General features: G+C 62.1%; 148 protein-coding genes and 1 pseudogene. 58 read left to right on the top strand and 91 right to left on the bottom strand.

Going from position 1 to position 171,169, the window contains the following annotated elements; translation table 11 throughout:
- Together BLR94_RS17250 and BLR94_RS17245 are read left to right on the top strand one after the other, a co-directional pair.
- On the top strand, window positions 1-309 hold a 309-nt coding region (locus BLR94_RS17250), incomplete at its 5' end, for an IS3 family transposase (RefSeq protein ID WP_139207466.1).
- Window positions 310-711: 402 nt separating this feature from the next.
- A complete protein-coding gene (locus tag BLR94_RS17245) occupies window positions 712-1,758 on the top strand; it encodes a serine hydrolase domain-containing protein (RefSeq protein WP_244158219.1) in 1,047 nt (348 codons plus the stop codon).
- Window positions 1,759-2,116: 358 nt separating this feature from the next.
- Here BLR94_RS17245 and BLR94_RS17235 read toward each other — a convergent pair whose 3' ends face one another.
- The 4 genes from BLR94_RS17235 to BLR94_RS17220 form a co-directional block, all read right to left on the bottom strand.
- A complete protein-coding gene (locus tag BLR94_RS17235) occupies window positions 2,117-2,557 on the bottom strand; it encodes a GNAT family N-acetyltransferase (RefSeq protein ID WP_084307271.1) in 441 nt (146 codons plus the stop codon).
- Window positions 2,558-2,623: 66 nt separating this feature from the next.
- Window positions 2,624-2,806, bottom strand: a complete 183-nt coding sequence (locus tag BLR94_RS17230) for a DUF1654 domain-containing protein (protein WP_084307272.1) — start codon at window positions 2,804-2,806, stop codon at window positions 2,624-2,626.
- On the bottom strand, window positions 2,787-3,170 hold the full coding sequence (locus BLR94_RS17225; RefSeq protein WP_084307273.1) for a hypothetical protein: 384 nt from the start codon (window positions 3,168-3,170) through the stop codon (window positions 2,787-2,789). The genes BLR94_RS17230 and BLR94_RS17225 overlap by 20 nt, the downstream gene beginning before the upstream one ends.
- Before the next feature lie 25 nt (window positions 3,171-3,195).
- Window positions 3,196-3,450, bottom strand: a complete 255-nt coding sequence (locus tag BLR94_RS17220) for a hypothetical protein (protein ID WP_244158215.1) — start codon at window positions 3,448-3,450, stop codon at window positions 3,196-3,198.
- Between the two features lie 352 nt (window positions 3,451-3,802).
- Here BLR94_RS17220 and hpxO point away from each other — a divergent pair, with 352 nt between their 5' ends.
- Complete coding sequence (hpxO, locus tag BLR94_RS17215) at window positions 3,803-4,960, top strand: FAD-dependent urate hydroxylase HpxO (protein ID WP_084307274.1); 1,158 nt, start codon at window positions 3,803-3,805, stop codon at window positions 4,958-4,960.
- A gap of 7 nt (window positions 4,961-4,967) precedes the next feature.
- Here the strand turns inward: hpxO and BLR94_RS17210 are convergent, their stop codons facing one another.
- The gene (locus tag BLR94_RS17210; protein WP_084307275.1) at window positions 4,968-5,912 is read right to left on the bottom strand and encodes a LysR family transcriptional regulator; all 945 of its coding nucleotides are present in this window, start codon (window positions 5,910-5,912) and stop codon (window positions 4,968-4,970) included.
- Between the two features lie 126 nt (window positions 5,913-6,038).
- On the opposite strand from BLR94_RS17210, the gene BLR94_RS17205 reads away from it, so the two are divergent.
- The 3 genes and pseudogenes from BLR94_RS17205 to BLR94_RS17200 all read left to right on the top strand — a co-directional run.
- Window positions 6,039-7,076, top strand: coding sequence for an aromatic ring-hydroxylating oxygenase subunit alpha (locus BLR94_RS17205; RefSeq protein ID WP_084307276.1), 1,038 nt, complete (start codon window positions 6,039-6,041; stop codon window positions 7,074-7,076).
- An 85-nt stretch (window positions 7,077-7,161) separates the two neighbouring features.
- Window positions 7,162-7,428, top strand: a complete 267-nt coding sequence (locus BLR94_RS27235) for a hypothetical protein (RefSeq protein WP_139207465.1) — start codon at window positions 7,162-7,164, stop codon at window positions 7,426-7,428.
- Window positions 7,359-7,763: pseudogene (locus BLR94_RS17200) on the top strand (2OG-Fe(II) oxygenase family protein); the annotation flags it as partial. The gene BLR94_RS27235 and the pseudogene BLR94_RS17200, both read left to right, overlap by 70 nt.
- Window positions 7,764-7,920: 157 nt before the next feature.
- Here BLR94_RS17200 and uraH read toward each other — a convergent pair.
- Window positions 7,921-8,274 (bottom strand): hydroxyisourate hydrolase, encoded by a 354-nt coding sequence (uraH, locus tag BLR94_RS17195; protein WP_084307277.1) that lies wholly within the window; start codon window positions 8,272-8,274, stop codon window positions 7,921-7,923.
- Between the two features lie 158 nt (window positions 8,275-8,432).
- On the opposite strand from uraH, the gene puuE reads away from it, so the two are divergent.
- The 8 genes from puuE to BLR94_RS17155 all read left to right on the top strand — a co-directional run bounded on the left by puuE (window position 8,433) and on the right by BLR94_RS17155 (window position 18,591).
- A complete protein-coding gene (puuE, locus tag BLR94_RS17190) occupies window positions 8,433-9,356 on the top strand; it encodes an allantoinase PuuE (protein WP_084307278.1) in 924 nt (307 codons plus the stop codon).
- Between the two features lie 2 nt (window positions 9,357-9,358).
- Complete coding sequence (uraD, locus tag BLR94_RS17185; RefSeq protein ID WP_084307279.1) at window positions 9,359-9,874, top strand: 2-oxo-4-hydroxy-4-carboxy-5-ureidoimidazoline decarboxylase; 516 nt, start codon at window positions 9,359-9,361, stop codon at window positions 9,872-9,874.
- Between the two features lie 247 nt (window positions 9,875-10,121).
- The gene (gene tig, locus BLR94_RS17180; RefSeq protein ID WP_084307280.1) at window positions 10,122-11,432 is read left to right on the top strand and encodes a trigger factor; all 1,311 of its coding nucleotides are present in this window, start codon (window positions 10,122-10,124) and stop codon (window positions 11,430-11,432) included.
- Window positions 11,433-11,526: 94 nt separating this feature from the next.
- Window positions 11,527-12,168 (top strand): ATP-dependent Clp endopeptidase proteolytic subunit ClpP, encoded by a 642-nt coding sequence (gene clpP, locus BLR94_RS17175; RefSeq protein ID WP_070887516.1) that lies wholly within the window; start codon window positions 11,527-11,529, stop codon window positions 12,166-12,168.
- A gap of 110 nt (window positions 12,169-12,278) precedes the next feature.
- On the top strand, window positions 12,279-13,559 hold the full coding sequence (gene clpX / locus BLR94_RS17170) for an ATP-dependent Clp protease ATP-binding subunit ClpX (protein ID WP_084307281.1): 1,281 nt from the start codon (window positions 12,279-12,281) through the stop codon (window positions 13,557-13,559).
- 149 nt (window positions 13,560-13,708) lie between these two features.
- Window positions 13,709-16,105 carry an endopeptidase La gene (gene lon / locus BLR94_RS17165; protein WP_084307282.1) on the top strand — a complete coding sequence of 799 codons (2,397 nt, stop codon included), beginning with the start codon at window positions 13,709-13,711 and terminating at the stop codon, window positions 16,103-16,105.
- Window positions 16,106-16,241: 136 nt separating this feature from the next.
- Window positions 16,242-16,514 (top strand): nucleoid-associated protein HU-beta, encoded by a 273-nt coding sequence (gene hupB, locus BLR94_RS17160; protein ID WP_003239952.1) that lies wholly within the window; start codon window positions 16,242-16,244, stop codon window positions 16,512-16,514.
- Between the two features lie 217 nt (window positions 16,515-16,731).
- Entirely contained in the window at window positions 16,732-18,591 is a 1,860-nt protein-coding gene (locus tag BLR94_RS17155) for a SurA N-terminal domain-containing protein (protein ID WP_084307283.1), read from the top strand.
- Window positions 18,592-18,721: 130 nt separating this feature from the next.
- Here the strand turns inward: BLR94_RS17155 and BLR94_RS17150 are convergent, their stop codons facing one another.
- The 7 genes from BLR94_RS17150 to gloB all read right to left on the bottom strand — a co-directional run bounded on the left by BLR94_RS17150 (window position 18,722) and on the right by gloB (window position 28,665).
- On the bottom strand, window positions 18,722-20,335 hold the full coding sequence (locus BLR94_RS17150) for an ABC transporter ATP-binding protein (protein WP_084307284.1): 1,614 nt from the start codon (window positions 20,333-20,335) through the stop codon (window positions 18,722-18,724).
- Between the two features lies 1 nt (window position 20,336).
- Entirely contained in the window at window positions 20,337-21,356 is a 1,020-nt protein-coding gene (locus tag BLR94_RS17145) for an ABC transporter permease (protein ID WP_084307285.1), read from the bottom strand.
- 3 nt (window positions 21,357-21,359) lie between these two features.
- A complete protein-coding gene (locus tag BLR94_RS17140; RefSeq protein ID WP_084307286.1) occupies window positions 21,360-22,448 on the bottom strand; it encodes a microcin C ABC transporter permease YejB in 1,089 nt (362 codons plus the stop codon).
- The gene (locus tag BLR94_RS17135; protein WP_084307287.1) at window positions 22,449-24,299 is read right to left on the bottom strand and encodes an extracellular solute-binding protein; all 1,851 of its coding nucleotides are present in this window, start codon (window positions 24,297-24,299) and stop codon (window positions 22,449-22,451) included.
- Window positions 24,296-26,128, bottom strand: a complete 1,833-nt coding sequence (locus BLR94_RS17130; protein WP_084307288.1) for an extracellular solute-binding protein — start codon at window positions 26,126-26,128, stop codon at window positions 24,296-24,298. Before BLR94_RS17130 ends, BLR94_RS17135 begins: the two co-directional genes overlap by 4 nt.
- Window positions 26,129-26,235: 107 nt before the next feature.
- On the bottom strand, window positions 26,236-27,792 hold the full coding sequence (locus BLR94_RS17125) for a lytic transglycosylase domain-containing protein (protein WP_084307289.1): 1,557 nt from the start codon (window positions 27,790-27,792) through the stop codon (window positions 26,236-26,238).
- A gap of 99 nt (window positions 27,793-27,891) precedes the next feature.
- Window positions 27,892-28,665 carry a hydroxyacylglutathione hydrolase gene (gene gloB, locus BLR94_RS17120; protein WP_084307290.1) on the bottom strand — a complete coding sequence of 258 codons (774 nt, stop codon included), beginning with the start codon at window positions 28,663-28,665 and terminating at the stop codon, window positions 27,892-27,894.
- 88 nt (window positions 28,666-28,753) lie between these two features.
- On the opposite strand from gloB, the gene BLR94_RS17115 reads away from it, so the two are divergent.
- The 7 genes from BLR94_RS17115 to nudC all read left to right on the top strand — a co-directional run bounded on the left by BLR94_RS17115 (window position 28,754) and on the right by nudC (window position 36,676).
- Window positions 28,754-29,515 carry a methyltransferase domain-containing protein gene (locus BLR94_RS17115; RefSeq protein WP_084307291.1) on the top strand — a complete coding sequence of 254 codons (762 nt, stop codon included), beginning with the start codon at window positions 28,754-28,756 and terminating at the stop codon, window positions 29,513-29,515.
- A 44-nt stretch (window positions 29,516-29,559) separates the two neighbouring features.
- A complete protein-coding gene (gene rnhA, locus BLR94_RS17110; RefSeq protein ID WP_084307292.1) occupies window positions 29,560-30,012 on the top strand; it encodes a ribonuclease HI in 453 nt (150 codons plus the stop codon).
- Window positions 30,005-30,748 (top strand): DNA polymerase III subunit epsilon, encoded by a 744-nt coding sequence (dnaQ, locus tag BLR94_RS17105; RefSeq protein ID WP_084307293.1) that lies wholly within the window; start codon window positions 30,005-30,007, stop codon window positions 30,746-30,748. Before rnhA ends, dnaQ begins: the two co-directional genes overlap by 8 nt.
- Before the next feature lie 115 nt (window positions 30,749-30,863).
- Window positions 30,864-33,122 (top strand): Orn/Lys/Arg family decarboxylase, encoded by a 2,259-nt coding sequence (locus BLR94_RS17100; protein ID WP_084307294.1) that lies wholly within the window; start codon window positions 30,864-30,866, stop codon window positions 33,120-33,122.
- Window positions 33,123-33,336: 214 nt separating this feature from the next.
- Window positions 33,337-34,149 carry a crotonase/enoyl-CoA hydratase family protein gene (locus BLR94_RS17095; protein ID WP_084307295.1) on the top strand — a complete coding sequence of 271 codons (813 nt, stop codon included), beginning with the start codon at window positions 33,337-33,339 and terminating at the stop codon, window positions 34,147-34,149.
- Between the two features lie 38 nt (window positions 34,150-34,187).
- Entirely contained in the window at window positions 34,188-35,846 is a 1,659-nt protein-coding gene (locus tag BLR94_RS17090; RefSeq protein ID WP_084307296.1) for a FimL-related protein, read from the top strand.
- Complete coding sequence (nudC, locus tag BLR94_RS17085; RefSeq protein ID WP_084307297.1) at window positions 35,843-36,676, top strand: NAD(+) diphosphatase; 834 nt, start codon at window positions 35,843-35,845, stop codon at window positions 36,674-36,676. Before BLR94_RS17090 ends, nudC begins: the two co-directional genes overlap by 4 nt.
- On the opposite strand, the gene BLR94_RS17080 is transcribed toward nudC, so the two are convergent.
- Window positions 36,644-37,429 carry a TSUP family transporter gene (locus tag BLR94_RS17080; protein WP_084307298.1) on the bottom strand — a complete coding sequence of 262 codons (786 nt, stop codon included), beginning with the start codon at window positions 37,427-37,429 and terminating at the stop codon, window positions 36,644-36,646. The two genes, nudC and BLR94_RS17080, sit on opposite strands and share 33 nt — an antisense overlap.
- A gap of 99 nt (window positions 37,430-37,528) precedes the next feature.
- Here BLR94_RS17080 and BLR94_RS17075 point away from each other — a divergent pair, with 99 nt between their 5' ends.
- Entirely contained in the window at window positions 37,529-38,176 is a 648-nt protein-coding gene (locus BLR94_RS17075) for a hypothetical protein (protein WP_084307299.1), read from the top strand.
- 11 nt (window positions 38,177-38,187) lie between these two features.
- Here the strand turns inward: BLR94_RS17075 and BLR94_RS17070 are convergent, their stop codons facing one another.
- The 4 genes from BLR94_RS17070 to BLR94_RS17055 all read right to left on the bottom strand — a co-directional run bounded on the left by BLR94_RS17070 (window position 38,188) and on the right by BLR94_RS17055 (window position 41,310).
- Window positions 38,188-38,955, bottom strand: a complete 768-nt coding sequence (locus BLR94_RS17070; protein WP_084307300.1) for an SDR family oxidoreductase — start codon at window positions 38,953-38,955, stop codon at window positions 38,188-38,190.
- Window positions 38,956-38,981: 26 nt separating this feature from the next.
- Window positions 38,982-40,049 carry a phosphotransferase family protein gene (locus tag BLR94_RS17065; protein WP_084307301.1) on the bottom strand — a complete coding sequence of 356 codons (1,068 nt, stop codon included), beginning with the start codon at window positions 40,047-40,049 and terminating at the stop codon, window positions 38,982-38,984.
- 193 nt (window positions 40,050-40,242) lie between these two features.
- Window positions 40,243-40,554, bottom strand: a complete 312-nt coding sequence (locus BLR94_RS17060; RefSeq protein WP_084307302.1) for an SCP2 sterol-binding domain-containing protein — start codon at window positions 40,552-40,554, stop codon at window positions 40,243-40,245.
- Window positions 40,555-40,611: 57 nt separating this feature from the next.
- Window positions 40,612-41,310: a histidine phosphatase family protein gene (locus tag BLR94_RS17055; protein WP_084307303.1), complete on the bottom strand. Its 699-nt coding sequence runs from the start codon at window positions 41,308-41,310 to the stop codon at window positions 40,612-40,614.
- A 209-nt stretch (window positions 41,311-41,519) separates the two neighbouring features.
- Here BLR94_RS17055 and sohB point away from each other — a divergent pair, with 209 nt between their 5' ends.
- A complete protein-coding gene (gene sohB / locus BLR94_RS17050; protein ID WP_084307304.1) occupies window positions 41,520-42,539 on the top strand; it encodes a protease SohB in 1,020 nt (339 codons plus the stop codon).
- Between the two features lie 37 nt (window positions 42,540-42,576).
- Window positions 42,577-43,569, top strand: coding sequence for a YhdH/YhfP family quinone oxidoreductase (locus BLR94_RS17045; RefSeq protein ID WP_084307305.1), 993 nt, complete (start codon window positions 42,577-42,579; stop codon window positions 43,567-43,569).
- Between the two features lie 140 nt (window positions 43,570-43,709).
- On the opposite strand, the gene BLR94_RS17040 is transcribed toward BLR94_RS17045, so the two are convergent.
- Window positions 43,710-46,088: a catalase gene (locus BLR94_RS17040; protein WP_084307306.1), complete on the bottom strand. Its 2,379-nt coding sequence runs from the start codon at window positions 46,086-46,088 to the stop codon at window positions 43,710-43,712.
- Window positions 46,089-46,334: 246 nt separating this feature from the next.
- On the opposite strand from BLR94_RS17040, the gene BLR94_RS17035 reads away from it, so the two are divergent.
- Window positions 46,335-46,553 carry a hypothetical protein gene (locus tag BLR94_RS17035; protein ID WP_084307307.1) on the top strand — a complete coding sequence of 73 codons (219 nt, stop codon included), beginning with the start codon at window positions 46,335-46,337 and terminating at the stop codon, window positions 46,551-46,553.
- A 73-nt stretch (window positions 46,554-46,626) separates the two neighbouring features.
- Here BLR94_RS17035 and BLR94_RS17030 read toward each other — a convergent pair whose 3' ends face one another.
- The 9 genes from BLR94_RS17030 to BLR94_RS16990 all read right to left on the bottom strand — a co-directional run bounded on the left by BLR94_RS17030 (window position 46,627) and on the right by BLR94_RS16990 (window position 58,521).
- The gene (locus BLR94_RS17030) at window positions 46,627-47,979 is read right to left on the bottom strand and encodes a CitMHS family transporter (RefSeq protein ID WP_084307308.1); all 1,353 of its coding nucleotides are present in this window, start codon (window positions 47,977-47,979) and stop codon (window positions 46,627-46,629) included.
- A 57-nt stretch (window positions 47,980-48,036) separates the two neighbouring features.
- The gene (phbB, locus tag BLR94_RS17025) at window positions 48,037-48,780 is read right to left on the bottom strand and encodes an acetoacetyl-CoA reductase (protein ID WP_084307309.1); all 744 of its coding nucleotides are present in this window, start codon (window positions 48,778-48,780) and stop codon (window positions 48,037-48,039) included.
- A gap of 448 nt (window positions 48,781-49,228) precedes the next feature.
- Window positions 49,229-49,969, bottom strand: a complete 741-nt coding sequence (locus BLR94_RS17020; protein ID WP_084307310.1) for an ABC transporter substrate-binding protein — start codon at window positions 49,967-49,969, stop codon at window positions 49,229-49,231.
- Window positions 49,966-51,288: an MFS transporter gene (locus tag BLR94_RS17015; protein WP_244158212.1), complete on the bottom strand. Its 1,323-nt coding sequence runs from the start codon at window positions 51,286-51,288 to the stop codon at window positions 49,966-49,968. Before BLR94_RS17015 ends, BLR94_RS17020 begins: the two co-directional genes overlap by 4 nt.
- Before the next feature lie 118 nt (window positions 51,289-51,406).
- A complete protein-coding gene (locus BLR94_RS17010; protein WP_084307312.1) occupies window positions 51,407-52,459 on the bottom strand; it encodes a lactonase family protein in 1,053 nt (350 codons plus the stop codon).
- A 23-nt stretch (window positions 52,460-52,482) separates the two neighbouring features.
- A complete protein-coding gene (gene acnA / locus BLR94_RS17005) occupies window positions 52,483-55,167 on the bottom strand; it encodes an aconitate hydratase AcnA (protein WP_084307313.1) in 2,685 nt (894 codons plus the stop codon).
- A 142-nt stretch (window positions 55,168-55,309) separates the two neighbouring features.
- Window positions 55,310-56,197, bottom strand: coding sequence for a LysR family transcriptional regulator (locus tag BLR94_RS17000; RefSeq protein WP_084307314.1), 888 nt, complete (start codon window positions 56,195-56,197; stop codon window positions 55,310-55,312).
- Between the two features lie 184 nt (window positions 56,198-56,381).
- On the bottom strand, window positions 56,382-56,879 hold the full coding sequence (locus BLR94_RS16995; protein ID WP_084307315.1) for a DUF934 domain-containing protein: 498 nt from the start codon (window positions 56,877-56,879) through the stop codon (window positions 56,382-56,384).
- Window positions 56,863-58,521, bottom strand: a complete 1,659-nt coding sequence (locus BLR94_RS16990) for a nitrite/sulfite reductase (RefSeq protein ID WP_084307316.1) — start codon at window positions 58,519-58,521, stop codon at window positions 56,863-56,865. The genes BLR94_RS16995 and BLR94_RS16990 overlap by 17 nt, the downstream gene beginning before the upstream one ends.
- Before the next feature lie 537 nt (window positions 58,522-59,058).
- Here BLR94_RS16990 and BLR94_RS16985 point away from each other — a divergent pair.
- The 3 genes from BLR94_RS16985 (at window position 59,059) to BLR94_RS16975 (ending at window position 61,208) form a co-directional block, all read left to right on the top strand.
- A complete protein-coding gene (locus BLR94_RS16985) occupies window positions 59,059-59,985 on the top strand; it encodes a ZIP family metal transporter (protein WP_084307317.1) in 927 nt (308 codons plus the stop codon).
- 105 nt (window positions 59,986-60,090) lie between these two features.
- On the top strand, window positions 60,091-60,867 hold the full coding sequence (locus tag BLR94_RS16980; RefSeq protein ID WP_167359771.1) for a substrate-binding periplasmic protein: 777 nt from the start codon (window positions 60,091-60,093) through the stop codon (window positions 60,865-60,867).
- Window positions 60,868-60,905: 38 nt separating this feature from the next.
- On the top strand, window positions 60,906-61,208 hold the full coding sequence (locus BLR94_RS16975; RefSeq protein ID WP_084307319.1) for a DUF1883 domain-containing protein: 303 nt from the start codon (window positions 60,906-60,908) through the stop codon (window positions 61,206-61,208).
- Window positions 61,209-61,246: 38 nt separating this feature from the next.
- Here the strand turns inward: BLR94_RS16975 and BLR94_RS16970 are convergent, their stop codons facing one another.
- The 3 genes from BLR94_RS16970 to metH are packed head-to-tail and all read right to left on the bottom strand — an operon-like array spanning window position 61,247 to window position 65,729.
- Window positions 61,247-61,666 (bottom strand): hypothetical protein, encoded by a 420-nt coding sequence (locus tag BLR94_RS16970; RefSeq protein ID WP_084307320.1) that lies wholly within the window; start codon window positions 61,664-61,666, stop codon window positions 61,247-61,249.
- A gap of 29 nt (window positions 61,667-61,695) precedes the next feature.
- On the bottom strand, window positions 61,696-62,016 hold the full coding sequence (locus BLR94_RS16965; RefSeq protein WP_084307321.1) for a DUF5629 family protein: 321 nt from the start codon (window positions 62,014-62,016) through the stop codon (window positions 61,696-61,698).
- Window positions 62,013-65,729 carry a methionine synthase gene (gene metH / locus BLR94_RS16960; protein WP_090423729.1) on the bottom strand — a complete coding sequence of 1,239 codons (3,717 nt, stop codon included), beginning with the start codon at window positions 65,727-65,729 and terminating at the stop codon, window positions 62,013-62,015. Before metH ends, BLR94_RS16965 begins: the two co-directional genes overlap by 4 nt.
- Before the next feature lie 201 nt (window positions 65,730-65,930).
- On the opposite strand from metH, the gene BLR94_RS16955 reads away from it, so the two are divergent.
- The 5 genes from BLR94_RS16955 (at window position 65,931) to BLR94_RS16935 (ending at window position 72,189) form a co-directional block, all read left to right on the top strand.
- The gene (locus tag BLR94_RS16955; RefSeq protein WP_084307322.1) at window positions 65,931-68,210 is read left to right on the top strand and encodes a fatty acid cis/trans isomerase; all 2,280 of its coding nucleotides are present in this window, start codon (window positions 65,931-65,933) and stop codon (window positions 68,208-68,210) included.
- A 151-nt stretch (window positions 68,211-68,361) separates the two neighbouring features.
- Window positions 68,362-69,381: an acyltransferase family protein gene (locus tag BLR94_RS16950; protein ID WP_084307323.1), complete on the top strand. Its 1,020-nt coding sequence runs from the start codon at window positions 68,362-68,364 to the stop codon at window positions 69,379-69,381.
- Between the two features lie 71 nt (window positions 69,382-69,452).
- Window positions 69,453-70,037 carry a Fe-S biogenesis protein NfuA gene (nfuA, locus tag BLR94_RS16945; RefSeq protein ID WP_084307324.1) on the top strand — a complete coding sequence of 195 codons (585 nt, stop codon included), beginning with the start codon at window positions 69,453-69,455 and terminating at the stop codon, window positions 70,035-70,037.
- Window positions 70,038-70,225: 188 nt separating this feature from the next.
- Window positions 70,226-71,227 (top strand): response regulator, encoded by a 1,002-nt coding sequence (locus tag BLR94_RS16940; RefSeq protein ID WP_084307325.1) that lies wholly within the window; start codon window positions 70,226-70,228, stop codon window positions 71,225-71,227.
- Window positions 71,228-71,232: 5 nt separating this feature from the next.
- The gene (locus tag BLR94_RS16935) at window positions 71,233-72,189 is read left to right on the top strand and encodes a sensor domain-containing diguanylate cyclase (RefSeq protein WP_084307326.1); all 957 of its coding nucleotides are present in this window, start codon (window positions 71,233-71,235) and stop codon (window positions 72,187-72,189) included.
- A gap of 4 nt (window positions 72,190-72,193) precedes the next feature.
- Here BLR94_RS16935 and BLR94_RS16930 read toward each other — a convergent pair whose 3' ends face one another.
- The 6 genes from BLR94_RS16930 to BLR94_RS16905 form a co-directional block, all read right to left on the bottom strand.
- Window positions 72,194-73,360, bottom strand: a complete 1,167-nt coding sequence (locus BLR94_RS16930; protein WP_084307327.1) for an MFS transporter — start codon at window positions 73,358-73,360, stop codon at window positions 72,194-72,196.
- A complete protein-coding gene (locus tag BLR94_RS16925) occupies window positions 73,344-73,595 on the bottom strand; it encodes a DUF1272 domain-containing protein (RefSeq protein WP_084307328.1) in 252 nt (83 codons plus the stop codon). Before BLR94_RS16925 ends, BLR94_RS16930 begins: the two co-directional genes overlap by 17 nt.
- Window positions 73,588-74,598, bottom strand: coding sequence for a GlxA family transcriptional regulator (locus tag BLR94_RS16920; protein WP_084307329.1), 1,011 nt, complete (start codon window positions 74,596-74,598; stop codon window positions 73,588-73,590). Before BLR94_RS16920 ends, BLR94_RS16925 begins: the two co-directional genes overlap by 8 nt.
- Window positions 74,599-74,695: 97 nt before the next feature.
- A complete protein-coding gene (locus tag BLR94_RS16915; protein WP_084307330.1) occupies window positions 74,696-75,721 on the bottom strand; it encodes a DNA topoisomerase IB in 1,026 nt (341 codons plus the stop codon).
- Window positions 75,722-76,014: 293 nt separating this feature from the next.
- The gene (locus tag BLR94_RS16910) at window positions 76,015-76,284 is read right to left on the bottom strand and encodes a hypothetical protein (protein ID WP_084307331.1); all 270 of its coding nucleotides are present in this window, start codon (window positions 76,282-76,284) and stop codon (window positions 76,015-76,017) included.
- Window positions 76,285-76,627: 343 nt separating this feature from the next.
- Complete coding sequence (locus BLR94_RS16905) at window positions 76,628-77,707, bottom strand: patatin-like phospholipase domain-containing protein (protein WP_084307332.1); 1,080 nt, start codon at window positions 77,705-77,707, stop codon at window positions 76,628-76,630.
- Between the two features lie 129 nt (window positions 77,708-77,836).
- Here BLR94_RS16905 and BLR94_RS16900 point away from each other — a divergent pair, with 129 nt between their 5' ends.
- Genes BLR94_RS16900 through BLR94_RS16885 form a run of 4 tightly spaced genes read left to right on the top strand, consistent with a single transcriptional unit; the run spans window position 77,837 to window position 80,448 of the window.
- Complete coding sequence (locus BLR94_RS16900; protein WP_084307333.1) at window positions 77,837-78,145, top strand: PepSY domain-containing protein; 309 nt, start codon at window positions 77,837-77,839, stop codon at window positions 78,143-78,145.
- Complete coding sequence (locus BLR94_RS16895; protein ID WP_084307334.1) at window positions 78,145-78,459, top strand: PepSY domain-containing protein; 315 nt, start codon at window positions 78,145-78,147, stop codon at window positions 78,457-78,459. The genes BLR94_RS16900 and BLR94_RS16895 overlap by 1 nt, the downstream gene beginning before the upstream one ends.
- A 1-nt stretch (window position 78,460) precedes the next feature.
- On the top strand, window positions 78,461-79,129 hold the full coding sequence (locus BLR94_RS16890; protein ID WP_084307335.1) for a response regulator transcription factor: 669 nt from the start codon (window positions 78,461-78,463) through the stop codon (window positions 79,127-79,129).
- The gene (locus tag BLR94_RS16885; protein WP_084307336.1) at window positions 79,126-80,448 is read left to right on the top strand and encodes a sensor histidine kinase; all 1,323 of its coding nucleotides are present in this window, start codon (window positions 79,126-79,128) and stop codon (window positions 80,446-80,448) included. Before BLR94_RS16890 ends, BLR94_RS16885 begins: the two co-directional genes overlap by 4 nt.
- 21 nt (window positions 80,449-80,469) lie before the next feature.
- On the opposite strand, the gene BLR94_RS16880 is transcribed toward BLR94_RS16885, so the two are convergent.
- Window positions 80,470-81,066, bottom strand: coding sequence for an NADPH-dependent FMN reductase (locus BLR94_RS16880; RefSeq protein WP_084307337.1), 597 nt, complete (start codon window positions 81,064-81,066; stop codon window positions 80,470-80,472).
- A 204-nt stretch (window positions 81,067-81,270) separates the two neighbouring features.
- Here BLR94_RS16880 and BLR94_RS16875 point away from each other — a divergent pair, with 204 nt between their 5' ends.
- Window positions 81,271-82,587 (top strand): Na+/H+ antiporter family protein, encoded by a 1,317-nt coding sequence (locus BLR94_RS16875; RefSeq protein WP_084307338.1) that lies wholly within the window; start codon window positions 81,271-81,273, stop codon window positions 82,585-82,587.
- A gap of 140 nt (window positions 82,588-82,727) precedes the next feature.
- Complete coding sequence (locus tag BLR94_RS16870) at window positions 82,728-83,792, top strand: AI-2E family transporter (RefSeq protein ID WP_084307396.1); 1,065 nt, start codon at window positions 82,728-82,730, stop codon at window positions 83,790-83,792.
- 228 nt (window positions 83,793-84,020) lie between these two features.
- Here the strand turns inward: BLR94_RS16870 and nuoN are convergent, their stop codons facing one another.
- The 24 genes from nuoN to cspD all read right to left on the bottom strand — a co-directional run bounded on the left by nuoN (window position 84,021) and on the right by cspD (window position 111,498).
- Window positions 84,021-85,505, bottom strand: coding sequence for an NADH-quinone oxidoreductase subunit NuoN (nuoN, locus tag BLR94_RS16865; RefSeq protein WP_084307339.1), 1,485 nt, complete (start codon window positions 85,503-85,505; stop codon window positions 84,021-84,023).
- Window positions 85,506-85,537: 32 nt separating this feature from the next.
- Window positions 85,538-87,067 carry an NADH-quinone oxidoreductase subunit M gene (nuoM, locus tag BLR94_RS16860; RefSeq protein WP_084307340.1) on the bottom strand — a complete coding sequence of 510 codons (1,530 nt, stop codon included), beginning with the start codon at window positions 87,065-87,067 and terminating at the stop codon, window positions 85,538-85,540.
- 41 nt (window positions 87,068-87,108) lie between these two features.
- Window positions 87,109-88,956, bottom strand: a complete 1,848-nt coding sequence (nuoL, locus tag BLR94_RS16855; RefSeq protein ID WP_084307341.1) for an NADH-quinone oxidoreductase subunit L — start codon at window positions 88,954-88,956, stop codon at window positions 87,109-87,111.
- Window positions 88,953-89,261: an NADH-quinone oxidoreductase subunit NuoK gene (nuoK, locus tag BLR94_RS16850; protein ID WP_027905359.1), complete on the bottom strand. Its 309-nt coding sequence runs from the start codon at window positions 89,259-89,261 to the stop codon at window positions 88,953-88,955. The genes nuoL and nuoK overlap by 4 nt, the downstream gene beginning before the upstream one ends.
- Window positions 89,258-89,767 (bottom strand): NADH-quinone oxidoreductase subunit J, encoded by a 510-nt coding sequence (gene nuoJ / locus BLR94_RS16845; RefSeq protein ID WP_042552631.1) that lies wholly within the window; start codon window positions 89,765-89,767, stop codon window positions 89,258-89,260. The genes nuoK and nuoJ overlap by 4 nt, the downstream gene beginning before the upstream one ends.
- Window positions 89,767-90,315 carry an NADH-quinone oxidoreductase subunit NuoI gene (nuoI, locus tag BLR94_RS16840; protein ID WP_042552632.1) on the bottom strand — a complete coding sequence of 183 codons (549 nt, stop codon included), beginning with the start codon at window positions 90,313-90,315 and terminating at the stop codon, window positions 89,767-89,769. The genes nuoJ and nuoI overlap by 1 nt, the downstream gene beginning before the upstream one ends.
- 11 nt (window positions 90,316-90,326) lie before the next feature.
- Window positions 90,327-91,319 (bottom strand): NADH-quinone oxidoreductase subunit NuoH, encoded by a 993-nt coding sequence (gene nuoH / locus BLR94_RS16835; RefSeq protein WP_084307342.1) that lies wholly within the window; start codon window positions 91,317-91,319, stop codon window positions 90,327-90,329.
- A complete protein-coding gene (gene nuoG / locus BLR94_RS16830) occupies window positions 91,316-94,045 on the bottom strand; it encodes an NADH-quinone oxidoreductase subunit NuoG (RefSeq protein WP_084307343.1) in 2,730 nt (909 codons plus the stop codon). The genes nuoH and nuoG overlap by 4 nt, the downstream gene beginning before the upstream one ends.
- A 106-nt stretch (window positions 94,046-94,151) precedes the next feature.
- Window positions 94,152-95,510, bottom strand: coding sequence for an NADH-quinone oxidoreductase subunit NuoF (gene nuoF / locus BLR94_RS16825; RefSeq protein WP_084307344.1), 1,359 nt, complete (start codon window positions 95,508-95,510; stop codon window positions 94,152-94,154).
- The gene (gene nuoE, locus BLR94_RS16820; protein WP_084307345.1) at window positions 95,507-96,007 is read right to left on the bottom strand and encodes an NADH-quinone oxidoreductase subunit NuoE; all 501 of its coding nucleotides are present in this window, start codon (window positions 96,005-96,007) and stop codon (window positions 95,507-95,509) included. Before nuoE ends, nuoF begins: the two co-directional genes overlap by 4 nt.
- A gap of 10 nt (window positions 96,008-96,017) precedes the next feature.
- The gene (nuoC, locus tag BLR94_RS16815) at window positions 96,018-97,799 is read right to left on the bottom strand and encodes an NADH-quinone oxidoreductase subunit C/D (protein ID WP_084307346.1); all 1,782 of its coding nucleotides are present in this window, start codon (window positions 97,797-97,799) and stop codon (window positions 96,018-96,020) included.
- 59 nt (window positions 97,800-97,858) lie between these two features.
- A complete protein-coding gene (locus BLR94_RS16810; protein WP_084307347.1) occupies window positions 97,859-98,536 on the bottom strand; it encodes a NuoB/complex I 20 kDa subunit family protein in 678 nt (225 codons plus the stop codon).
- A 10-nt stretch (window positions 98,537-98,546) separates the two neighbouring features.
- Window positions 98,547-98,960: an NADH-quinone oxidoreductase subunit A gene (locus tag BLR94_RS16805; RefSeq protein ID WP_042552639.1), complete on the bottom strand. Its 414-nt coding sequence runs from the start codon at window positions 98,958-98,960 to the stop codon at window positions 98,547-98,549.
- A 430-nt stretch (window positions 98,961-99,390) separates the two neighbouring features.
- Window positions 99,391-100,986, bottom strand: a complete 1,596-nt coding sequence (locus BLR94_RS16800; RefSeq protein WP_084307348.1) for an isocitrate lyase — start codon at window positions 100,984-100,986, stop codon at window positions 99,391-99,393.
- A 476-nt stretch (window positions 100,987-101,462) separates the two neighbouring features.
- Entirely contained in the window at window positions 101,463-102,284 is an 822-nt protein-coding gene (locus tag BLR94_RS16795) for a secretin N-terminal domain-containing protein (RefSeq protein ID WP_244158210.1), read from the bottom strand.
- On the bottom strand, window positions 102,281-102,901 hold the full coding sequence (locus tag BLR94_RS16790; RefSeq protein ID WP_084307398.1) for a DUF7931 domain-containing protein: 621 nt from the start codon (window positions 102,899-102,901) through the stop codon (window positions 102,281-102,283). Before BLR94_RS16790 ends, BLR94_RS16795 begins: the two co-directional genes overlap by 4 nt.
- 38 nt (window positions 102,902-102,939) lie before the next feature.
- Complete coding sequence (locus BLR94_RS16785; RefSeq protein WP_084307349.1) at window positions 102,940-103,365, bottom strand: GNAT family N-acetyltransferase; 426 nt, start codon at window positions 103,363-103,365, stop codon at window positions 102,940-102,942.
- A complete protein-coding gene (locus tag BLR94_RS16780) occupies window positions 103,358-104,524 on the bottom strand; it encodes a ribosomal protein uL16 3-hydroxylase (RefSeq protein ID WP_084307350.1) in 1,167 nt (388 codons plus the stop codon). The genes BLR94_RS16785 and BLR94_RS16780 overlap by 8 nt, the downstream gene beginning before the upstream one ends.
- 80 nt (window positions 104,525-104,604) lie before the next feature.
- Window positions 104,605-105,975 (bottom strand): adenylosuccinate lyase, encoded by a 1,371-nt coding sequence (gene purB / locus BLR94_RS16775; protein WP_084307351.1) that lies wholly within the window; start codon window positions 105,973-105,975, stop codon window positions 104,605-104,607.
- A 185-nt stretch (window positions 105,976-106,160) separates the two neighbouring features.
- Entirely contained in the window at window positions 106,161-106,781 is a 621-nt protein-coding gene (gene hflD, locus BLR94_RS16770; protein WP_084307352.1) for a high frequency lysogenization protein HflD, read from the bottom strand.
- Window positions 106,778-107,893: a tRNA 2-thiouridine(34) synthase MnmA gene (gene mnmA, locus BLR94_RS16765; RefSeq protein ID WP_084307353.1), complete on the bottom strand. Its 1,116-nt coding sequence runs from the start codon at window positions 107,891-107,893 to the stop codon at window positions 106,778-106,780. The genes hflD and mnmA overlap by 4 nt, the downstream gene beginning before the upstream one ends.
- Before the next feature lie 82 nt (window positions 107,894-107,975).
- Window positions 107,976-108,422 (bottom strand): NUDIX hydrolase, encoded by a 447-nt coding sequence (locus BLR94_RS16760; protein WP_084307354.1) that lies wholly within the window; start codon window positions 108,420-108,422, stop codon window positions 107,976-107,978.
- 74 nt (window positions 108,423-108,496) lie between these two features.
- Window positions 108,497-110,725, bottom strand: a complete 2,229-nt coding sequence (locus tag BLR94_RS16755; RefSeq protein WP_084307355.1) for an NADP-dependent isocitrate dehydrogenase — start codon at window positions 110,723-110,725, stop codon at window positions 108,497-108,499.
- Between the two features lie 506 nt (window positions 110,726-111,231).
- Complete coding sequence (gene cspD, locus BLR94_RS16750) at window positions 111,232-111,498, bottom strand: cold shock domain-containing protein CspD (RefSeq protein ID WP_084307356.1); 267 nt, start codon at window positions 111,496-111,498, stop codon at window positions 111,232-111,234.
- Between the two features lie 220 nt (window positions 111,499-111,718).
- Here cspD and clpS point away from each other — a divergent pair, with 220 nt between their 5' ends.
- Window positions 111,719-112,081, top strand: a complete 363-nt coding sequence (clpS, locus tag BLR94_RS16745; RefSeq protein ID WP_042552649.1) for an ATP-dependent Clp protease adapter ClpS — start codon at window positions 111,719-111,721, stop codon at window positions 112,079-112,081.
- Between the two features lie 29 nt (window positions 112,082-112,110).
- Window positions 112,111-114,381, top strand: a complete 2,271-nt coding sequence (gene clpA, locus BLR94_RS16740) for an ATP-dependent Clp protease ATP-binding subunit ClpA (RefSeq protein WP_084307357.1) — start codon at window positions 112,111-112,113, stop codon at window positions 114,379-114,381.
- A 130-nt stretch (window positions 114,382-114,511) separates the two neighbouring features.
- On the opposite strand, the gene infA is transcribed toward clpA, so the two are convergent.
- From infA to trxB, 4 genes are all read right to left on the bottom strand, one after another.
- Complete coding sequence (infA, locus tag BLR94_RS16735; RefSeq protein WP_002553999.1) at window positions 114,512-114,730, bottom strand: translation initiation factor IF-1; 219 nt, start codon at window positions 114,728-114,730, stop codon at window positions 114,512-114,514.
- Between the two features lie 145 nt (window positions 114,731-114,875).
- Window positions 114,876-115,583 carry an arginyltransferase gene (locus tag BLR94_RS16730; RefSeq protein WP_084307358.1) on the bottom strand — a complete coding sequence of 236 codons (708 nt, stop codon included), beginning with the start codon at window positions 115,581-115,583 and terminating at the stop codon, window positions 114,876-114,878.
- 65 nt (window positions 115,584-115,648) lie between these two features.
- A complete protein-coding gene (aat, locus tag BLR94_RS16725; RefSeq protein WP_084307359.1) occupies window positions 115,649-116,350 on the bottom strand; it encodes a leucyl/phenylalanyl-tRNA--protein transferase in 702 nt (233 codons plus the stop codon).
- A gap of 48 nt (window positions 116,351-116,398) precedes the next feature.
- On the bottom strand, window positions 116,399-117,349 hold the full coding sequence (gene trxB / locus BLR94_RS16720) for a thioredoxin-disulfide reductase (RefSeq protein ID WP_084307360.1): 951 nt from the start codon (window positions 117,347-117,349) through the stop codon (window positions 116,399-116,401).
- 383 nt (window positions 117,350-117,732) lie between these two features.
- Between trxB and ftsK the strand changes: the two genes are divergently transcribed.
- From ftsK to cysG, 6 genes are all read left to right on the top strand, one after another.
- Window positions 117,733-120,111 carry a DNA translocase FtsK gene (ftsK, locus tag BLR94_RS16715; protein WP_420492694.1) on the top strand — a complete coding sequence of 793 codons (2,379 nt, stop codon included), beginning with the start codon at window positions 117,733-117,735 and terminating at the stop codon, window positions 120,109-120,111.
- A 20-nt stretch (window positions 120,112-120,131) separates the two neighbouring features.
- Window positions 120,132-120,758 carry an outer membrane lipoprotein periplasmic chaperone LolA gene (gene lolA, locus BLR94_RS16710; protein WP_084307362.1) on the top strand — a complete coding sequence of 209 codons (627 nt, stop codon included), beginning with the start codon at window positions 120,132-120,134 and terminating at the stop codon, window positions 120,756-120,758.
- A 6-nt stretch (window positions 120,759-120,764) separates the two neighbouring features.
- Complete coding sequence (locus BLR94_RS16705; protein WP_084307363.1) at window positions 120,765-122,090, top strand: replication-associated recombination protein A; 1,326 nt, start codon at window positions 120,765-120,767, stop codon at window positions 122,088-122,090.
- Window positions 122,087-122,461: a fluoride efflux transporter CrcB gene (crcB, locus tag BLR94_RS16700; RefSeq protein ID WP_084307364.1), complete on the top strand. Its 375-nt coding sequence runs from the start codon at window positions 122,087-122,089 to the stop codon at window positions 122,459-122,461. Before BLR94_RS16705 ends, crcB begins: the two co-directional genes overlap by 4 nt.
- 16 nt (window positions 122,462-122,477) lie before the next feature.
- Window positions 122,478-123,758, top strand: a complete 1,281-nt coding sequence (gene serS, locus BLR94_RS16695) for a serine--tRNA ligase (protein WP_084307365.1) — start codon at window positions 122,478-122,480, stop codon at window positions 123,756-123,758.
- A 116-nt stretch (window positions 123,759-123,874) separates the two neighbouring features.
- Window positions 123,875-125,272, top strand: coding sequence for a siroheme synthase CysG (gene cysG, locus BLR94_RS16690; protein WP_084307399.1), 1,398 nt, complete (start codon window positions 123,875-123,877; stop codon window positions 125,270-125,272).
- Between the two features lie 103 nt (window positions 125,273-125,375).
- Here the strand turns inward: cysG and BLR94_RS16685 are convergent, their stop codons facing one another.
- The 7 genes from BLR94_RS16685 to BLR94_RS16655 all read right to left on the bottom strand — a co-directional run bounded on the left by BLR94_RS16685 (window position 125,376) and on the right by BLR94_RS16655 (window position 135,636).
- Window positions 125,376-126,371: a TRAP transporter substrate-binding protein gene (locus tag BLR94_RS16685; RefSeq protein WP_084307366.1), complete on the bottom strand. Its 996-nt coding sequence runs from the start codon at window positions 126,369-126,371 to the stop codon at window positions 125,376-125,378.
- 149 nt (window positions 126,372-126,520) lie between these two features.
- Window positions 126,521-127,822: a glycosyltransferase gene (locus BLR94_RS16680; RefSeq protein WP_090423728.1), complete on the bottom strand. Its 1,302-nt coding sequence runs from the start codon at window positions 127,820-127,822 to the stop codon at window positions 126,521-126,523.
- A gap of 7 nt (window positions 127,823-127,829) precedes the next feature.
- Entirely contained in the window at window positions 127,830-128,336 is a 507-nt protein-coding gene (locus BLR94_RS16675; RefSeq protein WP_084307368.1) for a disulfide bond formation protein B, read from the bottom strand.
- A gap of 289 nt (window positions 128,337-128,625) precedes the next feature.
- On the bottom strand, window positions 128,626-130,038 hold the full coding sequence (locus BLR94_RS16670; RefSeq protein WP_167359769.1) for an efflux transporter outer membrane subunit: 1,413 nt from the start codon (window positions 130,036-130,038) through the stop codon (window positions 128,626-128,628).
- Entirely contained in the window at window positions 130,035-133,208 is a 3,174-nt protein-coding gene (locus BLR94_RS16665; protein ID WP_084307369.1) for an efflux RND transporter permease subunit, read from the bottom strand. Before BLR94_RS16665 ends, BLR94_RS16670 begins: the two co-directional genes overlap by 4 nt.
- A gap of 89 nt (window positions 133,209-133,297) precedes the next feature.
- A complete protein-coding gene (mexE, locus tag BLR94_RS16660; RefSeq protein WP_084307370.1) occupies window positions 133,298-134,527 on the bottom strand; it encodes a multidrug efflux RND transporter periplasmic adaptor subunit MexE in 1,230 nt (409 codons plus the stop codon).
- Window positions 134,528-134,667: 140 nt separating this feature from the next.
- Window positions 134,668-135,636: an AraC-like ligand-binding domain-containing protein gene (locus tag BLR94_RS16655; protein WP_084307371.1), complete on the bottom strand. Its 969-nt coding sequence runs from the start codon at window positions 135,634-135,636 to the stop codon at window positions 134,668-134,670.
- Window positions 135,637-135,807: 171 nt separating this feature from the next.
- Between BLR94_RS16655 and BLR94_RS16650 the strand changes: the two genes are divergently transcribed.
- The 4 genes from BLR94_RS16650 (at window position 135,808) to BLR94_RS16635 (ending at window position 139,491) form a co-directional block, all read left to right on the top strand.
- Window positions 135,808-136,821: a nitrilase gene (locus BLR94_RS16650; RefSeq protein WP_084307372.1), complete on the top strand. Its 1,014-nt coding sequence runs from the start codon at window positions 135,808-135,810 to the stop codon at window positions 136,819-136,821.
- Window position 136,822: 1 nt separating this feature from the next.
- Window positions 136,823-137,854 (top strand): phenylacetaldoxime dehydratase family protein, encoded by a 1,032-nt coding sequence (locus tag BLR94_RS16645; protein WP_084307373.1) that lies wholly within the window; start codon window positions 136,823-136,825, stop codon window positions 137,852-137,854.
- Between the two features lie 42 nt (window positions 137,855-137,896).
- Window positions 137,897-138,793, top strand: coding sequence for a transporter (locus BLR94_RS16640; protein ID WP_084307374.1), 897 nt, complete (start codon window positions 137,897-137,899; stop codon window positions 138,791-138,793).
- A gap of 107 nt (window positions 138,794-138,900) precedes the next feature.
- The gene (locus BLR94_RS16635) at window positions 138,901-139,491 is read left to right on the top strand and encodes a hypothetical protein (protein WP_139207464.1); all 591 of its coding nucleotides are present in this window, start codon (window positions 138,901-138,903) and stop codon (window positions 139,489-139,491) included.
- A gap of 228 nt (window positions 139,492-139,719) precedes the next feature.
- Here the strand turns inward: BLR94_RS16635 and BLR94_RS16630 are convergent, their stop codons facing one another.
- Window positions 139,720-141,240 carry an MFS transporter gene (locus BLR94_RS16630; RefSeq protein ID WP_084307376.1) on the bottom strand — a complete coding sequence of 507 codons (1,521 nt, stop codon included), beginning with the start codon at window positions 141,238-141,240 and terminating at the stop codon, window positions 139,720-139,722.
- Between the two features lie 115 nt (window positions 141,241-141,355).
- Here BLR94_RS16630 and BLR94_RS16625 point away from each other — a divergent pair, with 115 nt between their 5' ends.
- Entirely contained in the window at window positions 141,356-141,994 is a 639-nt protein-coding gene (locus BLR94_RS16625; RefSeq protein ID WP_084307377.1) for a TetR/AcrR family transcriptional regulator, read from the top strand.
- A 2-nt stretch (window positions 141,995-141,996) separates the two neighbouring features.
- On the opposite strand, the gene BLR94_RS16620 is transcribed toward BLR94_RS16625, so the two are convergent.
- From BLR94_RS16620 to BLR94_RS16600, 5 genes are read right to left on the bottom strand one after another with little or no spacing between them, the layout of a single operon-like run.
- Complete coding sequence (locus BLR94_RS16620; protein WP_084307378.1) at window positions 141,997-143,325, bottom strand: LLM class flavin-dependent oxidoreductase; 1,329 nt, start codon at window positions 143,323-143,325, stop codon at window positions 141,997-141,999.
- On the bottom strand, window positions 143,318-144,124 hold the full coding sequence (locus BLR94_RS16615; RefSeq protein ID WP_084307379.1) for an ABC transporter ATP-binding protein: 807 nt from the start codon (window positions 144,122-144,124) through the stop codon (window positions 143,318-143,320). Before BLR94_RS16615 ends, BLR94_RS16620 begins: the two co-directional genes overlap by 8 nt.
- Complete coding sequence (locus tag BLR94_RS16610; RefSeq protein ID WP_084307380.1) at window positions 144,121-145,191, bottom strand: FecCD family ABC transporter permease; 1,071 nt, start codon at window positions 145,189-145,191, stop codon at window positions 144,121-144,123. Before BLR94_RS16610 ends, BLR94_RS16615 begins: the two co-directional genes overlap by 4 nt.
- Window positions 145,188-146,345, bottom strand: coding sequence for an ABC transporter substrate-binding protein (locus BLR94_RS16605; protein WP_084307401.1), 1,158 nt, complete (start codon window positions 146,343-146,345; stop codon window positions 145,188-145,190). Before BLR94_RS16605 ends, BLR94_RS16610 begins: the two co-directional genes overlap by 4 nt.
- A 5-nt stretch (window positions 146,346-146,350) precedes the next feature.
- Entirely contained in the window at window positions 146,351-148,543 is a 2,193-nt protein-coding gene (locus tag BLR94_RS16600; RefSeq protein ID WP_090423727.1) for a TonB-dependent siderophore receptor, read from the bottom strand.
- Window positions 148,544-148,737: 194 nt separating this feature from the next.
- On the opposite strand from BLR94_RS16600, the gene BLR94_RS16595 reads away from it, so the two are divergent.
- Window positions 148,738-149,229 carry an FCD domain-containing protein gene (locus BLR94_RS16595; protein ID WP_244158208.1) on the top strand — a complete coding sequence of 164 codons (492 nt, stop codon included), beginning with the start codon at window positions 148,738-148,740 and terminating at the stop codon, window positions 149,227-149,229.
- A gap of 262 nt (window positions 149,230-149,491) precedes the next feature.
- On the opposite strand, the gene BLR94_RS16590 is transcribed toward BLR94_RS16595, so the two are convergent.
- From BLR94_RS16590 to BLR94_RS16570, 5 genes are read right to left on the bottom strand one after another with little or no spacing between them, the layout of a single operon-like run.
- Entirely contained in the window at window positions 149,492-150,952 is a 1,461-nt protein-coding gene (locus tag BLR94_RS16590) for an FAD/NAD(P)-binding protein (protein ID WP_084307382.1), read from the bottom strand.
- A gap of 28 nt (window positions 150,953-150,980) precedes the next feature.
- The gene (cysC, locus tag BLR94_RS16585; protein WP_279615870.1) at window positions 150,981-151,613 is read right to left on the bottom strand and encodes an adenylyl-sulfate kinase; all 633 of its coding nucleotides are present in this window, start codon (window positions 151,611-151,613) and stop codon (window positions 150,981-150,983) included.
- 27 nt (window positions 151,614-151,640) lie between these two features.
- Window positions 151,641-152,648, bottom strand: coding sequence for an NAD(P)-dependent alcohol dehydrogenase (locus tag BLR94_RS16580; protein WP_167359768.1), 1,008 nt, complete (start codon window positions 152,646-152,648; stop codon window positions 151,641-151,643).
- Complete coding sequence (locus tag BLR94_RS16575; protein ID WP_084307384.1) at window positions 152,645-156,721, bottom strand: SDR family oxidoreductase; 4,077 nt, start codon at window positions 156,719-156,721, stop codon at window positions 152,645-152,647. Before BLR94_RS16575 ends, BLR94_RS16580 begins: the two co-directional genes overlap by 4 nt.
- A gap of 37 nt (window positions 156,722-156,758) precedes the next feature.
- Window positions 156,759-157,694 carry a DMT family transporter gene (locus tag BLR94_RS16570; protein ID WP_084307385.1) on the bottom strand — a complete coding sequence of 312 codons (936 nt, stop codon included), beginning with the start codon at window positions 157,692-157,694 and terminating at the stop codon, window positions 156,759-156,761.
- A 91-nt stretch (window positions 157,695-157,785) separates the two neighbouring features.
- Here BLR94_RS16570 and BLR94_RS16565 point away from each other — a divergent pair, with 91 nt between their 5' ends.
- Window positions 157,786-158,691, top strand: coding sequence for a LysR substrate-binding domain-containing protein (locus BLR94_RS16565; protein WP_084307403.1), 906 nt, complete (start codon window positions 157,786-157,788; stop codon window positions 158,689-158,691).
- Here the strand turns inward: BLR94_RS16565 and BLR94_RS16560 are convergent.
- The 6 genes from BLR94_RS16560 to BLR94_RS16535 form a co-directional block, all read right to left on the bottom strand.
- Window positions 158,674-159,834, bottom strand: a complete 1,161-nt coding sequence (locus tag BLR94_RS16560) for an aromatic ring-hydroxylating oxygenase subunit alpha (protein ID WP_084307386.1) — start codon at window positions 159,832-159,834, stop codon at window positions 158,674-158,676. The two genes, BLR94_RS16565 and BLR94_RS16560, sit on opposite strands and share 18 nt — an antisense overlap.
- Before the next feature lie 36 nt (window positions 159,835-159,870).
- Window positions 159,871-160,974: a mandelate racemase/muconate lactonizing enzyme family protein gene (locus BLR94_RS16555; protein WP_084307387.1), complete on the bottom strand. Its 1,104-nt coding sequence runs from the start codon at window positions 160,972-160,974 to the stop codon at window positions 159,871-159,873.
- Window positions 160,971-162,338, bottom strand: a complete 1,368-nt coding sequence (locus BLR94_RS16550; RefSeq protein WP_084307388.1) for an NAD(P)-dependent oxidoreductase — start codon at window positions 162,336-162,338, stop codon at window positions 160,971-160,973. Before BLR94_RS16550 ends, BLR94_RS16555 begins: the two co-directional genes overlap by 4 nt.
- Before the next feature lie 23 nt (window positions 162,339-162,361).
- Window positions 162,362-163,291: a 2-oxoglutarate and iron-dependent oxygenase domain-containing protein gene (locus tag BLR94_RS16545; RefSeq protein ID WP_175154243.1), complete on the bottom strand. Its 930-nt coding sequence runs from the start codon at window positions 163,289-163,291 to the stop codon at window positions 162,362-162,364.
- A gap of 12 nt (window positions 163,292-163,303) precedes the next feature.
- Entirely contained in the window at window positions 163,304-163,993 is a 690-nt protein-coding gene (locus tag BLR94_RS16540; protein ID WP_084307389.1) for a class I SAM-dependent DNA methyltransferase, read from the bottom strand.
- 500 nt (window positions 163,994-164,493) lie between these two features.
- On the bottom strand, window positions 164,494-165,408 hold the full coding sequence (locus BLR94_RS16535) for a LysR family transcriptional regulator (RefSeq protein WP_084307390.1): 915 nt from the start codon (window positions 165,406-165,408) through the stop codon (window positions 164,494-164,496).
- 240 nt (window positions 165,409-165,648) lie between these two features.
- Between BLR94_RS16535 and BLR94_RS16530 the strand changes: the two genes are divergently transcribed.
- The gene (locus BLR94_RS16530; RefSeq protein WP_084307391.1) at window positions 165,649-166,665 is read left to right on the top strand and encodes a zinc-dependent alcohol dehydrogenase family protein; all 1,017 of its coding nucleotides are present in this window, start codon (window positions 165,649-165,651) and stop codon (window positions 166,663-166,665) included.
- A 128-nt stretch (window positions 166,666-166,793) separates the two neighbouring features.
- On the opposite strand, the gene gntR is transcribed toward BLR94_RS16530, so the two are convergent.
- Window positions 166,794-167,819: an HTH-type transcriptional regulator GntR gene (gntR, locus tag BLR94_RS16525; protein WP_084307405.1), complete on the bottom strand. Its 1,026-nt coding sequence runs from the start codon at window positions 167,817-167,819 to the stop codon at window positions 166,794-166,796.
- Window positions 167,820-168,009: 190 nt separating this feature from the next.
- Between gntR and BLR94_RS16520 the strand changes: the two genes are divergently transcribed.
- The 3 genes from BLR94_RS16520 (at window position 168,010) to BLR94_RS27230 (ending at window position 170,888) form a co-directional block, all read left to right on the top strand.
- Window positions 168,010-168,528 carry a gluconokinase gene (locus BLR94_RS16520; protein WP_084307392.1) on the top strand — a complete coding sequence of 173 codons (519 nt, stop codon included), beginning with the start codon at window positions 168,010-168,012 and terminating at the stop codon, window positions 168,526-168,528.
- 157 nt (window positions 168,529-168,685) lie between these two features.
- On the top strand, window positions 168,686-170,062 hold the full coding sequence (locus BLR94_RS16515; protein ID WP_084307406.1) for a GntP family permease: 1,377 nt from the start codon (window positions 168,686-168,688) through the stop codon (window positions 170,060-170,062).
- Window positions 170,063-170,498: 436 nt separating this feature from the next.
- A complete protein-coding gene (locus BLR94_RS27230) occupies window positions 170,499-170,888 on the top strand; it encodes a hypothetical protein (protein WP_139207463.1) in 390 nt (129 codons plus the stop codon).
- Window positions 170,889-171,169: the final 281 nt, after the last annotated feature.

The following is a 171,169-nucleotide window of genomic DNA, read 5'->3' as shown; positions in this document are numbered from 1 at the left end:
ATCCACTCAGACCAGGGCAGCCAGTTCAGCAGCCTGGACTGGCAAAGTTTCCTCAAGGCCAACAACCTAATCAGTAGCATGAGCCGGCGCGGTAACTGTCACGACAACGCCGTGGCAGAGAGCTTTTTCCAACTGCTGAAGCGCGAACGCATCAGGCGGAAAACCTACGGCACTCGTGAAGAAGCACGCGCTGATGTGTTCGATTACATCGAGATGTTTTATAACCCTAAACGCCGGCACAGCAGCGCTATGCAGCTATCGCCAGTGGATTTTGAAAAGCGCTATTTCCAGAGCTTGGAAAGTGTCTAGGAAAGCCGGGGCGATTCAGTTCCGGGGAGCGCAGATACTCGATTAAATCCCAGTCCGCATCTGGGAGTTCGTAGCGCCTTGCCATGTGGCCTCCAGCCAATCATGGTGGCTATTCTACTCATATCGACTTTTCGTACAGCCCCTAAGACACTCATTACGCTTTTTGCCTACATGCTCACACCAGGCCTTGCCATCAGCCTGACCAGCGACAATATGCCCCTCGTACACGCCTTGCTCATTCCTGAGCGCTTGGCCGAACAGCTAGTGACGATGGGCGGCTGGGTCATCGAAGAAGGCTACCAGTCACCTGGCCGTAGTACGGTGGGGATTCGCTGTTCTAGGTGTCCGCGCAAAGCATACCGATACTCAATTTGAGTTAAAAAACGAAGTCATGTTTTGAATATGATGTCAGTCTTTTCTCTAACTGCAACTGGGATTTTTTTGTTTATGTCAGACGTATCTGATCACCGGCCTGGACCTGGATCTGTATCATTGTTGTGTTTTGAACAAGGTGGATGCTACGAGCGCAGTGTTGGCGTAGAAAAATTGATTGACTCAAAGCCAATCGGCAGCGATACAGTTTTTGACCTGGCGTCCGTGTCTAAACAATTTACGGCCTTTTGTTTGCTGTTATTGGAGCGAGACGGGATTTTGTCATTGGAAGATCCACTTTGCAGGTTCGTGCCAGAACTCAGCAGCTGTGCTGGTGATGTCGTTTTACGCGACCTGATATACCATATCAGTGGCATTCCCGATTTTGTAGATATCGCGTTGTCGCGAGGCATTAAATTTGACGACCCGCTCTCCGCTGAGCATATTCTTGGTTTGCTTGAAGAACAGGCTGAGCTTCAATTTTCCACAGGGTCTCGATTTGAATACAGTAACTCAGGTTATTTCTTGCTTGGCTTGGTCATATCGCGTGCTAGTGGCATAAGTTTTTCTGACTATGCTCGGGAGCATATTTTTGAGCCTTTATTAATGCGCGACTCATTTATATTGGACGGAATGAGCGAAGACGGGCGTGTGGCGACAGGCTACGCTAAAGATGAAAATGGAGACTATGTTGTGTCTAGAAATCCGTGGAACTGCATAGGGGCGAGCCTGGTGCATTCATCTGCCAGCGACCTGATGAAATGGGGGCATAATTTTTTCCATGCCAAAGTAGGAGGGGCCGCAATTATAGAAAAGATGTTGACGCCCCTGTCTCCAAATAACAATAGGGGGCAACCTATCGCTGACTATTCGGCTTACTGCTTTGGCCTATGCCGAGAAGAGGGCGCGTCAGGCGTCAAATTCTGCCATGACGGAGGCACGGCGGGGTTTAGTACCCATTTCGCTTGCTCAATAGAGGAAGGTTATACAGTGGCAGTTTTATCTAACATCGAAGACCATGATGCGGAGCGGCTAGCCGATGAGATTTGTTCGGCCCATTGCAGTCTCCGCGCCTAACACTGAATCAGTGAATGCCCAGACTTTTTGCATCGCGACATTATTAGTCGGTCCTTACATATGGAGAAACGAAGCTCGGCCGTTATGTTGAATCGCTCCAGTGCACAATATGGAGCATGCAGAGCGATGAACCATGGGAAAAGAGCTGTGGGTAGTCAACCAAGGTGCCAGGTTGCCCGGCCCGATAGGGAACCACTCGCGGCAGCCGAGCGGATGCTGATCCGCTTCTACCGGCAACTGGACGAGGGCGAGCAAGCCTTTATGCGCCGTGCTATTGAAGCGATGGCACGGCGCAAGGCGGAGCGATAATGCCCCCCCGGCCAGGAGCAGGTTTTTTATGGGCACTTACCTTGTGGATCTATTGGCTGAGGTGCTTCTCGAAACGAATGTCACCCGCCGGCAACATTTCCACTGGCTGCCAACCAAGATTGCGATAGAAGCCACTTGCGCGGCTTTTTTCGGCGGTTTCGAGCCATATCGTTTGGTGAGTCTGGAAGAGAAAGGCCTCTGCTTTTTCCATCAATGCACGCCCCAGGCCGAGCCCTTCGAAGGCAGGCAGTACGAAGGCGGCAAACACGCAGCCATCGGCAGTATCGACCATGGAGAAACCCACTGGGGCACCATCGACTTCCGCAACCCAGGCACACGGAGATTCCGATATCGCCAGCCCAATTGATTCAGGGGTAATGCCCATTTCCGTCAATTGGGCGTGGGAGAGGTGGTTTTCCTGGACGCCAGTTCGAATCCTAAAGATAGCGCTGATATCGGACAGCTCAACTGGTCTGATCGTTTTTTTCATACCATATTCCTCGGTTCCATCCGCTAGGGCGCGCGATTCTCACATACCAGCGCTCCGCGTGCTGGCTCAGTCATCCTTTGATACCGTCCAGAACAGATGCGCGCCATCGCGGCGCCAGGTGGTGATGACGTTATCGTTCTGGCTGATCTCATCGAGGATCCGCAGCCAGTCGTCCGGGTTGTCTCCTTCGGCGTGGAGCAGTACCGCTGGGATCAGGGGGGGACTGTGCTCACCTCGCCATTTCGCCACGCTTGAAGGTCTGCGCCTTTATCTGATCATTATCGACTTTCAGCTCGCCGCTCATTAATTCGTCGTGAGTCAAGGCGTCTTCCGGGTGGTTACGCCAACGCCCCCATTGCTTTTCATCCGGAAAAAAGGTGGAGCAGACGACTCTATTGCCCTCAATTCTGTAGCGGTAGGTGAATTTTTGATTGTCGTCTTTTCGCGTGTATGAAATGACAGGCATGTCACCGACTTTGTCAGTACGCATGGCCAAGGCAGGCTGGGACATCTCCACTGAAATGGTGGCTTTGCAGATATCAGTAGCCGTGAACTCGGCAGCTTGAAGCTGAGCGGACACAGTGAAGGCAAGAAGCGGCAATGTAGTCCTCATGAGGTCATCCTTGATTTGGAAATAGCTAGGCGCGCACGCCACTGCATGCGTTGCGTTCGGACTGCAAGAAGCGGTGCTGGTTGCCGTCTGCCAGTGTGAGGATGGCCGGGCCGCTGGCGGTGGCGCTTGCACCTGTGGGCATGAACAGCAGCCGCCCGACCTTCACCGCGGCGATGGCGTCGTGCTGTTCGCCGAGGCGGGCGAGCAGGTTGGCGTCTGATTCGTTGGCTTGATCCAGGTGCACCAGTGGGGGGCTGGACAGTGCGCCGGCGATGATCACCTGCAGGCCATTGCCGGTGGCTAGGGCGCCCCATGGTTGTCGGTGAGGTTGATGCTGATCAGGCGCGGGGTGATGGCGGCGGTGATATCGCGGCCGTCGCTTTTTTCTCTTGAAGGTTCTTTATCTTCAGCACGTTCTGGCACTCCTGCAATCGATCGGCTTGCCCTAGTGGCATCGACCTGGGGGATTCGTTGCGCCAATTCAGTGCGCTGAAGGGGGTGTGCGCCCCATTTCTGTCAATTCCGAAGCAGCCGCGCGCCGCAAATGCCTCGGTAATCCAATGCTGCTATTTTTCTGACCACTTGGACAGTTTTTTGCAGGGTGGGGTGATCCATCGTTATCCGGAGAGTTTATGAAACCTTTGAACGTCGTGATCGCAGGCGCAGGTATGGGGGGGCTCAGCGCCGCTATCGCTCTGCGCCAGGCAGGCCACCATGTGCGTGTTTATGAACGTGCTACCGAGTTGGCCCCCATAGGCGCCGCCATTTCCATCTGGCCAAATGGCGTGAGGGTTCTGGATGCCCTTGGCGTGGGGGCCGAGATCGAAGCCGCTGGTGGCTGCATGCAAAGCATGAGCTACCGCGACCTCCATGGGCAGGTACTCACCCAGTTCAGCCTGGCGGCGCTTTATCAGCACGTGAAACGCCGTGCATTTCCCATTGCCCGGTCCGAGCTGCAGCGGATTCTGCTGCAGGCGGCTGGTGGCGAAAATGTGACGCTTGGCGTTTCCTGTGAAGGTTATATCGAGGATGGGGCCGGCGTAGCGGTATGTCTCTCGACAGGTGAGACGGTCTTCGCAGACCTGCTGGTTGCCGCCAATGGCACGCACTCCTTACTGCGCAATACCGTGGCAGGGCAGGTTATCGAACGACAGTACTGCGGGTACGTGAACTGGAATGGTCGAATCAAGGCGAACGAGGATCTCTCGGCGCCCGATGAGTGGGTCCAGTATGTCGGTGACAACAAACGCGTCTCGCTGATGCCAATGGGAAATGGCGAGCTGTATTACTTCTTTGATGTTCCGTTGCCTGTGGGATCGGAGAATATTCGCGAACGTTACCGAGAAGAGCTTCAGGCGCATTTTCAGGGCTGGGCCGAGCCCGTTCAGAGGTTGATCCGCCGTCTGGATCCAGCCGGGATCGCCCGGGTTGAAATCCATGATACCCGGCGCGTACCCCGCCTGGTGAGCAAGCGTGTCGCGCTGCTGGGCGATGCAGCCCATGCGATGACGCCGAACATCGGCCAGGGCGGGTGTCAGGCGATGGAAGACGCATGGGTGCTGGCCGAGTGTCTGCGCGGGGATCAGGATGTTTCTTCGGCGCTCCAGGCGTATCAAGCTCGCCGCGCAGATCGCGTTGCAGCGATGGTCAGCAAGGCACGCAGGCGAGCAGCGATCATCCATGGGCAAGATTCGCTCGCCACCCTGGATTGGTATGCCGAGCTTCGCGCCAGTGATGGCAGCGATGTGATCCGTGGGCTGATCAAGACCGATGAGGGTGCACCGCTCTGACTGTGCGTCACTGCTCTGAGGGCCTGCCCGCGTCATGTCCCTCACCCTGAGGCCTGAGGTTTTCGATTCGCTCTCTCAGTGCCTCCAGGGTCAGTTGTGCAGCCTTGGAGAGTTGCCGATGAGAGGCGGTGCAGACTGATAGCACCATTGGTTTGAGCTTTTCTGAGCGCAATGGCACGAACGTCATTTCCCGTGCCTTGATGTCAGCCTGGACGTCCAGCCAGGAAAGCAGGCCGACTCCCACGCCAAGGCGAACCAGAGAGCGCAACATCCGTGAATCGTTGCTGTTGATCACCCGCTGTGAATCGATCTCCAGTCGCTGCAGCAGCACCTCGGCGTGCCGGTGCACGATCAGCGGTGCGGCAGGCAGGATCAGGCCGTAGGGCACGGCTTCGCTCAAGTGAAGCCTCGGCCTGGATGCAAGAGGATGGTCGTTGGGCATCAGCAGGCCGAGCGGGATCTCGGCAAACGCCAGCACTTGCAGATCGGTTCCGCCCAGCGGATCCAGCAACAGGCCGAAATCCACTTCATTGGCTAGAATCTGCTGCTGGACATCCCGGTTGCGTGCAGTTCGCAAGCCAAAACTCAAGCCTGGGTACTGCTGGTGCAGTGCGGCAATCGCCTCAGGCACGAAGCCTTCGCTGAGCGCGTCGATCATGGCGATGGCAACGTGACCGCGCCTCAGGCCCCGCAGGTCGTCAATATGCTCATGGGTGCCCCGGAGCTCTTTCTCCCATTCTTTCACCTTCGCCAGCAGCAGCTCGCCAGCGCTGGTCAGCCTTAGGCCGCTGGGCAGCCTCTCGAAGAGCGGCACGCCGAACTCTTCTTCGGCCTGGAGAATCTGCCGGTCAATGGCCGAAGCCGAAATATGCAGGGATTCCGAGGCCTTGCGCATGCTGCCGAGCCTGGCGACTTCAATGAAATAGCGGGTGAACCGGGAAAAGGTAGGCATGGTGCTCTATTTTTTGCAACGGGTATGTGCATTCTTAGCGTTTGAGTGGAGCATCTCGGCTGATTAAAGTCCACTGCGACGCGGCGCGTTCATGACGCCGCGACCCAAACCAGCCTGGTGAGCCCCATGAGTGACGATATTCAAGTCCCCTTGCATTGCACGTTCGAGCAAGCCGACTGGCAGTTGTTGGCGAAGAACTGGTACCCCGTCGCACCCAGCGATGACGTGGCATCGACCCCGTACAAGGCCATGTTGCTGGACGAGCCACTGGTGCTCTATCGAACTCAGGGAGCGCTTGTGGTGGCGCGTGACGTCTGTCCTCACCGGGGCGTTCCGCTGACCATGGGCACAGGCAGCTCGGAGGGCGTGGTTTGTCCGTACCATGGCCTGCGCTTCGGTGTGGCAGGCAAGTGCAACAGGATACCGGCGAGCCCGAATCAGAAAATCCCGGAAAAGATGCGCCTGAGGACTTATCCCGCCGTGGAGCGTTATGGCCTGGTGTGGGTCTGCCTGAACACAGGGTTGACGCCCGCCGATGCCGATATTCCGGTAATGCCGAATTGGGATTTGCCGGATTTTCAGCAGATCCTCTGTCCCAGCGTCGATATTGCTGCATTTGCAGGTCGGCAGATGGAGGGGTTTCTGGATGTCGCGCATTTTGGCTGGGTTCACCTGGAGACCTTTGGTGATCCAGAGAACGTGGAGGTGCCGGCCTACACCTCGGCGTCGACAGAAAAGGGTTTCGAGGCGGTTTACATCAGCGATGTAAGCAACTACCCGATCGGCGTCGAAGCGGACATTGCACAAGGTTTCCTGTGGAAACGGCATTTCGAGGTGCATCTGCCCTTTACCGCCACCTTGACCGTGCATTTCCCGGACGATGGACGTCTGGTCATCATGAACGCGGCCTCACCCGTGTCGGCGAAAATGACGCGCCTGTTCTGCCCGATCGCCAAGAACTTCGACAAGCATATTCCGGTGGAGGACATCCACGCGTTCAACCTTAAGGTATTCGATGAAGACCGAGTTCTCGTGGAGGCACAGAAGCCCGAATGTTTGCCGCTGGACCCGCTGCTGGAAGTCCACATTCCCGCCGATCGCAGTTCCATCGCCTACCGCCGCGGCCTGCGCGACCAGGGGCTCAGTACGTTCTTCCTGCGCTGAACCCGCCGGCAGAGGGGGTTCGTGGCTCTCGTGCGATCAAGGCTAGCTTGTGCTGCCAAAAAGGCATCGGGAAGAGCGATATTTGATGCTTTTCGCCAACTGCCGAAGCGATGACACTTCCGGCATCTCAGCAGGGGTTGCACCTGTGGCATACGCTCAACTCATACCCAAAACCTTCGAAGTTTCTGATACCGCTGCATCACTTCCCATTATCGACATATCAGGCCTTCGTTCGGCGCGTCTCTCCGATCGCACCAAGGTAGGTCAGCAAATCGGCGAAACCCGCCCCAGTCGCCATCTGCCGCGCCTGGTGAAAAAGGTTGTGGCGCTCATACCGATTGGGGCGGACTGACTCTTCTGTTGCAGGACGAAAACTCGGGCTTGCAGGTGTGGGATCAGGAAAGTGATCGTTGGGTCTGGGCGATGCCCGTGCCTGGCTCTTGTGTCGTGAATCTGGGTGACCTGATCGCGCGCTGGACGAACGATCTCTACCGGTCGACTCTTCACCGGGTAGTGAATCTGTCAGGCAATGAGCGCTACTCGGTTTCTTACTTCTATTCCGGCAACATCGGTCACCAAATCGAATGCATCCGGCAATGCTTGGCGTCGGGCCAGTCCCCCAAGTACCCGATGATTACAGTCGAGGAGCATTACAAGAATATGTTCCGCAAGACCTACGCGGTGTAAGCGAAGCTGGATAAATCAAGCCCGATCCCTGATCGGGCGTTTTTCGTTGTGGCCACCCACGGCGGCCGGCGAAGCTGAAGCCGGCCATGTGAGGACGCGGCAAGCGATGCGTCAATACGGTGCAATATTTCTCTGGCTGGCATTGAACAGGGGCGCTTCAACTGCCCCGATAAGTGGAATAACTATAGGGTGAAACCAGAAGGGGAACATGATAGTTCTGCCCCCCGTCGGCGACACCAAAACGCAGAACCGCCACATCCAGGAAAGCCGGCGCGGGCAGGCACAGGCCGCGCGAGCGATAATAATCCCCGATCGCGAAATGCAATTGATAGACCCCCGCCCGGAATGCCTCGCCCTCCAGTAGCGGGCCTGCGCACCTGCCATCGTCGTTGGTCTTGGCGCTGGTGAGCTGATGCAGCGCCTCGCCTTCTACCCGGTAGACACGTACTTCGATACCGCGCCCCGGACAGCCATGGGTGGCGTCCAGTACGTGGGTGCTCAAATGGCCCATGAAAATCTCCTCATATAGATAGGTCGTGTCGCTCTGTCATGGCTGTGCTGCATTCTGGTCAGGTAAAAACTGACCATGTGGGCATGTTTTTTGCAAGACTCTTGCCAGTGCCCCTTGATGGCTCGACCCACCTCGTTGGATAACTGAGGATCCGCAACATGCCGCTTGAATACCCCCGCGACCTTATCGGCTATGGTGCCGTGCCACCTGATCCACAGTGGCCTGGCGATGCCCGCATCGCCTTGTCTTTCGTCCTCAATTACGAAGAGGGCGGGGAGCGCTGCATCCTGCATGGCGATCGAGAGTCCGAGGCCTTCCTTTCCGAAATGGTTGCTGCGCAGCCGTTATCCGATGCCCGCAACCTGTGCATGGAGTCATTGTACGAATACGGCAGCCGGGCGGGCGTCTGGCGCTTGCTGCGGTTATTTCGTGAGCAGCAGATCCCGCTGACCATCTTCGCTGTCGCAATGGCGGCGCAACGCCACCCCGAGGTGATCCGCAGCATGGTTGCCGATGGCCACGAAATCTGCAGTCACGGGCTTCGCTGGATCAACTACCAGGATCTGCCCGAGGCCGAGGAGCGGGCGCACTTGCAGCAAGCCATCCACATTCTTACCGAGATTGCCGGCGAAAGGCCGCTGGGGTGGTACACGGGCCGCACCGGGCCGAACACACGGCGCCTGATCATGGAGGAGGGTGGCTTTCTCTATGACTCGGACACCTATGACGATGACCTTCCCTACTGGGAAAAGGCCACGCCCACGGGCAGTCCGCATCTGGTCATCCCCTACACGCTGGATACCAATGACATGCGCTTTACTCAGGTGCAGGGGTTCAACACGGGCGAGGACTTCTACCTTTATCTGAAGGACGCGTTCGACGAACTCTACGCCGAGGGCGTCAGCGGTTCGCCAAAGATGCTGTCGATCGGCATGCATTGCCGCCTGTTGGGGCGTCCTGCCCGGATGGCCTCGCTACGGCGCTTCATTGCCTACGTCAAAGGCCACGACCGGGTATGGTTTGCCCGCCGCGTCGATATTGCGCGCCACTGGCACGCCACGCACCCTTGCCCGGAGGCCTGATAGTGAGCCGTTTCAAGAGCATTAGACCTTCCGCGCTTGGCCGCGAGCAGTTCATCTGCACCTTTGGCGATATCTACGAGCATTCACCCTGGATCGCCGAATGTGCTTTCGATGCCGCACAGCCCATGGAGCTCGATGATGTCGACCTGCTGCACGGAGTGATGCAGCGCATCCTGCTCTCGGCGGACACCGCGGAGCAACTCCGGTTGATCAATCTGCACCCGGACCTGGCCGGCAAAGCGGCGGTGCGCGGCGAATTGACCGCTGCATCGACCGCCGAGCAGGCCGGGGCGGGCATCCAGGCATGCAGCATCGAGGAGTTCGAGCGCTTTAACACCCTCAATGCGCAGTATCGGGAACGCTTCGGTTTCCCCTTCGTCAAGGCCGTCAAGGGCAGTGATCGACAGCAGATACTGGCCGCGTTCGAGGAGCGGCTGCACAATACCCAGGAACAGGAGCTTGCCACGGCGCTTGACGAAATAGGCAGGATCGCCCTGTTTCGGTTGCGCGCGCTTTAACTCTCGGCCCTTCCAGGGGCGCTGGCAGGGCAAGTTTGCGGCTTCGCGGGTCTGCCTGCGGGTCGCCCCATAAGGGCGGACTGGCGGTGCGCCGAGGAAAGCGCCATGGCCTCTGGCTTGAGGACGCGGGCGCATCCTCACATTCACTTTTCCAGCAGGGTGACTTCTTCACTTCGACCCACTAGAATGCATGCCCTTGATTCTCAGGTCGGAAAGCCGGCTAACGTCTGTGCAACGAGGAATATCCATGCAAGTTTCTGTTGAAAGCACTTCCGCTCTCGAGCGTCGTATCACTGTCGGCGTGCCAGCCGAGCGCATCGAGATCGAAGTCAGCAAGCGTCTGCAGCAGACTGCTCGCCGTGCCAAGGTTCCGGGTTTCCGTCCTGGCAAGGTGCCGATGAGCGTCATCCGTCAGCGCTACGAAGAATCTGCCCGCCAGGAAGCCCTGGGCGAGCTGATCCAGTCTTCCTTCTATGAGGCGGTGGTCGAGCAGAAGCTCAATCCGGTTGGCGCTCCTTCCGTCGAGCCCAAAGCGTTCGAGAAAGGCCAGGATCTGCAATACGTCGCGACCTTCGAAGTGTATCCGCAGTTGGAAATCGGCGGTCTGGAGAAGATTGCCATCGAGCGTCTGCAGGCAGAGGTCGGTGATGCCGACGTGGACAACATGCTGGACATCCTGCGCAAGCAGAATACCCGTTTCGAAGCCGTCGAACGCGCGGCCGAGAAAGACGACCAGTTGAACATCGACTTCGTCGGCAAGATCGACGGCGAAGCTTTCGCTGGTGGTTCCGCCACCGGCACTCAGCTGGTACTGGGCTCCGGCCGCATGATCCCGGGCTTCGAAGACGCCCTGGTCGGTGTCAAGGCTGGTGAAGAGCGGGTCATCAACCCGACCTTCCCCGAGGACTACCAGAACCTCGACCTGGCTGGCAAGACCGCCGAATTCACCGTCAAGGTGAACAGCGTCTCCGCCCCGCAACTGCCAGAGCTGAACGATGAGTTCTTCGCCCTGTTCGGCATCAAGGACGGCGGCCTTGAAGGTTTCCGTGCCGAGGTTCGCAAGAACATGGAACGCGAGTTGCGTCAGGCCATCAAGTCCAAGATCAAGAACCAGGTGATGGAAGGCCTGCTGGCCGCCAACCCGGTCGATGTGCCGAAGGCACTGATTGCCAATGAGGTGAGCACCCTGCGCGTGCAGGCCGTCCAGCAGTTCGGTGGCAACATCAAGCCTGACCAACTGCCGGCCGAACTGTTCGAAGAGCAGGCCAAGCGCCGTGTTTCCCTCGGCCTGATCGTTGCCGAAGTGGTCAAGCAGTTCGAGCTGAAGCCGGATGACGCCCGTGTTCGCGAGCTGATCCAGGAAATGGCCTCGGCCTACCAGGAGCCAGAGCAGGTCGTGGCGTGGTACTACAAGAACGACCAGCAACTGAACGAAGTGCGCTCGGTTGTACTGGAAGAGCAAGTTGTAGATACTGTTTTGCAGAAGGCCAATGTGACTGACAAATCGGTCTCTTACGAAGAAGCAGTCAAGCCGGCAGAAGCTCCACAAGCCGCCTGATCTCTTCGCCTCGTTCGAGAAAGCCATAAGCCAGCCTCAGTGCTGGCTTATGCGTATTCGAGACATCACTTTTATTAGGGAGCAAGTGCTGGAAATGTCGCACAATCCTTTCATGCAGCAAATGTCCGATATCCAGGCCGCGGGTGGTCTGGTTCCCATGGTCGTCGAGCAATCCGCTCGTGGCGAGCGCGCCTACGACATCTATTCGCGCCTGCTCAAGGAGCGGGTGATCTTCCTGATCGGGCCGGTCGAAGACTACATGGCCAACCTGGTTGCCGCGCAGCTGCTGTTCCTCGAGGCCGAAAACCCGGACAAGGACATTCACCTGTACATCAACTCGCCGGGCGGTTCGGTGACTGCCGGTATGTCGATCTACGACACCATGCAGTTCATCAAGCCTGACGTGTCGACCACTTGCATCGGCCAAGCCTGCAGCATGGGTGCCCTGTTGCTGGCTGGCGGCGCCGCGGGCAAGCGTTACTGCCTGCCGCATTCGCGTATGATGATTCACCAGCCGCTGGGCGGTTTCCAGGGCCAGGCCTCGGATATCGAGATCCACGCCAAGGAAATCCTCTTCATTCGTGAGCGCCTGAACCAGGTTCTGGCCAATCACACCGGCCAGCCTATCGAAGTGATCGCCCGTGATACCGACCGTGACCGCTTCATGAGCGGTGAAGAGGCGGTCAACTACGGGCTGATCGACAAGGTACACAGCCGTCGTGAGCAAATCGGCTGAAGAGCGAGGCATGCTGGCCGGCGATAGCCGGTTCAGCTGCACGTCGGGCTTGAAAATGCCCCGGTTTGGCTCCATCTTGTGTTTTAAGCCTACGGTATTGGATTGATCGAATGACTGACACCCGCAACGGCGAGGACAACGGCAAGCTGCTTTATTGCTCCTTCTGCGGCAAAAGCCAGCATGAAGTACGCAAATTGATTGCTGGCCCCTCGGTTTTTATCTGCGACGAGTGCGTCGACCTGTGCAACGACATCATCCGTGAGGAGGTGCAAGAGGCACAGGCCGAGAGCAGCGCGCACAAGCTGCCGGCTCCCAAGGAGATCAGCGCGATCCTCGATCAGTACGTGATCGGTCAGGAGCGTGCCAAGAAGATCCTGGCGGTCGCGGTCTACAACCATTACAAGCGCCTCAACCAGCGCGAGAAGAAGGATGACGTCGAGCTCGGCAAGAGCAATATCCTGCTCCTCGGCCCTACCGGTTCGGGCAAGACGCTGCTGGCGGAGACGCTGGCGCGCTTGTTGAACGTTCCCTTCACCATTGCCGATGCGACCACCCTTACCGAGGCTGGCTATGTGGGTGAGGATGTCGAGAACATCATTCAGAAGCTGCTGCAGAAGTGCGATTACGATGTCGAGAAGGCCCAGATGGGTATCGTCTACATCGATGAAATCGACAAGATTTCCCGCAAGTCCGACAACCCGTCCATCACTCGTGACGTGTCGGGGGAGGGGGTGCAGCAGGCGCTGCTCAAACTGATCGAAGGCACGGTTGCCTCCGTTCCGCCCCAGGGTGGCCGCAAGCATCCTCAACAGGAGTTCCTGCAGGTCGACACACGCAACATCCTGTTCATCTGCGGTGGCGCTTTCGCCGGCATCGAGAAGGTGATCCAGGGGCGCTCCACCAAGGGCGGCATCGGCTTCAGCGCCGAAGTGCGTACCAAGGACGTAGAGAAGAAGATCGGTGAGTCGCTGCGTGAGATCGAGCCGGACGACCTGGTCAAGTTCGGTCTGATTCCCGAGTTCGTTGGCCGTTTGCCGGTCATCGCGACGCTGGAAGAGCTCGACGAGGCTGCCCTGGTGCAGATCCTCACCGAGCCCAAGAATGCACTGACCAAGCAGTACGGCAAGCTGTTCGAGATGGAAGGGGTGGATCTTGAATTCCGTCCCGATGCACTCAAGGCGGTGGCCCTCAAGGCGCTGGAGCGCAAGACCGGCGCCCGCGGCCTGCGTTCGATCCTCGAAGGCGTGCTGCTCGACACCATGTATGACATTCCATCGCAATCGGACGTCAGCAAGGTGGTCATCGATGAGAGTGTCATCGATGGCAGTTCCAAACCGCTGCTGATCTACGAAAACAGCGAGCCGCCAGCCAAGGCGGCGCCAGACGCTTGAAGCGTTTGTCATATGTTGAAAGCAAGGGGCCTGCGGGCCCCTTTGCTTTTGCCGACAGCAGTGCTTGTTTTTTCCCGGGGCTACCCCCATCTTAGGGCCAAGGGTAATCCCACCGTTTACGGCCGCAAGGCCGCTGTAGAGCCAAAATCATGAAGACAACCATCGAATTGCCTCTCCTGCCTTTACGCGATGTCGTGGTCTATCCGCACATGGTCATCCCGCTTTTCGTGGGGCGCGAGAAATCCATCGAAGCACTCGAAGCGGCGATGAACGGGGAAAAGCAGATCCTGCTGCTGGCCCAGAAAAATCCCGCTGACGATGAACCGAGTGAAGAAGGGCTCTACCGGGTCGGTACCGTCGCGACCGTGCTGCAGTTGCTCAAGCTGCCCGATGGCACCGTCAAGGTGCTGGTCGAGGGCGAGCAGCGTGGTGAAATCGAACAGTTCATCGAGGCCGACGGCCACAGCCGTGCAGAGATCCAACTGCTCGACGAAATCGACGCGCCGGAGCGTGAGGCCGAGGTGTTCACCCGCAGCTTGCTCAGCCAGTTCGAACAATATGTACAGCTGGGCAAGAAAGTGCCTGCCGAAGTGCTGTCGTCGCTCAACAGCATCGACGAGCCGAGCCGCCTGGTCGATACCATGGCAGCCCACATGGTGCTGAAGATCGAACAGAAGCAGGAAATCCTTGAGATCATCGATCTGCCGACCCGCGTCGAACACGTACTGGCCCTGCTGGATGCCGAAATCGACCTGCTGCAGGTCGAGAAACGCATCCGTGGTCGCGTGAAGAAGCAGATGGAACGCAGCCAGCGCGAGTACTACCTGAATGAGCAGATGAAGGCTATCCAGAAGGAGCTGGGCGACAACGAGGAAGGGCACAACGAGCTCGACGAACTCAAGCGCCGTATCGATAACGCCGGCTTGACCAAGGAAGCCTACGGCAAGGCCCAGGCCGAGTTGAACAAGCTCAAGCAGATGTCGCCGATGTCGGCCGAGGCCACGGTGGTGCGTTCCTACATCGACTGGCTGGTGAACGTGCCGTGGAAGGCGCAGAGCAAGGTGCGCCTGGACCTGACCCGTGCCGAAAACATTCTCGATGCTGACCACTACGGCCTCGAAGAGGTCAAAGAGCGCATTCTCGAGTACCTTGCGGTGCAGAAGCGCGTGAAGAAGCTCAAGGGCCCGGTTCTCTGCCTCGTAGGCCCGCCTGGCGTGGGCAAGACCTCTCTGGCCGAGTCCATCGCCAGCGCCACCAACCGCAAGTTCGTGCGCATGGCCTTGGGGGGGGTGCGTGACGAAGCCGAAATTCGCGGGCATCGACGGACCTACATCGGTTCGATGCCCGGCCGACTGATTCAGAAGATGACCAAGGTCGGCGTGCGCAATCCGCTGTTCCTGCTCGACGAAATCGACAAAATGGGGCAGGACATGCGTGGCGATCCCGCCTCGGCACTGCTCGAAGTGCTCGATCCCGAGCAGAACCACAACTTCAACGATCATTACCTGGAAGTCGATTACGACCTTTCCGACGTGATGTTCCTGTGTACCGCCAACTCCATGAACATTCCGGCCGCCTTGCTGGATCGCATGGAGGTGATTCGTCTGCCAGGCTACACCGAGGACGAGAAGGTCAATATCGCGGTCAAGTACCTCGCGCCCAAGCAGATTCAGGCCAACGGCCTGAAGAAAAGCGAGTTGGAGTTCGAGGATGAGGCGATCCGCGACATCATTCGCTACTACACGCGCGAAGCAGGCGTGCGAAGCCTGGAGCGGCAGATCGCCAAGGTGTGCAGGCGCGCCGTGAAGAAACACGCCAAGGAAAAACGCTTCCATGTGCTGGTCACGGCCGACTCGCTCGAGGACTTCCTGGGCGTGCGCAAGCACCGCTACGGGCTCGCCGAGCAGCAGGATCAGATCGGTCAGGTGACCGGTCTGGCATGGACTCAGGTGGGCGGCGAACTGCTTACGATCGAGGCGGCAGTGGTGCCCGGCAAGGGCAGCCTGATCAAGACCGGCTCGCTCGGCGATGTGATGCTCGAATCGATCACGGCCGCGCAAACCGTGGTACGCAGCCGTGCTCAGAGCCTGGGTGTGGCGCCGGATTTCTACGAAAAACGCGACATCCACATTCACATGCCCGAAGGCGCCACGCCGAAGGATGGGCCCAGTGCGGGGGTAGGGATGTGTACTGCGCTGGTGTCGGCGCTGACGCAGATTCCGGTGCGTGCCGACGTCGCCATGACCGGGGAAATCACCCTCCGCGGACAGGTTCTGGCGATCGGTGGGCTGAAAGAAAAACTGCTTGCGGCGCACCGGGGTGGAATCAAAACCGTGATCATTCCCCAGGAAAATGTTCGCGATCTCAAGGAAATTCCGGAGAACATCAAGCAGGACCTGCAGATTAAACCGGTTAAATGGATTGACGAGGTCCTGCAAATTGCGCTGCAATACGCCCCGGAGCCCTTGCCAGACGCGGCTCCGGAGTTGGTTGCAAAGGATGAAAAGCGCGAGTCTGATTCCAAGGAGCGAATCAGCACGCATTAGCCGGTCGGCTTCCTTGACACAATTTTAGAGCCCTTGTTATAAAGCGGCTCTTATCGTGTCGGCAGAGCCATCCAGCACCCGATTCGCTTCCATTAAAATCAAGAAACAAACTCAACCGAAATTAAGGGGACTTAGAGTGAACAAGTCGGAACTGATCGATGCCATCGCCGCATCTGCTGATATCCCGAAAGCTGTTGCTGGCCGTGCGCTGGACGCAGTGATTGAATCCGTCACTGGCGCTCTGAAGGCTGGTGACTCCGTGGTACTGGTTGGCTTCGGTACTTTCGCAGTCAAGGAGCGCGCAGCTCGCACTGGCCGCAACCCGCAGACTGGCAAGCCGATCAGCATTGCTGCTGCCAAGATCCCAGGTTTCAAAGCGGGTAAGGCACTGAAAGACGCCGTCAACTAAGCGTCTTCGGGCTTTTGCCCGCCGGGTCGGTTAACCCCGGCTCGGTTGCGGAGCGGCAATAGAACCACCAGGTTCGTGACGCCGGGGATTGTAGAGTGATGATTCCGATCCGCTTCGCACGTTACGAGAAGGCGCATCCCAGGATGCGCCTTTCTTCTATCCGGATTTTACCCACGCTGCGCGGCCATTCTTAGTACGTGGTCGTTCTGGGGGAAGCATGCTGCAAAATATCAGGGACAATTCACAGGGTTGGATTGCCAAGACCATCATCGGCCTGATCGTCGTTCTGATGGCGTTGACCGGCGTTGACGCCATTATTACCGGTGCCAGCAACAGCCAGAACGCGGCCGAGGTGAATGGCAAGGCGATCAGCCAGAATGAACTCAGCCAAGCTGTGGAAATGCAGCGCCGCCAGCTGTTGCAGCAGCTGGGCCAGGAATTCGACCCATCGTTGCTGGACGAGAAACTGCTGCGTGATGCTTCGCTGAAAGGACTGATCGAGCGCGCCCTGCTGTTGCAGGGCGCAGCTGATGCCAAATTCGCTTTTTCTCAGCCTGCACTCGACCAGGTTATCGTGCAGACACCTGAATTCCAGGTGGATGGCCGCTTCAATGCCGAGCGTTTCGATCAGGTGATTCGCCAGCTTGGCTACACCCGTATGCAATTCCGTCAGATGCTCGAGCAGGAAATGCTCATCGGTCAGTTGCGCGCCGGTCTGTCCGGCAGCGGTTTCGTCACCGATGAAGAAGTGACGGCATTCGCCCGCCTCGAGAAGCAGACCCGTGATTTCGCCACCCGCACCCTCAAGGTGGATACCGGTTCGGTGCAGGTCAGCGATGACGACGTCAAGGCCTACTACGATGCCCAGCAGTCTCAGTTCATGAGCCCGGAGCAGGTGGTGCTGGAGTACGTCGAGCTGAAGAAGGATGCCTTCTTCTCGGAAATCACCGTCAGCGACGAAGAGCTGAAAACCGCCTACGAGTCGGAAATCGCCAACCTGGCCGAACAGCGCCAGGCGGCGCACATTCTCATCGAGGTCGGCGGCGACGTCAGCGACGAGCAGGCCAAAGCCAAGATCGACGAGGTGCAGAAGCGCTTGCAACAGGGCGAGGACTTCGCTGCGCTGGCCAAGGAATTTTCCCAGGACCCGGGCTCCGCCAACGAAGGCGGCGATCTCGGCTACGCCGGTAAGGGGGTCTACGATCCCGCCTTCGAGGATGCCTTGTACGCCTTGAAGCAGGACCAAGTATCGGCGCCGGTACGCAGTGAGTTCGGCTGGCACCTGATCAAGCTGTTGGGTGTACAGGCGCCTGAAGTTCCGACGCTCGCCAGCATGAAGGACAAGCTCGAGGCGGATCTCAAGGCTCAGCGGGTCGAACAGCGTTTCGTCGAGGCGACCAAGCAACTGGAAGACGCCGCATTCGAGTCTTCCGATCTGCTTCAGCCCGCTCAGGAGCTGGGCCTGAAGGTGCAGACCAGTGAGCCTTTCGGTCGTCAAGGCGGTAAAGGTCTGGCCAGCAATCGCCAGGTGCTGCAGGCCGCGTTCAGTCAGGAAGTGCTGGAGGACGGCAGCAACAGCGGTGCCATCGAGCTCGATCCGAGCACCCTGGTGGTGGTACGCGTCAAGGAGCACCGCAAGCCGCAGCAACTGACCCTGGAGCAGGTGAGCGACAGCATCCGTGGCCAACTGACCCAGACCCGGGCCAGTGAGGCCGCCAAGGCTGCTGGCGAGGCGTTGGTCGCCGAGCTGCGTGACGGCAAGGCGCAGGCAGAGGGCGGTGACTGGCAGGTGGTGGAAGCCGCTACCCGTAACCAGGAAGGTGTCGACCCGGCCGTGCTGCAGGCGCTGTTCCGCATGCCCAAGCCGACCGGCGACGCTTCCGAGTTCACTGGCGTTACGCTGGGCAATGGTGACTTCGTGGTGGTACGCCTGAAGGGGGTCAGCGAGCCTGAGCAGGCACTGAGTGATGAGGAGAAGGCGATGTACCGTCGTTTCCTCGCTTCGCGCAGTGGCCAGCAGGACTTTGCAGCCTTCCGTAAGCAGTTGGAGAGCAAGGCAGACATCGAGCGCTTCTAAGCGCCGCTGTCCGCCAGTGAGCAAAGGCCCCGGTTTCGGGGCCTTTGTGTTTCCGCCGACCTGTCTCGGTGCAAAGAAAAGGCCCCGCGTCGCAGGACAGCGGGGCCTTTTGCGTTGCATTACCGAAGGTTTATGCGCTGCTGGCCGGCGACAGAAACGCCGCTTCCAGCAGTTGCTGGGTGTAGGCGTGCTGTGGCGCCCGGAAGATCGCCTCGGCGTCGCCTTGCTCGACCACCTGGCCCTGCTTGACCACCATCAACTGATGGCTGAGCGCTCGTACCACTGCAAGGTCATGGCTGATGAACAGGTAGGTCAGGTTGTACTTGGTCTGTAGCGAACGCAGCAGTTCGACGACCTGACGTTGCACGGTACGATCCAGTGCCGACGTAGGTTCATCCAGCAGAATCAGCGCCGGTTTGAGCACCAGGGCGCGAGCGATGGCGATACGTTGCCGCTGTCCACCGGAGAACTCGTGGGGGTAGCGGTGGCGGCTGTCGGGATCCAGACCGACTTCCTGAAGCGCGTCGATAATCGCCTGCTCCTGTTCGCCAGCATTGCCGATGCCATGGATACGCAGGCCTTCGCCAACGATCATGGCCACCGTCATGCGCGGGCTGAGGCTGCCGAAGGGATCCTGGAATACCACCTGCATCTGTCGCCTGAATGGACGCACCTGCGTTTGCGACAAACCATCCAGTGCCTGCTTGTCGAAGCGTATGCCGCCCTGACTGCCGATCAGGCGCAAAATGGCCAGCCCCAGCGTGGATTTTCCGGAGCCGCTTTCACCGACGATACCCAGCGTCTGGCCGCGCTGCAGGCTGAAATTGATGCCATCCACCGCTTTTACATGATCGACGGTGCGGCGCAGCAGGCCTTTCTTGATCGGAAACCAGACGCGCAGGTCATCGACTTCGAGCATGGTTTCTGCGGCTTGCGTGGCCACCGGGTTGCCATCCGGTTCGGCGGCCAGCAGTTCGCGGGTGTAGGGGTGTCGCGGGCTGGTGAACAGCGCCTCGCATTGAGCCTGTTCGACCAGTTCGCCGTTCTGCATCACGCAGACGCGGTTAGCGATACGTCGCACCAGGTTGAGGTCGTGGCTGATGATCAGCATGGCCATGCCCAGGCGCGCCTGCAGCTCCTTGAGCAGTTCGAGAATCTTCAACTGCACGGTGACATCGAGGGCGGTGGTCGGCTCGTCGGCGATCAGCAGCTCCGGCTCGTTGGCCAGGGCCATGGCGATCATCACACGTTGCCGTTGCCCGCCGGAAAGCTCGTGGGGCAGGGCCTTGAGGCGCTTCTGCGGCTCGGGTATGCCGACCAGCTCCAGCAACTCCAGGGTGCGTCGTGTGGCTGCCTTGCCGCTCAGCCCCTTGTGCAGAGCGAGTACCTCGTTGATCTGCTTCTCGATGCTGTGCAGTGGATTCAGCGAGGTCATCGGCTCCTGGAATACCATGGCGATGCGGTTGCCACGGATACCGCGCAGCTTCTTCTCGCTGAGTTTGAGCAGATCCTGATCGGCATAGCGAATGCTGCCGCTGGGGTGCTGCGCCTGCGGGTAGGGAAGCAAACGCAGGATCGAGTGGGCGGTGACCGATTTGCCGGAACCACTTTCGCCGACCAGTGCCAGGGTTTCGCCACGACGAATATCGAAACTGATGTGGTTGACCACTTGCCGATGGCTGTCGCCATTGACGAATGCAACGGACAGGTCACGGACTTCGACGAGGTTTTCGGGGTGGGTCATCTTATTTCCTCGGGTCGAAGGCATCGCGGGCGGCCTCGCCAATGAACACCAGCAGGCTGAGCATGATGGCCAGCACGGCGAAGGCGCTGATCCCCAGCCAGGGCGCCTGCAGGTTGGATTTGCCCTGGGCGACCAGCTCGCCCAGCGACGGAGCGCCGGCGGGTAAACCGAACCCGAGGAAATCCAGGGCGGTGAGGGTGCCGATGGCGCCTGTGAGGATGAACGGCAGGAAGGTCATGGTGGACACCATGGCATTGGGCAGGATGTGCCTGAACATGATCGAAGCGTTGCGCATGCCCAGCGCCCGGGCCGCGCGTACGTATTCCAGGTTGCGGCCGCGGAGGAATTCGGCGCGCACCACGTCCACCAGGCTCATCCAGGAGAACAGCAGCATCAGGCCCAGCAACCACCAGAAGTTGGGTTGTACGAAACTGGCCAGGATGATCAGCAGGTAGAGCACCGGCAGGCCTGACCAGATTTCCAGGATGCGTTGCCCGGCAAGGTCCACCCAGCCGCCATAGAAGCCCTGCACGGCGCCGGCTGCGACGCCGATCACCGAACTCGCCAGGGTCAGGGTCAGGGCGAACAGCACGGAAATCCTGAAGCCGTAGATCACCCGGGCCAGCACGTCGCGCCCCTGGTCATCGGTACCCAGCCAGTTGTCCGCCGAGGGCGGTGCGGGGGCGGGTATCTTGAGCTCGTAATTGATGCTCGAATAGCTGTACGGAATCGGCGGCCAGACCATCCAGCCATTCTTCTGTTCGATCAGGTCCTGAATGTACGGGCTCTTGTAGTTGGCCTGCAGCGGAAACTCGCCGCCGAAGGTGGTTTCCGGGTAGCGTTTGAGGACCGGGAAGTACAGTTCGCCGTCGTAGCTGACCACCAGCGGTTTGTCGTTGGCGATCAACTCGGCACCCAGGGTCACGACGAACAGGGCAAGGAAGATCCACAGCGACCACCAGCCACGCCTGTGGGCCTTGAAGCGTTCGAAGCGGCGTTGATTGAGCGGGGAAAGTGCCATATGTCAGGCCTCCCGGCTTTCGAAGTCGATGCGCGGATCGACCAGGGTGTAAGTGATGTCGCCGATCAGTTTCACGACCAGTCCCAGCAAGGTGAAGATGAACAGGGTGCCGAACACCACCGGATAGTCGCGGTTGATCGCTGCCTCGAAGCTCAGCAGGCCGAGGCCGTCGAGGGAGAAGATCACCTCGATCAGCAGGGAACCGGTGAAGAAAATGCCGATGAAGGCCGCCGGAAACCCGGCGATGATCAACAGCATGGCGTTGCGAAACACATGCCCGTAGAGCACGCGGGTATTGCTCAGGCCCTTGGCTCGCGCTGTGGTCACGTACTGCTTGTTGATCTCGTCGAGGAAGCTGTTCTTGGTCAGCAGGGTGAGGGTGGCGAAATTGCCGATCACCAGCGCGGTCACTGGCAGCGCCAGGTGCCAGAAATAGTCCAGCAGCTTGCCGCTGAGGCTCAGCTCGTCGAAGTTGCTCGAGGTCAGTCCGCGCAGAGGGAACCAGTCGTAATAGCTGCCGCCGGCGAACAGCACGATCAGCAGGATGGCGAACAGGAAGGCTGGAATCGCATAGCCGATGATGATCGCCGAACTGGTCCAGACGTCGAATGCGCTGCCGTGCCGGGTGGCCTTGGCGATGCCCAGCGGAATGGACACCAGGTACATGATCAGCGTGCTCCATAGCCCAAGGGATATGGACACCGGCATCTTCTCCATGATCAGGTCGATGACCTTGGCGTCACGGAAGAAACTCTCGCCGAAATCCAGCTGGGCGTAGTTCTTGAGCATGATCCAGAAGCGCTCGGGCGCCGACTTGTCGAAGCCATACATCTTCTCGATCTCGGCGATCAGCTCGGGGTCGAGGCCCTGAGCCCCACGGTAGTTGGAACCGGCGGTGGAGACTTCACCGCCACCGCCGCCGGAGATTCGTCCGGTGGCACCGCCGGAGGCGGCATCGAAACCTTCGAGCTTGGCGATCATCTGCTCCACCGGGCCGCCGGGCGCTGCCTGGATAATCACGAAGTTGATCACCAGGATGCCGAACAGGGTCGGAATGATCAGCAGCAGGCGCCGCAGAATATAGGCCAGCATTCAGCGTGTTTCCTGCTTGGTGGTGGGCTTTTCTTCTGGGGTGATCACCTCGCCGACAGGTTTCTCCTGCCACCAGGTCATCAGGCCGTAGTCGTAAAGCGGCGATTTCTCCGGATGCCCGAAGCGTTTCCAGTAAGCCACGCGGTAGGCGTCGACGTAATAGTTCGGTACCACGTAGTTACCCCACAGCAAAACGCGATCGAGGGCACGGGTATGGGTGATCAGCGATTCGCGCGAGTCGGCGCGGATCAGTCCGTCCACCAGTTGATCGATGGCCGGATCGCGCAACCCGATGAGGTTGCGGCTACCCGGGTTGTCGGCACTGCTGGAATGCCAGAACTCGCGCTGCTCGTTGCCGGGAGAGCTGGACTGCGGCCAGATCGACGAGGTCATTTCGAAGTCCCGCGAGCGCAGGCGATTGATGTATTGGGACACGTCGACACGACGAATCTGCAGGTCTATCCCCAGTTCCGCGAGGTTGCGCTTGAACGGCAGGATCACCCGTTCCAGATTGGCTTGGTGATTGAGAAACTCGAACGCCAGCTGCTTGCCGTTGGCATCGACCATCTTGTCGTTCTCGATGCGATAGCCGGCCTCGGTGAGCAACTGGTAGGCGCGGCGGGCCTGGTCACGGATGATGCCGCTGCCATCGCTGACCGGTGGCTTGAAGGTCTCGGTGAATACCTGGTCGGGGATCTTCCCGCGCAGCGGCTCCAGCAGTTTCAGCTCCGCCTCGCTGGGCAGGCCGGTGGCGGCCATTTCCGAGTTCTCGAAATAGCTGCCGGTACGTTTGTAGGCACCGTAGAACAGTTGCTTGTTGGCCCATTCGAAATCGAACAGCAGGGCGATCGCCTCACGCACGCGCGCATCCTGGAACATTGGCTTGCGAGTGTTGAATACGAAGCCCTGCATGCCTGCCGGATTGCGGTTGGGGAAGGCTTCCTGGACGAAGCGCCCGGCGCGCAGGGCCGGCGAGTTGTAGCCGGTGGCCCAGTCCTTGGCCGAGTACTCGAGGTTGACGTCGAACTGGCCAGCCTTGAACGCTTCGAGGGCCACCGCCATGTCGCGGAAGTACTCGATGCGAATTTCGTCGAAGTTATATTGTCCACGGGCCACCGGCAGGTCCTTGGCCCACCAGTCCTTGACGCGTTCGAAGCGGATCGAGCTGTTCGGCGAGAAACCGGCGATGCGGTAAGGGCCGCTGCCCAGGGGAATGTCCAGGCCGCCGCGGGAGAAATCGCGGTTCGCCCACCAGTGCTTGGGCAGTACCGCCAGCTGGCCGAGGATCAGCGGCAGTTCACGGTTGCCGGGATGCTTGAAGTCGAATCGCACGGTGCGTTGGTTCTCGGCGACGACTTCAGCGACATCGGCGTAGTAGTGCCGGTACAGGGGGTCGCCATGGGCGAGCAGGGTGTTGAAGGTAAAGATCACATCCTCGGCAGTAACCGGCTGGCCATCATGGAAACGTGCCTTGGGGTTGAGGAAGAAGCGCACATAGCTGTCGTCCGCGCCCTTTTCGACCTTTTCCGCCAACAGGCCGTATTCGGTGAAGGGTTCGTCCGGCGAATGGTAGGTGAGGGTGTCGTAGATCAGGGCCACGCGATCGGCTGCGTTGCCCTTGGGTATGAACGGATTGAAGCTGTCGAAGCCATTGAGGCCGGGCAGGCGCAGGATGCCGCCCTTGGGCGCGTCGGGATTGACGTAGTCGAAATGCTTGAAGTTGGCCGGGTATTTGGGCGGTTCGCCATACAGCGTCAGCGCATGCTGGGGGGCGGCCTGGGACAGGCTGGCAAGGCCAAGCAGCAGCAAGGCGCTGCCGTGTATCAGGAATGAGCGCAGTGGATGCGTCATCGGGCGTTCTCCGTGGTTTTCAGCCACCAGGTGCGCAGCCCCAGCGTGTAGGGCGGCGTGGTGACGAATGCAAAGCGGTTGCGGTACGCCAGGCGGTGATAGTCGATGTACCAGTTTGGAATGGTGTAGTACTGCCAGAGCATCACGCGATCCAGGGCGCGGGTGGCGGCCACCTGTTCGTCGCGGCTGCGGGCGGAAAGCAGCTTCTCGAGCAGGGCGTCGACCACCGGGTCGTGGATGCCGGCGTAATTCTTGCCACCCTTGACGCTGGCCTGGCTGGAATGGAAGTACAGCGACTGTTCCAGGCCCGGGCTGAGGGTTTGCGGCAGGGTCAGCAATATCATGTCGAATTCGAACTGATCCAGACGTTGCTTGTACTGGGCGCGATCCACCGTTCTCAGGTTGGCCTGTATGCCGATGCTCGCGAGGTTTTCGGTGAAGGGCTGGAGGATGCGTTCGAGGTTGGGATTGACCAGCAGAATCTCGAAGCGCAGCGCCTGGCCCTTGTCGTTCAGCAAGCGCTGACCTGAGGGTTTCCAGCCGGCGTCGGCCAGTAGACCGAGGGCACGGCGCAAGGTTTCCCGGGGGATGCCACGGCCGTCGGTGACCGGCATCTGGAATGGCTCGGTGAACAGCTTCGCCGGCAGTTGAGTACGAAAGGGCGACAGCAGCAGCCACTCCGCGCCCTCCGGTTTGCCCTTGGCCGAGAACTCGCTGTTGGGGTAATAGCTGGCGGCGCGGGTGTAGGCACTGTTGAACAGGGTGCGGTTGGTCCACTCGAAATCGAACATCAGCCCCAGCGCTTCGCGCACGCGCACGTCTTCGAAGGTGCTGCGGCGCGTATTCATGAACAGCGCCTGAGTCTGGGTGGGGATCTGGTGAGGGATTTCCGCACGCACCACATCGCCACGAGTGACCGCCGGAAAGCGGTAGTTGTTGGCCCAGTTCTTCGCCTGCTGCTCGATGTAGAGGTCGAATTCACCGGCCTTGAAGGCTTCGAAGGCGACGTGACTGTCGCGGTAGAAGTCCACGTCGACGCGATCGAAGTTGTACTTGCCGCGGTTGACCGGCAGCGAGGCGCCCCACCAGTCCTCGACCCGTTCGAAGCTCAGGTGGCGTCCCGGATCGACCTGAGTGATGCGGTAGGGGCCGCTGCCCAGTGGCGGTTCGAAGGAGGTCGCCTTGAAGTCTCGGCCTTTCCAGTAATGCTGCGGCAGTACCGGCAACTCGCCAAGACGCAGGATCAGCAGCGGGTTGTTCGAGCGTTTGAGAACGAAGCGCACCCGATGGCGATTGAGGATGTCGACCCGCTTCACTTCCTGCAGGTTGGTGCGGTACTGCGGGTGCCCTTCCTTGAGCAGCAGGCGGTAAGAGAAGGCCACGTCGTAGGCGGTGATCGGCTTGCCATCGTGGAAGCGCGCCTGCGGACGCAGGTTGAACACCACCCAACTGCGATCTTCGCTGTACTCCACCGACTCGGCGATCAATCCGTAGCTCGAGGCGGGTTCGTCACCGGAGGGGTCGTACATCCCGGTGCCGACCATCAGCGGCTCGTTCAGCTCTGTGACGCCATATTGCAAGAAGTTGGCCGTGGCGACCGGACTGGTGCCCTTGAGGGTGTAGGGATTGAGGGTGTCGAAGCTGCCGGCAGCCATGATCCGCAGGGTGCCGCCTTTGGGCGCCTCGGGATTGACCCAGTCGAAGTGGGTGAAACTGGCCGGATACTTGAGCGTACCGAACTGCGCATAGCCGTGGCTTTCGCTGAGCGTTGCCAGGGCCGGGAAGCTGCTGGCCAGGCCGAAAATCAGCGAGAGGAGAGGGCGTCTCAAGTGCAATATCCGGTTCGGGGCGGCAAAGGTCTCGGTACAGTAACAGCTTGTCTGTACAGGAAAAAGGCCGGCCCCGGCGGTGTGCCTCGGGTGTGTTGCAATGCGCTTCAGCGAGGCAGGCGCAGGGTCAGCACCTGGCCCGGCTTGAGCGCCTTGCCGGTTCGCGGGTTCCAGCTCTGCAGGTTCTTCATCTGCACGTTGAACCGCTTGGCGATCAGGTGCAGCGAGTCACCCTTGCGCACCTTGTAGTAGGTCACACCATCGCGTTCCAGGCTGGCGACCGCACGAGTGCCGGCGGTCCCCTGCAGCCTGAGGTTCTGGCCGACGCGCAGGGCATGGCCATTGAGTTCATTCCAGCGCTGGATATCGGTCACCGAGACGTTGTGGGCCTTGGCGATCTGCCACAGGTTGTCACCGTTGCGAACCTGATAACTGCGCGAGGCGATCGCGGTATCGGCCATGCGGCGCGGCGTCGAGTCCGGTACCGGTTGCGCAGCGCCTGGCAGATTGAGCTGTTGGCCGACACGCAGTGTATTGCCGGCGATCTGGTTGAGTTCCTTGATGCTGGCAACGCTCAGTTCGTAGCGGTTGGCGATGCCGTGCAGGTTGTCGCCCGGGCGCACCACGTACCGCTGCCCGTTCAGCAGGTCCTCGGGCTTGAGGGTCGACAGGTTGGCGGTCAGCAGCTCGGCCTTCTGGGTGGGTACCAGCAGATGCTGTGGGCCGTCGACGGTGATGCGTTTCTTGAATGCCGGATTGAGCAGGTAAAGCTCGTCTTCATCGACCTGGGCGAGGGCGGCGACCCGGGAAAGATCCATGCGCTGCTTGAGCTCCACTTCCTCGAAGTAGGGTTCGTTGGCGATCGGGCTGAGGCTCACGCCGTAGGCGTCCGGCGCCATGATCACCTGGGAAAGGGCGAGCAGCTTGGGGACGTAGTTCTGGGTTTCCTGGGGCAGCGACAGGTTCCAGTAGTCGGTGGGCAGGCCGAGCTTCTGGTTGCGCTCGATGGCCCGGCTGACTCGACCTTCACCGGCATTGTAGGCCGCCAGGGCGAGCAGCCAATCGCCATTGAACATCTCGTGCAGGCGGGCCAGGTAGTTCATGGCGGCCTGGGTGGATGCGGTGACATCGCGGCGGCCGTCGTACCAGCGGGTCTGACGCAGGTTGAAGTTACGCCCCGTGGAAGGGATGAACTGCCACAGGCCCACCGCATCGGCCGGAGAATAGGCGAAAGGGTTGTAGGCGCTTTCGATCATCGGCAGCAGCGCCAGCTCCATCGGCATGTTGCGCTCCTGGAGACGCTCGACGATGTAGTGGATGTAAAGGTTGCTGCGCTCGCCGGACTTCTCGACGAACGACGGATTGCTGGCGAACCACAGGCGCTGTTGTTCGATACGCGGGTTGACGCCGATGCTGTCCTGTAACTGATAACCCGCGCGTACCCGCTCCCAGATGTCCTTGGGCTGCTCGGCCTGAGCCGCGGCATTGATCCACAGTGGCTGGTGCGGTGTTCTGCTGCTGAGGTCGACCGCCGGGGTTGAGTCAACGGGTTGTTGATCCAGGCTCTGGCAGCCGCTGAGCACGGCACAGATGGCCACGGCAAGCGCTGGGTAGCGCAAGGCCAATGCCTTTGCATTCAATGAGTTATACGCTTGCGAGGGCATCGGTGGGCGGGGGCGTCCTGGATCGAAAGTCGGGGGATTCTAGAAACCGATCCAGGGGTGGTCAAGTTTTGACCAGGATTTTGCGGCCCGATCGGCACTTCAGAAGCGATCTTTCCAGGCACGCAAGACCGCGAAAACCTCGCCCTCCGTGTCGATGGCGCGACCCTCGCGACTGGCGATCATTTGTTTAACCGATGTTTCAGCGCCACGCAGAAAGGGGTTGGTGGCGCGTTCGAGATCCAACCGGGACGGCAGGCTGATGCGCCCCTGCTCGCGCCAGGCAGCCACCTGCTGCAGGCGTTCGGCGATGGCCTGGTTGCCAGGCTCGACCGCCTGGGCGAAGCGCAGGTTGCTCAGGGTGTATTCGTGACCGCAGTAGATCAGTGTGCTATCCGGCAAGGCGGCCAGGCGTTGCAGCGACTGGTGCATTTGCACGGGCGTTCCTTCGAACAGGCGACCACAGCCCGCCGCGAACAGGGTGTCGCCACTGAACAGCCAGTGATGCTCGCCCTGATAGAAGGCAATGTGGCCAAGGGTATGGCCCGGCACCTCGATCACCTGCAGGGTCAGGCCAAGCACGTCGATACGGTCGCCATCGGCCAGTGCCTGGTCGCGGGCCGGGATGTTTTCCTTGGCCGGGCCGTAGACGCGGGCACCGCTGTCGCGGCGCAACGATTCGACGCCACCGACATGGTCGGGATGGTGGTGGGTGACCAGGATGTCGCTCAACGTCCACCCGGGATGCGCCTGCAACCAGGCCTGCACGGGCGCCGCGTCACCGGGGTCGACCACGGCGACACGCTTGTGCCGTTCATCCTGCAACAGCCAGATGTAATTGTCCGAGAATGCGCTCAGGGCTTCGATCTTGATCATCAGGTGGTCGCCAAGTAGGGGACAAAGGTGCATCTTAGGTGTCATTGTTGAAGATGGCTATGCAGGTACTTTCCATGAGCACGCGTCCATGAGCGACAACCCCTTTGCCCAGGCCGATGCCGATTGGCTGCAGCTGATCGGCGCTGCCCGAGCGTGGTTCACCAGCCCGCTGGGGCGGCTGCTGCTGGAGCAGGAGCAGCGCCTGCTCGATGAAGAGCTGGCGCGTTTTTTCGGCGGTTACCTGGTGCATTACGGCCCCTGCGCCGAAACCGCCATCGAAACCCGGCAGATCCAGCGCAGCGTGCGCCTTGGTGCTCCGTTCGAGGGGGTCGAGATCGCCTGCGAGGAACAGTCCTGGCCACTGGTCGAGCATGCCGCCGACGTGGTGGTGCTGCAGCACGGCCTGGACTTCTGCCAGTCGCCCCATGGTCTGCTGCGCGAGGCCGCGCGCAGCGTGCGCCCTGGCGGCCACCTGCTGGTGGTCGGAATCAACCCGCTGAGCGCCTGGGGTGCACGCCATGTGTTCGCCCATGACATCCTCCACGATGCGCGCTGCATCGCGCCGGGGCGCCTGGGCGACTGGCTCAACCTGCTCGGCTTCGCGCTGGAGAAACGTCGCTTCGGGTGTTATCGTCCGCCGCTCGCTTCCGCGGCCTGGCAGGCTCGGCTGGCCCCCCTGGAACGTTGGGGCGGCGCCTGGCAGTCGCCGGGTGGCGGTTTTTACGTATTGGTAGCGCGCAAGCTGGTGGTCGGCCTGCGTCCACTGCGCCAGTCCCGTCGCGAGCCGATGGGCAAGCTGGTGCCCATGCCGGTGGCCAAGGTCAGTCGTCGCGACAGCGAAGCGTCCTGAGCCCCCGTAGCAATCTCGAATCAGACCTTGGATAAAGTCGCTGAATGTCCGAACAAGTTGAGCTTTACACCGACGGCGCCTGCAAGGGCAATCCCGGCGTCGGTGGCTGGGGCGCATTGCTGGTGTTCCAGGGTGTGGAGAAGGAGTTGTGGGGCGGTGAGGCCGTGACCACTAACAACCGCATGGAGTTGATGGGGGCGATCCGCGGCCTGGCCGAACTGAAGCGCCCCTGTGACGTGCGCCTGGTCACCGACTCGCAGTACGTCATGAAGGGCATTCAGGAATGGATGCCCAACTGGAAGAAGCGTGGCTGGAAAACCGCCGCCAAAGAACCGGTGAAGAACGCCGACCTGTGGCAGCAGTTGGACGAGCAGGTCAACCGCCACAAGGTAACCTGGCAGTGGGTGCGCGGTCACATCGGCCACCCCGGCAATGAGCGCGCGGACCAGTTGGCCAACCGCGGCGTTGAAGACATCAGGAGCATGAAACGTGCGTAGAGTCGTACTGGATACTGAGACCACCGGTATGCCGGTGAGCGATGGCCACCGGGTCATCGAAATCGGCTGTGTCGAGGTCGAGGGCCGTCGCCTGACCGGCCGCCATTTCCACGTTTACCTGCAGCCGGACCGTGAGATCGACGAAGGCGCCATTGCCGTCCACGGTATCACCAGCGAGGACCTCAAGGACAAGCCGCGCTTCAAGGAAGTCGCCGACGAGTTCTACGCATTCATCAAGGGCGCGCAGCTGATCATCCACAACGCGCCGTTCGACGTGGGCTTCCTCAACAACGAGTTCGCCCTGATCGGCCAGCACGAGCGCGCGGATCTGGCTTCGTACTGCGACGTGCTCGACAGCCTGCAGATGGCCCGCGAGCGTCATCCGGGGCAGCGCAACAGCCTGGATGCGCTGTGCAAGCGCTATGGCGTCGACAACTCAGGCCGCGAACTGCACGGCGCCTTGCTCGACTCGGAGATTCTCGCCGACGTCTACCTGGCGATGACCGGTGGGCAGACCAACCTGTCCTTGGCTGGCGATGGTTCGGAAGGCGACGGCAATGGCCGCCAGCAGCCGACGCCGATTCGCCGTCTGCCTGCCGATCGTGCACGGGGTGCGGTGATCGCTGCCAGTGCCGAAGACCTCGCCGCCCATGCAGCACGGCTCGCCGCCATCGAGAAATCCGCTGGTGCGCCGGCCGTATGGGCGCAGATGGAGCAGGGCACTTCCGCCTGCTGAGCGGCGAATTGCGACCTTTTCGTATAGCCGCGCCCGCGAGGGGTTCCGTCCTTTCCGGCGAGCCTCTACCCTGAGGGCACAGCGGGCCAATCCCGTGTGACCTCAGGTGCTGCTGATGTACAAAGACCTCAAGTTCCCGGTACTCATCGTTCATCGTGATATCAAGGCCGATAGCGTGGCCGGAGAACGGGTGCGGGCCATCGCCCAGGAGCTGGAGCAGGACGGCTTCACCATCCTCTCCACCGCCAGCTCGGCGGAAGGGCATATCGTCGCTTCGACCCATCATGGCCTGGCCTGCATCCTGGTCGCCGCCGAGGGCGCCGGGGAAAATCGCCATCTGCTGCAGGACATGGTCGCGCTGATCCGCATCGCCCGTCGGCGTGCGCCGCAGTTGCCGATCTTCGCGCTGGGCGAGCAGGTCACCATCGAGAACGCGCCGGCCGAAGCCATGGCCGACCTCAACCAGCTGCGCGGCATTCTCTACCTGTTCGAAGACACCGTGCCTTTTCTGGCCCGCCAGGTGGCGCGTGCCGCACGCAATTACCTGGATGGCCTGTTGCCGCCGTTCTTCAAGGCGCTGGTGCAGCACACCGCGCAGTCCAACTACTCCTGGCACACGCCGGGCCACGGCGGTGGTGTGGCCTATCGCAAGAGCCCGGTGGGGCAGGCCTTCCACCAGTTCTTCGGTGAGAACACGTTGCGCTCCGATCTCTCCGTATCGGTGCCCGAGCTGGGGTCGCTGCTCGATCACACCGGTCCGCTGGCCGCCGCCGAAGAGCGGGCCGCCCGCAACTTCGGCGCCGACCACACCTACTTCGTGATCAACGGCACCTCGACCGCCAACAAGATCGTCTGGCATTCGATGGTCGGCCGCGATGACCTGGTGCTGGTCGATCGCAACTGCCACAAGTCGATTCTCCACGCGATCATCATGACCGGCGCCATTCCGCTTTACCTGTCGCCGGAACGTAACGAGCTGGGCATCATCGGGCCGATTCCGCTGAGCGAGTTCTCCCGCGAGTCGATCCAGGCCAAGATCGATGCCAGCCCGCTGGCGCGCGGTCGTGAGCCCCGGGTCAAGCTGGCGGTGGTGACCAACTCGACCTATGACGGCCTGTGCTACAACGCCGAGCTGATCAAGCGCACCCTGGGCGATTCGGTGGAGGTTCTGCATTTCGACGAAGCCTGGTACGCCTACGCGGCCTTCCATGAGTTCTATGCCGGCCGCTATGGCATGGGCACTACCCGCGAGGCGGGTGGCCCGATGGTGTTCACCACCCATTCGACTCACAAGCTGCTGGCGGCCTTCAGCCAGGCGTCGATGATTCACGTGCAGGACGGCGGCGTACGTCAGCTCGACCGCGACCGCTTCAACGAAGCGTTCATGATGCATATCTCCACCTCGCCGCAGTACGGCATCATCGCCTCGCTGGACGTGGCCTCGGCGATGATGGAAGGGCCGGCCGGGCGCTCGCTGATCCAGGAAACCTTCGACGAAGCCCTGAGCTTCCGCCGCGCACTGGCCAATCTCGGCCAGAGCCTGAGCAGCGAGGACTGGTGGTTCAGCATCTGGCAGCCGCCACGGACCGAAGGTGCCGACGACGTGTCGACGCCCGACTGGCTGCTGCAGCCTGAGGCCGACTGGCACGGTTTCGGCGATGTAGCCGAGGATTATGTGCTGCTCGACCCGATCAAGGTGACGCTGGTGATGCCGGGACTGACCGCAGGCGGTCGCCTCGACGAGCGCGGCATTCCTGCGGCGGTGGTCAGCAAGTTTCTCTGGGAGCGCGGCCTGGTGGTCGAGAAGACCGGGCTGTACTCGTTCCTGGTGCTGTTCTCCATGGGCATCACCAAGGGCAAATGGAGCACGCTGCTGACCGAGCTGCTGGAGTTCAAGCGCAGCTATGACGCCAACCTGCCACTGAACGTGGTCCTGCCATCCATCGCCCGGGAGGGTTCTGGTCGCTACCAGGGCATGGGCCTGCGAGACCTGTGCGATGCCTTGCACGACTGCTACCGGGAAAACGCCACCGCCAAGTCCCTCAAGCGCATGTACACCGTGTTGCCACAGATCGCCCTGAAACCGGCCGATGCCTATAACCAGTTGGTACGTGGCGAGGTCGAGGAGGTGCTGGTCGACGATGTCCAGGGGCGTATTGCCGCGGTGATGCTGGTGCCTTATCCGCCGGGTATTCCGCTGATCATGCCGGGGGAGCGATTCACCACGGAAACCCGCTCGATCATCGATTATCTGCGCTTCGCCCGCGCTTTCGAACAGCGTTTTCCCGGTTTCGACGCCGACGTGCATGGCTTGCAGCGCCACCAGGGCGAGCAGGGCAGCTACTACACCGTGGATTGCATCGTGGAGGCTTAGGGTCTCCCACAGGATCTTGCGCAAGGTATCAACGGCATCGCCGTGGCAGCCGTCCACGTGCTGGACTCCGCCGAGCGGCGAGGCGGTTCGCGGTGGCCGAACGGCCCGGGGCCGCATCGACATTCGCCAGCCGATTGCTATAGTGGCGCAGCCATTGCGCCCCGGCGCGATGGCCGACGATAACAACAGTTTCGCCCCATGGAGGAACAGTACCGTGCCCGATTATCAGGCCTTTCGTGTCGAACAGCTGGACGGGATCGCCCATGTGCAGATCGACCGTCCCGACAAGATCAATGCGATGAATGCCGCCTTCTGGACGGAGATCATCGAGATCTTCCGCTGCATCGACGAGACCGACGAGATCCGTGTCGTGGTGCTGTCCGGTGCGGGCCGGCATTTTTCCTCGGGCATCGACCTGAGCCTGCTGGCGCAGGTCGCCAGCCAACTGGACAAGGACGTGGGCCGCAACGCCCAGACGCTGCGGCGCAGGATCATCGAGCTGCAGGCCTCGTTCAACGCCGTCGACGCCTGCTGCAAGCCGGTGCTGGCCGCGATCCAGGGGTATTGCCTGGGAGGCGCGATCGACCTGGTATCGGCCTGCGACATGCGTTACTGCGCCGAGAACGCCCAGTTTGCCATCAAGGAAATCGATATCGGCATGGCCGCTGACGTCGGCACCCTGCAGCGCTTGCCCCGGATCATCGGCGACGGCATGCTGCGCGAGCTGGCATTCACCGGGCGTACCGTAGGAGCCGCAGAGGCCCGCAGTATCGGCCTGGTCAACCAGGTATTCAGCGATTTCGATGCCTTGCTGGCGGGGGTGATGGACATTGCGCGGGTGATCGCCGCAAAATCGCCGGTTGCCGTGCGCGGCACCAAGCAAATGATTCGCTACATGCGCGATCATCGTGTCGATGACGGGCTCGACTATGTCGCCACCTGGAATGCCGCCATGTTGCAATCAGACGATCTGCGTGTGGCCATGGCGGCCCATATGAGTAAGCAGACCCCCGCGTTTGCTGACTGATTGCGGCTTCATCACCTGTGCGGGAGGCACGATAGCGAATGGTTTCTGGAGCATCGTCACTGGGGCTGGTTCGCGATGAACTGTTCGCCACGATCGAGGAGGCCGAAGCGAGCCTCGAGCAGTTCATCGTCGAGCGCAATAATGGCAGCCTGCTGCAGCAGGCCGTGGACAACCTGCAACAGGTGCGCGGTACGCTCAACCTGATAGAACTCACCGGTGCCGAGCTGCTCGCCCAGGAAGTGCTCGATCAGGCCACCGATATTCCCGCTGGCGTCGGCCCGGAACGCGACGCCCAGCTGGCGGCGCTGAGCAGTGCGCTTTATGTGCTGCGTCGTTATCTCGAAAGTCTGGATGTGCATCGCCAGGAAATGCCCGAGCTGCTGTTGCCGGCCATCAATGACCTGCGCCAGGCCTGCAAGCAACCTCCGTTGCCGGAGAGCTTCTTCTTCAGTGTGCGCCTGGACCAGGCTCGGCCGCGCATGGTGCCGCCTGCCCTGGATGCGGCGGCCAAGGAAAACGAAGGCCGTCGCCTGCGACAGATGTACCAGGTCGGCTTGCTTGGCTTCATCCGCGAACAGAACCCGGCCGCGAGCATGAAGCTGATGGGGCGGGCGATGAGCCGCCTCGACGGGCTGTTCGCCAACGAGCCGCGTGGGCGTTTGTGCTGGCTGGGGGCGGCTGCCCTCGAAGCGCAGAACGACGGCCAGCTGTTGCCACGCAAATCGCGCAAGCAGCTGTTCGCGCGGATCGACCGTGAAATGCGCCAGATGCTCGTCAACGGCGGCTATGAACCACCGCGCAGCCTGCTCAAGGAACTCCTCTATCTGGTGGCGCTGTCCGCCAGCCAGGGGCCGCTGGCCAGCGAGGTGCGCGAATCGTTCGGCATCACCCCACTGCCGTTCACCGATCACCTGCTGGAAGAGGAGTACCAGCGGCTCTCCGGCCCTGGCAAGGCGGTGATGCGCTCACTGAGCTCTGCCATTCGGGAGGAGTTGAACAGCGTCAAGGATCTACTCGACCTGATCGAACGCGGCACCTTGCAAGAGGACGGGCTGGGCAGCCTGCATGCCTTGCTGGGCAAGCTGAGCAAGACCCTGGCCATGGTCGGCCTCAGTTCCGCCGGCCACTCGCTTGCCAATCGCCTGGCGACGGTGGCGGCTTGGTGCGAAGGTGCTGCGGCCCGGCCGGATGAGTTGATCGCCCTGGCCGATGCCGTGCTGTATGTCGAAGGCATGGTCGCGACCCTCGAACGTGGCGAGCGAGTGGTCACGCCTTGCCCCGAACCGGAGGCATGCAGCTTCGCCCAGCATCAGCTTTTCGAGGCGCGCATCGTGGTGCTGGACGAAGCGCGTGCCGGCCTGGCACTGGCCAAGCGGGCGATCACCGCCTACATCGAGGCCGCAGGCGAGCGCATGCACCTGTCCAATGTGCCGTTCAGCCTGCAGGCGGTGCGGGGCGGCCTGTGGTTTCTCGGTCAGGAGCGTGCCGCGATTCTGGTGGGCGCCTGCGCCGACTACATCCAGACGCAGATGCTCGATGCCGAGCAGATGCCTGCCGAGGCCCGCCTTGAGGTGCTCGCCGATGCGCTGAGCAGCCTGGAATACTACCTGGAAGCCGACACCGGGCTGGCGCAGCCGGGCGTGCTGGATCTGGCCAGTGAAAGCGTGCGCGCCCTCGGCCAGCCGGTGGCTGCATGAGCGGCCCGCATTGGTTACCCGAGCGGCTGGATTGCCGCCAGCCTGGCGGCCTGGTGGTGGCTCACCACCGCCAGCAGTTTCTCGCCGATGCCGATGGCCTGCTGTTTCCCCGCGACTGGTTGAAGAGCCAGGGCCTGCCGGTGCTCGCCGAGCATGGCCTCGGGCATTTCCGCGGCGAGCCTATTTACCTGCTGGAGCTGGAGCACAGGGCGGAACTGCCGGGATGCCACTGGCAGGGCTTGCGCCAGGTGATGCTCGAGGGGCAGGCCGAGTTGTTCCGCATGCTTGGCTACGCCGCGCAGATCGGCACCTGGGCCAGTGACAATCGGTTCTGCGGCGGCTGTGCCACGCCCATGGAGGCCATGGCAGGCGAACGGGCGATGCACTGTCCACGTTGCAATCTGCGCCAGTATCCGCGTTTATCGCCGAGCATGATCGTACTGGTCACTCGTGGTGACGAGATCCTGCTGGCACGCTCGCCACGTTTCGTGACGGGGGTGTACAGCACCCTGGCCGGCTTCGTCGAAGCCGGGGAGTCGGTGGAGCAGTGCGTGGCGCGAGAGGTGCGCGAGGAGGTGGGCGTGGAAGTCTGTGACATCGAGTACCAGAGCAGCCAGAACTGGCCGTTTCCGCACTCGCTGATGCTGGGCTTCCACGCTCGCTACGCCGGCGGTGAGATCGTCAGGCAGGAGGAGGAAATCGAGGACGCACGCTGGTTCTCGATCCAGGAGCTGCCGCCGCTGCCTGCGCCCCGATCCATCGCCCGCTACCTGATCGATCTCTACGTGGCGCGCCGTCTAGGAACCCGCGAACCAGTGCTGCCAGACTAACCGTGCGGTGAGCCCGAGAACCACCAGGATGAACACCGGGCGGATGAACTTCGAGCCACCGCCGATCGCTGTGCGCGCGCCGATGAAGGCTCCGCCCATCAGCGCGCCGCCCATGCAAAGGCCCAGTATCCAGGCGACCTGCCCCATGGCGATGAACACCACCAGTGCACAGGCATTGCTGATGAAGTTCATCGAACGCGCCACGCCACTGGCGCGCACCAGATCCAGCGGGTACAGCAGCAGCGTGCTGACCGTCCAGAACGCGCCGGTTCCAGGACCTGCCACGCCGTCGTAGAAACCCAGTGCCAGGCTTTGCGGCCACTGACGCTTTCGGGCGATGGGCACGTCGGCATCCAGTGGTGCGCTGGGCATCTTGCCGAACAGCAGGTAGAGACCGCAGGCGAACACTACCACCGGCAGCATCTGGTTGAGCCACTCAGCGGGCATCCAGTGCACCAGTACCGCGCCGCCGATGGCGCCAATGGTCGTGCCGATGATCGCGTTGCGCCACTTGTCCGGGCTGAACCGTTTGCGTCGATAGAAGGTGTAGCCGGCGGCGCCGGAGCCGAAGGTGGCGCAGAGCTTGTTGGTGCCCAGTACCAGGTGTGGCGGCATTCCCGTGGAGAGTAGTGCAGGGATGGTCAGCAGGCCGCCGCCCCCGGCGATGGCATCGATGAAACCGGCGATGAAGGCGACCAGCACGAGCAACAGCAATGTGCTGGGATCGACGGCCATGTCGAGGGCAAAGGGCATATAAAGGCGACCTGTATCCGATTCTGCGGTGTCGGCGCTATTCGCACGCCGACTCGCTGCGCATAATGCCGATATTTTCACCTGCAAGGAATCGATTCGATGCAGTACAACGGTCTTGCCTGGGCGACCGCTCTGCTGGCGCTGCTGGTGCTCTTCGTCGCGCTGCGCGTGCTGTTCGGCGGGCGCTGGTTTCTGGCTTGGTTACGGGGCACCTGCGGCCTGGTTTTGCTGGGGGGGGCGGTACTGGTCGGGCTGTTGGCATACGACCTGAGCCGTTACCGGACATGGCCTGCCGACGCGCCTTTGTTGACCCTGAGTTTCCATCGCACGGGCAACCTTTACCGCGTCGATATTCTCGAGGCCGGCGTCGAGCGCAGCGTGACGCTGGAAGGCGACCTGTGGCAACTGGATGTGCGCCTGTTGCAGTGGAAGGGGCTGGCGCAGCTGATCGGCCTGCAACCGGGCTACCGCCTGGAGAAGCTCGGGGGCCGTTTTCTGGCCATCGAACAACAGAACCAGGCGCGTTACACCCAGGTGCAATTGACCCGCAGTCACTATGGTGTCGACCTGTGGCGCTGGCTGCGTCTGGGCCATCACGACCTGTTGCTGTTCGATGCCCAGGCCCGCCGCGTGACTTACCTGCCGATGGCTGACGAAGCGGTGTTCAACATCGGCCTGACGCCCGGTGGATTACTGGCCCAGCCGATGAATCAGGCCGCCCACCAGGCGCTGCAGGACTGGCGGTGAAGCGCCGTTTCTCAGGACAGGAAACCACCGTCGACATTCAGCGACACGCCGGTGGTGTAGCTTGACGCATCGCTGGCCAGGTAGAGCACCGCGCCCGCCATTTCGTCCGGGGCGGCCACTCGCTTGAGCGGTATGCGCTGCAGGGCGAGATTGAGGATCGCCTCGTTCTGGGTCAACGCCGATGCGAAACGGGTGTCGGTGAGGCCCGGCAGCAGGGCATTGCAGCGGATGCCGAACTGTGCGCATTCCTTGGCGAACACCTTGGTCATGCTGATCACCGCAGCCTTGGTGACCGAATAGATGCCCTGGAACTCACCCGGCGTTACGCCATTGATCGACGCCACGTTGATGATGCTGCCACCGCCGTGTTCCTTCATCAGCTTGCCGCCTTCGATCGACATGAAATAGTAGCCGCGGATGTTCACGTCGACGGTCTTCTGGAAGGCGCCGAGGTCGGTGTCCAGCACGTTGCAGAACTGTGGGTTGGTGGCCGCATTGTTGACCAGTATGTCGAGGCGGCCGAAGCGCTCGCGGATCTCGGCGAATACTGCCTGGATCTGCTCCATCTCGCCGATGTGGCAGGCCATCGCCACGGCCTTGCCGCCGTTGGCATTGATGGCGTCCGCCACGGCCTGGCAGCCGTCCAGCTTGCGGCTGGCGACGATCACCTGGGCGCCTTGCTGGGCCAGTAGATGGGCGATCGCCTCACCGATCCCGCGGCTGGCGCCGGAGACCAGCGCAATCTTGCCGTCGAGGTCGAACAACTGGGTCTTGGACATGGCATGGGTCTCTCTGAAGGGGGACATCAACGTGTCGAACGAGCGATGACCCCAAGGGCCATCTGTTCCAGCAATGCGTTCATCTGTACGAAGGAGGCGAAGCGCTTGTCGCCGGTCTGGCCGTGGTAATAGCGGTAGTAGATCTGCTGGACGATGCCGGCAAGACGGAACAGGCCATAGAGGTAATAGAAGTCGAAACCGTCGATCTGCATGCCGGCCCGCTCCGCGTAATACTCGACGAAGGCCTGGCGGGTCAGCATGCCGGGGGCATTGCTCGGCTGGCGGCGCATCAGTTGCACCGCCGGCGGGTCATCCGCCTCGATCCAGTAGGCCAGCGTATTGCCCAGGTCCATCAACGGATCGCCCAGGGTGGTGAGTTCCCAGTCGAGCACGCCGATGATGCGCATGGGATCGTCCGGGTCGAGGATCACATTGTCGAAGCGGTAATCGTTATGCACGATTGCCGAGCGCGGGTGGTCGGCCGGCATGTTTTCCCGTAACCAGGTTCTGACCTCTCGCCAGAGCGGCGCATCGGGGGTGCGGGCATTGTCGTAGCGTTCGCTCCAGCCACTGATCTGGCGGGCCACATAGCCGTCCGGCTTGCCAAGGTCGTCCAGACCACAGGCCTGGTAGTCGACCTGATGCAGCTCCACCAGGCGGTCGATGAAGCCCTTGCACAGGGTGGTGGTCTGGGCGGGCGTGAGTTTCAGCTCGGCAGGCAGATCGGCACGCAGGATGACGCCTTCGAGCCGTTCCATGACGTAGAACTCGGCGCCGATGACCGATTGATCGATGCAATGCACGAAGGCTTGCGGGCAGTAGGGAAACGCATCGCGCAGCTTGTTGAGGATGCGGAACTCGCGGCCCATGTCATGGGCGGATTTCGCCTTGCTGCCGAATGGTGGTCGACGCAACACCAGCTCCCGACCGGCATAGCTCAGCAGATAGGTGAGGTTAGAGGCGCCACCGGGGAACTGGCTGATCCGCGGCTCGCCGCTCAAGCCACCCAGGTGGGCCTTGAGGTAGGCGTCGACGGCGCGGGCGTCGAGTTCCTCGCCCTGGCGAATGGCGGCGGATCGGTCGGTGAGAGTCATCCCTATCCCTTCTGGTTGTCGTTGGCAGTGATGATCGAGCCAATCTAATCAGCCCGGCGCGAGGCGACAAGTCCATCAGCTGCTTATCGATACGGCTGTTGGCAGCGGATCAAGGCGGCTGATACGCCACCAGCAGGCGAAAAAAAACCGGAATCGCAAAACCCCGGTTTCATTGCTCGATCCGCCCATGCACTCAGACCGGAAACAGCTCGCTCAGCTTGAGCGCCAGCATCATGTCGCCTTCGGCACGCAGCTTGCCGCCCATGAACGCCTGCATGCCATCGGTTTCGCCGGTGGTGATGCCCTTGAAGGTTTCCTTGTCCATGATCAGCGTGACGTTGGCATCCGGGCTGTCGCCCTGTTTGACTTCACAAGTGCCGTCCTTGACGATCAGGTAGTGGTTGTCGGCATCCTCGATGTTGAACTGGAACACCAGGTCCAGGCCCTCGGCGGCGCTGGGGTTGAACTTGGCCTTCATGGTTTGGACGATGTCTGCGACGCTCATGGTGGTTTCCTTTGTTTTCGGGTTGTTCTGCACCCTTGCGGGGGCGTTTGCCGGGGCTCAGCGGTAGGTGATGAGCGACGGTGTGTCCGACAGCTGCAGATGGGCATGGCTGTTGAACGAAGCCAGGGTCACCCGCTGGCCCTGGAACTTCAGGCAGCTTAGCGAGGTGTTGACGATTTGCCAGTTCATCGCGAAGGCGCTGGCGACCGGCATGCCGGTCAGCAGGTGCAGCAGGGCGGTGATGGTGCCGCCGGAGGTGAACACGGCGATTTTCTCTCTGCATGTTGCGCTACCAAGCAGGCGTTGCAGACCGCCGTTAACCTGCTCGACGAAGGCCTGCCAGCTTTGCAGCGCTGGTGCGTGGTAATCGCCGCCTATCCAGGTTTCCAGCAGGCGCACGAACAGGCGTTGGAATTCAGCACGGTTGTGCGCGGCGTCACGGATGATCTCGACGGCTTTCGGCTCGTGGGGCGTCAGGGTCGGGAGCAGGGTGCGGATGACCCCTTCGGCGTCGAATTCGTTGAAGGCCGGATCGGTTTCCAGCGCCGGCGCCTGCTCCAGTTGCTCGAGTACCAAGCGGCCGGTGTGGGACTGGCGCAGCAGGCTGCCGCTGCATGCCCGATCGAGGCGCAGCCCGGTTTGCGCCAGGTGGCGGCCAAGCAGGCTGGACTGCTGTTCGCCCAGGGGCGAAAGGACATCGTAATCCTCTGCACCGAACGACGCCTGGCCATGTCGAATCAGGTAGATGCTGCCCACGTTCGCTGCAACCCGGGAACCTTGAATGTGTGCCGAGGGTAGGAGGGTTGGCCTGAGGCTGTCAATGAAAATTCATACGTTTGTTTGAATTCGCCCGGGTGCGTCGGTCGAAAGCCGCGAACCTGTCTGGCCGTGCCCGGATGGCGCCGGTATGCTGGACAACGCGAGGCTTCCAGTAAGAAGCCGTTGATTGAAAATAGGGGAAATGTGTGGAGTTTCTTGCTGATTACGCAGGGTTTCTGGCCAAGACGGTCACGCTGGTGGTGGCCTTCGTCGTGGTATTGGTCGCCCTCGTCGCGGTGCGCAGCCGAGGCCGGCGCAGTGGTGGTCAATTGCAGGTGACCAAGCTCAACGATTTCTACAAGGCGCTGCGCCAACGCCTCGAACAGTCGATCCTCGACAAGGATCAACTCAAGGCGCTGGGCAAGGAGGAAGCCAGGTCTGCCAAGCAGGCCAAGAAGAAGCCGCAGCAGAAGTCGCGGGTATACGTGCTGGACTTCGATGGCGACATCAAGGCTTCGGCTACCGATGGGCTGCGCCATGAAATCACTGCGCTGCTGAGCCTTGCCACCCCCCAGGACGAAGTGGTGTTGCGTCTGGAAAGTGGCGGCGGCATGGTGCACAGCTACGGGTTGGCCTCCTCGCAACTGGCACGTATCCGCCAGGCCGGCGTGCCGCTGACGGTGTGCATCGACAAGGTCGCGGCCAGCGGCGGCTACATGATGGCCTGTATCGCCGAGAAGATCATTTCCGCCCCCTTCGCCATCCTCGGCTCCATCGGCGTGGTCGCCCAGTTGCCGAACGTCAATCGCCTGCTGAAGAAACACGATATCGACTTCGAGGTGCTGACCGCCGGCGAGTACAAGCGCACCCTCACGGTATTCGGCGAAAATACCGAAAAAGGCCGGGAGAAATTCCAGGAAGACCTGGAAACCACCCACGAGCTGTTCAAGAACTTCGTCGCCCGTTATCGCCCGCAACTGGAAATCGATGAAATTGCCACGGGCGAAGTCTGGCTGGGCATGGCGGCGCTGGAGAAGCAACTGGTCGACGAGTTGAGAACCAGCGACGAATACCTGGCCGAGCGGGCCCGCGACGCCGATCTGTTCCAACTGCACTTCGTGCAGAAAAAATCCCTGCAGGAGCGGGTCGGCCTGGCTGCCAGCGTAGCGCTGGATCGCTTCGCGCTGACCTGGCTGGGCCGTCTCGGCCAGCAACGTTTCTGGTAACCGGCACAGTCCGCCACGACGGATGAAGGAGTTTTGAATGACGAGTTTCTTCGCTCTACAGGCAGCCCCGGATGCAAGCGGCACCTTCACGCAGCACGTGGTCGAGCGCGACGTCTCCGACTTGCCGGCAGGCGAACTGCTGATCCGCGTTCACTACTCGTCTCTGAACTTCAAGGATGCGTTGTCGGCCAGTGGCCAGCGGAGTGTCAGCCGCCACTACCCACACACCCCGGGCATCGATGCGGCTGGCGTGGTCGAGCACTCCAGCGCTGCCGAATTCAGCGAGGGCGACGAGGTGATCGTCACCGGCTACGACCTGGGTATGGATACCGCTGGCGGTTTCGGCCAGTACATCCGTATTCCGGCCAGTTGGGCGATCAAGCGGCCCCAGGGGCTGTCGCTGCGCGAGGCGATGATTTTCGGCACGGCCGGCCTGACTGCGGCTCTGTGCGTCGACAAGCTGGAGCGCGCCGGGCTTTCCCCGGACGATGGCCCCGTGCTGGTGACCGGGGCCACCGGCGGCGTGGGCAGCATCGCGGTCATGTTGCTGAGCAAGCTGGGCTACCAGGTGACAGCGGCGACCGGCAAGGCGCAGGAAGCCGAACTGCTGACACGCCTCGGGGCCGCGCAGGTGATTCCGCGTCTCGAGCTGCAGGCTGGGTCCGAGCGGCCGCTGCTGCGCGAACAGTGGAGCGGTGCTGTGGATACGGTGGGGGGCGAGATCCTCTTCAACGTCCTCAAGGCGACCCAGTACGGCGGCAGCGTTGCCTGCTGTGGGCTGACTGCCGGCGTCGAGTTCCAGGCCAGCGTGCTGCCGTTCATCCTGCGTGGCGTGAACCTGCTGGGCGTCGACTCGGTCGAGCTGCCCCTGGTGGTCAAGGCCTCGATGTGGGACAAGCTGTCGCTGCAGTGGAAGCTGCCGAACCTTGACGATCTGGTCAGCGAAGTGGGGTTGGCGCAGTTGCCCGAGGCGATCGAGCGAATCCTGCAGGGCGGCCAGGTCGGGCGGGTACTGGTCAGGCTGGAGTGACGCCAGCGGCTTTGTGAACGAAGCGCCCGTTTCACCGGGCGTTTTCATTTCAACTGCACTGCGGCGGCGTTTCGTCGACCTGCGCCGTTGACCAGGGCGAAAAAAAGCCCGGCGGGTGCCGGGCTCGAATGTTGCGGATATCAGACTTGCGGTGGGTTGGTCTCGCGGGATGGATGGCGGTGTTCGGCGATACCCTCGATCAGCTCGGCGATCAGTGCCTTATTGGCGCTGCTGCCCTGGTAGACCCCGGCAGGTGCGCTGTGCAACGGTACATCCGCCTTTTCCAGCAACTGCGTGCCGGCACCGATGGCCAGGATGCTCTTGCCATGGCGGAAGCTGTCACGCACGAACTCCAACGCGCGCCCATCAGCCTGCAGCGCGTTGCTGGCATCCTGGCCGTCGGGTACCACCAGCGCATCGAAGAGTGGCGCGGGCTGGTTTTCCAGCGAGCAGTCGGCTTCGATGGTACTGCCATCGGCGGCAGTGAACGGTCCCACCCGGGGGCCCACCAGACGTACGACTGCGCCTTCGGCCTGCAGCGCGGTGGATACCGCTTGCAGCGAGGCGGCATCCACCCCGGCCGCGAGCAGAATCGCCACCTGACGGGTGCGGATACCGCCATCGCCTGGTCGTGCCAGCAGGGACAGAGCGGGTGATTTGTCGATCTCGGCGGCGATGGGCTGCGGGTTGGCTTTCGGCAACGGCTCTGGTAACGGCATGCCAAGACCATCGGCGACCCCCTGGGCCAGGGTGTCCGAGATATTGCGCAGCATCGCCAGGGTGCGGTTGCGGATGCCAGGCACTGTCACCTTGCTCAATTCGAAGCGCAGCGCATCGATGATGTGCTGTTGCTCGTGGTCCGCCTGGCTGTTGAAGAACAGGCTGGCCTGGTTGTAGTGCTCGGCGAACTTTTCCGGCTTGCCGCGCACCTCGTCACCCTGAATCGGCTCGGGGAAGGGTACGAAGCCCATCTCGCCATTCTGGAACGGGCAGCCCCCGGCCAGGGAGTTCGGCTCGTAGGCCACTCGACCACGGTGGATGGTCTGGCGATGCATGCCGTCGCGCTGATTGTTGTGCACCGGCACCACCGGGGCATTGATCGGCAACTCCTGGAAGTTGGCGCCCCCCAGGCGGGTGATCTGGGTATCCACATAGGAGTGGATGCGCCCGGCCAGCAGCGGATCGTTGCTGAAGTCGATGCCTGGCACCACATGAGCAGTACAGAAGGCCACTTGCTCGGTTTCGGCGAAGAAGTTGTCCGGGTTGCGGTTGAGTACCATGCGCCCGATCGGGCGCACCGGTACCAGCTCCTCGGGAATCAGCTTGGTCGAGTCGAGAATGTCGAAACTGAAGGACTCCGCCTCGGCCTCGGAGATGACCTGTACGCCCAGCTCCCATTCCGGGTACTCGCCGGCCTCGATGGCTTCCCACAGATCACGGCGGTGGAAATCCGGGTCGGCGCCGGAAATCTTCACCGCCTCGTCCCACACGTGGGAGTGGGTACCGAGCTTCGGGCTCCAGTGGAACTTGACGAAGTGCGATTCCCCGGCAGCGTTGACGAAGCGGAAGCTGTGCACACCGAAGCCCTGCATCATCCGGTAGCTGCGCGGGATGCCGCGGTCGGACATGACCCACATGATCATGTGCGCCGACTCCGGCATCAGCGAGATGAAATCCCAGAAGGTGTCATGGGCCGACGCCGCCTGCGGCATGCCGTGGTGGGGTTCGGGTTTGACCGCGTGGACCAGATCGGGAAACTTCATGGCGTCCTGAATGAAGAACACCGGGATATTGTTGCCCACCAGATCCCAGTTGCCCTGATCGGTGTAGAACTTCACGGCGAAACCACGGGCATCGCGGGCGGTATCCTTGGAGCCACGTTCGCCGGCCACGGTGGAGAAACGCACGAAGACCGGTGTCTGCTTTCCGGCTTCGGCGAACAGCGACGCGCAGGTCAGGTCCTGCAGCGAATCGTAGCTCTCAAAGTAGCCATGGGCTGCCGAGCCGCGAGCGTGGACGATGCGCTCCGGAATCCGCTCATGGTCGAAATGGGTGATCTTCTCACGCAGGATGAAGTCCTTGAGCAGCGCCGGGCCACGCAGCCCTGCCTTGAGCGAACTCTGATTGTCGGCGATGGGCACGCCCAGGTTGGTGGTCATGCCCTGGCCGCCGCTGTCGGCGCGGACTCTCGGCAAATGGCCACTGGCGGCATTGACGCCTTGCGCGGGTGCATCACCGGTCTTGTCGTTGCTATTGGCCTCGCTGACGGTGCTGGCGCCCACGCTGAAGGGGCAGCCAACCGTCGCGCCCTGGCGCGGCTTGCTGGAGGCCTCAGCGTATTCGTCGGCCTTGTTGGCGTTGTGCGGCATGGCGTCGACGGTTTCGCCGGTGGCGCGTTTCTGTTCGATGACGGCCTTGCCGGTTCCGGCTGGCGGGGCCGCAGCAGCGGCGCTATCGCTGTTCAGATAGGCGCTTTCAGCTGCGGGGGATTTCGGGGTGGAGGTTTTACGCGAAGCCATTTGCTTGATCCTCATCAGGGCTGTTGCGCATCGGTCGTGCGCAACGAATAGAGACGAGGGCTGGCGGGCGCCTTGTAATAATCGCTATGGCCCGTTGCCCAAGGCCTTGGCAGGCCTAAAGGTATCGAATGACAGGATGTGTGTTAGGTTCAGGGTAAACCCCCCAACGGTCATAGGCGCTGTGTCACCTTTCAAAGAAGCACGACGCTGGCGTCCGCATGAACGACCACAAGCACAGGAGAGAACATGGATACGCTGGCGGTTACGATCGAGGACTGGGACGGCGACGGCGCCATACGGCTGCCCGACGAAACCTTGCAGGAGCTGGGGGCCGACGTGGGTGACAGGCTCTACCTCGTGGAAACCCTGGTGGGCAACCAGAAGGGCTTCATCCTCTCCAGGCAACCACAGATTCCCGAGCGGATCGATGAGCTTGCCGAGCAGTTCGGCAAGCTGGATCGATAACCCCAGCCATTGGCCGCCGATGCCTTCTGGGGGTGGACGCGGGGCGCTGGGCTACCGGCCTGAGACTGTCGGCTCAAGGTGCCACTGAGTAGAGTGGAAACAGTCCCAGCAACATCGACGAGAGCATGATCAGCAGTGACAGCGCCAGTGACCACTTGAAGGTGTACTTCTGGTGGTCGCTGAACTCCACTCCGGCCAGGCCCACAAGCAGATAGGTGGAGGCCACCAGCGGGCTCAGCAGATGCACGGGCTGACCGACCATCGATGCGCGGCCGATTTCGGCCGCGGATATGCCGTAGACCTCTGCCGCCTGGGCGAGTACCGGCAGCACACCGTAGTAGAAGGCGTCGTTGGACATGAAGAACGTGCCGGGAATGCTCAGCAGTGCCGTGATTGGCGCCAGGTAAGCGCCCCAGCTTTCCGGAAGCGCCCACAGCAGCGTGTCCGACATGGCTTTCACCATCCCGGTACCAGATAGAATTCCTGCGAAGATGCCTGCCGCCAGGAAGATCGCGATCTGATTGAGCGCGGTCGGTGCATGGGCAGCGATGCGTCGCCGCTGATCGTCTATGCCCGGGTAGTTGATGACCAGGGCGATGGAAAACGCCAGCATGAACAGGATCGGCAGGGGCAACAGCTCGATCACCAGGCAGGTCATGAGCGTCAGCGTCAGCACCGCGTTCAACCAGAACATCTTCGGGCGCCGCAACTCTGCGTTTTCAGCGCTAAGCGTGAGCAGGTCCGACATGTCCTCGTCGGTTCCCTGTACGTAGCGACCATTGCCACTCACCGGCATCACCGGCATCTTCAAGGTTCCCAGACGGCGACGCTCCTGCATGCCCAGATAGAACGCCAGCAGAACCACGCCGCCAAAGCTGATGATCATCGACGGGATCAAGGGCAGGAACAGGTCCGTGGTCTCCACCTGCAGGGCTGCCGCCGCGCGCGCCAGTGGCCCGCCCCAGGGCAGCAGATTGGTCACGCTGGCCGCCAGTATCACCACGCAGGGCAGGATCAGTGGGTTGAGCCCCAGCCGCCTGAACAATGGAAGCATGGCCGTCAGAGTGATCATGTAGGTGGTCGAACCATCGCCGTCGAGCGAGACCATGCCGGCGAGCAGCGTGGCGAATACCACGGCCTTGGCGGGATCGCCCTTGATCAGGCGGATGAAGGTTCTGATGATCGGGTCGAACAGACCTGTATCGAACATCATGCCGAAATACAGGATGGCGAACATGACCATGACGGCCGTTGGCGCAACCTTGCGCAGGCCCTCGATCATCATGGTACCCATGTCACCGGTGAAACCGGCCAGCATGGCGAAAACGATGGGGATGATGGTCATGGCCACCAGTGGTGCGAGGCGCTTGGTCATGATCAATGTCATGAAGACCACGATCATGCCGTAGCCGAAGAACGACAGCATTGCTATCTCCTGATCAGTATTATTCTTGTAAGGCAATCGAAGCGTGACGCGCAGGCGTCACGTCATGTGCAAGCCACCATTGATCGCGAAGTCCGCACCGGTGGCGAACGAGGATTCGTCCGACGCCAGCCAGGCGCACATCGCCGCTACTTCTTCCGGTTTGCCGAGGCGTTTCATGGGAATGTCTTCGACGATCCTGTCCATCAGTTGGGTATGGGTGATGGAGATGAGGCGTTCCGTGCCGATGTAGCCAGGGGAAACCGTGTTGACAGTGACGCCCCGCTGAGCGACTTCCCTGGCCAGTGCCCGAGTGAAGCCGCGAATGGAGGACTTGGCGGTGGCGTAGTTGACCTGACCGACATGGCCGAGCTGGGCATTCACCGTGGAGATATTGATGATCCGCCCCCAGCGCCGCGAAACCATGCCGTCGACCACTTGCTTGGTGACGTTGAACAGCGAATTCAGGTTGGTATCGATGACGGTTTCCCAGTCACCGGGGCTCATGTCGCGGAATACCACGTTGCAGGCGGTACCCGCATTGTTGACCAGCACGTCGATCGGGCCGACGTCCTTGCGAACCTTGTCGAAGGCTTCCACCGTGGAGCTCCAGTCCGCGACATTGCCTTCGCAGGCGATGAACGCGAAGCCCAGTTTGCTGTTCTTCTTCAGCCACTGGTCCTTGATCGGCGAATCCGGGCCGCAGCCCGCGACCACAACGAAGCCGTCCTTGTAGAGTCTCTGGCAGACGGCGGTGCCGATACCGCCCATCCCTCCGGTTACGAACGCGATACGTTTGGACATGGGGAGTCCTCCTGGTTAATTTCAGGTGCATTGGGCGAGTGCGTGCATGGGGCTTACCGCGAGCTGCGTCTGGCAGTTCGGCTAAGCCAATGTCGAGGTATCAGCGGGGGGCGCGAGAGGCACCATCAAAATGCCTGGAGGGCCGGGGAGGGAGGCGTGTTAACGGGTGCATCAGGTTTTTCGCGGGCATGTGCAGGTTCTCTTGTTTTTCTAGAAACCGTTCGAGCTTTCATCCTAAAGCGCCCGCCAGGACCTTTGAATTGATCATTGGGTAAAGAAGCTTTCTCCAGATGAGAACGCTCCTGCATTGCGCGTCGAGGCTCGCCCGTGTGCATTTACAGGGCACAGGGCGCTGCGCCGCCATGTGCAGAGCGACGGCAATCAGGCCTGACGGTTGTCCTGCGCACCGAAGGACGACGCCTCGGATCAGGCGATGCGTCGCCTGTGGTCATTGCTCGCCAAGCGCGGGGCCTACGCGTACATTCTGCTGGCCACTGGTATGTAACGCCTCGGCGACGAAACCGCTGCGAATGCGCTCCTCGAGGAACTCGCGCACGTAGCGCACCCCGGCGTCACGGCCCTTGGGTACCGCCATGGCCTGGCGGATCTCGGTGAAGCTGTCTGCCAGCACGCGATAGCCAGGGTTGCGTGCGGCGAAATCTTCCAATGGCTGGCGTACGCCGGCGGCAGCGTCCAGGCGCTGCTCCAGGAACCAGTCCACTGCAGCGGCCGATGTCGGCGCACGTACCAGTTCCGCGGCATCCAGGGTGCGGGTCAGGAACAGGTCGTAGGCTGCGCCCTTGCCCACGGCCAGGCGCAGGCCTGGGCGATCCAGTTCGGCGACGGTCTGGAACGGGCTGTCGTCGCGGACCAGGTAGGTGCCCTCGATGATCACGTAGGGGTGGCTGAAGTCTATTTCTGCGGCCCGCACTGGCTCGATGGCCAGGAACGCCAGATCCCAGCGTGACTCACCAAGGGCGGCGAAGACCTTGCCGGCGGCATCGAAGGTGACGAATTCGACTCCGACGTTCAGTTGCTCGGCCAAGGCCTTGGCCAGGGCCGTGGACGCACCGGCTGGTTGTCCGTCGGCACCACGCTGGGCCAGAACCGGATTGCCATAATTGATGGCGGCGCGCAGTACGCCGGTTGGCGCCAGGTCGGCCAGGATGCTCGGATCAAGGGTACTCATGGGTGCTCCTCTATGGTGGTCGGGGCATTACGCTCGGCGTCGTCGCCGTCGTTGATACGCATCAGCAGCGTCATGCCGAAGGCTATCGCCAGCAGCGCACTGAGGGACAGCAAGCCCATGGATGCGCTGTGGGTGGAGTCTTTGATCATACCGATCATGAACGGCCCGACGAAGCCGCCGAGATTACCGATCGAGTTGATCACCGCAATGGACACGGCGGCGGTGGAGCGGCTGAGAAACAATGTGGGCAGCGCCCAGAACGGCGACTTGAAACTGTACAGACCGGCGAGTGCCAGGCTGATCATGGCGATCGAGACGATGGGCTCACTGACCATGCCGGCGCCGACCATGGCGGCGGTGGCGACCGCCAGCGCAATGGCCGAGTGCAGTTTGCGTTCACCGTGGCGGTCGGAGCTGCGTGACCAGCCGATCATCATGATGGTGGCGAAGATGTACGGCACCATGGCGATCAGGCCGATCTGAGTGTGGCTCAGCGAGGCGGAGAAACCCTTGATGATCTGCGGCATCCAGTAGCCGACCCCGAGGCTGCCGCACTGGTACGCGAAGTAGATGAACGACAGATACAGCACCTTGGGATTGGTCATGGCCTTGACCACGCCGAAGTGCTTGACGTTCTTGTGCGACTGGCGATCGCGCTGCAGCTCATCCAGCAGCCATTGGCGCTCGTCATCCTTGAGCCATGTGGCCTGCTCCGGCCTGTCGGTCAGGTAGAAGTAGCAGGCCAGGCCAAGAAATACCGCGGGGATGCCCTCCAGAAACAGCATCCAGCGCCAGCCACTCCAACCCAGCCAGTGAACGTTGTCCATGATCCAGGTGCTCAGAGGCGCACCGATGATGTAGGACACGGGAATGGCCGCGGTGAACAGGGCAACCGTGGTGGCCAGCTCCTTGGAACGAAACCAGTAAGTCAGGTAGACGATGATCCCTGGAAAGAACCCTGCCTCGGCGACCCCCAGCAGAAAGCGCAGTACATACAGCTGCGCGGCGGTCTGGGCGAAGGCCGTCGCGGCGGCGATCAGGCCCCAGGTCAGCAGGATGCGGGCGATCCACACCCGGGCGCCATAGCGATTGAGCAGGACGTTGCTGGGCACTTCGAACAAGAAGTAGCCAATGAAGAAGATGCCGGAAATGAAGCCGAAGGCTTCTGCAGAAAGCGTCAGCTCGGCGTTCATCTGCAGCGCGGCGTAACCGATGTTGGCGCGATCGAGGTAGGAAACGATATAGAGCAGGAATACGAAGGGAATGATGCGCAGGGTGACCTTGCGCACCACGGCTTTTTCATAACCTGGCTTTTCCATGGACATAGGGCCTCACTGGGCCGCTCGGAGGCGACCTGCATTGTTGTTGTCGAGGAGTGGTTGGCGCCGCCTGTCGTGCGCTTGGGTCACCTGCCTGGCGGTGGCAGGTGCATGTCTCTCAGGGGGAGAAAACCATGCAGACCGGGCTGCCGCTGCTGGTCTGGAAGCCGGTCGGTAGCAAGGTGCCTCGCTGTCGGTCCACGGCGAAGCTGACGATGCTGTGGCTGTCCTCGTTGAGCGCGAAGAGGTAGCGACCATTGGGTGAGAGGGTGAAGAAGCGGGGGGTGCGGCCTCCGCTCTCGGCCGCCTCGACGAAACTCAGCAGGCCGCTTTGCGCTTCGATGGCGAAGACCGCAATGCTGTCGTAACCGCGATTCGAGGCATACACGAAGCGTCCTTCGGCATCGACCTGAATCCCTGCAGCGCGACTGTCGCCGGTGTAACTCGCCGGCAATGACGAGAGGATCTGCTGTGGGCTGAGCCCAGCGGTTTGCGCATCGTAAGCATAGGTGGTAACCGTCGAGTCCAGCTCGTTGACCACATAGGCGACATCGCCGCGCGGATGGAAGGCGATATGGCGTGGCCCGGCGGTCTCTCGTGTGCTGACGGATGCCGCACTGGCTTCGCTCAGGCGCCCGGCGTGAAAGCGGAAGGCGAATACCTTGTTCAGGCCCTTGTCCGGCACGATGATGTGACGGCCGCTCGTATCGAACAGGTTGAAGTGCGGCTTGGCATGTGGCTGCTCGATGCGGTGCGGGCCAGGCTCGCCGCTCACTTCCTGCAATTGACTCAGCGGCGCCAGGCTGCCGTCTGCCTCGATCGGTAGCACGGCCAGGCTGGCACCAATATGGTTGGTGACGATCAGGTGTCGGCCAGTCGGGTCGAGCGCGAGGTGCACCGGATTCCTGCCCCGGGTGCTCTGGCTATTGAGGAAACCAAGCTCACCGCTGCGTTTGTCCACGCGAAAGGCGCTGACATCGCTTTGGTCGCCGTGCACCGCATAGAGCACATCACCACTGCGATCGAGGGCGAGGAACGATGGATTGATCAGCCCGGCGAGCAGTTGCACGAGCTCCAGGGTGCCGTTTTCCTGATCCACGGCATAGACGCTGATGCCCTCACCACGTGCATTTCGCTCACGGGTGGTGCGGCTACCGACATAGGCGGACATGGGATTCTCCGAGGTCATGATGGTCAGGCGCTGGCGCTGACAGCGCAGCGGCCGAGCATTTTGCGCACCACGTAGGGAAGGATGCCACCCTGGGTCAGATAGGTGAGTTCCTGGCGCGAGTCGAGTTTGAGATGCACCTCGATGCGCTGCTCCGGCTGGCCGGCGCGTTCGATGCGCAGGGCAATCGTATTGAGGCCGACATGCAGGTCATCGAGACCATCGAAGGTCAGTCGCTCATGGCCCTCGAGGTGCAGATCCTCGGTGCTGCTGCCCTCGGCGAAGGTCAGCGGCAGAATACCCATGCCGATCAGGTTGCTGCGGTGGATACGCTCGAAGCTGCGCGCCACCACGGCCCGTACCCCCAGCAGGGCCTGCGCCTTGGCAGCCCAGTCGCGACTCGAGCCTGCGCCGTAGTTGATGCCGCCGAACACCACCAGCGCGGTGCCTTGGGCCAGGTAGCTGGCGGATGCCTCGTAGACCGGAAGCACTTGCTCGCCATCGGCCGTCCAGGCCCAGGCGCCCAGACCAGGCTGTTCACCGAGCAGCAGGTTGCGCACCGATCGATTGGAAAAGGCGCCACGCAACATGACTTCATGGTTGCTGCGGCGGGTCGAGTATTGGTTCAGGTCGATCGGATCTTCCCCGTGTTCGATCAGCCACTGTCCGGCCAGGCTATCGCGCGGGATGGCCCCGGCAGGCGAGATATGGTCGGTGGTGACGTTGTCACCGAGTACCATGAGAATCCGTGCCTGGGCGATGGCAAGGGTCTTTGGCGGTTCGGCTTCGATGGCTTCCAGATAGCGCGGCCGACGCAGGTACGTCGATGCCGGGTCCCAGGTAAACTGCACGCTGCCCGCGGCGCCCAGGGCCTGCCAGTGGTGGGTGCCGTCCCATAGGGTCTTCAGGCGTTCGGCGAAGAACTCCGGGCGCACCACTTGGCGTGCGAGTTCGGCAACCTGTTCATCGCTCGGCATCAGGTCGCTGAGGTAGATGTCGCGCCCCCTGCCATCTTTCGCCAGCGGCTGGTTGACCAGGTCGACGTGGATATCGCCAGCGATGGCGTAGGCGACGACCAGTGCTGGCGAGGCGAGGTAACCCGCTGGCACCTTGGGATTGACCCGACCTTCGAAATTGCGGTTGCCCGACAGCACGGCGACCCCCTTGAGGCCCTGCTCGGCGAATGCCTCCACGTGTGGCTCGAGGTTGCCGGAGTTGCCAATACAGGTCATGCAGCCGAAACCGGCCAGATCGAACCCCAGAGCCGAGTAGTCGTCCAGCAACTGTGCTTCACGCAGGTAGTCGGCGACCACCTGGGAGCCGGGAGATAGTGAGGTCTTCACCCAGGGTTTGCGCGCGAGCCCCAGGCGGCGGGCGTTGCGCGCCAGTAAACCGGCCTGGATCATTTGTGCCGGGTTGGCGGTATTGGTGCAGCTGGTGATCGCCGCGATCACCACTGCGCCATGGCCCAGCGCTTCGCCGAAGCTGGTTTCCACGAAGCGCTCCGGGGCGCTGCTGGCTATCAACCGACTGCCCAGCACGTGCTGATCGAAGGACTGTCCAGCCTGTGCCAGCGGCTGTCGCTGGTGAGGCTGATGGGGACCGGCCACACTCGGTTCGAGGCTGGCCAGGTCCAGCTCGATGATCTCGGCGAAAACAGGCTCAGGTGCCTCCGAACGCCGCCACAGATGCTGTGTCTCCATGTAGCGCTCGGCCTTGGCGCGTAGTGCCACCGGGCGCCCGGAGAGCTCCAGATAACGGCAGGTTTCATCGTCGAAGGGGAAGAACACCACGGTGGCACCATATTCCGGGGCCATGTTCGCCACGGTGCCGCGGGTGGCCCAGGTCAGGTTGTCCAGGCCGGGTCCGCAGAACTCCACGAACTTGCCGACTACCTTGCGCTTGCGCAGGATCTCGGCAACGTACAGCGACAGATCGGTGCCGGTCACGCCAGGCCGCAGAGCGTTGCTCACACGAATGCCGATGACTTCCGGAAAACTGATCGGCACGGGCTCACCCAGCATCGCCGCCTGACCTTCGAGGCCGCCGACGCCCCAGCCGAGAATACCCACGGCGTTGATCATCGGTGTGTGGCTGTCGGTGGCCACCATGTCGTCCGGGTGCAGCAGGCGCTCGCCGTTCGGGCCCTGGCTTTCCCAGACGACCTGGGCCATGGCCTCCATGTTCATCTGGTGAATGATGCCGGTGCCTGGCGGAATGACCTTGAAGTTATCGAGGCTCTTCTGTGCCCACTTGATGAACTGGTAGCGCTCGCCATTGCGGCGGAAGTCGATATCCAGATTGGCCTCCACCGCATCGGCGTCGGCGTAGTGCTCGACGATCACCGAGTGATCGATGGCCAGCACCGCAGGGATGACCGGATTGACCTGTTGCGGGTCACCACCCAGTTCCGCGACACGATCACGCATGCCGGCGAAATCGGCCAATGCCGGCAGGCAGGTGGTGTCATGGAACATCAGCCGATTCGGAAAGAAGGGTGCCTCACAAACCGGCCCCCGGCCGGTGGCGCACAGCAGTACCGGCTCGAGGGCATCTGGCGAGCAGCGTGCGACGTTTTCCAGCAGCAGGCGAATGGAGTAGGGCAGGCGTTGCAGCGCGGATGGCGTCAGCAGCTTGTTCAGGTCGACATAGGTAAAACGCTCACCAGCGATGTTCAGCTGGCTGAAGTACGGCTTGGCATTGACGGTCATGGGGCTCTCGTTCTTGTTCTGGGCATCGATAGCCCTCGATGCGCCCATCCTATGGCCATCGCGAAAGCAGGAAAATTGACGATTCGCCAAGCAAGCGTTCTCGAAAGGAGAATGCTCCTTCAGATCTGACGCGCTTACGGTTTCAGTGACTCTGCTCCAAGTACTCGACCAGCGCCCTGACCGTGGGTGACAGCAGATCCGAACTGCGCACCCCGATAACCAGGCTGCGCCTTGCCCAGGGTTCGTCGAGTAGCGTCATCTGCAGCTTCAGGGGGCGCAGGTACTGCTGGATAGCCGCCTTGGGCAGGATGGCAATGCCAACCTTGGCGCCGACCAGGCGACACATGCATTCGAAGCTGCTGACCCGTACCCGGACGCGCATCTCCCGGCCGCTCTCGATCTGCTGCTGAGCGAACAGGGTGTGTAGCGAGCTGTCCAGGTGGGGGCCGATGAACTCGTGCTCCAGGGCATCGACGAAGCTGATCTTGGTGCGTTCGGCGATGACATGATCGCGGGGTGTCACCACGACCAGTTGATCCTGTCGATAAGGTCGGGTTTCCAGACCCGGGGCGCGGGTGTGTTCGGCGAAGATGCCCAGGTCCGCACGACCTTCGACGACGGCGCGCACCACCGCCGTTCCCACCCGTTCTTCGATATCGAAGTTGATCAACGGGTAGCTGGCCAGAAAGCGCTCCAGATCCGTCGGCAGGAACTGGGCAAGCACCGAGGTGATGGCATGGATGCGGATATGGCCCTTTACCCCGGCAGAATAACTGGCCAGTTCTTCGTCCATCTGGCCGAGTACCAGGCGCAGTTCGCGAGCGTAGTGCAGCACCGATTGGCCAGCTGGCGTCAGGTCGACACCGCGGGCATAACGCAGTAGCAGTGCCGAACCGACCTGTTCTTCGAGTTCGGCGATGCGCTTGCTGACGGCGGATACCGCCAGGTGCAGACGCTCTGCGGCGCGCGTGAGGTTGCGCTCCTCGGCGACGGCGATGAACACATCCATGGTGATCAGGTCATAGCGCATCGGTATCAGGCATCCACTGTTCGGAAAAAGGCGTCGAGCTTAACGGCCTCGCCGTTTGGCTTGTCAAGTTTGCGTGCCACGGCAGGGGCAGAAGGCTTGCCCGGGGGCTGCGCTCGAAGGCCGCCGAGCCAGGAGGAAATGCGCATGCAGAAAAAAGCCCCGCCGATTGGCGGGGCTTCTGGTTTCAGGCACGGCGCCTGAACAAAGGTACCGGCTGGTCGCTGGAGGCCTGATAGACCTCGGCGAACTCCTCGAAGGCTTTCAGCGCGTCTTCGGGGTCCTTGTCTTCGCGCAGGGCAAAGGCATCGAAGCCACAGCGCTTGAGCGCCCACAGCTGGTCACGCAGCACATCGCCAATGGCGCGCAGCTCACCCTTGAAGCCGTAGCGGGTGCGCAACAGGTAGGCGGACGAGGAGTGGCGTCCGTCGGTGAAGGCCGGAAAGTTCAGCGCGATGAGCTGAAAATCGTCCAGCGAGTCGACGATGGACTCGATCTCTTCCTCGGCATCCAGCCACACACCCAGGCCGCCATCGCGCGCTTTCAGCGCGTTGCCATGCTCCAGCCAGAGTGCCAGCGGGACGATCAGGTCGTCGCAGTTGGACAGCTCTTCGAAGGTGGTTTCCTTCGGCAGCAGGTGCCAGCTTTCGTCGACGATCTGGCCGTTCTTAATGATTCGCTGCATATACGCGCTCCTTGAACGGGGCGACACCGATACGGCGGAAGGTGTCGAGGAAGCTCTCTTCTTCGGTACGTTGTTCGACGTAGACGTTGACGATCTTGTCGATCACGTCCGGCATGTCGTCCTGAGCGAAGGACGGGCCGAGGATCTGCGCCAGGCTGGCGTCGCGCCCGGCGCTGCCGCCGAGCGACACCTGGTAGAACTCCTGGCCTTTCTTGTCCACGCCGAGAATGCCGATGTGGCCCACGTGGTGGTGGCCGCAGGCATTCATGCAACCGGAGATGTTCAGGTCGATGTTGCCGATGTCGAACAGGTAGTCGAGGTTGTCGAAGCGACGCTGGATGGCTTCGGCGACCGGAATCGACTTGGCGTTGGCCAGGGAACAGAAGTCGCCACCCGGGCAGCAGATGATGTCGGTCAGCAAGCCCACGTTCGGCGTGGCGAAACCCTGCTCGCGCAGTTCGCCCCACAGGGTGAACAACTGCTGCTGCTCGACGTCCGCGAGGATGATGTTCTGGTTATGGCTGTTGCGCACCTCACCGAAGCTGTAACGGTCGGCCAGCTCGGCGATGGCGTCGAGCTGCTTGTCGGTCACGTCGCCCGGCGCTACACCAGTCGGCTTGAGCGACAGCGTTACGGCGACGTAACCCGGCTTCTTGTGCGCGAAGGTGTTGCGCTCGCGCCAGCGGGCGAAGCCTGGATGCTCGGCGTCGTGGCCGGCGAGGAGGGCGTGCTGATCCTGCAGCGTCTTGTAGGCCGGGTCGACGAAGTGAGCGGCGACGCGCGCCACCTCTTCATCGGTGAGGGTGGTCGGGCCGTCCTTGAGGTGCGCCCACTCGGCGTTCACCCGTTCGGCGAACACTTCCGGGGTCAGCGCCTTGACCAGGATCTTGATGCGCGCCTTGTACTTGTTGTCACGACGGCCATAGCGGTTGTACACACGCAGGATGGCGTCGAGATAGGAGAGCAGATGCTTCCACGGCAGGAATTCGTTGATGAAGCTGCCAACGATAGGGGTACGCCCGAGGCCGCCGCCTACCGCTACGCGGAAGCCCAGCTCACCGGCTTCGTTATTCACCGCTTCCAGGCCGATGTCGTGCACTTCGATGGCCGCACGGTCACTGGTCGAGCCATTGACGGCGATCTTGAACTTGCGCGGCAGGTGGCTGAACTCGGGATGGAAGGTCGACCACTGACGGATGATCTCGCACCACGGGCGCGGATCGATCAGCTCGTCCTTGGCGACACCGGCGAACTGGTCGGTGGTGGTGTTGCGGATGCAGTTGCCGCTGGTCTGGATCGCGTGCATCTGCACGGTAGCCAGCTCGGCGAGAATTTCAGGCACGTCTTCCAGCTCCGGCCAGTTGAACTGGACGTTCTGACGGGTGCTGATGTGGGCATAGCCCTTGTCGTAATCGCGGGCGATCTGTGCCAGCTTACGCACCTGCGTGGACGACAGCAGGCCGTAGGGAACGGCGACGCGCAGCATGGGCGCGAAACGCTGAATGTACAGACCGTTCTGCAAGCGCAACGGACGGAATTCTTCACCGCTCAGTTCGCCACTGAGATACCGGCGGGTTTGATCGCGGAACTGCTTGACGCGGTCCTCGACGATTTGTTGGTCGTACTGGTCGTAAACGTACATGGAGAATCCTGTTATCAGGCTGCTTGCCAGATCAGTGAAAGGCTACTGCGCGCAGCTATGCGGTATGGAACTCGGCACCGAGGTGGTTAATCGCTCGTCCACTGGTTTGGTTCCTGGCTAGCCGTCGCTTGCGACGTTCTCGATGACCTGTTACAGCAAATCTGCGCGCACGGCCGCGCACTCCAGGCGGAGCCGAGGGAAGATACCAGTTCAGGTTTATGCGCAAAAGTGAAGTTTTAATATATGAAAAGAACTTTTGGTGCTAAGCGTGCAGGCATGCATAACTGGTGCTGGGCAGGCGTGCCGGGAAGGTGCCCGGGAATGCTGGTCAAGGTGGTGCGCCACTCGGGAATGGTTCGCAAGCACTCGTCGAAACAAGCACTTGCAGAGCCGTGAACAGCCGCACAGGAGCCGTGCCAAGGCTGCACGCTGCGTCGCTGTGCAGCGTTAAGATGAAACGCTGCGGATCATCGGGCTGTCGCAATCTATTGGGTACCCAATCAACATCTATGCGCTCCATTCTATCCAAGGGGTCACATGCAAACGCTTCCAATGCCCACCAGTTTTTCCCAGGCTTGGCGTGCTCAGGCACGGGCATCGCCCTGGGTCGCTAGCGGCCTGGCGATTGCCCTGCTGGTCGTGCTCTGGTTGCTGATAAGCAGTCTTTTCAACGTATTCCACGATGGCCACCCGGAGCGCGTTCGCCACGCGCTGTACGGTGGCGGTGCGGGGTTCGCGGCGACTGCGCTCGGTGCCTGCACGGCCCTGGCGCTCGGCACCATCAGGGTGAGAACCCAGGACAGCCTGCTCGGCTTCGCCGCCGGCATGATGCTCGCTGCCAGTTGCTTCTCGCTGATCCTCCCCGGCCTGGAGGCCGCCGAGCGTATCACCGGCAGCGGCATGCTCGGTGCCGCGACCGTAGTCGTCGGGCTCGCCCTTGGCGTGCTGCTGATGCTCGGCCTCGATCATTTCACCCCACACGAGCACGAGAGTACCGGGCCGCTGGGGCCGCAGAGCGAACGCCTGAACAGGGTATGGCTATTCGTGTTCGCCATCACCCTGCACAACCTGCCGGAGGGCATGGCCGTGGGCGTCGGCTTCGCTGCGGACGACATGAAGGTGGGTATCCCCCTGGCGACCGCCATCGCCATTCAAGACATCCCCGAAGGACTGGCCGTCGCGCTGGCGCTGAGGACCACCGGTCTGTCGGCGCTGCAGGCTGTATTGATCGCTGTGGCCAGCGGGCTGATGGAGCCACTTGGCGCCCTGGTCGGCGTCGGCATGTCCAGCAGCTATGCGCTGGCCTATCCCATTGGCCTTGGCCTGGCAGCGGGCGCCATGTTGTTCGTGGTTTCCCATGAAATCATTCCGGAAACCCACCGCAACGGCCATCAGACACCGGCGACGCTCGGGCTGATGGGAGGATTCGCGGTGATGATGTTCTTGGATACGGCACTGGGCTGATTGGCGTTTTTCCGCACCTGATGCACACTGCAAGGGCCTGTCGAAGACATCGGCAGGGCCATGAGGGATCGGATAGGGAATTCGCATGTGCGGATAAATGATGTCATGGCCCGCAGCCGTCGAGCTGGCTGCGCGTTCCTGCTTGCCGGCTCGCTCTGCGCTGCGGGCGGTGTGAACGCTGAGGCGCTGAACGTGTACGTCGGCCAGGGGCAGATGCCATTCGCCGACGGCACGGTTGCCAGGGCCGGGCTGTTCGGCGATCTGATGCAGGAGTTGTGCGTGCGCATTGAGCAACAGTGCGTTTTTCGCAGCGTGCCCTGGCGCAGGGTATTGAGCGAGGCGAGCGGCGACGAGCATGGCATCGTGCTGAACCTGGGGCATACCGCCGAGCGTGACGGCGATTTTGTCTGGCTGCTCGACGTGCTGCCCACGCCTTATGTGCTGGCCAGCGTCAACCAGTCGTTCGACAGCCTGGCCGACGCATTGGAGGCAGGGCCGGTGGCGGTCATGGGGGGAACCCCAAGGGCCGATGATGCCAATGCCATTCGCACTGGCGAACAGCGAGTGGTCGAAGTCACCGATCCCGAGCAGGCCGCGCAGTTGCTGCATAGCGGGCGCGTGGTCGCCTGGTACGAAATCGATTTGCGCGTGCTTTATCTGTGGCGTGAGCTGGGCTACCAGATGCCATTGTCATTCGGCAAGCCGCTCAGCTCTACACGCAGTCACATCGCCGCAAGCCTCAACCTCGACGATGTGCCGGGCCTGCGCCAGCGAATGAGCGACGCCTTTGCCGAAATGCACAGCGATGGCAGCTGGCAGCGCATAATGGCGAGCTATGTGGGGCGGCAACGGTCGCGGGCTTTGCTGTCGGACGATTGGTGAGTCATGCTGTCGCCTGAAAATACCGCGTGGAGCGCCTGATGAAGTACATACACCAGCGCGAGCACCTCAACGAAGATGATCTGGTCGTCATCGAATGCTCGCAACCCTGCAATATCCGCCTGATGAGCGACGCGAACTTTCGCAGCTTCAAGAATGGCGGCCGGCATACCTATCACGGCGGTGCTTTCGATAAATTCCCGGCAAAAATCACCGTGCCCAGCAGCGGCTTCTGGAACATCACCCTCGATACCGTGACCCGCAAGGCGATCAGCGTCACCCGCAAGCCGACGTTGAAGCATTCCATCAAGATCGTGCGCCGCTCGTCTTCCGATCTGTCCTGATACCGCCCGGTCTCGCCATGCAGCCTGCCGGCGAGGCCCTAGATCACGCTGGTATTGAACCCTTCCTCGATAAGCAGCTCACCCGTGGCAGGCGTGAAGCTGCAGATCACTTCCAGGCCGAGATAATCAGCAGGCTCTTCAGGGCCTTTTTCCAGACAGCGAATCTGGATCCACAGCAGGTAGTCGCCGTCATCGCGGTAGCCTTCGAAGGTCTGCGAGCCGATGTAGTACTGGCCCGAAAGCCGACGGCGGCAGGGGAATTGCGTCTCGTCGTCAAAGCACTGCTGGGGATCGTTGACGAATCCATCGATCTGCGCCTCCAGGCTGGCATGGATCTGCGTCAGCAAGGGTTGGAAAGCTCGTTGACTGGCCTCGCCGTCGTCGCCGATGTAGTCGGTGACGTGGCGTGCATGATCGGGAGCCCAGTGCGGCGGGTCGATGCGGGTCATCTTCAGCACGTGAGGAATCTCCTCGGGTAGGGAACGGGTTACTCGTCGTCGCTATTGGCAGCGGTCGCCGCGAAACACCGCAGTTGATGATCGCCCAGTGCCCAGCTGTCATCGGCAGCTCGATATTCGGCTTCCATCACCGCGTTATAGCTGAACTGCCAGCGCTTGCGCTCACGACCGTCCTGCACCTCGATGATCAGGACGCTGGCTTCGCTGGCGAACGGCTGATCGGCTTCGGCTGCAGCCTCGGCCTGGTCGAGCAGGATGTCGTCGAGCTGGAAGTCGAAGGCATGCAGGCCATCGATCTCCAGCATATCGGCGGTTTCCAACTGGTCGAGCAGGTAAGCTTGATCACTCATTCGTCATACCCCAGGTTGGGTGCCAGCCAGCGTTCGCTGACCGCGATGTCCTGATTCTTGCGCTCGCTATATTGCTCGATCTGGTCCTTGTCGACCTTGCCGACGGCGAAGTACTGAGCCTCCGGGTGGGCGAAGTACCAACCGCTGACAGCCGCTGCAGGGAACATGGCGTAGTGCTCGGTGAGGAATACGCCGCTGCGGCCCGCCTTGTGGTAGTCGGCCTCGGGGTCGAGCAGGTTGAATAGAGTTCTTTTCTCGGTGTGATCCGGGCAGGCCGGGTAACCGGGGGCAGGGCGGATGCCCTTGTAGGCTTCCTTGATCAGGTCGTCATTGCTCAGGTGCTCATCCGGCTGATAGCCCCAGTGCTCCTTGCGCACGCACTCGTGCAGCCATTCGGCGCAGGCTTCGGCGAGGCGGTCGGCCAGTGCCTTGACCATGATCGAGTTGTAGTCGTCGCCATTGGCCTCGTAGGCCTTGGCCACTTCCTCGGCGCCGATGCCCGCGGTGGTGATGAAGCCGCCGACGTAGTCGCCGATGCCGCTATCCTTCGGCGCGACGAAGTCGGCCAGGGACAGGTTCGGCTTGCCGTCAGGCTTGATGGTCTGCTGGCGCAGGTGGTGCAGGGTGGCGAGCGGCTGGCCGTCGTCGCCATAGACTTCGATGTCGTCGTCGCGCACCTGGTTGGCCGGCCAGAAGCCGAATACGGCGCGGGCCTTTATCAGCTTCTCGTCTATCAGCTTCCTGAGGACCACCCTGGCGTCGTTGAACAGGCTGGTGGCCGCTTCGCCGACCACCTCGTCGGTGAGGATGCGCGGGTACTTGCCGGCCAGGTCCCAGGAGATGAAGAACGGCGTCCAGTCGATATATTCGGCCAGCACGTTGAGGTCGATGTCATCGAGCACCTTCACGCCGGTGAAGCTCGGCTTCGGCGCGGTGTAACCGGCCCAGTCGAACGTCGGCTTGTTGGCGATGGCCTTGTCGTAACTCAGCCGCTCGGTACGCGAGGCGCGGGCCGAGGTGCGTTCGCGCACCACCACGTAATCGTCGCGGGTACGCTGCACGAAGTCGGCTTTGAGCTCCTTGGACAGCAGCTGCGTGGCCACGCCCACGGCGCGCGAGGCGTCGGTGACGTAGACCACCGCGTCATTGCTGTACTGCGGGTCTATCTTCACCGCGGTATGCGCCTTGGAGGTGGTGGCGCCGCCAATCATCAAGGGCAGCGTGAAGCCCTGGCGCTGCATTTCCTTGGCGACGTGGACCATTTCGTCCAGCGATGGGGTGATCAGGCCGGACAGGCCGATGATGTCGCACTTCTCGGCGATGGCGGTCTGCAGGATCTTTTCCGTCGGCACCATCACGCCGAGGTCGACGATGTCATAGCCGTTGCAGCCGAGCACCACGCCGACGATGTTCTTGCCGATGTCATGCACGTCGCCCTTGACCGTGGCCATGAGAATCTTGCCCTTGGCTTCCGGCTTGTCGCCTTTTTCGGCTTCGATGAACGGAATGAGGTGGGCCACCGCCTGTTTCATCACGCGGGCGGACTTGACCACCTGGGGCAGGAACATCTTGCCCGAGCCGAACAGGTCGCCGACGATGTTCATGCCGCTCATCAGCGGGCCTTCGATGACCTCGATGGGCCGCGCGCATTGCTGGCGGCACTCCTCGGTGTCTTCGACGATAAAGGCGGTGATGCCCTTGACCAGCGCATGTTCGAGGCGTTTGTCGACCGCCAGCGAGCGCCACTCCTCGTTTTCCACTTCCTTGACCGCGCCGCCGCCACGGTAGTTGTCGGCGATGGCCAGCAGCGCATCGGTGCCGCCCGGTGTGCGGTTGAGCACCACGTCCTCGACCTTGTCGCGCAACTCCTTGGGAATCTCATCGTAGATTTCCAACTGGCCGGCGTTGACGATGCCCATGGCCAGGCCGTTCTGGATCGCGTAGTAGAGGAACACCGAGTGGATCGCTTCGCGCACCGGGTTGTTACCGCGGAACGAGAACGACACGTTGGACACGCCGCCGCTCGACAGGGCGTAGGGCAGGTTGTCGCGAATGAAGGCGCAGGCCTCGATGAAGTCCACGGCGTAGTTGTTGTGTTCCTCGATACCGGTGGCGACGGCGAAGATGTTCGGGTCGAAGATGATGTCTTCTGGCGGGAAGCCCACCTCGCCCACCAGAATGTCGTAGCTGCGCTGGCAGATCTCGCGTTTGCGGGCGGCCGTATCGGCCTGGCCGGCCTCGTCGAAGGCCATCACCACCACAGCGGCGCCATAGCGCTTGCACAGCTTGGCATGGTGCTTGAATTGCTCGACGCCTTCCTTCATGGAGATCGAGTTGACGATGCCTTTGCCCTGGATGCACTTGAGGCCGGCTTCGATCACTTCCCACTTGGAGGAGTCGATCATGATCGGCACGCGGGAAATGTCCGGCTCGCCGGCGATCAGGTTGAGGAACCTGACCATGGCCGCCTTGGAGTCGAGCATGCCCTCATCCATGTTGATGTCGATCACCTGGGCGCCGGCTTCCACCTGCTGCAGGGCGACTTCCAGTGCCTCGGTGTAGTTCTCTTCACGGATCAGCCGGGCGAACTTGGCCGAGCCGGTGATGTTGGTGCGCTCGCCGACGTTCACGAACAGCGACTTGCGATCGATGGTGAACGGCTCCAGGCCGGACAGACGGCAGGCCTTCGGGATATCCGGGATCAAGCGCGGCGGGTACTTGGCGACCGCTTCGGCAATGGCCTGGATATGCCCAGGGGTGGTGCCGCAGCAACCGCCGATGATATTGAGGAAGCCGCTGGCGGCGAACTCTTCGACCACCGCGGCCATTTCCGCGGGTGTCTCGTCGTATTCACCGAAGGCGTTGGGCAGACCGGCGTTGGGGTGCGCGGAAACGTGAGTGCCAGCCTTGTTCGACAGTTCTTCCAGATAGGGCCGCAGGTCGGCGGCGCCGAGGGCGCAGTTGAGGCCCACGGAAATCGGCTTGGCGTGGGCCACCGAGTTCCAGAACGCTTCGGTGGTCTGCCCGGACAGCGTGCGGCCGGAGGCGTCGGTAATGGTGCCGGAGATCATGATCGGAAGCTCGACGCCATCCTCGTCGAACACCTGTTGTACGGCGAAGATCGCCGCCTTGGCATTTAAGGTGTCGAAGATGGTCTCGATCAGAATCAGGTCGGCGCCGCCCGCGATCAGGCCACGGGTGGCCTCGGTGTAGTTGTCCACCAGTTCGTCGAAGGTGACGTTGCGGTAGCCCGGATCGTTGACGTCCGGAGAGATCGAGCAGGTGCGGCTGGTAGGCCCCAGTACGCCGGCGACGAAACGCGGGCGATCCGGGGTTTCCAGGGTCTTGGCATCGGCCACCTCGCGGGCCACCCGGGCACCGGCCAGGTTCAGTTCATAGGCCAGCGATTCCATGCCGTAGTCTGCCTGGGACACCTGGGTGGCGTTGAAGGTGTTGGTTTCCAGGATGTCGGCGCCGGCATCCAGATAAGCCGTCTCGATGGCCGCGATGATCTGCGGCTGGCTGAGCAGCAGCAGGTCGTTGTTGCCCTTGACGTCGCTCGGCCAGTCGGCGAAGCGCTCGCCGCGATAGTCGGCCTCTTCCAGCTTGTAGCTCTGGATCATGGTGCCCATGCCGCCGTCGAGAATCAGGATTCGATCCTCGAGGGCTAGCTTAAGTGCTTGGAGGCGGGCGCTACGATCTGACAGGGGCATGGAAAAGGCTCTGGACGGGAGGCTGCGACAAAGGCCGCGATCATACCAAAAGTTGCTGCTTTTTCTGCGTATCACCGTCGTGCATGAATTATGTTCATGTTGCCAATGCCTGCGTGGCTCCCCATCTCCGGCGCATGGCGGCATAGCGATGGCACAGGCGGGACGGTTAGAATGGCCGGCTATCTTCGTGGAATTGAGACCATGCGTTACCGGCTGCTGTTGAGTGTTTGCCTTGTAGTGATCAGCGCATCGGCGATAGCAGGGGAGGTGTCCTACAGCCGGGACATCCAGCCGATCTTCACCCAGAACTGCGTGGCCTGTCATGCCTGTTACGACGCGCCTTGCCAGCTCAACCTGGGCAGTGGCGAAGGCGTCGAGCGCGGTGCCAGCAAGGCCACGGTCTATGACGGTACGCGCACCAAGACCCAGGCCACCACACGTCTGTTCATGGACGCCCACGGTGAGCCGGCCTGGCGCCGCAAGGATTTCCACTCGGTACTCGAACAGCAGGGCGGCCAGGCTGCATTGATGGCGCGCATGCTCGAGCTCGGGCATGCCACGCCTTTACCCGCCAACAGCAAGCTGCCCAAGGACCTGGTCATTGGCATCGACCGGGAAAACCAGTGTCCGTTGCCCGGCGAGTTCGAGGCGTTCGCGGCCAAGAACCCAATGGCCGGCATGCCGTTCGCGGTCACCGGCCTGACCGCGCAGGACTACCAGACGGTGCAGCGCTGGCTGGAGCAGGGCGCGCCGCTCGACGAGCAGGCATTGCAACCCAGTGCAGGCGAAGCGCGGCAGATCGCCGAGTGGGAGCGTTTTCTCAACGCCCCGGGTGACGAGCAGGGCCTGGTCAGCCGCTGGCTGTATGAGCATCTGTTTCTCGCTCACCTGCACTTCAAGGGTGGCGAACCCGGGCACTTCTTCCAGCTGGTGCGTTCGCGCACGCCGAGCGGCCAGCCGGTGGACATCATCGCCACCCGACGTCCCAATGACGATCCCGGTACCACCGTCCATTATCGCCTGATGCCGATTCAGGGCGTGATCGTCCACAAGACCCACATCACCTACCCGCTGAGCGCCGAGAAGCTGGCCCGGGTCAAATCGCTGTTTTTCGGTAGCGACTGGCAGGTGGGCGTGGTGCCGGGCTACGGGGTGCAGCGCCGCGCCAACCCGTTCGAAACCTTCGAGGCGATTCCGGCCCAGGCGCGTTATCAGTTCATGCTCGATAACGCCGAATACTTCGTGCGCACCTTTATCCGTGGGCCGGTGTGCCGCGGGCAGATCGCCACCGACGTGATCCGCGACAACTTCTGGGTGGTGTTCCAGGATCCGCAGCACGACCTGTACATCACCGACCCTGCTTACCGGGGCGAGACCACGCCGCTGTTGTCCATGCCCGGCCAGCTCGACCAAATCGAGGATCTGCTGGGCCTGTGGCGTGCCTACCGCAACAAGCGCAACGACTACGAGGCATTGCGCACCGCAGGTTATGCGGTGGCCCCGGCGCCCGACTGGTCGCACATCTGGCGTGGCAACGACAATGCCCTGCTGTCGATCTTTCGCCACTATGACAGCGCTTCGGTGCGCACCGGGTTGATCGGAGAAATCCCGCAGACCCTGTGGTGGATGGATTACCCCCTGCTCGAACGTACCTACTACCAACTGGTGGTGAATTTCGACGTGTTCGGCAATGTCTCGCATCAGGCGCAGACTCGCCTGTATTTCGACCTGATCCGCAACGGGGCGGAGCAGAACTTCCTGCGCCTGATGCCTGCCGACGCGCGTTCCGGGCTGTTCAGCGACTGGTATCAGAAGAGCGGCAAGCTCAAGGCGTGGATGGATTACTACCCGCTGGACCGGAAAACCCCGAGCGGCCTGCCGCTTTCTGGCGAAAATCCCAAGCGGCAGTTCGCCGAGCAGTTGCTGCAGCGCTTCGCCGCCCTCAACGCACGGCCTGACCCGATCAATCGCTGTACCGGTCAACACTGCCATCGCGATGGCCTGCCCGCCGACCTGCAGCAGGCGGAACAGGCACTGAGTCGCCTGGCGTCCAGGCCTGCCTCGCAACTCAAGGTGATCCATCAGTTGCCGGAAGCGACCTTGCTACGCGTCGAAGCCGGCAATGGACGGCGTGAGGTCTACAGCCTGTTGCGCAACCGTGCCCATAGCAACGTGGCCTTCATGCTAGGCGAGGATCTGCGCTACCAGCCTCGCCTGGACACCCTGACCCTCTACCCGGAGGTGCTGACCAGCTATCCGAATTTCGTGTTCTCGGTACCGGCCAGCCAGGTGGCGGATTTCGTCGCGGCACTGGAGCAGGTCAGCGACACCTCCTCCTTCGAAACCGTGGTCGAGCGCTGGGGCATCCGCCGCACCCATCCACAGTTCTGGCGGTATTTCCACGACCTGAGCGCACACATCCGCGAACATGACCCTCAGGAGGCGGGCGTGCTGGACATGAATCGCTACCAGAACCTCTGACCCCCCGGCTTTCGCAAACCCGTCGGCCCGCGGCGGGCTGCCACCTGGCATTTCTCTCGACCTTTCTCCAGCCATCGCGGTCGGACGCTGTGGCAGCCTGCAATGCAGGGTGCCTCGTATCGGTTTCAACGCGAGGGAGAATGGCGGTTCTATGCTGATTTCAGTGCAGGCATTGCGGGCATTGGCAGCCTGGGTGGTGGTTTTTCATCATGTCATGCAGGTGTTCTTCGATTTCAAGGCAGATAGCTTCATGGGCGATCTGTTCACCGACAAGGGGGCCGTCGGTGTGGACATCTTCTTCGTCATCAGCGGCCTGGTGATCTACCTCTCCACCCAAGGCAAGCGCATCACCCCGTGGCGTTTCATGCTCAACCGGGCGCTGCGCATCGTCCCGGCGTACTGGCTGTACTCATTGATCGCTGCACTGATCATCGCCTTCGCCAACCCGGTGATGCCCAACCAGGCGTTCGACCTGCGGCACCTGATGATGTCGCTGCTGTTCATTCCCGCAGAAAACCCCGCGGGTTTCGGCCTTTACCCCACGCTCAACGTCGGCTGGACGCTGAACTACGAAATGTTCTTCTACCTGCTGTTCGCGCTGGCGTTCATGGTTCCTCAGCGCTTGCGCCTGTTGCTGATCACCAGCACCTTGCTGGTCTTCGGGCTGCTGGCGACGCAGCCATGGGTCAGCGACTTCTATCGCAACAGCATCGTCTATGAGTTTCTCTTCGGCGTATTGCTGGGCATGGTTTACCGGCGCGGCTGGATTCGCCAGGGGCTGTGGCTGCCGCTGCTGCTGATCGCCGGCTCGTTGCTGGCCATCTATCACCTCGACAACACCATGCGGCTGCTGCACTGGGGCGTGCCGAGTGCGCTGATCGTTGCCGCCTGCATCGCCATGGAGCCCTGGTTCAAGGACAGTCGCCTGCTGGCGCGGATGGGCGATTGCTCGTACTCGGTGTACCTGCTGCACGTGATCGTGCTGTCCCTGGGGTGGTACCTGCAAGCCATCCTGGATCTCAATCCGTACCTGGTGATCGCCGCCTGCATGCCGCTGATCGCCCTGGCATCCTGGGCCAGCTACGAGCTGATCGAAAAGCGCTTTTTCGTGCAGGCCAAGGCCTGGATCGGTGAGCGAACCGGCAGCGGTTCACTTCAGGCGCTATCCTGAGTAAAATAGTAGGACTTTATCCGCGAGCGCCATTTGGCGTACACTCCACCGCATGACCGTGAGGAGTTGCCATGAGCACCATTATCATTACCGATGCCGCCCACGATTACCTGGCAGACCTGTTGAGCAAGCAGAATACTCCGGGAATCGGCATTCGCGTTTTCATCACCCAGCCCGGTACCCAGTACGCGGAAACCTGCATCGCCTACTGCAAGCCCGGTGAGCAGAAGCCGGAAGATCAGGCCATCGGCCTGGCCAGCTTCACTGCCTGGATCGACGCCGTCAGCGAGCCGTTTCTGGAAGACGCCGTGGTCGACTACGCCACCGATCGCATGGGTGGCCAGCTGACCATCAAGGCACCGAATGCCAAAGTACCGATGGTCAACGAAGACAGCCCGCTCAACGAGCGTATCAACTATTACCTGCAAACCGAGATCAACCCGGGCCTGGCCAGCCATGGCGGCCAGGTGACGCTGATCGACGTGGTCGACGAAGGCATTGCGGTGCTGCAGTTCGGCGGTGGTTGCCAGGGCTGTGGCCAGGCCGACCTGACGCTCAAGGAAGGCATCGAGAAAACCCTGCTCGAACGCATTCCCCAGCTCAAGGGCGTGCGTGACGTGACCGACCACAGTAATCGTGAAAACGCGTATTACTGATAGGCGTACCTGCTGTTCCACAAGGCGACTTCGGTCGCCTTGTGCGTTTCAGGGCGTCAGGATAAAAACAAAAGCGCATAGTGTTCTGCTATAGATTGTCGGCCCGTCCCAGGATGGTGCCATCGTTGGCGGCATTTTCACCGCAGCGCAACAAGCCGGAAACAGGCTTCACTTCTCGAGGCGCATCAATGCCTGAAGTATCTCTTCTCGTTTGCGACGATTCGAACATGGCCCGCAAGCAGCTGCTGCGTGCCTTGCCTGTGCAATGGCCAGTCAAGGTCAGCCTGGCCAGCAACGGCCAGGAAGCGCTCGACCAACTGCGGGCGGCGCCTGTCGACCTGCTGCTGCTCGACCTCACCATGCCGGTGCTCGACGGTTACGGCGTGCTGGCGGCTCTCAAGGCCGAAGGGCGCGCCCAGAAAGTCATCGTCGTCTCAGGCGACGTTCAGGATGAGGCCATACGCCGGGTGCAGGCACTCGGGGCGCTGGCTTTCCTGAAAAAGCCCGTCGATCCCGACTTGTTGCGCCAGACCCTGGACGAGCTGGGGTTGCTGAGCATGCCGACCACCGTGAGCCATGCGACCGTGGCTGCGACGGGCGAGGCCAGGGTATCGTTCCGCGATGCTTTCCGCGAGGTGATCAACGTCGCCATGGGGCAGGCTGCCGCGCTGTTGGCCAGGGTGCTGGGAGTGTTCGTGCAACTGCCGATCCCCAACGTGAACATTCTCGAAGTCAGCGAGCTGCACATGGCCCTTGCAGATGCGCAACGCGGCAACGGGCTGACGGCGGTGTGCCAGGGGTATATCGGCGGCGGTATCTGTGGTGAAGCACTGCTGATCTTCCACGATTCGGAAGTGGCCGACATGGCCAAACTGATGCGCCGGCAGCAGCAGACCTCTTCGTCTTTGGAAATGCTCCTGGACATGTCCAGCGTGCTGATCGGCGCGTGCCTGAGTGGCATCGCCGAACAGCTCGACGTGAGTTTCTCCCAGGGCCACCCGCAGGTGCTGGGCGAACACGCCTCGATCGACGAGCTGATCCGCATCAATGGTCAACGCTGGCGACAGACACTCGCCGTGGAGGTGAGCTACAGCATCGAAGGGCACGATATTCACTTCGACCTGCTGTTGTTGTTCACCGAAGACTCGGTGCCATTGCTGAACAAAAAACTCGCCTACCTGATGGAATGACAGACATGGTCGCGAAGATGGATTTCAACGAGTTCCACTGGCTGCTGGCGATCGTGCAGAGCATCGATGTAGGGGTGGTGGTGCTGGATCGCAGCTACCGGGTCGAGGTGTGGAACAGCTTCATGGAGAACCACTCCGGCCGCACGGCACAGGCTGCCGCCGAACGTTCGTTCTTCGAACTGTTTCCCGAAGTCGACGAGCCCTGGTTTCGGCTGAAGGCGGAAAGTGTCGCCACCCTCGGCACCCCGGCCTTCACCATCTGGGAGCAGCGGCCCTACCTGGTGCGCTTCAAGAACTACCAGCCGATTACCGGCCTGGAAGACTTCATGTACCAAAACACCACGATCCTGCCGCTGCAGGCCACCAACAGCAAGATAGAACACCTGTGCCTGATCATCTATGACGTGACCAGCGTCGCGGTGAACAAGCGCCAGTTACAGTCGATGAGCGACCAGTTCAGGGACCTGTCGCGTACCGATCGGCTGACCGGCCTGAACAATCGCGGCTACTGGGAGGAAGAGCTCAAGCGCGAGCATGCCCGCCATCGTCGCTATGGCAGCAGCACGGCTCTGGTGATGTTCGATATCGACCACTTCAAGAAGGTCAACGACACCTTCGGCCACCAGGCAGGCGATGCGGTGATTCAGGGGCTGGCCAAGACGGTCCGCGAGCAGATCCGCGACACCGATATTGCCGGACGCTACGGTGGCGAGGAGTTCGTGGTGCTGTTGCCGGACGTCGATTCGGCGGGCGGGCGGGTGTTCGCCGAGCGTCTGCGCAGCGTGGTCGAGCGCTTGCAGATCCGTCACGAGGGGCAGGTGATTCCCTTCACCATCAGCCTGGGTGTGGCGGATCTGAGCGAGCCGAGTCATGACCACCAGCAACTGCTGCAGTGGGCCGATCAGGCGTTGTACGCCTCCAAGCGCAATGGCCGCAATCAGGTGACCGTATTCGGCGCCTGATTGCTCAGCTCGCTAAAGGTGTTGGTGGCGCCGGGCGGCCCAGCACAGCCACGACGGCAATTGCCAGTAGCGGCAGCATGGCCAGATTCACCAGCCCCCAGCCCAGCCCGGTGATGAGCGCGCCGGAAGCGAATGCGGCGCACGCGGCAACACTGCCGTTGGCCAGCTCCATCAGCCCTTGTGCCCGACCACGCTCCTCGGCGCCGTGGGCGCGGGCGAGCAGCGTGGTGCCGGCTACCAGCATCAGATTCCAGCCGATGCCCAGCAGGAGCGATGAGATCAGAAAGTACACCTGTGCCTGGCCGATCAGTGCGCTCGAGGCGCTGCAGCTCAGCAGCACGATACCGATCATCGCTACACGCCGCCCCCCTAGACGGTCCACCAGCGGCCCGGCGATCAGTGCAGGCAGAAACATGCCCAGCATGTGCCACTGGATCACCTGTGCGGCACTCTCCACAGACAGTCCACAGAAACTCATGGCCAGCGGTGTGGCATTCATCACCAGGATCATCAGGCCATGGCCGATAGCGGTAATGGCAAGCGCAGAGCGGATTGCCGGGCGAGCCAGCAGCTCGCGCGCATTGCCTCGGGGGGCGACCGGGATTGTTCCTTCGCGCAATGCGCTCAGCAGCAGCAATCCCAGCAGAGCCAGTACGGCCAGCAACAGGTAGGCGCCGACGAAGGGCGCGCTCAGCGCATTGCGCGCCCACAGCGTCAAGGTCGGGGCGAACAGGGCAGCGCACACGCCGCCACCGATCACCCAGGCCGCGGCGCGCCCCTTGTGTGCCTCATCCACCGTTTCCAGCGCGGCGAAACGGTAGTACATGGCGGACGCCTGGTAGACGCCGATTGGCAAGGCACCCACGCAGAACAGATTGAAATCCGCCAGCCACACGCCCAGGGCGCTGACCAGCCCGCCGAGGATGCCGGCTGCTGCGCCGAGCGTCAGCCCGGGGCGGCGGCCATGGCGCTGCATGAACAGCGACAGCGGATGAGTGGCCAGCAGATTACCCAGCACCAGCAGAGCCAGAGGCAATGTCGCCAGGCTGTTGTACGGAGACAGCTGCAGGCCAATCAGGGCGGTGAGGGTGATGCCAATCAGCGAGCAGCTCCAATACAACGCCTGCGCGAAGAACAGAATGAGCAACGCAGGGTTACGCAGTAGCAGCATGGCATCCTCCGGCCTTGAGCACCCGCCACGTCGACGGCGGGTTGGCAGCCAGCTTCGCGGCCGGGCGGATCGGGCGACGCACCAGTTCGCCGTTGCAGTTCGGGCAGTGGCCTTGCAGGTGGCTATTGGCGCAGTCCCGGCAATAGGTGCACTCGAACGAGCAGATGCGCGCTTCGCTGGATTCGGGGGGCAGGTCGCGGTCACAGCATTCGCAGTTGGGGCGCAGCTCAAGCATGGGATAGCTCCTCGCCGAAACGCTCGGCGTATTGTTGAGGGCTGATGGACAGATGTTTGTGAAATACCCGGCGCAGATTCTCCGGGTGGCCGAACCCGGTGAGGCGCGCGACCGTGGCAATCGAGGCCTGGGCGTCCTGAAGCAGCGCACGGGCGGCTTCCAGGCGCACGCGCTCCACGTAACGCGCCGGGCCGCTGCCCAGTTCCTTGGCAAAAACCCGTGACAGGGTGCGTGGTGCCATCTTCGCTTCGCTGGCCAGCGCTTGCAGGGACAGGTCGGCACCCAGGTTGGCGGGAATCCAGGCCAGCAGTTCGGCAAGCCGAGGCGTGCGGCTGGGTTCCGGGGCAAGCAGGGCACTGAACTGTGCCTGGCCGCCGGGGCGGCGCAGGAACATCACCAGGCGTCGCGCCACGGCCAGCGCCATGCTGCGGCCGAGGTCGGCCTCGACCAGCGCCAGGGCCAGGTCGATGCCGGCCGTCACGCCGGCGGAGGTGAACAGATGGTGGCTGCCGGTGCTGCCAGCGGGGTCGTAGGTGTGCAGGCAATCACTGTCGACGCGCAATTTCCGGTGCTGGCGCAGGGTGTCGATATCGGCCCAGTGGGTGGTCACCCGGTGGCCGTCGAGCAGACCGGTACGGGCAAGGATCAGTGCGCCTGAGCAGACCGATCCGAATCTGCGCACGCGTGGCTCGGCGCTGCGCAGCCAGTCCAGCAGGGGCTGGTTCTCGCACTGTGCTGCTTCGCCAAGACCGCCGGGAATCAGCAGGGTATCCAGGCTGCCGGGGTCACAGTCGGCCCAGGCGGCGTCCGCCATCACGCGCATCCCCGAAGAGCTACGCACCGGTCCAGCCCGCTCAGCGAGCATCAGCAAGCGGTAGGCGTCGCCCAGCCCCTGGCGATTGCGCTCAACGTTGGCAGAGGCGAATACCTGCAAGGGGCCGATCACGTCCAGGCTCATGAAGTCGTTGTAGATCAGAGCGGCGATGCATCTGCTTTCGTCCATGGCAATCCCTCGGGGAAGAGGGACGGAGTGTGCGCGGGCGAGCATATGGCGGCAATGACATTATTCCCACATATCTCGCCACGTCCCGACGAGGGGCTCAGGCCGCCGGTATCTTTTCCAGAAACCGCATCAGCAGGCTTTCCTCGGATCGCAGCCCCTTGCGCGCCGCAGCGAGGCGCAAATCGGCGAGCTCACCGGAGTGAAAGGCGTCTATCAGGGCCGGATGGATGTAGCATTTGCGGCACACTGCCGGCGTGTTGCGCAGCTCTTCGGCAACCTGCTTGACCATCGCCACCACATGCTTCTTGGCCGAGCTCTCCGGCTGCCATTCGAGTTCACGCAACAGGGTCAGGGCCAGTGCACTGCCCGCCCAGGTCCGGTAATCCTTGGCGGTGAAATCGGCGCCGGTCAACTCGCGCAGGTAATTGTTGATGTCGGTGGATGTCACGGTATGGCGTTCGCCATCCGCGTCCAGGTACTGGAACAGATGCTGCCCCGGAAGCTCCAGGCAACGCCGGATAATACGTGCCAGACGCCGGTCACTGACTTCCACCTCGTGCTCGATGCCACTCTTGCCGCGGAAATGGAAACGAATGGCGCTGCCCTGTACCTCGACATGGCGATTTCGCAGGGTGGTCAGGCCGTAAGAGCGGTTTTCCTTGGCATAACGCACGTTGCCGATGCGGATCAGGGTGTTGTCGAGCAGGGTGATCACCGTGGCCATGACCTTTTCGCGACCGTGCTCGGGCAGCAGCAGGTGCTGCTCCACCGTCTGGCGCAGTTTCGGCAAGGCTTTGCCGAACAGCAGCAGATTGGCGTATTTATCGGTATCGCGGACTTCACGCCAGCGCGGGTGATAGCGGTACTGCTTGCGACCACGCGCATCGCGGCCGGTGGCTTGCAGGTGGCCCTTGGGGTCCGGGCAGATCCACACATCGAGGTAGGCCGGTGGTATGGCCAGTGCTTGGATACGATCAATCTGCCGGTCATCGCGAATGCGCTCGCCAGCGGGGTCGAAATAGCAGAACTTGCCGCGCAGCTTGCGCCGCGTGATACCGGGACCGCTGTCATCGACGTAGTGCAGGTCGTTGGGGAGTTCGGGAATCGGCGGCGAATCGCTCATCGAATGCTCCCCGGCGAGGCACTGAAGGTGGTATCCAGCGCAGTGGCAACGAATAGATGAACGACGGAATTCGTCAGTGGAGACAGCAGTGTTTCGACTACATGATGCATGCCGGTCAGCTCGTTGTGACGGATACAGGCTTAGCCAGCCGAATACGACAGGAAGTTCAGTGTTTTGCAGATGCAGTGAGTAGGCGGATTAATGCAGGGAGAGGATATTTCAATGCAGAGACAAGTTGCCGCACCCGGGGTGCGGCAACTTCCATGAAGCCAGAAAAATGAGCGGCCACCGCTCTATTCCGGCATGCTCCACGGGGCGAGATCGAAACCTTTGCGGCTGAGTTCGTCGCGGGTTCTTTCCAATGCCTTGGCCAGCTCTAGCGGATCGCTGTAAATGCTGCTGGTGAGTTGCGTACGATCGATCAGGCGCGTGCTGGTGCGGTCTACCACCGTCAGGCTCAGCACGCCGGTGCCGTCCTGAGGGGCCCAGGCGACACAGTGAAACGGTTGAAAGGCACGATCGGCAATCAGCAGTGCATCATTGAAACGCAGCGAAGCGTTCATGGGGTCGGTTCTCCGAGGTTTTCCCAATGACTCATAGTGTCGGCGTTGTCTGTTAACGCTGACGTTCGTAGCTGTTGATGTTTCGATGAGCCGTGCAAGTCACATCCAGGCGCATTAATTTTTCGAAAAAACGAAAATTAAATTGTGAAGTTGACGAGCATCAAAGTTTCCAACGGTTGGCGCACTCAGTTGCGTTATCGACCATTGAAACGGCATCAACAGTTAATAGGAAAATAACCCGGGTCTTCGGTTCCGTTTGGCTCCGCTTTTTTATCAATAATGGCAAGCGCTTAAATACAGTGGGCGAGCCACTGCCGGTTTTCCGGCGAACCGGCCGTGCTGCCTAGAGCGGCTGCAGGCGGTCTGCCAGGCTGCCGGCCTCGAGCAACTCGAGAAACTCATCACCCAGGCGCCGGCTTTCGTCCATGGCCAGGCGCCAATAGCGCTCACGCCCGGCATCGTCGCCCAGAAAACGACTGAAATCCTTGCGATCCGGCAGCTTGCCGTAGGGCAGACGGGCCAGGTACTCACGGGACGGCGCGAGGAGCAACACATCCTGCAGGCGCCTGGCGTCACCGCGCCGCCAGGGCAGGCCCTTGTCGAACCAGCCGGGGATGACGCGATCTGTGAAGTGCGGGTACAGCACGATGTCGTCACCGCTGTAGGGCAGGTCCAAGTGGTAATCGAGCAGGCCGCCATCGCGGTAGGTGCCTGGCCCTGCGCCGGGAATGTCGCGCACACCCTGCATCACCAATGGGATCGAACCTGATGCCAGCAGTGCCTGGCGCAGGTTGCCGACGTCCAGCGGCAGGCAGCGAGACGGAAAGTCGGTAAGTGGGTGCAGGGGTGGCGCCAGGCGCGCGTCGTGGAGAATCACCCGCTCGAAGTGACGGGCCAGGCGCGGGCGGCCCAGGATGTTGCTGCCGATCACGGACGAAAGACCCAGCCCCAGCGCGCGCCGGCCATCCTCGGCAAGCCGACCGTGACTTTTCACCACCACGATATTGAGCCGGTAGTAGGCATGGTCGAGTACCGCGGCATCTTGCTGCTGGAGCAGCTCGTCGAGCATCTGGGTACAGCGCCGGGACACTTCAAGCATGCTGACTCCCTTGGCGAAGCGCATGCCGGTATACAGTTCGCCCAGGCGTCGCAGCGCGCCGGCCGGCTCTGGCAGACAGGCACTGGCGAAGCGCCAGGAGCCAATCGATGCGCCGATCAGGGAACGTTGCCGTGGTGCGCGTGCCAGCCAGTCACCGAACAGGGCGATGTCCAGCCCTTGGATACCGAGCGCCTTGGGACCACCTGCCGCACCGGGCAGGGTGCCGACATCCGCTGGCTGAAGATTGCGTTCGCGAATGCGCGCCATGGCCCGGCGGCCGGCTTTGAGGGTGAGGGCGGGGTACTTGATCTGAATGGCGCTCATGCGGGACTCCAGCGGCAAGGCGACAGTATAAGCGTGAGCTGCCAGCTGGTCTGTGGCGCAATTCAGTTTGAGTTAAGTCGCTCCCCTTAATCTGAACACCGTCGAAACAGATCAATCAAGGAGTTAAACGTGAAGACACTGACTGCATTGTTCGCCGCTGCCACCCTGACTGCCACCGCCGGTATCGTCCAGGCCCGTGACCTGGGGCCGGACGAGGCGCTGAAGTTGCGTGATGCCGGTACCATCCAGTCCTTCGAAAAACTCAATGAAGCTGCCCTTGCCAAGCATCCGGGCGGTAAACTGGAGAACAGCGAACTCGAGGAAGAATACGGTCGCTACCTGTATCAGGTAGAAGTGCGTGACGCCCAGAACCGCAAATGGGATGTCGAGCTGGACGCGACCACGGGCAGCATTCTCAAGAACCACCAGGATGATTGATGAAAGGCAAACCGCTTTTACGCTTCGTTTCCATCATGCTGCTGGTGGCGCTGACCTGCGCCGCCGGGGCGCGTGATCTCGATCAGGATGAGGCGCGGGACCTGCGCCTGAGCGGGGTGATCCTGCCCCTCGACCAATTGATGCGCAAGGCGCTCGAGCGTTACCCCGGCGCCACCCTGCTCGAGGCCGAGCTGGAGGAAGAGGACCATGCGTTCGTGTACGACGTCGAGCTGCTGACCCGCGAGGGGGTGGTGCGCGAGCTGGAACTGGACGCCCACGATGGGCGGATACTGAAGGATGAGGTAGACGACTGACATGCGCCTGTTGCTGGTGGAAGACCATGTTCCTCTTGCCGATGAACTGACTGCCTCGCTGACCCGCCAGGGCTACGCGGTGGACTGGCTGGCCGACGGTCGCGATGCCGTCTACCAGGGCGCCAGCGAGCCCTATGACCTGATCATCCTCGACCTCGGCCTGCCCGGCAAACCGGGCCTAGACGTGCTCCAGGAGTGGCGCGAGGGTGGCCTGGCGACGCCGGTGCTGGTGCTCACCGCCCGTGGCTCGTGGGCCGAACGCATCGAAGGCCTGAAGGTCGGCGCTGACGATTACCTGACCAAGCCGTTCCACCCCGAAGAGCTGCAGTTGCGCATTCAGGCCCTGCTGCGCCGCGCTCGCGGGCTGGCCAATCAGCCGCAGTTGCAGGCTGCCGGGCTGCACCTGGATGAAAGCCGGCAGTGCGTCAGCCGTGGCGACCTGCAGATAGAGCTGACCGCTGCGGAATTTCGTCTGTTGCGCTATTTCATGCTGCACGCCGGGCAGATCCTTTCCAAGAGCCACCTGGCCGAGCACCTCTACGACGGTGAAACCGAGCGTGATTCCAACGTCATAGAAGTCCATGTCAACCACCTGCGCCGCAAGCTTGGTCGCGAAGTGATCGAAACCCGGCGGGGACAGGGTTACCGGTTCAGCGGTAGCGCCGCTTGAGGTCGATTCAGCGACGCCTGAGCCTTGGCCTGATCAGCGTCCTGCTGATCATTGGCCTGCTGCTGGCCCAGACCTGCCTGTGGCTGTTCGACAACAGCCTGCGTCGCTATATGCAGGCCGGCCTGGAAGAGGAAGCGCAATCGCTGTTGATCGCGCTGGTACGCGGCCCTTCCGGTATCCAGTTGGACGAGTCGCGACTCAGTGCCGCGTTTCAGCGGCCATACTCCGGCCTTTATTTCCGCATCGACTTCGCCGACAAGAGCTGGCGCTCGCGTTCGCTGTGGGACAGCGAGTTGCAGTCCAGCGACGTGGATGGCCTGCAGGCCGAGCTGCAAGACGGCCCACAGGGCCAGTTGCTGGTGACCTACCGCGGCGAGTACCGCCGCTTTGCCGAGCAACTGACCATTTCCGTGGCGCGTGATTACACACCGGTGCTGGAAAGTTTCCGGCGCGTGCAGCGCATCGGTCTCGGCCTGGGCCTGGGCAGCCTGGCGCTGATTCTGCTGTTGCAACGCCTGGCCGTCGGCCGGGCATTGCGTCCGCTGGAACAGACCCGTGTACAGATCGCCCAATTGCAGCAGGGCCAGCGCTCGGAGCTGGATGAGCGGGTACCCGAGGAGTTGCAGCCCCTGGTCGAGCAGATCAACCATCTGCTGGCCCACACCGAAGAAACCCTGAAACGCTCGCGCAACGCTCTCGGCAATCTCGGACACGCCTTGAAGACGCCGCTGGCGGTGCTGGTCAACCTGGCCTCGCGGGACGAATTGCGTGCCCACCCTGAGCTGCGCGACAACCTGATCGAGCACCTGCAACAGATCGAACAGCGGATCGCTCGCGAGCTGGGCCGTGCGCGGCTGGCGGGCGAAGCGTTGCCCGGTGCGCATTTCGATTGCCAGGTAGAATTGCCGGGGTTGTTCGCGACGTTGCGCATGATCCACGACAGTGGCCTGGAACTGAGTTGGCAAGCCACGCCGCCAGACTTGCGTTTGCCACGTGACCGCGAGGACCTGCTGGAGCTGCTCGGCAACCTGCTTGATAACGCCTGCAAGTGGGCGGACGGCCAGGTGCGCCTGCATATCGGGCGCATGGCCGAAGCCTATGTGCTGGACGTCGATGACGATGGTCCGGGGATCGACAGCGAGCGTCGTGAAGAGGTGCTCAGCCGCGGTATTCGCCTGGATGAGCAAACCGCCGGGCACGGCCTGGGGCTGGGCATCGTGCGTGATATCGTCGACGCCTGGGGTGGCACGATATCGTTGCATGACAGTGACCTGGGTGGTCTGCGGGTGAGGGTCGAACTGCCGTTACGCACGCGCTGAACGGCTGCTCGACAAGCCTGCTTACATGCCGTTGGTGAACGCTGGATCGCTCAGGTCGATGGCGGCCCGTACCGGCTTCAGCGCTTCGCCATACCGGGTGAGGATATCCAGGGTGTAGTCGATGCGCGCACGAATGCGGCTGTCGTCTTCGCTGGCGGACTGGTCGTCGTTGAGCACCTTGGTGACCTGGCGGATGATCAGGTGCTCCGGCAGGTAGTTCACGCGGCAATTCTTGTAGCTCGAGCTGCGCAGCTCGGCGATCGGGCTGCCGCCGCCAATGCCCGACGACACGCCGACCAGCAGGCCCGGCTTGTGCGCCAGTTCGGCCTTGCTGGCGTAGATGAAGAAATTCTTGATCGCCGGCCCGGCCATGCCATTCCATTCAGGGGCGATCACCACCAGCGCATCGGCGCTTTTCAGGCGCTGACTGTAGTCCGCCCAGGTGCCCTCGTCCTCGGCAGGCCAGAGGGGCAGTGGGCCGCGGCCCAGATCGATGACCTGGCTCAGCTCGGCGCGGGTCTTGCCCAGGGTAATCAAGCGCTGACGCAGAAAATGCGCGACTTTTGCGGATTGGCTGTCAGGGCGGCTGGAACCGGCGACCAGAACGATATCGAGCATAGGGACTCTCCGTTGATAAATGGCGTGAGGCTACCGTCGGTCCTCGAACGTGCAAAAGACGTTTGGGCTATTTGCTTAGAACCATTCTCGACGGCAGCGGAGGATGACGCTGCCGATGCCGATTTTTGACACCTGGGACAGCTTCCGGCAGAGTGCGACGCTTTTTGTGGCCTGCTGCCCAGGCGGCCACTCCAGGAGCCGTTCATGAATGCAGTTATCGCCGCTGTTGGCATCATGCTGATTCTCAGCCTTTGCCGGGTGCACGTGGTGGTGGCGCTGATCGTCGGTGCCCTGGCTGGCGGGATGATCGGCGGCCTGGGCATCGAAGGCTCCCTGGCCGCGTTCAACAAGGGCCTGGGCGGCGGCGCCACCGTGGCACTTTCCTATGCATTGCTGGGCGCCTTCGCCGTGGCGATCGCCAGATCCGGGTTGGCCCATGCCTTGGCCGACAAGGTGCTGGTGCTGGTCGGCCGGCAGGACGAGCAAGGCGGCGGCTCGCTGAAGTGGCTGCTGGTGGCCCTGCTGCTGGTGGTGGCGATCTGCTCACAAAACATCCTGCCGATTCATATCGCCTTCATTCCCCTGTTGGTGCCACCTTTGTTGTACGTGATCACGCGGCTGCAAATCGATCGGCGGCTGATCGCCTGCGTGCTGACCTTCGGCCTGATCACGCCTTACATGTTCCTGCCGGTGGGCTTCGGCAATATCTTCCTCAACGAAATCCTCCTGGCCAACGTGGTACGCAGCGGCGTGGACGTGACGGGTGTGAACGTCAGCCATGCCATGCTGATTCCCGCCATGGGCATGGTCTGCGGCCTGCTGCTGGCGCTCTTCAGTTACCGCCGCAAGCGCGGCTACGACCTGGCGCTGGTCGAACGCACCGAGCGTGTGGAGATCGCTTACAACTTCCATAGCCTGGCGGTGGCCGGCGTCGCCGTGGCAATCGCCTTCGCCGCGCAACTGTGGCTCGACTCGATGATCATCGGTGCATTGCTCGGTTTCGTGGTGTTTTCCGCTTCGGGCATCGTGCGCTGGAAGGAAACCGATGACCTGTTCACCGAAGGCATGAAGATGATGGCGATGATCGGCTTCATCATGATCGCCGCCTCGGGTTTCGCCGAAGTGATGCGCGAGACGGGTGAGGTGAAAGGGCTGGTAGACGCCAGCGCCGAATGGATCGGCGACAGCAAGGGCCTGGGCGTGCTGATGATGCTGTTGGTCGGTTTGCTGGTGACCATGGGCATCGGCTCGTCGTTTTCCACGGTGCCGATCATTGCCGCGATCTTTGTGCCGCTCTGTGTGCAACTGGGTTTCAGCCCGCTGGCTACGGTGTGCATCGTCGGCACCGCCGGCGCCATTGGCGATGCCGGTTCGCCTGCCTCGGATTCGACCCTTGGGCCGACCGCGGGCCTGAATGTCGATGGCCAGCACAATCATATCTGGGACACCGTGGTGCCCACCTTTGTGCACTACAACCTGCCGCTGCTGGTGTTCGGCTGGATCGCCGCGATGGTGCTGTAGCACGCCGCGCGCTGCCTGCAGGAAAAGGCCTGAGGTGGGTCGGGTCGCTGTCGTTGGCTTGAGCGGCGCCCATTGAATATGTGTCGCACTTTGTGGGGCGGGCAGGAGACTAACGGGCATACCCCTCCTGTGATATGACCATGCCCACGACCTCCCTCGAAAACAAGACGTTCATCCTGCTGCTCGTTCTGGTGACGATCGCTTTCATCTGGATCCTCATGCCGTTCTACGGGGCGGTGTTCTGGGCGATGGCTCTGGCGGTGGTGTTCACGCCACTGCAGCGGCGCATGGCGCGGCGCATCGGCGGGCGCGGTAACCTGTCGGCCTTGCTGACACTGTTGATCTGCCTGCTGGTGGCCATCCTGCCGGTGATCTTCATCACCTCGGCGATGGTCGCCGAAGGCACCAGCATCTATCAGCGTATCGAGTCCGGCGAGCTGGATGTCGGTGCCTACGTCACCAGCACCAAGGAGATGCTGCCAGCGTTCCTGCAGCACCAGATCGACCGCATCGGCATGGGCAATCTGGACGGCTTGCGCGAGCAGATTTCCAACGGTGCCGCTGCGGGCAGCCAGTACCTGGCGACCAAGGTCTTCGCCATCGGCCAGGGCACGTTCGAGTTCGTCGTCAGCTTCTTCATCATGCTGTACCTGCTGTTCTTCCTGTTGCGTGACGGCCAGGAGCTGGTTCGTGACATCCGCATGGCGATTCCGCTGACCGACAACACCAAGCGCCGCCTGCAGATCAAGTTCACCCGGGTGGTTCGCGCCACGGTCAAGGGCAATATCGTGGTGGCTGCGGTGCAGGGTGCCCTGGGCGGCCTGATCTTCTGGGTGCTGGGCATCTCCAGCCCCTTGCTGTGGGGGGTGCTGATGGCCTTCCTGTCGTTGCTGCCGGCTGCAGGTGCGGGGATCGTCTGGGCGCCGGTGGCTCTTTACCTGTTGCTCAGCGGCAGTGTTTGGCAAGGGGTGGTGCTGATCCTCTTCGGGGTGCTGGTGATCGGCCTGGTGGACAACATCCTGCGTCCGATCCTGGTCGGCAAGGACACGCGTATGCCCGACTACCTGATCCTGATTTCCACCCTCGGCGGCATGGCCTTGCTGGGCCTCAACGGCTTCGTTCTCGGCCCATTGGTTGCGGCGTTGTTCGTCGCCAGCTGGAACCTGTTCAGCGCAGGCAAGAAAACGGTCAGATTGCCCGAATAGGTTTCCACGTAAACCAAAACGGCTGCCCCAGGGCAGCCGTTTTGGCTTGTCACGCATGCGTATCGAATGGTCGGTAGCCCCCCTGGGAGCGCTGGCCGCCGTCTCGCAATTCATCCTGCGCATCACGTCGTTCAGCGTCAGGCAGCGGTCGCCATGGGGGCGGGCAACTGTCGGGCTGCTGGATGAAAAATGGCTGCCCTTGGGCAGCCATTTCTCGTTGCAGCACAATCAGAGCGCGGCGCTGAGGCCTGCCTGCTGCACCAGATCCAGCAACGGTTGCGGGTAGACGCCGAGGATGAAGGCGAGAATGGTCACCAGGATCAGCATGATCCCACCGGCACGCTGACCCCAGTTGAACTGGGCATCGTGGCGATGCAGATTGGGCTCGACCAGGAACAGCGTGACCATCACCCGCAGATAGTAGAACACCGCAATGGCGCTGCCCAGGATCAGCGCACCGATCAGCCACCACAGCTGTGCCTGCACACCTGCGGCAATGACGTAGAACTTGCCGATGAAGCCCGCGGTGAGCGGGATACCGGCCAGCGACAGCATCATCACCGTGAGCACCGCGGTCAGGTACGGACGGCGCCAGAACAGGCCACGGTACTCGTACAGCGCGTCAGCATCACGGCCATTGTAGGGCGTGGACATCAGGGTGATCACACCGAACGCGCCAAGGCTGGTCAGCACGTAGGTGGCCATGTACACGCCGATGGCTTCCACGGCCAGGCCCTTGCTGGCGATCAGTGCCACCAGCAGATAACCGAAGTGGGCGATGGACGAATAACCGAGCAGACGCTTGAGGTTGTTCTGCACCAGAGCCAGCAGGTTGCCGAACAGGATCGAGGCGATGGCGATGACCGTCAGCAGGTCGTTCAGCCAGCCGCCGGCGGTGGCCGGAGAGAGCTGATAAAGACGCAGCAGCACGGCGAACACCGCAACCTTGCTGGCCGTGGCCAGGAACGCGGCGACAGGAGCCGGAGCACCTTCGTAGACGTCTGGCGTCCACAGGTGGAACGGCACCATGGACAGCTTGAACGCCAGGCCGATGAGCATCATGCCGATGCCGATCTGCACCAGTTGACTGCCGCTGGCACCGGCCAGACTGGCACCGATCTCGGCGAAGCTCAGGCTGCCGGCGTCGGCATACAGCAGCGCCATGCCGAACAGCAGGAAGGCACTGCCGGCTGCCGACAGCACCATGTACTTGATACCGGCTTCCAGGGAGCGTTTGTTGAAGTAGGCGTAGGCGATCATCCCGTAGGTCGGTACCGAGAGCAGCTCCAGGCCGATGAACAGGCCCGCCAGGTGCTCGGTGCTGACCAGCACCAGGCCGCCGGCAGCGGAGAGCAGCAGCAGGAGATACATCTCCTCGCGGTTGCGCGGGTAGCCCTTGGTCTTGCCGTCGTCGACCGTCGCCTCGCCCAGGTAGGCGTGGGTCAGGGTCACGCAGGCCAGCGTCGCGATCAGCACCAGCGCCATGTAGTAACAGGCGAAGCTGTCGATCTGCATCAGCGGGGTGACCTGCAGCGGGGTGACGCCGAGGGTCGGCAGCAGCGACAGCAGCGCCGCGTTGAGGCCGATCACCGAGAGCACGAAGGTCAGCGCGTGGCTGCGTTTCCAGGCGATGGCCAGCATCACCACTACCACGGTGGCGCAGGTGACCAGCAGCGGGAGCAGGGCGATCAGGTGTTGGGTGGTGAATTGCACAGCGTGATGTTCCATAAATTTGAACCCTTACCCTATCGGCTCGAAGCGAGTTGATCGAGGGCGCCGCTGAACCACTGCTGCACGCCTTGCATGCTGGCGGCAGAGGTATCGAGCACCGGCTGCGGGTAAACGCCGAGCAGAATCAGCAGCACGGCCAGGCACAGCACCATGCTCAGCTCACGCACTTGCAAGCCTGGCAGTGGGCTGTCGTTCTTGACCGGGCCGAAGTGCGCGCGATGGATCATGATCAGCGAATACACCGAGCCCAATACCAGGCCGGTCGCCGCGACCACGGTGACCCAGGGCGCGGTCGGGAAGCTGCCGATCAGGATCAGGAACTCGCCGACGAAGTTGCCCGTGCCCGGCAGACCGAGAGCGGCAGCGGCGAAGAACAGGCTCAACGCCGGCAGCCAGGACATGCGTGCCCAGATGCCGCCCATCTCACGCATGTCGCGGGTGTGCAGGCGTTCGTACAGCTGGCCGCAGAGGATGAACAACGCAGCAGCCGACAGGCCGTGAGCCATCATCTGCACCACCGCGCCCTGCAGGGCGATCTGGCTGCCGGAGTAGATGGCGATCAGCACGAAGCCCATATGCGACACGCTGGAGTAGGCCACCAGGCGCTTGATGTCGGTCTGCGCGAAGGACAGCAATGCGCCGTAGATGATCGCGAACACGCCCAGGTACATGGCGATGGGCGCGAACTCGGCGGAAGCATTGGGGAACAGGGGCAGCGCGAAACGCAGCAGGCCGTAGGCCGCAGTCTTCAGCAGGATACCGGCCAGGTCCACGGAACCGGCGGTCGGTGCCTGAGCGTGAGCGTCCGGCAGCCAGGAGTGGAAGGGCACCACCGGGAACTTCACCGCGAAGGCGATGAAGAAGCCGAGCATCAGCAGGTATTCGGTGCCTTCCGACAGTTCGGTCTTGAGCAGGTCCGCGTAGTTGAAGGTGAACACGCCGGTCTGGTTGAAGTGCACGAACACCAGGCCGAGGATCGCAACCAGCATCACCAAGCCGCTGGCCTGCGTGAAGATGAAGAACTTGGTGGCCGCGTTGATGCGGCTCTTGCCAGGGCTGCCGCTATGACCCCAGAGCGCGATGAGGAAATACATCGGCACCAGCATCATTTCCCAGAAGAAGAAGAACAGGAACAGATCGATGGCCAGGAACACGCCGACCACGCCGCCGAGGATCCACATCAGGTTGAGGTGGAAGAAGCCGACGCGGTTCTGGATCTCGTTCCACGAGCAGAGCACCGAGAGCACACCGAGCAGGCCGGTGAGGGTGACCATCAGTACCGACAGGCCATCCATCGCCAGGTGAATGCTGATGCCGAAGCGCTCGATCCAGCGCACCTGGAACTCGTGGGCCCAGCGTGGCTCGGCACCCGGCGCTGGCGCCAGGCTGAAGTCGCCGGTACCCCACAGCCAAAGGCCGAGGCCGAACAGCAGGGACATGGTCAGCAGCGCGATCCAGCGCGGCAGGGTTCCGCCGAAGCGCTCCGCCTGCCAGCACAACAGGCCGCCGATGAAGGGAATCAGGATTAGCCAAGGCAGAATCATGACGGGCGAGTTTCCTTAGAAAAAGTATTCGGGATCATCGGTCAGGCCAGCAACACGGCGGCGAGCACCAGCACGGCGCCCCCGGCGATGGAGATGGCGTACCAGCGCAGATACCCGGTCTCGCTGCGGCTCAACACGCCATGACCGCCACGCGCCAGGCGCGGGATTATGCCAATGGCACCGTCGATGGGGTCGCGGGCGAGCACGCGGCAGAGCAGCAGGTAGGGCTGCACGAAAATCTTGTCGTAAAGCCAGTCGAAGCCCCAGGCGGCGAACCACCAGGCCGACAGGAAGCGACCCGGCGCGCTGCTGGCGACGGCGTTCACGAAACTGCGCTTGCCGAGGAACAGCATGGCCGCCAGCAGGATGCCGGCCAGGGCGATGCAGCCCGAGACGATTTCCAGGCTGTGCTTGGCTTCGCCACCGGCATGGCCGGCGCTCTGTGGCAACACGCCAGCCAGCGGCGGGGTGATCCAGGCGCCGATGAAGGTCGACAGCACGATCAGCACCAGCAGCGGCAGGTTGTGGGCAATGCCATGACCGGCATGGGCTTCGGTCTTCTGCTCGCCATGGAAGGCGATGAAGATCAGCCGGAAGGTGTAGATCGAAGTCATGAAGGCGCCCAGCAGGCCGGCGTAGAGCAGGCCGGAGTTACCGCTGGCGAAGGCTTCCCAGAGGATCTCGTCCTTGGAATAGAAGCCCACGGTGATCAGCGGCAGCGCCGCCAGGGCCGAGCCACCGACGATGAAGCTGGCGTAGGCCAGTGGCAGCTTCTTCCACAGGCCGCCCATCTTGAAGATGTTCTGCTCGTGGTGGCAGGCATGGATCACCGAACCGGAGGCCAGGAACAGCAGCGCCTTGAAGAACGCGTGGGTCATCAGGTGGAAGATCGCCGCGTCCCAGGCACCAACGCCCAGGGCCAGGAACATGTAGCCGATCTGGCTCATGGTCGAGTAGGCGAGGATGCGTTTGATGTCGGTCTGTACCAGGGCGGCGAAACCCGCCAGCACCAGGGTCACGCCACCGACGATGCCGACCAGCTGGAGAATCTCCGGGGTCAGCAGGAACAGGCCGTTGGTGCGGGCGATCAGGTAGACGCCCGCGGTGACCATGGTGGCGGCGTGGATCAGTGCCGAAACCGGGGTCGGACCGGCCATGGCGTCGGCCAGCCAGGTCTGCAGCGGCAACTGGGCGGATTTGCCGACCGCGCCGCCGAGCAGCATCAGGGTCGCCAGCCACAGCCAGGTATCGCCAGCCGCGTACTTCTGCGGGGCCAGCACCATCAGTTCCTGAATGTTCAGGGTGCCGAGGTTGAGGAACAGCAGGAACAGGCCGATCATCAGGAACACGTCACCGATGCGGGTGACGATGAAGGCCTTCAGCGCCGCGTTGCCGTTGGGCACGTGCTTGTAATAGAAGCCGATCAGCAGGTACGAGCACAGGCCCACGCCTTCCCAGCCGAAGAACAGGGTCATCAGGTTGTCGCCCAGCACCAGCAGCAACATGCTGAAGATGAACAGGTTGGTGTAGGAGAGGAAGCGCGAGTAACCCTCTTCACCCCGCATGTACCAGCTGGCGAACAGGTGGATCAGGAAGCCCACGCCGGTGACCACGCCGAGCATGGTCAGCGACAGGCCGTCCAGATACAGGGTGAAGTTCGGCGCCAGGCCATCGACGCTCATCCACTGCCACAGGGTCTGGGTGTACACCCCGCCTGCCGGTGGTGCGCTGTTGAACTGCCACATGATCCAGGCGGTGGTCAGTGCCGACAGGCCGACCGAGCCGACGCCGATCAGTGCCGCGCTGCCTTCGCTCAGGCGACCACGGGAGAAGGCCAGGATGAACCAGCCGATCAATGGGAACAGTAGGGTCAGGAATAGGACGTTCATCCGCGCATCTCGCTGGCTGCGTCGATATCGAGGGTGTGGAAGCGGCGATACAGTTGCAGCAGGATCGCCAGGCCGATGCTCGCTTCGGCAGCCGCCAGGGCGATGACCAGAATGAACATGATCTGCCCGTCAGCCTGGCCCCAGCGCGCACCGGCCACGACGAAGGCCAGGGCTGCGGCGTTCATCATCACTTCCAGGCTCATCAGCACGAACAGGATGTTGCGGCGCACCATCAGGCCGACCAGGCCGAGACTGAACAGCACGCCGGCCAGCGCCAGGCCGTGCTCCATTGGAATACCGTTCATGGCGTAGCGTCCTTGATATCATTGCGGCCCAGGTGATAGGCGGCGACCAGCGCGGCAAGCAGCAGCATGGAAGCCAGCTCCACGGCCAGCAGATAAGGGCCGAACAGGTGAATGCCGACGGCTTTGGCATCGACCGTGGTATGGCCTATGGTGGCACCGCTCGGTACGGCGAACAGCACGTACAGCAGCTGCCCCAGCAGTACGGCGGACAGCAGTGCCGGGCCGATCCAGATGCCCGGGCTGAGCCAGGTGCGTTCCTGCTCGACCGAGGCTGGGCCGAGGTTGAGCATCATCACCACGAACACGAACAGCACCATGATGGCGCCGGCGTAGACGATGATCTCCAGGGCGCCGGCAAACGGCGCACCCAGGCTGAAGAACACCATGGAAACGGCCAGCAGCGAGATGATCAGGTAGAGCAGGGCGTGCACCGGGTTCTTGCTGGTGATCACGCCCAGGGTCGAGGCGACCGCGACCCCGGCAGAGAAGTAGAAGGCGAATTCCATTATGGCAACAACCCTTTGACGTTGATCGGCTCGGCTTCATCCTGCGCGGCGCCCTTGGGCTTGCCGGCAATGGCCATGCCGGCCACGCGGTAGAAGTTGTAGTCCGGGTTCTTGCCAGGGCCGGAGATCAGCAGATCCTCTTTCTCGTAGACCAGATCCTGACGCTTGTACTCGCCCATCTCGAAATCCGGGGTGAGCTGGATCGCGGTGGTCGGGCAGGCTTCCTCGCACAGGCCGCAGAAGATGCAGCGCGAGAAGTTGATGCGGAAGAAGTCCGGGTACCAGCGACCGTCCTCGGTTTCCGCCTTCTGCAGCGAGATGCAGCCCACCGGGCAGGCCACGGCGCACAGGTTGCAGGCCACGCAGCGCTCTTCGCCGTCGGGGTCGCGGGTCAGCACGATGCGCCCCCGGTAGCGTGGCGGCAGGTAAACCTGTTCTTCCGGGTATTGCAGGGTGTCGCGCTTGCGGAAACCATGGCCAAAGACCATCACCAGGCTGCGCAACTGGGTCGCGGTACCGACCAGTACGTCCCAAATGTATTTGAACATCGCTTTTCTCCTTACTGGGCCGTGGCCAGCACAACGGCGCCGGTCACCAGCAGGTTGATCAGGGTCAGCGGCAGACAGAACTTCCAGCTGAAGGCCATGACCTGGTCATACCGTGGGCGCGGGATGGAGGCGCGCAGCAGGATGAAGATCATGATGAAGAAGCAAGTCTTGATCGCGAACCAGAAGAACGGGATCTGCGGCAGGATGCCGAACGGGCCGTGCCAGCCGCCGAAGAACAGGGTCACCAGCAGCGCGGAAATGGTCACGATGCCGATGTATTCACCGACGAAGAACATGCCCCATTTCATGCCGGCATACTCGATGTGGTAGCCGTCGGCCAGTTCCTGTTCCGCTTCCGGCTGGTCGAAGGGGTGACGGTGCGTCACGGCCACACCCGCGATGAAGAAGGTACAGAAGCCGAAGAACTGCGGAATGATGAACCACAGGTTCTGCGCCTGGTAGTCGACGATATCGCGCATGTTGAACGAGCCGACCTGAGCGACGATGCCCATCAGCGCCAGGGCCAGGAACACCTCGTAGGAGATGGTCTGGGCCGAAGCGCGCAGGCTGCCGAGCAGGGCGAACTTGTTGTTGCTCGACCAGCCGGCGAACAGCACGGCGTACACCGACAGACCCGCCATGGCGAAGAAGAACAGGATGCCGATGTTCAGGTCCGCCACACCCCAGTTGGGGGTGATCGGGATGATCGCGAAGGCGATCAGCATCGCGCCCATGGCGATCACCGGAGCCAGGGTGAAGATCACCTTGTCGGCGAACGGTGGCGTCCAGTCTTCCTTGAAGAACATCTTCAGCATGTCCGCAGCGATCTGGAACATGCCGAACGGGCCGACCCGGTTGGGGCCGTAGCGATCCTGCCACCAGCCGAGCAGACGGCGCTCGACGAAGCTCAGCAGGGCGCCGGTGACCACCACCGCAAGCAGGATGACGATAGCCTTGAGCACTTCCTGAATGATGTCGAGCACCTGGGGCGTCAGCCAACTCATTGCGCGGCCTCCCCGATGTTGGTCACGGCAGCACCGGCGATGCCAGCAGGAATGCCTGCCAGGCCCGCTGGCAAGCCAACCAGGCCGATACCCAGCTCTTCGCTGACGCGCAGTGGCAGGCGCAGGTTTTGGCCGTTGACCTTCAGTTGCAGCAGGGCGCCGTCGTTGACACCGAGGCGATCGGCTTCATCCTTGGCCAGTGCAACGTAGGCCTCAGGCGTGCGTTCGGCGATCGGCGCGGCGCGCGAGGACATTTCCTCGCTGCCGAACAGGTGGTGCAGCGGTACTGCCTGCCAGGTGCCCTGAGCCGGGTTGAAGGCCGTTGGCGCGCTGAACCAGCCCAGGTTTCCACCTTTGGCTTCGATCAGGCGTACGCCTGGGTCGCCCGCACGCAGGTGACCACCGACTTCGTCCTGAAACTTGTTCCAGGCCTGGGGCGAGTTCCAGCCTGGTGACCAGGCGAAGGGGATCTGCTGACGGTCTTCCTTGCTGCCCGAATAGCCTTCCATGGAGAACGCGAAGGCCGAGTCCTTGTCCTGGGGCTGACGTGGTTCGTGCACGCTGATGTTGGCGCGCATGGCGGTACGCCCGCTGTAGCGGTGCGGCTCACGAGCGAGCTTGAGGCCCTTGATGCGGAACGAGGCGCTTGGTGCGGCATCACGGATGCCTGCCAGCTCGGTATTGCTGGCCGCGCAGGCGGCGGTGACCTGATCCAACTGCGTCCAGTCCACGCCACGATTGTGCAGCGTACTTTGCAACGCGTGCAGCCAGCGCCAGCCTTCACGCACCAGGATATTGGCGTCGTAGTAGGACGGGTCGTAGACCTGGAAGAAGCGCTGAGCACGGCCTTCCTGGCTGACCAGGGTACCGTCGCCTTCGGCGAAACTGGCGGCCGGCAGCAGCAGGTGCGCCTTGGCCGTGGTGGCGGTGCTCTGATGATCGGCGACGATTACCACCTTGGCGGCTGCCAGGGCAGCGTCGACACGTGCAGCGTCAGCGCGGTGGTAGAGGTCGTTTTCCAGCACCACCAGGGCATCGGCCTGGCCCGAGGTGAGCGCGTGCAGCGCGTCGTCCAGGCTGTTGCCGGCGAATTTGTCGCCCATCAGCAGGGCCAGGCCCATGCTGTTGGCTTCCGGCACCACCAGGCTGATGGAACCGTTCTTGTCGCGATTCTTCAGGGCGCTGGCGATGTTCGCCGCTGCTTCGATCAGGGCGCGGTTACCCAGCGAAGCGCCGGATACGATCAGCGGGCGCTTGGCGTTCAAGAGCGCGTCGGCGATGCGTTGCACCAGTTCGGCGGCTTCAGCTTCCAGACCTTCGACTGCCGGGGCGCTCGGGTCAATGGCGTGAGCCACGGCGAAACCGATACGCGCGAGGTCGTCCGGCGCGGCGTGTACGCACTGCTCGGCAACATCGTCGAGGCGCGTGGCGGTGACGCTGGCGATGAACAGCGGGTTGAGCGCGTGCTGGGCGACGTTCTGCACCGCAGCCATGTGCCAGTCCTGAATCTTCGCACCGGCCGCGATCTCGGTGGCCTTGCCCTTGACCGACTGGCGCAGCGCCAGAGCGATACGGGCGGCGGTCTGGGTCAGGTCTTCACCGAGCACGAATACCGCGTCGTGGTCTTCGATATCGCGCAGGGTTGGCACCGGCAGCGGGCCGTTCTGCAGCACGTCACGGATCAGACGGACGTTGGCCTGCTCAGGCGCCGCGATACCGGAATAGAAGTTGTCGTTACCGACCAGTTCGCGCAGGGCGAAGTTGCCCTCCAGGCTGGCACGCGGCGAACCGATACCGATCACCTTGCGGTTCTTCAGCAGGGCAGCGGCCTGATCGAGGGCGGCATCGAGGCCCATCTTCATCTTGCTGAGCACCATCAGCGGCTGACGCGGACGGTCTTCGCGGTTGACGTAGCCATAACCGAAACGGCCACGGTCGCAAAGGAAGTAGCCGTTCACCGAGCCGTTGAAGCGGTTTTCGATGCGGCGCACTTCGCCATAGCGCTCGCCCGGGCTGGTGTTGCAGCCGCTGGAGCAGCCATGGCAGATGCTCGGCGCGAACTGCATGTCCCACTTGCGGTTGTAGCGCTCGGAGTGGGTCTTGTCGGTGAACACGCCGGTCGGGCAGACCTCGACCAGGTTGCCGGAGAACTCGCTTTCCAGGGTGCCGTCTTCGACACGGCCGAAATACACGTTGTCGTGGGCCCCATAGACACCCAGATCGGTACCACCTGCGTAGTCCTTGTAGTAGCGCACGCAGCGGTAGCAGGCGATGCAGCGGTTCATCTCGTGGGCGATGAACGGGCCGAGTTCCTGGTTCTGGTGAGTACGCTTGGTGAAGCGATAACGACGGGCGTTGTGGCCGGTCATCACCGTCATGTCCTGCAGGTGGCAGTGGCCGCCTTCCTCGCAGACCGGGCAGTCGTGCGGGTGGTTGGTCATCAGCCATTCGACGACGCTCTTGCGGAAGGCCACGGCCTCTTCGTCGTCGATGGATATCCAGCTGTTGTCGGTGGCCGGTGTCATGCAGGACATGACCAGGCGGCCGCGCTTGTCGTTTTCGTCGCTGTACTGCTTCACCGCACACTGGCGGCAGGCGCCGACGCTGCCGAGCGCCGGGTGCCAGCAGAAGTAGGGGATATCGAGTCCGAGGGACAGACAGGCCTGCAGCAGGTTGTCCGCACCATCGACTTCGAGATCTTTGCCGTCTACGTGGATAGTGGCCATTTTCTTCAGTCTTCGTTTGCCCACCCGAAGGTGGACGGGCTAAGGGAATTCGTTGTCGTTACCCGGGCCGGACGGCGCAGTGTGCCCACCTGTCCAGCCATCAGGTTCATACTGCGTGTGCCGCCACGGGCGGCTGGATCGCGTCGGTGATCACCCCGGCGTCGAACTCCTCGCGGAAATACTTGATCGCGCTGCCCAGCGGTTCCACGGCACCCGGCGCGTGAGCGCAGAAGGTCTTGCCGGGGCCGAGGAAATTGACCAGGCCGAGGAGAGTGTCGATATCTTCGCGGGTGCCTTGCTTGCGCTCCAGGGCGCGCAGGATCTTCACGCTCCACGGCAGGCCGTCACGGCACGGCGTGCACCAGCCGCAGGATTCGCGAGCGAAGAACTCCTCCATGTTGCGCAGCAGCGAGACCATATTCACGCTGTTGTCGATGGCCAGGGCCAGGCCTGTACCCATGCGGGTGCCGACCTTGGCGATGCCGGCGGCGTACATCGACGCCTCGAGGTGCTCGGGAAGCAGGAAACCGGTGCCGGCGCCGCCTGGCTGCCAGGCCTTCAGGGTGTAACCGTCGCGCATGCCACCGGCGTAGTCTTCGAACAGTTCGCGGGCGCTGATGCCGAATGGCAGCTCCCAGATACCCGGCGTCTTGACCTTGCCGGAGAAGCCCATCAGCTTGGTGCCGTGGTCTTCGCTGCCGTCGCGGGCCAGGGATTTGTACCAGTCGACGCCGTTGGCGACGATGGCCGGCACGTTGCACAGCGTTTCGACGTTGTTGACGCAGGTCGGCTTGCCCCACACGCCCACGGCGGCCGGGAAGGGCGGCTTGGCACGAGGGTTGGCGCGACGGCCTTCCAGGGAGTTGATCAGTGCGGTTTCTTCACCGCAGATGTAGCGCCCGGCGCCGGTGTGTACGAACAGTTCGAAGTCGAAACCACTGCCCAGGATGTTCTTGCCCAGCAGGCCGGCAGCCTTGGCTTCGTCGATGGCCCGGTTGAGGTTGGCGGCCGCGTCGACGTATTCGCCGCGCAGGAAGATATAGCCGCGATAGGCTTTCAGGGCCCGGGCGCTGATCAGCATGCCTTCCACCAGCAGGTGTGGCAGCTGCTCCATGAGCATGCGGTCCTTCCAGGTGTTGGGCTCCATTTCGTCCGCGTTGCACAGCAGGTAGCGGATGTTCAGGGATTCGTCGGCGGGCATCAGGCCCCACTTCACGCCGGTGGGGAAGCCGGCACCGCCACGGCCCTTGAGGCCGGAATCCTTGACCGTCTGCACGATGTCGGCCTGGGCCACCCCTAGCGCCTTGCGGGCAGCGGCATAGCCGTTCTTCTGCTGGTATTCCTCCAGCCAGACCGGTTGCGCGTCATCGCGCAGGCGCCAGGTCAGCGGATGGGTTTCCTCGCTGCGGGCGATGCGGTTGGCCGGGCCGAAAGACGTCAGCAGGTTCGAGCTGCGACTGGTCATTGGAAATTCTCCAGCAGTTGCGCCACGCCTTCAGGTTGCACGTCACCGAAGGTCTCGTCGTCGATCATCAGCGCCGGCGCCTTGTCGCAGTTGCCCAGGCAGCACACCGGCAGCAGGGTGAAGCGGCCATCAGCGGTGGTCTGCCCAGGCACGATGCCCAGCTCGGACTTGATGCTGCCAAGGACGTTTTCATGGCCACCGATGAAGCAGGTCATGCTGTCGCACACACGGATGATGTGGCGGCCGACGGGCTGGCGGAAAATCTGGCTATAGAAGGTGGCGACACCTTCCACGTCGCTGGCCGGTATACCGAGGATCGCGCCGATGGCGTCGGCGGCGCCGTCCGGCACCCAGCCGCGCGCCTTCTGCACGATCTTCAGGGCTTCGATGGACGCCGCACGCGGGTCCTCGTAGTGATGCATCTCGTGCTCGATGGCCGAGCGCTCGGTTTCGCTGAGGGCGAAACGGTCGGTCTGAATCAGGGCTGCATTGCTCATGGTGTTTTCCTCAGCGATCCACGTCGGCCATAACGAAGTCGATACTGCCCAGATACGCGATCAGGTCAGCGACCATGCTGCCGCGGATCACCGAAGGGATCTGCTGCAGGTGCGGGAAGCTCGGGGTACGGATGCGGGTGCGGTAGCTCATGGTGCTGCCGTCGCTGGTCAGGTAATAACTGTTGATTCCCTTGGTCGCTTCGATCATCTGGAAGCTTTCGTTGGCCGGCATGACCGGGCCCCAGGAAACCTGCAGGAAGTGGGTGATCAGGGTTTCGATGTGCTGCAGGGTACGTTCCTTCGGCGGCGGCGTGGTCAGCGGGTGATCCGCCTTGTACGGGCCTTCCGGCATGTTGCGCAGGCACTGGTCGATGATCTTGATGCTCTGACGCATCTCCTCGACCCGCACCATGCAGCGGTCATAGGCATCGCCATTGACGGCCAGCGGCACTTCGAACTCGAAGTTCTCGTAGCCGGAGTAGGGGCGTGCCTTGCGCAGGTCGAAGTCGCAACCCGTGGAGCGCAGGCCGGCACCGGTGGTACCCCACTCCAGCGCTTCCTTGGTGTTGTACTGCGCCACGCCGATGGTCCGCGCCTTGAGGATGCTGTTGCGCAGCGCGGCCTTTTCGTACTCGTCGAGGCGCTTGGGCAGCCAGTCGACGAACTCCTTGACCAGCTTGTCCCAGCCGCGTGGCAGGTCGTGGGCGACACCGCCGATGCGGTACCAGGCCGGGTGCAGGCGGAAACCGGTGATGGCTTCGATCACTTTGTAGGCACGCTGGCGGTCGGTGAAGGTGAAGAACACCGGGGTCATGGCGCCGACGTCCTGGATATAGGTACCCAGGAACAGCAGGTGGCTGGTGATGCGGAAGAACTCAGCCATCATGATGCGGATGGTGTCGACCTTCTGCGGCACCTTGATACCCGCGAGCTTCTCGACCGAGAGCACGTAAGGCAGGTTGTTCATCACCCCGCCGAGGTAGTCGATACGGTCGGTGTAGGGGATGAAGCTGTGCCAGCTCTGGCGTTCGGCCATCTTCTCGGCACCACGGTGGTGGTAACCGACTTCCGGCACGCAATCGACGATCTCTTCACCGTCGAGCTGCAGGATGATGCGGAAGGCACCGTGGGCAGAAGGGTGGTTGGGCCCGAGGTTGAGGAACATGTAGTCCTCGTTCTCGCTCTGGCGCTTCATGCCCCAGTCCTCGGGATTGAAGCGTGCGGCTTCTTCCTCGAGCTGTTGCTTGGCCAGGGTCAGGCTGAACGGATCGAATTCGGTGGCGCGCGCCGGGTAGTCCTTGCGCAGCGGGTGGCCTTCCCAGGTCGGCGGCATCATGATCCGGGTCAGGTGCGGGTGACCGGTGAAATGGATGCCGTAGAGGTCCCAGACTTCGCGCTCGTACCAGTTGGCGTTGGGCCAGATACCGGTCACCGAAGGCAGGTTCAGATCGGCCTCGCGCAGGGCCACCTTGATCATCACGTCGCTGTTACGCTCCAGCGACATGAGGTGGTAGAACACGGTGAAGTCTGCGTCCGGCAGGCCGCGACGCTGAGTGCGCAGGCGCTCGTCGACGCCGTGCAGGTCATACAGCATGACGTAGGGGCGCGATGCCTGGCGCAGGAAGCGCAGCACGTCGACGAGCTTGTCGCGGCCGACCCAGATCACCGGCATGCCGGTGCGGGTGGCCTGCAGCGTGAAGCTGTCGGCGCCAAAACGGGTTTGAAGCTCAACGACGACGTCTTGGTCGTCCGCCTTGTACGGCGCAATGGACACGGTGGTGTCTGCAGTCATGGTCTCGATCGCTATCGGGGGGCGGTGAGCGTGAATCCGGCCTTGCTGGAAAGCGGGACTCAGACTTCGTCAGGGGAACGCAGGTTGGTAACCGCAATACGCTGCTCGCGGCGCTGTTCTTTCTGGGAAGGCATCTCGGCGCGATAAACGCCTTGATCGCCAACGACCCAGGACAGCGGGCGGCGCTCCTGACCGATGGATTCCTGCAGCAGCATCAGCCCTTGCAGAAACGCCTCGGGACGGGGCGGGCAACCGGGTATGTAGACGTCGACGGGAAGGAACTTGTCGACACCCTGAACGACCGAGTAGATGTCATACATGCCGCCGGAATTGGCACACGAGCCCATGGAAATGACCCACTTGGGTTCGAGCATCTGTTCATAGAGACGCTGGATGACGGGCGCCATCTTGATGAAGCAGGTGCCGGCGATGACCATGAAGTCCGCCTGGCGTGGTGATGCGCGGATTACCTCGGCACCGAAGCGCGCAACGTCGTGCGGCGCGGTGAAGGCGGTGGTCATTTCCACGTAGCAGCACGACAGGCCGAAGTTGTACGGCCACAAGGAGTTCTTGCGCCCCCAGTTCACCGCACCGCTGAGAACATCCGAGAGTTTCCCCATGTAGATGTTCTTGTGCACTTCGTCTTCTAGACGCTGGTCGGAAACGACCTCCCGCTTGCCGATCGGGTATTGCTCGTTGGGAGCATCCGGATCGATCCGAGTAAGTTTGTATTGCATCGCCAAAGCCTCATTGTTTCAGCTTCGCTTGCCGAGACTTACGGCCCTCGGGTGCCCAATCGAGCGCACCGATACGCCAAAGGTAGACAAGACCTGCCAACAGAATGTTTATGAAAACGGCTGCTTCGATGAAGCCGGCCCAGCCGCTTTCGCGAACGGAGACGGCCCAGGCGAAGAGAAAGAGGGCTTCGACGTCGAAGATCACGAACAACATCGCGACCAGATAGAATTTGGCGGACAGGCGCAGACGTGCACTGCCGGTGGGAAGCATGCCCGATTCGAACGGCTCGTTCTTGCTGCGGCCCCATGCCTTGCTACCCAGCAGGCTGGATACGCCCATCATGAACGCACAGAGGCCAACGACCCCCAGCAGAAAAACGGCCAACGCCCAGTTGTGGGACAGGGAACTGCTTGCTTCCAACATGCCGGGACTCCTCAGGCAAGGAACGGCTTCACGCGTAATTAAAGTTATGGCAAGGCAACCTGAGCCGCCTCGCGTCTATTTGCATAATGTTATGCCTGTATTGGGTGTAAGTAAATTTTTCAATGCGACAAATTAGCCTGAAGTCGTTGATCGATAATCGAATCTAATTATTTTACCATTGTAAATCAATAGCTTATGTAACTAGCTGGAGCCCTTTATGGTGACCTTGCCCGAGTGTTGTAGTAGGAAATCAAATACACTTTACTGCGAATATTTATCATTTGAGAATTGGTTCTTTTAATTCAAAATATCGTCGCCTGGCTATCCGTCAATGACGCACTTTTTACCGTGGAGGGACCGTTCCCACCCACTTTTACACCAGCCATGAAAAAGCCCGGCATCGCTGCCGGGCCTGATGGGCGTGTTCGCCTCAGTGGAACTGGTTCATGGTGTTGTCCTTGCCGCCAGCCTTGAGAGCAGCCTCGCCGGCAAAGTACTCCTTGTGGTTGTCGCCAATGTCGGAGCCCGCCATGTTCTGGTGCTTGACGCAGGCAATGCCCTGGCGAATTTCCTGACGTTGCACGCCTTTGACGTATGCCAGCATGCCTTGCTCGGCGAAGTAGCCTTTGGCGAGGTTGTCGGTGGACAGCGCCGCCGTGTGGTAGGTCGGCAGGGTGATGAGGTGGTGGAAGATACCGGCATGGGCCGAGCCCTCTTGCTGGAAGGTACGGATCTTTTCGTCGGCAACCTGGGCCAGCTCGGTCTCGTCGTACTCGACGCTCATCAGCTTGGCGCGGTCGTAGCCGGAAACATCCTTGCCGTCGGCTTTGAGCGCATCGAATACCTGCTGACGGAAACTCAACGTCCAGTTGAACGACGGGCTGTTGTTGTAGACCAGCTTGGCATTGGGAACGACTTCGCGCACGCGATCGACCATGGCCTTGATCTGCCCGACGTGGGGCTTCTCGGTTTCGATCCAGATCATGTCGGCGCCGTTCTGCAGCGAGGTGATGCTGTCCAGCACGCAGCGGTCTTCACCGGTGCCCTTGCGGAACTGGAACAGGTTGGACGGCAGGCGCTTGGGTCGCAGCAGCTTGCCGTCGCGGTTGATCACCACGTCGCCGTTCTTCAGTTCGGACGCGGTGATTTCATCGCAATCGAGGAACGAATTGTACTGGTCGCCCAGGTCGCCGGGCTCGCTGGTCACGGCGATCTGTTTGGTCAGGCCTGCCCCCAGGGAGTCGGTACGGGCGACGATCACGCCGTCGTCCACGCCCAGCTCGAGGAAGGCGTAGCGCACCGCGTTGATCTTGGCCAGGAAGTCGACATGGGGAACGGTGACCTTGCCATCCTGGTGGCCGCACTGCTTCTCGTCGGACACCTGGTTCTCGATCTGGATGCAGCAGGCGCCGGCCTCGATCATTTTCTTGGCAAGCAGGTAAGTGGCCTCGGGGTTGCCGAATCCGGCGTCGATGTCGGCAATGATCGGCACGACGTGGGTTTCGAAATTGTCGATCTGCGCCTGAATGTCGCTTTGTTTGGCCTTGTCACCGGCGTCGCGGGCCGCGTCCAGTGCGCCGAACAGCAGATCCAGTTCCCGGGCATCGGCCTGGCGCAGGAAGGTGTAGAGCTCTTCGATCAGTGCAGCTACCGCAGTCTTCTCATGCATCGATTGGTCGGGCAGCGGGCCGAAATCGGAACGCAGCGCGGCGATCATCCAGCCGGACAGGTAGAGGTAGCGTTTGTTGGTGGTCTTCAGGTGCTTCTTGATGGAGATCAGCTTCTGCTGGCCGATGAAGCCGTGCCAGCAGCCGAGGGACTGGGTGTAAACGGAAGAGTCGGCGTCGTACTCGGCCATGTCCTTGCGCATGATGGCGGCCGTGTACTTGGCGACGTCCAGGCCGGTCTTGAAGCGGTTCTGGGCGCGCATGCGAGCGACGGATTCCGGGTTGATGGCGCTCCAGCTGCTGCCAGCGGCTTCTTTCAGGGCGGCAACGGCTTTGATGTCGTTTTCGTAAGCTGACATGGTCAATCCTTCAAGTGTGTGTTTGGTCGAGCACCGAACGTCGCGCACAATCCAGGCGCAGGGCTCGGAGCGAGCTCACCGCAGACGTTGAGAGGAAACTGGAAGGAGGGCGCTTTGGGCCGGGTGGACGAAGCGCATCGGCAGACACCACCCGCCGGGTAGGCGAGTCATGGTGCGTATAGGCCCGTGGACGCCTGCGGCACCGTGCTGATCGATACGTGAAACGCTTCCCCGTCCCTCAGGACAACCTCGTTCCAGTCGCCATCTCGTCGAACTGCCTTGTGGGCCTAACAACACGAATCGATCTTGCGGTAAGCAAGAATACGACCCGGGGGCTCCGCTTCCGGAGCCCCTGATTAGCGGGAGCGAGGCCATCATGCGACCGACGAAAATGTTCGTCAATCGTTTTTGTAGTGTTTTTTTAGATCTACTACATAAGTCTTAGATCGACCGTATAGTCACGTTTTACGGGGATTTCAGTCGATTATCTCGACCTTTACGCGCATGCTCATATCTTCACGGCCTTCCGTGGAGTAGCGGCGCAATACGCCGCTGCGATCAGCCTGAGTCTGTTCGCTGCTGCCACCGATGCTGATCCACTCGCCGATGCGGCCACTGACCCGGGTATCGGCCTGTTGAATGTCGATCACACCGGGCTGTTCCTGGTTGACCCGGTCCCGGTTGCTGCTGATGTCCAGGTGCACGACCTCGCCGGCCAGGCTGGCGGTGACGTAGAAGCCCTGAGTGACGTTGCGGTATTCGGTGTTGTTGGTGACCTGGCCGTAAGGACCTCGACTGCTGGTGGTCACCGGTACGCTCTGGCCGACCTGGATCAGCGCCGGATAGCCTTCACTGGCCTGCACCTGCTGGGTACCGCCACCGCGGCTGTCGGTGCTGCGACGGATGATTCGTGCCTGGTCGCGGCCCTGGACTTCGCCACGACCAATCTCTACCCGGCCATTGCCAGCGCTGATGCTGCCATCGACGCTGTAGCCCCGGTCATCGCGATAGGCGGACTCACTGGTGTCGACGCTGATCAGCAGGCGTCTGGGCTGGGTATCGAGCTGGCCGAGCAATCCCCGGATCTCCTCGATCTTGCCGGGTGGCGCATTGACGATGAGCTGGTTGCCGTAGGCGCTGACACGCCCCTCGTTGCCGAGGGCCGACTGCACCACGGGCAGCAATTCTGTGGCGGTTCGGTAGTTGAGCGGGATGACTTCGCTGGCAGCCAGCGCCGAGAGGCTGAAAGCGAGCAGGGCAGCGCCGAGAAAATGCCGTTTCAGCAGGAAACTCTTCATAGCAGAAAACTCCGCAAATCAGGATCGGTGATACTGGTATCCCAGGTCTGGTCGAACAGCCGCTGCAGCTGGCGAACACCGGCTGGATCCTGGTACTTGGCATAGCCGGCGAACTGATCCGGCTCGGGGCGCACCAGCAGACCCTGTTCGTCGGCCAGCAGAAAGGCACCTTCGGGTGCTGGGTAATCGGGATGGCAACGACGAATCTGCAGGTGGCTGGACAGCTTGCGTGACAGGGTGATCAGCCGATGCCCGTCGCGAACTGCGCGACTGCTGTCACGCAGCAGAATGCGCAGCCGGCTGTTGCGATGGCTGAGCAGAAATTGCGTGCAGGCCTGCGCAATGCTGCTGTGGTGGTAGAGCCAGGGTTCCAGGTCCGGGCTGTAGAGGCACAATGTGCGCCTGGCCTGTTGCATCAGGGCCAGGGCATGGCCACGAGCCTGGTCGGGCCGGTTGAAGCGCTGCAGCGCCTGCTCGCCGCCCAGCACGAAGGGGGCAGGCTCCCAGGCCGCCGGTAGCGGCAGCGGGCTGTGCGGATTGTGCAAGGTGACGCGCCCGGGTGAAGCGAACTCGATGGGTTCGAGTTCGGTGTCATCGGGGGCGTGTTCATCGTTCATGCTGACCTCTGTGGCACTGGCGTAGCCACAGCTGGTCATCAGCCGCTGCTGCGCACCATGTCGACGTGGGGAATGCCTGCTTCCAGGTATTCGTCACTCACTACAGTGAAGCCCAGCTTTTCATAGAACGGCGCTGCCTGCACCTGGGCGCTGAGCATTTGCTGCCTCAACCCGCGTTTTTCCGCCTCGGCGATCACCGCGTGCAGCAGCGCTTCGCCGACCTTCAGGCCGCGCCAGTCCTTGAGTACCGATACCCGGCCGATCTGACCGTCCGCCAGCAGGCGCGCGGTGCCGATCGGGTAGTCGCCCTCGCAGGCGAGAAAATGCACGGCATCACGGTCTTCGGCGTCCCATTCCAGTTCAGGCGGCACCGCCTGCTCGGCGACGAACACCGTTTCGCGGATGCGTCGCAGTTCTTCGTAATCCTTGTGCCAGTCGGCGATGCGTACGTGCAGGTCATTCATCGGCGAACTCCACGCTCCCCTGCTTGGCGAGTTCGAGCAGCAGCGTACGTGCTTCGTCGTTGCCCAGCCACGGGCCGAGGTTTTCCAGGTGCAGGGCATCGGCGGAGCAGATCATTTTCAGCAGCTCGCGCAGGTCGGTGGAAACCAAGCGGCTCTGGCCACTGGCGAACAGCACCAGGTCCTCGCCCACTTCGGACCAGGCCATGCGCGCGCTGGGGTTGCGGATCATCACGGCACCGTCTTCCAACTGGTCGAGGAAACCGTCTTCGTCGATCTCGATGCCGGCGATCAGTTCCGGGTAGCGCGGCTCGGTCATGAACTGGCCGAACCAGGTCATCAGCAGGCGTTCGTCACTCATGTGCTCGGCGAGCAATGCCTTGAGACGATCCAGTGCGTCGCGCTGAATCTCGTTGGGATCGCTGACAGGCGCAGTGCCGGCATCGCTGTAGCGCGTTTCCTCGGGCAGGAACTGGCCAAGAAAGTCGGTGAAATGGGTCAGTACTTCGGCCGCGCTGGGTGCGCGGAAACCCACGGAATAGGTCATGCAGTCGTCCTCGGCGATGCCATTGTGGGCCAGTAGCGGCGGCAGATAGAGCATATCGCCGGGCTCCAGCAGCCACTCTTCGGTTTGATCGAATTGCGCCAGGATCTTCATGTCCAGATCCGGCAGCAGGGGGCTGTGCGAGTCGCACATCTGGCCGATCTGCCAGCGGCGACGGCCATGGCCCTGCAGGAGAAACACGTCGTAGTTGTCGTAGTGCGGACCAACACCGCCGCCAGGCGCGGCGAAACTGATCATTACGTCATCGATACGCCACTTGGGCAGGAAGTTGAATGCTTCCAGCAGCTCGGCAACCTCGGGAACGAACTGGTCGACGGCCTGCACCAACAGCGTCCATTCGCGCTCGGGAAGCTGCGAGAAGGCATCCTCGGCGAACGGGCCGCTGCGGACTTGCCACGGCGTTTCACCGTGCTCGACGACCAGGCGCGATTCGACTTCGTCCTCGAGGGCGAGGCCGGCCAGTTCGTCCGGCGAAATCGGGCTTTCGAAAGCAGGGATGGCCTGGCGCACCAGCAGGGGCTTCTTCTGCCAGTAGTCGCGCAGGAATTCACCTGCGCTCAGGCCACCCAATAGCTTAAGAGGAGCATCAGGATTCATCTGTAAGTCCTTGATATTTATTAAAGCGTATAAAAAGAAACGCCCGGCTTCAGCCGGGCGTCCTTGGGACTGGCTACAGCTTAGATGCGTTTGGCCTGAGCCACCGCGTTGCCGATGTAGTTGGCTGGAGTGAGCTGCTTGAGCTCCTCCTTGGCCTGCTGCGGCATATCCAGGCCGTCGATGAAGGCCAGCAGCGCTTCCGGCGTGATGCCCTTGCCACGCGTGAGCTCCTTGAGTTTCTCGTAGGGGTTGTCGATGGCATAGCGACGCATGACGGTCTGGATCGGCTCGGCGAGCACTTCCCAGCAGGCGTTCAGGTCTTCAGCAATACGTTGAGCATTGAGCTCCAACTTGCTGATTCCCTTGAGGCTTGCCTCGTAGGCGATCACGCTGTGGGCAAAGCCGACACCAAGGTTGCGAAGCACGGTGGAGTCGGTCAGGTCACGCTGCCAGCGGGAAATCGGCAGCTTGCTGGCCAGGTGCTGGAACAGCGCGTTGGCGATACCCAGATTGCCTTCGGAGTTCTCGAAGTCGATCGGATTGACCTTGTGCGGCATGGTCGACGAGCCGATCTCGCCGGCAACGGTCTTCTGTTTGAAGTAGCCCAGGGAGATGTAGCCCCAGACGTCGCGGTCGAAGTCGATGAGGATGGTGTTGAAACGGGCGATGGCGTCGAACAGCTCGGCGATGTAGTCGTGCGGCTCGATCTGCGTGGTGTAGGGGTTCCACTGCAGGCCCAGATCATTCTCGATGAACTGGCGGGCATTGGCTTCCCAGTCGATCTTCGGGTAGGCCGACAGGTGGGCATTGTAGTTGCCCACGGCGCCATTGATCTTGCCCAGCAGCGGCACGGCGGCGATCTGCACGATCTGCCGCTCGAGGCGATAGACAACGTTGGCCAGTTCTTTACCCAGGGTCGTCGGCGAGGCCGGTTGGCCGTGGGTGCGCGACAGCATCGGCACCTCGGCGAACTTCACCGACAATTCGCGGATGGCAGCGGCGATCTGGCGCATCAGCGGCAGCAGCACGTTGTCGCGGCCTTCGCGCAGCATCAGGGCGTGGGACAGGTTGTTGATGTCCTCGCTGGTGCAGGCGAAGTGAATGAACTCGCTGACCTTGTCCAGCTCCGGCAGCTTGGCTGCCTGTTCCTTGAGCAGGTACTCCACGGCCTTGACGTCGTGGTTGGTGGTGCGCTCGATTTCCTTGACGCGTTCGGCGTGCTCGATGGCGAAGTTTTCGGCCAGCTCATCGAGCAGCGCGTTGGCTTCGGCAGAGAAGGGCGCGACTTCGCTCACACCTTCATGGGCAGCGAGGCGCTGCAGCCAGCGGACTTCCACCTGAACGCGGAAACGAATCAGACCGTATTCGCTGAAAATGGGGCGCAGAGCGCTGGTTTTGCCGGCATAGCGGCCATCTACGGGCGAAACCGCGGTGAGCGAGGAAAGCAGCATGGGAGGCGTTCTCGGACAGTCGGGCGTTGAAAAGGGGGCGTATCATACACGAAGTGGCGCGCTACACGCGGCAGGCTTCGGCGCGTGGCGGACTGGCGGCACTTCATGACGCAGGATATTCAAAAATAAATCCTTTTAAATCATTAAGATAAATGGGGATTTTGACTTTAATCCTGAAGCTTCAGTCAGCCGCGCAGCATCGGATAAAGTTCGCGCAGCAATTTGCGGCGGCTGAACACCAGTTGCCAGCGGTGCCCACCCAACTGCCGCCACAGGCGCCCGGAACGGATGCCGGCTAGCAGCAGGGCGCGGATCTTCGAGGCATTGGCCGGCTGCTGCAGAAAGCGGCTGTCGCCCTGCACCTGAATGCGCTGCTTGAAGGTGCTGATGGTGTCCTGATACAGCGCCCCGCACGAGGAAATCACGTTCTCATGACCGATGCCGAAGTGCTCGGCCTGGCTCTGGATCTGATCCAGACGCCCGCCCATCAACTGCAGCAGATCACCACGCTTGTCGAGTTGACGCTCCAGGCCGAGCAAGGCGAGGGCATAGCGCAACGGCTCGCGCTGCAGGCTGGTAGGGTCGCGCTCCAGGGCGCTGACCAGGGCCCGGTAACCATCACGCAGATTGAGGTCGTCACCGCCGAACACCTCCAGGGTGCCTTGGGGATCACGTACCAGCAGGCTGCCGATCAGGCAGGTCACTTCGCTTTCGGCGGCCTGGCCGGTCTTGGCGATCTTGTCGACCATCACCGCGGTTTGAAATACCGCGCCGAGGGCGATCAGCTGTTCTTGAATAGGGGTCATCGGGGGGCACCCTCGCTCCAGGGCTCGGCGCTTTCGATCACGCCACCGCCAAGACAGATATCACCGTCGTAGAACACCACGGACTGGCCAGGCGTGACGGCACGTTGCGGCTGATCGAAGGTGGCGCGATAGCCATCAGCGCTGCGCTCCAGCGTGCAGGTCTGATCCGCCTGGCGGTAGCGAACCTTGGCGGTCAGTCGGCGCGGTGTGTCCAGTTCGACGGGGTTGACCCAGTAGATCTGCGAGGTGTTGAGGGCGCGGGAGAACAGCCAGGGGTGCTCGTTGCCCTGGCCGACCAGCAGCACGTTGCGGCTCAGGTCCTTGTGCAGCACGTACCAGGGCTCATCGCCGGCATCCTTGAGGCCGCCGATACCCAGGCCCTGGCGCTGGCCGATGGTGTGGTACATCAGGCCGTGGTGCCTGCCGATGACCTCGCCTTCGGTGGTTTCGATGTCGCCCGGCTGCGCCGGCAGGTACTGCTTTAGGAAATCGCTGAAGCGCCGCTCACCGATGAAGCATATGCCGGTGGAGTCCTTCTTCTTGGCGGTGGCCAGCTCGTATTTCTCGGCGATGGCGCGCACCTGGGGCTTTTCCAGCTCGCCAACCGGGAACAGGGTCTTGGCGATCTGCTCGCCGCCAACGGCGTGCAGGAAATAGCTCTGATCCTTGTTCGGGTCCAGGCCCTTGAGCAGCTCGCTGCGCCCGTCGATGTCACGCCTGCGCACGTAGTGGCCGGTGGCAATCAGGTCGGCGCCGAGCATCAGGGCGTAATCGAGGAACGCCTTGAACTTGATTTCGCGGTTGCAGAGGATGTCCGGGTTCGGCGTGCGACCAGCCTTGTACTCGGCCAGGAAGTGCTCGAACACATTGTCCCAGTACTCGGCCGCGAAGTTGGCGGTGTGCAGCTTGATGCCGATGCGATCGCAAACGGCCTGGGCGTCGGCCAGGTCGTCCATGGCGGTGCAGTATTCGGTGCCGTCGTCCTCATCCCAGTTCTTCATGAACAGGCCTTCGACCTGATAGCCCTGCTCGAGCAACAGCAGGGCCGATACGGAGGAGTCGACGCCGCCGGACATGCCGACGATGACGCGCTGAGTGGCTGGATCTTGCATGGTCGGGATCAATACGGGCTTCAAAGGGGCGAGATTCTAACAGGATGCGCGACGCGTTTCAGTCTGCCGCGTACCGGCGCTGTTACATGGGATCGTGGATGAGGCTGAGGGGAAAGCGGGCGCCTGCCAGGTAGTCGTCCAGGCAGCGCAGCACCAGCTCGCTGCGCAGGCGACCGCGCTCGGCCAGTAGTTCGTCGTAAGTGAGCCAGCGGATGCCGCTGATATCGCTGTCCAGCGCGCGCGCGGGATGATGCGCGAGCAGGTTGGCGGTGAAGCAGATGCGTTGATAGGTCACGCCGTTGCTCGGTGCGGTGTACAGGTAGATGCCGGTAACGCCGGTCAGCTCGACATCGCAGCCGGTCTCTTCCAGGGTTTCCCGTACCGCGGCCTGCAGCAGGCTTTCCCGGGGTTCCAGGTGACCGGCGGGCTGGTTGAGCACCAGGCGGCCGCGCTTTAGCTCTTCGACGAACAGAAAACGCCCGCCGTGCTCGACGATCGTCGCAACGGTGACGTGTGCATGCCAGGTCATGAAGCCTCCTCCAGCGGATAGGAAAATAAAAAACCCCGGCACAGGGCCGGGGTCCTTTTGTCTCAACCAATCACTCAGGCCAGAGAGGCCAGAGCGGCGTTGAGGGTCGCGCTTGGACGCATGACTTTTTCGGTCAGCTCCTTGTTCGGCGCGTAGTAGCCACCGATTTCAGCCGGCTTGCCCTGTACCGCGCCCAGTTCGGCTACGATCTTGGCTTCGTTGTCGCTCAGGGTCTTGGCCAGCGGTGCGAACTGCGCCTGCAGTGCGGCGTCTTCATTCTGTGCTGCCAGAGCCTGAGCCCAGTACAGCGCCAGGTAGAAGTGGCTTCCGCGGTTGTCGATACCGCCGACCTTGCGTGCTGGCGACTTGTCGGTGTCGAGGAACTGGCCGGTGGCTTGGTCCAGGGTCTTGCTCAGTACCAGTGCCTTCGGATTGTCGTAGGTGTTGCCCAGGTGCTCCAGGGAAGCGGCCAGAGCCAGGAACTCACCCAGCGAATCCCAGCGCAGGAAGTTTTCCTCGACCAGTTGCTGGACGTGCTTCGGCGCAGAACCGCCAGCGCCGGTTTCGAACAGACCGCCGCCATTCATCAGCGGCACGATCGAGAGCATCTTGGCACTGGTGCCCAGTTCCATGATCGGGAACAGGTCGGTCAGGTAGTCGCGCAGCACGTTGCCAGTCACCGAGATGGTGTCCTTGCCTTCGCGAATGCGTGCCAGGGAGAACGTGATGGCTTCGACCGGGGCGAGGATGCGGATGTCCAGGCCGCTGGTGTCATGATCCTTCAGGTACTGCTCGACCTTCTTGATCATTTCGGCGTCATGCGCGCGCGCCGGATCCAGCCAGAACACCGCTGGGGTGTCGCTCAGGCGTGCACGGTTGACGGCCAGCTTGACCCAATCCTGGATCGGCTCGTCCTTGGTCTGGCACATGCGGAAGATGTCGCCTTCCTCGACCTTTTGCTCCATCAGCACCTTGCCATTGGCATCGCTGACGCGAACCACGCCGTTGGCCTGGATCTGGAAAGTCTTGTCGTGGGAGCCGTACTCTTCGGCTTTCTGAGCCATCAGGCCAACGTTCGGTACGCTGCCCATGGTAGTCGGGTTGAAGGCGCCATTGGCCTTGCAGTCCTCGATGACCACCTGGTAGATGCCTGCATAGCAACGGTCCGGGATCACCGCCTTGGCGTCTTGCAGCTCGCCTGCGGTGTTCCACATGCGGCCCGAATCGCGAATCATGGCTGGCATCGAGGCGTCGACGATCACGTCGCTCGGTACGTGCAGGTTGGTGATGCCCTTGTCGGAGTTGACCATCGCCAGCGCCGGACGATCGGCGTAAACGGCGGCGATGTCGGCTTCGATCTCGGCCTGCTTGTCAGCGGGCAGCTTCTTGATGCTGGCGTACAGGTCGCCGATACCGTTGTTCAGGTTGAAGCCTGCTTCCTGCAGGGCGGCTGCGTGCTTCTCGAGGGCCGCCTTGTAGAACTCGGCAACGATCTGGCCGAAGATGATCGGGTCGGAGACCTTCATCATGGTGGCCTTCAGGTGAACCGAGAACAATACGCCCTGTTTCTTGGCATCTTCGATCTCCGCGGCGATGAAGCTGCGCAGCGCCTTCTTGCTCAGCACCGAGCAGTCCAGGATTTCGTTGGCCAGAACCGAGGTTTTCTCCTTCAGCACGGTTGCGCTGCCATCGCTACCGATCAGCTCGATCTTCACGCTGCCTTTGGCGTCGATCAGGGCAGCCTTTTCGCTGCCGTAGAAGTCGCCATTTTCCATGTGTGCCACGTGGGACTTGGAGTCAGCGCTCCAGGCGCCCATCTTGTGCGGGTGCTTGCGCGCGTAGTTCTTGACCGACAGCGGGGCGCGACGGTCGGAGTTTCCTTCGCGCAGCACCGGGTTCACGGCGCTGCCCTTGACCTTGTCGTAACGGCTGCGGATATCGCGTGCTTCGTCGCTGTCGCCAGTGTCCGGGTAGTCCGGCAGGGCGTAACCCTGGCTCTGCAACTCCTTGACCGCTGCCTTCAGCTGCGGCACCGAGGCGCTGATGTTCGGCAGCTTGATGATGTTGGCTTCTGGTGTGGTGGCCAGGGCGCCCAACTCGGCCAGATGGTCACCCTGCTTCTGCGCGTCGGTCAGAAACTCGGGGAACAGGGCCAGGATACGGCCGGCCAGCGAGATGTCGCGGGTCTCGACGGCGATATCCGAGGAGGCGGTGAACGCTTTGACGACGGGGAGCAGGGAGTAGGTCGCAAGCGCAGGGGCTTCGTCGGTGAGGGTGTAGATAATCTTCGAGCGTGTGGTCATATTTGATTTAACTCTCTTTTTGCCGAACTTGCACAACACACTGATCCGGGGGGAGTGGCTTCTGGCCACGGCGCGGCATCAATGATGTGAATTCGAAGTTCCATCCCGATGATGTTGGGTGTCGCAATCGACCGATGGCGCTAGCGAGTCGCCTCTGAAGGCCGGTACGACGAGTACTGGAAGCCGTACGCCAGGCAAATGCGCCCTGATGACTACTCAGTCAGCGGGCGAGTATATCAAACCGCAGGGCGATGGCAGTGACCAAGTTGTTGGCAGCGTGGCTCATGGGGGTGGCTGCACATGCCACAACCCGCAACTGGGCGAACCTCCGGTGGGACAGGCCGGAGGACCCGGATTGGCTGGCCCTCGGGCCTTCCGGGAGGGGCTGCCACGATCAATTCGAGCAAGGCCGGCTCACGCCGGGCCGAGCCGCTGGGTGCTGCTGCAAAAACGAAAAAGCCGATCCAGGGATCGGCGTTCGCGTGCAGCCAGGCGGCAATGCAAGGTCAGACTTCGACCGGCTCCCCGCGCACTCTGCTGGCGGCGGTGGTGGCGACTTCGGCGGTCACCTGGGCGGCGCTGATGTTCACGGCGTGGAGGCCCTTGGGGCCTTGAATAATATCGAAGCTTACGGCTTGTCCGGCCTTCAGGGTCTTGTAGCCGTCCATCTGGATAGCCGAGTAATGGGCGAACAGGTCCTCATCTCGGCCGTCGGCCAGGATGAACCCATAGCCCTTGGCGTTGTTGAACCACTTGACCTTACCACTTAGCATGCTGATATCCCTCTGCAAGGAACTCCATTGCTGGAGTATCATCCACATTAGATCTCGCGTTCGCAGGATCGCCCCGTACGTGCGCAAGCCCTTTCACCCCGTAGGGGTATCTTTGGTTGTAACACCGTTCTGCCGATAGTCAAGGCAGTGTACGAAGCACCGATAAACGGGCCCCAGTTTTGCTGCCCGCTTCCATTCACCCACGAACCTTTTATCCAGCATGCATGCAAGTAGCCAGATTCGACTAACATTCAATCAGGATCGACCCGCACCGCATGAGGACGACTCTTCAGGCCTGGCCGTGGAGGAATCCAAGCCGGCATTGCAGGCGCCTCCGCTCTATAAGGTGATCTTGTTCAATGATGACTACACCCCCATGGATTTCGTGGTCGAAATACTCGAGACCTTCTTCAACCTCAATCGGGAGGTGGCGACCAGGATCATGTTGACCGTGCACACCGAAGGTCGCGCCGTTTGTGGTCTCTACACCCGCGATATCGCCGAGACCAAGGCCACGCAGGTCAATCAATACGCGCGGGAAAGCCAGCATCCATTACTCTGTGAAATCGAGAAGGACGGTTAACGCCGGCCGCTTGGGCATGAGGTGAAGCTATGTTAAATCGAGAGCTCGAAGTCACCCTCAACCTTGCCTTCAAGGAGGCACGCGCAAAACGTCATGAGTTCATGACGGTGGAGCACCTCCTGCTGGCTCTTCTGGACAACGAAGCCGCAGCCAGCGTGCTGCGCGCCTGTGGCGCCAGCCTGGACAAGCTGCGAGGCGACCTGCAGGAATTCATCGATTCCACCACGCCGCTGATTCCGCAGCATGACGAAGAGCGCGAGACCCAGCCCACCCTGGGCTTCCAGCGCGTTCTGCAGCGCGCCGTATTCCACGTGCAGAGCTCCGGCAAGCGCGAAGTGACCGGCGCCAATGTGCTGGTGGCGATCTTCAGCGAGCAGGAAAGCCAGGCCGTGTTCCTGCTCAAGCAGCAGAGCGTGGCGCGCATCGACGTGGTCAATTTCATCGCCCATGGCATTTCCAAGGTGCCGGGCCAGGGCGCATCCCCGGACGCCGAACAGGAGCTGCAGGACGACGAGGGCGGCGAGTCCTCCTCGTCCAGCAACCCGCTGGACGCCTACGCCAGCAACCTGAACGAGCTGGCACGCCAGGGCCGTATCGACCCGTTGGTCGGTCGCGAGCACGAGGTCGAGCGCGTGGCACAGATTCTCGCCCGGCGCCGCAAGAACAACCCACTGCTGGTGGGTGAGGCGGGTGTCGGCAAGACAGCCATCGCCGAGGGCCTGGCCAAGCGCATCGTCGACAATCAGGTACCTGATCTGCTCGCCGACGCAGTGGTCTACTCCCTCGACCTGGGCGCACTGCTGGCGGGCACCAAGTACCGCGGCGATTTCGAGAAGCGCCTCAAGGCGCTGCTCACCGAGCTGCGCAAACGTCCCCATGCAATCCTGTTCATCGACGAGATCCATACCATCATCGGTGCCGGTGCGGCGTCTGGCGGCGTGATGGATGCCTCCAACCTGCTCAAGCCGGCGCTGTCATCGGGGGAGATCCGTTGCATCGGCTCCACCACCTTCCAGGAATTCCGCGGCATCTTCGAGAAGGATCGTGCCCTGGCACGACGCTTCCAGAAAGTCGACGTGGTCGAGCCTTCGGTGGAAGACACCATCGGCATCCTCAGGGGCCTCAAGGGCCGCTTCGAGCAGCACCATGACATCGAGTACAGCGATGAGGCGTTGCGCGCCGCTGCGGAGCTGGCGTCGCGCTACATCAACGATCGGCACATGCCCGACAAGGCGATCGACGTGATCGACGAGGCGGGCGCCTATCAGCGCCTGCAGCCGCAGGACAAGCGCCTCAAGCGCATCGACGTCCCGCAGGTCGAAGACATCGTCGCCAAGATCGCGCGGATTCCGCCAAAGCACGTCAGCAGCTCCGACAAGGAATTGCTGCGCAACCTGGAGCGCGACCTGAAACTGACCGTATTCGGTCAGGACGCGGCCATCGATTCGCTGGCCACTGCCATCAAGCTGTCGCGCGCAGGTCTCAAGGCGCCGGACAAGCCGGTCGGCTCGTTCCTGTTCGCCGGTCCGACCGGCGTCGGCAAGACCGAGGCGGCTCGTCAGTTGTCCAAGGCCCTGGGAGTCGAGCTGGTGCGTTTCGACATGTCCGAGTACATGGAGCGACACACCGTGTCCCGTCTGATCGGCGCCCCTCCCGGTTATGTCGGTTTCGACCAGGGTGGCCTGCTGACCGAGGCCATCACCAAGCAGCCGCATTGCGTGCTGCTGCTCGATGAAATCGAGAAGGCCCATCCGGAGGTCTTCAACCTACTGCTGCAGGTGATGGATCACGGCACCCTGACCGACAACAACGGGCGCAAGGCGGATTTCCGCAACGTCATCCTGATCATGACCACCAACGCCGGCGCCGAAACGGCCTCGCGGGCGTCGATTGGCTTCACCTATCAGGACCACTCTTCCGATGCGATGGAAGTCATCAAGAAGAGCTTCACGCCGGAGTTCCGCAACCGCCTGGATACCATCATCCAGTTCGGCCGCCTCAGCCACGAAACGATCAAGAGCATCGTCGACAAGTTTCTCATCGAGCTGCAGGCGCAGCTCGAAGACAAGCGCGTCATGCTCGAGGTCAGCGACGCGGCGCGTGACTGGCTGGCAGAGCAGGGCTATGACGTGCAGATGGGTGCACGGCCCATGGCTCGCCTGATCCAGGATCGGATCAAGCGTCCGCTGGCGGAGGAGATCCTCTTCGGCGAGCTGTCCGAGCATGGCGGCACCGTCCACGTGAATCTCGAGAACGGCGAGCTGACGTTCGATTTCGAGACCACGGCGGAAATGGCCTGAGGTAGGACGGCGGGCTCGTCGAGCTCGCCAAGTCAGGCCGATTACGCTGCAAGAGCAACGAAAACGCCCGGCATATGCCGGGCGTTTTCGTTGCTGCGCGAAGCAGGCCTGGGAGCGCGGTTCCTGCCTGTCAGCGGGCGCGGTAGGTGATGCGACCCTTGCTCAGGTCGTAAGGGGTCAGCTCTACGCGAACCTTGTCACCAGTCAGAATGCGGATGTAATTCTTGCGCATCTTTCCGGAGATGTGCGCGGTAACGACGTGCCCATTTTCCAACTCCACGCGAAACATGGTGTTGGGCAGGGTGTCGACGACAGTGCCTTCCATTTCGAAGCTGTCTTCTTTCGACATGCAGTAAAGCCCTCGGTATCCAATGAATGGCCCGGCGCAACTGGCCCCAGGCAAAAGCGGCGTGCATTGTGCCCGAAAACCGGGGTTGACGCCAAGGGTCTGTTCCTGTTTCGGCGAAGCGGTTGTGACCAGGCCCGCAAAGCATTCAGGTGAGAGCGATCCAGCTCTGGTTGACGAACAGCTCGATGGGACGGTACTGCGTCTTGTAATTCATCTTCCGGCAGTTCTTGATCCAGTAGCCCAGGTAGACAGCCGGCAGATCCATGCGCAGCGCCTCGCCGATCTGCCAGAGGATGGCGAAACGCCCGAGGCTGCGGCGCTCCTCGTCGGGATCGTAGAAGGTGTAGACCGCCGACAGCCCGTTGGGCAGCGCGTCGGTGACGGCGATGGCCAGTAGCCGGCCATTCTCGCGAAATTCGTAGAACCATGAAAACGGCAGGTCGCGCAGCAGAAACGTGGAGAACTGCTCGCGGCTGGGCGGGTACATGTCGCCGTCGGCATGGCGTTCTTCGATATAGCGAGCATAGAGCGCGTAGTATTCCTCGCTGAACACCGGCCTGGCTGCGCATACCTGAACCGACTCGTTGCGCTTGAGAATCTTGCGCTGCTGCCGATTGGGGACGAAGCGGGCAACCGGAATCCTCGCCGGCACGCACGCCGTACAGCGCTGGCAGTGCGGTCGGTAGAGATGATCACCACTACGCCGGAAGCCGAGCTCGGAAAGCTCGGCATACATGTGCGCATCCATGGGCTGACTGGGGTCGAGGAATAGCGTGGTGGCCTGCTCTTCCGACAGATAGCTGCACGGGTGCGGCTGGGTGGCGTAGAACTTCAGGCGAGCCAGCTCAGTCATGATCGCCTCCCTAGGGTCTGGAATCAGTGTATGCCAGGTCACGGCCCGCCACCAGAACAGGCCCGTCAGCCGTCCGTCGGCCGCCAGGCCGCGCGCCAGTCGGCAGCGCTGGGCTGATCGAGGTAGCGCTGCAGGTATTCCGCGAACTGTTTCCGATCGATGGCACGAGCACCCAGGCTGTGCAGGTGCTGAGTCGGCATCTGGCAGTCGATCAGCTCGAAGCCCCAACTCCTGAGGTGCTCGACCAGGGTTACGAAACCGACCTTGGAGGCATTGTCGGCGCGGCTGAACATCGACTCGCCGAAGAACAGCTTGCCCATGGCCAGGCCGTAGAGCCCGCCCACCAGTTGCTCGTCTTGCCAGACCTCCACGCTATGGGCCACGCCGCGCCCGTGCAGCTCGATATAGGCTTGCTGCATGGGGGTGGTGATCCAGGTGCCGTCCGCGTAGTCGCGTGGCGCGGCGCAAGCCTGGATGACGTCCGCGAAGGCCTGGTCGAAAGTGACCCGGTAATGCCCCTGACGGATGACCTTGCGCAGGCTGCGCGATACGTGCACCTCGCCGGGAAACAGCACGGTGCGAGGGTCTGGCGACCACCACAACAGCGGCTGCCCATCCTGGTACCAGGGAAAGCAGCCGTGTCGGTAGGCGGCGATCAACCGCTCGGCGCGCAGGTCGCCCCCCGCGGCCAGCAGGCCATTGGGTTCGCGCAGGGCCATGTCGAGTGACGGGAAGGTCAGAGAGTCACGTTGCAACCAGGTGAGCATTGGCTAGACCGCAGCGGGGGAGGGCGGGCATCAACCCGCCCTGAACCATCAGTTGTCGTCGAGGAATTTTTCGACGTCGAGGGCAGCCATGCAGCCAGCACCGGCCGAGGTGATCGCCTGGCGATAGACGTGGTCGGCCACGTCACCGGCGGCGAAAACCCCTTCGATACTGGTAGCGGTGGCATTGCCTTCATTGCCGCCATTGATCAGCAGGTAGCCATCGCGCATTTCCAGCTGCCCCTGGAAAAGGTCGGTGTTCGGCTTGTGGCCAATGGCGATGAACACACCGGCAAGCGGCAGATCGCTGCTGCTGCCGTCCAGGGTGTTGCGCAGGCGGGCACCGGTCACGCCGGTGGCGTCGCCGAGCACTTCTTCCAGGGTGTGGTTCCAGTGCAGGCGCATGTTGCCGTTGGCCACCTTGTCGAACAGCTTGTCCTGGAGGATCTTCTCCGAGCGCAGCTTGTCGCGGCGGTGCACCAGGTGCACTTCCTTGGCGATGTTGGAGAGGTAGAGCGCCTCCTCGACGGCGGTGTTGCCACCGCCGATCACCGCGACCACCTGGTTGCGGTAGAAGAAACCGTCGCAGGTAGCGCAGGCGGAAACCCCCTTGCCGGCGAACGCCTCCTCGGACGGCAGGCCGAGGTATTGAGCCGATGCGCCGGTGGCGATGATCAGCGCGTCGCAGGTGTAGGTGCCACTGTCGCCCTTGAGGGTGAACGGACGGCTCTGCAACTCGGCGGTGTGGATGTGGTCGTAGATGATCTCGGTTTCGAAGCGCTCGGCGTGTTTCTGCATGCGTTCCATCAAGCCCGGGCCTGTCAGGCCTTCGACGTCACCCGGCCAGTTGTCCACTTCGGTGGTGGTGGTGAGCTGACCACCAGGCTGGATGCCAGTGATGATGACAGGCTTCAGGTTGGCACGGGCAGCGTACACGGCGGCACTGTAGCCGGCGGGCCCGGAGCCCAGGATAATCAGGCGGGAGTGCTTGACTTCGCTCATAAAAACACCTCATAAGCCTTTGTCACAAAAGAGAATGCGTGCTCAAATTGAGCCGCAAGGACGAACAGTGGCCGCTATGCTACACCGAAGCGTCAGGCGAGCGGGAGCCGACCTGGCCCCATGAAAACCGCTGCGCTTGGCCAGAGGGCGTTGAAAAACAGCGCAAAACGCGCACTTGCACCCGGTGGGCTGCACGTTTTCGCTGGCTTCAACCTTGCCTGGCCTCCGCTCGCTACGTTTTCATATAGCCTGGACGGGCCGATCTGCTCTCCATCGCCGGTGCGGCATGCCGTACAATGGCGGTGTTTAGTCCTACCGATCATGCGGCGCGCCACTGGCGCAGGAACCGATGCGTTTTGAAGAACTCTAGCTCTACAGCACCGATGCCGGCCTGGCGTCAGCAACTGCCGTACCGCCTCAAGGAGGGTGCGCTGATCGCGCTTGGCGCCTTGTGCCTCTACGTATGGATGGCACTGCTCACCTACGACCCCGCTGATCCGGGCTGGACCCATACCAGTAACGTCGAGCAGGTGCACAATGCCGCCGGCCGCGCTGGCGCTTGGTTCGCCGACGTGTTGTTCATGGCCCTGGGCTACTTCGCCTACCTGTTCCCGTTACTGCTCGGCACCAAGGCGCTGCAGGTGTTCCGTGCCCGTCACGAGCCGTGGCATTGGAGCGGCTGGCTGTTCTCCTGGCGCCTGATCGGCCTGGTGTTCCTGGTACTGTCGGGGGCCGCTTTGGCCTATATCCATTTCCAGAGCGGCGCCGGCATGCCGGCCTCGGCAGGCGGCGCCCTGGGTGAGAGCCTGGGGCAACTGACGGTTTCCGCCTTGAACGTGCAGGGCAGCACGCTGCTGTTCATCGCCCTGTTCCTGTTCGGCCTGACCGTGTTCAGCGACCTGTCCTGGTTCAAGGTCATGGACCTCACCGGCAAGATCACCCTGGACCTGCTGGAACTGGTACAGAGCCTGGTCAACCGCTGGTGGAACTCGCGCCAGGAACGCAAGCAACTGGTCGCTCAGTTGCGTGAAGTGGACGAGCGCGTCCACGACGTGGCCGCCCCGGTGGTGCGCGATCGCCGCGAGCAGGCCAAGGTCAAGGAACGCCTGATCGAGCGTGAAGAGTCGCTCAACAAGCACATGAGCGAGCGCGAAAGCCGGCCCGCACCGGTCATCTCCGCACCGATTGCACCGAAGGCGCCCGAGCCGAGCAAGCGCGTGCAGAAGGAGAAGCAGGCGCCGCTGTTCATCGACAGCGCCGTCGAAGGCACGCTGCCGCCAATCTCGCTGCTCGACCCCGCAGAAGCCAAGAAGATCGAGTACTCGCCCGAATCCCTGGCGGGTGTCGGTCACTTGCTGGAGATCAAGCTCAAGGAATTCGGGGTCGAGGTGTCGGTCGATTCGATCCATCCCGGCCCGGTGATCACCCGCTACGAAATTCAACCTGCCGCTGGCGTCAAGGTGAGCCGAATCGCCAACCTGGCCAAGGACCTGGCGCGCTCGCTGGCGGTGACCAGCGTCCGTGTGGTGGAAGTGATCCCGGGCAAGACCACCGTCGGTATCGAAATCCCCAACGAGAACCGCCAGATCGTGCGCTTCTCCGAAGTATTGTCGACCCCGGAGTACGACGACGCCAAGTCGCCGGTCACCCTGGCCCTGGGGCATGACATTGGCGGCAAGCCGGTGATCACCGATCTGGCGAAGATGCCTCACCTGCTGGTCGCCGGTACCACCGGTTCCGGTAAGTCGGTGGGCGTCAACGCGATGATTCTGTCGATCCTGTTCAAGTCGGGGCCGGAAGACGCCAAGATGATCATGATCGACCCGAAAATGCTCGAGTTGTCGATCTACGAAGGCATCCCCCATCTGCTCTGCCCGGTCGTCACCGACATGAAGGAGGCGGCCAACGCACTGCGCTGGAGCGTCGCCGAGATGGAACGTCGCTACAAGCTGATGTCGAAGATGGGCGTGCGTAACCTGGCGGGCTTCAACCGCAAGGTCAAGGATGCCATCGAGGCCGGCGAGCCGCTGCCCGATCCGCTGTATCGCCGCGAAAGCATGGAAGACGAAGCGCCGCTGCTGAAGACGCTGCCGACCATCGTCGTGGTGGTCGACGAGTTCGCCGACATGATGATGATCGTCGGCAAGAAGGTCGAAGAGCTGATCGCCCGTATCGCCCAGAAGGCACGGGCGGCGGGCATTCACTTGATTCTCGCCACCCAGCGGCCGTCGGTGGACGTGATCACCGGCCTGATCAAGGCCAACATTCCCACCCGCATGGCCTTTCAGGTATCGAGCAAGATCGATTCGCGCACCATCATCGACCAGGGCGGCGCCGAACAGCTGCTCGGCCACGGTGACATGCTCTACATGCCGCCTGGCACCAGCCTGCCGATTCGCGTGCACGGCGCGTTTGTTTCCGACGATGAAGTGCACCGCGTGGTCGAAGCCTGGAAGCTGCGTGGCGCACCGGACTACAACGAAGACATCCTGGCCGGCGCCGAAGAGGGCGGCGGTGGCTTCGACGGCGGCGGGGGTTCCGAGGGCGGCGAGGATAGCGAGTCCGATCCGCTGTACGACGAAGCGGTCAATTTCGTCCTGGAAAGCCGCCGTGCGTCGATCTCTTCGGTGCAGCGCAAATTGAAGATCGGCTACAACCGCGCCGCACGCATGATCGAAGCCATGGAAATGGCCGGCGTGGTAACGCCAATGAATACCAACGGTTCGCGGGAAGTGATCGCCCCCGGCGCGAACCGCGACTAATACCCTGACAGAGGATTCACATGCGCCTGATTCGCCTGATGTTGCTCGCCGTGCTGAGTACCGCGAGCCTGTTCGCCCATGCCGACGACGAAGCCGCTGTAAAGCGCCTGACCCAACTGCTCAACCAGGCGCAGACCATCACCGCGCGGTTTTCCCAATTGTCTCTCGATGGCAGTGGTACCCAGTTGCAGGAAACCGCCGGCGAACTGGCGCTCAAGCGGCCGGGCCTGTTCCGCTGGCACACCGACGAGCCGATGGAGCAACTGCTGGTTTCCAACGGCAAGCAGGTATGGCTGTACGATCCGGATCTCGAGCAAGTGACCATCCAGTCCCTCGACCAGCGGCTGACCCACACCCCGGCTCTGCTGCTCTCCGGTGATGTCTCGCAGATTCGCGAGAATTTCGAGATCACCTTCAAGGAAGGCGGCAGCGTGGTGGACTTCATCCTCAAGCCGAAGTCCAAGGACACCCTGTTCGACAGCCTGCGCCTGTCCTTCCGTAGCGGTGTACTGAACGACATGCAACTGATCGACAGCATCGGCCAGCGCACCAATATTCTGTTCATGAACGTGAAGATGAACGGCCCCCTGGATGACAAGCAGTTCAGCTTCGAAATCCCCGAGGGTGCGGACGTCATTCAAGAGTAGACAGCCGTGGATCTGTTTCGCAGTGCGCCCGTCGCCCAGCCACTGGCCGCCCGTCTGAGGGCGACCACGCTGGACGAATACGTTGGTCAGGAGCACCTGCTGGCCCGCGGCAAGCCGCTACGCGAAGCGCTGGAGCAGGGCGCTCTGCATTCGATGATCTTCTGGGGCCCGCCCGGTGTCGGCAAGACCACCCTGGCCCGTTTGCTGGCTCAGGTCACCGATGCGCATTTCGAGACCATTTCCGCGGTGCTGTCCGGGGTCAAGGAGATACGCCAGGCCGTCGAAGTCGCCCAACAGCACGCCGCCCAGTATGGCCGCCGCACCATTCTGTTCGTCGACGAAGTGCATCGCTTCAACAAGTCGCAGCAGGACGCCTTTCTGCCCTATGTCGAAGACGGCACGCTGATCTTCATCGGTGCGACCACGGAAAACCCCTCGTTCGAACTCAACAATGCCTTGCTGTCGCGGGCTCGTGTCTACGTGCTCAAGAGCCTGGACGACAAGGCGCTGCGCAAGCTGGTCGACCGCGCGCTGGGCGAAGCCAAGGGGCTGGGCGAGCGCCGGCTGACGCTGCCGGACGAGAGTTTCGATATTCTCAAAAGCGCGGCGGATGGCGATGGCCGACGCTTCCTGAATTTTCTCGAGAACGCCGCCGACCTGGCCGATGACGGCGGGGAGATCAGCACCGAACTGCTGCTCGACCTGCTCGGTGATACCCGACGGCGGTTCGACAAGGGCGGCGAAGCCTTCTACGACCAGATATCCGCGCTGCACAAGTCGGTGCGCGGCTCCAGCCCGGACGGCGCGCTGTACTGGTTCGCACGCATGCTCGATGGCGGCTGCGACCCGCTGTATATCGCCCGCCGCGTGGTGCGCATGGCCAGCGAGGACATCGGCAATGCCGACCCCCGCGCGCTGACCCTGTGCCTGAATGCCTGGGACGTCCAGGAACGCCTCGGCAGCCCCGAAGGTGAGCTGGCCGTGGCCCAGGCCATCGTCTACCTGGCCTGCGCGCCGAAGAGCAATGCCGTGTACAGCGCCTTCAAGGCGGCCATGCGCGACGTGGCGGAAAACGGCTCCCGCGAGGTGCCGCTGCACCTGCGCAACGCACCAACCAAGCTGATGAAGCAGCTCGGCTATGGCGACGAATACCGCTACGCCCATGACGAGCCGGATGCCTATGCCGCTGGCGAAGACTACTTTCCCGACGACCTCGAGCCGCGCCGTTATTACCAGCCGGTACCACGGGGCCTGGAGCTGAAGATTGGCGACAAGCTCGCTCACCTGGCGGCCCAGGACGCCAACAGCCCGCGGCAGCGCAGAAAGCCATGATGGTCACCATTTTCGCCGTCGCCGTTGGCGGCGCCCTCGGCACCCTGGCGCGTTTTGCCGCGGGTAACTGGGTCAATGCCCACTGGCCACAGCATTTCTATACGGCAACCTTGCTGGTGAACCTCGTCGGCTGCCTGCTGATCGGGGTACTCTACGGCCTGTTCGCGCTACGCCCCGAGGTGCCACTGCCGATCCGCGCAGGGTTGGTCGTCGGTGTACTGGGCGGTTTCACGACGTTTTCTTCATTTTCCCTGGACACCCTGCGCCTGCTGGAAAGCAGCCAGGCGCCACTGGCCCTGGGCTATGTGGCGCTGAGTGTGCTGGGCGGCCTGCTTGCCACCTGGGCAGGCCTTTCGCTAACCAAACTCTGATCGACGAGAACCTGAAATGCTCGATTCCAAACTGGTGCGCAGCCAACTGCACGAAATTGCCCAGCGTCTGGCCACCCGTGGCTATGAACTGGACGTGACCCGCGTCGAAGCCCTCGAGGCTCAGCGCAAGTCCGTTCAGACCCGTACCGAGCAATTGCAGGCAGAGCGCAACAGTCGATCCAAGTCCATCGGCCAGGCCAAGCAGCGCGGCGAAGACATCGCGCCGTTGCTGGCCGAGGTCGACCGCATGGGCAGCGACCTGGAAGAGGGCAAGCGTGAACTGGACGCCATCCAGGTCGAACTGGACAACCTGCTGCTGAGCATTCCCAACCTGCCGGACGATTCGGTGCCGGTCGGTGCCGACGAGGACGGCAACGTCGAAGTGCGCCGCTGGGGCACGCCGAAGACCTTCGATTTCCCGGTGCAGGATCACGTGAGCCTCGGTGAGCAGCATGGCTGGCTGGATTTCGAAACCGCCGCCAAGCTGTCCGGTGCCCGTTTCGCCCTGCTGCGCGGCCCGATCGCGCGCCTGCACCGCGCCCTGGCGCAGTTCATGATCAACCTGCACACCGCCGAGCATGGTTACGAGGAAGCCTACACGCCTTATCTGGTACAGGCACCAGCATTGCAGGGCACTGGCCAGCTGCCGAAGTTCGAGGAAGACCTGTTCAAGATCAGCCGCGAAGGCGAGGCCGACTTCTATCTGATTCCGACCGCCGAAGTGTCGCTGACCAATATCGTGGCCGGCGAGATCATCGATGCCAAGCAACTGCCGCTGAAGTTCGTCGCCCATACCCCATGCTTCCGCAGCGAAGCCGGCGCATCGGGCCGCGATACCCGCGGCATGATCCGCCAGCACCAGTTCGACAAGGTCGAAATGGTCCACGTGGTCGAACCGGGCAAGTCCTTCGAAGCGCTCGAGGAGCTGACCGGCCATGCCGAGAAGGTTCTGCAACTGCTCGAACTGCCGTACCGCGTCCTGGCTCTGTGCACGGGCGACATGGGCTTCAGTGCGACCAAGACCTACGACCTGGAAGTCTGGGTGCCGAGCCAGGACAAGTACCGCGAGATTTCCTCCTGCTCCAACTGTGGCGACTTCCAGGCCCGCCGCATGCAGGCGCGCTATCGCAACCCGGAAACCGGCAAGCCGGAACTGTTGCACACCCTCAACGGCTCCGGCCTGGCGGTGGGTCGCACCCTGGTGGCGGTGCTGGAGAACTACCAGCAGGCCGACGGTAGCGTCCGTGTTCCCGATGTGCTCAAGCCCTACATGGGTGGTATCGAAGCGATCGGCTGATCCAGCTACAGCGACACATCAGGGCGTCGCTTGCCGCAGTATTTCAGGCCCCGAGCAGAGTCTCGGGGTCGTCATTTTCACCACGTCGCCCGCGAGCGACCGTAATGGGCATCGTCATGGACTTTCTTCCTCTGTTCCACAAACTGCAGGATCGCCGCGTTCTGGTGATCGGCGGCGGAGAGATCGCCCTGCGCAAGGCGCGCCTGCTGGCCGATGCCGGCGCCTGCCTGCGGGTCGTATCGCCCGAGGTGGGCAGTGAATTGCGCGACCTGGTGGAGCAGGGCACTGGCGAATTGCGCCTGCGCAACTACCAGCCCGACGACCTGACCGGCGTGTCGCTGGTAATCGCCGCGACCGATGACGAAGCCCTGAATGCCCAGGTATCCCAGCAGGCTCAGGCGATCGGCCTGCCGGTCAACGTGGTGGATGCGCCGGCGCAGTGCAGCGTGATCTTCCCTGCCATCGTCGACCGCTCGCCGTTGATCGTCGCGGTCAGCAGCGGCGGTGATGCGCCGGTGCTGGCCCGGCTGATCCGCGCCAAGATCGAAACCTGGATTCCCGCTACCTACGGCCAGTTGGCGGGCCTAGCCAAGGTCTTCCGGGCCCGGGTCAAGAGCCTGTTTCCCGACGTGCAGCAGCGCCGGGTGTTCTGGGAAGACGTGTTCCAGGGGCCGATCGCCGAAAGCGTATTCGCCGGCAAGCTCGGCGAAGCCCGTCGCCTGCTGGAAGACAAAGTCAGTGGCGCTGCGCCTCGGGCGCTGGGCGAGGTTTATCTGGTCGGTGCAGGCCCGGGCGATCCCGATCTGCTGACCTTCCGCGCCCTGCGCCTGATGCAGCAGGCCGATGTGGTGCTCTACGACCGCCTGGTCGCCCCGGCGATCATCGAGCTGTGCCGCCGCGATGCCGAGCGCATCTACGTCGGCAAGCGTCGCGCCGATCATGCCGTTCCGCAGGAACAGATCAACCAGCGCCTGATCGACCTGGCCAAGGCCGGCAAGCGTGTGCTGCGGCTAAAGGGCGGCGATCCGTTCATCTTCGGCCGTGGTGGCGAGGAAATCGAGCAACTGGCCGCCCATGGCATTCCCTTCCAGGTGGTACCGGGGATCACCGCGGCCAGTGGCTGCTCCGCCTACGCAGGGATCCCGCTGACCCACCGCGATCATGCGCAATCGGTTCGCTTCGTCACCGGCCACCTCAAGGACGGCAGCACCGATCTACCCTGGCAGGAGCTGATCGCGCCGAGCCAGACCCTGGTGTTCTACATGGGCCTGGTCGGTTTGCCGATCATCTGCCAGCAACTGGTCGCCCACGGCCGTGCCGCGAGCACCCCGGCCGCGCTGGTGCAGCAGGGCACCACGGAGCATCAGCGGGTATTCACCGGCACCCTGGCCAACCTGCCCGACCTGGTGGCGCGTCATGAGGTGCATGCGCCCACCCTGGTGATCATTGGCGAGGTGGTGCAGTTGCGGGAAAAACTGGCCTGGTTCGAGGGCGCCCAGGACACGGCCCGATAGCGTCGTGTGCCGCATGCTCGTAGCCTGTGGTTGAGCGTAGCGATACCCAGGGCAGTCATTCCCGGGTATCGCTGTGCTCAACGCCGGGCCACAGGCGCAGTGATCAATGCTTGCGGTTGACCAGTTGCGCGGCCTTGATCACGTCGCTGCCGATCTCGGCTTCGAACTGCTGCCATACCGGGCGCATGGCTTCACGCCAGGCGTCGCGCTGTTCCGGGGTGAGGGTGATGACCTGGCTCTTGCCGGACGCTTCGATACGACGACGATCGGCCAGGTTGGCCTCTTCGGCCTGGCGGTTCACCGCGAAGGTGACCTCATCGATGATGGCTTCGAGTTCGGTGCGGATCTGGTGGGGAATGCCGTACCAGAAGCGCGCATTGCTGATCAGCATGTAGTCGAGCACACCGTGGTTGGTCTCGGTGATGAACGGCTGAACCTCGTGCAGGCGCTGGCTGTAGAGGTTCGACCAGGGGTTTTCGGCGCCCTGCACCTGGCCGCTCTGCAAGGCCTTGTAGACCTCGGCGAAGGGCATTTTCACCGACTGGGCACCGAGTTGGGCGAACTGCGCGTCGAGCACATTGGAGTTCTGGATACGGAAACGCAGCCCGCTGGCGTCTGCCGGCAGGCGCAGAGCCTTGGTCGCCGACATCTGCTTCATGCCGTTGTGCCAGTAGGCCAGGCCAACGATGTTCTGACTTTCCATCGAACGCAGCAGTTGGCGGCCCTTGGCGCGCTTCTGGAAGCGATTGACCGCTTCCAGGTCATCGAACATGAACGGCAGGTCGAATACCTGAAGTTGCTTGGTGTACTGGTCGAACTTGGCCAGCGACGGGGCCAGCATCTGCACCTGGTTATCGCGCAGTGCCTGCAGCTCGTTGGCGTCGCCATACAGCGACGAGTTGGGATAGACCTCGACCTTGACCTTGCCTTCCAGGCGCTGGTCGACCAGGCGCTGGAACATCAACGCCCCCTGGCCTTTCGGGGTGTCGTCAGCCACCACATGGGAAAGCTTGATCAGCAACGGGGCTTCTTGGGCGTGGGCAGTGTGCGAGGTGAACGTCAAGGCGCAGACGGCCGCGACGGCGATCTTTCTGAGCATGCGGGTGACCTTATTCTTATCGACTATTGTCAGGTCGGACGCCGGTTGGCAGAAGCGTCCGTGCTAGAACCGGGAACGGCTGTTGGCGAAGTCTACTGCAAACGCAGCGTCCTATTTGTGACATCCGTCCGAGGCGTGGCAGATTGCCTTCAAACGCCTGCCTTTACCAGTATAGCCGCATTCTTGGCGGCAATCCACTGCGACATGTACTGGGTGCTCTTGTGCTGGTGGTGACGCAGCATGGCGCCCACGAAATTGGCCTGGCGATGCTGTTCGCGCGTCACCAGCAGTCGCTCCAGGCAGGTCACCAGCGCTTCGCCGAGCTGCGGACGATCGAAACGGGCGTCGAGCAGGGCATATCCCTGCAGCTGCGCGTCGAGCCAGCGCGTTTCGTCCTCATACAACTGCACCGCAGCGTCGGCGAATGAATTGGCATCGTTAGCGATGCTGCCGGGCCACGGCAGGTCGCCATGCATGCCTTCGCTGCCGATCGGCGTGGTCACACTGGGCGTGCCGCAGGCCATGGCGTCGGCCAGTTTGCCCTTGATCCCGGCGCCGAAGCGCAAGGGCGCGAGGCAGACCCGGGCCTGGGCCATCACCCGATGAGCGTCGTCGACCCAGCCGAGCACATGGAAGCCCAGCCTGGGGTTGTGCAGTGCGCTGGCCTTGGGCGGCGGGTAAGCACCGTAGACGTGCAACTGTGCCTGGGGCAACCGCGCACGGATCAATGGCCACAGCCCATGCTTGAGCCACAGCACCGCATCCCAATTCGGTGCATGGCGGAAGTTGCCGATGCTCAGAAAGTGCTGCCGCTCGGCAAATGGCAGATTCTCGAGCGCAGGCGGAATCAGCATCAACGCACAATCGTGCAGCAGGGCTGCCGGCACCTTGAACTGTTCCTGCAACAGGCTCATCTCGAATTCGGAAATCATCAGCGTCAGGTCGCAACGGTAGATCGACGCGATTTCCCGCTGCGCCATGTCGCCGTCCGCCATGGCCGCGTACAACTGCTGTGCAGTGGCGTGCACCGGACCGACCTGCTGCCGCTCGGCTTCATTCGAACAGGCCTGCTGGCTGTCCTTGAGCAAGCCGTGACGAACGTCGCGCAGGCAGTGCAGGTCGCTGGTGTCTAGCACCCGCAGGGCCTGCGGCCAGGCACGCTCGACACGCCAGGCGAATTGCTCCTCGGTGAAGAAGCGGTCGAACAGCACCAGGTCCGGCTGCAGTTGCCTGACGAAGGCATCGAAACTGTCGCAGTTCAGGGCAATGGCCACTTCGGCGATCTGCAATCCGCCCAGATCCGCGCGGTGCAACGACAGCGCCGCAGCGCTGGCGAAGGTGACCTGCCAGCCCTGGCCGCGAAACACACTCAGCAGTTCGAGCATGCGGCTGCCCGCTGCGGACGAGCGGGGTTCCGGCCAGACATAGCCGATCACCAATACCTGGCGCATGCCGGGCTCAGTGCTTGCCGCGGATGCTGCGCCACAGGGTGAACAGCACCAGGGCGAACAGCGCGGCGATGCTCGCCAGGGTCCAGACGGTGAAGGGCAGGCCGATAATCCTGTAATCGTTCTGGCCGCAGATGCCACCGCTCATGAACACGCCCGGCCAGTATTCGTGCAGGGGCAGGGTCTGGTAGTAGAAGGGGAAGGGCGAGCAGCTGAAGCTTTCCATGATGCCCAGTTCGATCAGGGTGACGTGGGCGTTGTCGATCAGCGCCATGCCGCTGGCGGCGAGCAGCAGCGGCCACAGCAACACCGCCAGCCAGGTCTGCCGGGCCGCTGCGGCGGCGCTGAGCAGCAGGCCGATGACGGTGGTCAGGGCCAGCCACAGACGGATCTGTACGCACAGCGTGCAAGGCTCCCAGCCAAAGACGTGTTGCGCGATCAGCGCGCCGGCGAGCATGGCGGCGCTGGCCAGGGCGATCACCAGCAGCAGCGGGGCGGGCGTGGTAGAGCGGGACATGAACTTCTCCAACGAGACGGGACGGCCGGGCCGCGGCGACAAGCTGCCGTTTTTACCGGAAGGTGGCGTGCGCGGCAATCGAGGATTCCGATGAAAACCATCATTTTCAAGGACACATGACCGCCTCGCAGGCTCCCTTGACCTGGCGGAACCGGATCCTGAGCGCTGCGCTCTTAGCCTGTCGTCGAGCGCCGCGACACTCGGTAAGAGTGCCGGCAGCCACAAAAAAGCCCCACGGTCACGTGGGGCATCAAGGGCCAGTTGCGCTGGCCGGGGAGGGAAAAGCGATTCAGGACGCGGGCTGCCAACCGCCACCCAGCGCCTTGTAGATGGCGACGATGCCCTGATACAGCTCGACCTCGGCCTGAGCCTGGCTGTCTTCAGCAGCCAGGCGCTCGCGTTCGGCGTCGAGCAGCACCAGAAAGTCGACGGTACCTTCGCGGTACTGCAAGCCGGCCTGGGCTGCCGCTGCCCGGCTGGCCTGCGACTGGCGTACCAAGGCGAGCAGGCGCTCCTGGCGTTTGCCGTAATCGCTGAAGGCGTTCTCGGACTCTTCCAGGGCCAGCAACACCTGTTGCTCGTAACCAGCCAGTGCACCATCGGCATCCGCCTCGGCACCGCGCAGACGGGCGCGAACGCTGCCCAGATCGAAGGCCGCCCAGCTGATCGCCGGCGCCACGCTCCAGGCGCGCGCTGCCGATGAGCCCAACTGCGAGCCCCGGCCTGCGGTGAAACCGAGGAAGCCGGACAGGCTGACCCGTGGGAACAGATCGGCCGTGGCCACGCCAACCTGGGCGGTGGCTGCAGCCAGCTCGCGCTCGGCGGCGCGAATGTCCGGGCGGCGACGCAACAACTCGCCCGGGTCGCCAATCGGCAGCGCCTTGGATATGGCGGGTAGTGGCCGTGGCGCCAGGTCGACGCTGAGCTGCTCCGGCCGCTGGCCGAGCAGGGTGGCGATGCGGTTGCGGGCACGCACCTGTTCGGCCTGCAAGCGCGGCACCGTGGCCTCGGTGGCAGCCAGGCGGGCGTCGGAGCGCAGGACGTCCAGCTCGCTGCCCATGCCCACCTCGCGACGTCGTTCGATGATGTCCCGCGACGAGCGCTGGTTGTCCAGATCGTCACGGGCGATGCGCTCACGCAGCTGCGCGCCACGCAGCGTGCCGTAGGCATCCACCAGTTCGGCGATCAGGCTGACCTGCAACTGCTGATAATCGGCCTGGGCGACATCGATCTGCGCCTCGCTGGCTTCGAGCTGTCGCTGAATGCGCCCGAACAGGTCGAGTTCCCAGGCCATGTCCAGGCCCAGGTCATAGCGCTCGGCATTGACCCGCTGCTCGGTCACCCCAGGTTGCTGGCCCTTGCCGATTTCGTTGCTGGCCCGGCCGGTCACGGTGGGCAGCCGGTCATTGGCGACATCGTCACGGATGGACCGGGCGGCGCGCAATCGGGCATAAGCCACGCGCAGTTCGCGGTTGTCCTGCTGCGACTGTTGCACCAGTTGGCTCAGGGTCGGATCTTCGAACTGCTGCCACCACTGGGTTTCGAAACGGCTGGTGTCATAGCCGTCTCCAGTGCTCTGCGTCGAGGACACGGCGGCGCTGTCCGGCGCCTTGTAATCCGGGCCGACCGCACAGGCACCCAAGGCCAGCGTCAGGGCACTGAGCAGCAGGCTGCGGGGCACCATCTTGGTCAGGGAATTCATGCCTGCACCTCCTGCAGACGGGCTGCCTCGCGGGCTTCGCGTTTTTCCACGAACGCCCGGATCAGCACATAGAACACCGGCGTGAGCAGCAGGCCGAAGAAGGTCACCCCGAGCATGCCGCTGAATACCGCGACACCCATGGCATGGCGCATTTCCGCACCGGCACCGCTCGACAGCACCAGCGGCACCACGCCCATGATGAAGGCGAAGCTGGTCATCAGGATCGGCCGCAAGCGCAGGCGGCAGGCTTCCAGCACCGCGGCGACGCGATCCAGACCATGCTCCTGTTGCTCCTTGGCGAACTCGACGATGAGGATGGCGTTCTTGCAGGCCAATCCCACCAGCACGATCAATCCGATCTGGGTGAAGATGTTGTTGTCCACTCCCGCCAGGATCACCCCGGTGATGGCCGACAGCAGGGTCATCGGCACGATCAGGATCACCGCCAGCGGCAGGCTCCAGCTTTCGTACTGGGCGGCCAGCACCAGGAAGGCCAGCAGCACGCAGAGGGGGAACACGAACAATGCGGTGTTGCCGGCGAGGATCTGCTGGTAGGTCAGCTCGGTCCACTCGAAGCTCATGCCGTTGGGCAGTTCTTCCCTGAGCAGCTTGGCCATCGCCGCTTCGGCCTGACCAGAGCTGTAACCGGGTGCCGCCGCACCGTTGATTTCCGCGGTGATGAAGCCGTTGTAGTGCATGACCCGGTCGGGGCCGGCACTGTCGCTGACCTTCACGAAGGTCGACAGCGGGATCATCTCGCCACGGTTGTTGCGCACCTTGAGCTGACCGATCTGTTCGGCCTCGAGGCGGAACTGCTGGTCGGCCTGGACGTTGACCTGGTAGGTGCGGCCGAAACGGTTGAAGTCGTTGGCGTACAGCGAACCCAGGTAGACCTGCATGGTGTCGAAGATCTCATCGATGGGCACGCCGTGGGTCTTGGCCTTCTCCCGGTCGATGCTGGCTTCCACCTGCGGCACGTTGACCTGGTAGCTGGTGAACAGCCCGGCCAGTTCCGGCACCTGGCGGCTCTTGGCGATGATGTTCTGGGTCTCCTTGTACAGCTCGTCGTAGCCCAGGTTGGCGCGGTCCTGAACCTGTACGCGGAAGCCGCCGATGGTACCCAGGCCCATCACCGGTGGTGGCGGGAAGATGGCGATGTAGGCTTCCTGAATATCGGCGAACTTGCCGTTGAGTTCGGCCGCGATGGCATTGGCGCTCAGCGACGGATCCTTGCGCTCGTCGAAGTCTTTGAGGGTGACGAACACGATGCCGCTGTTGGGGCTGTTGGTGAACCCGTTGATCGACAGACCCGGGAACGCAACGGTGTTGGCCACGCCGGGGTGCTTGGCGGCAATCTCGGACATGCGCTTGATCACCGCCTCGCTGCGATCCAGGCTGGCCGCGTCCGGCAGTTGGGCGAAGGCAACCAGGTACTGTTTGTCCTGGGGCGGCACGAAGCCGGTCGGCGTGCTGGCGAAGCCCAGGTAGGTTAGGCCCATCAGGCCGGCGTAAACCACCAGCGCGATGCCACTGCCGCGCAGTACGCGTCGCACGGTGCCGACGTAGCCATTGCTGGCTCGGTCGAACACCCGGTTGAAGGGGTTGAACAGCCAGCGGCCGAACAGGCGGTCCAGACCGCGGGAGAAACGATCCTTGGGCTGGTCATGGCCTTTGAGCAGTACGGCAGCCAGGGCCGGCGACAGGGTCAGGGAGTTGAAGGCCGAGATTACCGTGGAGATGGCGATGGTCAGCGCGAACTGCTGATAGAACTGTCCGGTAAGCCCGGAAATGAACGCGGTAGGGATGAACACCGCACAGAGCACCAGCGCCGTGGCGACGATGGGGCCGGTGACTTCCTTCATCGCCTGCTTGGTGGCTTCGACCGGTGTCTTGCCGAGGCCGATGTTGCGCTCGACGTTCTCTACCACGACGATGGCGTCGTCCACCACGATGCCGATGGCCAACACCAGGCCGAACAGCGACAGGGCGTTGAGCGAGAAGCCGAACATGTGCATCACCGCGAAGGTGCCGATCAGCGACACCGGCACGGCGGCCAGGGGAATGATCGAGGCGCGCCAGGTCTGCAGGAACAGGATCACCACCAGTACCACCAGCACGATGGCTTCGAGCAGGGTGTGCACCACCGCCTCGATGGAGCCGCGTACGAAGATGGTCGGGTCGTAGACGATCTCGTAGTCCACACCCTGAGGGAAACTCTCCTTCAGTTCGGCCATGCGCGCACGCACCGCATCGGAAATGGCGATGGCGTTGGAGCCCGGGCGCTGGAAGACCGGCATGGCAACGGCCGGCTGATTGTTGAGCAGCGAGCGCAGGGCGTACTGCTCGGAGCCCAGTTCGATCCGCGCGATATCCTTTAGGCGAGTGATCTCGCCGTTCTCGCCGGCACGGATGACGATATTCTCGAACTCTTCCTCGGTCACCAGGCGGCCCTGGGCGTTGATCGACAGCTGGAAACTGGTGTCGCCGGCTGCCGGCGGCGCGCCCAGGGAGCCAGCGGCGACCTGACGGTTCTGCTCGCGGATGGCGTTGACCACGTCGGTGGCAGTCAGCCCGCGGGAAGCGACCTTGTCCGGGTCGAGCCAGACGCGCATCGAGTAGTCACCGAGCCCGAACAGCCGCACATCACCGACACCGTCGAGACGCGACAGCTCGTCCTTGATGTTCAGCGCGGCGTAGTTGGACAGGTAGAGCATGTCGTAGGTGTTATCCGGCGACGTCAGGTGGACCACCATGGTCATGTCCGGCGAGGCCTTGTCGACCGTCACACCGAGGCGCTGCACCTCGGTGGGCAGGGTCGGCATGGTGCGCGTCACACGGTTCTGTACCTGCACCTGGGCGGTATCCAGGTCGGTACCCAGCGCGAAGGTAATGGTCAGCGTCATGCGCCCGTCATTGTTGGCCTGGGAGGACATGTACAGCATGCCTTCGACACCGACGATGGCCTGCTCCAGCGGCGAGGCCACGGTTTCGCCGATGACCTTGGGGTTGGCGCCCGGGAAGTTGGCGGTGACCACCACGGTGGGCGGCACCACTTCCGGGTATTCGCTGATCGGCAGCTGGAACAGCGAGATGGCGCCGCCGATCAGAATGATCAGCGACAGCACGGCGGCGAAGATCGGCCGCTGGATGAAGAACTGGGAAAAGTTCATCTGAGTGTCCTTGGAATGACGGGCACAGCCCAGCCTGCCCGCGCCATCGGCGGCGCGAGCAGGATTTCAGGTAAGTAGAGAAGCGGGTGTTACTTGAGGCTGACCTTCAGCGGCTCGTCACTGCGTTCGGCGCGGGCCGAAGCCACCGATCGACGCTGACGCTCGAGGGCAGCGAGGGTCTTCTCGTCGGCCATCGGCACGGCCTGCGGGTCCACGGTACTGCCCGGGATCGCCCGCTGCAGGCCGTTGACCACGATGCGTTCGCCCTTGGCCAGGCCGTCACGAACGATGCGCAGGCCTTCGAGCTTCGGCCCCAACTGCACGGAGCGGTAAACCACCTTGTTATCGGCGCCGAGCACCAGCACGAATTTCTTGCCGAGATCGGTACCGACGGCGACATCCTGAATCAGGGTGGCGTCGTAGGTATCGCTGCCGACCAGCTTCAAACGCGCATACAGGCCCGGGGTGAAGCGGCCGTCCGCGTTGTCGAACACCGCGCGGCCACGGATGGTGCCGGTACGCGGGTTGACCTGGTTGTCGAGGAAGTCCAGCTGGCCAAGATGGGGATTGCCGTCTTCGTTCGACAGCCCCAGATACACCGGACTCTTGCCACGGCTGTCGTGGCCGGACTGGCGGGCCAGCTCGGTGTACTTGAGGAAGGCGCGCTCATCGGCGTCGAAGTAGGCATACACCTTGTCGGTGGACACCAGCGAGGTCAACAGCGACTCGCTGGCGGTTACCAGGTTGCCGGCGGTGACCTCAGCGCGGCTGACGCGACCGTCGATAGGTGCGGTCACGCGGGTGAAACTGAGGTTGAGCCGCGCGTTGTCCAGTTCTGCCTGAATACCGGCTACGGCGGCCTGGGCTTCCTGGGCGGCGGTCTTACGCGCATCAGCCAATTCGGCCGAGATTGCGTTGCCTTCACGCAGGCGTTCGCCACGGCGTGATTCGCTGACGGTACGGGCCTGATTGGCGCGGGCTTGCTGCAATTGCGCTTCAAGGCGCTTCACTTCGGCCTGGAAGGGGCGCGGATCGATCTGGAACAGCAGATCGCCTTTCTTCACCAGGGCGCCTTCATTGAAGCTCACCTTGTCGACGAAGCCCGACACGCGTGGGCGGACTTGCACGGATTCCGGGGCCTCGAGGCGACCGGTGAACTCGTCCCACTCGTTGAGGGGTTGCTCGATGACCTGGGCCACGCTGACCTTGGGGGCCGGCGCCTGCTGGGTGCTGTCAGGAGTCTTGCCGCAGGCCGAGAGCACCAGCAACGTGGTGAGGGCCAGGGGAAATTGCCAGAGTTTGGGAGGAAGCTGGTGCATGATTGCGATCCGCCAGGTGTTCAGGGAATGGGCGGAGTCTGCTGCGGGCGACGGACGGGAACGAATCGAATGCCGCAAAGGTGAATATCATCGAGAATGATGATGCTACTGCTCGAATTATTAGATAGGTCGCTATCTATTCATGCGTTTTCCCGTTCCGTCGAGGATTGCGCATACTCGCGATAGGCCCGGGCGGTCATGCCGAAGCGTTCGCGGAACACCCGGCAGAAATGCGAACTGTCGTTGAAGCCCCAGCGGTAGGCGATGTCGTTGACCCGCTTGGCGGCCAGTTGCGGGCTGCGCAGGTCGCGCGCGCAACGTTGCAGGCGCATGCCCAGGACATGGCGGCCGAACGAACTGCCCTCGGCCTGGAACAGGCTGTTGATGTAGCGGGTGGACACGCCGAACTGCTGCGCCACCTCGGTCAGGCTCAGGTCGGGACTGGCCAGCCGGGCCTGGATGTGTGCCTTGACTCGGAACAGCAGGGCGGTCTGGCGTACCTGCCCGGGCACTTGGTCGCGGCCGCGCTCGGCCAAGGCCATGGCCAGCAGGTCCAGGCCCTGCTCGGCGAGCAGGCTTTGCCGGGTGTGGTCCAGGGCCTGCAGCTCACCGAGGCCGCTGAGGAAGTCGAACGCCAGGCGCGCCAGCGGATCGTGGCGCGACAGCGGCAGGGCGGTGAGGTACTCGAGGCGATCCAGGCGCCGCTGCAGGGCTTCGCGGGGAATACGCACCACGGTCTGGCGGAACGCACCATCGAAGTGCAGTTCGTAGGGGCTGCGAGTGTCGTAGATGGCCAGGCCGCCGGCCTCGAGGTGCCCCTCGCGGCCGTCCTGGTGCACCATGAAACGCCCTTCATGGGCCAGGCTCAGCAGCACGAACTCGCGTTCGCTGCGGGCGATGCGCTGCGGGGTGCGCAGCACCTGCTGGGGTGAGCCGGAGACGGCGACCAGGTCCAGATCGGCCACGCTGCCGGCCAGCAGCCGTCCCTCGAACTGGCCGGGATCCCCGGTGACGCAGTCGAGCTGGACGAAGGTGTCGCAGACCACCTCCTGCCAATAGGCCAGCCGCTCAGCGGGCGCCACGCTCCGCGTATCGTAGATGATCGTCATTCCCCCCCCTTCACCCGGTATCAGCCGTCGCTCACGGCGGTTTTACAAGCAAGGGTCCGGCCACTGCGCCGGCTCTCGCGGCGACAGTCAACAGGTGCTTCCTTCTCGTCCTATGGGGGGGCGGCGCAGCGCGCATAGGCTCTGCCCGAACCAACGAGCGGAGACACTCCCATGCAGCATCCCGTCAAAGTCGCCTGCGTCCAGGCCGCGCCGGTTTTCCTCGACCTGGCCGGCACCCTGGACAAAACCATCGCCCTGATCGAAGAGGCCGCCGCGGCCGGCGCCCGGTTGATCGCGTTTCCCGAAACCTGGTTGCCCGGCTACCCCTGGTTCCTCTGGCTCGATTCGCCGGCGGCCAACATGCCGCTGGTGCGCCGTTACCATGAGCAATCGCTGGTGCTGGGTAGTCCGGAAGCACTGCGTATCAGCCAGGCGGCACGGAAGGCGGGCATCCATGTGTCGATCAGTTACAGCGAGCGCGCCGCCGGCAGCCTGTACATCGGCCAGTGGCTGATCGACGACCAGGGCGAGACCCTGGCGGTGCGGCGCAAGCTCAAGGCCACCCATGTCGAACGCACCCTGTTCGGCGAGAGCGACGGTTCTTCCCTGACCACCTGCGAATCCAGCCTCGGCATCCTCGGTGCACTGTGTTGCTGGGAGCACCTGCAACCGCTGTCGCGCTATGCGATGTACGCCCAGCACGAGCAGATCCACGTCGGCGCCTGGCCGAGCTTCAGCCTGTACGGCGGGGCCACGGCGGCCCTGGGGCCAGAGGTGAACGTGGCGGCGTCGCGGGTGTACGCCGCCGAAGGCCAGTGTTTCGTGCTGGCACCCTGTGCGGTGGTATCGCCGGAGATGATCGAGGTGCTCTGCACCGATTCGACCAAGCGCAGCCTGCTGCTGGCCGGTGGCGGCCATGCGCGGATCTTCGGCCCGGACGGCAGCGACCTGGCCCCGCCGCTGGGCGAGCATGAGGAGGGCATCCTCTACGCCACCCTGGACCCGGCGATGCTGATCTACGCCAAGGTCGCCGCTGACCCGGTGGGGCACTACTCGCGGCCGGACGTCACCCGGCTGATGCTCAACCGCACGCCCAACCCGCCTCTGGTGGCGTTCGGCGAGGCCTCGAGCGAAGGCGAGCTGCTGGGACGCTTCGAGCAGTTCCCCGCAGACGAGGAGCGCTGACATGGAGTCGGCCATCGCTCCGCACCTGCGGGTAGCGCGGCGCCAGCCGAGCGCGCTGCCGGCGGGCTATCAACCGCCGTTCCCGGCCTGGTCGGCGCGTTTCGACCCCCTTGTCGGCCAGGTGGTGATGGCCTACTTCGGCGTGCAGTCGGCACGGCCCCTCACGCTGGACGACCTGGCGCCGATCACCGCGCGCTTCGCCGCCAGCGACGGGCCACTGTACTGGGATCCGGCGGCCTGCCAGGACGCCGCCGGCGCGCACAACCTCATGGCCATCGCCTATTGGGCCGACGTCGAAGCCTTCGAGCGCTGGCGCCGGCACAGTGGCTTCGCCCAGTGGTGGGCGGACCCGGCACGGGAGAGCGGTGCCCTGGGCTGGTTTCTCGAGGTGGTCAGCCCCACCGCGGAGCGCTTCGAGACGGTCCACTCCGCGCCCGACGCTGCGGAGGGCGTCACTCACCTGGCCCGGGGCATGAGCGACAGCATCCTCGAACACGGCTACTGGGGCAGTGCCCGCGACCGCCTGGCGCTGGCGCAGAGCGACCCGCTGCGCGGCCAGCCGCAGGCGGGCGAGCGCCGTGTCGAGGGTCGCCGGGTACGTCTCGGCGGGCGCGACAACCTGTGCCTGATCCGCTCCGGCCAGGACTGGTCGGCCACGGCCGGTACCGAGCGCGAGCTGTACCTCGGCGAGATCGGCCCGGTGCTGCAAGCCGGCATGCACTTCCTCCGCGACCAGGGAGCGGACGTCGGCTGCCTGAACTGCCGCTTCATGCGGGGGCTCGACACGCTCACCGGCGAGCCGCTGGAAAAGACCTTCGGCCTGGCCCATTTCGACGACCTGACCCACCTCGAAGCCTGGGCCAGAACCCATCCGACCCATGTGGCGATCTTCGGCGGTTTCATGCGCTACGTGCAGGCGCTGGACTTCAAGGTGGCCCTGCGCCTGTACCACGAGGTCGCGGTAATCCCCGCGCAGGCGCAGTGCTTCGAGTACCTCAATTGCCATCCCGACACCGGCCTGCTGCGCCATTGAACGTCTTGCCATCGACCTGATGTACACAGGGGAGCCCACTACATGTCTATCGACAACCACGCTGTATCCGCAGGTGCCCGGTGCGCCTGCTTGTGCACCGCACTGGCCTTCGCCACAACGGCCGCCGCGCTGGAAATCACCCCGGGCGACTACGAGCCCTTGCCCGCCGACACGACCGCGTTGCTGCTGTACTACCAGCATGCCGAACGCTCGACCTTCCGTCAGGGCGGCGACACGCTTTCCGACGATTTCCGGATGCGCTCGGATATCGGCCTGCTGCGCCTCATCCACGGCATCCGCCTGGCCGACAGGGTGTCGTTCGAGCCGCAGTTCATCCTGCCCTTCGGCCACCTGCACGCCGCTGGCGAGGCCGCCGGGCTAGGCCAGGCCAGCGGCCTCGGCGACCTGATACTGGGGGCGCCGCTGAAGTTCAGCCTCGACACGCCGGGCCGCGACGTGCTGGCGTTCGGCCCCTACCTGTACCTGCCGACCGGCCGCTACCACGGCGACGATGCGCTCAACCTCGGCGAAAACCGCTGGCGCCTGCTTTTGCAGGCGGCCTACATTCATCATTTCTCCGAGCGCTGGGCCGTGGACACTGCGGCGGACGTGTCCTGGTTCAGCCGCAACCACGACTTCGGCGCCAGCGGCGCGATCCTGGAGCAGAAGCCGACGTACGAGTACCAGGCCTACCTGCGCTACCAATGGACGCCGCGCACCACCCTGGGCTTTGGCGGCGGTCACATCGAGGGCGGGCGCACCCGGGTGGATGGGGTCGACCAGGACGACCGGCTGGCCAGCAGCTACCTGCGCCTGACCATCGCGCACTTCATCGAACCCACTCTGCAAGTGCAACTGCAGTGGGGCAAGGACGTGTCGGTGGAGCAGGGCTTCGAGGAGCGCAGCCGCGTCAACCTGCGCCTGACCAAGCTGTTCTGACGCCTCGGCTCGACGGGCGAGGCGAAGGGCAGGGGCGACATGCCCGTCGCGAGAAGACTACAATGGCGCCGCGCGCCCGTGCGAGGCGCCTGCCCGAACCGAATGCCATGCCACGTTTCTGGACACCTCATGCCAGTGCCCGCCAGCGCCTGGTGGCCACGGCGATACTGCTGTGGCTGCTGGGCGCGGCGTTCTACCTGCTGTTCATCCACGACTTCGTGCCCGACGAGGCGCTTTTCTGGCCGAGCCTGGGCATTGCCCTGGGCCTATCCGGCGGCGTGACCCTGTGGGTGCTGCAAGGCATCTCGCGCAAGACCTGGGTGGTGGGGGACGACCTCTCCGGCTATGGCATCAAGAAGAAAACCCTGCTCCTGCTCGCCTGCCTGCTGCTGCTCGGCTTCGCCAGCTGGATCAACACCGGCTACCTGATTCCGCGTTACCTGACGCGCGTCATCGGCTCCAGCGCCGAGCGCAGCGACCTGGTGACCACCCGCAAGCACTATGGCAAACACCGGACCTGCGACTATTCGCTCGACGGCCGCTGGAGCCGCGGGCTACTGGTCAGCGTGTGCGTCGACGCGGCGTTCCACCAGGCCGCCCCACGCCAGGCATTCTCGGTTCGCCTGCGCACACGGGAGAGCGCCCTGGGCTTCATCGTCGAGGCGGTCAGCCGCGCACCGGCCATGCTCAATAGGTGATGCATACCGATTCGCTCTCGCTGAAAGCCTCGATGGCGGCCCGGCCGGCTCGCGGCGCGCGTGGGCATTCGCCGTGGGCTTCGAGCAGATCGGCGAAGCGCAGCAGGATACGTTCGCACTGGGCCGCCGTCAGGCCGTTCCACCTGGTGGCATAGGCGGGACGACTTGCCCCTGCTGGGCTTTTGCCTAGCAGGCGCGCTCGTTGAGCGTTAAGTATCCACTACCAGCCTAAGTCGCATTTCTCCTTGGCCTGTAGCGAAAAAGAAGAAGCATTGCAGTGGCACTGGCGAGCCCACAGGCGATCATCGCGACATGGAACCCATGCTCCATCGCCGGCACGTAAAGCGCCGAGATTGCAGCTGAGCTGCTCGATTCAAGGCCGTGAGAGATCACATGGCGTGCGACGTCTGATGTGACAGCCGTGCCTTGGTCATGCGCCATGCTGGCGAGCCTGCGGGCAGCCTCTCTGCTCAAGAGCGCGCCAAGAAAGGCCACGCCAATCGTCATGCCCATCTGGCGCAAGGCGTTCATCGTGGCCGAAGCCGCACCGGCGTGGTCAATCGGCGCGCCAGCCATGACGGCCATGCTCGTGGACGGGACGGCAAGCCCCGCGCCCAGGCCCAGTATCCCGAAGAGTGTGCCAACCAGCCAATAGGGGGTATGTGCGGTGAATACAACCATTGCGGACATCGCCAATGCGGTGAGGCCATAGCCTGCCACCAGCAGCCAACGCACGGCGATCATCGCACTCAGGCGTCCATACAGCAGGGACACGCAGCCGGTGATCACGAACTGCGGCATCATGCGCCAACCGGTTTCAACCGCCGACCAGCCTTGAATCGTCTGCAGATAGATCGAGAAAAAGAACAGGCTGCTGTAATACGAGAAGCCAAGCGCAAAAGACGCGTAATTCACGATGGCGAATGAGCGGTTACGAAACAGTGCCAGTGGCAGCAGCGGTCGTTTTGCGCGCCTTTCCACCACCAGCAACAGAACAAACCCCAGCAGCGAAAGCGGCAGCGCGATCAGTGCTGCGCCCCCGCTCAAACCCTGCTCGCCAACCGCTATCAACCCGTAGGTCAACGCGGCGAGGCAGAAAACGCTGAGCACCTGGCCGGCCAGGTCCAGGGTCGAGTGATCGGGATGCTTGCGCTCCCTGATGCCCCAGACGCCCAACCCGATGGCAACCATGCCGAGAGGCAGGTTGATCAGGAAAATGCTCTGCCACCCCAGGCTGTGGAGCATCAGGCCGCCCAGCAACGGCCCCAGGATAAGCGCCAATGCGCTGAATGCCGACCAGCCACCGATCACGTGGGCGCGTTCCCTGGGATCGGGAAACGCATGACTGAGGATTGGCATCGCGCCCGGGATCAATAGCGCGCCTGCAAGCCCTTGCACCGCTCGCCCCAGGAGCAGCAGATCGAGCGATGCAGCCCCGGCACAGAGCGCAGAGCCGGCGGTAAACAGCACCACACCTGTCAGCCAGGCCCGCTTGTGCCCGTAGCGATCCGCCAGCTGGCCAGATGACAGCATGAAGGCCGACAAGCAGATGGTGTAGGCATTGATGACCCACTGCAGGCCCGCAATGTCGGTGTGCAGCGCTTGTTGCAGGGTCGGCAGCGCGACATTCACGATGCTGATGTCGAGCGTGGCGAGGAACGTGCCCAAGGAGGCTGCGCCCAGGGCCGCGAGGCGGGGAAAGCTACGGCTGTTGCCTGGGTGGGGCGAGGTACGACGCTCAGTATGCATGCCTCATGATATTAACCGACCGACCGTCGGTCAATAAACTTGAGGGTATTTCGGGTGCCTCGGGAGGAGCTGTCCTTTAAACTGGCGCCATTTGCCGGAATTTGCGAACCAGCCGATGAAAGTTAAAGCCCCCGCCAAAGCATTGCCGGCCAAGATTGCTGCCCGTCCCAGGACCAAGCCGGCCGAGGTACGCCTTGACGAATTGATGGCCGCGGCCGAGAGGCTGTTCCTTGCACAAGGGGTCGAGGCCACCACGATCAACGAAATCGTCGAGGCCGCACAGGTTGCCAAAGGCACGTTCTACCACTACTTCGCCTCCAAGAACGAAATGCTCGAAGCGCTTGGCAGGCGCTACACGGAACAGTTCATGCTCAGCCTGGAGAAGGCAATGGCACCGTGTGCGCCGGATGACTGGGCTGAACGGCTGCGCGTGTGGATTCACGCCAATGTCGAAACCTACCTGGCAACCTTTCGCACGCACGATATCGTCTACACCAATCACCACCACCACGATCGAGCCAACCCGGCGAAGAACGCCATCCTCGATCAGCTGCTGGCGATCATCGAAGGTGGCAAGGCGGCCGGTGTGTGGGCGCCGGAACAACCCAGGGTGGTGGCCTTGCTGATCTACTCAGGCGTGCATGGCGCGACCGATGACATCATCGCCACCCAGGCAAAGGATTGCGTCCCCTTTGCACAATCGGTAGCGGACGCTTGCCTGCGCATGTTGTCGCCCGCCGTCACCGCCCGTTGATTTCACTGCGCTCGGTGGCGTGAGTAGCCCGGCCGGGGCGTTTTCAGCCCCAGGTGCTCGCGCAACGTGGCACCGCTGTAGTGTCGCCTGAGCAGCTTTCGCCGTTGCAACTCCGGAACCACTTGCTCAACGAACGCGGTAGCCCCGCCAGGCAGATGGGAGAACATGACGTTGAAGCCATCCGCTGCGCCATTGTCCAACCACAGCTGCATCTGATCCGCGATCATCGCTGCGGTACCGAGCATCTCCAAACCTTGGTAGCCGCACACGCGCCGAGCCAGCGCAAGAATGCTCAACTGCTCTCGTCGTGCCAGTTCGACCAGCCTGTCACGGCCACTCTTGCTGGCGTTGCTCGCAGGCATTGGCGGTAGCGGGCCGTTCCTGTCGTAGTGGGTTATGTCGTGCCCCAAGGCAATCGACAGCGTCGCCAGGCTGCTCTGGTCATCGACCAGGTCGTCCAGCCGCTGCCTTTTCTCCTGCGCGTCCGCGAGGCTGTCCCCCAGCACTACAAAAACCGCAGGGACGATCTTCAAGTCCGCCGTACGCTTGGCTGCAGCGGCCCTGGATTGCATGTCTGCGTAGAAGTGTTGCGCCGAGGGCAGGTCGGTCTGGTAGGTGAAGACCACTTCTGCCGTTTGAGCGGCGATCTGTCGCCCTGCCTCGGATGCGCCGGCCTGTACGATGACCGGGCGAGCCTGGATGGGCCGGGCAACGTTGAGCGGGCCACGGACCGAGAAGCAGGCGCCCTGATGGTCGAGTACGTGCAACTTCTGCGGGTCGAAGTAGAGACCGCTTTGTGCATCCCGGCAAAAGGCATCTTCATCCCAGCTTTCCCATAGCCCATCCATCACGTCGCAGAATTCCCGTGCCCGCAGGTACCGGTCGGCATGGGCCATGTGTTGGTCCTTGCCGAAATTGGCAGCCTCGTTCGGATTGCTGGAAGTCACCAGGTTCCAGCCGCATCGCCCCGCGCTGATCAGGTCAAGCGAGGCCAGCCGGCGCGCCAGCATGTACGGCTCGTTGTAGGTGGTGCTGGCCGTTGCTATCAAGCCGATATGCCGGGTGACCGCCGCCAGGGCGGGAAGCAGGGTCAGGGGGTCGAGCGTAGTAACGCTGTGGCTGCGCATCAGTGATTCGACAGGTGCGTCCCGCAGGGCCAGCGAGTCGGGCAGGAACAGGCCGTCGAAGCAACCTTGCTCCAGGGTTTGCGCGAACCCTTTCATGTGCTCGAAGCTCGACTGGAAGCCTGGTTGTGCACCCGGATAGCGCCAGGCACCGGCATGCACGCTTGGCATCGCAAGCAGGATGAGTTGGCGTTGCGACTCACTCATCAGGTAGCCCTCCGCTCAGCGATTGTCGTGTCGAGCGGTCCACCACCAGAAAGGGTTGCCCCTGCGAGCAGCGCTCCAGTCGCGCCTGCACGCCATACACCGTCTCGAGCAGGGCAGGGGTCAATATCTCGAGCGGCGGGCCGCTCGCATGCACCTTTGCCTGGTGGATCACCACCACATGGTCGGTAAAGCGCAACGCGTGGTTGATGTCATGGATGGCCATCACCACGCACATGGATCGCTCCAGCGCCAACTGGCGCAGCAGGCCAAGCACCTCGAACTGGTTTTGCAGGTCCAGGGCGCTGGTGGGTTCATCCAGCAACAGCACGCGAGGCTGGCGTATCAGCGCCTGGGCAATGGACACCAGCTGGCGTTGCCCTCCACTGAGCGCCGCCAGCTCTCTGTCCGCCAGCGCATTGATCTCCAGGGTTTGCAGCAAGCGGGTGACAGCGTCCATCTCCTGGCCCTCGACCGACCAGCCACTGCCTTGCTTGCTGGCCAGCAGTACCGCTTCGAATACCCTCAGCGAAGAGCCCGCCGAAATGTCCTGTGGCACGTGGGCAGGCCGGTTACGGTGATGCACAGGCCAGGCCTCGACGGCCTTTGCGGCTATCTCCACCGTCCCGCCACCTTGCAGTTCGCCGGCCATTCGGCGCAGCAACGTGGACTTGCCGGCGGCGTTGGAGCCCAGCAGTGCCGTGACACTGCCCGTACGCAATGGGCCGAAGTTGACACCCTGCAGGACCTTGCGCGTACCGAACGCGGCCGATACATCGCGAACACTGAGTAAATCAATCACCGTTGTCGGGTCCGTAGAATCAGTGTGAAGAACAGCGGTACGCCAACCAATGAAGTGACGATACCAATGGGAAGGGTCTGCCCCGCCACCAGGGATTTGCTCAGGACCGAGGCGGCAGACAACATCAATGCCCCGCAAAGGGCGCTGGCCGGCAGCAGGAAGCGTTGGTCTTCGCCAACCAGCATGCGCGCGATATGCGGGCCTACCAGGCCAACGAAGCCGATGGTGCCGACGAACGCAACGCACACCGAGGCCAGCAGGCTGGCGAGCAGGATGCCGCGCAGCCGCAGGCGGGCCACGGGAACACCCAGGCTGGTGGCACGGGCCTCACCCAGGCGCAGGGCGGTCAATGCCCAGGCCTGGCGAGCGAACGTGACGGCCACCGCTACCAACACCACACTCATGATGCCCAGCTTGAGCCAATTGCTTCGCGACAGGCTGCCCATGGTCCAGAACACCACGGCCGACAGCGCCTGATCGGGTGCCACGTACTGCAGGGCTTCGAGCAGCGCTGTGAAGGTGAACACCAGGGTCGTACCCAGCAGCACGATCATCTCGGTGGTGATACCGCGCTTGCGGCTCAAATGGTGGATGAACAGCGCGGTAGCCATCGAGACCAGAAACGCATTGACCGGGATCGCGAAGGCAACCGCCGATGCCGGCAGCACGCTGACGCCCAGGATCAAGCCAAGCGCCGCGCCGAAACTGGCTGCCGCCGACAGGCCCAGGGTAAAGGGGCTCGCCAGGGGGTTGCCGAGCACGGTCTGCATCTGCACGCCTGCCAGCGCCAGGCTGGCGCCGACCACAAGGGCCGTCAGTGCCACCGGTAGGCGGATTTCCCATACGATCACGCGAATCGCCAAGGCCGCATCGTTGTCCCACAACGCGTGCAGTACCTGCAGCGCACTGTAGCGCGCCTGGCCTATCGAAAGATCGAGCAGGAAACACATCACCGTCAGTGCAGCGATACCGATCAGCAAAGTCAGGCGCCGCCTGGCCAGGCGGTGATAGACAAGGCGGCCCTCTGCGAGTGACGCGGTCGGTGAGCGGGTTATCGATTCAGTCATGCACAGGCTCCCTCCAGGCTGAGCCAATAGCCAGGCTGATAGGGAACGGGAAGGAAACGCGCATGCAACTCGCGAAAGGTTGCATCCGGGTCGAGTGAGGCGAACAGCTCGGGGTGCAGCCACTTGGCGACCCGCTGCAGTGCGATGAAGTAATAGGGGTTGTCGTAGAACGGGTGCCAGATGGCGTGGACCTGCCGGGCCTTGATCGCCCGCAGTGTTCGATAGGCCGGCCGACGCATCAGGCGGCCGAGGCGGGCCTGCCCCTCGGCAGGGTCTGCACCAGGCCCCAGGTTGACCCAGTCGCCGGCGGGCGAGTAAAGGGACCAGTTGGCACCCGTGACAATCACTACGTCCGGGTCCGACGCAATCACTTGTTCAGGGTGCAAGGTGCCAAAGGTGCCATGAAGAAAAGAGCTGCCCAGGTTGTCGCCACCCGCGGTTGCCACCAGTTCTCCGAAGTTGCCGTCTCCGTAGGTGAGGCAGCAGTCTTCGTACAGGCCTGCCGCCCGTTCGATCATCACGCTCGGCCTGGAGCGCACCGACTCCAATGGCTGCGTTACCCGTTCGATCTGCTGCTGTCGGAAGGCCAGGAACGCCGCTGCGCGGTCAGGCCGCCCCAGCAACGCCCCGAGTATTTCGATACTGCGAGTAGTGTTGCCGAACATCCGGGTTCGGAAGTCGACAAACACAACGGAAATGCCCACTTGGGCCAGTCGTGCCATCAGGCCAGAGGACTCGGCTGCGGGCCTGGAGCTCAGGTTCATCACGACCACGTCAGGCTCCAGCGAGATTGCCAGCTCGCTGCCGATCGAATCCAGCGTGGTACTGGGAAAGGAAGGGATGCGAGCAATCTCGGGAAACCTGCGCAGGTACGCCTGGTAGCCATCCAGGTCGGCTGCGCGAAAGTTGTCCCCCCAGCCCACGACATCGCTGAAGGGATCGTTCGGGCGCAGCAATGCCACCACGTAGGCCAGGGGGCCATCACCCAGCAAGATACGTCGAACCGGCGTGTCGACGCGCACGCTACGCCCGGCGATGTCCTCGATGACGAGCGAGGATCCACTGGCCGCCGCCGGACCGCAGGTGGCAAATACAACGCCGGCGCTCAGGAGGCCACGCAGCACATCGCGCCGGGAGCTGAGGCTGTTGTGCATGGCGCTCACCACCGGTAGTTCAGGGTTGCGGTGACCGTACGATCCTGCCCGATGAAGCAGTACATCTGCGAACTGCAACTGGCCACGTACTGTTTGTTGGCAAGGTTGCTCACATTGAGCGCGAGCGCCGAACCTTTCCATTCGCCAAGCAGGCGCCCCAGGTCGTAGTTCAGCGCCATATCCACCAGCGTGGCGTCAGGCACCTTGAACGTGTTGGAGGGATCACCATAGGTTTCACCCAAGTAGCGAACCCCGCTGCCCAACTGAAGACCGGCGAGGGGCCCACTGCCAATCAGATAGTCCAGCCACACCGCAGCGCTGTGCTCAGGTGTCTGCACCAGTTGCTTGCCCTGGTAGCGGCTGTCCTTGATCAGCGCATTGTCGAGGTAGGTGTAGCTGGCGATCAGGTTGGTGTTTTCAGCGATTTCGGTTGTGGCCTGAAGGTCCAGGCCACGGGTACGTACCTCTCCAGCCTGGTTGCTGAAGCCAAGGTGGTCGGCATCGCTGGTCTTGACGTTGGTCTGGTTGAGCTGGAAGACCGCGGCACTCATCAACGTCTTCGAGTTATGCGGGTGGTACTTGACGCCCACTTCGGACTGCCTGGACTCCACGGGGATGAACGTATCGCCCTTGTAGTCGGTGCCCAGCAATGGGTCGAAGGAGGTGGAGTAGCTGACATAGGGCGCGATTCCCGCATCGAACTGGTAACTCAGCCCTGCGCGGCCGCTCCACTTCTTGTCGTACTGGCGGGTGGTGCGCGATGTCGCGGAATAGCTGTGGGTCTGGTCATCGGTTTTCGACCAGTCATGTCGCGCGCTGAGCGTCAGGCGCCAGTGGCCGTAGGCAATCTGATCCTGCAGGTACAGCCCTTCTCGGGTGAAGGCTTGCTTGACCCGCCATGGCGCTGCACGGCTTGCTGTGAAGTCGGGGGTGATGTTGGGTCGATAGTTGGAACCGTAAGGATCGAACAGCACAGGACCCACGCTGTACAGGTCGTTCTTTACAGTCCCTTTCGAATAGTCGATCCCGGCCAGGACGGTATGCGTCGTGGCGCCAAGTTCAATGTCGCCGCGCAGGTTGTTGTCCAGGGACAAGGTGTTCACCTGCGCCGATGTCTGCTCGTAGGTGCCCTTGAGCTGCGGCCTGCCATCAACCGCCTGATACCCGTAGACAATGCCCCGCTGCAGGTCCGAGTCGATGTACATGTAGCGGGCATTGCTGGTGAAGGTCCAGCCGTCGGCGAGCTCATGTTCAAACAGCGAGCTCAGCGAATTCTGTCGGCGTGAAGAGCCTTCGAAATTCATGTCGGTGAAGTTTCTGCGACGGTTGATCTGCGGATAAGGGCTGTTGTTCAGCCCCAGTACCGCTGCCGGAAGGCTGTTGTAGTTGGGCAGGTCCGGCTCGCGGGAATGGGTCGCCATCAAGGTCCATGAGGTGCGCTCGTCTGGCAACCAGGTCAACGAAGGCGCCAGGTACAGACGCTCGTGGTGCACGTCTTCGACCTGGCCGTTGCTGTCCAGCCCGCTCGCGGTAAAACGGTAGAGCAGGGTCTGGTCTTGGTTGACCGCCCCAGTGGTGTCGAAGCCGATCTGTTTGCGCTCGAAACTGCCGTACTGGACGTTCAGGTCATGGACTGCCTCGGCCTGAGGTTTACGGCTGACCTGGTTGACGATGCCACCGCCAGTGCCTTGGCCATAGATCGATGCGGAGGGGCCGCGCAGCACTTCGACACGTTCCAGGGTGTAGGGATCGATTTGCGGCAACCAGCTGCCAGCGTTACTGATGATTCTCAGCCCATCCAGGTAGTAGTCCGCATCGACGCCGCGAATTCGCGTCAAATCGATGTAGTCGCCAAACCCGCCAAATTTCTCGCTCGTAGCACCTGCGGTGTAACGCAACGCCGTGCTGGTGCTGGCCGGCCGTTGCAGATCCATCTGCTGACGGGTCACCACCGAGATCGATTGCGGCGTCTCCAGGATCGACGTGTCGGTTTTGGTGCCGACCCGCGAGGCCTCGGCGACATAGCCGTTGACCGCGCCATTGCGCTCCGTTGCCAGGCTATCTCCTGTGACGTTGAGCGCAGGCAGGGTGTAGGCGCCCTGGGAGTCATCCGAACTCGCATCGCCTTGCTGGGCCCCCGGCTGCGCTTGCTCCCCATGGGCGCCACCCGTGCTGATCGCCAGCACGGTCGTCGCCATGACGGTGTAGCGCTGAAAGATAGAGCGCAGCTTGCAGTGTGATGCGCATGAGCTTGAAGCCAGATGGACGGAGCTGGTCATTGCGGCCTTCAGGTCGATGGAAAATGAGCGCGCAACCATAGCCAATGACTGACCGTCGGTCAATATAGAATGATTGTCATTCGACCATTCGTCGAGGGTCGATTGGACTTTCAATGTTTGGGGTAGAAGGGTCTTTGCGGGCTTTTGAATACCGGCGTGATCATGGGCCGATGCTCGCCCCCAGGCAGATGCCTGTAGCCCGTCAACACGACATTCACCGCGCAAGCGCGCAGGCTGCTATGGCAATGAGCACGCCGCGCCTTATCGCCATCGCCGAGGCGGGCAAGAACCCTTATTTCATCAGTTACTACGAGAAACTGCTGGGTGAAGGCCAGCGACTGCTGCACCTGCACTTCGACTACATCATCAGCACGGCCAGCACCACCACGCGCCTGGGCCGTGACCACGATGTGATCATCGATGCCATCGCTGCAGGTAACGCCGATGCCGCTGAACAAGCCGCGCATGAGCACACGATGCTGTTCCAGCGCCGCTTTCTGGCCTACATGCAGCAGAATTTGACAAACGCGGTATCGGTCAAATCGCCTCTGGATGCGGCTCGCGGCGAATCAGATCGGGGGCAGTCCAATGAAAGGCAGAAATGATCAGCTAAACAGCCTGCGCGACGGCGCCTAGAGACTGTCAGGATCCCCAAAAAACATTTTGACTGGGCTCTAGAGCAATACTTTCAGGCAGAAAAATTCCAGATATGCCCCCAGTTTTGCCCCCACTCGCGTGCCGTATATGAGCGTTCACGAATGACGCTCTGACGATATCGAGGTAGCACGGTGGGGTCTTCAATGTACTTTCGCGCAGGGATGGCCGGGAGCCGGACCGCCTCCATGGCAGTTGCCGACAGCGCTACGTTCACCCTGCAGCATGTGGAGTGCTTTTTAGGTCAGTGGCAACACCTGGTTCACCTTGAGGCGTCACGCGCAACCTGGAATCTTGCCCACTGCTAACCGGTAGATCTGTCAGCAGGGTGGCCATGCGCGTGGCTAATTTGAACGAAAAGCGCCGAAGCTCAGGGACGGCGGTGGCTTCCCAATACTGCGCCTTGAGCATGGGCCCCACATAGCTAAGCCAAGGTATCGGTTGATGCTGCTGATCCAACACGCGCAATTGCTCGTCCACAAGTATCCCGAAGCCACTCGGGGCGGCGCTGAGAAGCCCTTGCTCCAGCAAGTGGTTGACCAAGGGGGTATCGACTCGCCGGATGTCAAGGTTGGGGCCGGTGCAATTGATGATGCGGCTGACCTTGAGCGATTCAGTGGCCTGACCGCTGCGCCGTTTAAAGTCCACAATCAAGCTTTTGCCCAGCAGCGCCACATTGCTCAACCTGCCGGCATGAACGGCCAGTTGTCCACTTTCCAGAAGATGTTGAAAATGTTCGAAAGTGGCGGGTGCCAAACGATGACGGTGGACGTCCCACCAAGGTTGCACATGTCGTAGAAATTGTCGCTGCTGCGGGGTATCCATCGCGCCCCAGAGTTTTTGTACCCACGGACGTAAGCTGTCGACCACGGCTCGCCAATCGCCTCCTCGGCGCTGGTGTTCCTTGACCCGCTTGCGCAGTGTCGCCATCAGCTGTCGAGGTGAGCCGCGTCCCAGGTGCACAGGGGCGCAAAGGGGGGCAATGGCCTCCGGTGGGTGGCCCAGGGGCAAGAGCCCGCGCCGAGAGAGTAAATGGATTGGGCCGCGATGGCCTTTTTGAACCAGCTGCAGCGCCAGGTCGACCGCTGTCAAGCCGGAGCCGATCAATAGCACCGCGGTGTCTGGATCGGACGCCAGACATAGGGGAGGACTCCAGGGATCATGCGCGTAGGTCTGCGGATGTAGGGTCTTGTTCAAGTTGCAGCAGTCGGCGGGAGGGAAGTTGCCAAAGGCGAGGACCACATGATCCGCCTCGAGGGTACACCCATCCGACAGCGTGAGCCGGGCGCCGTCGCCGCAGGGTTGCACCTGTATGACCTCCGCGACAATCCGTGACAACTGCACGCCAGGATTTAATCGTTCAGCGCGGTCGAGGACATCGTTCAAGTAGTTGCCATACAGGCTGCGACTGACGTACGAGGTAGACTCGACGTTGAGATGCCGGCTTTTGCAGAACCTCAAAAAGTCTTCGGGATCATCATCCAGCGCACTCATTTTTCCAACGTTGGCGTTCAATAGGTGGAGGGGGCTGTTGGTGCCGTAGGCCAGCCCTCGCGCCATGACCCGCGTACGATTGACCAATATTATGCGCAGTTTGGTACCTGCGCTGCGCAGAATCTGTGCCGCAGCGGCCACACCGCTGAAGCCGGCACCGACGATAACCAGCGTCTTCATAATGGTTGCCCCGTGATGAATGTAACGGTCAGTTCCAGAACCGACGGTTGTGCAGGAATGCTTCGATGGTGTGGGCGGCCTGCTCGACAGAGGTCGTTGCGCTATCGATCAAGATGTCGGGGGATAGAGGCCGTTCATAGGGGGAGTCGATACCGGTGAAATTCTTGATCAGGCCCTTACGCGCCTTGGCATACAACCCTTTTGGGTCACGTCGCTCCAGGACTGCCAGCGGCGCATCAATGAATATTTCGATGAAATCGTCGGGGGCGAAGAGCGCTCTGGCCACGCGACGCTCTTGTTCGAACGGTGAGATCAGGCACACCAAGGTGATCACGCCCGCATCCACCATCAGTCTGCCCACCTCGGCGGTACGCCTGATGTTTTCCTTGCGATCGTCATCGGCAAAGCCCAGGTCGGCGGTCAGGCCCTGACGAAGCCGGTCACCGTCCAACAGGCACGTATGCAATTGATGCTCGTGCAGGTTGGCCTGGACCCGGTTTGCGATGCACGACTTGCCCGCCCCGGACATGCCGGTGAACCACAACAGGAGCGAACGGTGGCCCTTCAAATCGGAATGCTCCTGACGCCCGATCTCGAAGGGGTGGGAGACCAGGTCCGAATGCACCGGGACGGTTGGCGGTAGTGCCAGCGAAGAAGGCATGAGGTATCTCCGTGGAGCTTGTGTGGGTCAGAACTCAACGACGGCGCGATAACGTACTTGGTTGTTGCGCAGCGCATCCAGGGCCTGGTTGATTGCTGTCGCCGGGAAGGTTTCGACCAGGGGCCAGACACGGTGCTCGCTGGCAAACGCCAGCATCTGCAGCATGTCGTGGCGCCCGCCAACGTTGGCGGTGGAAACCATCAGGGTTTTGTAGGTCATCGCCGCGATGTCCAGGGTCACCGGGTTGGGCATGCCTGCAAAGCACAGGGTGCCGCGCGGCCGCAGCAAGGCGATGGCGCTCGCCCAGTCCTGATCGTTGGAGGCCGTCACCAACAGGAAATCCAGGGTGTTTTCCTGGGCTTTCAGCGTGTCCGGGTCCAGGGTGTAGAAGTGGCTAGCACCCAATTCCATGGCTTGGGATTTCTTGTCTTCAGAGCTCGACAGCGCGGTCACGGAGCAGCCGAACTTGGCGGCGAACTGAATGGCCAGGTGACCCAGCCCCCCGATGCCCAGCACGCCGACCCGCATGTCCGGACGAGTGCCACGCAGCAGTGCGGTAAACACCGTCTGTCCCGCACAAAACAATGGCGCCGCCATGGCTGAGGGCATGGCATCGGGGATGGGGAATACGAACCGTGAGTCGCAGGTCAAAAAGTCCGCGAAACCTCCTCGGTGCCCATCGCTGCAGGTAGGCACCCCCTTTGGGCAATGCTGCTCTTCACCCTTCAGGCACCATTCGCACGCGAGGCATGCCCCCTTGTACCAGCCGACACCAACCCGTTGCCCCGCGACGAGCCCCGTTACCGAGGACCCGCTGCGGACTACTTTTCCGACCACCTCATGACCACACACTTGCGGGTATTGAGAGGCTTCTCCCCAGTTTCCTTCGATCAAATGCAGGTCGCTCGTGCAGGCGCCGCAATGGGTGACCCGGATCTCGACTTCATTGGGGCCAGGATCCGGGCGGGGGTACGTAAAGGGCTCCAATGGCGAGCCAGGGCTATGAGCCGCCCATCCGGTGGTAGTCTGTGTCATGGGGTCTCTCCTGTGTACAGGTTGAGTGCCGTGAGGTACTGCTGCGTCCATTCGGCATCGATCACCGGGCATTTCAGCTGCGCGATTTGCAACGGGGCCGGATGGCTGAAGTGTTTGAAGTCTTCGATGATCATTGGAAGGATCAGCAACGTGCGCTGGAGCACTGCGTTGCCGGGTGCCTGGGCTTCGAGTCTGACGCGCCATTGAGCGAGGGGGAGAGCGGTGAACCGGTCCGTCCCCAAGAGTGTCTGGATCCAACTGCAGATCTGTTCCCAGCGGGTGCTCTCTGGGTTGTAAAGGTGGTGGATTGACGTCGAGTGCGTCGTCGATTCGCCGAGGGCACAGTGCACGAAGATCTGTGCGACATGATCCACCGGCGTGAGATTCAGTGACCAGTCGCTTTCCGCCGGCCAGGCCTTGAGAGCAAGACAGCTACGAATCATTAGTCCGACATAGTCGTCGGGGTTGATGCGGTCGCAGGCATTGGCCTGGATGGGGGCGCTGATGTCCCCGCATCTCAGGATGTTCAGATCTATGCCGGTCTGCTCACGGAACCGTATCGCCACGCGTTCGGCAACCAGCTTGGTTCGGTTGTAGCCGGTGGTCGGAACCGTTTCAGGCAAGGTGGAGGCGATGACAACGCCGGCACCGCCCATGGCAGCCAGACGCAGCACTTCCAGGACGCCGCCTACGTTAGTCTCGGCCAGGCGTTCATAACGCTTGAGCCAGTTGACCTCGGCACCGCAATGAATGATGCAGTCGACCTCCGAAGACAATCGACGGTAATCCTCGGGTGACAGGCCTAGCCCGGGCTGGCTCAGGTTCGCAACCACAGCCTCCACTGGCCCAAGATCCGCAACTCGTTGCTGTGCGTGAGCCGTGTCTTCGGCCCGCACCAGGCACAGAATGCGTTCCACCCCCGCTGCCTGTTGCAGGTGGCGCACGATCATCCGTCCCAGGTGCCCCGTGGCCCCTGTAACCAGTATCGTCCGCCGTGCCTCGCGTGGAGGCACATGCGAAACAGGCGCTTTCAGCCTGGACAGGTAAAGCTCGGTTTCGGTTTCGACAGAGAAGGGGACCTCCAGGACGGGCTCGCCTTGAAGCTTACGCGCGATCAGCTGCGTAATGCCCGCCAGGGTAGCGTCGTGGGTGATGTCGGCAACGGATAGATCTAAACGGAAAGTCCGGTTGATCAGGTTTATCAATTCCAACAGCAACAGGCTGCCGCCCATGTCGAGGAAGTCACTGTCGGGGCCCAGAGTCACACCCTGAAGGTTCAGGCAATCGCCCCATAAGGCAGCGACCCGAGATTGCAGCGGCGTGAGTGGCGGTTCCTCATCCGGTAGAGGAACCAGAGGCAATTGCAGCAGTATGTCTGCACCCAGGCGCTTCTGGCTGGCGCCAGCCGGGATCGATGGGGTCAGGAAATAGGCCACCGGAACGCTGAAGGCCGGCAAGTGTTGACTCGCCCATTGCCGCAGCGTGTTGGCATGGGGCGGGTGTTCGGCATCCGCTGGGGCGACAAAGGCCACCAGTTGCAGGTCTAGCCCGTCGCCGCGCGTGGTGACTAAGGCCGTGTGTACTTCGGGATGAGCAACCAGGATGCGTTCCACATCGGTGCTGAATACCTTGAACCCGCGCAATTTCAGATGCGTGCTGCTGCGGCCCAGCAGGTGGATATTTCCGCTTTCGGTGAGTCGCACCCTATCACCGGTGCGCAGCAGCTGCGGGGCCAGGTCCGGCCGGGTCGGCGCCAGCGGGTTGGATACGAATGCCGCCTGGTCGGCCGTATCGTCCTTCAGATAACCCGGCGTGAGTCCCTGGGTGTGCACGTAGAGTTCGCCAGGGCTGCCCAGGCGAACGCACTGTAGTGTCGAGTCCAGCACGCAGGCTTCGGTGCCGGGGGTGAAGTGCAGGCGGCCTTCCGGGCCGACCAGGGCAACGTCCCCGGCTTCGTTTGAGCCATACAGGTCGAGTACCTGGCAGTCGGGCAGGCAATGCCTGAGCTGTTCGCGAATTACGTCAGATAGCGGCTCGCCGCTCAGCCACAGGGTATGCACGTTGGCAAACGCCTGCTGGAATGCCTGTTCGTTTTGCAGCAGGCCTGCCACCAGACTAGGGGTGATCATCAATTGAGAGAGACGACTGTCCTGGATAAAACCTGTGAGGGCGTGGGGATCCAGCACCATGGCGTCCGGAATCAAGCAGGCCACCGCGCCGCTGAAGATGGGGTAGTAGACATAGCCGGTCATCCAGGCATTGAGGCCGATGCGATCACCGCGGCGGATATGCTGACGCCAGAAGGCGAGTGAATCGAGGCGACCGTGTTCGCCAATTGTGACGACCTTTGCCATACCCGTCGTACCGGAGGTCAGCAAGCCATAGGCCACATCACCGAATGGCTGCGGCCGAAGTTCTGGCGCAGCGTCGCAGCGCTCCGGCAGGTGGTCCAGCAGCAGTGTGCGATAACGACCTGCCAGGGATTGGAGAGTAAGCGTATCGCCCACCACGACCACTGGATCGAGTTTCGCCAGTACGTTCGCGGTCGCGTCGGTGCCGTACCACTGCGGGATGTCCAGGTAAGGCCAGCGCAGCAGGCTGCAGGCGGTCATGGTCACCAGCGTGCGCAGGTCTTTGTCCAGGCGGATAGCCACCCACCCGCCGTGCGGGCAACTGTGCAAAAGCCGCTCGGCCAGCGTGCACGCCTGGGCATTCAGATCGCGGGCGCTCAGGCTTCGTTGAGGGCTGGCTGCGACCGTGCTGTCCGGGGCATCGCGCAGCAACTCACGCAGCTGCATGTGCCAGGAGGGCGTTGTTGTGTGGGCTGGGGCGTTGAGGCGCTGGGTCCTGATCTGCTGCTCGAGACTGTGTTGAGCTGCCGCCCGCTGGTACTGGGCAATCCGTGGGCCGACTTGATCCATCGCCGGGTTATCTGGATCGACAATGATCAGCTTGACCTCGGTGTGGCGTGCCTGCGGGCTGTCGGGGCAGATCAGGCACAGCTGGCGATGACTCAGACGGCGCACGAATTCAAGCGATACGGGGTCTCCAGAGGTCGTCAGCGTCACTAGGGGCAGGTCCTGCAACTGCTCGATTTCGCGGATGATTGCGTCGAAATGGCAGGCTGCGGGGCTGCTCCATAGCCAAACGGCATAGTTGCCAGGCAATTGCGCTGCCCATTGCAACGCACGCAGGTGCTGCTGCCTCGTCGATGCCAGCAACAGCACGCGCAGATGTGCCTCCGCCGGTTCATGAAGGCAGGCAAGGTGATCGTTCGTGGCGGGCACGCGTTGCCAGGCGGCTGCCAGATGGAAAAAGTTGTAGAGGGGTTGCTTGTCCCGAGCCGTACATTCGACGGCCTCCGGAAACGTGATTTCGGGATGCGCGACGTGCGCGAAACCGCAAGAGCGCTCGGCATCGTCATGCCAGCCTTGGAAAAATTGCCATTGTTCGACCTTTTCCGGTGCCCAGCTCAACAGGCGAGGCGAAAAGTCGATACCGGCGAAATCACAAAAGCGCGCCAAAGTGCCTCGCGTATCACCCATCAGGTCCTCATCACTGTCCAGGTACAGCACCTGACTGGCATCACACTGTTCGAGCACCCGCTCATGGATACGAGCCAGCTCATCGAAGCCGGATTCATCCGCATCGAAATAGGTGGTGCCACCGCTCTGGCTGACGCGATACAGCGAGCGCATCACATCCCGCGGCTGGCGGATCAGGAACACATGTCTGAATTGCGTCAGCCACGTGCTATCAATCGAGTCGAAGTCGACGAAGTAAGCAATCTCCTTGGAGAATTGCAAGCGGTGCGGTCGTGCTGGACGTTCGCCGAGCAACGCCATCGCCTCGGCGTAACCGGGAATGCCGGGCGGTCCGTTATTGATCCGGCGGGTGCGCTCAATCAGCGCATGTTTTTCCGGAAAATGCCTGGCCAGAAAAGGCTCGGAGAGCCTTTCGTGCAACACCCTGACGTCCGGATGCTGCATCACGGCCCGCTCGAAAGCGGTAGAGCGGCTGCGGGAAACCGCCCACAGAATCACATTGGGCAGGGAATCAGGTGACGTCAGCATAAACAGCTCCTTGTTAAGGCCTGTGCATGTGAAGCGTTCAGCGCGTGGCGGTGGGCTTTTTCAGCAAGATGAAGCCTGAAATCAGGATAAGGGCCAGACCGGCCGCGGTCCGGCCATTGAGCACTTCATTGAACAGCAACGCCCCCCAGGCAATCGCGAAGATCAGGTAGGTGTAATCGAATGCGCCGATGATCGAGGTCTCGCCGATTTGATAGGCTCGGGCGATGCCGGTACTGACCAAGACCATTAGAATCGCCAGCACGACCATCACGCCCCAGTCGCTGATCGCCATTGGTGACCAGCCGCCCACCAGAAATCGCAGGCCCTCGTTGGCCGGCAGGTGAGGGCCGGTCTGTGCGACGACAATGCTGCCTACCACCCCCATCAACAACAGGACGATGTTCAGCGCCAGGGCCAGGTGCATCGGCACTTCATTGGCGCACTTGCCCTTGGTCACGACCGCGGCGAGGGCATAGAAAATCGCAGCGAGCACGGGCAGCAGTGTCCATAAGTTGAATTCAGCCTGACTGGGCGCAAGCGTGACCAGCACCCCGGCGAACCCCACCAGAATGGCCACCCATTTGCGCGGTGTAACATGCTCGTCCAAGGTGACGGCCGAGAACAAAGCGATAAACAAAGGTGTCGTATAGATTGCCAATGCGGCTATGGTCAGGCTGATGAAGGGCAGGGCGCTGTAAAAGGCGATCCACATCAGGGCGAGCAGCAGGCTTCTTGTCCCTATCCACAAGGGGGAAAGCGGCCGTTGCTGCGTTGTGCCGCGGCGGTACATCAACAAGGCGACGAGCATGCCGATGGCCAGGATCGAGCGAATCACGTAGAGCTGCCACATCGATGTCTCGGCGCTGCTGGCCTTGATAAGAGCGTCTGACACTGACAACAGGAACACCGAACCTACGACGATGAGGATGCTTTGTCGGTTTTCAGCGGCGGTAACGGTTGTGGTTGCAGACATGATGGATCCTGATGTGATTGACCTGGAGGATTCTGGTTGAGCTCGTATTGCATTTAAAGTGACTTATGGTTACGCAGGAGGAATGAAAATTATGGATAACTTCAAACGCTCACTGCCCCCACTTTCCAGCCTGGTTCCCTTTGAAGCCGCGGCGCGTCTGGAAAGCTTTTCCAAAGCCTCGGATGAGTTGCATCTCACCCAGGCTGCAATCAGTAAACAGATACGATCCTTGGAAGAATTCCTTGGCGTCGCGTTATTTACGCGTAAAAACCGCGCCGTATTTCTGACCGAGGCGGGCGCCGAGTTTCGCGACGCGGTGCGCACGGCGTTCCTGGGCATTGCTTCACGCGCCGAAGATCTGAAGTCAGGACGAGACAACAGTGAAATTGTGCTGGAGGTTCAATTGTGCGAAGCCTTTTATTGGTTGATGCCCAATATCACGCATTTGCACAGGAAGTACCCTGACCTGGAAGTTCGCCTCAATGCATCCATCCAACCGATTACCGAAACAGCGGAAAAATTCGATATCGCCATCCAAACCTCGGGGCGCCCATCCGGTGATCACACCCGGCTGTTGACCTTGAGTGATGACGTGTTTCCTGTGTGCAGTCCCGGCTACCTGGCCTCGTTGGGCGATCACCCACTGACCTTAAGAACCTTGGTGGATCTGCCTTTGCTGCATCACGTCGCCACGCCTCAGTACTGGAGCACCTGGAGCGACTGGCTGGGGGAGTTTCACGTCAGGCCCGGAGAATTCAAGGGTAAGTTCTATGACAGTTATCCGGTCATGATGCAGGCGTGTGTCGAAGGCCTGGGTTTTGCCCTTGGGTGGCGTCGGACCAGTGAAAAGATGCTCGCCAGTGGTGACCTGGTACGGCCTTTTTCAGAATCGATACACCTCCCTGAAGCCCTGAGCGTTTACAAATGGCGTGATGAAACCCTGAGCCCGTCGGTTCGCCACGTGTTGGAATGGTTGAATTCATCGTTCGGAGACTGACGCCTCATGGTCCGTGTGCAGCAGCCCCAGCGCGGCCAGGGTCTTTTTCTGAATGTCGTGCACGGCATGTTCGCTGTTGGCCCCCAGTGCCGGGTCAACGATAAAGCGACCTTGCTGGTAGCCGTCGCTGTTTAGGCCGCGCTGCACACTGGCGCACAAGGGAATATCTTCTTCACGGATCACGGCGACGAAGTCGATGACCTCCTGTTCTTCCCGGGAGGGTGTTGCCGCCGTGCAAAACCATTCAACCACCTGCAGTGTCTTGTCCACGCTGACCGGCAGGTGATGCAACACATTCATGTACCCTCCTGGATAGACCTCCAGGCAAAAGTTCGGCCACAGGTACCAGGCGCCGAATTCGCGCGATCGGGCCGAGTCTTGCTTCATCGTATAGCCCTGGTTGGCGCCACTGTCGCTGCTGATATGTGCGTGATAATGCTCGTGGATCGCCAGGTGATAACTCTTCAGGTCGAGGGTTGCCGTCGAGAGCGTGGGATGGCACATCGGGCAGTGGTAACACTCCGAGTAATTTTCCACAGAGACCTTCCAGTTGGACTGCACGCCGTATTCCCTGGAGTAGGCGTGAAACAGCTTTTCCGGGGCTGGCGAGAAGGTTCGGATCGATGCGTCGAGCCCGGGCAGCAGGACCTGCATGGGCTGCGCATTCCAGTCGAAGTTGATGAAGATGAAACCGCAGAACACCTCCAGGCGTATCGGGTTGAGTTGAACTTGATCCGTGCTGAAGTCCTTGAGATGCTCGGATTTACGCGCGCTGATCAACTGTCCACGGGTGTTGTAGGCCCAGGCATGATACGGGCAGGTTAATAACCCAGGCACATGGCCGCTGCCCTCGACCAATCGATGCGCGCGATGCTGGCAGACATTATGAAAGGCCTGCAGCGTACCGTCCTTGTCCCGGACCACCAGCGCACTTCGCCGACCGAGGTCACGCACTCGGTAGTCACCCGCGTTGGGCAGCGCGGAGAGGTGGCAGACGTATTGCCAGGTACGTGCAAATACCGCTTCCATTTCCCGTTCGAACAACTGGTTGTCGATGTAATGTTCGTTAGGCAAGGTAAACGAAGCAAAAGGGTCGATGTCGAACCCGCGAGCTAGGTGCAACGCAGAAGGGACGCTGGTCATGGAACCTCCATGGATCAGTTGGAAGGGCTGTGCAATTTATCCGTACTGGGCGACGGGGTGCTCGAACTGCCGGGAGTCAAGCGTCAGCCCCAGGCCTGGGCTGTCACGCAGGTAGGCACGGCCTTGGTTGATTTCAAAATCCACCTCGGCCACGCGTATCTCATGGTGTCGGCAGCAATTCCAGCTGGCACGATGCAAACGGCCAGGGGTCGAAGCTGCCAGATGCATCACGGCGCTGTCACTGACCTGGGTGCCGCCGACGTCTTCAATATTCATCCGGATGCCGTGGTAGATGCAGAAGTCCCGAAGCTGTCGGGCTTTGGTCAGGCCTCCGACGCGGCCAATCTTCAACCCGATCAGTTGGGCGATGTTCTGGCGCTGGCCTTGTACCAGGTCGCCAAGGGTCACGATGGACTCATCCAGAATGATCGGGTTGCGTGTCAGTTCCCGCACCGCTCGGCACTGCTCCAAGGATTCGCAGGGCTGTTCGAAGCACACTGTGGGGTCTTTCACGCTGTTCATTACGGCGACGGCCTCCGAAACCGTCCAGGCACGATTGACATCGAAGGTGATGACCTCTCCGGGCAGGCGCTGGTCGAGCAGGCGCTGGATCTGAGCCACATCCTCCTCCACCCCGATGCCGACCTTGCAGGAGTGGGTGCGATAACCTTCGCTGCGAGCGAGGGCCAGATGGGCCGCCATCTGCTCTGTATCGTCGGTGGGAATGCTGCTTTGCAAGGCTATCGACGCCTGGAACCGGCCGCCAAGCAATGCGTATACCGGCAGTTGGCAGTGTTTGCCGAGGATGTCCCAGCATGCCAGGTCGATTGCCGCTTTCACGTAGGGGTGACCCGGTAGCATCACGTCCATGCGTGCATTGATCTGATCCAGGTGCAGTGGATTTTCACCCAGCAGGTGCGGCGCCAATTCCTCTATGCCGGCCCGCACGCCTTTGGCGTAAGCAGGCAAGTAAGTGGCGCCCCAAGGGCAACTCTCGCCTACGCCCACCAGGCCGCTGTCGGTGGTGACCAGGACGATGGTGGAGTCGAGTGAGTCATAGTGCAGTCGCCCTCCGCTGAGGCTGTATTTGTTCTTGAGCGGTATATCCAGCTGGTAGACCTTGATGGAGGTAATTTTCATGGTGCGACCGCTCCCTGCCGCACCGCCTGCCCGGCTGCGCGGGCAGGGCATGGAAAGCCCAGAATCGATTGGTGAAAAATTTGCTCGATGACGGGCAGTTGCAGCGCCTGCTGGAGTTCGCCAACCGCTGCGATACTGTCCAGGCACGGTTCATAGCTATCCAGGTGTTCGGCAACCCAACTGGGGCCGCAACTCCAGTTCACCACCTGCTCGATCAGCATGTCCGAAAGACCCATTGCGCGGCCGATTTGCCAGGCCTCGTCGAGGATGACCTTGTTGATGCAGGCCAGGAATTCCACCAGGTGCGAGGCCAGCTTGATCTTGCTGTCGTCGGTGAATACAAGGCCCGACTGAAACGTCGGTGCCAGGGCCGGAGTGATGCGGCCGAGGGGGTCCTCAATCACAGCGCCGCTGTGGCGATAGTCGCGGTTGGCGCCATAGGGCGAAGGCGCATGAAAATCGGGCAGAGTGAGGGATAGTCCGTTTTCCCGCTCGCTCATGACGGCCACCTTTACGTGATTTTCCTGGCTGTCGAACAGCGTCCCTGCCTGGTGGTAGCGCTGCGCGACGATGCGTCCCAGCGGCATGGCCACCCCCAGTTCATCGGCCAATGCCTCGGTGAGGCTGGTGTCCTTGACGGTGATTTCCAACGTGCAGGAATGATCGTAGCTGGCGTCGAATATGAAGGGGGTCAGTTGGTTGCTGACAAAGCAGTTTCCCCGCGAGACTTTCACGTAATCCCAGAACCAGTGCAGCGGAATATCGTTGGCTCTGGCTATGACCAGCAGTTCGGCCCATACCACAGTGGCGGTGTAGAACAGCAAGTTGGTGAGCAGTTTGACCGATTGGCCGGCACCGATCTCTCCCACGTAGAAAGACTTGCGTCCCATGGTGTCAAGCATGACCTGGCTCAATTGGTAGCCGCGTTCATCTCCGCCGATGTAGAAGCATACATTGGCAAAATCCACGCCCATATGTGACAGGTTGCTGACGGACGCTTCCAGGCTGAAGATATTTTTTTGCCTGGCCAATTCAGCGATATGACGGGTGTTGTGATAGTCGGTGGTGGAGGTGTCGATCCAGACCGTACCTTCCGCCATTCCCGCCAGAGCGCCGTGCTCGCCCGTCATGTTTTCCAGCACGTGGTGCGGTAGCGGCAGGCATGTCACCACAATCTGGCATGTGTGCGCGCACAGGGCAGGGGTGTCTTTCCAGAAAGCGCCCAACTCGATCACCGGGCCGGCATGCGCGGGGTCGATATCATGGACCTGGACGTCATAGCCCGCATTCAGCAGACGCTCTATCAATGGACGGCCCATGTTGCCGGTACCGATGAAGCCGACTTTCGGCTTGGCAGCTTGCATATCGATTCCTCTTGATGGTGGGGTCAAGCGAGTTCGCGTGCCCTGCCGGCACCCTGGCCGGTTACCCAGATTGAGTTGAAGTTTTCAAGCATGACTTGCTGGCACGACACGACCTGGTCGCTGCCCAGAGGGTTGAACCTGGCGTCCACGTTCGGGTACACAAAAAACGGCAGCGATACCCTGCCACTGTTCGCACGGTGAATGACTTGGTGGGGTGTACTGGTAAAGAGGCCGTTACTCCACTTCATCAGCATGTCCCCCAGGTTGATCACCACTTCGTGCCCGCGAGGCGGCACATCGATCCAGCGTCCTTGGGAAAAGGCGCGTAGCGCGCAGGCATCACTGGCCTCTTGGAACAGCAAGGTGAACATGCCGTTGTCCGTGTGTTTGCCCGCGCCACTGTGCAGCGGTGGGTAGTACAGGGCACGCTGGATCAGCACCGGATCAGAAAAGAAGGGCTCGAAGAACAGCTTGTCCAACCCCAGGGCAAGCGCCAGCCCTTGTAATAATCGAGGCACCACCAGGTGCATGACTTGATCTTGCAGGGCCAGCATCGCCTTGGCGAAACCGGGAGCTATTTGCTCGTCGGGCAGCAAGTTCGGACCGGTGAAAGGTTTTTCGCAATGTGCGGCCTCCCGTCCCATGTCGAAGTGCTGTTTACAATCGGGACCGGTAGGGGCGTGCAATGTTTCGCCAAAAGTATGTACATAACCCCGGCAAGTTCTGGGGCTGACCTGTTGGTGGTCTTGGGAAAAATGATTCTTGGTCTCCAGCGGCAGCGCGAAGAACTGTCGCGCCGCAGTAAACGCCTGATCGATAAACGGCGGACTTATACCGTGATCGGTTAAATAAAAGAAGCCGTCCTTAATACAGGTTTCACGTAGGCGTCGTATTTCGCGCGGCGTATCAATAGACCCAAGCATTTCAAGTGAAATGCGATTCAAGGCTTCCATGCTCCAGTCCCCTTATCGGGCAATGCTAAAGGCTAGGTAGTGAGCCTGTACCTCATCTAAATAAGGAGCATTCATAAGTGACGGTAGGGGGGATAGTTTTTTTGCCGCGACTAAACTGTCCAACAGGTCCGCGAAGTTTTCTGCCTCATAGAATGTGCAGCGCGTGCTAAACAGTAAAAGTCCGCCGGGGGCGGTCATGCGAATAAGTTCGTGAATGGCTTCGATGGGCAAGTGACCCTCGATGAACGCACCGCAGCACAAGGTTGCGTCATACCAGTCGTCCGCAATTAACGTGTTGTGTTCGGTCAGATCCACTCCGCCGTAGAGCGCCCCATACGCTTGGGTCTGACGCGCCAACTGTGTCATCGCCGGTGACAGATCGCAACCTTCTATAGTGCTAAAACCTCGCTGGGTCAGTTGTTTCCCTACCAGTCCGGTCCCGCAGCAGGCATCCATGATGCGTAAAGCGCTACGAAGGTGTCTGTTGTCTGTGCCTGCGTTGCCAAGAAGCGATGTCAGCAGGTCGCTGATTACAAGTGGACCGCAATAGTTCTCTTCTGACACATCGTTGTCATAATCAGTAGACCATGTTTCATAGTAATCCCTGAGGCGAAAGTAATCGCGATTGAAGTTGAGGGCACGATTGACCGATGTCGAGGAATAGGCGGTGGAAGTTCTCGTGGCGTTATTTTCGCTGGCCATTCTGTATTCTCCGGAAAATTATTTTTCAGGTTGAATGAATCAGGGTGGTGGCGTGAGTAGGGGTTCATTCTTATTCGCCGGTGCCGCACTGTAAAGACCAAATAGACGACTTATCCTTCGGATTTTTCCTACATGGATAACCAGGTGTTATACATGCCGTTTGCACTATGGGCGCCAGACAAGGACTTGACGGAGTATTCCTACTTCACAGTACAGTTGGTTGATCTGTCCACTATTGCGCTGGAACACTGGGTTGCTCACACGCTTGGGCGCAGGGGAGCCTCTCCTCGGCCTACCTCCATTCAGCGGTGCTTGCGGCGAGCAATGGGGGAGTTTTCTACGGGGGCTTGTTGTACGTGAGGCTGGGGGCATCCGCTCAAACCATCCCAAGCATGCCCTCAAATATGCCTTCGAACGTAGCAATCCACTGAAAGTGCATGGACGTCCATGGTCCATCAAAAAGCAGAAATGATCAGGATGAACAGGCTACGTGACGACGCTTAAAGACTTTCAGGGTCGCCGAAAAACATCTGAATCCGCGAGCGCAACCAGCGCTCGGCCGGGTCGTTGTCCTGAGCGCCGCGCCAGGCCATGGACATCTCGAAGGCCTCGCTCTCGAACGGTGGATCCTCGGCGCGCAGCCCCCCGGCGGCGGTGAGGGTGGCGGCGGTGTAGTCGGGCACCACAGCGATCAGGTCGGTGCCCGCCAGCAGGGTGCCCAGGCCATTGAACTGCGGCACGGCGAGCACCACCTTGCGGCTGCGGTTCAGGCGCGCCAGTTGTTCATCGACGAAACCATTGAGATCGCCCGCGAAAGACACCATGGCATGTGGGCGAGCGCAGTAGTCGTCCAGAGTCAGCGGTCCGGGTACGACATCGGCACGCAGCAGCTTCGGCTTGCTGCGGCGCAGGGTCTTGCGCTTGGCGTTGGCCGGTAGCTCCTCGGTGTAGCTGACGCCTACCGAAATCTCCCCAGAGGCCAGCAGGTTGGGCATCAGCAGGTAGTTGGCACGGCGCACCACCAGCACCACATTGGGCGCTTCAGAGCGCAAACGGCGGAGCAGGGCGGGAAGCAGGGCGAATTCGACGTCATCGGACAGGCCGACACGGAATACCGCGGTACTCGTGGAGGGGTCGAATTCCGAAGCGCGGCTCACAGCCGTCGAGATCGAATCCAGCGCCGGCGAGAGCAGGGCGAAGATTTCCTGCGCCCGTGCTGTGGGTTCCATGCTGCGCCCGGTGCGCACGAACAACGGGTCGTCGAACAGCGTACGCAGCCGCGCCAGTGCGGCGCTGATTGCCGGCTGGCCGAGAAACAGCTTTTCAGCCGCACGGGTCACGCTGCGTTCGTGCATGAGTGTTTCGAAGACGATCAGCAGGTTGAGATCGAGACGGCGCAGGTCATTGCGGTTCATCCAGGTACCAATGTGCGGGCTTGCCAGAGCGGGACGCTAGTGAGAGCCTTGTGCGCCAATAGTACGAGCACTCGAGCGGATTGGGAAAGGCATCGGTACCATCGCTATATCCACACGTTCTGGCAGCCTATATCACTGGCAGGCATGTCGACTATCACTGGTGCCGGGTGGTGTGTGCGAACATCCACGGATAAAGTCGATTCCATTGGATAACCAATCCGCGATCACTTGAGGTTGACGATGTCCCGCATGATCCGTTTCCACAAGTTTGGCGACGCCAGCGTTTTGCAGTGCGAAGAACTGCCGACACCCATCCCCGCAGCGGGGGAGGTGCTGGTGCGCGTCCAGGCCCTCGGGGTGAGCTGGGGCGACGTGCTGTGGCGCCAGAACCTGGCCTCGGAAGAAGCCAAATTGCCTTCAGGTGTCGGCTCGGAGCTGGCCGGTATCGTGGAAGCCGTGGGCGAGGGCGTTGATGACCTCGAGGTCGGCGCACAGGTTGCAGCATTTCCTGCCAGCACCCCCAACCGCTATCCGACCTGGGGCGACCGTGTGGTCGTACCGCGCTTCGCGCTGACCCGCTATCCGGACGTACTCAGCCCACCGGAAGCCAGCGTGCACTACACCGGCCTGCTGTTCGCCTACTTCGCGATGGTCGACCTGGCCAAGCTCAAGGCCGGTCAGCACGTGCTGATCACCGAGGCCTGCCATTGCCTGGCTCCGCAGTCGGTGCAACTGGCCAAGGCGCTGGGTGCTAACGTCATCGTATCCACCAGCGTGCCGGACAGTCGCGAGTTCCTCCGCGAGCTGGGCGCCGACAAGATCATCTTCACCGAAGAGCAGGACCTGGTGCTCGAGGTCGAGCGCTACACCGAAGGCAAGGGCGCCGAAGTGATCCTCGACCACTGTGCCGGCCAGCAGCTCAAGCTGCTCGGCGACGTCGCCGCCACCCGGGGCAAGCTGATTCTTTACGGCCTCAATGGCGGCAACGATGCCGCGTTCCCGGCTTGCGCGGCGTTCAAGAAGCACCTGCAGTTCTTCCGTCACTGCGTGCTGGACTTCACCGGGCATTCGGAACTGGGGATCGAACAGGATTGCGCGGCGGTACAGCGTGCACTCGATCACATCAACAAGCTGACCGCGGAAGGTGTGCTCAAGCCGCGCATCGACAAGACCTTCCCGTTCGAGGCGTTCGTCGAAGCACACCGCTACATGGAAGCCTGCCCGGATCGCGGCCGTGTCGCACTGACGCTGGAATGATGCAACCCTGAAGGAAAGAAGCCCGGCATCTGACCGGGCTTCTTTCTGGGGAACACATCCCTGTGTCAGGTTCGAAGCATGTCGGAAATCGATTGCGGTTTGATGACCGCAGTCGATGGCTCCTTCGACTAGCTGCTTTCACGCACCCGCAGTTCGAAGCCGAGGTCGACGCTCGACGCAGCAGGGCGGCCATCGAGCATCTTCAGCAGCAGATTCGCGGCTTCACGGCCAACTTCGCTGCGCGGTGTGTGAATCGACGACAGCCTCGGCACCGTATGGGCGGACGCCGGCAGGTCGTTGAAGCCGACCAGCGCCACACGCCCGGGGATGGCGATGCCACCACGCTGTGCCTCGAACAGTGCCCCCTGAGCAAGGTCGTCGTTGCAGAAGAAAATGCCGTCGACATCCGGATGGCGCTGCAGCAACTCGCGAAACAACTGACCGCCCAAACCGATGGATGAGGGCAGGGGGTGCAACAGCTCCAGCGCCGGGTCATAGACGCCGGCCGCCTGCAGCGTGCGCCGGAATCCTTCGCCACGCTGCATCACCCTTGGGTCCAACTGAGCGGCGATGTAGGCGAGCCGCTTGCGCCCCTGTTGCAGCAGGTGCTGCGCCACGGCTTCACCGGCGGCCTGCTGAGAGAAACCGACACTGGCGATACCCGGTGCGCTGCTCAATTCCATCATGTGTACACAGGGAATGCGGCTGGCACCGAGCAGATGCCGCGTGCCCTCGGTGCGGTCGAAGCCGGTCAACAGCATGCCCATCGGCCGATACGGCAGGTAGTTGCGCACCAGTCGCTCTTCTTCGTCCCGACAGTAGTGGTAGTCGCCAATCAGCACTTCGATGCCACGCGGGCGCATCACCTCGTGGATCGCATCCAGCGGCTCGATGAACAACTGGTTGGAGAGGGAGGGGATGAGCACCACCACCGATGTGCTGCGCGCCGACGCCAGGGTGCGTGCAGCAGGGTTGGCCACGTAGCCCAACTCGTCGGCCGCCTTGCGCACGCGATCCGCCAGATCCGTACCTACCGTGGCGACGCCGCGCAATGCACGGGACGCAGTGATGGTGGAGACCCCAGCACGTTCAGCGACTTCCGCCAGCGTGGGCATGCCAAGGGTGCGGGAGCTGCTGTGCGTCGGAGATTTCATCGCCAGGGTTGTCATCGGCCGTGATTGATGTTTAAGGTAGCGCTGTCTCAAAGGCTTGGCAATCTCGTGCATTGCGTACCTGGCCCCGAGCAGCAGTACCTGGCGAATAACATTTACAACATTCGAAGCCGCCGTCTTGCAGAAGTCTACGACCCTCAAAGATAGCGCTGTCTTCCGCTGGAGTTGCGATATGCATAACCCAATAACCGCGCTGGTCGTCATGGGCGTATCCGGCTGCGGCAAGAGCTGCGTCGGAGAATCGATCGCCGAAAAGGTCGGCGGTTACCTGATCGAAGGTGACCAGTTTCACCCACCCGCCAACATCGAGAAGATGAGCGCCGGCATTCCTCTCACCGATGAGGACCGTGCCGACTGGCTGACTCGTCTGGGTCAGGAACTGGCCAGCGCCCTCGAAACCCATGATCGGCCGCTACTGGCCTGCTCCTCACTCAAGCGCAAATACCGTGACCGGCTGCGCGAAGCCGTGCCCGGTCTGGGCTTCGTCTTTCTCGAATTGACCCGTGAAGAAGCCGCCAGGCGTGTGGGTGATCGCCCCGGTCACTTCATGCCGGCGAGCCTTATCGACAGCCAGTTCGCGACTCTTGAACCGCCCCACGGCGAGCGCGCGACGCTTACCCTCGATGCCACGCAGCCTATCGGCACCCTCGGCCAGCAGGCCGCTGACTGGTGGCGCGCGTCCGGTCGATAACACGCGCAGATAGCGCAACACAACCACGCTTCTCCCATAACAAAGACAAGTGGAGACGACATGAAAACCATCCATCAAGCTCACCGTTACCTGTCCCTGAAAGATGATCGTGCTCGGTCTGGCCGAGTGGCTGCAGTCGCAGAGGAGGGCGCTCATCATGAATGAGGTGACCACTACCCTCGGCGCAGGGGCGCTTCTGTCCATCGCGGCAGGCGCAGTCCTCCTATTGTTGCTGATGATCATCCGCTTTCGTCTGCATGCTTTTCTGGCACTCGTGGTGGTGAGTATCTTCACCGCGCTGGCCACGCAGATTCCCTTCGACAAGATTGTCCCAACGTTACTTGGCGGGTTCGGCACCACGCTGGCGGCTGTAGCCTTGCTGGTCGGCCTCGGCGCCATGATCGGCCGATTGCTGGAAATAACCGGCGGCGCCCAGGTGCTGGCAGACACGCTGATCAACAAGTTCGGCGAACACCGGGCACCGTTTGCCCTGGGTGTCGCTTCATTGCTGTTCGGCTTCCCGATCTTCTTCGACGCCGGCTTGATCGTCATGCTGCCGATCATCTTCAGCGTGGCCAAGCGCTTCGGCGGCTCGACGCTGACGTACGCGTTGCCGGCCGCAGGTGCTTTTGCTGCGATGCATGCGCTGGTGCCGCCGCATCCCGGCCCTGTGGCAGCCGCCGAGTTGCTGGGCGCGAACATCGGTTTGCTGGTCATCGTCGGGACAATCATCGCACTGCCGACCTGGTACTTCGGTGCCTATCTGTTCGGCCTGTGGGCGGGCAAACGCTTCAATCTCAAACTGCCGGCCAGCTTTCTGACCGATGTGGAACGCGATGCCAGCGTGGCACCGCCGCGATTCGGGCTGGTGCTGACCATTCTGCTGATGCCGCTGGTGTTGATCTTCCTAGACACCGGCCTCAATACCCTCAGCGTAATGGGCACGGTCGACGGCAATAGCACGTGGGTGCAGTTCCTGCGCATGATCGGTAAAACGCCGGTAGCATTGCTGATCACCGTACTGTTCGCGCTGATCGCTTTCAGTGGCCGACACACCCGCCAACATCTCGAAAAGGTCTGTGAAGGCGCGCTTGGACCGATCTGCTCGATCATCCTGGTAACAGGAGCAGGGGGCATGTTCGGTGGCGTGCTGCGCACCAGCGGTATCGGCGATGCACTGGCGGATACGCTTTCGGATACAGGCATGCCGGTAATTCTCGCGGCCTTCGTGATCTCTGCAGCACTGCGTGTGGCCCAGGGTTCCGCGACCGTGGCGCTGACCACCACGGCGGCACTGGTAGCGCCGATGGTTACCGCGACACCGGGGCTCAGCGAGTTCGACCTGTGCTTCATCGTGGTGGCGATCGCCGGCGGCGCGACGGTGCTCTCCCATGTCAATGACTCAGGGTTCTGGCTGGTCAGTCGCTTCCTGGAAATGGACGAGAAGACCACCCTCAAGACCTGGACGGTGATGGAAACCTTGTTGGGCTCCATCGCATTCATACTGGCCGTGGTCGGCAGCCTGATTCTGTAGGGATTCAGCGAGGCTTGCCCGGCGCAGGGCCCAGGTAAAGCCTCGCGCCTGTTTCGACGGCGTACGTACGAATGAAGGACTCCCAAGCGATGAAAACCGGGATGTGACTCACGAACAGGCCCGAACTTAGGTTCGCATAATGGCCGCTCGGGGTTATGTTTGACCGGTGCCGTGGGACTATCCGCAGGCCACGGCAGACCCGTCAGGGTCAGGTTGAACATCACCACGTATTATGCGAGGCCGTTTTGGTACCACTGCCACCTCCAGATCGGCGCCGGCCAGGATCTGCAGCAGCACAAAACGGTACCAATCTCTCGCCCTGGATCTGCTCGAGCTCGGAAGAAACGGTACCAAAGCTATTCACGGTGCTGTTTTGATTTGGTACCATTTCCCGCCCCGGGGCACTAACCTGGTCAAACGGAAAGGTACCAAAAAGATGCTGATCAAATTCGATGCAGACGACGCGCTCGTCGACTCCCTCAAGATCCAGTACGGCCAGAAAGTTGCCAGCAAGGCATTCATGGCTGCTGCTGAAGATGCCCCTAAACTCTCCGCCGAAGTCCGTTGCTTGAAGCGTGATGTTCAAGACCGTGACCGCGAAATTGCCGTTCTTCGACAGACCCTTGAGCGCGCACGATCAGCCGCAGCAATTCTGCTCGAAGCGTGCGGCCAGGGTGATCTACTCGACGATCCGGTACCAAAATCACCTGCAGGCTCAGCCCGGCCAGCGCCGATCGGAGATCCAGCAGGTACCATTTCGCCGCTACCAGGCGAGCGGATGGTCGATTTCGTTAACCGCCTTTCGGCCAGCAAGGCCCCTCAGTAGATCCTGCCGGGCGGTTTTCTCCGCGCCGCCCAAGCCCTCATCACTGATCACTCGCTTCTGCTTGTATTGGCACGCTGTGTCAGCCTGCGAGGCGATCCACTCGCACATTTGCGATGGGCCGGAACGGGCCAGGGGCGAAGCCCTGCTTTTTGAGCGCTCGACGGCGCCCGGAGGGGTGGGGGTGCTGTAACACCCCCACTTTACCCCGCAATCGAGGGGTTTTTAGCGTATTGGTGTGATCTCGGCTGTTAGCTGTTGAACGCCTGTGGCGCTTCCTTCCT

The organism is Phytopseudomonas flavescens (genome assembly GCF_900100535.1).
Taxonomy (GTDB): Bacteria; Pseudomonadota; Gammaproteobacteria; order Pseudomonadales; family Pseudomonadaceae; genus Aquipseudomonas; species Aquipseudomonas flavescens.
The sequence above is the reverse complement of the archived record's forward strand: the minus strand, read 5'-3'. Positions and strand labels throughout refer to the sequence as shown.

Bases quoted from the DNA above. Each gene is read 5' to 3' on its own strand.
- cspD (WP_084307356.1), bottom strand. From the start codon at position 111,498: ATGCTAAGTGGTAAGGTCAAGTGGTTCAACAACGCCAAGGGCTATGGG.
- BLR94_RS16550 (WP_084307388.1), bottom strand. From the start codon at position 162,338: ATGCAAGCTGCCAAGCCGAAAGTCGGCTTCATCGGTACCGGCAACATG.
- BLR94_RS16810 (WP_084307347.1), bottom strand. From the start codon at position 98,536: ATGCAATACAAACTTACTCGGATCGATCCGGATGCTCCCAACGAGCAA.
- ftsK (WP_420492694.1), top strand. From the start codon at position 117,733: ATGCCGGCCTGGCGTCAGCAACTGCCGTACCGCCTCAAGGAGGGTGCG.
- BLR94_RS16655 (WP_084307371.1), bottom strand. From the start codon at position 135,636: ATGACGATCATCTACGATACGCGGAGCGTGGCGCCCGCTGAGCGGCTG.
- BLR94_RS16605 (WP_084307401.1), bottom strand. From the start codon at position 146,345: ATGCACAACAGCCTCAGCTCCCGGCGCGATGTGCTGCGTGGCCTCCTG.
- BLR94_RS16920 (WP_084307329.1), bottom strand. From the start codon at position 74,598: ATGGACGAAAGCAGATGCATCGCCGCTCTGATCTACAACGACTTCATG.
- BLR94_RS16955 (WP_084307322.1), top strand. From the start codon at position 65,931: ATGCGTTACCGGCTGCTGTTGAGTGTTTGCCTTGTAGTGATCAGCGCA.
- BLR94_RS17020 (WP_084307310.1), bottom strand. From the start codon at position 49,969: ATGAGTACCCTTGATCCGAGCATCCTGGCCGACCTGGCGCCAACCGGC.
- BLR94_RS16540 (WP_084307389.1), bottom strand. From the start codon at position 163,993: ATGGCCAGCGAAAATAACGCCACGAGAACTTCCACCGCCTATTCCTCG.
- BLR94_RS17245 (WP_244158219.1), top strand. From the start codon at position 712: ATGATGTCAGTCTTTTCTCTAACTGCAACTGGGATTTTTTTGTTTATG.
- BLR94_RS17035 (WP_084307307.1), top strand. From the start codon at position 46,335: ATGGATACGCTGGCGGTTACGATCGAGGACTGGGACGGCGACGGCGCC.
- BLR94_RS16995 (WP_084307315.1), bottom strand. From the start codon at position 56,879: ATGCAGCGAATCATTAAGAACGGCCAGATCGTCGACGAAAGCTGGCAC.
- BLR94_RS27235 (WP_139207465.1), top strand. From the start codon at position 7,162: ATGCTTTTCGCCAACTGCCGAAGCGATGACACTTCCGGCATCTCAGCA.
- BLR94_RS16555 (WP_084307387.1), bottom strand. From the start codon at position 160,974: ATGAAAATTACCTCCATCAAGGTCTACCAGCTGGATATACCGCTCAAG.
- BLR94_RS16635 (WP_139207464.1), top strand. From the start codon at position 138,901: ATGCCACGTTTCTGGACACCTCATGCCAGTGCCCGCCAGCGCCTGGTG.
- lolA (WP_084307362.1), top strand. From the start codon at position 120,132: ATGCGCCTGATTCGCCTGATGTTGCTCGCCGTGCTGAGTACCGCGAGC.
- uraH (WP_084307277.1), bottom strand. From the start codon at position 8,274: ATGGGCCATTTGAGCACCCACGTACTGGACGCCACCCATGGCTGTCCG.
- BLR94_RS16680 (WP_090423728.1), bottom strand. From the start codon at position 127,822: ATGCGCCAGGTATTGGTGATCGGCTATGTCTGGCCGGAACCCCGCTCG.
- BLR94_RS16730 (WP_084307358.1), bottom strand. From the start codon at position 115,583: ATGACTGAGCTGGCTCGCCTGAAGTTCTACGCCACCCAGCCGCACCCG.
- BLR94_RS16975 (WP_084307319.1), top strand. From the start codon at position 60,906: ATGAAGTACATACACCAGCGCGAGCACCTCAACGAAGATGATCTGGTC.
- mnmA (WP_084307353.1), bottom strand. From the start codon at position 107,893: ATGCAAGATCCAGCCACTCAGCGCGTCATCGTCGGCATGTCCGGCGGC.
- nuoL (WP_084307341.1), bottom strand. From the start codon at position 88,956: ATGAACGTCCTATTCCTGACCCTACTGTTCCCATTGATCGGCTGGTTC.
- BLR94_RS16600 (WP_090423727.1), bottom strand. From the start codon at position 148,543: ATGGCGACGACCGTGCTGGCGATCAGCACGGGTGGCGCCCATGGGGAG.
- BLR94_RS16685 (WP_084307366.1), bottom strand. From the start codon at position 126,371: ATGCTCAGAAAGATCGCCGTCGCGGCCGTCTGCGCCTTGACGTTCACC.
- BLR94_RS16515 (WP_084307406.1), top strand. From the start codon at position 168,686: ATGAATGAGGTGACCACTACCCTCGGCGCAGGGGCGCTTCTGTCCATC.
- tig (WP_084307280.1), top strand. From the start codon at position 10,122: ATGCAAGTTTCTGTTGAAAGCACTTCCGCTCTCGAGCGTCGTATCACT.
- nuoG (WP_084307343.1), bottom strand. From the start codon at position 94,045: ATGGCCACTATCCACGTAGACGGCAAAGATCTCGAAGTCGATGGTGCG.
- BLR94_RS17090 (WP_084307296.1), top strand. From the start codon at position 34,188: ATGGTTTCTGGAGCATCGTCACTGGGGCTGGTTCGCGATGAACTGTTC.
- BLR94_RS16520 (WP_084307392.1), top strand. From the start codon at position 168,010: ATGCATAACCCAATAACCGCGCTGGTCGTCATGGGCGTATCCGGCTGC.
- BLR94_RS16610 (WP_084307380.1), bottom strand. From the start codon at position 145,191: ATGACTGAATCGATAACCCGCTCACCGACCGCGTCACTCGCAGAGGGC.
- BLR94_RS16930 (WP_084307327.1), bottom strand. From the start codon at position 73,360: ATGCTGCTACTGCGTAACCCTGCGTTGCTCATTCTGTTCTTCGCGCAG.
- BLR94_RS16625 (WP_084307377.1), top strand. From the start codon at position 141,356: ATGAAAGTTAAAGCCCCCGCCAAAGCATTGCCGGCCAAGATTGCTGCC.
- BLR94_RS17145 (WP_084307285.1), bottom strand. From the start codon at position 21,356: ATGGCACTTTCCCCGCTCAATCAACGCCGCTTCGAACGCTTCAAGGCC.
- BLR94_RS16665 (WP_084307369.1), bottom strand. From the start codon at position 133,208: ATGAACTTTTCCCAGTTCTTCATCCAGCGGCCGATCTTCGCCGCCGTG.
- nuoM (WP_084307340.1), bottom strand. From the start codon at position 87,067: ATGATTCTGCCTTGGCTAATCCTGATTCCCTTCATCGGCGGCCTGTTG.
- BLR94_RS16875 (WP_084307338.1), top strand. From the start codon at position 81,271: ATGAATGCAGTTATCGCCGCTGTTGGCATCATGCTGATTCTCAGCCTT.
- BLR94_RS16795 (WP_244158210.1), bottom strand. From the start codon at position 102,284: ATGAAGAGTTTCCTGCTGAAACGGCATTTTCTCGGCGCTGCCCTGCTC.
- BLR94_RS17080 (WP_084307298.1), bottom strand. From the start codon at position 37,429: ATGCCCTTTGCCCTCGACATGGCCGTCGATCCCAGCACATTGCTGTTG.
- BLR94_RS17100 (WP_084307294.1), top strand. From the start codon at position 30,864: ATGTACAAAGACCTCAAGTTCCCGGTACTCATCGTTCATCGTGATATC.
- nuoC (WP_084307346.1), bottom strand. From the start codon at position 97,799: ATGACTGCAGACACCACCGTGTCCATTGCGCCGTACAAGGCGGACGAC.
- lon (WP_084307282.1), top strand. From the start codon at position 13,709: ATGAAGACAACCATCGAATTGCCTCTCCTGCCTTTACGCGATGTCGTG.
- BLR94_RS16675 (WP_084307368.1), bottom strand. From the start codon at position 128,336: ATGTCCCGCTCTACCACGCCCGCCCCGCTGCTGCTGGTGATCGCCCTG.
- trxB (WP_084307360.1), bottom strand. From the start codon at position 117,349: ATGAGCGAAGTCAAGCACTCCCGCCTGATTATCCTGGGCTCCGGGCCC.
- BLR94_RS16950 (WP_084307323.1), top strand. From the start codon at position 68,362: ATGCTGATTTCAGTGCAGGCATTGCGGGCATTGGCAGCCTGGGTGGTG.
- nuoJ (WP_042552631.1), bottom strand. From the start codon at position 89,767: ATGGAATTCGCCTTCTACTTCTCTGCCGGGGTCGCGGTCGCCTCGACC.
- BLR94_RS16910 (WP_084307331.1), bottom strand. From the start codon at position 76,284: ATGAACGCTTCGCTGCGTTTCAATGATGCACTGCTGATTGCCGATCGT.
- cysG (WP_084307399.1), top strand. From the start codon at position 123,875: ATGGACTTTCTTCCTCTGTTCCACAAACTGCAGGATCGCCGCGTTCTG.
- BLR94_RS17015 (WP_244158212.1), bottom strand. From the start codon at position 51,288: ATGGAAAAGCCAGGTTATGAAAAAGCCGTGGTGCGCAAGGTCACCCTG.
- BLR94_RS16890 (WP_084307335.1), top strand. From the start codon at position 78,461: ATGCGCCTGTTGCTGGTGGAAGACCATGTTCCTCTTGCCGATGAACTG.
- mexE (WP_084307370.1), bottom strand. From the start codon at position 134,527: ATGCACCAGCTTCCTCCCAAACTCTGGCAATTTCCCCTGGCCCTCACC.
- BLR94_RS16935 (WP_084307326.1), top strand. From the start codon at position 71,233: ATGGTCGCGAAGATGGATTTCAACGAGTTCCACTGGCTGCTGGCGATC.
- crcB (WP_084307364.1), top strand. From the start codon at position 122,087: ATGATGGTCACCATTTTCGCCGTCGCCGTTGGCGGCGCCCTCGGCACC.
- BLR94_RS16590 (WP_084307382.1), bottom strand. From the start codon at position 150,952: ATGAAGACGCTGGTTATCGTCGGTGCCGGCTTCAGCGGTGTGGCCGCT.
- BLR94_RS17225 (WP_084307273.1), bottom strand. From the start codon at position 3,170: ATGAGGACTACATTGCCGCTTCTTGCCTTCACTGTGTCCGCTCAGCTT.
- BLR94_RS16940 (WP_084307325.1), top strand. From the start codon at position 70,226: ATGCCTGAAGTATCTCTTCTCGTTTGCGACGATTCGAACATGGCCCGC.
- BLR94_RS16925 (WP_084307328.1), bottom strand. From the start codon at position 73,595: ATGCTTGAGCTGCGCCCCAACTGCGAATGCTGTGACCGCGACCTGCCC.
- BLR94_RS16645 (WP_084307373.1), top strand. From the start codon at position 136,823: ATGGAGTCGGCCATCGCTCCGCACCTGCGGGTAGCGCGGCGCCAGCCG.
- phbB (WP_084307309.1), bottom strand. From the start codon at position 48,780: ATGTCCAAACGTATCGCGTTCGTAACCGGAGGGATGGGCGGTATCGGC.
- BLR94_RS16670 (WP_167359769.1), bottom strand. From the start codon at position 130,038: ATGAATTCCCTGACCAAGATGGTGCCCCGCAGCCTGCTGCTCAGTGCC.
- BLR94_RS16650 (WP_084307372.1), top strand. From the start codon at position 135,808: ATGCAGCATCCCGTCAAAGTCGCCTGCGTCCAGGCCGCGCCGGTTTTC.
- puuE (WP_084307278.1), top strand. From the start codon at position 8,433: ATGCCGCTTGAATACCCCCGCGACCTTATCGGCTATGGTGCCGTGCCA.
- BLR94_RS17155 (WP_084307283.1), top strand. From the start codon at position 16,732: ATGCTGCAAAATATCAGGGACAATTCACAGGGTTGGATTGCCAAGACC.
- infA (WP_002553999.1), bottom strand. From the start codon at position 114,730: ATGTCGAAAGAAGACAGCTTCGAAATGGAAGGCACTGTCGTCGACACC.
- BLR94_RS16570 (WP_084307385.1), bottom strand. From the start codon at position 157,694: ATGTCTGCAACCACAACCGTTACCGCCGCTGAAAACCGACAAAGCATC.
- BLR94_RS16905 (WP_084307332.1), bottom strand. From the start codon at position 77,707: ATGAGCGCCATTCAGATCAAGTACCCCGCCCTCACCCTCAAAGCCGGC.
- BLR94_RS16545 (WP_175154243.1), bottom strand. From the start codon at position 163,291: ATGGAAGCCTTGAATCGCATTTCACTTGAAATGCTTGGGTCTATTGAT.
- metH (WP_090423729.1), bottom strand. From the start codon at position 65,729: ATGCCCCTGTCAGATCGTAGCGCCCGCCTCCAAGCACTTAAGCTAGCC.
- BLR94_RS16870 (WP_084307396.1), top strand. From the start codon at position 82,728: ATGCCCACGACCTCCCTCGAAAACAAGACGTTCATCCTGCTGCTCGTT.
- BLR94_RS17045 (WP_084307305.1), top strand. From the start codon at position 42,577: ATGACGAGTTTCTTCGCTCTACAGGCAGCCCCGGATGCAAGCGGCACC.
- BLR94_RS16760 (WP_084307354.1), bottom strand. From the start codon at position 108,422: ATGACCTGGCATGCACACGTCACCGTTGCGACGATCGTCGAGCACGGC.
- BLR94_RS17065 (WP_084307301.1), bottom strand. From the start codon at position 40,049: ATGACTCTCACCGACCGATCCGCCGCCATTCGCCAGGGCGAGGAACTC.
- BLR94_RS16880 (WP_084307337.1), bottom strand. From the start codon at position 81,066: ATGCTCGATATCGTTCTGGTCGCCGGTTCCAGCCGCCCTGACAGCCAA.
- nuoF (WP_084307344.1), bottom strand. From the start codon at position 95,510: ATGACCAGTCGCAGCTCGAACCTGCTGACGTCTTTCGGCCCGGCCAAC.
- BLR94_RS16800 (WP_084307348.1), bottom strand. From the start codon at position 100,986: ATGTCAGCTTACGAAAACGACATCAAAGCCGTTGCCGCCCTGAAAGAA.
- nudC (WP_084307297.1), top strand. From the start codon at position 35,843: ATGAGCGGCCCGCATTGGTTACCCGAGCGGCTGGATTGCCGCCAGCCT.
- BLR94_RS16985 (WP_084307317.1), top strand. From the start codon at position 59,059: ATGCAAACGCTTCCAATGCCCACCAGTTTTTCCCAGGCTTGGCGTGCT.
- BLR94_RS16580 (WP_167359768.1), bottom strand. From the start codon at position 152,648: ATGACACAGACTACCACCGGATGGGCGGCTCATAGCCCTGGCTCGCCA.
- nuoE (WP_084307345.1), bottom strand. From the start codon at position 96,007: ATGAGCAATGCAGCCCTGATTCAGACCGACCGTTTCGCCCTCAGCGAA.
- hpxO (WP_084307274.1), top strand. From the start codon at position 3,803: ATGAAACCTTTGAACGTCGTGATCGCAGGCGCAGGTATGGGGGGGCTC.
- BLR94_RS16805 (WP_042552639.1), bottom strand. From the start codon at position 98,960: ATGTTGGAAGCAAGCAGTTCCCTGTCCCACAACTGGGCGTTGGCCGTT.
- gloB (WP_084307290.1), bottom strand. From the start codon at position 28,665: ATGATCAAGATCGAAGCCCTGAGCGCATTCTCGGACAATTACATCTGG.
- BLR94_RS17115 (WP_084307291.1), top strand. From the start codon at position 28,754: ATGAGCGACAACCCCTTTGCCCAGGCCGATGCCGATTGGCTGCAGCTG.
- BLR94_RS16755 (WP_084307355.1), bottom strand. From the start codon at position 110,725: ATGACCACACGCTCGAAGATTATCTACACCCTCACCGACGAAGCCCCT.
- rnhA (WP_084307292.1), top strand. From the start codon at position 29,560: ATGTCCGAACAAGTTGAGCTTTACACCGACGGCGCCTGCAAGGGCAAT.
- serS (WP_084307365.1), top strand. From the start codon at position 122,478: ATGCTCGATTCCAAACTGGTGCGCAGCCAACTGCACGAAATTGCCCAG.
- BLR94_RS17150 (WP_084307284.1), bottom strand. From the start codon at position 20,335: ATGACCCACCCCGAAAACCTCGTCGAAGTCCGTGACCTGTCCGTTGCA.
- acnA (WP_084307313.1), bottom strand. From the start codon at position 55,167: ATGACCGTCAATGCCAAGCCGTACTTCAGCCAGCTGAACATCGCTGGT.
- BLR94_RS17125 (WP_084307289.1), bottom strand. From the start codon at position 27,792: ATGCCCTCGCAAGCGTATAACTCATTGAATGCAAAGGCATTGGCCTTG.
- nuoK (WP_027905359.1), bottom strand. From the start codon at position 89,261: ATGAACGGTATTCCAATGGAGCACGGCCTGGCGCTGGCCGGCGTGCTG.
- BLR94_RS17140 (WP_084307286.1), bottom strand. From the start codon at position 22,448: ATGCTGGCCTATATTCTGCGGCGCCTGCTGCTGATCATTCCGACCCTG.
- BLR94_RS16560 (WP_084307386.1), bottom strand. From the start codon at position 159,834: ATGACCAGCGTCCCTTCTGCGTTGCACCTAGCTCGCGGGTTCGACATC.
- clpX (WP_084307281.1), top strand. From the start codon at position 12,279: ATGACTGACACCCGCAACGGCGAGGACAACGGCAAGCTGCTTTATTGC.
- BLR94_RS16530 (WP_084307391.1), top strand. From the start codon at position 165,649: ATGTCCCGCATGATCCGTTTCCACAAGTTTGGCGACGCCAGCGTTTTG.
- BLR94_RS17010 (WP_084307312.1), bottom strand. From the start codon at position 52,459: ATGTCCGCCTATGTCGGTAGCCGCACCACCCGTGAGCGAAATGCACGT.
- purB (WP_084307351.1), bottom strand. From the start codon at position 105,975: ATGCTGCTTTCCTCGCTCACCGCGGTTTCGCCCGTAGATGGCCGCTAT.
- BLR94_RS16575 (WP_084307384.1), bottom strand. From the start codon at position 156,721: ATGCTGACGTCACCTGATTCCCTGCCCAATGTGATTCTGTGGGCGGTT.
- BLR94_RS16620 (WP_084307378.1), bottom strand. From the start codon at position 143,325: ATGAGTGAGTCGCAACGCCAACTCATCCTGCTTGCGATGCCAAGCGTG.
- clpP (WP_070887516.1), top strand. From the start codon at position 11,527: ATGTCGCACAATCCTTTCATGCAGCAAATGTCCGATATCCAGGCCGCG.
- nuoH (WP_084307342.1), bottom strand. From the start codon at position 91,319: ATGAGTTGGCTGACGCCCCAGGTGCTCGACATCATTCAGGAAGTGCTC.
- BLR94_RS16980 (WP_167359771.1), top strand. From the start codon at position 60,091: ATGGCCCGCAGCCGTCGAGCTGGCTGCGCGTTCCTGCTTGCCGGCTCG.
- BLR94_RS17070 (WP_084307300.1), bottom strand. From the start codon at position 38,955: ATGTCCAAGACCCAGTTGTTCGACCTCGACGGCAAGATTGCGCTGGTC.
- BLR94_RS16915 (WP_084307330.1), bottom strand. From the start codon at position 75,721: ATGAGCGATTCGCCGCCGATTCCCGAACTCCCCAACGACCTGCACTAC.
- BLR94_RS16595 (WP_244158208.1), top strand. From the start codon at position 148,738: ATGTTTGGGGTAGAAGGGTCTTTGCGGGCTTTTGAATACCGGCGTGAT.
- BLR94_RS17205 (WP_084307276.1), top strand. From the start codon at position 6,039: ATGAGTGACGATATTCAAGTCCCCTTGCATTGCACGTTCGAGCAAGCC.
- BLR94_RS16895 (WP_084307334.1), top strand. From the start codon at position 78,145: ATGAAAGGCAAACCGCTTTTACGCTTCGTTTCCATCATGCTGCTGGTG.
- BLR94_RS17235 (WP_084307271.1), bottom strand. From the start codon at position 2,557: ATGAAAAAAACGATCAGACCAGTTGAGCTGTCCGATATCAGCGCTATC.
- BLR94_RS17060 (WP_084307302.1), bottom strand. From the start codon at position 40,554: ATGAGCGTCGCAGACATCGTCCAAACCATGAAGGCCAAGTTCAACCCC.
- BLR94_RS16780 (WP_084307350.1), bottom strand. From the start codon at position 104,524: ATGAATCCTGATGCTCCTCTTAAGCTATTGGGTGGCCTGAGCGCAGGT.
- BLR94_RS17030 (WP_084307308.1), bottom strand. From the start codon at position 47,979: ATGCTGTCGTTCTTCGGCTACGGCATGATCGTGGTCTTCATGACATTG.
- BLR94_RS16990 (WP_084307316.1), bottom strand. From the start codon at position 58,521: ATGTACGTTTACGACCAGTACGACCAACAAATCGTCGAGGACCGCGTC.
- BLR94_RS16965 (WP_084307321.1), bottom strand. From the start codon at position 62,016: ATGAGTGATCAAGCTTACCTGCTCGACCAGTTGGAAACCGCCGATATG.
- BLR94_RS16535 (WP_084307390.1), bottom strand. From the start codon at position 165,408: ATGAACCGCAATGACCTGCGCCGTCTCGATCTCAACCTGCTGATCGTC.
- BLR94_RS17135 (WP_084307287.1), bottom strand. From the start codon at position 24,299: ATGACGCATCCACTGCGCTCATTCCTGATACACGGCAGCGCCTTGCTG.
- BLR94_RS16640 (WP_084307374.1), top strand. From the start codon at position 137,897: ATGTCTATCGACAACCACGCTGTATCCGCAGGTGCCCGGTGCGCCTGC.
- hflD (WP_084307352.1), bottom strand. From the start codon at position 106,781: ATGACCCCTATTCAAGAACAGCTGATCGCCCTCGGCGCGGTATTTCAA.
- BLR94_RS16785 (WP_084307349.1), bottom strand. From the start codon at position 103,365: ATGAATGACCTGCACGTACGCATCGCCGACTGGCACAAGGATTACGAA.
- aat (WP_084307359.1), bottom strand. From the start codon at position 116,350: ATGCTCACCTGGTTGCAACGTGACTCTCTGACCTTCCCGTCACTCGAC.
- nfuA (WP_084307324.1), top strand. From the start codon at position 69,453: ATGAGCACCATTATCATTACCGATGCCGCCCACGATTACCTGGCAGAC.
- BLR94_RS16630 (WP_084307376.1), bottom strand. From the start codon at position 141,240: ATGCATACTGAGCGTCGTACCTCGCCCCACCCAGGCAACAGCCGTAGC.
- gntR (WP_084307405.1), bottom strand. From the start codon at position 167,819: ATGAAATCTCCGACGCACAGCAGCTCCCGCACCCTTGGCATGCCCACG.
- cysC (WP_279615870.1), bottom strand. From the start codon at position 151,613: ATGCCTTCTTCGCTGGCACTACCGCCAACCGTCCCGGTGCATTCGGAC.
- BLR94_RS17075 (WP_084307299.1), top strand. From the start codon at position 37,529: ATGCAGTACAACGGTCTTGCCTGGGCGACCGCTCTGCTGGCGCTGCTG.
- BLR94_RS17210 (WP_084307275.1), bottom strand. From the start codon at position 5,912: ATGCCTACCTTTTCCCGGTTCACCCGCTATTTCATTGAAGTCGCCAGG.
- BLR94_RS17000 (WP_084307314.1), bottom strand. From the start codon at position 56,197: ATGCGCTATGACCTGATCACCATGGATGTGTTCATCGCCGTCGCCGAG.
- BLR94_RS27230 (WP_139207463.1), top strand. From the start codon at position 170,499: ATGCTGATCAAATTCGATGCAGACGACGCGCTCGTCGACTCCCTCAAG.
- clpA (WP_084307357.1), top strand. From the start codon at position 112,111: ATGTTAAATCGAGAGCTCGAAGTCACCCTCAACCTTGCCTTCAAGGAG.
- BLR94_RS16790 (WP_084307398.1), bottom strand. From the start codon at position 102,901: ATGAACGATGAACACGCCCCCGATGACACCGAACTCGAACCCATCGAG.
- BLR94_RS17040 (WP_084307306.1), bottom strand. From the start codon at position 46,088: ATGGCTTCGCGTAAAACCTCCACCCCGAAATCCCCCGCAGCTGAAAGC.
- BLR94_RS16565 (WP_084307403.1), top strand. From the start codon at position 157,786: ATGGATAACTTCAAACGCTCACTGCCCCCACTTTCCAGCCTGGTTCCC.
- clpS (WP_042552649.1), top strand. From the start codon at position 111,719: ATGCATGCAAGTAGCCAGATTCGACTAACATTCAATCAGGATCGACCC.
- nuoI (WP_042552632.1), bottom strand. From the start codon at position 90,315: ATGTTCAAATACATTTGGGACGTACTGGTCGGTACCGCGACCCAGTTG.